Origin of the sequence: Pseudomonas sp. PS1(2021), assembly GCF_020405165.1 — a bacterium.
In the GTDB taxonomy this organism is placed as follows: domain Bacteria; phylum Pseudomonadota; class Gammaproteobacteria; order Pseudomonadales; family Pseudomonadaceae; genus Pseudomonas; species Pseudomonas aeruginosa.
This window is the reverse complement of record NZ_CP084484.1, coordinates 1748493-1979178: the sequence shown is the minus strand read 5'-3', so window position 1 is coordinate 1979178 and position 230686 is coordinate 1748493. Positions and strand designations below refer to the sequence as shown.

173 protein-coding genes and 8 pseudogenes (2 of these 181 only partly in view) are annotated in these 230686 nt (G+C 68.1%); 105 read left to right on the top strand and 76 right to left on the bottom strand.

Translation table 11 applies throughout. The features are described from left to right. From LE197_RS09215 to LE197_RS09160, 12 genes and pseudogenes are all read left to right on the top strand, one after another. Nucleotides 1-530, top strand: the 3' portion of a protein-coding gene (locus LE197_RS09215) for a glycosyltransferase family 2 protein (RefSeq protein WP_003089226.1). It extends 382 nt beyond the left edge of the window; 530 of the gene's 912 nt are visible here — the last part of the coding sequence; its start codon lies beyond the left edge, outside the window; the stop codon is at nt 528-530. 29 nt (nt 531-559) lie between these two features. Next, nucleotides 560-1330 carry a polysaccharide biosynthesis/export family protein gene (locus tag LE197_RS09210; protein WP_023435657.1) on the top strand — a complete coding sequence of 257 codons (771 nt, stop codon included), beginning with the start codon at nt 560-562 and terminating at the stop codon, nt 1328-1330. Nucleotides 1331-1344: 14 nt separating this feature from the next. Then, nucleotides 1345-3333, top strand: coding sequence for a GumC family protein (locus LE197_RS09205; RefSeq protein ID WP_023108218.1), 1989 nt, complete (start codon nt 1345-1347; stop codon nt 3331-3333). Continuing rightward, nucleotides 3333-4520 carry a glycosyltransferase family 4 protein gene (locus LE197_RS09200; protein ID WP_023108217.1) on the top strand — a complete coding sequence of 396 codons (1188 nt, stop codon included), beginning with the start codon at nt 3333-3335 and terminating at the stop codon, nt 4518-4520. Before LE197_RS09205 ends, LE197_RS09200 begins: the two co-directional genes overlap by 1 nt. Then, nucleotides 4510-5838, top strand: a complete 1329-nt coding sequence (locus LE197_RS09195) for a cellulase family glycosylhydrolase (RefSeq protein ID WP_023435658.1) — start codon at nt 4510-4512, stop codon at nt 5836-5838. The genes LE197_RS09200 and LE197_RS09195 overlap by 11 nt, the downstream gene beginning before the upstream one ends. 8 nt (nt 5839-5846) lie before the next feature. After that, entirely contained in the window at nt 5847-7055 is a 1209-nt protein-coding gene (locus tag LE197_RS09190; protein WP_031692989.1) for a glycosyltransferase family 4 protein, read from the top strand. Then, on the top strand, nt 7046-8149 hold the full coding sequence (locus LE197_RS09185) for a glycosyltransferase family 4 protein (protein ID WP_031692988.1): 1104 nt from the start codon (nt 7046-7048) through the stop codon (nt 8147-8149). Before LE197_RS09190 ends, LE197_RS09185 begins: the two co-directional genes overlap by 10 nt. 2 nt (nt 8150-8151) lie before the next feature. Then, nucleotides 8152-9587: pseudogene (locus LE197_RS09180) on the top strand (O-antigen ligase family protein). Nucleotide 9588: 1 nt separating this feature from the next. Then, a complete protein-coding gene (locus LE197_RS09175) occupies nt 9589-10998 on the top strand; it encodes a lipid II flippase MurJ (RefSeq protein WP_058135100.1) in 1410 nt (469 codons plus the stop codon). 82 nt (nt 10999-11080) lie between these two features. Beyond that, entirely contained in the window at nt 11081-12148 is a 1068-nt protein-coding gene (locus LE197_RS09170) for an acyltransferase family protein (RefSeq protein WP_023108213.1), read from the top strand. A 185-nt stretch (nt 12149-12333) separates the two neighbouring features. Then, the gene (locus tag LE197_RS09165; protein WP_031692986.1) at nt 12334-14067 is read left to right on the top strand and encodes an FAD-dependent oxidoreductase; all 1734 of its coding nucleotides are present in this window, start codon (nt 12334-12336) and stop codon (nt 14065-14067) included. A 55-nt stretch (nt 14068-14122) separates the two neighbouring features. Continuing rightward, nucleotides 14123-15124 carry a DNA topoisomerase IB gene (locus tag LE197_RS09160; protein WP_031692985.1) on the top strand — a complete coding sequence of 334 codons (1002 nt, stop codon included), beginning with the start codon at nt 14123-14125 and terminating at the stop codon, nt 15122-15124. On the opposite strand, the gene LE197_RS09155 is transcribed toward LE197_RS09160, so the two are convergent. Then, a complete protein-coding gene (locus LE197_RS09155) occupies nt 15125-15418 on the bottom strand; it encodes an inner centromere protein (protein WP_003113727.1) in 294 nt (97 codons plus the stop codon). Nucleotides 15419-15489: 71 nt separating this feature from the next. Further along, the gene (locus tag LE197_RS09150) at nt 15490-15951 is read right to left on the bottom strand and encodes an Lrp/AsnC family transcriptional regulator (RefSeq protein ID WP_003089245.1); all 462 of its coding nucleotides are present in this window, start codon (nt 15949-15951) and stop codon (nt 15490-15492) included. A 139-nt stretch (nt 15952-16090) separates the two neighbouring features. Between LE197_RS09150 and LE197_RS36790 the strand changes: the two genes are divergently transcribed. The 5 genes and pseudogenes from LE197_RS36790 to lpdA all read left to right on the top strand — a co-directional run bounded on the left by LE197_RS36790 (nt 16091) and on the right by lpdA (nt 21226). Next, complete coding sequence (locus tag LE197_RS36790) at nt 16091-16219, top strand: hypothetical protein (protein ID WP_020751161.1); 129 nt, start codon at nt 16091-16093, stop codon at nt 16217-16219. Between the two features lie 41 nt (nt 16220-16260). Further along, on the top strand, nt 16261-17493 hold the full coding sequence (locus LE197_RS09145; protein WP_003111886.1) for a 3-methyl-2-oxobutanoate dehydrogenase (2-methylpropanoyl-transferring) subunit alpha: 1233 nt from the start codon (nt 16261-16263) through the stop codon (nt 17491-17493). After that, the gene (locus tag LE197_RS09140) at nt 17490-18542 is read left to right on the top strand and encodes an alpha-ketoacid dehydrogenase subunit beta (RefSeq protein WP_003089248.1); all 1053 of its coding nucleotides are present in this window, start codon (nt 17490-17492) and stop codon (nt 18540-18542) included. The genes LE197_RS09145 and LE197_RS09140 overlap by 4 nt, the downstream gene beginning before the upstream one ends. Continuing rightward, nucleotides 18543-19828, top strand: a pseudogene (locus LE197_RS09135) (dihydrolipoamide acetyltransferase family protein). It abuts the gene before it with no gap. A 3-nt stretch (nt 19829-19831) separates the two neighbouring features. Beyond that, the gene (gene lpdA / locus LE197_RS09130; protein ID WP_031692982.1) at nt 19832-21226 is read left to right on the top strand and encodes a dihydrolipoyl dehydrogenase; all 1395 of its coding nucleotides are present in this window, start codon (nt 19832-19834) and stop codon (nt 21224-21226) included. A gap of 105 nt (nt 21227-21331) precedes the next feature. Here lpdA and LE197_RS09125 read toward each other — a convergent pair whose 3' ends face one another. The 5 genes and pseudogenes from LE197_RS09125 to LE197_RS09105 form a co-directional block, all read right to left on the bottom strand. Continuing rightward, on the bottom strand, nt 21332-21649 hold the full coding sequence (locus tag LE197_RS09125; RefSeq protein WP_128528746.1) for a hypothetical protein: 318 nt from the start codon (nt 21647-21649) through the stop codon (nt 21332-21334). A 198-nt stretch (nt 21650-21847) separates the two neighbouring features. Further along, nucleotides 21848-22343 (bottom strand): annotated as a pseudogene (locus tag LE197_RS09120) (IS3 family transposase); the annotation flags it as partial. Nucleotides 22344-22411: 68 nt separating this feature from the next. Further along, a complete protein-coding gene (locus tag LE197_RS09115; protein WP_003131827.1) occupies nt 22412-23095 on the bottom strand; it encodes a tetratricopeptide repeat protein in 684 nt (227 codons plus the stop codon). Next, nucleotides 23095-24207 (bottom strand): hypothetical protein, encoded by a 1113-nt coding sequence (locus LE197_RS09110; protein WP_146537987.1) that lies wholly within the window; start codon nt 24205-24207, stop codon nt 23095-23097. The genes LE197_RS09115 and LE197_RS09110 overlap by 1 nt, the downstream gene beginning before the upstream one ends. A gap of 250 nt (nt 24208-24457) precedes the next feature. Continuing rightward, nucleotides 24458-24625: pseudogene (locus tag LE197_RS09105) on the bottom strand (IS3 family transposase); the annotation flags it as partial. A gap of 249 nt (nt 24626-24874) precedes the next feature. Between LE197_RS09105 and LE197_RS09100 the strand changes: the two are divergent. From LE197_RS09100 to pvcD, 5 genes are all read left to right on the top strand, one after another. Beyond that, nucleotides 24875-25861 (top strand): asparaginase, encoded by a 987-nt coding sequence (locus tag LE197_RS09100; RefSeq protein ID WP_023108206.1) that lies wholly within the window; start codon nt 24875-24877, stop codon nt 25859-25861. A gap of 214 nt (nt 25862-26075) precedes the next feature. Continuing rightward, on the top strand, nt 26076-27062 hold the full coding sequence (gene pvcA / locus LE197_RS09095) for a paerucumarin biosynthesis protein PvcA (RefSeq protein ID WP_031692980.1): 987 nt from the start codon (nt 26076-26078) through the stop codon (nt 27060-27062). Between the two features lie 17 nt (nt 27063-27079). After that, entirely contained in the window at nt 27080-27955 is an 876-nt protein-coding gene (pvcB, locus tag LE197_RS09090; protein ID WP_031632928.1) for a paerucumarin biosynthesis oxygenase PvcB, read from the top strand. 51 nt (nt 27956-28006) lie between these two features. After that, nucleotides 28007-29509, top strand: coding sequence for a paerucumarin biosynthesis protein PvcC (pvcC, locus tag LE197_RS09085; RefSeq protein WP_003089259.1), 1503 nt, complete (start codon nt 28007-28009; stop codon nt 29507-29509). Then, nucleotides 29502-30149 carry a paerucumarin biosynthesis heme-binding protein PvcD gene (gene pvcD / locus LE197_RS09080; RefSeq protein ID WP_023091798.1) on the top strand — a complete coding sequence of 216 codons (648 nt, stop codon included), beginning with the start codon at nt 29502-29504 and terminating at the stop codon, nt 30147-30149. Before pvcC ends, pvcD begins: the two co-directional genes overlap by 8 nt. A 102-nt stretch (nt 30150-30251) precedes the next feature. On the opposite strand, the gene ptxR is transcribed toward pvcD, so the two are convergent. Then, nucleotides 30252-31190: an HTH-type transcriptional regulator PtxR gene (gene ptxR, locus LE197_RS09075; RefSeq protein ID WP_226033980.1), complete on the bottom strand. Its 939-nt coding sequence runs from the start codon at nt 31188-31190 to the stop codon at nt 30252-30254. A 562-nt stretch (nt 31191-31752) separates the two neighbouring features. Here ptxR and ptxS point away from each other — a divergent pair. The 8 genes from ptxS (at nt 31753) to LE197_RS09035 (ending at nt 40940) form a co-directional block, all read left to right on the top strand. Beyond that, entirely contained in the window at nt 31753-32775 is a 1023-nt protein-coding gene (gene ptxS, locus LE197_RS09070; RefSeq protein WP_003089268.1) for a transcriptional regulator PtxS, read from the top strand. 71 nt (nt 32776-32846) lie between these two features. Continuing rightward, nucleotides 32847-33629, top strand: a complete 783-nt coding sequence (locus tag LE197_RS09065) for a TIM barrel protein (protein ID WP_003110742.1) — start codon at nt 32847-32849, stop codon at nt 33627-33629. Continuing rightward, nucleotides 33622-34572, top strand: a complete 951-nt coding sequence (locus tag LE197_RS09060; protein ID WP_003110743.1) for a sugar kinase — start codon at nt 33622-33624, stop codon at nt 34570-34572. The genes LE197_RS09065 and LE197_RS09060 overlap by 8 nt, the downstream gene beginning before the upstream one ends. 62 nt (nt 34573-34634) lie before the next feature. After that, nucleotides 34635-35942 (top strand): MFS transporter, encoded by a 1308-nt coding sequence (locus LE197_RS09055; protein WP_003110744.1) that lies wholly within the window; start codon nt 34635-34637, stop codon nt 35940-35942. Nucleotides 35943-35960: 18 nt separating this feature from the next. After that, a complete protein-coding gene (locus tag LE197_RS09050; protein WP_003120140.1) occupies nt 35961-36947 on the top strand; it encodes a 2-hydroxyacid dehydrogenase in 987 nt (328 codons plus the stop codon). 167 nt (nt 36948-37114) lie between these two features. Beyond that, entirely contained in the window at nt 37115-37831 is a 717-nt protein-coding gene (locus LE197_RS09045) for a gluconate 2-dehydrogenase subunit 3 family protein (protein WP_058135101.1), read from the top strand. A gap of 2 nt (nt 37832-37833) precedes the next feature. Next, the gene (locus LE197_RS09040; RefSeq protein WP_023125963.1) at nt 37834-39609 is read left to right on the top strand and encodes a GMC family oxidoreductase; all 1776 of its coding nucleotides are present in this window, start codon (nt 37834-37836) and stop codon (nt 39607-39609) included. An 11-nt stretch (nt 39610-39620) separates the two neighbouring features. Then, the gene (locus LE197_RS09035; protein WP_031692978.1) at nt 39621-40940 is read left to right on the top strand and encodes a cytochrome c; all 1320 of its coding nucleotides are present in this window, start codon (nt 39621-39623) and stop codon (nt 40938-40940) included. Nucleotides 40941-41045: 105 nt separating this feature from the next. Here LE197_RS09035 and LE197_RS09030 read toward each other — a convergent pair whose 3' ends face one another. Next, nucleotides 41046-41942 (bottom strand): LysR family transcriptional regulator, encoded by an 897-nt coding sequence (locus LE197_RS09030; protein ID WP_226033979.1) that lies wholly within the window; start codon nt 41940-41942, stop codon nt 41046-41048. An 86-nt stretch (nt 41943-42028) separates the two neighbouring features. On the opposite strand from LE197_RS09030, the gene LE197_RS09025 reads away from it, so the two are divergent. Next, the gene (locus LE197_RS09025; protein WP_031692977.1) at nt 42029-43099 is read left to right on the top strand and encodes an antibiotic biosynthesis monooxygenase; all 1071 of its coding nucleotides are present in this window, start codon (nt 42029-42031) and stop codon (nt 43097-43099) included. Here LE197_RS09025 and LE197_RS09020 read toward each other — a convergent pair. After that, nucleotides 43063-44268 carry an MFS transporter gene (locus LE197_RS09020; protein ID WP_023084265.1) on the bottom strand — a complete coding sequence of 402 codons (1206 nt, stop codon included), beginning with the start codon at nt 44266-44268 and terminating at the stop codon, nt 43063-43065. The two genes, LE197_RS09025 and LE197_RS09020, sit on opposite strands and share 37 nt — an antisense overlap. 146 nt (nt 44269-44414) lie before the next feature. Between LE197_RS09020 and LE197_RS09015 the strand changes: the two genes are divergently transcribed. The 3 genes from LE197_RS09015 to LE197_RS09005 all read left to right on the top strand — a co-directional run bounded on the left by LE197_RS09015 (nt 44415) and on the right by LE197_RS09005 (nt 47347). After that, nucleotides 44415-45005, top strand: a complete 591-nt coding sequence (locus LE197_RS09015; RefSeq protein WP_003113746.1) for a TetR/AcrR family transcriptional regulator — start codon at nt 44415-44417, stop codon at nt 45003-45005. Nucleotides 45006-45012: 7 nt separating this feature from the next. After that, entirely contained in the window at nt 45013-45528 is a 516-nt protein-coding gene (locus LE197_RS09010) for a GNAT family N-acetyltransferase (RefSeq protein WP_003139434.1), read from the top strand. 121 nt (nt 45529-45649) lie between these two features. After that, a complete protein-coding gene (locus LE197_RS09005) occupies nt 45650-47347 on the top strand; it encodes a peptidoglycan D,D-transpeptidase FtsI family protein (RefSeq protein ID WP_031692976.1) in 1698 nt (565 codons plus the stop codon). 7 nt (nt 47348-47354) lie between these two features. On the opposite strand, the gene soxR is transcribed toward LE197_RS09005, so the two are convergent. Beyond that, a complete protein-coding gene (gene soxR / locus LE197_RS09000) occupies nt 47355-47825 on the bottom strand; it encodes a redox-sensitive transcriptional activator SoxR (protein WP_003089301.1) in 471 nt (156 codons plus the stop codon). 77 nt (nt 47826-47902) lie between these two features. Between soxR and pumA the strand changes: the two genes are divergently transcribed. Further along, on the top strand, nt 47903-48280 hold the full coding sequence (gene pumA / locus LE197_RS08995) for a monooxygenase PumA (RefSeq protein WP_003089304.1): 378 nt from the start codon (nt 47903-47905) through the stop codon (nt 48278-48280). Between the two features lie 24 nt (nt 48281-48304). Here the strand turns inward: pumA and LE197_RS08990 are convergent, their stop codons facing one another. Next, the gene (locus tag LE197_RS08990) at nt 48305-49366 is read right to left on the bottom strand and encodes an NAD(P)-dependent alcohol dehydrogenase (RefSeq protein ID WP_031692975.1); all 1062 of its coding nucleotides are present in this window, start codon (nt 49364-49366) and stop codon (nt 48305-48307) included. Between the two features lie 208 nt (nt 49367-49574). Between LE197_RS08990 and LE197_RS08985 the strand changes: the two genes are divergently transcribed. The 5 genes from LE197_RS08985 to arsH all read left to right on the top strand — a co-directional run bounded on the left by LE197_RS08985 (nt 49575) and on the right by arsH (nt 53397). After that, complete coding sequence (locus LE197_RS08985) at nt 49575-50465, top strand: AraC family transcriptional regulator (RefSeq protein ID WP_031692974.1); 891 nt, start codon at nt 49575-49577, stop codon at nt 50463-50465. A 78-nt stretch (nt 50466-50543) separates the two neighbouring features. After that, on the top strand, nt 50544-50894 hold the full coding sequence (locus tag LE197_RS08980; protein WP_003089312.1) for a metalloregulator ArsR/SmtB family transcription factor: 351 nt from the start codon (nt 50544-50546) through the stop codon (nt 50892-50894). Between the two features lie 13 nt (nt 50895-50907). Next, the gene (locus LE197_RS08975; protein WP_003122742.1) at nt 50908-52191 is read left to right on the top strand and encodes an arsenic transporter; all 1284 of its coding nucleotides are present in this window, start codon (nt 50908-50910) and stop codon (nt 52189-52191) included. A 31-nt stretch (nt 52192-52222) separates the two neighbouring features. After that, complete coding sequence (locus LE197_RS08970) at nt 52223-52693, top strand: arsenate reductase ArsC (RefSeq protein ID WP_009315803.1); 471 nt, start codon at nt 52223-52225, stop codon at nt 52691-52693. An 11-nt stretch (nt 52694-52704) separates the two neighbouring features. Further along, nucleotides 52705-53397 carry an arsenical resistance protein ArsH gene (gene arsH / locus LE197_RS08965; protein WP_031692973.1) on the top strand — a complete coding sequence of 231 codons (693 nt, stop codon included), beginning with the start codon at nt 52705-52707 and terminating at the stop codon, nt 53395-53397. 12 nt (nt 53398-53409) lie between these two features. On the opposite strand, the gene LE197_RS08960 is transcribed toward arsH, so the two are convergent. Further along, nucleotides 53410-54264: a helix-turn-helix transcriptional regulator gene (locus LE197_RS08960; RefSeq protein ID WP_078451580.1), complete on the bottom strand. Its 855-nt coding sequence runs from the start codon at nt 54262-54264 to the stop codon at nt 53410-53412. Between the two features lie 287 nt (nt 54265-54551). Here LE197_RS08960 and LE197_RS08955 point away from each other — a divergent pair, with 287 nt between their 5' ends. The 6 genes from LE197_RS08955 to LE197_RS08930 are packed head-to-tail and all read left to right on the top strand — an operon-like array spanning nt 54552 to nt 59938. Continuing rightward, the gene (locus LE197_RS08955; protein WP_003139423.1) at nt 54552-54980 is read left to right on the top strand and encodes a hypothetical protein; all 429 of its coding nucleotides are present in this window, start codon (nt 54552-54554) and stop codon (nt 54978-54980) included. 6 nt (nt 54981-54986) lie between these two features. Then, nucleotides 54987-56444: a M48 family metalloprotease gene (locus LE197_RS08950; RefSeq protein WP_031692971.1), complete on the top strand. Its 1458-nt coding sequence runs from the start codon at nt 54987-54989 to the stop codon at nt 56442-56444. Beyond that, entirely contained in the window at nt 56441-57112 is a 672-nt protein-coding gene (locus LE197_RS08945) for a hypothetical protein (protein WP_023125953.1), read from the top strand. The genes LE197_RS08950 and LE197_RS08945 overlap by 4 nt, the downstream gene beginning before the upstream one ends. Further along, nucleotides 57109-57771, top strand: coding sequence for a hypothetical protein (locus tag LE197_RS08940; RefSeq protein WP_004349794.1), 663 nt, complete (start codon nt 57109-57111; stop codon nt 57769-57771). The genes LE197_RS08945 and LE197_RS08940 overlap by 4 nt, the downstream gene beginning before the upstream one ends. Then, complete coding sequence (locus LE197_RS08935) at nt 57772-59316, top strand: M48 family metalloprotease (RefSeq protein ID WP_031692969.1); 1545 nt, start codon at nt 57772-57774, stop codon at nt 59314-59316. Further along, nucleotides 59303-59938: a hypothetical protein gene (locus LE197_RS08930; RefSeq protein WP_031692967.1), complete on the top strand. Its 636-nt coding sequence runs from the start codon at nt 59303-59305 to the stop codon at nt 59936-59938. The genes LE197_RS08935 and LE197_RS08930 overlap by 14 nt, the downstream gene beginning before the upstream one ends. Nucleotides 59939-59950: 12 nt before the next feature. Here the strand turns inward: LE197_RS08930 and LE197_RS08925 are convergent, their stop codons facing one another. The 21 genes and pseudogenes from LE197_RS08925 to LE197_RS08825 form a co-directional block, all read right to left on the bottom strand. Further along, entirely contained in the window at nt 59951-60238 is a 288-nt protein-coding gene (locus tag LE197_RS08925) for a hypothetical protein (protein ID WP_003089338.1), read from the bottom strand. A gap of 120 nt (nt 60239-60358) precedes the next feature. Beyond that, nucleotides 60359-62479, bottom strand: coding sequence for a TonB-dependent receptor family protein (locus tag LE197_RS08920; protein ID WP_023108187.1), 2121 nt, complete (start codon nt 62477-62479; stop codon nt 60359-60361). Nucleotides 62480-62610: 131 nt separating this feature from the next. Next, complete coding sequence (locus LE197_RS08915) at nt 62611-65022, bottom strand: glucose/quinate/shikimate family membrane-bound PQQ-dependent dehydrogenase (RefSeq protein WP_003131774.1); 2412 nt, start codon at nt 65020-65022, stop codon at nt 62611-62613. 153 nt (nt 65023-65175) lie between these two features. Beyond that, entirely contained in the window at nt 65176-66573 is a 1398-nt protein-coding gene (gene oprB, locus LE197_RS08910; protein WP_152934953.1) for a carbohydrate porin OprB, read from the bottom strand. 301 nt (nt 66574-66874) lie between these two features. After that, nucleotides 66875-67156 (bottom strand): DUF971 domain-containing protein, encoded by a 282-nt coding sequence (locus LE197_RS08905; protein WP_031692966.1) that lies wholly within the window; start codon nt 67154-67156, stop codon nt 66875-66877. Beyond that, nucleotides 67153-68118, bottom strand: coding sequence for a HEAT repeat domain-containing protein (locus tag LE197_RS08900; protein WP_031692965.1), 966 nt, complete (start codon nt 68116-68118; stop codon nt 67153-67155). The genes LE197_RS08905 and LE197_RS08900 overlap by 4 nt, the downstream gene beginning before the upstream one ends. Then, nucleotides 68115-68306 (bottom strand): annotated as a pseudogene (locus LE197_RS08895) (ABC transporter ATP-binding protein); the annotation flags it as partial. The pseudogene LE197_RS08895 and the gene LE197_RS08900, both read right to left, overlap by 4 nt. 149 nt (nt 68307-68455) lie before the next feature. After that, complete coding sequence (locus tag LE197_RS08890; RefSeq protein ID WP_003089354.1) at nt 68456-68701, bottom strand: ferredoxin family protein; 246 nt, start codon at nt 68699-68701, stop codon at nt 68456-68458. Nucleotides 68702-68786: 85 nt separating this feature from the next. Then, entirely contained in the window at nt 68787-70511 is a 1725-nt protein-coding gene (locus LE197_RS08885) for a fumarate reductase/succinate dehydrogenase flavoprotein subunit (RefSeq protein WP_031692964.1), read from the bottom strand. Further along, nucleotides 70508-71257: a GntR family transcriptional regulator gene (locus LE197_RS08880; RefSeq protein ID WP_003113099.1), complete on the bottom strand. Its 750-nt coding sequence runs from the start codon at nt 71255-71257 to the stop codon at nt 70508-70510. Before LE197_RS08880 ends, LE197_RS08885 begins: the two co-directional genes overlap by 4 nt. A gap of 176 nt (nt 71258-71433) precedes the next feature. Continuing rightward, complete coding sequence (locus tag LE197_RS08875) at nt 71434-72885, bottom strand: carbohydrate-binding protein (RefSeq protein ID WP_003089363.1); 1452 nt, start codon at nt 72883-72885, stop codon at nt 71434-71436. A gap of 203 nt (nt 72886-73088) precedes the next feature. Then, entirely contained in the window at nt 73089-73631 is a 543-nt protein-coding gene (locus LE197_RS08870) for a YbaK/EbsC family protein (RefSeq protein WP_023434966.1), read from the bottom strand. A 67-nt stretch (nt 73632-73698) separates the two neighbouring features. Next, the gene (locus LE197_RS08865; RefSeq protein ID WP_031692962.1) at nt 73699-80076 is read right to left on the bottom strand and encodes a non-ribosomal peptide synthetase; all 6378 of its coding nucleotides are present in this window, start codon (nt 80074-80076) and stop codon (nt 73699-73701) included. Nucleotides 80077-80095: 19 nt separating this feature from the next. Further along, nucleotides 80096-81115, bottom strand: coding sequence for a TauD/TfdA family dioxygenase (locus LE197_RS08860; RefSeq protein ID WP_003089370.1), 1020 nt, complete (start codon nt 81113-81115; stop codon nt 80096-80098). After that, complete coding sequence (locus tag LE197_RS08855; protein ID WP_031692960.1) at nt 81112-82200, bottom strand: TauD/TfdA family dioxygenase; 1089 nt, start codon at nt 82198-82200, stop codon at nt 81112-81114. Before LE197_RS08855 ends, LE197_RS08860 begins: the two co-directional genes overlap by 4 nt. A gap of 28 nt (nt 82201-82228) precedes the next feature. Then, nucleotides 82229-85978 (bottom strand): non-ribosomal peptide synthetase, encoded by a 3750-nt coding sequence (locus tag LE197_RS08850; RefSeq protein ID WP_031692958.1) that lies wholly within the window; start codon nt 85976-85978, stop codon nt 82229-82231. Between the two features lie 95 nt (nt 85979-86073). Beyond that, a complete protein-coding gene (locus tag LE197_RS08845; RefSeq protein ID WP_003089383.1) occupies nt 86074-86691 on the bottom strand; it encodes a LysE family translocator in 618 nt (205 codons plus the stop codon). A 109-nt stretch (nt 86692-86800) separates the two neighbouring features. Beyond that, a complete protein-coding gene (locus tag LE197_RS08840) occupies nt 86801-87667 on the bottom strand; it encodes an ABC transporter permease (RefSeq protein WP_003089385.1) in 867 nt (288 codons plus the stop codon). Nucleotides 87668-87683: 16 nt separating this feature from the next. Next, complete coding sequence (locus tag LE197_RS08835; protein ID WP_031692955.1) at nt 87684-88532, bottom strand: ABC transporter ATP-binding protein; 849 nt, start codon at nt 88530-88532, stop codon at nt 87684-87686. 7 nt (nt 88533-88539) lie between these two features. Beyond that, entirely contained in the window at nt 88540-89568 is a 1029-nt protein-coding gene (locus LE197_RS08830) for an ABC transporter substrate-binding protein (protein WP_031692954.1), read from the bottom strand. A 40-nt stretch (nt 89569-89608) separates the two neighbouring features. Further along, nucleotides 89609-90496 (bottom strand): TauD/TfdA dioxygenase family protein, encoded by an 888-nt coding sequence (locus LE197_RS08825; RefSeq protein ID WP_031692953.1) that lies wholly within the window; start codon nt 90494-90496, stop codon nt 89609-89611. A 289-nt stretch (nt 90497-90785) separates the two neighbouring features. Here LE197_RS08825 and LE197_RS08820 point away from each other — a divergent pair, with 289 nt between their 5' ends. Further along, nucleotides 90786-90944 carry a hypothetical protein gene (locus LE197_RS08820; protein WP_003089396.1) on the top strand — a complete coding sequence of 53 codons (159 nt, stop codon included), beginning with the start codon at nt 90786-90788 and terminating at the stop codon, nt 90942-90944. Between the two features lie 54 nt (nt 90945-90998). Next, nucleotides 90999-91580: a helix-turn-helix domain-containing protein gene (locus LE197_RS08815; RefSeq protein WP_003122724.1), complete on the top strand. Its 582-nt coding sequence runs from the start codon at nt 90999-91001 to the stop codon at nt 91578-91580. A 75-nt stretch (nt 91581-91655) separates the two neighbouring features. On the opposite strand, the gene LE197_RS08810 is transcribed toward LE197_RS08815, so the two are convergent. Further along, entirely contained in the window at nt 91656-92159 is a 504-nt protein-coding gene (locus tag LE197_RS08810; protein ID WP_031692952.1) for a hypothetical protein, read from the bottom strand. On the opposite strand from LE197_RS08810, the gene LE197_RS08805 reads away from it, so the two are divergent. Then, complete coding sequence (locus tag LE197_RS08805; RefSeq protein WP_125075562.1) at nt 92128-92397, top strand: hypothetical protein; 270 nt, start codon at nt 92128-92130, stop codon at nt 92395-92397. The two genes, LE197_RS08810 and LE197_RS08805, sit on opposite strands and share 32 nt — an antisense overlap. Nucleotides 92398-92457: 60 nt before the next feature. Here LE197_RS08805 and LE197_RS08800 read toward each other — a convergent pair whose 3' ends face one another. Further along, complete coding sequence (locus tag LE197_RS08800) at nt 92458-93711, bottom strand: MFS transporter (RefSeq protein WP_031692951.1); 1254 nt, start codon at nt 93709-93711, stop codon at nt 92458-92460. Continuing rightward, nucleotides 93711-94886, bottom strand: coding sequence for a serine hydrolase domain-containing protein (locus tag LE197_RS08795; RefSeq protein WP_023108173.1), 1176 nt, complete (start codon nt 94884-94886; stop codon nt 93711-93713). Before LE197_RS08795 ends, LE197_RS08800 begins: the two co-directional genes overlap by 1 nt. Nucleotides 94887-95003: 117 nt before the next feature. On the opposite strand from LE197_RS08795, the gene LE197_RS08790 reads away from it, so the two are divergent. The 3 genes from LE197_RS08790 to LE197_RS08780 all read left to right on the top strand — a co-directional run bounded on the left by LE197_RS08790 (nt 95004) and on the right by LE197_RS08780 (nt 97697). Continuing rightward, nucleotides 95004-95897 (top strand): LysR family transcriptional regulator, encoded by an 894-nt coding sequence (locus LE197_RS08790; protein WP_023108172.1) that lies wholly within the window; start codon nt 95004-95006, stop codon nt 95895-95897. 103 nt (nt 95898-96000) lie between these two features. After that, on the top strand, nt 96001-97299 hold the full coding sequence (locus LE197_RS08785) for an NAD(P)/FAD-dependent oxidoreductase (protein WP_226033978.1): 1299 nt from the start codon (nt 96001-96003) through the stop codon (nt 97297-97299). A 32-nt stretch (nt 97300-97331) separates the two neighbouring features. Further along, entirely contained in the window at nt 97332-97697 is a 366-nt protein-coding gene (locus LE197_RS08780) for a cupin domain-containing protein (protein ID WP_003111385.1), read from the top strand. Between the two features lie 220 nt (nt 97698-97917). On the opposite strand, the gene gntR is transcribed toward LE197_RS08780, so the two are convergent. After that, complete coding sequence (gene gntR / locus LE197_RS08775; RefSeq protein WP_003111384.1) at nt 97918-98949, bottom strand: LacI family DNA-binding transcriptional regulator GntR; 1032 nt, start codon at nt 98947-98949, stop codon at nt 97918-97920. Between the two features lie 194 nt (nt 98950-99143). Here gntR and LE197_RS08770 point away from each other — a divergent pair, with 194 nt between their 5' ends. The 6 genes from LE197_RS08770 (at nt 99144) to LE197_RS08745 (ending at nt 105815) form a co-directional block, all read left to right on the top strand. Next, nucleotides 99144-99665: a gluconokinase, GntK/IdnK-type gene (locus LE197_RS08770; protein WP_003107130.1), complete on the top strand. Its 522-nt coding sequence runs from the start codon at nt 99144-99146 to the stop codon at nt 99663-99665. Nucleotides 99666-99761: 96 nt separating this feature from the next. After that, the gene (locus LE197_RS08765; protein WP_023436558.1) at nt 99762-101114 is read left to right on the top strand and encodes a GntP family permease; all 1353 of its coding nucleotides are present in this window, start codon (nt 99762-99764) and stop codon (nt 101112-101114) included. Between the two features lie 25 nt (nt 101115-101139). Continuing rightward, nucleotides 101140-101283, top strand: coding sequence for a hypothetical protein (locus LE197_RS08760; protein ID WP_003111383.1), 144 nt, complete (start codon nt 101140-101142; stop codon nt 101281-101283). Between the two features lie 163 nt (nt 101284-101446). Continuing rightward, nucleotides 101447-103072 carry an NADP-dependent glyceraldehyde-3-phosphate dehydrogenase gene (locus LE197_RS08755; protein ID WP_031692949.1) on the top strand — a complete coding sequence of 542 codons (1626 nt, stop codon included), beginning with the start codon at nt 101447-101449 and terminating at the stop codon, nt 103070-103072. A gap of 217 nt (nt 103073-103289) precedes the next feature. After that, on the top strand, nt 103290-104549 hold the full coding sequence (locus LE197_RS08750) for an acyl-CoA dehydrogenase family protein (RefSeq protein ID WP_031692948.1): 1260 nt from the start codon (nt 103290-103292) through the stop codon (nt 104547-104549). A gap of 30 nt (nt 104550-104579) precedes the next feature. Then, complete coding sequence (locus tag LE197_RS08745) at nt 104580-105815, top strand: SfnB family sulfur acquisition oxidoreductase (RefSeq protein WP_023125939.1); 1236 nt, start codon at nt 104580-104582, stop codon at nt 105813-105815. Nucleotides 105816-105882: 67 nt separating this feature from the next. Here LE197_RS08745 and LE197_RS08740 read toward each other — a convergent pair whose 3' ends face one another. The 6 genes from LE197_RS08740 to LE197_RS08715 all read right to left on the bottom strand — a co-directional run bounded on the left by LE197_RS08740 (nt 105883) and on the right by LE197_RS08715 (nt 112277). Continuing rightward, complete coding sequence (locus LE197_RS08740; protein ID WP_031639390.1) at nt 105883-107292, bottom strand: LLM class flavin-dependent oxidoreductase; 1410 nt, start codon at nt 107290-107292, stop codon at nt 105883-105885. 548 nt (nt 107293-107840) lie between these two features. Further along, the gene (locus LE197_RS08735; protein ID WP_003089428.1) at nt 107841-108605 is read right to left on the bottom strand and encodes an ABC transporter permease; all 765 of its coding nucleotides are present in this window, start codon (nt 108603-108605) and stop codon (nt 107841-107843) included. Continuing rightward, nucleotides 108602-109801 carry an ABC transporter substrate-binding protein gene (locus tag LE197_RS08730; protein WP_003112141.1) on the bottom strand — a complete coding sequence of 400 codons (1200 nt, stop codon included), beginning with the start codon at nt 109799-109801 and terminating at the stop codon, nt 108602-108604. The genes LE197_RS08735 and LE197_RS08730 overlap by 4 nt, the downstream gene beginning before the upstream one ends. Further along, entirely contained in the window at nt 109767-110603 is an 837-nt protein-coding gene (locus LE197_RS08725) for an ABC transporter ATP-binding protein (protein ID WP_003131641.1), read from the bottom strand. Before LE197_RS08725 ends, LE197_RS08730 begins: the two co-directional genes overlap by 35 nt. Next, the gene (locus LE197_RS08720) at nt 110600-111667 is read right to left on the bottom strand and encodes an acyl-CoA dehydrogenase family protein (RefSeq protein WP_022580979.1); all 1068 of its coding nucleotides are present in this window, start codon (nt 111665-111667) and stop codon (nt 110600-110602) included. Before LE197_RS08720 ends, LE197_RS08725 begins: the two co-directional genes overlap by 4 nt. Before the next feature lie 49 nt (nt 111668-111716). Continuing rightward, entirely contained in the window at nt 111717-112277 is a 561-nt protein-coding gene (locus LE197_RS08715; protein WP_003089433.1) for a carboxymuconolactone decarboxylase family protein, read from the bottom strand. 104 nt (nt 112278-112381) lie between these two features. Between LE197_RS08715 and LE197_RS08710 the strand changes: the two genes are divergently transcribed. The 9 genes from LE197_RS08710 (at nt 112382) to LE197_RS08670 (ending at nt 122864) form a co-directional block, all read left to right on the top strand. Continuing rightward, nucleotides 112382-113287: an AraC family transcriptional regulator gene (locus LE197_RS08710; protein WP_003089436.1), complete on the top strand. Its 906-nt coding sequence runs from the start codon at nt 112382-112384 to the stop codon at nt 113285-113287. A 222-nt stretch (nt 113288-113509) separates the two neighbouring features. Then, a complete protein-coding gene (locus tag LE197_RS08705; protein ID WP_003089438.1) occupies nt 113510-114415 on the top strand; it encodes an AraC family transcriptional regulator in 906 nt (301 codons plus the stop codon). 157 nt (nt 114416-114572) lie between these two features. Further along, a complete protein-coding gene (locus LE197_RS08700) occupies nt 114573-115883 on the top strand; it encodes an ABC transporter substrate-binding protein (protein WP_003105362.1) in 1311 nt (436 codons plus the stop codon). A 75-nt stretch (nt 115884-115958) separates the two neighbouring features. After that, nucleotides 115959-116891: a carbohydrate ABC transporter permease gene (locus LE197_RS08695; RefSeq protein WP_031692946.1), complete on the top strand. Its 933-nt coding sequence runs from the start codon at nt 115959-115961 to the stop codon at nt 116889-116891. A gap of 10 nt (nt 116892-116901) precedes the next feature. After that, nucleotides 116902-117735 carry a carbohydrate ABC transporter permease gene (locus LE197_RS08690; RefSeq protein WP_003105365.1) on the top strand — a complete coding sequence of 278 codons (834 nt, stop codon included), beginning with the start codon at nt 116902-116904 and terminating at the stop codon, nt 117733-117735. 39 nt (nt 117736-117774) lie between these two features. After that, nucleotides 117775-118887: an ABC transporter ATP-binding protein gene (locus LE197_RS08685; protein ID WP_023097596.1), complete on the top strand. Its 1113-nt coding sequence runs from the start codon at nt 117775-117777 to the stop codon at nt 118885-118887. A gap of 22 nt (nt 118888-118909) precedes the next feature. Then, the gene (locus LE197_RS08680) at nt 118910-120385 is read left to right on the top strand and encodes a mannitol dehydrogenase family protein (RefSeq protein WP_031692944.1); all 1476 of its coding nucleotides are present in this window, start codon (nt 118910-118912) and stop codon (nt 120383-120385) included. After that, complete coding sequence (gene xylB / locus LE197_RS08675; protein ID WP_078451569.1) at nt 120382-121890, top strand: xylulokinase; 1509 nt, start codon at nt 120382-120384, stop codon at nt 121888-121890. Before LE197_RS08680 ends, xylB begins: the two co-directional genes overlap by 4 nt. Nucleotides 121891-121931: 41 nt before the next feature. Further along, nucleotides 121932-122864, top strand: a complete 933-nt coding sequence (locus LE197_RS08670; RefSeq protein ID WP_031692942.1) for a carbohydrate kinase family protein — start codon at nt 121932-121934, stop codon at nt 122862-122864. Between the two features lie 42 nt (nt 122865-122906). On the opposite strand, the gene LE197_RS08665 is transcribed toward LE197_RS08670, so the two are convergent. Beyond that, complete coding sequence (locus LE197_RS08665) at nt 122907-124142, bottom strand: FAD/NAD(P)-binding oxidoreductase (RefSeq protein WP_023434705.1); 1236 nt, start codon at nt 124140-124142, stop codon at nt 122907-122909. 418 nt (nt 124143-124560) lie between these two features. Here LE197_RS08665 and LE197_RS08660 point away from each other — a divergent pair, with 418 nt between their 5' ends. From LE197_RS08660 to LE197_RS08630, 7 genes are all read left to right on the top strand, one after another. Continuing rightward, nucleotides 124561-125796, top strand: a complete 1236-nt coding sequence (locus LE197_RS08660) for an SfnB family sulfur acquisition oxidoreductase (protein WP_031692941.1) — start codon at nt 124561-124563, stop codon at nt 125794-125796. Nucleotides 125797-125806: 10 nt separating this feature from the next. Beyond that, nucleotides 125807-127024: an SfnB family sulfur acquisition oxidoreductase gene (locus LE197_RS08655; protein WP_003089457.1), complete on the top strand. Its 1218-nt coding sequence runs from the start codon at nt 125807-125809 to the stop codon at nt 127022-127024. 17 nt (nt 127025-127041) lie between these two features. Next, complete coding sequence (locus tag LE197_RS08650; protein ID WP_031692940.1) at nt 127042-128430, top strand: LLM class flavin-dependent oxidoreductase; 1389 nt, start codon at nt 127042-127044, stop codon at nt 128428-128430. Between the two features lie 31 nt (nt 128431-128461). Beyond that, nucleotides 128462-129256: a MetQ/NlpA family ABC transporter substrate-binding protein gene (locus LE197_RS08645; RefSeq protein WP_003115004.1), complete on the top strand. Its 795-nt coding sequence runs from the start codon at nt 128462-128464 to the stop codon at nt 129254-129256. Then, the gene (locus LE197_RS08640; RefSeq protein ID WP_073646974.1) at nt 129253-130362 is read left to right on the top strand and encodes a methionine ABC transporter ATP-binding protein; all 1110 of its coding nucleotides are present in this window, start codon (nt 129253-129255) and stop codon (nt 130360-130362) included. The genes LE197_RS08645 and LE197_RS08640 overlap by 4 nt, the downstream gene beginning before the upstream one ends. Beyond that, nucleotides 130346-130999 (top strand): methionine ABC transporter permease, encoded by a 654-nt coding sequence (locus LE197_RS08635; protein ID WP_003111646.1) that lies wholly within the window; start codon nt 130346-130348, stop codon nt 130997-130999. The genes LE197_RS08640 and LE197_RS08635 overlap by 17 nt, the downstream gene beginning before the upstream one ends. A 177-nt stretch (nt 131000-131176) precedes the next feature. Then, nucleotides 131177-132304 carry a glycerophosphodiester phosphodiesterase gene (locus tag LE197_RS08630; RefSeq protein WP_003124592.1) on the top strand — a complete coding sequence of 376 codons (1128 nt, stop codon included), beginning with the start codon at nt 131177-131179 and terminating at the stop codon, nt 132302-132304. Between the two features lie 65 nt (nt 132305-132369). Here LE197_RS08630 and zapE read toward each other — a convergent pair whose 3' ends face one another. The 12 genes from zapE to LE197_RS08570 form a co-directional block, all read right to left on the bottom strand. Then, nucleotides 132370-133524, bottom strand: coding sequence for a cell division protein ZapE (zapE, locus tag LE197_RS08625; protein ID WP_023101249.1), 1155 nt, complete (start codon nt 133522-133524; stop codon nt 132370-132372). A gap of 171 nt (nt 133525-133695) precedes the next feature. Then, on the bottom strand, nt 133696-134826 hold the full coding sequence (locus LE197_RS08620; protein WP_031692938.1) for a sigma-54 interaction domain-containing protein: 1131 nt from the start codon (nt 134824-134826) through the stop codon (nt 133696-133698). Beyond that, nucleotides 134823-136007 carry an acyl-CoA dehydrogenase family protein gene (locus LE197_RS08615; protein WP_031692937.1) on the bottom strand — a complete coding sequence of 395 codons (1185 nt, stop codon included), beginning with the start codon at nt 136005-136007 and terminating at the stop codon, nt 134823-134825. Before LE197_RS08615 ends, LE197_RS08620 begins: the two co-directional genes overlap by 4 nt. 29 nt (nt 136008-136036) lie before the next feature. Next, nucleotides 136037-137182 (bottom strand): FMNH2-dependent alkanesulfonate monooxygenase, encoded by a 1146-nt coding sequence (ssuD, locus tag LE197_RS08610; RefSeq protein WP_031692936.1) that lies wholly within the window; start codon nt 137180-137182, stop codon nt 136037-136039. A gap of 9 nt (nt 137183-137191) precedes the next feature. Next, entirely contained in the window at nt 137192-137752 is a 561-nt protein-coding gene (gene msuE / locus LE197_RS08605; protein WP_003089470.1) for an FMN reductase, read from the bottom strand. 159 nt (nt 137753-137911) lie between these two features. Next, nucleotides 137912-138178, bottom strand: coding sequence for a hypothetical protein (locus tag LE197_RS08600; RefSeq protein WP_003104712.1), 267 nt, complete (start codon nt 138176-138178; stop codon nt 137912-137914). Nucleotides 138179-138457: 279 nt separating this feature from the next. After that, nucleotides 138458-139543, bottom strand: a complete 1086-nt coding sequence (locus LE197_RS08595; protein ID WP_023108152.1) for a sigma-54 interaction domain-containing protein — start codon at nt 139541-139543, stop codon at nt 138458-138460. 109 nt (nt 139544-139652) lie between these two features. Continuing rightward, nucleotides 139653-140753: a type VI secretion system protein TssA gene (gene tssA, locus LE197_RS08590; RefSeq protein WP_031692934.1), complete on the bottom strand. Its 1101-nt coding sequence runs from the start codon at nt 140751-140753 to the stop codon at nt 139653-139655. Further along, nucleotides 140750-144565, bottom strand: coding sequence for a type VI secretion system membrane subunit (locus tag LE197_RS08585; RefSeq protein WP_058134948.1), 3816 nt, complete (start codon nt 144563-144565; stop codon nt 140750-140752). The genes tssA and LE197_RS08585 overlap by 4 nt, the downstream gene beginning before the upstream one ends. After that, the gene (locus tag LE197_RS08580; RefSeq protein ID WP_031692931.1) at nt 144562-145320 is read right to left on the bottom strand and encodes a DotU family type IV/VI secretion system protein; all 759 of its coding nucleotides are present in this window, start codon (nt 145318-145320) and stop codon (nt 144562-144564) included. Before LE197_RS08580 ends, LE197_RS08585 begins: the two co-directional genes overlap by 4 nt. Before the next feature lie 17 nt (nt 145321-145337). Further along, entirely contained in the window at nt 145338-146669 is a 1332-nt protein-coding gene (gene tssK / locus LE197_RS08575; protein ID WP_023094023.1) for a type VI secretion system baseplate subunit TssK, read from the bottom strand. A gap of 59 nt (nt 146670-146728) precedes the next feature. Further along, nucleotides 146729-147205: a hypothetical protein gene (locus LE197_RS08570; protein ID WP_003089492.1), complete on the bottom strand. Its 477-nt coding sequence runs from the start codon at nt 147203-147205 to the stop codon at nt 146729-146731. A gap of 207 nt (nt 147206-147412) precedes the next feature. On the opposite strand from LE197_RS08570, the gene tssB reads away from it, so the two are divergent. The 11 genes from tssB (at nt 147413) to LE197_RS08515 (ending at nt 160160) form a co-directional block, all read left to right on the top strand. Continuing rightward, nucleotides 147413-147958, top strand: a complete 546-nt coding sequence (gene tssB, locus LE197_RS08565) for a type VI secretion system contractile sheath small subunit (RefSeq protein WP_003089493.1) — start codon at nt 147413-147415, stop codon at nt 147956-147958. Between the two features lie 22 nt (nt 147959-147980). Continuing rightward, nucleotides 147981-149465: a type VI secretion system contractile sheath large subunit gene (gene tssC, locus LE197_RS08560; protein ID WP_003089494.1), complete on the top strand. Its 1485-nt coding sequence runs from the start codon at nt 147981-147983 to the stop codon at nt 149463-149465. A 73-nt stretch (nt 149466-149538) separates the two neighbouring features. Further along, the gene (locus tag LE197_RS08555) at nt 149539-150036 is read left to right on the top strand and encodes an Hcp family type VI secretion system effector (RefSeq protein ID WP_003089495.1); all 498 of its coding nucleotides are present in this window, start codon (nt 149539-149541) and stop codon (nt 150034-150036) included. 12 nt (nt 150037-150048) lie between these two features. Continuing rightward, nucleotides 150049-150474: a type VI secretion system baseplate subunit TssE gene (gene tssE, locus LE197_RS08550; protein WP_009316132.1), complete on the top strand. Its 426-nt coding sequence runs from the start codon at nt 150049-150051 to the stop codon at nt 150472-150474. Continuing rightward, a complete protein-coding gene (gene tssF, locus LE197_RS08545) occupies nt 150458-152251 on the top strand; it encodes a type VI secretion system baseplate subunit TssF (protein WP_031692929.1) in 1794 nt (597 codons plus the stop codon). The genes tssE and tssF overlap by 17 nt, the downstream gene beginning before the upstream one ends. Beyond that, nucleotides 152215-153231, top strand: a complete 1017-nt coding sequence (tssG, locus tag LE197_RS08540) for a type VI secretion system baseplate subunit TssG (RefSeq protein WP_003114517.1) — start codon at nt 152215-152217, stop codon at nt 153229-153231. The genes tssF and tssG overlap by 37 nt, the downstream gene beginning before the upstream one ends. Nucleotide 153232: 1 nt before the next feature. Next, nucleotides 153233-155782 carry a type VI secretion system ATPase TssH gene (tssH, locus tag LE197_RS08535; protein ID WP_226033977.1) on the top strand — a complete coding sequence of 850 codons (2550 nt, stop codon included), beginning with the start codon at nt 153233-153235 and terminating at the stop codon, nt 155780-155782. Nucleotides 155783-155872: 90 nt separating this feature from the next. After that, nucleotides 155873-156748 (top strand): hypothetical protein, encoded by an 876-nt coding sequence (locus tag LE197_RS08530; protein WP_003116944.1) that lies wholly within the window; start codon nt 155873-155875, stop codon nt 156746-156748. Between the two features lie 69 nt (nt 156749-156817). Beyond that, nucleotides 156818-157603: a hypothetical protein gene (locus LE197_RS08525; RefSeq protein ID WP_003116945.1), complete on the top strand. Its 786-nt coding sequence runs from the start codon at nt 156818-156820 to the stop codon at nt 157601-157603. 6 nt (nt 157604-157609) lie between these two features. Next, nucleotides 157610-159613 (top strand): type VI secretion system tip protein VgrG, encoded by a 2004-nt coding sequence (gene tssI, locus LE197_RS08520; RefSeq protein WP_031692926.1) that lies wholly within the window; start codon nt 157610-157612, stop codon nt 159611-159613. A 10-nt stretch (nt 159614-159623) separates the two neighbouring features. Next, entirely contained in the window at nt 159624-160160 is a 537-nt protein-coding gene (locus LE197_RS08515) for a toxin-antitoxin system YwqK family antitoxin (protein WP_023125925.1), read from the top strand. A 22-nt stretch (nt 160161-160182) separates the two neighbouring features. Here the strand turns inward: LE197_RS08515 and LE197_RS08510 are convergent, their stop codons facing one another. Continuing rightward, on the bottom strand, nt 160183-160578 hold the full coding sequence (locus LE197_RS08510) for a DUF4280 domain-containing protein (protein ID WP_003089513.1): 396 nt from the start codon (nt 160576-160578) through the stop codon (nt 160183-160185). A 275-nt stretch (nt 160579-160853) separates the two neighbouring features. Between LE197_RS08510 and LE197_RS08505 the strand changes: the two are divergent. Together LE197_RS08505 and LE197_RS08500 are read left to right on the top strand one after the other, a co-directional pair. Continuing rightward, nucleotides 160854-161497 (top strand): annotated as a pseudogene (locus tag LE197_RS08505) (LuxR C-terminal-related transcriptional regulator). A 200-nt stretch (nt 161498-161697) separates the two neighbouring features. Then, nucleotides 161698-162903: an ABC transporter substrate-binding protein gene (locus LE197_RS08500; RefSeq protein WP_171885334.1), complete on the top strand. Its 1206-nt coding sequence runs from the start codon at nt 161698-161700 to the stop codon at nt 162901-162903. Nucleotides 162904-163319: 416 nt separating this feature from the next. Here the strand turns inward: LE197_RS08500 and LE197_RS08495 are convergent, their stop codons facing one another. The 3 genes from LE197_RS08495 to LE197_RS08485 form a co-directional block, all read right to left on the bottom strand. Then, nucleotides 163320-165635: a xanthine dehydrogenase family protein molybdopterin-binding subunit gene (locus LE197_RS08495; RefSeq protein ID WP_031692923.1), complete on the bottom strand. Its 2316-nt coding sequence runs from the start codon at nt 165633-165635 to the stop codon at nt 163320-163322. Next, nucleotides 165632-166102, bottom strand: coding sequence for a (2Fe-2S)-binding protein (locus LE197_RS08490; protein ID WP_003089521.1), 471 nt, complete (start codon nt 166100-166102; stop codon nt 165632-165634). The genes LE197_RS08495 and LE197_RS08490 overlap by 4 nt, the downstream gene beginning before the upstream one ends. Before the next feature lie 265 nt (nt 166103-166367). Beyond that, nucleotides 166368-166604 carry a hypothetical protein gene (locus tag LE197_RS08485; RefSeq protein WP_003104944.1) on the bottom strand — a complete coding sequence of 79 codons (237 nt, stop codon included), beginning with the start codon at nt 166602-166604 and terminating at the stop codon, nt 166368-166370. 294 nt (nt 166605-166898) lie between these two features. On the opposite strand from LE197_RS08485, the gene LE197_RS08480 reads away from it, so the two are divergent. Next, complete coding sequence (locus tag LE197_RS08480) at nt 166899-167141, top strand: DUF1654 domain-containing protein (protein WP_003089526.1); 243 nt, start codon at nt 166899-166901, stop codon at nt 167139-167141. A 66-nt stretch (nt 167142-167207) separates the two neighbouring features. Here the strand turns inward: LE197_RS08480 and lldA are convergent, their stop codons facing one another. The 6 genes from lldA to fpvI form a co-directional block, all read right to left on the bottom strand. Next, nucleotides 167208-168359 carry an L-lactate dehydrogenase LldA gene (gene lldA / locus LE197_RS08475; protein WP_003104946.1) on the bottom strand — a complete coding sequence of 384 codons (1152 nt, stop codon included), beginning with the start codon at nt 168357-168359 and terminating at the stop codon, nt 167208-167210. Nucleotides 168360-168455: 96 nt separating this feature from the next. Further along, nucleotides 168456-169376: a LysR substrate-binding domain-containing protein gene (locus tag LE197_RS08470; protein ID WP_003114511.1), complete on the bottom strand. Its 921-nt coding sequence runs from the start codon at nt 169374-169376 to the stop codon at nt 168456-168458. A gap of 41 nt (nt 169377-169417) precedes the next feature. After that, the gene (locus tag LE197_RS08465) at nt 169418-169741 is read right to left on the bottom strand and encodes a transcriptional repressor (RefSeq protein ID WP_003089535.1); all 324 of its coding nucleotides are present in this window, start codon (nt 169739-169741) and stop codon (nt 169418-169420) included. A 180-nt stretch (nt 169742-169921) separates the two neighbouring features. Next, a complete protein-coding gene (pvdQ, locus tag LE197_RS08460; RefSeq protein WP_031692922.1) occupies nt 169922-172210 on the bottom strand; it encodes an acyl-homoserine lactone acylase PvdQ in 2289 nt (762 codons plus the stop codon). A gap of 122 nt (nt 172211-172332) precedes the next feature. Continuing rightward, a complete protein-coding gene (gene pvdA, locus LE197_RS08455) occupies nt 172333-173664 on the bottom strand; it encodes an L-ornithine N(5)-monooxygenase PvdA (protein WP_003114509.1) in 1332 nt (443 codons plus the stop codon). A gap of 132 nt (nt 173665-173796) precedes the next feature. Further along, nucleotides 173797-174276: a pyoverdine signaling pathway sigma factor FpvI gene (gene fpvI, locus LE197_RS08450; protein WP_003103620.1), complete on the bottom strand. Its 480-nt coding sequence runs from the start codon at nt 174274-174276 to the stop codon at nt 173797-173799. 163 nt (nt 174277-174439) lie between these two features. Here fpvI and fpvR point away from each other — a divergent pair, with 163 nt between their 5' ends. From fpvR to ompQ, 4 genes are all read left to right on the top strand, one after another. After that, entirely contained in the window at nt 174440-175435 is a 996-nt protein-coding gene (gene fpvR / locus LE197_RS08445; RefSeq protein WP_003139296.1) for a pyoverdine signaling pathway anti-sigma factor FpvR, read from the top strand. A 100-nt stretch (nt 175436-175535) separates the two neighbouring features. Next, nucleotides 175536-176711, top strand: coding sequence for a pyoverdine export/recycling transporter periplasmic adaptor subunit PvdR (pvdR, locus tag LE197_RS08440; protein WP_003089547.1), 1176 nt, complete (start codon nt 175536-175538; stop codon nt 176709-176711). After that, on the top strand, nt 176711-178702 hold the full coding sequence (gene pvdT / locus LE197_RS08435; protein WP_003122682.1) for a pyoverdine export/recycling transporter ATP-binding/permease subunit PvdT: 1992 nt from the start codon (nt 176711-176713) through the stop codon (nt 178700-178702). Before pvdR ends, pvdT begins: the two co-directional genes overlap by 1 nt. A gap of 5 nt (nt 178703-178707) precedes the next feature. Continuing rightward, nucleotides 178708-180132 (top strand): pyoverdine export/recycling transporter outer membrane subunit OmpQ, encoded by a 1425-nt coding sequence (gene ompQ, locus LE197_RS08430; protein WP_003139294.1) that lies wholly within the window; start codon nt 178708-178710, stop codon nt 180130-180132. Nucleotides 180133-180180: 48 nt separating this feature from the next. Here ompQ and pvdP read toward each other — a convergent pair whose 3' ends face one another. Further along, nucleotides 180181-181815: a pyoverdine maturation tyrosinase PvdP gene (pvdP, locus tag LE197_RS08425; protein ID WP_003139293.1), complete on the bottom strand. Its 1635-nt coding sequence runs from the start codon at nt 181813-181815 to the stop codon at nt 180181-180183. A 215-nt stretch (nt 181816-182030) separates the two neighbouring features. Between pvdP and pvdM the strand changes: the two genes are divergently transcribed. From pvdM to LE197_RS08410, 3 genes are read left to right on the top strand one after another with little or no spacing between them, the layout of a single operon-like run. After that, nucleotides 182031-183377: a pyoverdine-tailoring dipeptidase-like protein PvdM gene (pvdM, locus tag LE197_RS08420; protein ID WP_003103610.1), complete on the top strand. Its 1347-nt coding sequence runs from the start codon at nt 182031-182033 to the stop codon at nt 183375-183377. Between the two features lie 22 nt (nt 183378-183399). After that, on the top strand, nt 183400-184683 hold the full coding sequence (gene pvdN, locus LE197_RS08415) for a pyoverdine-tailoring periplasmic protein PvdN (RefSeq protein ID WP_003122677.1): 1284 nt from the start codon (nt 183400-183402) through the stop codon (nt 184681-184683). 28 nt (nt 184684-184711) lie between these two features. Further along, on the top strand, nt 184712-185566 hold the full coding sequence (locus LE197_RS08410; RefSeq protein ID WP_031692921.1) for a formylglycine-generating enzyme family protein: 855 nt from the start codon (nt 184712-184714) through the stop codon (nt 185564-185566). 68 nt (nt 185567-185634) lie between these two features. On the opposite strand, the gene pvdF is transcribed toward LE197_RS08410, so the two are convergent. Then, a complete protein-coding gene (gene pvdF / locus LE197_RS08405; RefSeq protein ID WP_031692920.1) occupies nt 185635-186462 on the bottom strand; it encodes a pyoverdine biosynthesis hydroxyornithine transformylase PvdF in 828 nt (275 codons plus the stop codon). A gap of 377 nt (nt 186463-186839) precedes the next feature. Here pvdF and pvdE point away from each other — a divergent pair, with 377 nt between their 5' ends. Both pvdE and fpvA read left to right on the top strand, forming a co-directional pair. Continuing rightward, nucleotides 186840-188489: a pyoverdine export ABC transporter PvdE gene (gene pvdE, locus LE197_RS08400; RefSeq protein WP_003103601.1), complete on the top strand. Its 1650-nt coding sequence runs from the start codon at nt 186840-186842 to the stop codon at nt 188487-188489. 102 nt (nt 188490-188591) lie between these two features. Then, on the top strand, nt 188592-191039 hold the full coding sequence (fpvA, locus tag LE197_RS08395; RefSeq protein WP_073646983.1) for a ferripyoverdine/pyocin S3 receptor FpvA: 2448 nt from the start codon (nt 188592-188594) through the stop codon (nt 191037-191039). A gap of 163 nt (nt 191040-191202) precedes the next feature. Here the strand turns inward: fpvA and pvdD are convergent, their stop codons facing one another. The 3 genes and pseudogenes from pvdD to LE197_RS08380 form a co-directional block, all read right to left on the bottom strand. Beyond that, nucleotides 191203-198549, bottom strand: a complete 7347-nt coding sequence (gene pvdD, locus LE197_RS08390) for a pyoverdine non-ribosomal peptide synthetase PvdD (protein ID WP_226033976.1) — start codon at nt 198547-198549, stop codon at nt 191203-191205. Between the two features lie 11 nt (nt 198550-198560). Further along, a pseudogene (locus LE197_RS08385) lies at nt 198561-205033 on the bottom strand (amino acid adenylation domain-containing protein). A 99-nt stretch (nt 205034-205132) separates the two neighbouring features. Then, nucleotides 205133-220581, bottom strand: a pseudogene (locus tag LE197_RS08380) (non-ribosomal peptide synthetase). 318 nt (nt 220582-220899) lie between these two features. Between LE197_RS08380 and LE197_RS08375 the strand changes: the two are divergent. The 8 genes from LE197_RS08375 to LE197_RS08340 are packed head-to-tail and all read left to right on the top strand — an operon-like array spanning nt 220900 to nt 227084. Next, nucleotides 220900-222111, top strand: coding sequence for a PepSY-associated TM helix domain-containing protein (locus LE197_RS08375; RefSeq protein ID WP_031692913.1), 1212 nt, complete (start codon nt 220900-220902; stop codon nt 222109-222111). Further along, entirely contained in the window at nt 222108-222647 is a 540-nt protein-coding gene (locus LE197_RS08370) for a hypothetical protein (RefSeq protein WP_003111932.1), read from the top strand. Before LE197_RS08375 ends, LE197_RS08370 begins: the two co-directional genes overlap by 4 nt. Next, a complete protein-coding gene (locus LE197_RS08365) occupies nt 222644-222973 on the top strand; it encodes a hypothetical protein (RefSeq protein WP_003089624.1) in 330 nt (109 codons plus the stop codon). Before LE197_RS08370 ends, LE197_RS08365 begins: the two co-directional genes overlap by 4 nt. Then, on the top strand, nt 222970-223530 hold the full coding sequence (locus LE197_RS08360) for a DUF6162 family protein (protein ID WP_031692911.1): 561 nt from the start codon (nt 222970-222972) through the stop codon (nt 223528-223530). Before LE197_RS08365 ends, LE197_RS08360 begins: the two co-directional genes overlap by 4 nt. A 32-nt stretch (nt 223531-223562) precedes the next feature. Next, the gene (locus LE197_RS08355; protein WP_031692910.1) at nt 223563-224516 is read left to right on the top strand and encodes a metal ABC transporter substrate-binding protein; all 954 of its coding nucleotides are present in this window, start codon (nt 223563-223565) and stop codon (nt 224514-224516) included. Next, a complete protein-coding gene (locus LE197_RS08350) occupies nt 224513-225268 on the top strand; it encodes a metal ABC transporter ATP-binding protein (RefSeq protein ID WP_014602888.1) in 756 nt (251 codons plus the stop codon). The genes LE197_RS08355 and LE197_RS08350 overlap by 4 nt, the downstream gene beginning before the upstream one ends. Then, nucleotides 225265-226170: a metal ABC transporter permease gene (locus LE197_RS08345; RefSeq protein WP_003106903.1), complete on the top strand. Its 906-nt coding sequence runs from the start codon at nt 225265-225267 to the stop codon at nt 226168-226170. The genes LE197_RS08350 and LE197_RS08345 overlap by 4 nt, the downstream gene beginning before the upstream one ends. Continuing rightward, entirely contained in the window at nt 226167-227084 is a 918-nt protein-coding gene (locus LE197_RS08340; protein WP_003111290.1) for a metal ABC transporter solute-binding protein, Zn/Mn family, read from the top strand. Before LE197_RS08345 ends, LE197_RS08340 begins: the two co-directional genes overlap by 4 nt. Nucleotides 227085-227183: 99 nt before the next feature. On the opposite strand, the gene LE197_RS08335 is transcribed toward LE197_RS08340, so the two are convergent. The 4 genes from LE197_RS08335 to LE197_RS08320 form a co-directional block, all read right to left on the bottom strand. After that, a complete protein-coding gene (locus tag LE197_RS08335; RefSeq protein ID WP_003105945.1) occupies nt 227184-227948 on the bottom strand; it encodes a thioesterase II family protein in 765 nt (254 codons plus the stop codon). Next, nucleotides 227949-228167: an MbtH family protein gene (locus LE197_RS08330; RefSeq protein ID WP_003089636.1), complete on the bottom strand. Its 219-nt coding sequence runs from the start codon at nt 228165-228167 to the stop codon at nt 227949-227951. Nucleotides 228168-228244: 77 nt separating this feature from the next. Beyond that, entirely contained in the window at nt 228245-229654 is a 1410-nt protein-coding gene (locus LE197_RS08325) for an aspartate aminotransferase family protein (RefSeq protein ID WP_015502875.1), read from the bottom strand. Nucleotides 229655-229832: 178 nt separating this feature from the next. Continuing rightward, nucleotides 229833-230686, bottom strand: partial view of a PQQ-dependent sugar dehydrogenase gene (locus tag LE197_RS08320; protein ID WP_031692908.1) — the 3' portion only. It continues 460 nt past the right edge of the window; only the last 854 of its 1314 coding nucleotides appear in the window; the start codon falls outside the window, past its right edge; the stop codon is at nt 229833-229835.

Genomic DNA, 230686 nt, shown 5'->3' with positions numbered 1-230686 from the left:
AGGCGCGGCGCTTCAACTACCCGCCGGAAAGCCGCAGCAAGCGCCTGGCTGACGCCTCGGAACTGGGGATCAAGACCTGCTTCAGTTCCGACTCGTTCTCCGCCTACCGTAGCGACGCCCTGGCGGCCGTCGGCGGCTTCCCCGAAGACGTCATCGGCAGCGAGGACGCCTACGTCGCCGCGCGCCTGCTGCAGGCCGGCTACGCGGTGCGCTACGCGGCCAGCGCCGAGGTCTACCATTCCCACGATTACCGCTTGCTGGAAGAGTTCCGCCGCTATTTCGACATCGGCGTGTTCTACGGCCGCGAGCGTTGGATACGTGCCGCCTTCGGCGGCGCGGGTGGCGAGGGCAAGCGCTATGTCCTCGCCGAGATACAGGCCTTGCGTGCCGCCGGTGCCCTGTATCGCGTACCTGAAATAGCGCTGCGTAGCGCGTTCAAGCTGCTCGGCTACCGCCTTGGCCAGTTGGAACGCCACCTGCCGGTCGCCCTCAAGCGCCGCATCAGCATGTTTCCAGGCTACTGGAAGTGAACATCATGACCTACAGGAAGTGCTCCCTCATGAAACGCACCCTCCTCATGCTCGCCATGCTCGCCCTGGCCGCATGCAACACCCCCGCACGGATTCCCGCACCGGACAGCGACACCGTGGACAGCGGCAAGCGTGCCCTGGAAGAACTCGCCAGGCTACCGCCGGCGATGGAGCGGGTGCGCGTCGGGGACACCCTGCGGATCGTCCGCGACGCCGGTGAGATGCCGACCCTCTCGGCGTTCAACGTCGCCACCATCTACGAACTGACGCTGTACACCGTGCTCAACGACGGCAGCATCTACTATCCGTTCATCGGCCGCATCCAGGCCGCGCACCGCACGCCGCAGGAAATCGCCAGCGAGCTGACCACCAAGCTCGCGCCGATCTACCGCGAGCCACGGGTCACGGTGAACATCAACCAGGCGCCGGGCAACACAGTGTTCGTCGGCGGCGCGGTGCGCAACCCGTCGGCCGTGCCGATCCCCGCCGCCAACAACATGGAGCAGGCGATCCTCGGCGCCGGCGGCATCCTGCCGGTGGGCGACGCCCGCCGCGTGGCGCTCATGCGCGAGGACTCGGAAGGCCGCTACCACGCCTACTTCCTCGACTTCAGCCAGTTGATGAAGATCGGGCCGGAAGGCCGCAAGCCCCTGGCCATGCAGCGTGGCGACATCGTCTTCGTGCCCAAGTCGATGGTCGGCGACCGTATCGAGGGCGTCGACGTCTACCTGAACCAGTTGCTGCCCTTCGCCAAGTCCATCGGCGTCGGCGTCAGCTACACCGTCAACAACGATCGCTGAGGAGCGACATCGCCATGATAGAAATTCGTTCCTTGCGTGATCTGTTGCGCCTGCTGTTCATCTACCAGCGCGAGTTCAAGCTGGCGGCCCTCAGCGCGGTGGTGATCATCGTCCTCGGCGCCTTCCTGCTGCCGGCCAAGTACGAGTCCAACGCACGCCTGCTGGTCAAGCCGGGTCGTGACTCGACCCTGCCGATCGAGATCAGCAACCGCCAGGCGCTGGTGATGCCGAGCACCCAGCGCGACCCTATCGTCGACGAAGAACGCCTGCTCACCGGCCGGCCGATCGTCCGCCAGGTGGCCGAACGCTACCTCGAGGTGCTGGCCAACCGGCCGCCGCCGGAGGGCCTGTGGAAGCGCACCAAGTTCTATGTGAAGAAGGCCATCGGCGCGGTGTTCGACGGGATTCGCGTGACCCTGGAAACCTTCGGCGTGATCGAGGAAACCACCGCGGTCGAGCGCCTGGCCAAGGACCTGGAGAAGAAGTTCGAGGTCACCCACGCGGCCGGCTCGACGGTGATGGAGATCAGCTTCACCTGGAGCGAGCCGGAGGTCGCCCAGGAAGTGGTCAAGGCCTGGATCGAGATCTACATGGACGAGCGCACCCAGGCGCTCGGCCGCAAGAGCCTGTACGCCTTCTACGAGGCGCAGACCGCCGACAGCGCGGCGCAGATCAAGAGCTACAAGGCGCAGATCCTCAAGCACCTCAACGAGATCGGCGCATCCAGCATCGAGGACCGCCTGCAGGACCTGTCCGAGCGGATCAACGTGCTGCGCGGCGAGCGTTTCAACTCGATCCGCCTGATCGCCTCCTCCGACAGCGCCCTGGAATCCACCCGCCAGCAACTCAAGGGGCTGCCCAGGGAGATCGTCACGGTGCGGCAGATCGCGCTGAACCCGGCGCAGCAGGACCTGCGCCGGCTGCTCAACCAGAAGCGCCTGGAACGCGCCGACATGATGCGCACCTACACCGACGACGCGCCGCCGGTGAAGGCCCTGGACGCCTCGATCCGTGCCCTGGAGAAGGAAGTCCAGGACGAAGGCGCCACCGTGCAGAGTTCCGAGGACCGCGCGCCGAACACCCTGACCACTCACCTGGAACGGGTCCTGCTGGACGAGACCAGCAACAACGCGGCCCTGCGCACCCAGCTCGCGGAGCAGGAAAAGCAGCTCGCCGAACTCGAGGCGCAACGGCGCGAAGCGCTGGACATCGAGCCGACCCTGGCGCGCCTGCAGCGCGAGCTGAACGCCACCGAGCGCAACTACGCGCTGTACGTCGACAGCCTGGAGAAATCGCGGATCGACCGTGAACTGGACAAGAGCCAGATCAGCAACATCTCGGTGATCGAGGAAGCCACCTACAACCCCGGGCGGATCTTCCCGAAAACCCTGCTGATGCTGTTCCTCGCCGTGCCCTTCGGCCTCGCCGTCGGCCTGCTGGTGGTCTATCTCTGCTACCTGCTCGACCAGCGCATCCACGACGGCGGCCTGGTCGAGGAGAAATTCGGCCTGCCGCTGTGGACCACCCTGCCGGAGCTGAGCAACAGCACCGCGGAGAGCAGCAACGCCTTCACCGCCAGCATCTACCGGCTGTACGGGCTGCTGCCCTACGCGCGCATCGAGGAAAAGGGCCTGACCCTGGGCCTGACCTCGGCGCGCCACGGCGAAGGCGTGACCTTCATCATCGAGCAACTGCGCCGCCTGCTCGAGGAAAACGGCGTGCGCGTGCGGGTCGGCGGCGAGCCGGCCCAGCCGGGCGAAGTGGTATTGCTCGACGCGCCGGCCCTGCTGGACAGTCGCGAGGCCTTCATCGCCCTGCGCCGCGCCGACCTGATCGCCCTGGTGGTGGAGGCGCAGAAGAGCACCGTGCCGGTGGTCGAGCATGCGCTGACCATCCTCACCACGGCGTTCGGCAAGGTCGACGGGATCATCATCAACCGGCGCCGCTTCGAGGTGCCGAGCAAGGTCCTGCAGACCATCGCCCGCTACCGGAGCGCGTTCTGATGCGGATCGCCCTCCTCGCGCCCCTGCCGCCGGAAAAGAATGGCATCGCCGACTATGCCAGTCATTTCCGCAACGCCCTGCAGGGTCTCGGCATCGAAGTAGCCACGCCGCTCGCCGGCGTGGCGGCCGACAGCGCGAATATCGCCAGCCGGCTGGACAGCGTCGACTGGAACGCCTTCGACCTGGTCCATGCCGAACTCGGCGGCGGCCGCCTGGGCGAGTTCATCGCCCTGCGCGAGCTGCGCAAGCGCTTCCCGCGCCTGCCGCTGAGCGCCACCGTGCACGATCCGGAGCGCATGGTCTGGCGCCGCGAGCGCCTGCCCTGGCCGCTGAACCTGCTGGAACGCCTGCCCTCCCCCCTGCCCCAGGCCGCCGTGGTGCTCGCCGACCCGCTGACCCTGCGCGAAGAGCGTGCCGTGGCCCAGGGCCTGACGCGCCTGGTGACCCTCACCGGCCTGGGCGGCGAGTGCCTGGCCCGGCGGATGCGCCTGCCGCCCGGGCGGGTCGAGGTGATCAACCACGGCAACCTGGAGATCGCCGCGGTGCCGCTGCCGTCGCTGGATACCCTGCGCCTGCTGTACTTCGGATTCATCTATCGCGGCAAAGGCATCGAGGACCTGCTCGAGGCCCTCGCCGACCTGTTCGCCAGCGCGCCGGAGATGCGCCAGCGCGTGCGCCTGACCCTGGCCGGCGGCACCGCCGCGGAAATGGCCTTCGGCGCCGGCGGCAACTACCTCGACCAGTTGAAGGCACAGATCGCCGAGCTTGGCCTGGCCGATGCCATCGACTGGAACCTGAACCTGGCCGCCGCGGACATCCCGCGCACCATCCAGGCCCACCACGTGATGGTCCTGCCGTACCGCGAGTCGAAGAAACTCGGCCTGCTCGGCCAGCAGCGCGGCACCAGCGGCGCCCTGTCCTGGGCGGCAGCCTGCGGGCGCGGCGCGATCACCTCGGACGCTCGCGCGTTCGCCGAGGAAGTCGCCAGCGGCAACGGCGCCATCTACCCTCAGGGAGACGTGGCAGCCCTCTCCGAACAGTTGTTGAACCTCGCTCGCGAACCCCGCCTGGCACAGGCCTGGGCCGAGCGCGCCGGAGCGATCGGCCATGCGCGGACCTGGCCGCGCACCGCGCTGCGCTTCCAGGCACTGTTCAACGACATGGTGGGAACCGTTCATGGCACGTAAGGGACTCTATCTGGGCGGCAGCGCGCTGCTGCTCGCCGTGGTACTGCTGCTGGTGTTCTGGGGGCGTCCCGCGGACGCCGAGATCCAGGTACTGAAGGCGCCTCGCGCGGTGGTCTGGAAAGACTTCCTCGGGGTCAACGCGCAGTTCCTCTGGTTCAGCCCGGAGCGCTACCACAAGCAGATCGACCGCCTGCAGGACCTGGGGCTGGAGTGGGTGCGCCTGGACCTGCACTGGGACCGCCTGGAAACCGCCGAGGACCAGTACCAGCTGGCCTCCCTCGACCAGTTGGTCAAGGATCTCGAGGCGCGCCAGCTGAAGTCGGTGTTCTACCTGGTCGGCTCGGCCCGCTTCATCACCACCGCGCCGTTCTACTCGCCCTTCCAGGACCAGTATCCGCCGCGCGACCCGGAAGTCTTCGCCCGGCGCATGGCGATGCTCTCGCAGCGCTACCCGAGCGTGGCCGCCTGGCAGGTATGGAACGAGCCCAACCTGATCGGCTTCTGGCGGCCCAAGGCCGATCCGGAAGGCTACGCCAAGCTGCTCCAGGCCAGCACCATCGCCCTGCGCATGGTCGACCCGGAGAAGCCGGTGGTTTCCGCCGGCATGGCCTTCTTCAGCGAGATGCCGGACGGCCGCACCATGTTCGATGCCCTCGGCCACCTGGGCGTGGAGAGCCTCGGCACCATCGCCACCTACCACCCCTATACCCAGTTGCCGGAAGGCAACTACCCGTGGAACCTGGACTTCGTCTCCCACGCCAACCAGATCAACCGCGCCCTGCGCAACGCCGGCGTGCCGGCGATCTGGAGCACCGAGTGGGGCTGGTCGGCCTACAAGGGGCCGAAGGAGTTGCAGGACATCATTGGCGTCGAAGGCCAGGCCGACTACGTGCTGCGTCGCCTGGCGCTGATGAGTGCGCTGGACTACGACCGGATCTTCCTCTTCACCCTCAGCGATCTCGACCAGCGCGCCAGCGTGCGCGACCGTGACTACGGCCTGCTCGACCTGGACGCCAACCCCAAGCCGGTCTACCTGGCCCTGCAACGCTTCCTCAAGGTCACCGGGCCGAAGCTGCGCCCGGCCGACCCGCCGGTCACCGAGGACCTGCCCGACGGTTCCTTCAGCATCGGCTGGACCCGCGAGGACGGCCGCAACGTCTGGCTGTTCTGGTCGGCCCGCGGCGGCAACGTGCGCCTGCCGAAGCTCAAGGAGGCCACCCTGCACGATCCGCTCAGCGGCAAGGTCACGCCCTTGAGCGGCAGCGACGGCCTGGAAGTCCCGGTGAAGTCCAGCCTGCAGATGCTGGTCTGGGAGTGAAGCCACCCATGCGTATTCTCTGGATCCTGCCCTACTCGCCCTGGCCCACCACCAGCGGCGGCAAGACCCGCCAGTACCACCTGCTGCGCAGCCTCGCGGCACGCGGCCACCGGATCACTGTGCTGCTGCACAGCAAGCAGCCGGTGAGCGCCGAGGACCGCCAGGCCCTGGAGCCCTTCCTCGAACGCCTGGTCGTGCTGCCGCGCCGACCGCTGCGCAGCCTCTCCACGCTGCTCGCCGCGCTGTTCGCGCCCTACCCGCTGCTGGCCAGCGTCAACGGCCTGTCGGCGGAGCTGCAACGCACCGCCACGGAGTTGCTGCGCGAGCCCTGGGACGTGGTCCAGGTCGAGCACAGCTATAGCTTCCAGCCCTACGAGCAACCGCTGCGCGACGCCGGCCAGCCGTTCGTGCTCACCGAGCACAACGTCGAGTCGTCCCTCGGTGCCGCCACCTACGACCGCCTGCCGGGCTGGGCGCTGCCCTTCGTGCGCTACGACCAGTGGCGCTACCGTCGCTGGGAACGCCGGGTGATGAGCCAGGCGGCGGCGGTCGTCGCCGTGACCGAGAAGGATGCGCGGCAGCTCGGCGCGATGCTCGGGCGCCCGGTGCCAGTGGTGGTCAACGGGGTCGATTGCGAGCACTTCGCCGCCGCCCGGCCGACGCCCGAAGCGCAGCGCGTGCTGTTCCTCGGCAACTACGAATACGCACCGAACGTCGATGCCGTGGAATGGATGCTCGACGAAATCCTGCCGCGGGTCTGGGCACACTGCCCCGAGGCGCGCATCAGCGTCTGCGGCTATGCGCTGCCGGCGGACTGGGCGCAACGCTGGAGCGATCCGCGCATCGAATGGCAGGGCTTCGTTCCCGACCTGCTGCAACTGCAATCGAGCAGTTCGGTGTTCCTCGCCGCGCTGCGCCATGGCGGCGGTTCGAAGCTGAAGGTGCTCGAGGCCCTGGCCGCCGGGCTGCCGCTGGCGAGTACCGCGCAGGGCGTTTCCGGCCTGGAACTGCGGGACGGCGAGGACTACCTCGGCGGCGAATCCGCCGAGCAGCTCGCCAACGCCGTGGTGCGCCTGTTGCAGGACCCGGCGCGGGCCCGCGTGCTGGGCGAGAACGGCCGCGCCTACGCGCGCCGCGCGCACGACTGGAGCGTCGCCGCCAGCCAACTGGAACAGGTCTACGCCGGCCTCGCCGAAGGAGCGCCGGCATGCGCATAGGACTCGACTACCGCACCGTCGGCAGCTCGCCGCACTCGGGCATCAGCCGCCAGGTCTATGCCATGGAGCAGGCCCTGGAAAGCCTGCCCGGCACGCAGGTGACCCGCTTCACCGTGGCCCCTCTCGACGACCCGCTGCGCCAGCAGGCGGTCTGCCCGCCGTGGGGCTGCCCGCGCACCGCGATGCACCAGCCGCACCAGCGCCTGCGCTTCGAAGCCGGGTTCCTCCCGCGCGCCTTGCGCGAGCAGGGCATCGACCTGTACATCAGCACCTTCAACATGGGCCTGCCGCTACCGCCGCGTCCGCCGGGCGTGCGCTATGCGCTGCTGATCCACGACCTGTTCCAGATCACCCTGAAGAACTACCACGCCAACCGCCTGAAGGCGCTGGTCTATCGAGTCAGCGACTACCTGTCGATCGCCTATGCGCTGCGTGTCGCCGACCGTGTCTGGACCCCTTCGCAGTACAGCGCTGACGAGGCTGTGCGGCTGTTTCCCGGGGTCGCCGGGAAAGTCCGGGTGCTGCCCAACCAGGTCGACGGCTTCGCCGGCGAACCCGCCGACCTCTCGGCACGCGGCCTGCCGCCACGCTACTGGCTGCTGGTGGGTACCCGCGAACTGCGCAAGAACGTGCCCTGGTTCGTCAGCGCCTGGGCCCGGGCGCGCGCCCAGGCGCCCGGCGTGCCGCCGCTGGTGCTGGTCGGCAGCCTCGACCACCTGCCCGAGGAACAACGCGGCTTGCCCGGCCTGCACGCGCTCGGCGGGCTCGACGACGCCGAACTGCACGCGCTGTACCGCCAGGCCGAGCGGCTCTGGCAACCGTCCTACGCGGAAGGCTTCGGCCTGCCGGTGGTCGAGGCGCTGAGCGTCGGCACGCCGGTGGCGGTGGCCAGCGGCACCTCGCTGGACGAAGTCACCCCGCCGTCGGCGCCGCGCTTCTCGCCCAGCGACGGCGCCGCCCTGGAACGCCTGATGCTGCGCCTGGCCGATGCGCCGCGCGAAGCCTCGGCGGAAGAACTCATCGCCTGGGCCGCGCGCTTCAACCGCGAAGCCTACCGGCAACGGCTGGCCGCACTGATCGAGGAACTGAGTTGAGAATGTCGTTGGGAAACCTCGTCGCTGTCGTCTTCGGCCTGGCCTTCGGCGGAGCGCTGCTGATGCTCAGCCCGGCCAAGGCCGGCGCCGCCATGGTCGGCCTGGCGGCCGCGGTCACCATCCTGCGCTTCCCGTTCTGGGGCTGCTGCTGTTCGCCCTGGTGGCGACCTTCATGCCCTACTCCACGGTCAACGTGGGGATCCGTTCGACGGTCAGCGAAGCGATTCTCGCCCTGACCTGGGGCGCGGTGCTCTGGCACATCTTCCTCTCGCGCCTGCCGCCGGCGCCGGCGCTGCGCTACCGCTCCACCGAGCGCATGCTGCTGTGGCTGATGCTGTTCACCGTGCTGCCGTTCGTGGTCGGCCAGGTCAGCATCAAGGCCGAGGCCAGCGGCCTGTCGAACTGGCTGCGCTGGCTGCTCAACCTGTCCATCGTGTTCCTCGCCGGACGCCTGCTGGTGGAACGCAAGAACCGCGAGACACTGGTCATCGCCCTGCTGCTGGGCACCCTGGCGATGCTGCTGATGTCCATCGCGGTGTTCATCCGCTACCGCTCAGCGTCGGGGATGGCGCCGATCCTGGCGATGTTCAACTACGCCAACCTGGACACCCTCAAGTTCGGCCTGGAGGCGCTTTCCTCGCGAATGGGCTCGCCATGGATGCACCCCAACGCCACCGGCGGGATCATGGCCCTGCTGCTGCCCCTGGCGTTCTGCTACGGGGTCGCCAACCAGGGCTGGCGGCGCGGCCTGGGCCTCGCCGTGGCGGTCCTCGGCGCCGCCGCGATCCTCCTCGCCAGTTCCCGCGGGGCGATGCTCAGCCTGGCGGTGGTGCTGTTCTGGATGTCCCTGCGCAAGGTGCCCTACACCGGCCGCCTGCTGTTGCTCGGGGTCGGCCTGGTGGTGGTCCTGGTGCTCAGCTACCCGCCGTTGCAGGAGCGCCTGGCGACCATCTTCTCGCCGCAGAACGCCAGTACCGAGGTGCGCTTCGACGAGTATCGGATGTTCCCCAAGGCCGTCGCCCGCTATCCGCTGGGAATCGGCTTCAAGGTCGACCCGCCGGTGCCGGGCACCGACCTCCTGGGCATCTCCAACCTGTGGCTGAACTTCATGTACAAGGTCGGCCTCGGCGGCATGCTGCTGTTCATCGCGGTGACCTGGCGCTGGTGGCGCGAAGCCCGTCCGGAGAAAGGCCCGATCCGCCTGACCCGCGACAACGCGATCTGGCTGGGCAGCACCGGCGGCATCCTGGCGGCGCTGGTCAGCGGCCTGTTCGACCACTACTTCAGCTTTGCCGTGGTGATGATCGGCCTGTTCTGGCTGCTGGTCGGGATCAACCTGCTGGAAGCCCGCCGGCTATTCCCGGAACGCCAGCCGCAACCGCGGGCGGTGGGTTATCGCAAGCTCAAGCGACAGCTCGAGCGCGGGGCCGAGGCCTGAGATGCTCGGCTCCGCCTTCTGGCTGACCCTGGCCACCCTGCTCGGCCTGTGCCTAGGCTTCGCCCGCGAATGGCTGCTGGTGGCCTCCTGGGGTGCCGGCGAGCGCAGCGACGCCTTCCTCATCGCCCTGTTCCTGCCCGAGGCCCTGCGCATGTCGCTGGCCGGCGGCGTGCTCAGCGCGGCGGCCCTGCCACTGTTCCTCGAACGCCAGGGAGAACGTCGCCTCGACTGGCTGGCGGCGATCCTCCCGGCGCTGCTCGGTATCGCCGTAGCGCTCAGTCTCCTGCTGCTGACGGCGGCGCCCTGGCTGGTGCGCTTGCTCGGCCCGGGCCTGGCCGAGACGGCCAGCGCCCAGGCCGCGGCCAACTTGCGGATCCTCGCCTGGTGCGTGCCGGGGCTGATGCTCCATGCGCTGTTCAGCATTCCCCTGCAGGCCGCCGAGCGCTTCGTCCTGGCCGGACTCGGCTCGCTGCTGTTCAACCTGCCGCCGGTGCTCTACCTGGCCTTGCACGGCCAGGCCAGCCAGCCCGAACAGTTGGCCCTGGCCTGCCTGCTCGGCAGCCTGCTGATGCCGCTGGTGTTGCTGCCTTCGCTGTGGATCGAGGGCTGGCGGCCCTGGCACTGGCGCCTGTCCGGCACCGAACTGGGCGAGCTTGGCGGGCGCATCGCTCCGCTGCTGCTGAGCAACGCCGCCAGCCAGGGCCTGGCGCTGGTCGAGCGGCTGGTGGCCTCGCTGCTCGGCGAAGGCGCGGTGACCTGGGTCAACCTGGCGCGCAAGCTGATGAACCTGCCGCTGATCGCCCTGATGAGCCTCAACCAGGTGTTGCTCGGCATGATGAGCCGACGCCAGGGTGGCGAGCGTCTGGCCCTGCTTCGCCGCGGCCTGGAGACCGCCAGCCTGCTGACCCTGCCGGCCGGGGTCGGGCTGGTCGCCGCCGCACCCGGCCTGGTGGCCCTGTTGCTGCCGCAGCAGACCGCCGGCTCGCCGTTGCCGGCGCTGCTGGCCTGGTTCGCCGTGCCACTGGTGTTCGGCGCCTGGAATGCCTTGCTGGCGCGTTACGCCTACGCCGCCGGCGATACCCGCCTGCCGCTGCGCTGCGAGCTGCTCGGCAGCGCGCTGAACGCCGCGCTGCTGGCGGTCCTGCCGTTGATTTTCGGACTGCCGGGGATTCCCCTCGCGGCCCTTGGCGGGGTGCTCTGCACCGCGCTGCTGCTGATGCGTCGCCAGGCCCTGCTCGGCGCCCTGCCCTGGGCCCGGCTGTGGTTGCTGAGCGCCCTGGCCATGGCGCTCGCCGCCGGCCTGCTGTTCCGCATCGACGGCATCTGGCTGCAATTGGGCCTGGGCACCGTCGCCGGTTGCCTGGCGCTGCTCGGCATGGCGCTCTGGCTGCGGCCCTGGCGCACCGATTGACCCACGGCTCCGGGTAGGGAGCCTGGCCCTGGGGGCCTTCGAACAACCACTGTGAGTTAGCGCGTCAAGCGGGAGTTGCAAAGTGAAAAAACGCTGGATTCAGATGGATGTGACCCGCGGCGTGGGCATCCTGATCATCGTCTTCGGACACAGCTGGTTCGTCGCCAGTTCGCCGACCGTGCTCTATCCGTTGCTCTCTCCGTTCATCCTGCCGCTGTTCTTCTTCATTTCCGGGGTGTTCTTCAGGACCGAGCAACCCTTCGGCGAGATGGCCCTGCGCAAGGCCGACGCCCTGCTCAAGCCGTTCTTCGTGACCATGCTCGGCTACGTCATCCTCCGCGACCTGCTGCGCGGCCAGCCGCTGCTGCCGGACATCGGCGGAGTGCTGTACGCCTCGGTCGACACCCTGCCCTGGCAGGCGCTCTGGTACCTGCCGCACTTCTGGGTAGCGACCCTGTTCGCCTGGTTCATGCTGCGCGTCATCCAGCGTCTCGGCCTGTCCCTCGCCGCCAGTTGCGTGCTGCTGGCCGTGCAACTGGGCCTGGGCATCCTGTTCCTCAAGACGTTCTGGCAGATCCCGGTGGAGTTCGGCGGCGAACAGTACCTGCTGCCGGGCCTGCCGTTCAGCCTGGACATCACCCTGATCAGCAGCGCCCACTTCATGTTCGGCTATGTCCTGCGCGACGTCCTGCGTCGCCACCAGAGTTCGTTGCTGACCCTGTGCATCGCCCTTGCCGTGACCACCGCCAGCTTCCTCTACTACCCGACGGTGGTGGACATGGCGCAGCGCCGCTACGACCACTGGTTCTGGGCCACCGTCCAGGCGGTGAGCGGCGTCTACCTGTGCTGGGCGCTGTCCGGGCTGATGATGAAGATCGACTGGCTGGGCAAGGCGATGACCTACATCGGCCAGTCGACCCTGATCCTGCTGATCTTCCACGGCGAGATCCAGCACAAGACCTTCAACCTGCTGGTCCACCTGGGCCTGTCGGAACCGGCCTCCGCCAGCGTCGCCCTGGTGATCTCGGTGATCGCCTCGCTGCTGATCGGCGAAGTGATCAAGCGCGTCGCGCTGCTGCGCGCCCTCTACTTCCCCTTCCCGGTGCGCAAGAAGGCCACCGCGGTCCAGGGCGGCGGCGAAGCGCGCTGACGTCCTCGGCCCGGCGCGCCTGCGCCGGGCCTTTCCCCTACCGTCTCCCTCTTCCCTGGCGGGCCCCGGCCGCGCGGCGACCTGGCCGATGATCGCCCGCTCCTTGCGCCGAGCGGCTTGGTGCCCAGGCACTGCCTCCCTAGAATATGGAACATCGTTCCGAAATCTTGAAAAAGGGAGAAAGCATGACCTCTGCGGCTGTCGAGACCACCCCGCTAACCTGCGACCTGCTGGTCGTCGGCTCCGGCGCCGCCGGGCTGGCGGCGGCGGTGACCGCGGCCTGGCACGGGCGCCGGGTAGTCCTGGTGGAGAAAGACCCGGTGTTCGGCGGCGCCAGCGCCTGGTCCGGCGGCTGGGCCTGGTTGCCGCGCAACCCGCTGGCGCGTCGCGCCGGCATCGAGGAGGACATCGAACAACCGCGTACCTACCTGCGCCACGAACTGGGCGAGCGTTACGACGCCGCGCGGATCGACGCCTTCCTCGAAGCCTGCCCGCACATGGTGGCCTTCTTCGAGCGTCACACCCACCTGCGGTTCGTCGACGGCAACGGCATCCCGGATATGCATGGCGACACGCCGGGCGCCGCCGAGGGCGGCCACCAGTTGGTCGCCGCGCCCTACGACGCGCGACAACTGGGCCCGCTGCTGCCGCGCCTGCGCAAGACCCTGCGGGAGACCTCGTTCATGGGCATGCCGATCATGGCCGGTGCCGACCTCGCCGCCTTCCTCGACCTGACCCGCTCGCTGCCAGCCTTCCTGCATGTCGCCCGGCGCCTTTCCAGCCACCTCTGGCACCTGCTGCGCTACGGTCGCGCCATGCACCTGGTCAATGGCGTGGCGCTGGTGGCGCGCCTGGCCAAGTCCGCCGAAGCCCTGGGTGTGCGTCTGATCGAATCGGCGCCGGCCCGCGAACTGCTGCTGCGTGACGGCAAGGTGGTCGGCGCGCTGGTCGAGAGCGCCGAGGGACTCCTGCGCATCAAGGCAGGCGCCGTGGTCCTGGCCTGCGGCGGCTTTCCCCATGATCCGCAGCGCCGCGCCGAGCTGGCCCCTACCCTGAACACCCTGCTGCCGCTGCCGCCGCCGGGCTGCAACGGCGACGGCTTGCGCCTGGGGGAAAGCGCCGGCGGCCGGGTGGCCGACGACCTGCGCTCGCCGATCGCCTGGGCGCCGGTCTCGCGAGTTCCCCACGGCGATGGCGAGACCGGGCACTTCCCGCACATCATCGAGCGCGGCAAGCCCGGGGTGATCGGCGTGCTGGCCAACGGCAGGCGCTTCGTCAATGAGGCGCACGGTTACCACGACTATGTCGCCGCCCTGCTCGAGGCCACCCCGCCCGGGCAGCCGGCACGCTCCTGGCTGGTCTGCGACCGGCGCTTCCTGCGCCGCTACGGCCTCGGCTACGTGCGTCCGGCGCCGCTGCCGATCGCCGCGCACCTGCGCAGCGGCTATCTCAAGCGCGGGGCCAGCCTGGATCAGTTGGCAAGGAGCTGCGGCATCGACCCGTCCGGCCTGGCCGCCACCGTCGCCGAATACAACCGCCACGCCCGCGAGGGCCGCGACCCGGCGTTCGGCCGCGGCGGCACGGCATTCAACCGCAAGCAGGGCGACCCGGCGTATCCGGGGCCGAATCCCTGCGTCGCCCCCATCGAACGCGGACCGTACTACGCGGTGCAGGTCGAGCCCGGCTGCTTCGGTACCTTCGCCGGGCTGAAGACCGACGCCCAGGCCCGCGTGCTGGACGGCGGCGGCCAGCCGATCCCCGGCCTGTACGCGGCGGGCGCGGACATGGCGAGTCTGTTCGCCGGCCACTATCCCTCCGGCGGCATCAACCTGGGACCAGCGCTGACCTTCGGCTACATCGCCGGACGCCACATCGCCGGCGCCATCGGCTACGAGCAGGAGCAAGCGCAGCGCGGTTGAACGTTCCAACGGGCGCAGCGGCCTAAACAGGCAAGCTTTCCTTCGGAACCCAAGCATGAGCGCAGCGCCACCGGAGATCCCCGCCCTGCCCGCCGGCCTCTGCTACGTCGACGACCGCCAGCCGGGCATCCGTCGACGCCGGCAGGGCAAGCGCTTCGTCTATTTCGACACCGACGGCCAGCGCATCGGCGACGCCGAGGAAATCCGCCGGCTGGACAAGCTGGCCATTCCGCCGGCCTATCGCGAGGTCTGGATCTGTCCCGACCCCAACGGCCATCTCCAGGCCACCGGCCGCGATGCCCGTGGGCGCAAGCAGTACCGCTACCACCCGCGCTGGCGCGAGGTACGCGATGCCGACAAGTACGAGCGCCTGCTGCGCTTCGGCCAGGCGCTGCCGGGGCTGCGCCGGCACATCGACGCCCAGTTGCGCCTGCCCGGCCTCGGTCGCGACAAGGTGGTGGCCCTGGCGGTGGCGCTGCTCGACGCCACCCTGATCCGCGTCGGCAACCACCGCTACGCCCGCGACAACCGCTCCTACGGCCTGACCACCCTGCGTACCCGGCACGTCGACGTGAACGGCAGTCGCATCCGGTTCCGCTTCAAGGGCAAGAGCGGCATCGAGCACGACGTCAGCCTGGAGCATCCGCGCCTGGCGCGGGTGCTGCGGCGCTGCCTGGAACTGCCCGGCCAGGACCTGTTGCAGTACCTGGACGAGGACGGCCAGCCGCACCGCATAGGCTCCCACGACATCAACGAGTACCTGCGCCGGCACACCGGCGAGGATTTCAGCGCCAAGGACTACCGTACCTGGGCCGGCAGCGCGCTGGCGCTGGAGCGCCTGCGGCGTGCCGAAGCCGACGGGCTCGGCGCGGTGGTGGCGGAGGTCGCCGCCGAATTGGGCAACAGCGTGGCGATCTGCCGGCAATGCTACATCCACCCGGCGATCATCGAGGCCTACCAGGCCGGGCAACTGGGCCAGCTCAGGCGCGCCCGCAAGCGCCGCTGGCTGAGCGCCGAGGAAGCGACCCTGCTGGCCTTCCTCGACACGCCCGGCTGATCAGTTGCCCGGGTGCGGATCGATGCCGTGCCGGCGCAGCAGGCCGAGCAGGCGGCCAATCTCGGTCTGGCAGGCTTCCAGTTCCTTGCGCAGGGTGTGTTCGCGGCGCTGCTGCTCCAGCTTCACGCGTTCGAGTTCGGCGCGCGCCTCACGGCGGATCTGCCGCTCGCGCTCCTTGTCGGAATGCTCGGCGCCGAGGGCCTCTTCGGCCTTGCGCGCGCGGTACTCGCGCATCCGCTGGGCGGCCGACTTGGCCTTGCCGCTCGGCTTGGGGCCGGGTTTGCTGGCTTTCATGAACGCCTCCATCTGCGTAACGTTACGCAATCAGAATAGCGTAACGTTACGCAGATAAACAGGGTCTATGCTTAGAGCGGCGGGGCCGAGCGCAGCATCACCGACTTCAGTGCGAAGGCCGACTTGATGCCAGCCACGCCGGGAATGCAGGTCAGGGTATTGGTGAGGAACGCTTGGTAGGCGGCGAGATCCTTGACCACCACCCGCAGCATGTAGTCGGCATCGCCGGTCATCTGGAAACAGCTCATGACCTGCGGCGCATCGACGATGCGTTCCTCGAAGCGCGCGAGGTAGTCGCCGGTCTGCTTTTCCAGGGACACCGAGACGAACACGCTCATCGCCCCGGACAGGCGCTCCTCGTCGAGCCGGGCGAAGTAGCCCTGGATGTAGTGTTCCTCTTCCAGGCGGCGTACCCGGCGCAGCGTCGGCGTCAGCGACAGGCCGACCTTCTGGGCGAGATCGCGCCAGCTCAGGCGGCCGTCGTCGGCCAGGGCGCGGAGGATTTTCAGGTCGATGCGGTCGAGTTCAGCCATGGTGCGTTGTTTCTCTTGTTAGCGATTCTTGTAGTTCAAACAACCCAATACTGTCGGAATACCTTAGTCAATTTGGAGCAAAAAACTAGCACCCGAAGCCTATACTGAAATTACAAAAACAAAACCCGAGGGCCTCACCATGAGTGACGTCACCCAGTACCACCGCGCCTGCCATACCCCGGCACGCCTGCAACCCGCCCCCACCCACAGGACGGGAACCCGCCATCCGCCCAGTCCGCCGCTTCGAGCGCCGTTCGCCCGTTTCTGATCTCTCCAACCGTTTGGCCCGGACCGGGCCGGAGGCCTGTCATGAGTGATTACGAGCCGTTGCGTCTGCATGTCCCGGAGCCCACCGGGCGTCCTGGCTGCAAGACCGACTTTTCCTATCTGCACCTGTCCCCCGCCGGCGAGGTACGCAAGCCGCCGGTGGATGTCGAGCCCGCCGAGACCAGCGACCTGGCCTACAGCCTGGTACGCGTGCTCGACGACGACGGCCACGCCGTCGGTCCCTGGAACCCGCAGCTCAGCAACGAACAACTGCTGCGCGGCATGCGGGCGATGCTCAAGACCCGTCTGTTCGACGCGCGCATGCTCACCGCGCAACGGCAGAAAAAGCTTTCCTTCTATATGCAGTGCCTCGGCGAGGAAGCCATCGCCACCGCCCATACCCTGGCCCTGCGCGACGGCGACATGTGCTTCCCGACCTATCGCCAGCAAGGCATCCTGATCACCCGCGAATACCCGCTGGTGGACATGATCTGCCAGCTTCTCTCCAACGAGGCCGACCCGCTCAAGGGCCGCCAGCTGCCGATCATGTACTCGAGCAAGGAGGCCGGTTTCTTCTCCATCTCCGGCAACCTCGCCACCCAGTTCATCCAGGCGGTCGGCTGGGGCATGGCCTCGGCGATCAAGGGCGACACGCGCATCGCCTCGGCCTGGATCGGCGACGGCGCCACCGCCGAGTCGGACTTCCACACCGCCCTCACCTTCGCCCATGTCTACCGCGCGCCGGTAATCCTCAACGTGGTCAACAACCAGTGGGCGATCTCCACCTTCCAGGCCATCGCCGGCGGCGAAGGCACCACCTTCGCCAACCGTGGCGTGGGCTGCGGGATCGCCTCGCTGCGGGTCGACGGCAATGACTTCCTGGCGGTCTACGCCGCCTCCGAGTGGGCCGCCGAGCGCGCCCGGCGCAACCTCGGGCCGAGCCTGATCGAATGGGTCACCTACCGCGCCGGCCCGCACTCGACTTCGGACGACCCGTCCAAGTACCGCCCCGCCGACGACTGGACCAACTTCCCGCTGGGCGACCCGATCGCCCGCCTGAAGCGGCACATGATCGGCCTCGGCATCTGGTCGGAGGAACAGCACGAAGCCACCCACAAGGCCCTCGAAGCCGAAGTGCTGGCCGCGCAGAAACAGGCGGAGAGCCACGGCACCCTGATCGACGGCCGGGTGCCGAGCGCCGCCAGCATGTTCGAGGACGTCTATGCAGAACTGCCGGAGCACCTGCGCCGGCAACGCCAGGAGCTCGGGGTATGAATGCCATGAACCCGCAACACGAGAACGCCCAGACGGTCACCAGCATGACCATGATCCAGGCGCTGCGCTCGGCGATGGACATCATGCTCGAGCGCGACGACGACGTGGTGGTGTTCGGCCAGGACGTCGGCTACTTCGGCGGCGTGTTCCGCTGCACCGAAGGCCTGCAGAAGAAATACGGCACCTCGCGGGTGTTCGATGCGCCGATCTCCGAGAGCGGCATCATCGGCGCCGCGGTCGGCATGGGTGCCTACGGCCTGCGCCCGGTGGTGGAGATCCAGTTCGCCGACTACGTCTACCCGGCCTCCGACCAGTTGATCTCCGAGGCGGCGCGCCTGCGCTATCGCTCGGCCGGCGACTTCATCGTGCCGATGACCGTACGCATGCCCTGTGGCGGCGGCATCTACGGCGGGCAGACGCACAGCCAGAGCCCGGAGGCGATGTTCACCCAGGTCTGCGGCCTGCGCACGGTGATGCCGTCCAACCCCTACGACGCCAAGGGCCTGCTGATCGCCTGCATCGAGAACGACGACCCGGTGATCTTCCTCGAGCCCAAGCGCCTCTACAACGGCCCGTTCGATGGCCACCACGATCGCCCGGTGACGCCCTGGTCCAAGCACCCGGCGAGCCAGGTGCCGGACGGCTACTACAAGGTGCCGCTGGACAAGGCGGCGATCGTCCGTCCCGGCGCGGCGCTGACCGTGCTGACCTACGGCACCATGGTCTACGTGGCCCAGGCCGCGGCCGACGAGACCGGCCTGGACGCCGAGATCATCGACCTGCGCAGCCTCTGGCCGCTGGACCTGGAAACCATCGTCGCCTCGGTGAAGAAGACCGGCCGCTGCGTCATCGCCCACGAGGCGACCCGCACCTGCGGGTTCGGCGCCGAACTGATGTCGCTGGTGCAGGAGCACTGCTTCCACCACCTGGAGGCGCCGATCGAGCGCGTCACCGGTTGGGACACCCCCTACCCGCATGCCCAGGAGTGGGCGTATTTCCCCGGCCCCGCGCGCGTCGGCGCGGCATTCAAGCGTGTGATGGAGGTCTGAATGGGTACCCATGTGATCAAGATGCCGGACATCGGGGAAGGCATCGCCGAGGTCGAACTGGTGGAGTGGCATGTCCAGGTCGGCGATTCGGTCAATGAAGACCAGGTTCTCGCCGAGGTGATGACCGACAAGGCCACGGTGGAGATTCCCTCGCCGGTGGCCGGACGCATCCTCGCCCTCGGCGGCCAGCCGGGCCAGGTGATGGCGGTGGGCGGCGAACTGATCCGCCTGGAGGTGGAAGGCGCCGGCAACCTCGCCAAGAGCCCGGTCGCGGCGACGCCGGCCGCGCCCGTCGCCGCCACCCCAGAGGAACCGAAGGAAGCCCCGGTCGCGGCGCCGAAAGCCGCCGCCGAAGCGCCGCGCGCCTTGCGCGACAGCGAGGCGCCACGGCAGCGGCGCCAGCCCGGCGAACGCCCGCTGGCCTCCCCCGCGGTGCGCCAGCGCGCCCGCGACCTGGGCATCGAGTTGCAGTTCGTGCAGGGCAGCGGTCCCGCCGGACGCGTCCTCCACGAGGACCTCGATGCCTACCTGACCCAGGACGGCAGCGTCGCGCGCAGCGGCGCCGTCGCGCAGGGTATGCCGAGCGACACGACGAACAGGCGGTGCCGGTGATCGGCCTGCGTCGCAAGATCGCCCAGAAGATGCAGGACGCCAAGCGACGCATCCCGCACTTCAGCTATGTCGAGGAAATCGACGTCACCGACCTGGAGGCCCTGCGCGCCCATCTCAACCAGAAATGGGGCGGCCAGCGCGGCAAGCTGACCCTGCTGCCGTTCCTGGTCCGCGCCATGGTCGTGGCGCTGCGCGACTTCCCGCAGTTGAACGCGCGCTACGACGACGAAGCCGAGGTGGTCACCCGCTACGGCGCGGTGCACGTCGGCATCGCCACCCAGAGCGACAACGGCCTGATGGTGCCGGTGCTGCGCCACGCCGAATCGCGCGACCTCTGGGGCAACGCCAGCGAAGTGGCGCGCCTGGCCGAAGCCGCGCGCAGCGGCAAGGCGCAACGCCAGGAGCTGTCCGGCTCGACCATCACCCTGAGCAGCCTCGGCGCGCTCGGCGGGATCGTCAGCACACCGGTGATCAACCATCCGGAGGTGGCCATCGTCGGCGTCAACCGCATCGTCGAGCGACCGATGGTGGTCGGCGGCAACATCGTCGTGCGCAAGATGATGAACCTCTCCTCCTCTTTCGACCACCGGGTGGTCGACGGGATGGACGCGGCGGCCTTCATCCAGGCCGTGCGCGGCCTGCTCGAACATCCCGCCACCCTGTTCCTGGAGTAAGCGATGAGCCAGATCCTGAAGACTTCCCTGCTGATCGTCGGCGGCGGTCCCGGCGGCTACGTCGCGGCGATCCGTGCCGGGCAACTGGGCATTCCCACCGTACTGGTGGAGGGCGCCGCCCTCGGCGGCACCTGCCTGAACGTCGGCTGCATCCCGTCGAAGGCGCTGATCCACGCCGCCGAGGAATACCTCAAGGCCCGCCACTATGCCGGCCGGTCGGCGCTGGGCATCCAGGTACAGGCGCCGAGCATCGACATCGCCCGCACCGTGGAATGGAAGGACGCCATCGTCGACCGCCTCACCAGCGGCGTCGCCGCGCTGCTGAAGAAACACGGGGTCGATGTCGTCCAGGGCTGGGCGAGGATCCTCGACGGCAAAAGCGTGGCGGTCGAACTCGCCGGCGGCGGCAGCCAACGCATCGAGTGCGAGCACCTGCTGCTGGCCGCCGGCTCGCAGAGCGTCGAGCTACCGATCCTGCCGCTGGGCGGCAAGGTGATCTCCTCCACCGAGGCGCTGGCGCCCGGCAGCCTGCCCAAGCGCCTGGTGGTGGTCGGCGGCGGCTACATCGGCCTGGAGCTGGGTACCGCCTACCGCAAGCTCGGCGTCGAGGTGGCGGTGGTGGAAGCGCAACCGCGCATCCTGCCGAGCTACGACGAAGAATTGACCAAGCCGGTGGCCCAGGCCTTGCGCAAGCTGGGCGTCGAGCTGTACCTCGGGCACAGCCTGCTGGGCCCGAGCGAGAACGGCGTGCGGGTCCGCGACGGCGCCGGCGAGGAGCGCGAGATCGCCGCCGACCAGGTACTGGTGGCGGTCGGCCGCAAGCCGCGCAGCGAAGGCTGGAACCTGGAAAGCCTGGGCCTGGACATGAACGGCCGGGCGGTGAAGGTCGACGACCAGTGCCGCACCTCGATGCGCAATGTCTGGGCCATCGGCGATCTTGCCGGCGAGCCGATGCTCGCGCACCGGGCCATGGCCCAGGGCGAGATGGTCGCCGAGCTGATCGCCGGCAAGCGTCGCCAGTTCGCCCCGGTGGCGATCCCCGCGGTGTGCTTCACCGATCCGGAAGTGGTGGTCGCCGGGTTGTCCCCGGAGCAGGCGAAGGATGCCGGCCTGGACTGCCTGGTGGCGAGCTTCCCGTTCGCCGCCAACGGCCGCGCCATGACCCTGGAGGCCAACGAAGGCTTCGTCCGCGTGGTGGCGCGTCGCGACAACCACCTGGTCGTCGGCTGGCAGGCGGTGGGCAAGGCGGTCTCGGAACTGTCCACGGCCTTCGCCCAGTCGCTGGAGATGGGCGCCCGCCTGGAAGACATCGCCGGCACCATCCACGCCCATCCGACCCTCGGCGAAGCGGTCCAGGAAGCCGCCCTGCGCGCGCTGGGACACGCCCTGCACATCTGATTCCCGCGAACCTCGGTAGCCGGCCAACCACCGGCGCACATTACCCCCTTGCCCGTCGGGCAAGGGGGCTTTTTTACCAAGTTACCCGACTAACTGCTCCAACCATCAGAGTCCTTCCGCCCATTGCGGGTTATCCAGCCGCCACTGAGCAAGTTTCAACTCCTCTGGGGAAAAAAGATCACGAAATCTATCTAGCAACACCGCGTACTCCACGGTGAGTTCCCGACGATTCAGCTTCATAACCCGCTGAAACCCTGTTTGTCCTTCTTTAGTTGATGGAACAAGCAAACGTTTAGCGGCTGCTAAGCCTCCCCATGTATTGAGCATCCTCTCAAATTCAGTCGGCGAATAACCCAGTTTACGGCACTCCTGTATGGAATCCCGAAGGTGGGTAGTAAAATCAGCTTCTAACGATATGTTCATGACCGTTCGTCCCTGTCGGAAAGTAGTCCTATCAATTTAGAAGCAGCTATCAGGTAACGCCACCATAAATCAAAAAATGACCAAATGCCGATGCAGGTGCGCTAGGCGTTAAGACACTTATTCCCAGACGACTCAGCAGTACACCGGGTGCGGTTGGAAATGAACCTATGATCTTGCCCAGTAGTCGTGGACACGGGTTTAAGCACTCATCCGTCCCTCGAAGGCCTCCGGGCTGATGTGCCCCAGCGTGCTGTGTCGCCGCTGACGGTTGTAATCGGTTTCGACGTATTCAAACACGGTTTCACGCATCTGGGCACGGCTCGTGAAGCGCTCGCCGTGGATGCACTCGACCTTCAGACTGTGGAAGAAGCTCTCTGCACAGGCATTGTCGTAGCAGTTGCCTTTGGCGCTCATGCTGCATCGCAAGTGATGGGTGCGGCAGCGAGTGCTGGGAATTGGTCGTGGCCTTGAACTTCTTGGCGGCCTTGGCGCGCAGTCCTTGCCGTTGCATCGAGGCGGCTACTGTCTTGCGATTGCAGGGTAGCCCGACCTCCCACAAGTCGTGACACAGCCGTGAAGCCCCGCTGCGGCCCTTGCGTGCGTTGTATGCCTGAGCGACCTGCCCATCCAGCTCGGCTCTTCGCCGGTGGCGCATTGACGTCCTGCGAGAGCACCAGGCGTAGTAGCCGCTGCGGCGTTTTAATACAACAGGGATTTCCCGACGGCCGACTAGGTAGACGGTCAGAACCCAGTCTTCACACCTCAGGGCTTTTTAGTCTGTACCTTGTCGAAGCGCTCATAGTACTTAAGCGTTTCGTCCCAGTGTGTCGTAGTATATTTATGAAAGTTGCTGCCTAGCTCTTTGGCCAGATCAGCGTAATAATGCGCTTTTGCTGTATCCTTCGAGATATCATCATAGCCAATCATATATATTTCGAACAGCCGATGAGCTGCAACACCATTTCCGCTGCGTGCAGCCCGGTCAAAGTAGTGGACCGCTTTCTTCATGTCCTTTGGAACTACCCTTCCCATTTCATAGTTTATTCCAGCTCTATTGAGTGCTAATGGATGGGCAGGATTTATATCTAGAGAGCGCTGAAGGAAACGCAGACTTTCACTAGCTCGCCTTTTGCTTTCGACCTCAGAGACCAGGTCGGAATTATAATATGCATTGAACTCCGTTTCCAGTATATACAGATCAGAAAGCAAATAGTTGCTATCAGCGCCTCCCTCATCAGCCCTCCTATGAAGAGCCTCAAACTCTTGCTGAGTTCTGGGCTCAGGAGCATTGTTGCGGATATCCTTGCAAAATAGAATGTCTGTTTTTGAGTAAGTATACTCAAGCATTCTTTTGCTGGCTTGAATCGGCCCGGCCGCTGTTGCGATTTCTGCGCTGACTATCATCATGGTCGTTGCAATCAAGAGAAGAGGTTTAAGAAATTTCATCACATGTGTATCCCCATGGTTTCGTCTAGCATAGGGCTTTGTCCAATCAGATCAACAGTGGGGAAAATACTCGGAACATCCATACCGGATTGGTCACTAGACAGTTTTTCTGATTGTTGGTGCAGTAGTACATCAACCATATCACCCTCTCTGCCATCTGCCCACTGGAAGGACGCAATCAGCTGGTGGATATTACCACTATCATCAAACGCCCCAACCCGCGTTGCATTTAGCGAGATCGAAGCAATACCTAATGTATCGAGCGAAGTCAGCTCATTCTGCTGACTTACGCCATCGGAGTTCCTGTCCTGCCAGATCTGGAGGCTTTGCCAGACACTGTCCGCCGCATTGATGAAGCCGTCTCCGTTGGCGTCGTAGAGAGATAGTGCTTCAAATCCATCCTTAGCCAGGCCACCTTCTTTACCAGAACTATTACTGCCAAACAATTCAGCCCCCACATTGATGACTCCATCGGCATTCTTATCAAGCACGAGGAGTCCATCGTCAGGATGGGCCCAGCCAGTTTTACTTTTTTGCCCATGGCCATCGAAATCGAAGCTCACCCCATGGCCACTATCCAGAGTGTGTACACCATCGCCATTTAGGTCGAGAATCAGAGGTGTTACATAACTATCCGCAGAGTGCTCAAGGTTCTTCTCTGCACCATCAGGTGTCAGCCCCAACTTAATTCCTTTTATTCCAGCACTTTCCAATAAATCTTGCGCAAACTGGATGCAGTTATTCAGTAGTAGATTATAGTTTGGCGGTTCTTTCTTTCCAGATTTGTAGTCCATGATGCTGTCAAACAGGTTTCCCACATTCCGATGATGCGGAAATCCGCCACCTTCAACTGTTATTGTAGAGGCGTCCGGATACCGTAGGTTGTCGTTGAATGACAGGTTGTCCTTGCTTGTACTCCAGTCAGCACCTGGGCTTAGGCCGATGCTTGTAGTCTTAAAAATACCCGTATTGTGGTCAAACTGCCTAACGCTTAAGAAAACGTGACCGGTCGAAGAGTTTCCAGCATCTATACCTTGGTCGTTAACTATTCTGCTGCCGGCCGGGGCGGCATGGATGGTAAAAGAAGAGACATTCTGATTCAGCGAGTTCATCGTTCTATCTCCCCCGTAATACAGGGGGTCAGGTACGCGCCCAGACTGCATCAGAACACCTTCCTCTCCCACAAGGCGATAGTAGTGTATTTTCTCACCCATAATCAGTTCTCCATGCTCAATCACTTCGGTTCCATCGACAGGCTAGTTACGGTAGGGTCGCCGGTAGCCAGAGACGCTACTTTTTTAGCCATAATTCTATTTATAACGATGTTCTCAGCATGATCTTTAGAGACGCTACTCTTTATGTGGCTATCACTGGGGCTTGCTCGGCCAGCAGCCGCTTGAGTCGGACGTTCTCGTCGGCCAGCGACTGCTCGCGGACGCCAATTCGCTCGGCCAAAGCCAGCGCTTCGTCCTTGTAGGCTTGGGAATGGCGGGGGCGGGTCTGTTTCATCAGAGATGCTGGTCTTGCCATGGTTCACCTCGTGCAGTGTATCGCTTAACGGGGTGTCCACTGGGACTGGGCAAGATCACTATTCACAACGTTGTCAGTCAGGAAAACTACATCGGCGCGCCGGAAGCCTGACGCTGGAGAATAGCGAAGTACTACCGAACAACCTGTAAACCTAAGCGCAGACGCCCTCCCCAGCGAGCGGCGCCTGCGCCACAATGGCGTCCCCTCTTCGCACGTCCGTCGCGAAAAGGCCCGACACAAGGATTACGGATGCTCCCAGTCAAGAACCTCTTCGTGCTCTACACCGGCGGTACCATCGGCATGTTGCAGACCCCGCAGGGCCTGGCCCCGGCCGGCGGCTTCGAAGCGCGCATGCGCGACCACCTGCAAAGCCTCGGCGACGCCCCGGACCTGCGCTGGCGCTTCGCCGAACTGCAACCGCCGCTGGACAGCGCCAACATGACCCAGGGCAACTGGCTGGCGATGCGCGACGCCATCGTCGCCGCGCTCGACGCCGGCCACGACGGCGTGCTCCTCCTGCACGGCACCGACACCCTGGCCTACAGCGCCGCGGCGCTGTCCTTCCTGCTCCTCGATCTGCCGATCCCGGTGCTGCTGACCGGCTCCATGCTGCCGGCCGGCGCGCCGGGTAGCGATGCCTGGGACAACCTGGTCGGCGCCCTGCGCGTCCTCCAGGAGGGCCACGCGCGCGGCGTACAGGTCTATTTCAACGATGCCCTGCTGCACGGCGCGCGGGTCAGCAAGCTGCGCAGCGATGCGTTCGACGCCTTCGCCGAACTGCCGCGACCGCGCCACGCCGAGCATGCGCCGGTGCCCGCGGCGCTCGGCTACCGCCAGCCGCGCCGGGAAGTGAACCTCGCCGTGCTGCCGCTCTATCCAGGGCTGCGCGCCGCGCACCTGCGCGGACTGCTCGACAGCGGCGTGGAAGCGCTGCTGCTGGAATGCTATGGCAGCGGCACCGGCCCGTCCGACGACGAGGAGCTGCTGGCGACCCTGCGTGAAGCCCACGCCCGCGGCGTGCTGCTCGCCGCGGTCAGCCAGTGCGCCTACGGCCAGGTCGAGTTCGGCGTCTACGCCGCCGGCAGCCGCCTGCGCGACGCCGGCCTGCTCTCGGCTGGCGGAATGACCCGCGAGGCGGCCCTGGGCAAGCTCTTCGGCCTGCTCGGCGCCGGCCTCGGACGCGACGAAGCGCAACGCTGGTTCGCCCTCGACCTGTGCGGCGAGAACGCCGACTGACCGCCCTGCGGCCGCCCGCCGGCGGCCGCTTCCTTCCGCCCTCCCCGCGATACGCGACAACGCCCGCGGCCCGCCCGTGCCCGTCGCCCATCGTCAAGCTTCAGCGAACAGTGTTTCCGGCCTTCCCCGGTTTATCCCCCGGCGGCGAGTCCACAGGATGTCGCCTTCCGCTGCCGGCCCCGCCGGCATCCGCCCACAAGGAGGAAACACCTGCATGTACGCCATCGCCGAAGACACCCTTCCCGCACGCGTATTGAAAGAACTGCTGCTCTATCGCCGCCGTTACCCCGAGCATCGCCAGGGCGCCAGCGAAGCGGACGAGGTCCGCCGCATCGAACAGGTCCAGTTGCCGCGCATCGCCGCCTTCATCGAAGCCGGCGAGCCCATCGAGTTCGTCCTGCCGGCGTTTCCGGCCAAGTCGCCGAACCCCGGCAAGGTCCTCGACAGCCGTCCGGACATGGCCGAGCGCCTGTCGCTGTCGTTCCTCAACCACCTGTGCCAGCGCATCCAGCTGTTCTATGCGCCGGGCGCGAAGATCACCGTCTGCTCCGACGGCCGGGTGTTCGGCGACCTGGTGAGGATCGGCGATGCGCACATCAGCGCCTACCAGGATGCCTTGCGCCTGATGATCGAGGAGATCGGCGCCACCCATATCGGCGTGTTCAACCTGGAGGACGTACGCGCCTTCGAGGCCCAGCGCGACAACCACGAGCAGCTCCGCCAGTTGCTGATCGACGGCTACGCCGAGCCGCTGGAAAGCATCCGCGAGACCCTGCTGGCCGGCGAAGAAGGCCTGCTGCTGTACCGCGCCATCACCCGCTTCCTCTACGAGGACGGCCTGACCCCCGACTACCAGGGCTCGAAGACCGCCCTGCAACGCGACGCCAAGGAGCGCGCCTACGGGGTGATCCAGCGCAGCTGGGCCTGGGGCGCGCTGCTGGCCGACCAGTTCCCCCACGCGATCCGCCTGTCCATCCATCCGCAGCCGGCGGACAGCCTGAAGTTCGGCATCCACATGATGCCGACCCGCGACGACTGGCTGACGCCCTGGCACGGCGTGGCGGTGAACACCGAGGACCGCTTCGTGCTGATGAAGCGCAGCGAGGTGCTGGAACTCGGCGGCGAACTGGTGCAGATCAACGGCCAGCCCAGTCACTACCGCCTGCCGGCCAGGGCCGCCCGGCGCGCCGCCGTGGCCTGAGCCCGAGGAGCCAGACGATGAACGCCTATCTCAGCGATCAACCGGTACGTCTCTCGCCGCTGCGCGACGAACAGGGCAACCAGCCGCGCTTCGGCCTGCTGCTGGAGCCCGGCCGCCCCGGCATGCACGTCGGCGAGCTGCCGGCGCAGTGGCTCAAGGGCCTGGCGCGCAGCCACCACCTGCTGCTCCTGCGCGGCTTCGCCGCCTTCGCCGACGCCGAGAGCCTGACCCGCTACTGCCACGACTTCGGCGAAGTCATGCTGTGGCCGTTCGGCGCGGTGCTCGAGCTGGTGGAACAGGAAGGCGCCGAGGACCACATCTTCGCCAACAACTACGTGCCGCTGCACTGGGACGGCATGTACCTGGAGACGGTGCCGGAATTCCAGGTGTTCCACTGTGTCGACGCGCCCGGCGACAGCGACGGCGGCCGCACCACCTTCAGCTCGACCCCGGCGGCGCTGCAACTGGCCGACAGTAGCGAGCTGGAACTCTGGCGCCGCGCCGGCGGCCGGTACCAGCGCAGCGCGGCGCACTACAGCAGCCGCTCGGCGGCGCCGATAGTCGAGCGCCACCCGCGCCGCGAATTCCCCATCCTGCGTTTCTGCGAACCGCCGGTCGAGGGCGACGCCAGCTTCATCAACCCCTCCGAGTTCCACTACGACGGCATCGCCCCGGAACAGCGCGGTGAACTGCTCGCCAGCCTGCGCCGCTGCCTGTACCACCCACAGGCGCACTACGCCCACCGCTGGCGCAGCGACGACCTGGTGATCGCCGACAACCTGACCCTGTTGCACGGTCGCGAGGCCTTCGCCCACCGCGCGCCGCGCCACCTGCGGCGGGTGCATATCCACGCCGAGCCGGCGCTGCGCAACCCGCACCTGCAGCGCGACTGACCGCCCCGCCGGCCGTGCGCGCCACGGCCGGTGTCCCGACAAGGAACCAGCATGAGCCATTCCGTCCCCAACGCGCTGATGACCGGCGCCGACTATCTCGACAGCCTGCGCGACGGTCGCCAGGTCTACCTCAACGGCGAACGGGTCGCCGACGTCACCCGGCACAGGGCGTTCCGCAACGCCTGCCGCAGCATCGCCGGGCTCTACGACGGCCTCCACGGCGAGCAGCGCGACGTCCTCACCCGGGTCGATGCCCAGGGCCGCCGCAGCCACCGCTTCTTCACCCCCGCGCAGAACGCCGAGGACCTGCTCGGCGCGCGCGAGGCGATCGGCTGCTGGTCGCGCATGACCTACGGCTTCATGGGGCGTACCCCGGACTACAAGGCGGCGTTCATGTCCGGGCTGGAGGCCGGCGCCGGCTTCTACGGCGACTACCGGCAGAACGCCTGCGCCTGGCACCGCGCCTTCGCCGACCGCGGGCTGTTCCTCAACCATGCGATCATCAATCCGCCGCTGGACCGCAGCAAGGCGATCCACGAGATGCGCGACGTGTTCGTCCATGTCGAACGCGAGACCGACCAGGGCATCGTCGTCAGCGGGGCGAAGATGCTCGCCACCGGCAGCGCCATCACCAACGCCACCTTCGTCGCCCCGGTCGCCTCGGCGCAGATGGAGGCCGGCAAGGCCGAGGACTTCGCCGTTGTGTTCTTCGCCCGCATGGACAACCCCGGCCTGCGCCTGATGTGCCGGCCATCCTACGAGGAGCGCGCGAGCAGCCCCTTCGACTACCCGCTGTCCAGTCGTTTCGACGAGAACGACAGCGTGCTGCTGTTCGACAAGGCGCTGATTCCCTGGGAGGACGTCCTGGTCTACCGCGACCTGCGCCGCGCCACCGGCTTCTATGCCGAGTCGGGCTTCGCCAACCTGTACAACTTCCAGTCCGGCATCCGCCTCGGGGTGAAGCTGGAACTGATGATCGGCCTGCTTTCCCTCGGCGTGCGCGCCAATGGCACCCAGGGCTTCCGCGGGATACAGGCGGCCCTCGGCGAGCTGATCGCCCTGCAGCACCTGCTGCAGGCGCTGACCACCGCCATGGCCCGCGACCCGGAGCGCAACGCCGCCGGTTCGGCGGTGCCGCGCCTGGAGTACGCCAATGCCCTGCGCATCCAGGTGCCGCAGATCTGGAAGCGTGTCCGCGAGTTGCTGGAAAGCGCCCTCGGCGGCGCCCCGCTGGTCACCGTCTCGGGCGCCGCCGACCTGCGCGACGGCGAGGCGCGGCGGCTGGTGGACAGCTACTACCGCGGTGCCGAGCTGGAGCCGGAGCAGCGCCTGAAGCTGTTCAAGCTGATCTGGGACGCCACCGGCAGCGAGTTCGGCGCGCGCCACGCGGTCTATGAGAGCCATTATTCCGGCAATGCCGAGCAGATCCGCCTCGACTCGCTGGCCTGGGCCAGCCGTCGCGGGCACCTGGCCTACTGCGAGGCGATGGTCCAGCGCTGCATGGCCGACTACGACATCCACGGCTGGCTACGGGGGCCCTGGCAGCATGACTGAGCGTAAACGCTGGCTGGCCGGCTGCCTCTCGGCCCTGCTTTCCCTGCCGCTGGCCGCCGCCGTGCCGGGCCCGGACGCGCCGGCCGACCTGGCGCGCGGCAAGGCGATGGCGCAGAAAATGTGCTCGCGCTGCCACGACGACGACGGCAACGGCGGGCCACGACCGAACCGCAGCTACCCGAAGCTCGCCGGGCTCGACCGGGAATACCTGTACAAGCAGATCTACGACCTCAAGACCCAGCGCCGGCGCAACCCGGCCACCAACGGTCGCGGCGAGGAGCTGAGCGCGGCGGACGTGGTCAACGTCTCCGCCTGGTTCGCCGCCCAGCGCATGAGTGCCGGCGAGCAGACCCTGGCCGACCCGGCGCAACGCGAACGCGGTCGCCAGCTCTTCGAGGGCGGCCTGGCGCAGCGCGGCGTACCGCCCTGCGTCACCTGCCACGGCCCCGCCGCCCAGGGCCTGGCGGCGCTGAAGGCGCCGCGCCTGGCCGGGCAATGGGCGGAATACCTGGCAACCCAGTTGCACGGCTTCCGCGACGGCAAGCGCGGCAACAGCGCGACCATGCGCGCGGTCGCCGGCGGCCTGGAGGATAGCGACATCCAGGCGCTCGCCGGCTACCTGGGCAGCCTGGGGCCGTAAGGCGAATAACCGCTCGCGGTTATCCGCCGCCTATCCGTGACGTCGGCGGCGAATAACGCCTGTGGCGTTATTCGCCCTACCCCCAGGCACGGATGCCCGGCGTCATTCGCCCTGCGCCAGGCGGAACGGCTCGCGACCGAGATGCTCGCGCAGCGACTCGATGAACGCCCTGACCCGCACCGGCATGTAGCGCGCCGAGGGGTACAGGGCGTAGATGCCGCCCTGCGGCAGGTGCCAGCCAGGTAGCAGCCGGACCAGCCGCCCGCGGGCGATCTCGCGGGCCACCAGGAAGCTCGGCAGCACGCTGACGCCGGCACCGTCGAGCACCAGGCGGTACACCGCCAGGGTGTTGTTCGCCAGCAGGCGCCCTCGGGTCTGTACCGTGGCACGCTCGCGCTGGCGTTCGAAGGTCCAGGTCCAGGGCGTGCTCAGGCGGGTATGGCCGATCCATTCGCAGCGCGCCAGGTCGTGCGGCTGGAGCACCGGCGACAAGCCGGCGAGGTCTCCCGGCGTCGCCACGGCAACCTGCTGGAAGTCGCACAGCTTGCTGGCATGCAGGCCGGAATCGCGCGGCCAGCCGATACGCACCGCGAGGTCGATGCGCTGGCCGACCAGATCGCTGAACTGGTCGTCGGCCAGCATTTCCACCTGGACCTTGGGAAACTGCCGGATGAACGCCGCGGAAACGCTGCTGATGTGCCATTTGACGAAATCCTGCGGCGCGGTGATGCGCAGCCGGCCGCTGGGCTCGCCCTGCAGGTCGCGCACATCGGAGAGCGCGCCGTCCAGCTCGCCGAGCATGCGCTGGGCCACGCCGAACAGCAGTTCGCCGCGATCGGTAAGGGTCATGCGACGGGTGGTACGGGTCAGCAACTGGATCCCGAGGTCGGCCTCCAGGCGTCGCAACTGCTCGCTGAGTAGCGATTTCGACAAGCCCAGGGCCTCCGCCGCGGCGGTGAAGCTGTTGTGTTCGGCGACGGCGACGAAGGCATACAAGTGATTCAGGTTCAGATGATTCAATCGCTCCAGGGCGGCGCTCATCCTGTCATTCCTTAGCCGGGAAGTGGGTCCGGACGGGTCTTGTCGAAAAAATCCTGCTGCGACGGAACGGCGGCATTCGACAGGACCCGCAACGATCGGTGAGCGTGATGACGCGACCGGGCGGTCAGGTCGTCGTTAAAGACCGCCAGGCGCGCATAAGTTTCAGCGCGCCACCTTCGTTTTCCGATAAGTGAGAACTGCTTCAGACGGTCGGCCGGGTGCTTTCATGTCAGCGAGCCCCGCCTGATTGATCGCTTTCTACCGACAAACCACTCTTAAAGTAGTTTCTCAAGTATTGGACAAACTTCCTTTTTATTTATGGAGATACGGCACATTCATCCCATTCGACATTAATAATCGAAAGCCATCATGCGAAACGATTATTCGTTTTTCATGAACAGCCTCCTGGCTGTCATGCCTGGCCGACCCTCGGTAGGCGTTTTTTTCCGTTGACGGGCATCGGCCTTCTGGTATTTTCTGAAACCGGTTTCAGCTCCTGGCATCCGCTGGCGAAGACCAGCCGGACACACCAATAAGAACAGCACCAAGAGGTACCAGGTCCGTGAATGGTTCAGTACTGCCCAGCCGTGGCCGCGTCACCATCAACCAGGTGGCCGAGGCCGCCGGCGTCTCCAAGGCCAGCGTGTCGCGCTATATCGGCGGCGACCGCCAGTTGCTCGCCGATGCCACCGCCCGGCGCATCGAGCGCGCCATCGACCAGCTCGACTACCGCCCCAACCAGATGGCCCGAGGCCTCAAGCGCGGGCGCACACGGCTGATCGGAATGCTGGTGGCGGACATCCTCAACCCCTACTCCGTAGCCGTCATGCATGGCGTGGAAACCGCCTGCCGCGAACACGGCTACAGCCTGGTGGTGTGCAATACCGACCGCGACGACGAGCAGGAACGTCATCACCTGGCCGCCCTGCAGTCCTACAACGTCGAAGGACTGATCGTGAATACCCTCGGCCACCATCCCGGCGAACTGCGCGCCCTGCACCGCGAACTGCCGATGGTGCTGGTGGACCGCCAGTTGGCCGAGCTGGATACCGACCTGGTCGGCCTGGACAACGCCGACGCCGTCGAACAGGCCCTGGACCACCTTCAACAACGCGGCTTCCGCGACATCCTGCTGGTCACCGAACCGCTCGACGGCACCAGCTCGCGGATCGAGCGGGTCCAGGCCTTCAATGCCTCCATCGGCCGGCGACCGGCGCTCAAGGGCCAGGTCCTGCAGACCGACGACTTCTTCCGCGACGGCCTGCGCGCCTTCCTTTCGGCCAGCGGCCCCGGGCCGAAGGCGCTGTTCACCTGCAACGGCGTCGCCACCCTCTGCGCCACCCGCCAACTGCGCGACCTCGGCTGCCGGCTGTTCGACGAGGTCGGCCTGCTGGCCCTAGACGAACTCGACTGGTACCCGCTGGTGGGCAGCGGCATCACCGCCCTCGCCCAACCCACCGACGAAATCGGCCGCACCGCCTTCGAGCGCCTTCTGGCGCGACTCGAAGGCGACCGCGAGCCGGCGCGCCGGGTGACCTTCCCGGCGCAACTGATCGTTCGCGGCTCGACCCATCCACGCGGCTAGCGGCCTGCCGCCGGCGCGTTGCCGGCGGCTTTCGCACGGCCTGAAATGAAACCGGTTTCAGAGGATCGCCAATGTCCCTTCACCCTGTCTCCATCAGTCTTTCCAGCTACGGCGCGGACCTCGTTCGCAGTCGCGGCCAGGCCAGCTTCCTGCCCCTGCTGGGGATGGCCGGCGCGCAGCGCGTGGAACTGCGCGAGGAACTCTTCGCCGGCCCGCCGGATACCGAGGCGCTGACCGCCGCCATCCAGTTGCAGGGGCTGGAATGCGTGTTCTCCTCGCCCCTCGAGCTGTGGCGCGAAGACGGCCAGTTGAACCCCGAGCTGGAGCCGACCCTGCGCCGCGCCGAAGCCTGCGGAGCCGGATGGCTCAAGGTCTCGCTCGGTCATCTGCCGGAACAGCCCGACCTCGCCGCCCTCGCCCGGCGCCTGGCGCGCCACGGCTTGCAACTGCTGGTGGAGAACGACCAGACGCCCCAGGGTGGCCGGATCGAGGTGCTGGAACGCTTCTTCCGCCTCGCCGAGCGCCAGCAACTGGACCTGGCGATGACCTTCGACATCGGCAACTGGCGCTGGCAGGAGCAGGCGGTGGACGATGCCGCCCTGCGCCTGGGCCGCTACGTCGGCTACGTGCACTGCAAGGCGGTGATCCGCAACCGCGACGGCAAGCTGGTCGCGGTGCCGCCGTCGGCCGCCGACCTGCAGTACTGGCAGCGTCTGTTGCAGCATTTTCCGGAAGGCGTGGCGCGGGCCATCGAATACCCGCTGCAGGGCGACGACCTGCTCAGTCTCAGCCGCCGGCACATCGCCGCCCTCGCCCGCCTCGGCCATCCCCAGGAGGAACGCCAGCATGGCTGACTTCGAGATCCTCTGCTTCGGCGAGACCATGGCCATGTTCGTCGCCGAACAGCCCGGCGAACTGGACCGTGTCGAGCAGTTCGGCAAGCGCATCGCCGGCGCCGACAGCAACGTCGCCATCGGCCTCGCCCGCCTCGGCTTCGCGGTGGCCTGGCTGAGCCGGGTCGGCGACGACTCGCTCGGCCGTTTCGTACTCGACAGCCTGACCCGCGAGGGTCTCGACTGCCGCTTCGTCGAGGTCGACGCGCAAGCGCCCACCGGGTTCCAGATGAAGTCCCGCGAGGTCGATGGCGCCGACCCGCGGGTCGAGTACTTCCGCCGCGGCTCGGCGGCCAGCCGGCTGGGCCTCGCCCACATCCGCGAAGAAATGCTCGGCGCCCGCCACCTGCACGCCACCGGCATTCCGCCGGCACTCTCGGCGAGTGCCTGCGAACTGTCCCACGAACTGATGCGGCGCATGCGCGGCAAGGGCGCCAGCCTGTCCTTCGACCCCAACCTGCGGCCCTCGCTGTGGCCCAGCGAGCGCCGCATGATCGCCGAGATCAACGCCCTCGCCGCGCATGCCCACTGGGTCCTGCCGGGCCTGGAGGAAGGCCGCCTGCTCAGCGGCTGGCAGGAACCCGCGGATATCGCCGCGTTCTACCTGGACATGGGCGTCGACGCGGTGGCGATCAAGCTCGGCCCGAGCGGCGCCTACTATCGCGATGCCCACGGCGAAGGGCTGGTCCCCGGCGTACCGGTGGCGACCGTGGTGGACACCGTGGGCGCCGGCGACGGCTTCGCGGTCGGGGTGGTCAGCGCGCTGCTGGAAGGCCTGCCGCTGCCCGACGCGGTGGCGCGCGGCAACTGGATCGGCAGCCGCGCGGTACAAGTCCGCGGCGACATGGAGGGGCTGCCGAAACGCAGCCAACTGCTCGACCGCGAGCGCCGCAAGAGCGCCTGAACCCGCCGCCCACGCGGCACCTGTTGCGACAAGAACAAGACAAGCTCAGGAGATACCCGACCATGACCATGCCTCGCCTCGCCAGCAGCCGCTGGTGGTACATCATGCCGATCGTTTTCGTCACCTACAGCCTGGCCTACCTGGACCGCGCCAACTACGGCTTCGCCGCCGCCTCCGGGATGGCCGACGACCTGCGGATCACCCCCGGGCTGTCCTCGCTGCTGGGCGCGCTGTTCTTCCTCGGTTACTTCTTCTTCCAGGTGCCGGGGGCGATCTACGCGGAAAAGCGCAGCGTCAAGAAGCTGATCTTCGTCAGCCTGATCCTCTGGGGCGGGCTGGCCACCCTGACCGGGATGGTCGCCAACGTCTACCTGCTGATCGGCATCCGCTTCCTCCTCGGCGTGGTCGAGGCGGCGGTGATGCCAGCGATGCTGGTCTACCTCTGCCACTGGTTCACCCGCGCCGAGCGCTCGCGGGCGAACACCTTCCTGATCCTCGGCAACCCGGTGACCATCCTCTGGATGTCGGTGGTCTCCGGCTACCTGGTGGAGCATTTCAGCTGGCGCTGGATGTTCATCATCGAAGGCCTGCCGGCGGTGATCTGGGCCTTCATCTGGTGGCGCCTGGTGGATGACCGCCCGCGCCAGGCCGCCTGGCTGAGCGGCTCGGAAAAACGCGCCCTGGAAGACGCCCTGGCCGCCGAGCAGCAGGGCATCAAGCCGGTGAAGAACTACCGCGAGGCGTTCCGTTCGCCAAAGGTCATCGTCCTCTCGCTGCAGTATTTCTGCTGGAGCATCGGCGTCTACGGCTTCGTCCTCTGGTTGCCGTCGATCCTCAAGCACGGCGCCAACATCGACATCATCGAAGCCGGCTGGCTGTCGGCGCTGCCCTACCTGGCGGCGGTGATCGCCATGCTCGGGGTGTCCTGGGCCTCGGACCGGTTGCAGAAACGCAAGCGTTTCGTCTGGCCGCCGCTGCTCATCGCGTCCATCGCCTTCTACGGTTCCTACGCCCTCGGCAGCGAGCACTTCTGGCTGTCCTACGCCCTGCTGGTGCTGGCCGGGGCCTGCATGTACGCGCCCTACGGACCGTTCTTCGCCATCGTCCCGGAAGTCCTCCCGGCCAACGTCGCCGGCGGCGCCATGGCGCTGATCAACAGCATGGGTGCGCTGGGCTCGTTCTCCGGCTCCTGGCTGGTCGGCTACCTGAACGGCATCACCGGCGGGCCCGGGGCTTCCTATCTGTTCATGAGCGGAGCGCTGCTGCTGTCGGTGCTGCTCACCGTGTTCCTCAACCCGCACGCCGACAAGCGCGAGCCCGATGCCGCTCGCGCGCACGCCTCGCGGCGGGCGGCGCCGGCCCACCCCTGACCGACTCCGGAGCATCCGATGAAGAAAGTGGTTCTCTACAAACGTCTCTCCGCGCCCCTGATGGAACGCCTGCGCGAACGGGTCGAGGTGCTCCTGGTCGAGGAGCCCGGCCGCGACGGCCTGGCCCGCCTGCGCGATGCCCTGCCCGAGGCCCACGGCCTGCTCGGCGCCAGCCTGCGCCTGGACGCCGGACTGCTCGACCTGGCACCGCGACTGGAAGCCATCGCCAGCGTCTCGGTGGGCGTCGACAACTATGACATCGACTACCTCGACCGCCGCGGCATCCTCCTCAGCAATACCCCCGACGTGCTCACCGAGACCACCGCCGACACCGGCTTCGCGCTGATCCTGGCGACAGCCCGGCGGGTAGTGGAACTGGCCGGCTGGGTGCGCGCCGGGGAATGGAAGAAGAGCGTCGGCGCCGCCCAGTTCGGTACCGACGTGCATGGCAAGACCCTCGGTATCGTCGGCATGGGCCGCATCGGCGAGGCCCTGGCCCGGCGCGGGCACCACGGCTTCGGCATGCGCGTGCTGTACCACAGCCATAGCCCGAAGCCCCACGTCGAAGAACGCTACGCAGCGAGCTACCGCCCCCTCGACGCGCTGCTCGAGGAATCCGACTTCGTCTGCCTGACCCTGCCGCTGACCGCCGCCACCGAAGGCCTGATCGGTGCCGCGCAGTTCGCCCGGATGCGCCCGCAGGCGATCTTCATCAACATCTCCCGTGGCCGGGTGGTCGACGAGGCGGCCCTGATCGAGGCCCTGGCCCAGCGGCGGATCCGCGCCGCCGGCCTCGACGTGTTCGAGCGCGAGCCGCTGTCTCCCGACTCGCCGCTGCTGCGCCTGCCGAACGTGGTGGCCACCCCGCACATCGGCTCGGCCACCGAGGAAACCCGCGAAGCCATGGCCCGCTGCGCGGTGGACAACCTGCTGGCCGCCCTCGCCGGCGAGCGGCCGCTGAACCTGGTCAATCCTTCGGCCTGGGCGCGACGGCGAGGCGCCTGAAGGCCGCGCCGGGCCGACGCCCGGCGCGCCGTTCTGCTTCACTTGCCGGTATTGGCCCGCCTGGCTCCTTGCTGAAACGTTTTTTCAGCGTGACACATGAACTTATAATTAGCCTGCTAATCATTATCAGAAAGACGAAACCGTGATGATCCAGAGAGGACCCCACCATGCCCGATGACAAGGCCGTCAACGGCCGCCGCGACTTCCTGCGCAAGACCCTGACCGTGATCCCGGCGGTGACCCTGGCCGGCTATGGCGTCGGCCATGCCGTGCAGACGCCCGCCGCCGAGCAGGACAAACCCCGCGAACGCTACCAGCCTCGCTTCTTCACCAGCGCCGAATGGACTTTCGTCAACGCCGCGGTGGCGCGACTGATCCCCAGCGACGACAACGGCCCCGGCGCCATCGAGGCCGGGGTGCCGGAGTTCATCGACCGACAGCTGGAAACCCCCTACGGGCACGGCGCCCTCTGGTACATGCAGGGGCCGTTCGTCACCGACGCCGCGCCGGAGTTCGGCCATCAGTTGAAGCTGGTGCCACGCGACATCTACCGGGTCGGCATCGCCGCCCTGGAACGCTGGAGCAAGGCCAACCAGGGCAAGCCGTTCGCCGAGCTGGAGCCATCGGCGCAGGACGACATCCTGCAACGCCTGGAAGCCGGCCAGATCGACCTGCAGGACCTGCCGGCCAAGCTGCTCTTCGGCCAGTTGCTGCAGAACACCCGCGAAGGCTTCTTCTCCGATCCGCAGCACGGCGGCAATCGCGGCCTGGTGGGCTGGAAGCTGGTCGGTTTCCCCGGCGCCCGCGCCGACTTCATGGACTGGGCCGACCGTGGCGAGAAGTATCCCTTCCCGCCGGTGGCGATTTCCGGCGAGAGGGGCTGAACATGGCGACGACACTCAAACCGGTGGACGCGGTGGTGGTCGGCTTCGGCTGGACCGGAGCGATCCTGGCCAAGGAGCTGACCGAGGCCGGGCTCAACGTGGTGGCGCTGGAGCGCGGCGAGAACCGCGATACCTATCCCGACGGCGCCTACCCGAACACCCTCGACGAGCTGACCTACAACACCCGCGGCAAGCTGTTCCAGAATCTCTCCAAGAGCACCGTGAGCATCCGCCACGGGATCAACGACACCGCGCTGCCCTACCGCCAGCTCTCCGCCTTCCTTCCCGGCGACGGCGTCGGTGGCGCCGGCCTGCACTGGTCCGGCGTGCATTTCCGGATCATGCCCGAGGAACTGCGCCTGCGCAGCCATTACGAGGAACGCTACGGCAAGCAGTTCATCCCCGAAGGCATGACCATCCAGGACTACGGGGTCAGCTACGAAGAGCTGGAACCGCACTTCGATTTCGCCGAGAAGGTCTTCGGCACCTCCGGCACCGCGCATACGGTCAAGGGCCAGGTGGTCGGCAAGGGCAATCCGTTCGCCGCCGACCGCTCGGACGACTTCCCGCTGCCGGCACTGCGCCAGGTGTACTCCGCGCAACTGTTCCGCAAGGCCGCCGAGGAACTCGGCCTGCACCCCTACGACCTGCCGGCGGCCAACGCTTCGGGGCCCTGGACCAACCCCTACGGGGTGCAGATGGGGCCGTGCAACTTCTGCGGCTTCTGCAGCGGCTACGCCTGCTACATGTATTCCAAGGCCTCGCCGAACCTGAACATCCTCCCGGCGCTGCGCCAGACCCCGCTGTTCGAACTGCGCGCCAACTGCAACGTGCTCAAGGTCAACCTCGACAGCGACGGCAGGCAAGCCACCGGCGTGACCTACGTCGACGCCCAGGGGCGCGAGATCGTGCAGCCGGCGAAGCTGGTGATCATCAGCGCCTTCCAGTTCCACAACGTGCGCCTGCTGCTGCTCTCCGGCATCGGCAAGCCCTATGACCCGCGCACCGGCGAGGGCGTGGTGGGGAAGAACTTCGCCTACCAGAACATGGCCACCATCAAGGCGTTCTTCGACAAGGACGTGCATACCAACCCCTTCGTCGGCACCGGCGGCGGCGGCGTGGCGGTGGACGACTTCAACGCCGACAACTTCGACCACGGACCGCTGGGCTTCGTCGGCGGCTCGCCGATGTGGGTCAACCAGGCCGGCTCCAAGCCGATCGGCGGCCTCGCCGTGCCGCCCGGCACGCCGAGCTGGGGCAGCGGCTGGAAACAGGCGGTCAAGGACGCCTACACGCACACCGTGTCGATGGACGCCCACGGCAGCAACATGACCTACCGCGACAACTACCTCGACCTCGACCCGACCTACAAGGACGCCTACGGCCAGCCGCTGCTGCGCATGACCTTCGACTGGAAGGACAACGAGATCCGCATGAGCCGCTACGTCACCGAGCACATGCGCAAGATCGCCGAGGCGATGAACCCGAAGGCCATCTCGGTGAGCGTCAAGAACTTCGGCGACCACTTCAATACACGGGTCTACCAGACCACCCACCTGCTCGGCGGGGCGATCATGGGCAGCGATCCGAAGACCAGCGTGCTCAACCGCTACCTGCAGAGCTGGGACGTGCACAACGTCTTCGTCATGGGCGCCTCGGCCTTCCCCCAGGGCACCGGCTACAACCCCACAGGGCTGGTGGCGGCGCTGGCCTACTGGTCGGCCAAGGCGATCCGCGAGCAATACCTGAAGAACCCCGGTCCGCTGGTGCAGGCATGAGGAGCGCAACGATGAAACCGACAGCCTTCCTCGCCCTCTCCGCCTTCGCCTGCGGCATCGCCCAGGCCGCCGCAGCGCCGGACCCGGCCCTGGTCAGGCAGGGCGAATACCTGGCCCGCGCCGGCGATTGCGTGGCCTGCCACACCGCCAAGGACGGCAAGCCGTTCGCCGGGGGCCTGCCGATGGAAACGCCGATCGGCGCGGTGTACTCGACCAACATCACCCCGGACCGCAAGACCGGCATCGGCGACTACAGCTTCGAGGACTTCGACCGCGCCGTGCGCCACGGCGTGGCCAGGTCCGGCGACACCCTCTACCCGGCGATGCCCTACCCGTCCTACGCGCGAGTCAGCGAAGCGGACATGCGCGCCCTCTACGCCTACTTCATGCATGGCGTGGAGCCGGTGGAGCAGCCCAACAAGGCCAGCGACATCCCCTGGCCGCTGTCGATGCGCTGGCCGCTGGCATTCTGGCGCTGGACCTTCGCTCCCGAGGTGAAGGACTTCCAGGCCACCGCCGGGCAGGACCCGGTGCTGGCGCGCGGCGCCTACCTGGTCGAAGGCCTCGGCCACTGTGGCGCCTGCCATACCCCGCGTGGGCTGGGCATGCAGGAGAAGGCCCTGGCGGCGAGCGATGGCGCGGCCTACCTGTCCGGCAGCGCGCCGCTGGAGAACTGGATCGCCAAGAGCCTGCGCGGCGACCACCGGACCGGACTGGGCAGTTGGAGCGAAGCCGACCTGGTCAGCTTCCTGCGCACCGGCCGCAGCGAGCGCAGCGCGGTGTTCGGCGGCATGTCCGACGTGGTGGTGCACAGCATGCAGTACATGACCGACGCCGACCTCACCGCCATCGCCCGCTACCTCAAGTCGCTGCCACCGGCGGACCCCGCCGACCAGCCGCACGTCTACGACGAGAGCGTGGCCCAGGCACTGTTCCACGGCGACGACAGCAAGACCGGCGCGGCGCTCTACGTCGACAACTGCGGGGCCTGCCACCGCACCGACGGCAAGGGCTATGCGCGGGTCTTCCCGGCCCTGGCCGGCAACCCGGTGGTGACCGGCAGCGACCCGACCTCCCTGGTGCACATCGTGCTCAAGGGCGGCACCCTGCCGGCCACCCACCAGGCACCGTCGAGCTTCACCATGCCGCCGTTCGGCTGGCGGATGAACGACCAGGAGATCGCCGACGTGGTCAACTTCATCCGCACCAGTTGGGGCAACCAGGCGCCAAGCGTTAGCGTCGACGAGGTCAAGCGCCTGCGCAAGGACACCGGCGCGGCGGCGGTGGGCGACATTCCGCCGCCAGGACCGGCCGCGGTGGATCGCGGCTGAGCGCCAGGCCTCTGGCGAAACGCCATTCCAGCCCCTCTCCCGCTCGCGGGAGAGGGTTGGGGAGCGGGAGCGGGAGCGCGCCGTACCGGGCACGGCCCTCCCCCTTCACTCATCGCCCAAGCGCACATGCCGCCCCAGCTCGTCGAACAACGCGACCACCGAGCGCAACGCCCGGCAGTCCGGACGGGTCAGCAGCCACAGGGCGCTGGCGCAGCCCTCGAGGTCGGCGTCCAGTACCCGCAGGCCGTCGCCGTCGCGTAGCAGGTAGGCGGGGATCGCCGCCAGGCCGAGGCCGGCGCGGGCCATCTCGGCTACCGCCAGCACGCCGTTGCAGCGATAGGCCGGCAGCACCCCGGGGTAGTGTCGACGACGCCAGACCACGCTCGGGTGGTCGGGAAGGAAATCGTCCGGGGCGATCCAGTGCAGCATGGCGGGCTCCGTCGCGTCGCGGCCCTCCAGGTAGCGTTCGCTGGCGCAGAGCACGTAGCGCACCTCGCCGAGGTTGCGCCCGACCAGGTGTTCCGGCGGCGTGCGGGTCATGCGCAGGGCGATGTCGGCGTCGCGCCGGCTGAGGTTGGCGAAGTCGTTGGAGGTCGCCAGCTCCAGTTGCAGGGCCGGATAGCCAGGCATGAAGCGCGCCAGCGCCGGCAGCAGCAGGCCATGCAGGACGGCGTCGGAGCAGGTCAGGCGCACGGTACCGCTGAGCACCTCGCGCTCCAGTTCGAGGCCGATGCGCGCCGCCTCCAGCGCCTGTTCCGCCAGTTCCGCCTGCTGCGCCAGGCGGCGGGCGGTCTGGTTCGCCAGGTAGCCGCTGCGGCTCTTGTCGAACAACGCCTTGCCGAGGTTCTTCTCCAGCCGGCGGATGGCCCGGAAGACCGTCGACACATCGACCCTGAGCAACTCCGCGGTCCGCGCCAGGCTGCCGCCGCGAACCAGGGCGAGGACCAGGGCAAGATCGGCATGGTCCAGGCGATATTGCAGCGGTGCATTCATCTTTTGCATTGGCGCCGATATCGAGTGCGGAAACGCAACTATAGAGTGAGCGCCAGGGCCCGCCAACCGGCGTGGCGAAACTGGAGCGAAAACGGATGTCCACCCCTCCCGCGGCGCCGCTGCGCATTGCCCTGGTCGGCGACCACGACCCGCACATCACCGCCCACCGGGCGATTCCCCTGGCCCTGCGCCTGGCCGGCGAGGCACTCGGCCTGGAGATCGCATTCGACTGGCTGGCCAGCGACCGCCTGCCCGCCGAACCGGCGCTGGAGCGCTATGACGGGTTCTGGTGCGTGCCGGGCAGCCCCTATCGCGACGCCGACGCGGTGCTGCGCCTGATCGCCCATGCCCGGGGCCGGCGCCGGCCGTTCCTCGGTACCTGCGCCGGCTTCCAGCACACGATCCTCGAGTTCGCCCGCAACGCCCTCGGCTGGCAGGCGGCGACCCATGGCGAGGAGCATCCGCACAGCGACCAGGCGGTGATCGCCGCCCTGCCCTGCGCCCTGCTCGAAGCCCGCGAGGAAGTCCGCCTGCTGCGCGGCTCGCGCCTGGCCCTGGCGTATGCCGCTAACTGGATCGAGGCGGACTACCACTGCCGCTACGCAATCGCCCCGCGCTTCGCCGCGGAACTTACCGGCGGCGCACTGCGGGCCAGCGCCTGGAGCGCCGACGGGGCGATCCGCGCGGTGGAGCTGGAACAGCATCCGTTCTTCGTCGCCACCCTGTTCCAACCCGAGCGGGCAGCCCTGGCCGGCGTCCTGCCACCACTGCCGAAGGCATTCGTCGAGGCGTGCCGGACGCAGCGCCGCGACCGCCCGCGGCGCGGCCCTACGCCCTATTACGCAGTGATCTTCAGCTCCAGCCGCAGCGCCGTCGACGACGGCTACGCCGAAGCGGCCGAGCGCATGCTGGAACTGGCCAGCCGCCAGCCGGGCTATCTCGGCGTGGAGTCGGCCCGCGGCGCCGACGGTTTCGGCATCACCGTCTCCTACTGGGACAGCGAGGCGGCGATCCGTGCCTGGAGCCGCCACGCGGAGCACCGCGACGCCCAAGCGCGCGGCCGGCGCGACTGGTACGCCGGTTTCAGCGCGCGGATCGCCCGGGTCGAACGCGAATACGCCTTCCCGGCTCAGCCGGACACCGCGCAGTCGCCGGCCTCGTCCTGAGCCAGCACCCGGAAGCAGGCCAGGGCCAGCAGCCAGGCCAGCCAGCCGGCGCCGACCGCGACGAGGAAACCGCTGGCGGCGCCGTAGCCCTCCACCACCCAACCGGCCAGCGCCGAGCCCAGGGCCATGCCGATGCCCAGCCCGGTGATGGCCCAGGTCAGGCCTTCGGTGAGGCGCGCCGGGTCCACCGCGCGCTCGACCAGGCCCATGGCCAGGATCATCGTCGGCGCCACGCTGAAACCGGCCACCAGCACGGTCAGGGCAAGCGCGAGGAGGCTCTCCACCCCTAGCAGCGGCATCAGGCTCAGGGCCATCAGCGTAACCATGCAGAGCAGTTGCCGGGAAAGCGCCAGGCGCCAGCGCAGCAGCCCGAACAGCAATCCCGCGAGACATGAGCCGACGGCATAGACCGACAACACCAGGCTTGCCGCAGCCTTGTTGCCGTGCGCCTCGGCGAAGGCCACGCTGACCACTTCCACCGCGCCGAAGATCACCCCGATGGCGGCCAGCACCAGCGCCAGCACGCGTACCGCCGGATAGGCCAGCGCGCTGCCGGCGCGGCGCCGCGGATGGGCATGCAGCGGCGGTTCGGTGCCGCGTTGCAGGCTGAACAGGCTCACCCCGGCGACCAGGAACAGCGTCGCCAGCAGCGGCCCCGCCTCGGCGAACCAGCCGACGCTGAGGCTCACCGCCAGCACCGGCCCGATGATGTAGCACACCTCGTCCATCACCGATTCGAAGGAAAACGCCGTGTGCAGCTTCGGCGAGCCCCGGTACAGCTCGGTCCAGCGCGCCCGCACCATGGCCGGCATGCTCGGCATCGCCCCGGCGAGCAAGGCGAACAGGTAGAGCCAGGCATTCGGCGCTCGATAGTGCGTACACAGCAACAGCGCGCTCATCGCCAGGGCGCTGGCCAGCGCGGCCGGGAGCAGCACCCGGCCCTGGCCGAAGCGGTCCACCAGGCGCGATACCTGCGGCGCGAGCAAGGCATTGCAGAACACGAAGGTGGCCGCCACGGTACCGGCCAGCCAATAGTCGGCATGCACCTGGGAAAGCATGGTGACGATGCCCAGGCCGGTCATCGACAGGGGCATCCGCGCCAGCAGGCCGGCGGCTGAAAAGCCCTTGGCGCCGGGCGCGGCGAACAGTTCGAGATAGGGGTTGCTCATGGAAAGCCTCGGCTGGCCGGCTCCAGCGGAACCGGCGACGACGGGAGAAGACGAAATTCACATACGCTGCGTATGTCAAAAATCATGGAGACATACGCAGCGTATGTCAATTATCCTGAAGCCCCTTCGCCACCCGGAGACCTCGCATGGCCCGCAAGCCTCGCGCCGAGATGATCGAGGAAACCCGCGCCAAGCTGATCGACGCCGCGCGCCGAGCGTTCGCCGACAACGGCTACGCCGGCGCCTCGATGGACGAACTGACCGCCAGCGCCGGCCTCACCCGCGGCGCGCTGTATCACCACTTCGGCGACAAGAAAGGCCTGCTGGCCGCGGTGGTGCAGCAGATCGACGACGAGATGAACCTTCGCCTCGGCGCCATCCTGGCTGCCGGCGAGGACCTCTGGAGCGGCTTCCGTGCCTACAACCGGGCCTACCTGGAAATGGCCCTGGAAGCGGAAATCCAGCGCATCGTCCTGCGCGATGCCCCGGCCATCCTCGGCAGCCCCAGCAGCGAGGCCAGCCAACTGCGCTGCCTAAGCTCGATGACCGGGCAACTGCGCGAACTGATGGACAGCGGGCGGGTCCGCCGCACCGACGCCGAGGCCCTGGCCTGGTTGCTCAACGGCGCGCTGGTGGACGCCGCCCTGCGTATCGCCAACGCCGAACACCCGCCGGAGAGCCTGGCCAGGGCCTGCCAGGCCCTGGACGTGCTGCTCGACGGCCTGCTCATGGAGTGAAAAGCCAATGGACTACCGCATCAGAACCAGCCGCGACGAGGACGCCGCGCTGCTCCCGGCCATCGAGCGCTCAGCCGGGGAAAGCTTCCGCCTGCTGCCCGAGCTGGCCTGGATCGCCGACGCCGGGGTCGCCGGGGTGGACTTCCATCGCCGCCTGATCGAGCGCGGCAGCCACTGGCTGGCGGAAGACGCCGATGGCCAGCCGGTCGGCTTCCTCGCCGCCGAACGCTGCGCCGACGAGTTGCACATCGCCGAGTTATCCATCGCCCAGGCCCACCAGCAACAGGGCCTGGGCCGCCGCCTGCTGGAGCGCGCGGTGACCTACGCCCACGCCAGCCACTGCCGGGCGCTGACCCTGACGACCTTCTGCGACGTGCCCTGGAACGCGCCGTTCTACGCACGCCTGGGCTTCCAGCGGCTGACCTGGCAGGAAGCCGGCGAGCGCCTGCGCGCGATCCTCGGCCACGAGCAGGAGATCGGCTTCGCCGCCGACAGCCGCTGCGCGATGCGCCTGCTGCTCTAGACGGCGGCAAAGGGCTTGACCGGCAGGTGGCGGATGGCGGTACAGTTGCCAACTGCAACAGGATGTTTCAGCGCTGCCCCGGACGGGCTTCCGCTCTCCCTCTTCCCCAGTGTGCCCTTGCATGAGCAGCCAACGCCGAAACTACCGCTTCATCCTTGTCGTCACCCTGTTCGTCCTCGCCTCCCTGGCCGTCTCCGGACGGTTGGTCTATCTCCAGGTCCACGACCACGAATTCCTCGCCGACCAGGGCGACCTCCGCTCGATCCGCGACCTGCCGATCCCGGTCACCCGCGGCATGATCACCGACCGCAACGGCGAGCCGCTGGCGGTATCCACCGAAGTCGCGTCGATCTGGTGCAACCCCAAGGAAATGGCCGACCACCTCGACGAGGTGCCGCGCCTGGCCGGGGCCCTGCACCGCCCCGCGGCGCCGCTGCTGGCCCAGCTCCAGGCCAACCCGAACAAGCGCTTCCTCTACCTCGAGCGCGGCCTGTCGCCGATCGAGGCCAGCGAGGTGATGGCCCTGGGCATAACGGGGGTACACCAGATCAAGGAATACAAGCGTTTCTACCCCAGTTCCGAGCTGACCGCGCAGTTGATCGGCCTGGTCAACATCGACGGCCGCGGCCAGGAAGGCACCGAACTGGGCTTCAACGACTGGCTGAGCGGCAAGGACGGGGTACGCGAGGTGGCGATCAACCCGCGCGGCTCGCTGGTCAACAGCATCAAGGTGCTGAAGACCCCCAAGGCCAGCCAGGACGTGGCCCTGAGCATCGACCTGCGACTACAGTTCATCGCCTACAAGGCGCTGGAAAAGGCCGTGCTCAAGTTCGGTGCGCACTCCGGCTCGGCGGTCCTGGTGAACCCGAAGAGCGGGCAGATCCTGGCGATGGCCAACTTCCCCTCCTACAACCCGAACAACCGCGCCAGCTTCGCCCCGGCCTTCATGCGCAACCGCACCCTCACCGATACCTTCGAGCCGGGCTCGGTGATCAAGCCGTTCAGCATGTCGGCGGCGCTGGCCTCCGGCAAGTTCGACGAGAACAGCCAAGTCAGCGTGGCACCGGGCTGGATGACCATCGACGGGCACACCATCCACGACGTCGCCCGGCGCGACGTACTGACCATGACCGGGGTGCTGATCAACTCCTCGAACATCGGCATGAGCAAGGTCGCCCTGCAGATCGGACCCAAGCCGATCCTCGAACAGCTCGGCCGGGTCGGTTTCGGCGCGCCGCTGTCGCTGGGCTTCCCCGGCGAGAACCCGGGCTACCTGCCGTTCCACGAGAAATGGTCGAACATCGCCACCGCCAGCATGTCGTTCGGCTACAGCCTGGCGGTGAACACCGCCGAGCTGGCCCAGGCCTACTCGGTGTTCGCCAACGACGGCAAGCTGGTGCCGCTCAGCCTGCTCCGCGACAACCCGCAGAACCAGGTGCGCCAGGCGATGGACCCGCAGATCGCACGGCGCATCCGGGCGATGCTGCAAACCGTGGTGGAAGACCCGAAGGGCGTGGTCCGCGCCCGCGTGCCGGGCTACCACGTGGCGGGCAAGAGCGGCACCGCGCGCAAGGCCTCGGGCCGGGGCTACGCGGACAAGTCCTACCGTTCGCTGTTCGTCGGCATGGCGCCGGCGTCCGACCCGCAACTGGTGCTGGCGGTGATGATCGATTCGCCGACCAGGATCGGCTACTTCGGCGGCCTGGTCTCGGCGCCCACCTTCAGCGACATCATGGCCGGATCGCTACGCGCCCTGGCGATCCCGCCGGACAACCTGCAGGACAGCCCAGCCGTCGCCGACCGCGAGCACCACGGCTGACCGCCGCCTAGCCGTCGTGCTCGCGGCCCTCGGCGTCCAGCCAGTGCGCTCCCGGCCCCTCGGCGGACAGCTGGTCGCCGGGGTTGCGCAACGGGCAGGCCTGGAGCGACAGGCAGCCGCAACCGATGCAGCCGTCCAGTTGGTCGCGCAACAGCAGCAGCTTGTCGATGCGCTCGGTGAGATCCTCCTTCCACTGCGCCGACAGGCGCGCCCAGTCCGCCGCGCTAGGGCTGCGCCCGGCCGGCAGGGTCTGCAGGGCGCGAGCGATCTCCGCGAGGGGAATGCCGACCCGCTGGGCGACCTTGATCACCACCACCCGGCGTAGCGTCTCGCGACTGAAGCGCCGCTGGTTGCCGGCGTTGCGCTGGCTGCTGATCAGCCCCTTGGTTTCGTAGAAATGCAGGGCGGAGACCGCCACGCCGGCACGCCTGGCCAGTTCACCGACGCTCAGTTCGCGGGATGCGCAGGAATTCTTCATGATTGGCTTGACCTCAAGTTTGCTTGAGGTTTTACCCTGGGCCGGCCCTCGACACAAGTCACCCGGAGTAACCCGCCATGCTCATCCCCTCCTCCTACTGCTGCACCGACGACCAGTGCCCGGCCGCTAGCGAGCGGTCGCCGTGCTACGCGCAACTCATCGATATCGAGGTGGAACCCGCCAGCCAGTTGTCGCTGGCGCTGGAACAGAACGCGCACCTGCAACGCCTGGAACGCTGCTTCAGGAACTGCCCGGGCTACCTGTCCGCCAGCCTGCACCCCAGCGAGGACGGCCAGCACGTGCTGAACTACACCTGCTGGCGTTCACGCGAGGACTGCGAACGCGCCTGGCAGGCCCGGGAGGACGCGCAAGGCCCGCTGAGCGCGGGCGTCTGGCGGCTGGGGGCGAAAAGCGTGCGCTTCGAGACCTTCCTGGTCGACGCCGAGGGCTGCTGAGCCCGCCGGCGCCGACGGCCCGTCTCAGAAGGACTTCGGCAGGGAGGCCATGTCGATCACGAAGCGATACTTCACGTCGCTGGCCAGCATCCGCTCGTAGGCCTGGTTGATCTGCTGGATCTCGATCATCTCGATGTCGCAGGCGATCCCGTGGGTCGCGCAGAAATCCAGCATTTCCTGGGTCTCGGCGATGCCGCCGATGGCCGAGCCGGCGATCGAGCGGCGTCCCATCACCAGTTGCGCACCGTGCACCGCCGGCTCCAGCGGCTCGAGCAGGCCGACCAGTACGAGGGTGCCGTCGCGCTTGAGGGTCGCCAGGTAGGGATTGAGGTCGTGCTGGTGCGGCACGGTGTCCAGAATCAGGTCGAAGCGCCCGGCGACGGCGGCCATCCGCTGTGGGTCGGTGGAAAGGATCACCTGGTCGGCGCCGAGCCGCCGCGCTTCCTCCTCCTTGGCCGGCGAGCGGGTGAACAGGGCCACCTCGGCACCGAGCGCCCTGGCGAACTTCAGGCCCATGTGACCGAGGCCGCCCAGGCCGACCACCGCCACCCGGCTACCGGGGCCGATCTTCCAGTGACGCAGTGGCGAGTAGGACGTGATCCCGGCGCACAGCAGCGGCGCCGCCGCCTTCGGGTCGAGCCCCTGGGGAATGCGCAGGACGAACCTGGAGGAGACCACGATGCGCTCCGAGTAGCCGCCGAAGGTTGGCAGGCCGTCGTGGCGGTCGCGGCCGTTGTAGGTCAGGGTCGGGTATTCCGCGCAATACTGCTCCAGGCCCTCGGCGCAGGCGGCGCAGTGCCGGCAGGAGTCGACCATGCAGCCGACGCCGACCAGTTCGCCGACCGCGAACCCGCTCACCGCCTCGCCGACGCTGGCGACCCGGCCGATGATCTCGTGGCCCGGCACCAGCGGGTACAGGCTGTTGTGCCATTCGTTGCGCGCCTGATGGAGGTCCGAGTGGCAGACGCCGCAGTAGAGGATGTCGATCACCAGGTCGTCGGCGCGCGGCGCGCGGCGTTCGAAGCGATGGGCGGCCAGCGGGGCGCTGGCGGACTGGGCGGCGTAGCCGCGGATCTGTAGGGTCATCGGTGTGTCCTCTGCGCAGGATGGCGGGCCGCGACGGCTTGCTGGCGGCGGTCCGTTCGGGGGGCAATTGTTCGCCGGATGGGCGCCGCCGCAGAATGTCCATTCCTGTCGAAGCCTTGCCCATTCGTGCCGATGTTGCGTGCCGCCACTGCCCAGGCGCGCGCGGGGTTGCTACGTTTGCCTCCCCTCCTGGAGAAACAGCCAAGGCATGAGCACTACTTCCACCGACATGGCGTCGCTGATCGCCACCCTGCAAGGCGAACCGGGTTTCGACGCCACCCGCATCCCCGGCGTCCGCCTGATGCGCGCCGAACAGGCCTATCCGCGCAGCCCGGTGTTCTACGAACCGCGCATCTGCATCCTCGCCCAGGGCCAGAAGATCGGTTTCCTCGGTGGCGAAACCTACCGCTACGACGCCGAACGCTACCTGGTGATGTCGGTGCCCCTGCCGTTCGAATGCGAAACCCACGCCTCCGCCGTCGAGCCCTTGCTGGGAGTGAGCGTCGACGTGGAAATCGGCACCTTGAAGGAACTGCTGCTACAGATGGAAGAGGCTCCCGGCAGCGACGACGACAACGAACTCGCGCCCAGCGCGCCGATGGCTTCGGTACCGCTGGACGCGGGCATGGCCGATGCGGTGATGCGCCTGCTGCGTTGCCTGCAGAGCCCGCTGGACAGCCATATCCTCGGCCCGCAACTGGTCCGCGAGATCATCTTCCGCGCCCTGCGCAGCGAGCAGGGCAACGCCCTACGTGCGGTGGCCGGCCGGCACAGCGGCTACGGGCGCATGGCCAGGGCCCTGCGGCGCATCCACACCGACTACGCCAGTGCGCTGGACATCGACACCCTGGCTCGCGAGGCGAACATGAGCGTGTCGACCTTCCACCACAACTTCAAGGCAATGACCTTCACCTCGCCCCTCCAGTACCTGAAGAGCGTGCGCCTGTACAAGGCCTGGAGCCTGATGGTGCAGGACGGGCTGAACGCCAGTACCGCCGCCAACCAGGTCGGCTACGAGAGCCCCTCGCAGTTCAGCCGCGAGTTCAAGCGCTACTTCGGGCGCACGCCGAGCGAGGAAGTCCAGGCCGCCCGCCGCTAGCCGGCAGGATCGGGGGCGCTTGCAATACATGCGGATATCCGTATATTCGGCTTTCCATATATTTAGGAAGGCCCAGCGATGCCCAGCCCCGCCGAAGTGTTCAAGTGCCTGGCCGACGAGACGCGCGTTCGCGCCACCCTGCTGATCGTCGACCAGGGCGAACTGTGCGTCTGCGAACTGATGTGCGCCCTCGCCGACAGCCAGCCGAAGATCAGCCGCCACCTGGCCCAGTTGCGCAGTGCCGGGCTGCTCCTCGACCGTCGCCAGGGCCAGTGGGTGTATTACCGCCTGAACCCTGCGCTGCCGGCCTGGATCCACGAAGTCCTGCAAGTGACCCTGCGGGCCAACGGCGACTGGCTGCAAGCCGACGCCGCGCGCCTGCGCGACATGGACGGCCGCCCGCAGCGCGCCTCCGCCTGCTGCCAATAGCGCGAGCCGCCCCATGCTGATCGCCTTCGCCATCTTCCTGTTCACCCTGGTCCTGGTCATCTGGCAGCCCAGGGGCCTCGGCATCGGCTGGAGCGCCAGCATCGGCGCCCTGCTCGCTCTGGCGCTGGGCAGCGTCGCGCCGGGCGACATCCCGACCGTCTGGAACATCGTCTGGAATGCCACCGCCACCTTCATCGCGGTGATCGTCATCAGCCTGTTGCTGGACGAGGCCGGCTTCTTCGAATGGGCCGCGCTGCACGTCGCGCGCTGGGCTGGCGGCGACGGCCGGCGCCTGTTCGCCTTCTGCGTGCTGCTCGGCGCGGCGGTCTCGGCGCTGTTCGCCAACGACGGCGCGGCGCTGATCCTCACGCCCATCGTGATGTCGATGCTGCTGGCCCTGCGCTTCAGCCCGGCGGCGACCCTGGCCTTCGTCATGGCGGCGGGCTTCATCGCCGACAGCGCCAGCCTGCCGCTGGTGGTCTCGAACCTGGTGAACATCGTCTCGGCCGACTACTTCGGGCTCGGCTTCGGCGAGTACGCCGCGGTCATGCTGCCGGTAAACCTGGTGAGCGTCGCGACCTCCCTGCTGGTGCTGTTCCTCTATTTCCGCCGCGACCTGCCGCCGGTCTATGCGCTGGAGCAATTGAAGCCGCCGCGGGCGGCGATCCGCGACCGCGCGACCTTCGTCGTCGGCGGCTGGATGCTGCTGGTCCTGCTCGCCGGGCTGTTCGCCCTGGAGCCGCTGGGCGTCCCCGTCAGCGCGGTGGCCGCGGCCTGCGCGGCGCTGCTGCTGGCGGTGGCCGGGCGCGGACGGGTGATCTCGACCCGGCGGGTGCTGCGCGAAGCGCCCTGGCAGATCGTGGTCTTCTCGCTGGGCATGTACCTGGTGGTCTACGGCCTGAAGAACGCCGGTCTCACCGACCTCCTGGCGCAGCTCCTGAACCGCCTGGCCGAGCACGGCGTATGGGCGGCCGCGCTGGGTACCGGACTGCTTTCCGCCGCCCTCTCGTCGGTAATGAACAACATGCCCAGCGTGCTGCTCGGCGCCCTGTCGATCCAGGCCAGCGACACCGCCGGCGCGGTGCGCGAAGCGATGATCTACGCCAACGTCATCGGCTGCGACCTGGGGCCGAAGATCACCCCTATCGGCAGCCTGGCGACGCTCCTCTGGCTGCATGTGCTGGCGCGCAAAGGCATGCGCATCACCTGGGGCTACTACTTCAGGGTCGGCGCCCTGCTGACCCTGCCGGTCCTGCTGGCGACCCTTTCGGCCCTGGCCCTGCGCCTGGCCATCTGACGGCCGCCGGCGACGGCGGCAGGAGCATCCCATGCGAGTCCTGTTCATGTGCACGGCCAACAGTTGCCGCAGCATTCTTTCCGAAGCCATGTTCAACCACCTGGCCCCGCCGGGTTTCGAGGCATGCAGCGCCGGCAGCCAGCCCAGCGGGCGGGTGCATCCGCGCAGCCTGGCGACCCTCGAACAGGCCGGCATCGCCACCCACGGCCTGTACAGCAAGGGCAGCGAAGCCTTCGAAGGCGCACCGCCGGACATCGTCATCACCGTTTGCGACGCCGCCGCGGGGGAAGCCTGCCCGCTGTATCTCGGCGCAGCGCTGAAGGCCCATTGGGGCCTGGCCGATCCCTCCGCCCTGGATGGCGACGAAGCCCTGCGGGATGCGGCGTTCCGCGCCACCCTGGCACGCATCGAACAGCGTTGCCGGGCCTTCCTCGGCCTGCCCTTCGCCACCCTGGATCGCGACCAGCTCAAGCGCGAGCTGGAGCGCATCGGCTCGCTCTGACCGGAGGCAACATGCCCGAACGACTACCCAACCTCGATCCCGCACTGCTCGGCGACCTGCCCCCCGTCTCCGGGCACAGGCCGCGCATCCTCCTGCTCTACGGCTCGACCCGCGAGCGCTCCTTCAGCCGCCTGCTGGTGCTGGAGGCCGCACGCCTGCTCGAGCGCTTCGGCGCCGAAACGCGGATTTTCGACCCTTCCGGGCTGCCATTGCCCGACGATGCACCGCTGGAGCATCGCAAGATCCGCGAGTTGCGCGACCTGGTGCTGTGGTCGGAAGGCCAGGTCTGGTGCTCGCCCGAACGCCACGGTGCGCTGTCCGCGGTATTCAAGGCGCAGATCGACTGGATTCCCCTGGCGCTCGGGGCGGTGCGTCCGACCCAGGGCAAGACCCTGGCGCTGATGCAGGTCTGCGGCGGCTCGCAGTCGTTCAACGTGGTCAACCAGTTGCGCGTGCTGGGTCGCTGGATGCGCATGTTCACCATCCCCAACCAGTCCTCGGTTCCCAAGGCCTACCTGGAGTTCGACGAAGCGGGCCGGATGAAGCCATCGCCCTACTACGACCGGGTGGTCGACGTGATGGAGGAGTTGTTCAAGTTCACCCTGCTCCTGCGCGAACGCACGGAGTTCCTGGTGGACCGCTATTCGGAGCGCAAGGAAAGCGCCGCGCAGCTTGCCGCGCGGGTCGACCAGCGTTCGCTCTGAGCCGCGTCCGCCTCACTCGCGCCCCGGCGGATGGCCGAAGCGCGCGCGGTAGGCATGGGTGAAGTTTTCCGGACTGGAGTAGCCCAGGCGATAGGCGATCTGCGCGATCTGCCAGCGACCCTCGCGGATCATCTGCCGGCCGATCTCGAGACGCCGGTCGCGGACGTACTGCAACATCGAGCGACCGAACTCGTTCTTGAAAATCCGCCGCAAGGTGGTTTCGCCGACCCCCAGTTGGCGCGCCAGTTCGAGGCTGGCAGGCGGCTCACCGAGGTTCGCCTCCAGCAGGCGGCGCGCTTCGTGGGCCAGGTCGCGCTGGGCGCGTGGGGTGCGCGCGCGACGAAGGTCCGCGCCGCCCAGGTAGGCGGCCAGCTCCACCAGCAGGCCCAAGGTCAGGCTCTCTTCGTGCAGGCGTCCGAGGGCGCCGCGGTATGGATTCTGGTAGAGGCGCTCGAACAGGGCGCTGATGGCGCCGCAACGGGACAACTGGGTGAAGCTCGCGCCGTCGCCCTTCAGCCGCGCCAGCGGCCGCAGGGCGCCGTCGCCGGTTTCCAGTTCTTCCTCCAGGTAGCTGGCGGCGATCCGCAGCCCGCCCAGGCGCACGCGGCTGCCCGCCGGCAGGATGTCGAAGGCCTCCATCGGCTCGCCGGTGCCGAGCACCGAAGGACCACCCAGGTTGTAGAGATAAGGCTCGCCGCCGTCGACGCTGTGCCGCCACTGGCCGTCGAACATCTGCACGATGCACAGGCCTTCCGGCAGCACCTTGTGGGTTCGCAGCGGCTCGGTGAAGCTCAGGTCGCAATCGAAATACTGCATCGACGGGCGCACCGTCCGCGCCTGGTAGTGACCGGTGGCGCTGCCGAGCATTTCGCGCGCGTCGAGGATCTGCGACTGGCACAGGGGCGAAGGAGCGTCGAAATAAAGCTCCGTGTCGTGGTAGGGATTCCAGCTTTCCATGGCGTAGGTATCGGTGGGACGCAACCATCTGAACCGGTTCAGGCAGCGGCTTTCCAGGATGGTTCCGTGCGCTGATCGAACCGAACCTGTGGGCGACGACGCTTTTCCTGTGAGCGGCGGCCGCCTCGGTTGTTCATGGTCCGAGCCTGTATTAATAGATGCGCCCCTTTTACATCGCGTTGCCAAAGGGGGCGAGAATGATAGCAAAGTGGACTGCGGCGCTGCTGATGGGCGCGCTGGCCTGGGGATCCTGCACGGCGCAGGCCGAACAGGCGCGGCCGCCAGTCGCCGACAAGGTGGTGGCCTACCAGGGCCAGCAGGGGCTCAAGGTCTGGACCCTGCGTATCGGCGAAGCGGCGGCCGGCGAAGCGCTGTTGCAGGTCGAAGGTCTGGACCACGACTGGGACCGCCTGATCCACAAGGTAAAGGTGGAAAAGAGCGCCAGGGACAGTCGCTACTCCACCGAACTGAACGGCAGCAAGTACGTGATCCTGATCGTGCGCGACGGCTGGGGCGAACTCTACCTGCCCGGCGAACAGCAGACGCGGCAGGTCGCCTATAGCGAGTCGTTGTCGTCCGCAGGCGAGCCCCAGGCGTTCCTGACCGACTACCTCGAGCAGAAATAAACGCGGATGAGCCACGATACGCTGCGGGTAAGGCTGCTCGCATTCCTCTTCCTGATTCCCCTGGCGCTCTACGCCTGGTCCGCCGTGCAGGCCTTCCGGGTCGACTCGACCCTGCGCGACGAACAGTTCATGCGCGACTGGAGCGCCTCGGTGCGCAACGACCCGGACGCCGCCGGCGCCATTCCCCGTCACCTGTTCCGTCCGGCCTATGGCGTCGAAGGTCATCTTCACCAGTTCGCCGAAGACGCCGAGGCCATCCGCCGCGACCATCCTTGGCTGGCCCTGCGTGGCTGGCTGGCCGCTTTCGGCAAGCTCTGCGCGCTGGCGTCGGCACTGGTTGCGGCCGCCTTGCTGGCGAAACTGGAATACGACGGGCGCCGCTCGATGCGCTCGCAAGCCTACCTGCTCGGCCACCTCGCGCCGGCCTGGCGGCGCCTCGGTCGACTGGTCCCGTTGCACGCCGGCCTGCTGGTCGCCGCCCTGGCCAGCCAGTTGCTCTACGAAGCGCTGTGGAGCTACAGCCACTGGCACAGTCACGGTTTCGTCGCCCTGCTCTTCTCGCTGCCGCTGTGGCTGCTGTTCCTCGGCGGCCTGCTCATGCTGCGGCGCCTGCGCGGCGAACTGCTGCCGCTGGAGGAACCGGTGCTCCACCTGCTCGGCCGCGAACTCGACCGGGTCGCCGCGCCCGGCCTCTGGCAATGGCTGGGACAGATCGCCGACCGCGCCGGAGCGCCGCTGCCGGACCATGTCGTCACCGGCATCGAGCACTGCTACTTCGTCACCCAGGCCAAGATCCTGCTGGCCCCCCGCGGCATTCCGCTGGAGGGGCGTACCCTGTACATCCCGCTGACCTACGCCACGGTCATGAGCGAGGCCGAAAGCGCCGCGATCATCGGCCACGAACTGGGCCACTTCGCCGCCGGCGACACCGCCCACGGCGCCTCCCTGTCGCTCCTGCAGCGGCAGGTGCGCCTGCGCATCGAACGCATCGCCGCACCCGAGGATGGGCGTGTCGGCCTGCTCGGCAAGCCGGGCCTGTGGGCCGCGCTGTACTTCCTCGATCGCTTCGAGCGCGCCTACCTGCACTGGAATCGCCGCCAGGAACTGGCCGCCGACAAGGTCGGGGCGCGGGTAGCCGGCGCGCGGGTCTTCGCCATCGCGCTGCTACGCACCTGCGCCCTTGCAGGACTGATCGAACGCCTGCTGGCCAGCCCGCAGACGCGCAACCTGGTGCATGCGCTGACCGACCATCTGCGCGGGCACTCCCTGGAACTGGACGAACAGGACAGCGCGCGCCGCCTGGAACACCCCTTCGACAGCCACCCGCCGACCTACCAGCGGATCGCGGACCTTTCCCTGGCGCTCGACGACGATCTGCTGCGGCAGGCAAGGCGCATCGTCAGCGCCGACGACACGCAGTGGCTCAACCGCCTGCTCGATGCAGGCCACGGGGAAAGCCGATGATCCCGCCGGGCGCGCAAGCACCCTGCCCCGCCGGGGCAAGGGACGACGAAGCCACGCGGTTGCGGCGCTTCGTCGCCAGCGTTCCCAACCGGATAAGCATCGGCGCCGCCCGTGGCGCGGCGCCGCTGTCCGCCCTGCTCGGTCTGCTGCTGCTCGGCGGCGCCTGGACCTTGCGCGACCACCCCGGACCCGGGCATGAGGCGGCGGCGCTGTGCCTGCTGGCGGCGGCCGCCCTCCTCATGTGCCTGGCCTGCCTGCAGCGCAACGCCAGGAACGCGCCGTTCCTCGTCCTCGGCCAGGGGCGCCTGCGCGCCCGCAGCCTGTCGGCGCCGCTGGACCTGCTGGAGGTCGCCGACCTGCGCCTGGAGGACGGGGTCTGGTTCTCCGCGATAGTCCTCGAACTGCACGGCAAGGCGCTACCGGCGCCATCCACGCGCCCACTCGATCCGTTCGCCGCGCGTGCCGTCAGCGAATGCCGGGACGGCCCACAGGTTCGCCTGCTGTCCCCCGGCTGGCGCCTCAACGGTCGCAACCTGTCGCTACTGGAAGCCGCGGAGGTCATCGACCTCTACCTGGACATCGCCCGCGCCCAGGCCCGGCTCCGCCAACTGGGCGAGATCCCGCCCAGTGTTTCCTCTTCACTCCCAACTCCAAGGATATTTCCATGAGCAACCAGGAACCCCGGGACCTCGTCTCCAACCTCGCCGAAACCCTCGGCGCCGAACACGAAGAACTGAACCAGGAGAAGACCGCCGAGGTCATCGCCCATCTGGAGCGGGTGATCGCCAACGTGCCGCCGGCCACCGAGTTCACCAATACCCGCAAGTACGTGGTGCTGGGTCCGCTGCTGAGCATCGTGCCCTTCATCATGAGCGGCATGTGGTTCACCCAGGGCAAGCCGGGGGTCGGCGTCGTCGGCTTGCTGCTCGGCCTGTTCGGGCTGTTCCTCGGCTACCAGCATCGCAACTCCGGCAAGACCCCCTTCATGCGCCTGACCCGTACCCAGCTCTGGGCCGACAGCCTGTCGGCTCCGGTCGAGCTGGCCGACGTCATCGATTTCAGCGTCAAGGCCGACATGCTGCAAACCACCCAGACCCTCCACCTGCGGCCCGAAACGCCCCTGCCGACCCATCGCGCCGTACGCCAGGTGTTCGCCTCCCAGGCCATGGCCTTCAAAGGCAAGGACCCGCGCATCACCATCATGTCGGCCGGCCTGCAGAGCGACGGCAAGAAGCTGGACTGCGACGACATGGCGGCGATCCTCGACGCCTACATCCAGGCCGCCCACGCCCAGCGCTACCTGCAACAACTGCGCAGCCAGGGCTGAGTGAAGGGCACGGTCCATCCGCGAAGGCTGCTGCTTTGCCTGGTGCTGGCTCCAGCGCTGCTGGCGGGGCTCGGCGCCTGGCAGTCCTGGCGCGCCGAGCAGCAGGCCGAGCGACTGGGCGCCGCGCAGCAGCGGGTCGAGCGCGCGCTCGCCGAAGCGCGGGCGCTGCCGCCGAGGGCCAGCGTCCGGGTGGACGGCCGGGCCTATGTGCGCGACCTGGCCCTGGCGCGGCTCGACGAGCAACTCGCCGACACGCGAAGCGCACAGCGCCTGAATCGCTTCGCCGCCGTCCTCGCCGATAGCGGAGCCTGCCTGGCGGCGCTGGTCGCCGTACTGGGAGCCGTCTCCCTGGCCGGCATCGCCGGCGCCGCACGCAGCGCACTGCGCTCGCGTCGCTGCCTGCTCCTGTGGTTCGAGCTGGGCCGGCGCCTGCTGCCCTGCCTGCTCCTCGCCCAGATCGGCCTGCTCGCCCTGGCCCTGGTCTGTGCCGGAACGTTCGAGATCCTCGGGCTGTGGCGGGTCGGCCAGGTTCCGGTCAGCGAAGGACGCACCCAGCTGAGCGTGGCGCTGATCCTTCTCGGCCTGCTGGCGTCGGCGTGGCAAATGCTGGCGAAGATCAGCCGCTTGCGACTGCGCCCGGCGCCGGCCCTGGATGTCATCGGCCGCCGGCTGGGCGAAGAGGATGCACCGGAACTCTGGACGCTACTGCGCGAGCTGGCGGCGCGCCTCGACACGCCAGCCCCGCAGCACCTGTTGGTAGGTCTCTGCGACGGCTTCTACGTGACCGCCAACCGCGTCTGCCTGCAACCTTCCGGCGAGCATCTGGAAGGACGCAGCCTATACCTCTCGCTACCGTTGCTGGGCCTGCTGGACCGCGCCGAACTGAGTGCCGTGATCGCTCACGAACTGGCCCACTTCGCCGGCCGCGACGCTCATTACAGCCTGCGCTTCCTGCCGATCTACCAGGGCGCCGCGAGCCAACTGGCCGCCATCGAGGAGCAGGAAGCCAACGTCTTCGAACGTGCGGCACTGGAACCGGCGCGACTGCTGGCCGGGTACTTCCTCGAACGTTTCGCCCTCGCCGTGAACCACTGGAGCCGCCTGCGCGAATTCGCCGCCGACCGCCGCGCCGCGCAACTGGCCGGTGCGCCGGCGATGGCCTCGGCCCTGCTGCGCAGCGCAGCGGCCGGCGCGCCGATACGGGCGTTCCTCGAACACTGCCTGCTCGCTCCGGCGCACGCGCCGGACAACCTGGTGGACGCCATCCACGTCTACCTGGGCCAGTCCGGCCTGGAAGCACCGGACCCCGGGGCGGAGGGACTCCAGGTCCATCCGCAGGATACCCACCCTCCGCTGGGCCTGCGCTGTACGGCGCTGGGAGAGGGCTTCGAACGCACCTGGGCCGGGACCGCTGGCCGGGCCGTTCCGACACGACCGCCGAGCCAGGCGCTGAGCGTCTGGTTCGGCGCCCCCCTGGCGTTGAGCCGAGCGCTCAGCGCCGACCTGCTCGGCAAGACCTGTGAGAACCCCCATGCAAGAAACTGACGAAACCCTCGACGAACTGCCGCCGCTGGAAGCCCGCTGCGAGATCCGCGAGGTCTCGCGGGGCACCGCCTGCGTCGCCCTGCTCGCTGGCCTGGTGGCTGGCGCCACCGGTCTCTGGCTCGCTTCGCTGCCCCACGCCTGGCGTCTGGCCAGTGGCCAATGGCTGTTCTGGCTGCCAGCCGCGCTGCTGCTGGGCGGCGGCCTGTACGCCTGCCTGGCGGGCGTGTTCCTCTACCGGCGCCACGGCCAGGTCGCGCTCACCCTGACCCCGGAGAGCATCGCCTTCGCCAACGCGCCGCAGGTGCCGATGTACACCTTCCAGTCGCTGGAGATCGAGCGCGGGCGCTGGTTGGAACTCACCTTCGCGACCACCTTCGATTGCACGGCACCGCGCTTCGACAGCCATGCCCGTTTCGACCCGCGGGCTTTCGCCCGCCCCGAAGCCCGTGCGGTGGCCGGCGGCAAGCGGGTCAAGCTGGCACTCTGCGGCGCCGCGCTGGACGGCCAGAAAATGGAACTGGAGCCACTCGCACGACTGATCTACCGGTACATCCTCGCCGGCCATCGCCAGCGCGCCCTGCAACATCATCGCGCGCCCGGGAGCGACGGCAGCGGGGCCTGAAGCGAGCAACGCTCAGGCTGCGCGCTGGCGCTGCCAGTCCACCGCGGCTTTCAGGCGCGCCACCACCTTGCGCACGAAGAGCGGGTCGTCCGCCACGCAGAGTTCCGCGCTGACCCACTCCGGCCAGCCGGCCCCCTGGCGTTCGCGGGCACCCAGCAGGCGCTCGACTTCGTCGCGCACGGCGCGCTCCAGGCGTTCGCTGGCACGATTGCGGGACAGGTGGAGGCGCAGGCAGGCCTGTTTCTCGCGCTCCAGGGCGCGGCGTCGGGACAGCGGCAGTTCGGCAAGGTTGTGGCTCATGATCGGTACTCCTTGTCGCGCAGGCAGGCGATTTCCGATTACTGTACATTCATACAGTAATCGGAATTGACGACGCTGACAAGGGCTGGCCGGGTAGCTCGAACAAGCGCGCCCGGCACTTCAGAACTGGTATTCGACCCCGGCTCCCGCGTACCAGGACAGCCCGGGGGCCGCTTCGTAGTAACGCCGGTTGCCGTCGCCGACGATGACCGAGCCGACGTACTGGCGGTCGAACAGGTTGTCCAGGCGCACCAGCTGGTGGAAGGTCCAGGCCCCCAGGCGCTGTTCGAAGCGGGTGCGCCAGTTGAATACCGCATAGCTCGGCGCGGCCTTTTCGCTGTTGCTGTCCTCGACGTAGACCTGGCTGCGGTACATGCCTTCCCAGCCCATGCTGATGCCCTCCGCGGGCTTCCATACCAGTTCGCCGAACAGGCTGCTTTCCGGCACGCCCGGCAGGTGCTTGCCCTTGCCGATGGTCTTGCCGCCGGCCTCGAAATCCGAATCGTAGGTGGCGGATAGCCGGGTATAGGCCAGGTTGGCGTTCCAGTGCTCGCTCAGTTCGCTCTCCAGGCCCAGTTCGAAGCCGCGGCGCAGGGTCTTGCCGGCGTTCTGGTAGCTGGTGCGACCGCCGAGGGAGCTGGCGACGACGATCTCGTCCTCGGTGCGGATCTGGAAGATCGCCGCGTTGACCCGCGTATTGCCCCACAGGCGCGCCTTCAGCCCGGCTTCGTACTGGCTGCTGGTGGCCGGCTTGAGGCCGAAGTTGAAGACGTCCGGCGCGTTCGCCGCCACCGGCGCATAGGCCATCTCCGCCTGGGTCGGGGTCTCGAAGCCCTTGCCGGCGCTGAGGTAGCCGTGCAGGTCGGGGGTGAAGGCGTACATCACCGAGAACGACGGGGTGTTCTTCCGGTAGCGCCGCGAGCCGCTGGCATCGCCGTTGCTCAGGTAGCGGTCGTCGACCTCCATCTTCATGGTGCTGTGGCGCACCCCGGCCTGCAGGGTCCAGGCGTCGATGGCCCAGCTCGCCTGCAGGTAGGGATCGAGGCTGGTGGCGGTGTCCACCTCGTCGCGACGCAACTCGCCCTTCACGCCGAGTTGGTCGCCGTTGAAGTTCTGGTAGCCGCGACGGTCGTCGCGGCTCTGGTCGTAGTCGAGGCCGACGGTCAGGTTCAGCTCGCCCGGCGCCTGGCGTACCGGTTGCAGCCAGCGCACGGTGCCACCGTGGAAGTCGCGGTCGAAGTCCACCACGCCGCCGCCACGCTGACTGTTGGAGGCTACCCCCCTGGGGATCGACAGGTACTGCACGACACTGCGCTTGCCCACGTAGGCGTTGACCTGCAAGGTCGCCTCGCCGAAGTAGCGCTCGTAGTTCATCCCGGCCTGCTGGTGGTCGATGCTCTTGCGCGTGTCGTACAGCTCGGCGTTGGCGGTGACGGAGCGCGGGTCGTGCTTGTAGGCGTCCCAGGTCTGCCCCAGCGGATCTTCAGTGTCGTTCTGCTCCAGGCTGCTGTAGATCAGCGCCAGGCGGCTGTCGGCGTCGGGCCTGAAGTTGAGCTTGGCGAAGGTCTGGTCGCGGCGCGCGGCGCTGTGGTCGCGGTAGCCGTCGGTGTCCATCCGCGAAGCATCCACCAGGAAACCGACCCCGTCGCCCTCGCCTTCCGTGTACAGGTGGTTGCGGCTCAGGCCATCGCTGCCGACGGTGGTTTCCGCGCCGACCCGCGGGGCGCCCTGGCCGTCGCGGGAGAACATCTGGATCACCCCGCCGGCGTTGCTGCCGTAGATCGTCGAGGCCGGCCCGCGCAGTACCTCGATGCGCTCGGCGACATCGAGGTTGAGGGTCGCGGCCTGGCCCTGGCCATCCGGCGTGCTGGCCGGGATGCCGTCGGCGAGCAGCTTCAGCCCGCGGATACCGAAGGCCGAGCGGGCGCCGTAGCCGCGCGAGGAGATTTGCAGGTCCTGGGCGTAGTTCTGGCGGTTCTGCACCACCAGGCCGGGTACCCGCGGCAGGACTTCGGAGAGGTTGATGCCGAGCTGGCCGTCGGCGATCTGCCGGCGCTCGATGCTATCCACCGAGAACGGCAGGTCGAAGGTATCGCTGGGGTTGTAGCTGCCGGTCACCACCATGGGTTCGAGGCTGCGTCGCTCCTCGCCCTGGGCGGCGCAGGCGATGGCCAGGCCGCAGAGCGCGAGGGAGCCGGGCAACAGGTGGGAGACGAAGCTGGGACGGGGTCGGGACGGCATGCAGGGTTCCGCGGGTCGCAAGGTATCGAAGGGGCTTTGCCAAGGGCGGGAACGCGCCTCCCCTTGGCAAAGCCCCTTCCGGGCCGAAGCCCGGAAGGCCGGGAGCCGGCTGTGGGCTCCCGGTGGGCGGGTCATTGCCTGGGCAGGGCGTAGGCGATGATGTAGTCGCCCATGCGGGTGCCGAAGGAGCCGTGTCCGCCAGCGACGATCAGCACGTACTGGCGACCGTCCTTGCCGGTGTAGCTCATCGGCGTGGCCTGGCCGCCGGCCGGCAGGCGCGCCTGCCAGAGCTGCTTGCCGTCCTTCACGTCATAGGCGCGCAGGTACTGGTCGAGCGTGCCGCTGAGGAAGGCCACGCCGCCGGCGGTGGTGATCGAGCCGCCCATGCTCGGTACGCCGACGGTGAGGCCGATCGGCACCGGGGTGTTGTCGCGGCTGGTGCCGTTCTTGTGCTGCCAGACGACCTTGGCGGTGGTCAGGTCGATACCCGCCACGTCACCCCAGGACGGCGCCTGGCACGGCAGGCCGATGGGCGACATGAACGGATGCATGATCACCGCGTAGGGCGCGCCGGTGTTCGGCTGCACGCCGCTGGTCTCGCCCTCGCGCTTGCTTCCGCTGGGCACCTTGTCGCGCGGCACCATCTGCGAGACGAAGGCCATGTAGTTGGGACTGGTGAAGAGGATCTGGCGCACCGGGTCGACCGACACCCCGCCCCAGTTGAACACCCCGACGTTGCCCGGATAGATCAGGCTGCCCTGCTCCGACGGCGGGGTGTACTGGCCCTCGTAGCGCAGCGAGCGGAACTGGATACGGCAGAGCATCTGGTCGAACGGGCTGCTGCCCCACATGTCGCGCTCGGTCAGCGGCGGGCGCAGCAGGTTGAGGTCGGAACGCGCCTGGGTCGGCGCGGTATGGTCGCCCTCCACCGCGCCCTGCGGCGCCGGCACTTCGCGGATCGGCACGATCGGCGTGCCGTCGCGGCGGTCCAGCACGTACAGGCTGCCCTGCTTGGTCGGCGCGATCAGCGCCGGCTTGACGCCATCGGCGGTCTTCAGGTCGAGCAGGGTCGGCTGGCTGCCGACGTCCATGTCCCACAGGTCGTGGTGGGTGAACTGGTAGTTCCAGCGCAGCTTGCCGGTGTTCAGGTCGAGGGCCACCAGGCCGGCGCTGAACTTCTCGGCACCGGGGGTGCGGTTGCCGCCCCACTGGTCGGGCATCTGGTTGCCGAGCGGCAGGTAGACCTGGCCGAGCTTCTCGTCGACGCTGGCCAGCGACCACATGTTCGGCGAGTTGCGGGTATAGAACTTGCCGGGGGCCAGGGGCTCGGTCTCGTCCGGGTTGCCGCTGTCCCAGTTCCACACCAGCTTGCCGTCGTGCACGTCGAAGGCGCGGATCACCCCGGACGGCTCGTTGGTCGACTCGTTGTCGGTGACGTGGCCGCCGATGATCACCAGGTTGCGGGTGACCGCCGCCGGCGAGGTGGAGTAGTAGCCGCCCGGGGTGAACGGACCGATGCCGGCCGTCAGGTCGACCGCGCCCTTGACCCCGAAGTCCTCGCAGACCTTGCCGTTGTCGGCGTTGATCGCGATCAGGCGGGCGTCGGCGGTGGGCAGGAACAGGCGCCGCGGGCAACTGGCGGCGACCGCCTTGCCGGCCTCGGAGAGCGCGGCCGGCGGCGCGCCGACGTCGCTCCTGGCGTACTGCTCTTCGTCGTAGTAGGAGACGCCACGGCAAGTCATGTGGGCGAAGCCCTTGAAGCCTACCGGGCTCTGGATCTGCGGATCGAAGCGCCAGATTTCCGCGCCGGTGTCCGGGTCGAGGGCCAGCACCTTGCTGTGCGCGGTGCAGGCGTAGAGCATGCCGTTGACCTTCAGCGGGGTGTTCTCGTTGGTCAGTTCCAGCGGATCGTCGGCGGTCGGCAGGTCGCCGGTACGGATGCGCCAGGCTTCCTCGAGCTGGCCGACGTTGGCCGGGGTGATCTGCTTCAACGGCGAGTAGCGGTCGCCGAACTCGGTGCGGCCGTAGGCCTGCCAGTCGCCGTCCGGCATCGCCGGGGCGGTGCTGGTCATGCCGCTGTCGCGGTCGATGCGACCGACGATCTGCCCCGGATTGGTGAACTGGCTGCCCACCGCGGCGGCGCCGGCCAGGACCACCGCCACGCCCAGCGCCGCGGTGCCCAGCGGCGCCGGCCCCTCGGCCAGCAGCGGACGACGGAACCAGGGCAGCCAGAGCAGCAGGCCGAAGACGAACCACAGGGCCAGGCGCGGCACCAGTTGCCACCAGTCCAGGCCGACTTCCCACAGCGCCCAGACGGTGCTGGCGAACAGCACCAGGGCGTACAGGCCTAGCGCCGCACGCTTGCCCAGCAGCAGCAACAGCCCGCTCAGGGCCAGGCCGATGCCGGCCAGCAGGTAGTACAGCGAGCCGCCCAGGCTCGCCAGCTTGATGCCGCCGGCCAGCAGCGCCAGGCCGGACAGCAGGATCAACAGGCCGAGCAGGCTCGGCAGCAGGCGCGATCGACTGTGGTTACCTTCGCTCATCGTCCGGTACTCCCTTCGGGGTTGATGACAGGCATTGCTTACTCTCCTATTACGTTCTGCACGCCGGGCTGTTCAGCCCGCCGCGCCGCGTTGGGCGGCGCTGAAGAAATGGCCGCTGGCCATGACCGAATCGCGGTTGTCCGAAGCAACAGCCTAGAACACCGTCTGGATCTTGATCCCCGCCACCAGCGCGTTGTCGACCTCGTCGACCCCGCCCGGCTGCTTGATGTACTGCAGGTTCGGCCGCACCGTCAGCCAGTCGGTCACATGCACCCCGTAGTACAGCTCGGCGTTGTACTCGGTGTCCTGCAGCGGCTGGTACAGCGGGTTGTCGTAGTCGTCGATGCCGTTCACCTGGTTCACCAGGCGCTGGCGCTTCTTCACATCGTCGTTGACATGGATGCGCGCGATGCCCAGGCCGATGTCGTCCTTCGGCCGCGCGTCGAACGGCCCCTTGTAGACCACCCCGAGCTGCTGGTAGTTGTCCACCACGTTGGTCGCCTTGTCGTGGACCGTCAGGTTGGCGAACAGGCTCAACCCGCGCGAGGCATCGCCGTTGTGCGAAGTGACCTGCTGCTGCGCCACCACCCACCAGCCATGCTTGCTGCCGCGCGACTTGAAGTCGTTGCCGGTCAGCCCCTGCGGCTGGCCGTCGACGTCGTCGTAGACGTCATCGGCCTTCGCCGTGCTGTAGTAGTAGCCCAGCCGGTACTCGCCCGGCAGTTGCTCGGCGCCGACCTTCGGCTGCCAGATCAGCTCCACCGGCAGCAGCGCGCCCTTGGTCCCGCTGCCGCTCATCTTGAAGCCGTTGCCGGTCTCCAGGTTCGACGGGTTCTGCTCGTAGGCGCCGACCTGCACGTACCAGTCCGGCGCGAAGTTGTACTTCACCCGCAACGCCCACTGGCTGACCGGCCAGTTGTACCAGATGCTCCCCGCCCAGTTGCCCACCTGCGAGCCGCAGAAGGCCAGGTTCTGGAAATCGCAGGGGAAGCTGTTGAAGTCCTCGCCCTCGCCGAAACGGCCGAATTTCACGTCCAGCGCGCCGTCGAAGTACTGCTGCTTGAGCCACAGCTGGGTCAGCCGCCAGGTCTGCCCGCGGCCCCATACCTCCTGCACCGAGCTGATGTGCCCGGCACGCGGGTCGCCGATGCGGTCGTTGGAAAGGTTCTTGCCATTGCGCTCGGTGACGGTGAACTGGAACTCGGTGGCCTTCCAGCCGAGGATCTTCTCCAGGTCCATGTGCACGCCCAGGGCGAACTGGTCGGTGTAACGCCCGGTCTTGTCGTCGTCATAGCCGCCGTCGAGGTTGGCCGCCGCCTCGCCGACGTACTCCAGCTTGAAGTCGTAGCCCTTCTCCAGCAGCTCGGTGCGCTTGCCGCCCCAGTCGCCGAGCATCCATTTCGAGTTCGGCGAGAACGCCTCGGCGGCGTGCGCCGCGTTGCACAGCAGGGAGGCGGACAGCAGGCTGCCCGCCACGGGGCGCAGGGCCGGACGGAGAAGATGGGATTTCACGCGAACGCTTCCTCGTTGCGAATGGTCGACTGGCCGCATGCAGCGACCGTTCTACTCCCTCGATACCCTTGCCAGGAACAAGGGTATATGAAGAGGGCTCATGATCTGAGCCAAGCAGAACAATGGTTAATTTGCGAATGATAAGGACTTTGCGGGCAAAGCTGAAACGTTTCAGGCTGGAAAACACTGTTACGTAAACGACAACGAAGCCAGGCCCTGGCGCTCTCGCTCCGGACGACCGAGGCGCAGAGCGGCTACGGTGAAGATCGCGGAGCGCGGAAACAACCTGATACCCATGAGCGCGCTTCACGTTGTTTCCGATAGCGAAACAATCCTCCGCTCAGAGTTCGTCGCGTAGATAGGACCAGGGGTAGATACCGCGCTCGTGACCATCGTCGAACACCAACTGCACGCCGTAGCCCTGCAGGCGGATATCGCGCAGGCGCACGCCCTGCTCCGCCGCGTCGATCCGTCCGCGCAGGCGCTGCGCCCGGCATTGCGCACAGGGACAGGCGGCGCGCAAGCGGGCATGGTCGATCCGGCTGACCGTGCCGTCCGCCCATTCGAGAATCAGCCAGCCGTCCCTGGCGGCATTGCGCAGGCGCAGCGGCGGCTGGGTCATGCCGGCACCCGCAGTTGCGCCAGGGCGATGCGCACCGCCTTGCGCACCTCGGGATCGCCGTCGCCTGCGGCGACCCGCAAGGCCTGGGCCGAGGCCGGGTCCGCCAGTTCGCCGAGGGCCAGGGCGGCCTCCTTGCGCAGGTTGCCGATGGGATGGCCGAGCAATGCTTCCAGCGCCTCCCGCGCCGGGCGGTGGCGCAAGCGCCCGAGCGCCCGCGCGGCGCGCAGGCGGACCTGCCAGTAGTCGTCCGCCAGGGCCTTCAGCAGCGGCTCGCCGGCCTCCTCCCGGCCCAGCTTGCCAAGGGTCGTCGCCGCCTCTTCGCGAACCTGCCATTGGGCGTCCGCCAGCGCCGCGCAGAGCGCCGGCAGCACCGCCGCCTCGCGGCTCAGGCCGAGGGCGCCGGTGGCCGCCCGGCGTACCTCCGGGTCAACATCGGCGCTGGCCAGCCTGGCCAGTTCGGCCAGGGCCGGCTGGTGGCGGAGCCAGCCGAGCACCGCCACCGCCTCGCGGCGCACCGCCGCCTGCGGGTCGCCGAGGGCGGCCAGGGCCGGTGCGGCGCTTTCCTCCAGGCGCAGTTCGCGCAACGCACGCAATACGCTGGCGCGGACGAAGGCATCGGCATGCTCGAGCCACGGCAGCAGGCGCCGCCCGGCGGCCGGTTCCTTGAGTTCGCCAAGGCTCTGCGCGGCGGCCTCGGCCACCGCCGGCAGCGGATCGGCCAGGGCCGCGCAGAGCGCATCGACCACCGCGTCTTCCTCCCAGGCCTCCAGCAGGCGCGCGGCCTCGCCGCGCACGCCGGGGTCGGGATCGCCGCGCAGGGCCGCAACCAGCAACGGCAGCGCCTCCGGCAGCTCCAGGTCGGCCAGTTCGATCAGCGCCAGGCGACGCACGCCGGGATCGGCGTCCTCCAGGCGCGGCGACAGTTCGAGGATTTCGGGCAGTGTGGCGTTTTCACAGGTCATATGGCGATCCGCAGTCGGTCCGGGGTAATGCCCGGCGGTAGGCCGAGCGGGGTCAGGCGCGGCCACTGGCGGCCGTCGTCGTGGTCGAGCAGTTCCAGGCAGTGGCGCTTCAGGTGCACGAAGTCGGCGCTGTTCACCAGCCGGGCGTCGCGAGGGCGCGGGAAATCCAGCGCCAGGCTGGCCAGGATTGCACGCAGTCGCATGGGGATTCCCCTCGAATCAGGGTCATGGGAATCGTCTCCGCCACCCGGACGGTGGTGGGAAACGAGGGGTGTTTCAGGGTGGCGTCCGGGAGTGGCCGGATGGCAGGTTGTGCCTCGCTTGCCGGAAGCGGGCGTCAGCGCAGCAGGTAGGGAATCTCCACCTTCACCGCGCCGGTCGGGCAGTCCTTTTCGCAAGGCATGCAGTACCAGCACTCGTCGTAGGCCATGTAGGCCTTGCGGGTCGTCGGATCGATGGCCAGCAGGTCCATCGGGCAGACCTCGACGCAGACGGTGCAGCCCTTGTCGGCGATGCAGCGGTCTTCGTCGATGGTCACCGGGGCGCTGCTGCGGAAGAAGATATCCTGGGGTCGGTAGGCCATGGCACGCGGTCCTCGTGGTTCGATCTGGCCCGCTTTCGTGGCGGCGGGCTCGGTGTCTAGCAGTACTACGCCGGGGCGCGGGGCCCTAGGCGGCGTCGTTCCTCAGCCGCAGGCGCTGGTAGGCCTGCTGTTCGCCCTCGTCGATGGCGAACAGGTAGGGTTCGACCGGTTTCCTGAAGCTGGCCATGCGCCCCTGTTCGTCCTTCTTCAGGTGCGCGTGGCAGAACCAGGCCTCGTCGTCGCGCCGCGGATAGTCCACCCGATGGTGGTACAGGCCCCAGCGGCTCTCGGTGCGGAACAGCGAGGCGCGCGCGGCCATCTCCGCGCAGTCGCGGATCGCGCTGACCTCCAGGGCGCGCATCAGCTCGTGGGGGTTGTCCGCCTTGATCCGCTCCAGGTCCTCGGCGATGGCCTGGATGCGTTGCAGGCCCAATTCCATCTTGCGGGTCACCTTGGGCGGTTGCAGGTAGTCGTTGACCAGCCGGCGCAGCTTGTACTCCACCTGCGCCGCCGGCAGGCCATGCTCGCGCAGCAGCGGCGCCTCGATCCGCGCACGCTCGCGCTCGACCTGGGCGCGGTCGACCGCGCTGAAGGCGCGCCCGGCGACGTATTCGGCGGCGTTGCGCCCGGCGAACCAGCCATAGGTGAAGGCGCCGAGCATGTAGTTGTGCGGCACCGCGGCCATGTCGCCGGCGGCGTAGAGGCCCTTCACGCTGGTCTCGGCCTTCTCGTTGACCCACACGCCGGAGGCCGAGTGGCCGGAGCAGAAGCCGATCTCGGAAATGTGCATCTCGACCATCTGCTGGCGGTAGTCGGTGCCGCGCCCGGCGTGGAACTGCCCGCGACTGGGGCGTTCGTTGCCATGGAGGATGTCCTCGATGGTCTGGATGGTTTCCTCCGCCAGGTGGTCGAGCTTGAGGAACACCGGGCCGTTGCCGCCTTCGAGTTCCTGGTGGAACTCCCACATCATCTGCCCGCTCCAGTAGTCGCATTCGATAAAGCGCTCACCCCTGGCGTTGGCGGTATAGCCACCCAGCGGGCCGGTGACGTAGGCACAGGCCGGGCCGTTGTAGTCCTTGATCAGCGGGTTGATCTGGAAGCATTCCAGGTTGGCCAGCTCGGCGCCGGCATGATAGGCCATGGCGTAGCCGTCGCCGGCGTTGGTCGGGTTCTCGTAGGTACCCATCAGGTAGCCCGAGGACGGCAGGCCCAGGCGGCCCGCCGCGCCGCAGCAAAGGATCACCGCCTTGGCGCGGATCACATGGAAGTCGCCGCTGCGGCAGTCGAAACCGAGTACGCCGTTCACCGCGCCCTCGGCATCGGTGAGCAGGCGAGTGCAGACCAGGCGGTTGGCGATGGGGATCCGCGCACGCTTGAGCTGGCGGTAGAGCACCTTCTTGATGTCGTGCCCTTCCGGCATCGGCAGCACGTAGGCGCCCATGTGGTGGACCTTCTTCACCGCATAGTCGCCGGTCTCGTCCTTTTCGAACCTGACGCCCCAGCGATCCAGTTGCCGCAGGGTCTCGAAGCTGTGGCTGGCATAGGCGTAGACCGCCGCCTGGTTGACGATGCCGTCGTTGGCCACGGTGATTTCCCGGGTGTACTGCTCAGCCGTGGCGTGGCCGGGGACGATGGCGTTGTTCAGCCCGTCCATGCCCATGCTGATGGCGCCGCTGCGCTTGACGTTGGCCTTGTCCACCAGCAGCACGCGCAGTTCGCGGTAGTGTTCCTTGGCCTTGATCGCCGCCATCGGCCCGGCGGTGCCGCCGCCGATCACCACGATGTCGTATTCCTGCTCCAGGGTGTTCATGCCCGCTCTCCCTTCTGCCGATCGATGCGCAGGCGATACTGGAAAGCGTCGCCGCGGTAGTAGAGGTATTCGAAGTCCAGCGGCGCGCCGTCGGCGGCATGGGTCAGGCGCTCGATGCGCATGATCGGCGCGCCCTCCTCGACCGCCAGGGCGCGGGTCAGGTCGGCATCGGCGAGCACCGCGTCGATGGCCAGGTCGGCATGGCCGAGGGGAATGCCGCAATCGTTCTCGAGGATCAGGAAGATGTCGCGGGTCACCAGGTCGGCCTTCTCCAGGCGCTCGCCGAGTGCCTGCGGCAGGTAGGTGACTTCCAGCGAAACCGGCTCGCGGTTGACCAGGCGCACCCGCTTGATCTCGCACACAGGGCTGCCCTCTTCCACCCGCAGGCGCTCGGCCACCCGCGCGCCGGCCGGCACGTAGCGCAGGCCGTGCAGGCGGTTGATGACCTCGTAGCCCATCTGCGTCATGGACTCGCCCAGGCCTTGCAGGGTGCTGACGTTCTGGAACGCCTTCGGTCGGGCGACGAAGGTGCCCTTGCCGTGGATCTTGAAGATCAGCCCTTCCTTCTGCAGGTCGCCGAGCGCCTGGCGCACGGTGATGCGGCTGACGTCGAAGGCCTTGCCCAGCTCGTTCTCCGAAGGCATGCGGCTGAGCGGCGGGTAGACGCCGTCGAGGATGCGCCCGCGCAGCAGCTCCTTGAGCTGGCTGTACAGCGGCACGGGAGAAAGCGGGAGCAGTTTGCCCATGGTCGGATTCGCTCGTCGGAGTGGCTCGGACACTTGTTATAACAAGTTATGCCGTGATGGTAAACGCCATGAACGATCAAGCGGAAATACCGAAAACGCATATGGATAGGCCGCCGCCCCGTGCGTGGTTCTCGCCGGCCAAAGGGCCGGCCCGCGGCGCGGACCGGCCCGCCCCCTCAGCGCAGCGGCCGCCAGAGGGTGAAGGCTACCGGCGGCGTCCAGCCGCTGTTGGAGGTGTGCGCCTGCAGGCAGAGATAGCGCAGCCCCTCGTAGGTCACCCCATCGTCGACCCGGTAGGCCTGGTTCTCCCGCCACTGCGGGAATTGCGGATCCACCGCCCCGCCGCTGGTGCTGACCTCCAGGCCTTCGCTGGGCAGCGACTGGTTGCCCTGGGTATCGGTGGCGGTGACGAAATAGCTGTAGCGGGTGTCCGCCGTCAGGCCGCTGTCGGTGGAACCCAGCGCGGCGCTCTGGCCAACCATGGCGCCGTCGCGATAGAGGCTGTAGTAATCGATCGGACGCTGCCCGCTGGAGGCGTTCCAGGCCAGCACCAGGCTGGTCTCGCCGCGCTCCAGCAGACGCAGGCCCTGCGGCGCCGCCGGGCGCTGGTCGCCGCCCTCGCCGTCATGGATCAGGCTGGCGTAGCGCTTGCGGAACTCCCAGTTGTAGCGTTCGCCGCGCTTGTTCAGGCCATCGTCCCAGTTCACCGACCAGGTCATCAGGCCCTTGATCGCATGACCGGCGGCCTCCAGGCGGCGAAACGCATTGCTCACCGCGGCGGGATCGATCACGTAGCCGGTGGCCGCCGCATCGACGTTGCTCGGCAGGCCGATGGCCAGGCGCTGCGCCGGGATCCGCACGAAGTCGCGGCTGCCGGTGGCCAGGCTCTCGGTGAGGTAGTAGAGGAAGTCTTCTTTCATCGCGTCGTTGTTCTGCGCGATCCAGGCGCCCTTGCCGCCGTTCGCCTCCTGGACCCACAGGCCGTCGCCGCCCTGGTTGTAGTACTGCGGCGCGATGAAGTCGTAGACGCCTTCCAGGGCCTGCAGATAAGGCACGTACTTGCCGTTCTTGTGCAGATAGGGGAACTCCGGGGCCATGCTGACGATGAAGTGCTTGCCCTGCCCGGCGTAGTGCTCGCGCACCAGCTTGAGGGCCGCCGGCAGCACCCGCTGGTTGTCGGCCAGGTCGATGGCGCTCTGCTCGAGGTCGATGTCCAGGCCGTCGAAACCGTAGGTTTCCACCAGGCGGACGATCTCGGCGGCCAGCGCCTGCTCCTGCCCGGCGTGCAGCTCGATGTGCGCGTCGGCGCCCCCCAGCGAGATCAGCACCGCGCGGCCCTGGGCGTTGAGCACGCCGACCTGCCGGCGGAACTCCGCGTCGGACAGGTTGTATGGCTGGAAGGTCGGGATGCCGCGCCCTTTCATGAAGGCCACGGCGACCACGTTGTACTCGCTCGGCACGTCTTCCAGCGCGATGTTGGCGAACGAGCCCTGCTGGTAGCCGTCGGCGGCGCCGGCCGGCCAGTTGTGCCAGAAGCCCATGAGAATCTTCTTGCCGGCGATGCTCGGCATGGCCGCCGCGGCATCTTCGCGGGCCTGGTGCAACTGGGAAAAGTCGATCCTGATCATTTACCGCTCCTCGGATGAAGGTAGGAAACGCATCCGGAGGGGCTGTCCGACGAACCGCCGCCGTGGCCGCCGCGAACGCCTCGAAACACAGGCGCGAACGTCTACCGCAGGGCATTCCGGCGTTTGTCGCGATCAGGGCGGGGGCATGGTTGCAGAGACGGCGGAAGGCTTCACCTACCACAATTGGCAGAGTCGCGGCGGGTTCAACCGGCTTCGCTGAGTTCGGCGACCACCACTCCGGGAAGGTCTTTCAGCAGTGCCGGGGACAGCAGCAGCTTGGTCTCGCGGACCCCGGCGCCCATCACCACCAACGGCCGTTCGAAGACCGCCGCGTCGACCAGCAGCGGCATGCCTTCGGGCAAGCCGAACGCGGTGATGCCGCCGAACTGCATGCCGGTCAGCTCGGTGGCGACCTCGCGGGCGGCGAAGGACAGCCGGCGGGCCCCGAGCAGCGCCTTGACCGCGCCGTTCACGTCGAGCCGCCGCGAGCCCAGGTTGACCACCGCGGCATAGCCTTCGGCGCCGTCGCGCTTGTAGCGCAGGACCAGGGTGTTGGCGCAGTCCTCCAGGCCAAAGCCGTAGCGTTCGCTGAACGCCGCGGTGTCGGAATGCTCGTCGGCGACGCGGAACACCACCAGCTCGGCGGAAGGCAGGCCGCGCGCGACCTGCTCCGGCAGATGGCGGTGGTAGTCGGCCGGGGCGACGGCGTCGAGCCGGTGGCGTTGGGTGTATTCGCGCAGCACCATGGGCAACCTCGAATGAAGACGGACGGCACCGGCCCCTGCCGCCAGGCGGGCGGCAGGGGCCGGCGGTTCAGGTTGCCAGGTTCGCCGGCACGCCGCCAGGCACATCGGCCGCCAGGCGCTGCCGCAGGATCGCGCAGACCTCCTCCGCCGCCGTCACCACCAGGCCGTGGCCGCCGGCCAGGGTCTCCAGCTCGTAGCGGCTGGCGTGCCGCCGCCAGCCGTCGATGGCCGCCCTGGAGACGCCCGGGTCCTGCTCGCCAAGGATCGCGGTGATCGGTATGGCCAACGGCTCGCGCGGCCGGTAGCGATAGTCGGCGGCCAGGCGCGAATCGGCGCGCAGGGTGGCCAGGCTGATCTCGCGCAGCTCCGGGTCGTCGAGCACTTCCAGCGGCAGCACGTCGTACTCGCGCAGGGTTCGCAGCAACTCGGCGTCGCCCATCGCATGGAAGCGCGGGTATTCCAGGTCCGGCCCCGGAGCGCGGCTGCTGATCACGAACAACTGCCTGGCGCGCAGGCCGTGCAGGCTTTCCAGGCGTGCCGCCAGTTCGTAGGCGAGCATGCCGCCGAGGCTGGCGCCGACCAGGGCGAACGGACGGTCGAGCAATGGCAGGAGCGCGTCGTCGATGGCACAGAGCATGGCCTCTACATCGGTGACGAACGGCTCGTCCTGGCGTTCCTGGCGCCCCGGATACTGGATCGCCAGCAGCTCCACGTCCGCCGGCAGGCGCGCGTCCCAACCGCGGAAAGTGCCGGCGTTGCCGCCCGCGGGCGGCAGCGCGATCAGGCGCAGGCGCGGCTGCGCGCTCCCGCTGCGCTGCAACCACAGGGCCCGGGCGCGCTCGGTGGCGGGCGGCAACGGCGGCGCGTCGGCGGCATGGCAGCGGCGCACCACTTCGCGGGCATCCGGATCGCCCTGCAACAGCCCCAGGCTCAGTTGCCTGCCGGTCAGCCGGCGCAATTCGGCGATCGCCTGCACGCCCAGCAGCGAATGCCCGCCGGCGCTGGCGAAGCCCTGGTCGGCCGCCAGCGGCCGGCCGAGCACCCGGGATAACACCTTGAGCACCCGCCGCAGCTCCACGCTGTCCTCGGACTGGGCTGCCGCGGGCGGCTGCACCGGGTCCTCGAGCAGCGCCAGCAACGCCTCGCGGTAGGCGTCGGCCAATGCCTCGGCGCGCTCGGCGGGGAAACGTCCGGCGGCGTACTGGAAGCCCACCTCGAGGCGTTCGCCGGCCACCTCGAAGTCCACCGCCAGCGGCACGTCGACGTCCACCACCACCTGGTCGAGGATGCCGCCGTGCCTTACTCCCGCCACCGGCGCGGCGTCGTCCTGGTGGAAATCGACGAAGTTGAACAGGCTGTCCAGGCGCAACTCGCGGTTGCGCCTGCGAATCGCCGCCAGCGGATGGCGCCGATGCTCCAGGCTCGCGCGCTCGTAGTCGAATGCGCGACGGGCGCTGTCGAGCAGATCGACGGAAGCCGACAGCCGGCACGGCAGGGTATTCAGGAACAGGCCGAGCAGGCGGTCCGCTCCCGGCTCCTCGGGGCGCCCGTGGCTGACGAAGCCGCTGACCACTTCGTCGGCATCGCTGAAGCGGCACAACGCCCGGCCATGCGCCGCCAGCAGCAACGAACGCAAGGGCAGGCCGCTGCGTTCGGCCAGGGCGCGCAAGCGCGGCAGGCTGTCGGCCGGCACGTCCACGCGGACCGCCGCCATCCGCCGGGGCCCCTCCTCCGCCAGGCCGGGCAACGGCCGGTAACGGGCGCCGGCCAGGTAGTCGAGCCAGAACAGCGCCGAGCCGGCGTTGGCCTCGGCCTCGCGCTCCAGCGCCACGTAGTCGCGGAAACCTACCGCCGGCGCTTCCGCTTCCCGCGCGACGACACCGGCGAAGAGGTCGGCGTAGACCGCCAGCAGCTCGTCCACCAGGCTTTGCAGGCTCCAGCCGTCCAGCACGCTATGGTGTTCGGCGACGCCCAGGGCGAAGCGCCGCTCGTCCAGCGCCAGCGCGGCGAGGCGCACCAGCGGTGGGCGGCTCCAGTCGAACGGGGTGGCCTGCTCTTCCTCGATCCAGGCACGCAGGCGCAGGCGCCGGGCTTCCTCATCGAGGCCGCGCAGGTCGTGCACCGGCACTTCGGCGGCGACCGCCGTGGCCGGGTGGACCCATTGCAAGGGCGCCTGGCCGCCGTGCAGGTCGAAGCCGGTACGCAGGATCGCGTGGCGGCCGATCAGGATCGCCCAGGCGCGCGCCAGCAACTCGCTGTCCAGGCGTCCATGCACCTCGTGCAGGACGACGTTGTGCAACAGCCGTGGATCGCCGCTGGCCTCGCTTTGCAGGAGCATGCCCTGTTGCAGGCTGGTCATCGGATAGGCGTCGTCGAGCCCCTCCGGCAGGCGCTTGCGTTCCGCCGCCGACAACAGGGCGAACGGCTCCAGCGCCCGCGGCGCCGAGGTCGCGGCCGCATCCGCCGGACTCGCCGGAGCGGCCAGCAGGCGCGCCAGTTCGCGGATGCTCTGGTGGTTGAACACGTCGCGCAGGGTAAAGGCAAGCCCCGCCTGGCGCGCCATGACCTGCATCTGGATCAGGCGGATGGAGTCGCCGCCCACCTGGAAGAAATTGTCGCTGACGCCGATCGCCGGGCGTTTCAGCACGCTCTTCCAGATCTCCAGGAGGGCCGCCTCGGTGGCATTGGCCGGCGCTTCCAGGGGCTGCGCGGCCGCCTCGGCGGCCAGCGCCGCCAACAGCGCGCGACGGTCGAGCTTGCCTTCGGCGGTCAGCGGCAGGCGTTCGACCCGGGCGATCCGGCTCGGCAGCATGTAGGCCGGCAGGCGCGCCTCGAGGAAGCCGCGCAGGGCCTGCTCGCTCAGTTCGCCGCCGAGGGCCGCGGCGGGGCGCGGCGCGAGCGCGCGCCAGTCGATGCGCTCGGCCAGCGACTCGGCATAGCCCGGGCGCACCGCGTAGCAGTTGTAACGGTCGGTACCCTCCAGCAGCGCGTCCTGACGGATGCTCACCTCGAAGCCATGGCGGCGCAGCAGGTCGCTCAAGGCATCGGCGCGGCCGGCGGTGGCACCGTCGCGCTTGTCATGGACCTCCAGGACGATCTGCCGGACCTTGGCCAGCGCCGCGTCGTCGAGACCGAGCAGCACATCCATTTCCGCGCGCTGCACGTCGATCTTCAGCAGGTCGATACGCTCCAGGCCCAGTTCGCCGATCACCTGGTCGAGGCGGCGCAGGCGGCAGCGGTGGGCTTCGGCGCGCAGACGGTCGTCGAGGATTTCGTCGATGTTGTCCAGCAGCAGGTTGGCCCCGCCCTCCTCGCCCTGGTTGCTCAGGTAGCGTCGGATGACGTCGCGTTCGCCGCTGGCGTCGGCGTACTCGGCGATCCCGGAGAAGGTCGAGTAGCCCGGATAGTAGGTGAAGGTTTCCTCGCGCTCGGCGTCGGACAGGCCGATGCCGAATACCTCGACCTGCGGTGCGTAGCGTCCGAGGTTGGCCTCCAGGCGCCGGCGGATCGGCGCCAGCGGCTCGAAGGCGACCACTCGCGCGCGCGGCGCGCGGCTGGCGATGTACAACGAGAACAGGCCGATGTTGGCACCGACGTCGAGGACCACCGCGTCCGGCGGCAGGACGATGCCGTCGCGGCTGTAGACCTCGTCGACGAAGATTTCCTGGTAGACGTACTCGGTTTCGTTGAGGTTCAGTCCGGCGACCCGGTGCCCGCTGGGCAGGTCGACTTCCAGCCAGGACTCGTCCGCGGTCTCCCCGGCGGCGGTGACGAAGGCGACGATCCGGCGATCCGCGCCCGGCTCGGCCGCATCGGCCTCGTCGGTGAGTACCGCCGCCTCGCCCACTGCCGGGTGTTCCAGCAACGCGCTGCGGATCTCGCCCAGTTCGATGCGGTAGCCGTTGATCTTCACCTGTTCGTCGATCCGCCCGAGGAACTCCAGGCAACCGTCGGCGCGCCAGCGCACCAGGTCGCCGCTGCGGTACAGGCGGCCGCTGCCCGGCCAGCCCTCCTCGAGGAAGCGCCCGGCCGCCTCGCCGGCGTCGCCGGCATAGCCGCGCGCCACCCCGGCGCCGCCGATCCACAGTTCGCCGCTGGCGCCACGGGTCTTGCGACGACCGAGGCCATCGACCACATGCAGGTCGACGTTGGCCAGGGCACGGCCGATGGTCGGCCGCGCATGCTCGGCGACCCGCGCCAGGCTGGCGTTCACCGTGGCTTCGGTAGGACCGTAGAGATTGAACACCTGACAGCGGCGCCAACCGGCGGCGACCTCCCAGGACGCTTCGTCGAAGCGCTCGCCCCCTACCAGGATGCGCCCGGGCAGCGCCGGGTGGGCATCGTCGAGGCCGGCCTGGAGCAGCAGGCGGAACAGCGACGGGGTGCAGTCGAGCACGTCGATGCGCCGTTCTTCGAGGAACCCCAGCATCCGCTGCGGATCGCTGCGCACCTCCTGCGGCACCGGGACCAGGCAATGGCCGGAGAGCAGTTGGAGAATCTGCTTGATCGAGGAATCGAAGGAGAACGGCGCGTTGACCGTCACCCGCAGGCCCTCGCCCACCACGTTCGCGTATACCGTGCGCGCCAGGGCCTGGGACAGGTTGAGCGCGCTGGCGTGCTCGACCACCACGCCCTTGGGCTGGCCGCTGGTGCCCGAGGTGAAGATCATGTAGGCCGCATCGCGCCCGCCCGGCGCCGGCAGGCTCATGCCGCTGCCGGCAAGCGGCAGCGTCGACAGGTCCAGGCAGGCCCCGGCGAAGGCCTCGCGGGCGCGCCCGGCGCACTCGGCATCGGCAAGGGCGAAGACGATCCCGCCCGCTTCGCGCATCCGCTCCACCCGCGCCGCCGGAAACTCCGGATTGACCGGGGTGTACACCGCCGCCGCGCGCATCACCCCGAGCAGGGCGACGATCGCCTCGCGGTTGCGCCCGGTCATCACCGCCACCGCCTGGCCGGGCCGCACGCCGGCAGCCAGCAGCGCTTCGGCGACCGCTTCGCTGCGCGCGCGCAGCGCGGCGAAATCCAGGCTGCCGTGGGCATCCAGCAACGCCGGCGCCTGCGGCTGCAGGGCAGCGCGCAGATCGAACGCGGCCACCAGGGATTCCACCGGCGCGGGCTCCACGCGCTCGCCCTGCCAGGCCTGGTAGCGCTCGCGCTCGGCCGCGCCGATCAACGGCAGCCCAGCCAGTGGCAGTTGCCTGTCGGCGGCGATGCTTTCCAGGCATTCGACCCAGGCGTCGAGCAAGCGCCCGGCCAGCGTTCCGTCATGGTCGCGGCGGACCCGCAGGCTGGCCAGCCTGCCTTCGCCGTGGGGCAGCACCTGCAACTCGAGGAACCCGCCCAGCGGCGGCTGCCGGCAATCCAGCTCGGCCACCCCGGCGCCATCCAGTTCGCCCGCCAGCCAGGCGAAGCCCAACTCGGCGAGCGGCCAGTCGGGGGCAAAGGGATCGCGCAGGGCCGCCGCCTCCTCCTGGGCGAGGATCGCCGCCTGGAGGGCGTCGAGCCGCTCGCCGACGCTGCCCGCGCGGACATTCTCCAGGCACAGCGGCGCGACCCCGGCGAACGGTCCGGCCAGCTCGGCGAACTCGTTGAACAGGCGCCCCGAGACCAGTCGCGCCATTTCCAGCGGCAGTCCCTCGTCGCCCTGGAACTGCCCGGCGACCTGGGTCCAGGCCAGCAAGGCGGCCGCCTCCGGCAAGCCGTTGGCGGCCAGGCGTTCGAGCAGCGCGCGCGGCAGCAGGCGCCGCGCCGTCCACTCGCCTTCGCCGAGGTCGTCCGCCAGCGCCAGCGGATTCTCCGCCGCAGCGGACGCCTGCTCGCGCCAGTAGCCGCTGGCGCTTTCGCCGTCTTCGCCGGCCAGCGCCTCGTTGGCCCATTCGGAGAAATGCTGGAACAGCAGCGCCTCGGCCCCCTCGTCCGCGCTCGCCGGGCCGGCCTGCCCCAGGCCGCGGCGCAGCAGCGCCGCCAGGCTGGCCGCATCGACGACGAACGCCGGCGCCGCTAGCAACAGCCCCTGGAGCGTCTCTCCGGCGGCGTCCAGCAGCAGGCCGAGCGCCAGCACCGGCTGGCCTTCCCCGCCCAGGGGCGCAGCGGCGAGACGCGTGCTTTCGCGCGCGAAGCGCCCGGCCCAGTCGCCGTCTCCCGGCAGGCGCTCGACCAGCAGATCGGCCGCGCGTCCATCCAGTACCTGCACCGGCAGGCTCATGCCCGGCATCGTCCGGTAGGCCACGCGCAGTTGCGCCTCGCCGTCCAGCGCCCGGCGCAGCCGCTCCAGCGTCGCCGCGGGATCGGCCGGGGCGTGCAGGCGCACGCCGACAACGGTATTTTCCGGCCGCTCGGCATGACGGCGCCAGGCGCGGGTCTGCAAGGGGGACAGCGGGAATCCTTCGAGCGCTTCGCTCGCGGCCGGTTGCACAGCGGATTGCAGGTCTTCTGACGCACTCATGGCTATCCCTCGCACGGGTTCAGGGTTGGTGGACATGCAGGTCGGTCATCGCCACCAGCACCTTGCGCTCGCCGGTGTACGGCTCGCGGCCGTGGACGCTGATGAAGTTGTCGAGCATCAGGACATCGCCGCGCTCCCAGGCGAACGCGCGGGTTTCCTCGCGGTAGGCGGCGCGGATGGTGTCCAGCACCTCCGCCTCGATCGGGCTGCCGTCGCCGTAGTAGGCGTTGCGCGGCAGCCCCTGTTCGCCGACCTCGTCGAGCAAGGCCCGGGCCAGGGCCGGCGGCATGTTGGAGACATGGAACATGTGCGCGTGGTTGAACCACAGCGGCTCGCCGCTGAGCGGGTGGCGCACCATCGCCTGGCGCACCTGGCGGGTATTCAGGCGCTGGTCGTCGAGCCAGGTCCATTGGGTACCGGTCTGCCGGCAGTAGGCCTCGACCTCGGCGCGGCTGTCGGTCTGGAAGCCTTCCTGCCAGGTCAGGTCGATCTCCGGCCCGTAGTTGCGCACGTAGCACACCCCATGGCGGAGGAAGCGCTGCCTGATCGCCTCGGGTATCCGGGCGCTGACCCGGCGCTCGTCGGCCAGGGGCGTGCGGCCCTGGGTGGCGGGCGGCGTCTGGCAGTAGAAGTGGATGTAGCTCGGCCAGTTGTGCGAGTAGGACATTTCGTGGTGCGGCGGAATCCAGCCATCCGGCGAGAACTCGGTGGAAGTGAACACCCGGTGCGCCACTTCCTGGCGCGCCGCCGCGCGCTCCAGGTAGTCGAGCATGTTCGGCGAAAAGCCTTGCACGGCCTGGGAGAAGCCCTCCGCGCCGTCCACCGCGAAGCCACGGAACAGGATGCCGCCGTGCCGCAGCAGGCTGTCGCGCAGCCCTGCGCCGGCGGCGGCGATCCATTGCCGCAGGTCCATGCCCGGCTGGCGCGCACGGACGATGCGCAGGTAGCCGTTGGCCGGGTCGAGCAGGCTCTCCTCCACCAGGTCGCCGGCCGAGAGCTGCCGGGGGCGCAGGCGCGGCGCGCTGAACGAGGCGCTCATGCGGCACCTCCGAGCGCCAGGCGCGAAGGTGTCGGCGGGACATCGGCGGAGGCCAGGCCGGAATACGGCGTGGACATGATGGTGAGGATCCGGCGCGGCCCGCGGAACGGCTCGCGGCCGTGCTGGGCGAGCATGTTGTCGAGGATCAGCACGTCGCCCACGCGCCAGTCGAAGCGCCGCGTCTCGCGGTCTATGGCGCTGCGGATGGTCGCCAGGGTCTGCGCCTCGATCGGGCTGCCATCGCCGTAGTAGGTCTGGTACGGCAGGTCTTCCTCGGCGACGCTGCGCAACAGCGCATCGCGCAGGCCCGGCTCGAGACTGCTGGCATGGAAGAACATGCCGTGGTTGAACCACAGGCGCTCGCCGGTATGCGGGTGGCGCTGGAACGCCGCGCGCCTCTGCCAGGTGCGCAGGTGCTCGTCGCCGATCCAGGCATGGGCGATCCGGTGCTCAGCGCAGAACGCCTCGACCTCGGCGCGGCTGTCGGTCTGGAACGCTTCGCGCCAGGACAGGCCGAGGCCGGCGCGGTAGTTGCGCACGTAGAGGATGCCCAGGCGCCCGAAGCGCTCCAGCAATTCGTCCGGCAGGTGGCGGAGCACCAACCGGTTGGCCGCCACCGGGGTGGCGCCGCCTTCGAGCGGCGCGACCTGGCAATGGAACATGATGTACAGCGGCCAGTCGGCGGTATAGGACTGCTCGTTATGCAGGAAGATCGGCTGGTCCAGCGGATGCTCGGTGGAGGTGTAGACCTCGCCGCTGACCTGGCTGCGCGGCGAGGAACGCTCCTTGTAGTCGAGCAGTTGCGGAGCGAAGGCGGCGGCGGCGGCGCGGAAGCGCTCTGCCGAGTCGACCTCGAAGCCTCTCAGCAACAGGCCGCCAGCCAGGTTCAGGTCGTCGTGCAGGGACTGGCCCTGCTCGCGGATCCAGTCGGCCAGGGACAGGCCGGGAGCCTGCGCCTCGATCAGCAGCGGCAGGCCGTCGCGCTCCGCCGCCGGGCGCCGCACCAGCGCCTCGCTGCTGCGCGGGGTGAGATTGCGCGGCCGGGCGAAGCCGCGACCGGTGAGACTGGGAGCTGTTCGTTCCATCGCTGTTCTCCGTGGGGGGCTCGAGTCGTCAGGAAGCGTTGCAGCCCTCCGGCGACATGCGTTTCGAGGTAGGTTCGCCGGCGTTCGCCAGCAGGCGCCGCTCCCAGGCCTGGTGCAGGCGCTCGATGCGGTCCAGGTCGAAGATCGCGCTGGCCCCGGTCCAGACCGCCAGCCAGCCCTGCGGCTGCTCTTCCAGCCAGAGCGTCAGGTCCAGGCGCGCACCGGGCACCGGGATGAAGTCGGCTTCGACGCGCACCCCGGCATCCACCGCTGGGGCCGTCCGACCGTTGTGCGCGCCGCAAGCGATGCGGATCGGCAGGCCGCTGGCGCCGCGCTGGCGCAGGGCCTGGGTCACGCATTCGAGGGGCACGTCCTGGTGTTCGAGCAGTTCCAGCAGGTCATGGCCGACCTGGCGCAGGCGCCACTCCGCGGACTGCCCCGGACGCAGGCCGACCGCCAGCGGCAGGAGGTTGACGAAGCAGCCGACCAGCCCCTGCATTTCCAGGCGCGAACGCCCGGCCAGGGCCACGCCGACGAGCAGGTCGTCGACGCCCAGTTCGGCGCCGAGCACTTCGGCGAAGGCTTGCAGCGCAGCGCTGAACGGGCTTACCGAGGCGCGTTCGGCCAGCGTCCGGCAGGCGGCATGGGCGGCGGCGGAAACCGGCAGGGCAAGGCGCTGGCCGGCGCGCCCGCCGCGCTCCTCCCGGCGCGCCGCCGCGGCGCCGGGAGCCTTCGCCAGCGGCAACAGACGCTCCGCCCAGCGCTCGGCGACGCGCTCCAGGCGGCCCGAGGCCAACGCCGCGCGCTCGCGGGCGGCGACCTGTTCCGGCGTGCTGGCGAGCGCGGCCAGGCGGCCGCCATCGAGCAGCGCCTTCAGCTCCGCGGCGAAGACCGCCAGCGACACATCGTCGAAGGCGTAGTGATGGACGCTGAGCAGGAGGTCGGCGCGCGCGCTGTCGCGGGTGACGACCAGCAGCAGGCGCACCGGCGCCTCGTGGGCGAGGTCGAAGACTCGCGCGCCCTCACGGCGCACGCCATCCTCCAGCAGCCGCTCGGCGTGGGCGGCGTCGCTCGCCAGCAGGCGTTGCAGGGGCACCGCATGCGCCGCCAGCGCATGCGGCTGCGGCCCGTCGACGCCCGTTTCGACACGCCGGCGCAGCGCCACATGCCGTTCCAGCAACTGGCGCAAGGCCTGTTCGATGGCGTCGGCCGTGGCGCCGACTATGCGCAGGTGGGCCAGCAGGTTGTAGGAGGTGTCCTCCGGCGCCAGTTGCTGGGCCACCCACAGGCGCCGTTCGGCGAGGCTCAGCCCGGCGGCGCCGGCGCTCGGCTCCGGCTCGTCGCCCTCGGGCGCGGCCTGGCGCAGCAGTTCCAGCAGGGCCTCGGGGGTCGCCGGGCCGCCGGCGAACGCCTGCAACGGTACGCGTCGGGACAGTCGCTGGCGCAGCGTCGCGAGCAGGTGCACCGCCCGCAGGGAATCGCCGCCGGCGGCGTAGAAACCCTGCCCGGCGCGCGGCGGCGCGCCAAGCTGCGCCTGCCAGGCCTGGTGCAGCGCCTGTTCCAGCGGATCGCCGGGCAGCGCCTGCGGCTCGGCGTCGGTCGCCTGGGGACGCGGCAGGGCCTTGCGGTCGATCTTGCCGTTGAGCGTCTTGGGCAGCTCCGCCAGGACCACGAACGCCGACGGCAACATGTAGTGCGGCAGGCTTTGCCCAAGGTGCTCGTTCAGCGCCTGGAGCGGCGGGGCGAACGGCGCCGCCAGGTAGCCGACCAGCCGACGCAGGCCGGCGCTGTCCTCGGTGAGCATGGCGCAGGCTTCGCTCACCCCGGGAAAACTCGCCAGGCACGAGGCGATCTCGCCCAGCTCGATGCGGAAGCCGTTGAACTTGACCTGGTCGTCGAGTCGGCCGAGGTGTTCCAGCACACCGTCCTCGCGCATGCGTACGCGGTCGCCAGTGCGATAGCGGCGCTCGCCGCTGCCCGGATCGACACGGAAACGCTCGGCGGTCTGCTCCGGCTTGCCGAAATAGCCACGCGCCAGGCCGATGCCGCCGAGGTACAGCTCCCCGGCCACGCCCAGCGGCAGCGGCGCCTCGAAGCCGTCGAGCACCTCCACCGTGGTGCCGGGCAGCGGTCGGCCGATGGGCGGCTCGTCGAGCGCTTCGGCGTGCAGGTCCAGTTCGTGCACCGTCGAATAGGTGGTGTCCTCGGTCGGCCCGTAGAGATTGACCAGGCGCCGTACCTGGGGTTGGCCACGAATCTGTCGCACCAGGTGGCCGCGCAGCGGTTCGCCGGCCAGGTTCAGCGTGCGCACTCCGCCCGGCAGGTCGCCGAGGGCGAGCAGCGCGGCGCACACCGAGGGCACGGTATTGAGCAGGCTGATCTCGTCGCGGCGCGGGTAGTCCGGCAGGCTGAACAGGTTCTCCACCAGGTGCAGCGTGCCGCCTTCGGCCAGGGTGCCGAACAGCTCGTAGACCGACAGGTCGAAGCACACCGAGGTCGCCGCCAGCACCCCGCTCCACTCTTCGGCGGCGTAGTACTGGCCGGCCCAGCGCAGGAAGGCATGGGCGCTGCCGTGCTCGATGGCGACGCCCTTGGGGCGTCCCGTGGAACCGGAGGTATAGATGATGTAGGCGAGGTGCTCGGCGCCGACCTCGCTCGCGGGCGACGCCAGCTCGTTCGCCTGGTCGCCGCCCTCCTCCAGCGCCAGGCATGGCCGGCCCAGCGCGGCGACCCGCTCGCGGGTGCTGGCGTCGACCAGCACCAGCAGGCAGTCGGCGTCGTCGAGCATGTAGGCCACCCGTTCCTCCGGGTAGGCCGGGTCCAGCGGGACGTAGCAACCGCCGGCGCGGAGCACGCCGAGCAGACCGACCAGCAGGCCGCTGTCGCGCCGCAGGCAGACCCCGACCCGCTGCTCCGGAGCCACCCCGGCGGCGCGCAGGCGCGCGGCGAGCGCGGCGCTTTCGCGCTCCAGCTCGGCATAGCTGAGGCTGCGGTCGGCGGCGTGCACGGCGATGCGCTGCGGCGTGCGCCGCGCCTGGGCCTCGAACAGATGGTGGAGTACGCCGCGCGGCGGCGCGGCCTGGGGCTCGCTGCGCAGGGCCTGCAAACGGCGCTCTTCGTCGGCGTCCAGCCAGGGCAGCCGGCCGACGCAGGCCTGGGCGTCGACCAGGCCGCGCGCCAGGCGCGCGAGATGGCCGGCGATGCGCCGCAATCCGTCGTACTGGGGATCGCGCAGAGCCAGGCCGACGCTGCCGTCCGCCGCCAGCACCAGGGCCAGCCAGCCGGGGCTGCTCGCCGTCGGTCGCGCCGCCAGCACCTGGACCGAGCAGCGCCCGGCCAGGGCGACACGCTCCTGGCCCTCGGCGGAGAGCTGCCGCCGGGCATCGTCGAGTTCTTCCGCCAGCCGCGCGCTACGTTCGGCGGACGACTCCAGCGCCCGGTAGGCGGAACGCAGCAGCGCGGGCGCCTGCCGCCCGCGCACCGTGATCGGTTCGGGAAAACCCAGGGTGATCTCTTCGTTGCCGTAGCGTCCCAGCAGTACCAGGAACGCCGCCAGCCAGTGCGCCGCCGGGAACGCTTGCGCGGCCGCCTCCGGCTCGACCCACTGCCAGGCGCAATGCGGGTCGCGCAAGGCGATCCGCCCCGGCAGTTCCAGCCCCAGCGGGGCGCCTTGCAGGTAGCGTCGCTCCTGCGCAACCTCCGGGCGCGCTGCGCGTCCCGCGGTCAGCGCCTTGCCCGACGAAAAGCTGCGTAACGGTAAGCCATGTCGCTCCTGCATCGCTCTCCCCCTTCCGAGGCTGGGCACCGAGCGAAAAACTCTTCACGAAATGGCGACGAGTTACGAGCTAATACAACTGATAGGGTGGTGACAGGTCAGGCCGAATGATTTTCCGCCAGGATCGGGTACAGCGACGCGACCAACAGCAGCGCCATCCCTACGTTGAACACCCGCAGCCAGCGCGGATCGCGCAGCACGTTGCGCAGCATGCTGCCGAAACCGGCCCAGATTCCGATGGTCGGCGCGTTGATCAGGGCGAAGACCGTCGAGATCACCACCACGTTGGTGAAGTAGCCCTGCAACGGGGTGTAGGTGCTGATGGCGCCGACCGCCATCACCCAGGCCTTCGGGTTGACCCACTGGAACGCCGCCGCGCCCCAGTAGCTCAACGGCTTGCCACGTCCCTCCGGGTCGTTGCCGGCCGGGCCGGAGGTGGCGATCTTCCAGGCCAGGTACAGCAGGTAGGCCGCGCCGACGTAGCGCAGGATGGTGTACAGCACCGGGTAGGCCTCGAACACCGTGCCCAGGCCGAAGCCCACCGCCATCACCATGATGAAGAAGCCGCAACTGATCCCGAGGATGTGCGGGATGGAGCGGACGAAACCGAAGTTGACCCCCGAGGCCAGCAGCATGGTGTTGTTCGGACCGGGCGTGACGGAGGTGACGAAGGCGAACAGGGAGAACGCCAGCAGCAGATCCACGGAGAGCGACATTCGTTCCATCCTTTGAAGTGGGTGCGGGCAAGACGTTACTCCGCTTTGCCGCCGCGCCAGCGCAACAGTTGCCGAGAAAGTTGCCGTAACACTCCACCCGTCCGCCGCCCTAGCGTTGCACTCCCCAGCGCTTCACCGTGAGGCGCTCGATGCTGCCGAACACCAGGTTCTCCACCAGCAGGCCGATCAGCACCACCACCGCCAGGCCGGCGAATACCTTGTCGGTGTACAGCTCGTTGCGGTTCTGAAAAATGTACCAGCCGAGCCCGCCCTTGCCGCTGCTCGCGCCGAACACCAGTTCCGCGGCGATCAGCGTGCGCCAGGCGAAGGCCCAGCCGATCTTCAGCCCGGCGAGGATCGACGGCAGCGCCGCCGGCACCAGGATCAGCAGGACGAAGCGCAGGCCGCGCAGGCCGTAGTTGCGCCCGGCCATGCGCAGGGTCTCCGAGACACCGAGGAAACCGGCATAGGTGTTCAGCGCCAGCGCCCAGAGCACCGAATGCACCAGCACGAAGATCAGGCTGTTCTGGCCCAGGCCGAACCAGAGCAGCGCCAGCGGCAGCAGCGCGATCGCCGGCAGCGGGTTGAACATCGCCGTGAGGGTGCCGAGCAGGTCGCGGCCCAACTGCGTGGAGACCGCCAGGCTGGTCAGAACGAAGGCCAGGACGATCCCCAGCAGGTAGCCCTTGAACAGCACCAGCAGGGAGATCCCCGCCTTGGCCGGCAGTTCGCCGCTGGCCAGGCCCTCGCCGAGGGCCCTGGCCGTCTGCAGGAAGCCTGGCAGCAGCAGGTCGTTGCCCTGGACCCGCGCCGCCAGCTCCCAGGCCAGCGCCAGCAGCGCCAGGATCAGCCCCTTGCGCAGCCAGCCCTGTTGCCAGAGACGCTGGCCCAGGGGCAGGCGCCGCTCCAGGGGGACCTCCAGCAGGGGTTCGAGCTGGATTTCGTATTCTTCGCGGACGCGCGTGACTCGACTCATCGATCGGTTCCTCTGCTCAGTGGGCCAGCCGGATATCGGCGAAGTCGAGCGTCTCGGCCGCCGTCGGTTCGCCGCCCTCGTCGAACAGCAAGCGGTGGATGCGTCGCGCCGCGGCTTGCAGCGGCTCGCCGCCAAGGCTGTGCAGCCCGAACGGGTGGCCATGCACTTCGGCCCGGACCCGCCCCGGGTGCGGCGAGAGCAGCAGGATGCGGTTGCCCACCACCAACGCCTCCTCGATGGAATGGGTGACGAACAGCAGGGTGAAACGCACCTCTTCCCACAGGCGCAGCAGTTCTTCCTGCATCTTTCGCCGGGTCAGCGCGTCCAGCGCGGCGAACGGCTCGTCCATCAGCAGGATCTTCGGCTGCATCGCCAGCGCCCGGGCGATCGCCACCCGCGCCTTCATGCCCCCGGACAGCGTGTGCGGGTAGGCCTCGGCGAAGCCCGCCAGGCCGACCTTCTCGAGGCATTCGTCGGCGCGTCGCTCGGCCTCGTCGCGCGCCACCTGACCGGACACCCGCAAGGGAAACAGCACGTTCTGCCGTACGGTCTTCCATGGCGGCAACTGGTCGAACTCCTGGAACACCACGATACGGTCGGGTCCGGGCGCCCTGACCGCCTGTCCCTGAAGGCGGATCTCGCCCTCGCTGGGCGGGATGAAGCCAGCCACCGCCTTGAGCAGGGTCGACTTGCCGCAGCCGGACGGGCCGAGCAGGACGAAGCGATCGGCGGGGTCGACTTCGAAGCTGACCCGCTGGGTGGCCCGCACCACGCGCGAGCGGGTGCGGTATTCGAGGCTGACTCCGTCCACCGCCAGCAGGGCGTCGGCGGGGAGCGTGGAGGGTTGGCGGGAGGCGGCGTTCATCGGCGTCTCAACTCCCCTGCAACGGCGCGCCGTCCTGGAAGAAATAGTCCTGCCAGGAGGCCGGCTTGTTGCGGATCGCACCGACCCGGTAGAGGAACTCCGCCAGCGGATAGGTGTTCTTCGGCGTGACGCTGAACTCCACCTGCGGATTGGCGATGATCTTCAGCAGCGCGGCGCGGTCGATCTTCGCCCCGGTCACCCGGATATAGGTATCGGCGGCCGCCGCCTTGTCGTTCTGGGCGAAGGCCGCCGCTTCCTTCAGCGCCTCGACGAAGGCCCGGTAGGTCTTCGGGTTGTCCTGGCGGAACTTCTCCGTGGCGAACAGCACGGTCGGCGAGTTCGGCCCCAGCAGCTCGTAGCTGTCGAGCACCACGTGGACCTTCGGGTTGGCCAGCGCCTGGTCCTGGAACGGCGGGTTGGAGAAATGCCCGGTCAGCTCGGTGCCGCCGGCCACCAGCGCGGCGGTGGCGTCCGGATGCGGCAGCGCCACGGTGTACTTGTCGAGGCGGTCGAACTGCTTGTCGCCCCACTGCTTCGCCGCGGCGTACTGAAGGAAGCGCGACTGCACCGAAACCCCCACCGCCGGCACGGCGATGCGATCCCCGGCGCCGAAGTCGGCGATGCTCCTGACCCGCGGGTCGTTGCTCAGCAGGTAGTAGGGGAAGTTGCCCAGCGAGGCCACCGCCTTGACGTTCTGGCGCCCGCGGGTACGGTCCCAGATGGTCAGCAGCGGACCGACGCCGGCACCGGCGATATCGATCGCCCCGGACAGCAGCGCATCGTTGACCGCCGCGCCGCCGGACAGTTGGGTCCAGTCGACCTTGATTTGCAGGCCCTCGGCCTGGCCGTGCTTTTCGATCAGGCGCTGGTCGCGGACCACGTTGAGCAGCAGGTAGACGATGCCGAACTGCTCGGCGATGCGGATCTCGCCCTCGGCCTGCGCCGGCCGGCTGGCCAGCAGCGTGGTGGCGAGGCTCAGGCCCAGGCCCAGGCCGAGCGCGGCGACCAGGCGGGTGAAACGGGGAATGCGGTTCATGGAAACGCTCCTGGCGAAAAGGGGGAAGCGCGCGCCGTCGTCAGAACGGCGCGTCGCCCTGGATGGTGGTGCGGTAGAGCTTGCGCCGCAGGTGGGCCGGGCAACCGCCGGCGAGATGGATCAGCGAGCGGTTGTCCCAGAACACCAGGTCATGCGCCTGCCAGCGATGCCGGTAGATGTGCTCGGGGCGCACGCTGTGCGCATACAGCTCGGCGAGCAGTTGGGCGCTCTCGTCGGCCGGCAGGCCGACGATGCGGGTGGTGAAACCTTCGCTGACGAACAGCGCCTTGCGCCCGTTTTCCGGGTGGGTGCGCACGATCGGATGGACCACTTCGCGCACCTCGGCGAGCTGGGCGGCGCTCAGGGTCGGCCGCCAGTTGCCCTCGAAGCGCGGCTCGCTGTAGCGGGCGGTATAGGAATGCGCCGCCGTGCGTCCCTCGATGGCCTTGCGCAGGGCTTCCGGCAGGCTGTCCCAGGCCTTGTGCATGTCGGCGAACAGAGTATCGCCGCCCTCCTCCGGCAGCTCCTGGGCATGCAGCATCGAGCCGAGGCTCGGCAGCTCCTTATAGGAAAGGTCGGAGTGCCAGAACTTGCCGGCATCGCCGAGACCGACGGGCTGGCCGTTCTCGACGATGTTGGAAACGATGAGGATCTCCGGATGCCCTGGGAGCAGGAACTGCTTCAGCACATGGATCTGCAACTCACCGAAGCGCCGGCTGAAGGCGATCTGCTGCGCCGGGGTGATGCGCTGCTCGCGGAACACCAGCACATGGTGGTCCAGGTGTGCCCGGTGGATACGGCGGAAGTCCTCGGCGGCCAGGGGCAACCCGAGGTCGAGGCCGAGCACCTCGGCGCCGAACGCGGCATCGAGGGCACGGATCTGCAAGGGAACGTCGGCGCGCGCTGGCGCCGGAAAGGAAACGGACATCGCTGACTCCCACGCAAGCCCGGACACGCCGGGCACGAGATACCGCGCAAGGCGGCATGGATTCGGTGCGGCGCGCCGATTGGTCGGCAGGTACGCGAGAGCCTTTAATTTATTGGAATAAGAAAATTAATTTAAATACCTTTAAAGAATATAAATATGCTGCTCGGTACGGTTCGGCGTCCCTTGTAAGCACAAAAGTGAATTAATAAATAAAAACTTAGTATTTATGGCTCTAAGCGGCGAAGGGATAGTCTGGCTGCCATCGAACCCGCCGCCCGAGGAATGCCTCATGGACCGCACCGACAACGTCATCGATTTCGCCCGCTACCGCTCGCGCCGCCAGGCACGCCGCCTGGGCGAAATGATGTGGGCGGTGTACGCCTGGCGGGCCGGCTACGCCGTGCCGCAACCGCCAGCCAGGCACGACGAGCGCAGCCGCCGGGCCTGACCGATGAACCTGCCCGCCAGCGATGGCGTTGCCCACCTGGAACTGGCCGCCGGCGTGCATACCGAACCCGATGATCTGATTGGCCAGCGCGTCGCCCACAACCTGCTGCGCCTGCGCGGCAAGCGCAATCTCTCGCTGGACGCCCTGGCGCGGATTTCCGGTGTCAGCCGGGCGATGCTGGCGCAGATCGAGTCCGGGCGCAGCGTGCCGTCGATCAAGGTGCTGTGCAAGATTGCCCAGGGCCTCAAGGTGTCGGTGGCAGCCTTCCTCGACGATCGCGCCTTCGCCGGCGTCGCCGTGCTGCCGGCGCAACAGAGCAAGCGCCTGGTCAGCGCCGACGGCGCCTTCACCAGCCGCGCGCTGTTCCCCTTCGATGTGGCGCGTCAGGTGGAGTTCTACGAACTGCGCCTGCGCGGCCTCGGCCAGGAAGACGCCGAGGCCCACGCCCCCGGCACCCAGGAGAACCTGGTGGTGGCGCAAGGGGTACTGGAAGTGCGGGTCAACGAAGAGCGCTTCCTGCTCGCCACCGGCGACTCGATCCTGTTCTACGCCGACCAGCCGCACAGCTACCGCAATCCCGCCGATAGCGAAGCCCTGGCATACCTGGTGATGACCTACCCGGAGCGCCTGGACTGACCCCGGCCTTGCTGCCATGGACGAAGAGAGGCCCGCCCGGTCATCCCGGGCGGGCCTTTTCCATCCGGCGACGGATCAGCAGGTGCAGCACATCATCGGCATGCCGTTGCAACTCATCATCATCGGCATGCCGCACTCCATCATCTTCGCCATCAGCATGCAGCAATTCTTGAACATCTCCATGTCCATGCCCTGCATCGGCATCATCCTGCAATGCATGGCGTCGCCCTGCATGGAGCACTCCATCATGCACTTCATCGGAGCCATGCCCATCATCGGCATGCCCATCCCCATGCCCATCGTCGGCATCATCACCATGCAGGCCTGGGACATGCCCATCATCGCCAGGTTGCCGCACTGCATCATCATGGGCATGCCGCAGTTCATCATCATCGCCATCATCTCGGCGCTGTTGCGGAACTGGCCCATGTCCATGCCCATCGCCGGCATCATCTTGCACAGCATGCCGTCGTCCATCGTTTCGCACTGCATGCTCGCCATCATCATCGGCATGCCCATCATGGGCATCATCGGCATGGCGGCATTCATGTTCATCGGCATCTGCATGGCATTCATCATGGCGGTAACTCCTGTAGGCGAAGCGGGGGTAAGTGCGACTGGGGCCGATTCTAGGCAGCGCCGGCGCACCGGCAAGATGCCGGTGCAACAGCCGCGCCGGGCGCTGCATGGCGGCTACCGGCGAGGCAGCGAAGGCGTTCGGCGCAATGACAGCGGATTCCGCTGCATGACGGAGGAGCGCATCGTCGCGGCAGGTATTTCGACGCGATGGATATTCGAATCGGGCCTATCCAAATAACCCAAGTGAATAAACGTTCTAAGACCCGTCGCGTTTTTTGCCTTGCCCGGCGCCGCCCCTCTATTCCGCCGCTTTCCGGCGTTCGGACGATGCCCTGGGGAAACCGCGCGGGCCGACGCGGAACGCGTGCGCGGCATTGCCCCAGGCCAGCGCCGCGGCCAGGCCGATCAGCGGCAGCAGGGTCCAGGGCAGCATCTCGCTGCCCCAGCGCTGCAACACCATGCCGCCCAACGCTCCGCCGCCGGCGATGGCCAGGTTCCAGGCCACCACGATCATCGACTGGGCCAGGTCGGCGCCCTCCCCGGCGGCGTCCGCCGAAGCGGTCTGCAGCAGCGTCGCCGCGCCACCGAACGTCAGCCCCCAGAGGGCCAGGCCGGCGAACGCCAGCCAGCTCCAGCGAGCGCCCAGGCACAGCGCCAGCGCCGCCACGGCGAACAGCGCCAGGCTGGCCAGGACCATCCGCCGCAGGTGTCGGTCGACCAGCGCGCCGACCAGCCAGATTCCCACCACCGCGGCGCTGCCGAATACCAGCAGGGCCAGGTCCACCGAGGCGCCCAGGCCGACCTTGGCGAGGAACGGCGCGATATAGGTGTAGAGGATGTTGTGCGCCAGCACCCAGGCGACGATCACCAGCAATACCGGACGCACGCCCGGCGTGCGCAGCACCCCGAGCAGGCGCAGGCGCCGCTCGGCCGGCTGGCCAGGGAAGTCCGGCACGCTGTGCAGCACCCAGCCGACCAGCAACAGCGCGATCAGCGACAACAGGCCGAAGGCCCAGCGCCAGCCGAGCAGGCCGCCCAGCCAGGTGCCCAGCGGAACGCCGAGCGACAACGCCAGCGGCGCACCGAGCATGGCCACCGCCAGCGCCCGCCCTTGCTGCTCCGGCGGCACCAGGCGCCGCGCGTAGCCGGCCAGCAGGCCCCAGGCGAGGCCGGCGGCGACGCCGCTGCCGAAGCGCGCCAGCAGGGTCAGGCGGTAATCCGAGGAAACGGCGGTGAAGCTGTTGCAGACGAAGAAGATCAGCAGCGCCAGCAGCAGCACCCGGCGGCGCCGCCAGCCCTGGGTCAGGCTCGCCGCCGGCAACGCGGCCAGTAGCGAACCCAGGGCGTAGACGCTGACCAGTTGCCCGGCCAGCGCCTCGCTGACCGCCAGCCCCGCGCCGATTTGCGGCAGCAGGCCGGCCGGCAGGGTTTCGCTGAGAATGGCGACGAAGCCGGACATCGCCATCGCCAGCAACGCGCTCAGCGGCAGCCGCGGCGCCACGGCCGACGCAGCGGCCCCGGCGTTCTCCGGAAATGCTTCGCGGCGTCCCATCAGCGCACCTCCGCGGAACGGTAGACGGCGTCGCGCAGGTCGTTGACGAAGCGTCCCGACATGCCCTCGAACAGGGTGTTGGTGAGCGCCACCACCGACAGTTCGCGGGCCCGGTCGACGAACCAGGAATGCCCGTAGGCGCCGCCCCAGCGCCAGGTGCCGGGAGACTCCGGCGACTGCGCGATGGCCGGGTCGCGCAGCACGGAGAAGCCCAGGCCGAAGCCGAAACCGGGATTGGCCGGCAGTTCCAGGCCGGGTACCTGGTCGCGGCCCATCTCCTCCACCAGGCCAGGCGTCAGCAACGGCGCGCCGCCCTGGCGAAGGATTTCCAAAAGGCGCAGCACGTCGCCGGCGCTGCCGATCATCCCCGCCCCGCCGGACGCATAGGCAGACGGTTCGAAGGCCCGACTCGGCTCGAAGCGAATGCCGACGCTGTCCTCGAACGGCGTGACGGTCTCCCGCTCGGCCATCCGCCGCGGGCGTGGCCGGTCGCTGACGTAGACCGCCGCCAGGCGTTGCGCGTCGGCGCAGAGGAAGCCGCTGTCGCGCATGCCGGCCGGAATCCCGACCCGCTGCCGCAGCGCTTCCGCCAGCGGCCGCCCGTCGACCCGCGCCACCAGCGCGCCGAGCACGTCGGTGGCCAGCGAATAGCCCCAGGCGCGGCCGGGCTCGTAGAGCAAGGGCACGGAGGCCAGGCGACGGAGATTCTCGGCCAGGTCGAAACCCGGCAGGTCCATGCCGTCGGAAATCCCGGCGCGGGCATAGGGGCCGTCTGCGTCGGCTTCGAGGAAGCGATAACCGAGGCCGGCGCTGTGACTCAGCAACTGCCGCGGCGTGATGCGCGCCTCGCGGCCGTCGGCCAGGCGCGGACGGAACGCCGGCAACCAGTCGGCGATCGGCTCGTCGAGGGCCAGCCGGCCCTCGTCCACCAGGCTCAGGGCGGCGACGCTGACGATCGGCTTGCTCACCGAGGCCAGGCGGAACAGGCTGTCCTCGCCCATTGTCCGGCCGGCCTCGCGGTCGGCCAGGCCGGCAGCCCGTCGATAGAGCCACTGCCCCCGGTGCGCCACCAGTACCACCGCTCCCACCAGGCGCTGGTCGGCGAATGCCGCCTCGATCGCCTGATCGACATGTTCCGCCAGGCTGCGCCCTGGCCCTCGTTCGAAACCTGACATGCGAGACTCTCCGCGGACGATGAAGGATGCGGACAGGCTAAGAGCGCTGCAAAAGCGGAAAAAGACGGATAGAGTTCCGCTCTATCCGGACCTTCATGTCCGTAATCGGAGCCTTGCATGGACAGCCTCAGCGGTTTCACCGTCTTCGTCCGCGTCGCCGAGACCCGCAGCATCGTCGGCGCCGCCCGGACCCTCGGCGTCAGCGCCTCGGCGGTGGGCAAGCGGGTCGCCCGCCTGGAAGAGAAGCTCGGCGTGCGCCTGTTCCACCGCAGCACCCGCAGCATCACCCTGACCGCCGAAGGCAGCCTGTTCCTCGAGCGCAGCCGGCGCATCCTGGCCGAGATCGAAGCCACCGAGCTGGAGCTGTCGCAAAGCCGCGAGACCCCGCGCGGGCGCCTGCGGGTCAGCCTGCCGCTGGTCAGCGGGCTGGTCCTGCCGACGCTCGCCGATTTCATGCAGGCCTATCCGGACATCGAGCTAGACCTCGACTTCAGCGATCGCGTGGTGGATGTCGTCGACGAAGGCTTCGACGTGGTCCTGCGCACCGGCCAGCCGGTGGATTCGCGGCTGTCCATGCGCGAACTGGGCGAGTTCCAGTTGAAGCTGGTCGGCTCGCCGGCCTACTTCGCCCGCCACGGCACGCCACGCTGCCCGGAAGACCTGCTGCGGCACACCTGCCTGCACTACCGCTTCTCCAACACCGGCCGCCTCGAGGAATGGCCGCTGCGCCGCGCGGACGGCGAAGCCCCGCCGCAGATCCCGGTGTCGATGGTCTGCAACAACATCGAGACCCGCGTCTGCTTCGCCCTGCGCGACCAGGGCATCGCCTGCCTGCCGGACTTCTCGATCCGCGAGGCGCTGCGCGAAGGGCGCCTGGTCAGCGTCCTCGACGCCTTCTGCGAGCGCCGCGCGCGATTCTTCCTGCTCTGGCCGTCCGGCCGCCAGGTCTCGCCCAAGCTGCGCGCCTTCATCGACTTCGTCGCGCCACGGGTGATCGCCACGCTGGGCTGAAGCGCGCCTGGCAGGGCCGGTCAAGCCGGCGGCAGACAGGAACAAGACCGCGGCGGCCACGGAGCGTCTAATAGGTACATCCACCCCTTGCCAGGCCGCATCCATGATCAACATCGAGACGCCGACCTACTACACGGCGACCAAGAAGTACGAGCTGTCCTTCCCCTCCCTGGAAACCGACCTGGACGCCGACGTGGTGGTGATCGGCGGCGGCTTCTCCGGCATCAACACCGCGCTGGAACTGGCCGAGCACGGTATCACCGACATCGTCGTGCTGGAGGCCCGCCACCTCGGCTTCGGCGGTACCGGGCGCAACGGCGGGCAGATCATGGCCGGCATCGGCCACGACCTGGAGAAGATCCGCAAGGACGTCGGCGAGGACGGCCTGCGGGCGATCTTCGAGATCAGCGACCTCGGCGCCGACATCATCAAGGGCCGCATCGAGAAGTACGCCATCGACGCCGACTTCTGCCACGGCTACGGCTACATGGGCTTCAACGCGCGCCAGGCGAAGACCCTGCAGGCCTGGGAAAAGGAGTTCCGGTCGCTCGGCTCGCCCCATGAGATCCGTTACCTGCACGGTGCCGAGGTGCGCCAGATCATCGGCTCGGACGCCTACGGCAGCGCCCTGCTGCACATGGGCGGCGGCCATGTGCACTCGCTCAACCTGCTGCTCGGCGAAGCCAAGGCGCTGGCCGGCCTCGGCGCACGGATATTCGAATACAGCCCGGCGCTGGAGGTGCAATACGGCGAGCGCATCCGCGTGCGCACGGCCAAGGGCTCGGTCACCGCGAACAAGCTGCTCTGGGCCTGCGACAGCTTCCTCAACCGGCTCGAACCCGAGCTGCACCGCACTACCATCAATACCTACGCGTTCCAGATGATGACCGAGCCGCTGCCGGACGAACTGATCCAGCGGATCAGCCCGATCCGCGGCGCCTACAGCGACATCCGCCCGGTCATCGACTACTACCGGGTGACCAACGAGAACCGCCTGCTGTTCGGCGCCGCCACGCCCTTCGTCGAACGCATCCCCGGCGACCTCAAGGCCTGGAACCGCAAGCTGATGCTGAAGATCTTCCCCTACCTGGAGCACGTCCGCATCGATCTCGCCTGGGGTGGGCCGATGGCTTGCAGCGCCAACCTGTTCCCGCAGATCGGCAGCCTCTCGGGGCGGCCCAACGCGTTCTTCGTCCAGGGTTATTCCGGGTTCGGCGTGACCCCCAGCCACATCGTCTGCAAGGTCCTCGCCGAAGGCATGAGCGAAGGCTCGGCGCGCTACGACCTGCTCAGCTCGGTGCGCCGCATCCCGATCCACGGCAAGGACCACTTCCTCCCGCTGCTGCTCAGCGCGGGCAAGACCTGGCACCAGCTCTCCGGCTACTGGAACGGCCGGCGCTGAAACCTACCGATCACTCTACAAGGAGCATTCCCATGGCCATTACCGCCATCCGCCACGGCATCACCCTCGACGAACTGGACGCCTGGGGCAGCGTCGCCGACCTCGGCTCGGAGATCCTCGAAGGCGAGGTGAAAGCCTTCGGCAAGATGACCGCCGGAGCCCCCACCGACCCGGTCAGCGCCGCCTACTTCGGCACCACCGCCGGCAAGTTTCGCATGACCTATCCGTTCAGCGAACAGGCCACGGTGGTCAGCGGCGAGGTCCGCCTCACCGACGAGTCCACCGGCCAGAGCACGCTCTACAAGGCCGGCGACAGCTGGTTCGTCAGCAAGGGCACCCCGGTGCTCTGGGAGGTTGCCGACGGCGGCTTCGTCAAGCATTACTACGCGGTGGCTTGAGACACCGGCGTAACGGCGAGCCATTACGCCCGGAGGCGCTGCCAGCCCTCGACACGCCCCCGTAGGGCGAATAACCGCTCGCGGTTATCCGCCGTGAAACCCGGCGTAACGGCGGATAGCGCCTGCGGCGCTATTCGCCCTACCCGGCAAGCCGTTACGCCCGACGACGCTGCCCAACCCTCGACATGTCCCTGAACGGCCGCACCGTCGGGCCGCGGGTTCAGGTGCTCTCCCGCGCCATCAGCTCGAACCCCATGTCCAGCGCGCTATCGCGCACCTCCTTGCCGGCGATCAGCGCCAGCAACTGCTCCGCCGCGCGCCGGCCGATGGCTTCGCGCGGGGTGCGGATGCTGCTCAGGCGCGGGACCGTGCAGTCCGAACCCGGCAGGTCGTTGAAACCGAGCACGGCGATCTGTTCCGGCACCTTGACCCCACGGCGCAGGGCCTCCAGCAGCGCGCCCTGGGCCAGGTCGTCGTTGCAGAAGAACACCCCGTCGACCTGCGGCTGACTGGCCAGCAACTGCACGAAGAGTTCGCCGCCGAGGGCCACCGAGGACGGCCGCGGCGTAAGGATTTCCAGCCCCGGGTCGTAGCAGCCGGCCTTTTGCAAGGCGCGGCGGAACCCCTCGCCGCGCAGCAGGGTGCGCTGGTCGAGCTGGGCGCCGATGTAGGCCAGGCGCCTGCGGCCGCGTGCCAGCAGGTGCTCGGCGGCGGCCTCGCCGGCGCGCAACTGGGAGAAGCCGACGCAATTGAGCCCGGCGCCGGAGTCCAGGTCCATCATGTACACGCAGGGAATGCCGCTGGCCTCGATCATCCGCCGGGCGCTCTCGGTGCGCTCGAAGCCGGTCAGCAGCAGGCCGCGTGGCTGGTAGGCCAGGTAGTTGCGGATCAGGTCCTCTTCCTCGTTGCGCGAGTAGTGGAAGTTGCCGATCAGCACTTCCAGGCCCTGCGGCCGCAGTACCGCGTGGATCGCCTCGAGGGTCTCGATGAACAGCAGGTTGGCCAGCGACGGCACCAGCACCGCCACGCTGTGGCTTTGCGCCGAGGCCAGCGCGCGCGCCGCGGGGTTGGCCACGTAGCCGAGTTCGCGGGCGGCGTCGCGGACCTTCTGCGCCAGTTCTTCGGCGACGCTGGCGACGCCGCGCAACGCGCGCGACGCGGTGATCGGGCTGACCCCGGCGCGGCGCGCGACTTCGTTGAGGGTGGGACGTCCGGTGGTTCGCGTGTTCTTGTCGTTCTTGGTGATGCTCATCGTGGCCTGCTTGCCAAACAAAATTCCAGGCACTAAGGTAGCGCTGTCTCGCGACCTGGGCAATCGCCTGAGGCGGCCTGTCCGCCACTGCCCGCGCGGGATTCGACAGACCACAACGACAAGAAGGCGGAGCCAGGCTCGCGCGATTTTTTCCAGGTCGCAAAGACAGCGCTGTCTCACGCTTGAGGTGTTCCATGCATCCACCCCTCCAAGCCCTGGTCATCATGGGTGTCGCCGGTTGCGGCAAGTCCAGCGTCAGCCAGGCCCTCTGCCAGCGCAGCGGCGCCCACGGCATCGAAGGCGACAGCTTCCATCCCGCCGCCAACATCCGCAAGATGAGCGCCGGCATCCCCCTCACCGACGACGACCGCGCCGGCTGGCTGGACACCCTCGCCGAGCAGCTGCGCCAGGCGGTGGCCGCCGGCAAGCTGCCGGTACTGACCTGCTCCGCCCTCAAGCGCGCCTACCGCGACCGGTTGCGCCGCGCGGTGCCCGGCCTCGGCATCGTCTACCTGGAACTGACCCCGGCGGTCGCCGCCGAGCGCGTCGCCCAGCGCCCCGGCCACTTCATGCCGGCGACCCTGATCGACAGCCAGTTCGCCGCCCTCGAGCCGCCGCTCGACGAACCCCTGACCCTGCGCCTGGACGCCACCCTGCCGGTGGAATGCCTGGCGCAGGCCGCCCACGCCTGGTGGCTGGAGCACGCCGCCGCCTGAAGTCTTTCGCTTGTCCGACAAAGATAGCGCTACCCCGAAAAAGCGCTTCAATGAAACAGCAACTCCGGTAGAACAACGACAAAAGGAGAGCCCTCCATGTTCGGCATGTCACACGATGCCTACCTGCTCCTCGACGCCCTGGTGACCATCATCGGCCTGATCGTGCTGATCACCCGCTTCAAGGTGCATCCCTTCATCGCCCTGATCATCGCCGCCGGCTTCCTCGGCCTGACCTCGGGGATGCCGGTGGAGAAGATCGTCAAATCCTTCCAGGACGGCTTCGGCGGCGTGCTCGGCTTCGTCGGCGTGATCCTCGCCCTGGGCACCATGCTCGGCAAGCTGATGGCCGATTCCGGCGGCGCCGACCAGATCGCCCGCACCCTGATCCGCGCCTTCGGCAAGGAGCGGGTGCACTGGTCGATGATGCTCGCCGCGTTCCTGGTGGGCATCCCGCTGTTCTTCGAGATCGGCTTCATCCTGCTGATCCCGCTGGTATTCATCGTCGCCCGGCGCAGCGGCGTGTCCCTGATCAAGATCGGCATCCCGTTGCTCGCCGGCCTTTCCGCGGTGCACGGTCTGGTGCCGCCGCATCCCGGCCCGCTGCTGGCGATCGGCGTGTTCGGCGCCGACATCGGCAAGACCATCCTCTACGGCCTGATCGTCGCCCTGCCCACCGCCGCCATCGCCGGCCCACTGTTCGGCGCGCTGGTCTCGCGCTACATCCCCGGCACGCCATCGGCGGAACTGGTCGAGCAGATCGCCCACGAGCCCGAGACCCAGGACCTGCCCAGCTTCGGCGTGACCCTGGCGACCGTGCTGCTGCCGGTGTTCCTGATGCTGCTGAAGACCTTCGCCGATGTCGCCTTCCCCGATGGCCACGCGTTCCGCGCCTGGATGGACATGATCGGCCATCCGATCAGCGCCCTGCTCCTGGCCCTGCTGGTGGCGCTCTATACCTTCGGCTACGCCCGCGGCTTCGACTCGAAGAAGATCCTCAGGCTGCTCGACCAGAGCCTGGCGCCGACCGCCGCCATCGTGATGATCATCGGCGCCGGCGGCGGCTTCAAGCAGATGCTGGTGGCCAGCGGGGTCGGCGACGTCATCGGCCATCTCGCGGTGAACGCGCAGATCTCGCCGATCCTGCTGGCCTGGCTGGTGGCCGCGCTGATCCGCATCGCCACCGGCTCGGCCACCGTCGCCACCATCACCGGGGCCGGCATCGTGGTGCCGGTGATCGACCTGATTCCCGGCGTCAACCGCGAGTTGCTGGTGCTCGCCACCGGCGCCGGTTCGCTGATCCTCTCCCATGTCAACGACGCCGGGTTCTGGCTGGTCAAGCAGTACTTCAACATGAGCGTCAGCGAGACCTTCAAGACCTGGACCGCGATGGAGACCATCCTCTCCGTGGTCGGCCTGGTCTTCATCCTGTTGCTGTCGCTGGTGCTCTGAGCACCAGCCCGACCGGAGTCCAGCCATGACCGAACCGATGCAACGCCCCGACCACGAAGCCTCGCGCTGGCCGCGCGACTTCGATATCCGCCAGCGCTATGCCGAGCAGCAGGAATTGCTTGAGCCGCCGCCGGCGCAGCCCCGCGAAGAGCCTACCGCCGACGCCTGAAGCCAGACGGTGCCGTGCCTTTGCTCCCGCCTCCCCGCGAAGCGGAGCAAAGGCTGACTTCCGGCAAGGACACGACGGTTTTCCTGCTGAAACGATTTACCTTCGCCCCGGACCGCGCTACAACAGTCCCATGCCTTTCACCCACGTCATTCGAGGACCCGCCATGACCGCCCCGCTCCACCTCGATTCGCTGTTTCCCAGCCTCGACGCCATTCCCGAGCAGTACCGCCCCGACGCCCCCATCGAGCAGCGCGACTACCTGGTCGACGGCCAACTGCGACATTGGGACGGCCCGCTGGCGCCGGTACGCAGCCCGGTATTCCTCGCCGAGGCCGACGGCGAGCGCCAGGTGATCCTCGGCAGCACCCCGCTGCTCGACGCCGACGCCGCGCTCGCCGCCCTCGACGCCGCGGTGCGGGCCTACGACCACGGCCAGGGCCTGTGGCCGAACCTGCGGGTGGCCGAGCGCATCCAGCACGTCGAACGCTTCCTGGCGCGGATGCGCGAGCAACGCGAGGCGGTGGTCAAGCTGCTGATGTGGGAAATCGGCAAGAACCTCAAGGACTCCGAAAAAGAGTTCGACCGTACCTGCGACTACATCGTCGACACCATCGAAGCGCTGAAGGAACTCGACCGCCGCTCCAGCCGTTTCGAGCTGGAACAGGGCACCCTCGGCCAGATCCGCCGGGTGCCGCTGGGCGTGGCGCTGTGCATGGGGCCGTACAACTACCCGCTGAACGAAACCTTCACCACCCTGATCCCGGCGCTGATCATGGGCAACACCGTGGTGTTCAAGCCGGCCAAGTTCGGCGTGCTGCTGATCCGCCCGCTGCTGGAAGCCTTCCGCGACAGCTTCCCGCCGGGAGTGATCAACGTCATCTACGGGCGCGGCCGGGAAACCGTGTCGGCGCTGATGGCCAGCGGCAAGGTCGACGTGTTCGCCTTCATCGGCACCCATTCCGGCGCCAGCGACCTGAAGAAGCTGCACCCCCGCCCGCACCGCCTGCGCGCCGCCCTCGGCCTGGACGCGAAGAACCCGGGCATCGTCCTACCGCAGGTCGACCTGGACAACGCGGTGAACGAGGCGGTCACCGGCGCGCTGTCCTTCAACGGCCAGCGCTGCACCGCGCTGAAGATCCTGTTCGTCCACGAAAGCATGCTGCAACCGTTCCTCGACAAGTTCAGCGCGCGCCTGGCCAGCCTCAAGCCGGGCATGCCCTGGGAACCCGGAGTGGCGCTGACGCCGCTGCCGGAGCCGGGCAAGGTCGACTACCTCGAAGGCCTGCTGAACGACGCCCTGGCCAAGGGCGCGCGGGTGGTCAATGCGGGCGGCGGCGAGCATCGGCAGAGCTTCTTCTACCCCGCCCTGCTGAGTCCGGTGAGCCCGGACATGCGCCTCTACCACGAGGAGCAGTTCGGCCCGCTGGTGCCGGTGGTGCCCTATCGCGAACTGGACGAGGTGATCGACTACGTCCTGCGCTCCGACTACGGCCAGCAGTTGAGCCTGTTCGGCAACGACCCGGCGCAGATCGGCCGGCTGGTCGATGCCTTCGCCAACCAGGTCGGCAGGATCAACGTCAACGCCCAGTGCCAGCGCGGCCCGGACAGCTACCCGTTCAACGGCCGGAAGAACTCGGCGGAAGGCACCCTGTCGGTCCATGACGCGCTGCGGGTGTTCTCCATCCGCACCCTGGTGGCGACCCGCGACACCGAGGCGAACAAGACCCTGGTCAGCGAGATCATCCGCAACCGCGCGTCGAACTTCCTCACCACCGACTACATCTTCTGAAGCGCCTGTCCCTCTCCCGCCGGGAGAGGGACCTGCCGCCACCTCCCCGACTGTCCGCCAGGCAGCAGCCGCGCAACAGGCTGCCGCCCCGGCAACACCTCCTGCTCGCGCGAACCCGCGCAACCAGTGGCCTGCGCGGTTCGGCACAGGCTGTGCAACGGCCCGGACTCCAGGGTAGCCGTCGACCGGACGGCCCCGCTGCCTACCAGGAGCCCGCATGAACGCCCGCGTCCATCCCGAAGCCACCGCCGCCAGTCTCTCCGAAGGCGCCGACTACGAACTGCTCGCCCAGCGTTTCCGACCGATCTTCGCGCGCATCGCCGAAGGCGCCGTCGAGCGCGAACGGCAACGCGAACTGCCCCACGAAGCGATCGTCTGGCTCAAGCAGGCCGGCTTCGGCGCCGTGCGCGTGCCGCGCGAGCACGGCGGCGCCGGCGCCTCGCTGCCGCAACTGGTGCAGTTGCTGATCGAACTGGCCGAGGCCGACTCCAACATCACCCAGGCCCTGCGCGGCCACTTCGCCTTCGTCGAGGACCGTCTCAATGCCGAGCCCGGCCCTGGCCGCGACCGTTGGCTGCGGCGCTTCGTCGAGGGCGACCTGGTCGGCTGCGCCTGGACCGAGGTCGGTTCGGTACGGCTGGGCGAAGTGCTCACCCGCGTCTCGCGCAAGGACGACGGTCGCTGGGTGGTGAACGGCAGCAAGTACTACAGCACCGGTAGCCTCTTCTCCGACTGGATCGATCTGTATGCCCAGCGCGACGACACCGGCGCCGACGTGATCGCGGCGATCCGCACCGACCAGCCCGGCGTGCGCCAGAGCGACGACTGGGACGGCTTCGGCCAGCGCACCACCGGCAGCGGCACGTCGCGGTTCGAGGACGCCGAGGTGGAGGAAGAGAACCTCATCGACTTCGCCAGCCGCTTCAAGTACCAGACCGCGTTCTACCAGTTGGTCCTGCTCGCGGTGCTGGCCGGCACCGGCCGCGCCGCCTTGCGCGACGTCGCCGCCGAGGTGCGCGGGCGGACCCGCATCTACAGCCACGGCAATGCCCCGCGAGTCAGCCAGGATCCCCAGGTGCAGCAGGTGGTCGGGCGCATCGCCGCGCGCGTCTACGCCGCCGAGGCGGCCACCCTGCGCGCCGCCGAAGCGGCCCAGCGCGCCTACCTGGCGCGCTTCGTAGGCGACCCGCAGGCGGAGAAGGAGGCCAATGTCGCCGCCGAGATCGAATCGGCCAAGGCCCAGGCGATCGTCGCCGAACTGGTGTTGCAGGCCACCAGCGAGCTGTTCGACGCCAGCGGCGCTTCCGCCGTCGGCCGCGGCAAGCAGCTCGACCGCCACTGGCGCAATGCGCGTACCGCCGCCTCGCACAATCCCCTGATCTACAAGCAACGGATCGTCGGCGACTGGGAGATCAACGGCAGCGAGCCGCCCTACGTCTGGCAGATCGGCAGCGGTCCGGCCACGGCGTCCCGCTGAACCTCGCCCATCCCATCGCAAGGAGTCGCCATGAGCGCACTGGAAAAGAACGCCGCCGATCCCTATCGGCAACCGCTGCCACGGACCCCGGCCCGGCGCATCGCCGACGACGCCGAGGCGATCCGCGTCGCCCGCGAACTGGCCGGGCTGTTCGCCGAGGAAGCCTCGCTGCGCGACCGCCAGCGCCGGCTGCCGGTGGCCGAACTGGAAGCCTTCTCGCAGAGCGGCCTGTGGGGCATCAGCGTACCGCGCGCCTACGGCGGCGCCGAGGTCGGCTACCGGACCCTGGCCGAAGTACTGAAGACCATCGCCGCGGTAGACCCGTCCCTGGCGCAGTTGCCGCAGAACCACCTGGCGGTGCTCGACCATTTGCGCCTGGACGGCAGCGAGGAGCAGAAACGCTTCTTCTACGGCCTGGTGCTAGACGGCGTGCGCTTCGGCAACGCCTTCTCCGAACGCCATAGCCGTACCGTCGCCGAATTCCAGACACGAGTGCTGGCGGATGGCGACGGGTTCCGCATCGACGGCCGCAAGTTCTATTCGAGCGGCGCCCTGCTCGCCCACTGGGTACCGGCCGTCGGCCTCGACGCCGAGCAGCGCGCGCACCTGGCGTTCATCCCGCGCGACGCGCCGGGGCTGACGGTGATCGACGACTGGTCCGGCTTCGGCCAGCGCACCACCGCCAGCGGCACCGTCATCCTGGACAACGTGCGGGTGCCGGCCAAGCACGTCATCCCGGTGCACCGCGCCTTCGACCGCCCCACCGCCGCCGGCGCCGTATCGCAGTTCATCCAGGCCGCCATCGACGCCGGCATCGCCCGTGGCATCCTCGCCGAGACCGTGCAGCAGGTGCGCCGCCACGCGCGGCCATGGATAGACGCCAACCAGCAGCATGCCTGGGAAGACCCCTACACCATCCAGCAGGTCGGCGACCTGCGCATCCGCGTGCGCGCCGCAGAAGCCGTGCTCGACCTGGCGGCCGACGCCATCGAAGCGGCGCTCGCCGCCCCCGACGAGGAGAGCGTGGCCGCCGCCTCGATCGCCGTGGCCGAGGCCAAGGTGCTCACCACCGAAGCCGCCCTGCTCGCCGCCAACCGGCTGTTCGAGCTGGCCGGCACGCGCTCGACCCTGGAGGAACTCAATCTCGACCGCCACTGGCGCAACGCCCGCACCCATACCCTGCACGATCCGGTGCGCTGGAAGTACCACGCCATCGGCAACTACCAGTTGAATGGGGTGAAGCCACCGCGGCACGCCTGGCTCTAGGAGCCGTCCCGGGCCTTGGGGGCGGATAGCGCCACCGGCGTCATCCGCCGTCCGCCGTCCGCCCAGGTCAGGCCGGCAGCGCGTTGCGCCCGGCCTCCTTCTCCCAAAGCGCCCGCAGGTCGCGATAGCCGGCCGCCGGATGGGAATCCGGCAGACGCGGGCCGTCGCCGAACAACTTCTCGCGCAGGGTTCCCGGCGCGTATTCGGTCTTGTACACCCCGCGCTTCTGCAACTCCGGCACCAGCAATTCGACCACGTCGCTGAAGGTTTCGTGGGCCAGCGCATAGGCCAGATTGAAGCCATCCACGTCGGTGTCCTCCACCCACTCCTGCAACAGGTCGGCGACGGTCGCCGGGCTGCCGACGAACAGCGGGCCGAAGCCGCCGATACCGACCCAGTCGGCCAGCTCGCGGACCGTCCAGGTGCGCGTCGGATCGGCGCTGGAAAACGCTTCCACCGCCGATTGGATCGCATTGGTATGGATATGCCGCAGCACCTGGTCCGGCCGATACTGGCCGAAGTCGATCCCGGTCCAGCCGGAGATCAGCGCCAGGGCGCCTTCGTAGCTGGCGAAAGCGCGGTATTCGTCGAACTTGGCCCTGGCCTTGGCGTCGGTCTCGCCGAGCACCACCGTCTGCAGGTTGAACACCAGTACCTTGCGCGGATCGCGACCGGCCTCGGCGACGCGCTGGCGGATGTCGGCGACCGCCTGCTTGAGCACGGTCTTCGACGGCGCGGCGACGAACACGCATTCGGCGTGCTCGGCGGCGAAGCGCTTGCCGCGACTCGACGCGCCGGCCTGGTAGAGCACCGGCGTGCGCTGCGGCGATGGTTCGCAGAGATGGATGCCGGGTACCTGGAAGTGCTCGCCGACATGGCGGATCTCGTGGATCTTGCCCGGGTCGCTGAAGATCCGTCGGCGACGGTCGCGGAGCACCGCGCCGTCCTCCCAACTGCCTTCGAAGAGCTTGTAGAGCACCTGTAGGTATTCGTCGGCATAGTCGTAGCGGCGGTCGTGGTCGAGCTGGGCCTGCTGGCCGAGGTTGCGCGCGCCGCTTTCCAGGTAGGAGGTCACTACGTTCCAGCCGATCCGACCCTTGGTCAGGTGGTCCAGGGTCGAGAGTCGGCGGGCGAAGGGATAGGGATGCTCGAAGGACAGCGAGGCGGTCAGGCCGAAGCCCAGGTGGCGAGTCACCGCGGCCATCGGCGTGATCAGCGCCAGCGGGTCGTTCACCGGTACCTGGGCGGCCTGGCGGATCGCCGCGTCGCCATTGCCGTCGAGCACGTCGTAGATGCCCAGCACGTCGGCGATGAACAGTCCGTCGAAACGGCCGCGTTCGAGCAACCGCGCCAGGTCGGTCCAGTACTCCAGGTCCTTGTACTGCGAGGAGCGGTCGCGCGGATGCGCCCAGAGGCCGGGCGACTGGTGGCCGACACAGTTCATTTCGAAGGCGTTGAGACGGATTTCGCGCGGCATGGGGACTCCTTGGCTTGCCTGTACATCCGGCACCCCGTGCACAGCCCGTGCCGGGCCGCGGGGCCGCGCCGGGCAAGGCCTGGGTGGCAAGCCCCTGTCGCTGGGCGGGCGCAACTGCTGGGCAAGTGTTGGCGGATCAACACATTCGCCCGCCCCACCCGAGCCCCGAACCCCGAACCCCGAACCCCGTAGGGCGAATAGCGCCCCAGCGCTATCCGCCAGCGCACCGGAACCCCGTCCGGCGGATAGCCGCAAGCGGCTATTCGCCCTACCCGAGCATCCCCATTACCCGTAGGGCGAATAGCGCCCCGGCGCTATCCGCCAGCGCACCGGTACCCCGTCCGGCGGATAGCCGCGAGCGGCTATTCGCCCTACCCGAGCGCCCCATTGACCCGTAGGGCGAATAGCGCCCCGGCCCTATCCGCCAACGCACAGGTACCCCGTCCGGCGGATAGCCGCGAGCGGCTATTCGCCCTACCCGAGCGCCCCATTACCCCGTAGGGCGAATAGCGCCCCGGCGCTATCCGCCAACGCACCGGAACCCCGTCCTACCCGAGCGCTCCGTGCGCCCAGCGCCGGTAGAGTCCGCGCGCCGCCGCGTCGAGCAGGTAGCCGAGCAGGCCGATCAGCAGCACCATCGCCATCAGCTCGGAGTACGCCAGGCGGTCGCGGGTGTCGAGGATGTAGTAGCCGAGCCCGGCGCTGACGCCGAGCATCTCGCAGGGCACCAGGACGATCCAGAGGATGCCGATGGCCAGGCGCACGCCGGTCAGCACATGGCCGAGGATGCCCGGCAGGATCACCCGGCGCAGGGTTTCCCAGGGCGTGGCGGCGAGGCTGCGGCTCAGTTGCAGCCAGCGCGGGTCGAGCTGGCGCACGCCGGCGGCGGTATTCAGCAGGATCGGCCAGAGCGCGGCGAAGGCCAGCAGGAAATAGATCGGCTGGTCGCCCACGCCCATCAGCATCACCGCGATGGGCATCCACGACAGCGGCGAGATCATCCGCAGGAACTGGAACGCCGGAGTGGTCGCCGCTTCCAGGTTGCGCGAGGCGCCCACCAGCAGCCCCAGCGGCACTCCCACCAGCAGCGCCAGGAACAAGCCCAGCAGGACCCGTTTCAGGCTCACCAGCACGTGCTCGTAGAGTTCGCGGCGTTCCAGCAGTTCACCCAGGCTGAGCAACGTCGCCTGCGGCGAGAAGCGTGCCGAAAGGCCGTCGGCGGCGCCGAACAGGGCCACGCCGAGCCACCACAGGGCGAACAGCGCCAGCAGCCCGGCGACGCCTAGCGCGCCCTGGCGCAGCGTCTGCCTCACGGGCTGATCTCCTCGCTGCGCTGGAAGCCCTCGGCGAGGCCGAACGCCTGCAACCCGCCGACCTCTGCCAGGGCCTGGCGGACGAAGCGGTCGTCCACCAGGTCACTGGCCACCTGGCGCGGATCGAGACTGGCGAGGAAGGCATTATTGCCTTCGATCAGGGTGTCCTTCAGCCGCCGCACCAGTTCCTCGGTGTAGCTCGGATAGGGATAGGGCTGGAAGTCGATGCGCCGCTCCTGCCAGTCGGCGTGGCGGATCGCGCCGCTGGCGAGATAGGCCTGCTGCTCCTCGGCGCCCGGCGCCAGCACCCGGCCGAGGACCTCCGGCGCGTGCGGCGTGTAGCGGTTGGCTCCGGCCTTGGACAGCAACTGTGCGGCCTCGGCGCGGTGCTCGCGAGTCCATAGCTGGGCCTTGACGATGGCGTTGACCACCTTTTGCGACCACTGCGGCCGCCGCTCCAGGTCGTGTTCGTGCATGAACACCACGCAGCAGGCGTGGTTGCGCCAGACATCGCCGGTGAAGCGCTGCACCCGGCCGACCTTGAGGTTCTCCGCCAGGGCGTTGAACGGCTCGGCGACGATGTAGCCGTGGATGCGCTTGCTGGCCAGCGCCGGCGGCATGTCCGAAGGCGGCAGCACCACCAGGTTGACCTCGTCGGCGGCCAGCGCCGCGCCCACCGCACGGCTCACCGCGCGCAGGCCGTTGTCGCGCAGCAGTTGCTGCAACACCACGTTGTGGATCGAGTACCAGAACGGGATCGCCACGCTCTTGCCGCCGAGCTGGCGTACGTCGGCGATCTCCGGAGCCACCGTGAGCCCCGAGCCGCCGACGTGGTTCCAGGCCACCACCTTGGCCGGCACCTTGCTGCCGTAGCGGGCCCAGACGGTCATCGGCGACAGCAGGTGGATGACGTTGACCTGGCCGGAGATGAACGCCTCGATCAGCTGCGCCCAGCTACGCAACAGCACCGGCCGTTCGGCCTGGATGCCCTCGGCCTCGAACAGGCCGTTGGCATGGGCCACCAGCAAGGGCGTGGCGTCGGTGATCGGCAGGTAGCCGATGCGCACCGGCGCGTCGGGTTCGGCGGCGGCACGCGCCTGCAAGCTGCTCAGCAGCGGCAACGCGCCGGCAGCGCTGAGCAGCGCGGCGAGCTTGAGGATGTCACGTCGGGAATGGGTCGGGTCGTCCAGGCACATGGGAGGCCTCCGGCTGAGCGATGGGATGGGCATGGGTGCGGCTCGCCCGCCGTAGGGTTTTCAGGATCTCGATGCGCAACGCGCCCAGTTCCTCGACCAGCTCCGCGCGTGGCTGCGGCAGGTCGATGCGCCACTCGCCGAGGGTCCGCGCCGGGCTGTCACCCAGTAGCAGGATGCGTTCGGAGAGCAGCAGGGCCTCGTCGATATCGTGGGTGATCAGGACCACGGCGGTGCCGCGCTCGTGGATCGCCCGCAGCAGCAGTTGCTGCATGTCGGCGCGGGTCACTTCGTCCAGCGCGCCGAAAGGTTCGTCGAGCAGCAGCACCTTCGGCTGCCGTGCCAGGCAGCGGGCCAGCGCGGTGCGCTGGGCCATGCCGCCGGAGAGTTGTGCCGGGTAGCGGGCACGGGCGTGCTCCAGGCCGACCGCGGCGATCGCCTGGTCGACGCGGGCCTGGCGGGTCGCCGCGTCGAGGTGCGGCTGGCGGGCGAAATCGAGGCCGAAGGCGACGTTCTTCTCCAGGTTCAGCCAAGGCAACAGGCTGGGGTCCTGGAACGCCACCGCGACGCCCGGATGCGGGCCGCGCAGGGGCTCGCCGAGTACCCGCACGCTGCCGGCGGCCGGCTCCTGCAGGCCAGCCAGCACGCGCAGCAGGCTGGACTTGCCGACCCCGCTGGGACCGAGGATCGAGACCACCTCGCCGGCGCCCAGGCGCAGGTCGAAATCGCCGAGCACCGCCTGCCAGCCGGCACCGCGCGGATAGCCGAGGGCGATCCCGCGAGCGTCGAGGAGCGCCTCGCTCATGCCTTGGCCTCGGCCTGGCGTTGCAATTCGGCGCGCAGTTGCACCAGGCTCGGCGTGACGATCGGGACGAACGCCGACTCGCGCCAGCGGCGGGCGAAACCGGCGCCGTGCTCGCTCAGGTAGGCCTTGCCGCCGCTGGCCTGCAACTCCAGTTGCACGGCATTGGCGGCGGCTTCGGCGAGCCCGATGCGGATGCGGAACAGGCGTGCCGGCTGGCTGGCGAACTCGCCGCTGGCCAGTCCGGCGTGCAGCGCCGCCACGTGTCCGTCGAGGGTTTCGCGCTGTGCCGCCAGCTCACCATCCAGCAGCGAACGACTGCCGCCCAGGTGCCGCTGCACTTCGTCCAGTGCGCGGCGCGCCAGGCCGATGGCCATGCCGCATTGCAGGCCGAGGAAGGCCGGGCGCACCCGTGGCAGGAACTGCCGGGCGTCGTCGTGCAACAGCCAGTCGCGCCCGACCGCCACCGCGCGCAGATCGAGGGCGGCGGTGTTGCTGCATTGCAGGCCGAGCAGGCGCAGGTCCGCCGAGCGCTGCAAGCCGGCGAGTCCCTCGGGAATCGCCAGGACGAAGGGACTGCCGCCCTCCCCGCGTTCGATCGCCGCCGCCACAACGAAATCGCCGCGGCGCAGGTTGGTCACCCACGGCAGGCGACCGTCCAGGCGCCAGCCGGCCTCCTCCGCGTGCGCCACCACCTGCAGCGCCTCGATCCCGGAAAGGAACTTCATCGCGTTGGACAGCCCGGTGGCGCCGGCCAGACGGCCGGCCAGCAGGTCGCCGAGCAGGCGCTGGCGCAGTTCCTGGTTGGGACTCTGCAACAGGTACTCGATGAAAGCGCGCTGGCCCCAGAAGACGAACGCCGCGGTCAGCGAGCGCGCCGCCACCGCGGCCACCCGCTCCACCGCGTCGGCGAGCGTGCCGCCGGCGCCGCCGAGGCGTTCCTCCACCGCCACGCCGAGCACGCCGGCGGCGGCCAGGCGCGGCAGCAGCGCGGCGGGATCGGCGTCACCGCGGTCGAGGGCGTCGGCCTGGCGGTCGAGCCAGTCGCTCAGGGTCGGGTCAAGCATGGTCGTCACTCCTTGCGCCGGCGCGGCATGCCGCCCGGCAAGCGCAGGCTCAGGCCTGCGGGTTGGTCCAGCGATATTGCTCCAGCTCGGCATTGAGCGGCGTGCGGGCGAACACGTTGGCGAAGTTGCAGAGCGTCGCCAGGCTCACCCCGAGGATCACTTCCAGGGCCTGGGCCTGGTCGAAACCAGCGGCGCGGAAGGCTTCGAACTGCTCGTCGGTGACCGCACCGCGGCTGGCGATCACCGCGCGGGTGAAGTCGGCCAGGGCTTCGTAGCGGGCATCGGGCAGTTCGCCGCGGGCGCGCAGGGCCTCGATCACCGGCTCCGGCAGGCGCGCCTTGTTGCGCGCCACCGCGGTGTGCCCGGCAACGCAGAAGTCGCAGCCATGGGTGGTGGCCGCCACCAGTTGCACCACTTCCCGCTCGGGCAGGCCGAGGCTGGCCTTGGCGTTCAGCCCGGACACGGTGAGGTAGGTTTCCAGGGCGGCCGGCGCATTGGCCAGCACGCCGAGCAGATTCGGGATATAACCCGAGTTGTTCAGCGCGGTCTGGAGGAACGGACGCGCCGCCTCGGGGGCGTTTTCCAGGGTGAGCACGGGAACGCGTGACATGCTTTCGACTCCGGTGGTTGAGGTGTCGAAGAAGTCTCTTGGTAATAAGAAATCCATTCAATATTCTAAAGTCGCTATCACTTGCTCTTGAGTCTTTCCCTTAGATGAATTCGTCCAACCCGCTTGTCGATTGGTTATTAGACAGCCTCGAAGTCGACACCAGCCTGTTCCATGTCGGCCGCTACTGCGGCGGCTGGCATGCCTCCACCCACGGCCTGGCGCGTGCCAGCTTCCACCTGGTGGTGCAGGGACACTGCTGGGCGCACGTCGCCGGAAGCGCCCGGGGCTGGCGACTGGACAGCGGCGACGCGCTGTTCTTCCTGCGCGACGTCGAGTTCCGCCTGTCCAGCGAGGCCACCGCCGAGGCCGCGCGCTGCCAGCCACGCGGCGAAATGCAGGCGCTGGAGTGGAACGCGGCGGACGGTGCCGGCCTGGTCTGCGGGTTCTTCCACTTCCATTCGGGATTGTCCGGGCTGATCGTCGACGCCCTGCCCGACTGGCTGATCCTGCGCGCCGGCGATCCGGCGCTGGACGCGGCGCGACGCCTGTTCGCCCTGATCGTCGACGAGTGCCGCCGCCAGCCGGCGCCGTCGCCGGTGCTGCTGGAGCGCCTCAGCCACCTGCTGTTCCTCTACGTGTTGCGCCAGCAGGTGCTCGACAACCCGACCCTCGGCGGCCTGGTGGCACTGGCCCGCCAGCCGCAGTTCGCCGGCCTGCTGGAAGCGCTGATCGAGGCACCCGAACAGCCCTGGAGCCTGGAACAGATGGCCGAACGCACCGGACTCTCGCGCTCGGCCTTCTTCAAGCGCTTCAACGAACTCAGCGGTCAGTCGCCGGGGCAGGTCCTGCTGGCCCTGCGCATGCACCGCGCCTGCGCCCTGCTGCGCGCCGACGCCAGCGTCGCCGAGGTCGCGGCGGCGGTCGGCTACCAGTCCACCGCCGCCTTCACCCGTGCCTTCCACAAGGCCACCGGGCAGCAGCCGGGGGCCTATCGCAAGGCCAGCCGCTGATCGCCGGAGGCCGATCGGCAGCGAGCAGGCCAACGGCGCTGAAGCGGGGTCGAAGAGCGCGCGCCTCGTCAAGCGCCCGGTCCGCAACGGCAACCCGGAACACGCCACGCCCCGGCCTTGGGGTGGATGGCGGCGGACAGCGCCACGGCCGCTGCCCGCCCCTGCACAGCCCCGCCGCTTCGGGCTAGGATGTGCCTTCGTTCCCCCGGTCGGCCCGCGCCCATGCCCAGAGCCAGCAAAGTCACCGATCCGTCCTACGAGCTGATGGACGACCACGAAGGCCATTCGCTGATCTACCGCCAGCACGGCTTCCCCAGCCCGCTGGTGCGCTGGCACTTCCACAAGGAATACGAACTGCACCTGATCGTCGCCAGCTCCGGCAAGGTATTCATCGGCGACTACATCGGCAACTTCGCCCCCGACACCCTGTTCCTCACCGGCCCCAACCTGCCGCACAACTGGATCAGCCAGGTCGAGCCCGACGAGGTGGTGGCCCGGCGCGACATGCTGGTGAACTTCACCGACGAGGTGCTGGAGGACGGCAGCGGCGTATTCTCCGAGCTGAACCGCCTGGCCCCGCTGCTGGCGCGGGCGCGCTACGGCATCGAGTTTCGCGACCCGGCGCTGATCGGCGAAAGCCGGCGACTGTTGCAACGCATCGCCGACAGCGGCGGCATGACCCGCCTGGGATACTTTTTTATCCTCATGGAACAGCTCGCCGAATGCGAGGACTACCAGTTGCTCTCCACCGTCACTTCCTCGCAACTGGCCGACGAGCACAACGTCGAACGGATCAACCGGGCGGTGGACTACATCTTCCAGCACTACGCCCAGGACCTCACCCAGGAGCAGGTCGCCGCCCACCTGGGCATGACCCCCACCTACTTCTCGCGCTTCTTCAAGCAGGCCGCCGGGCGCGGCTTCGTCGAGTTCGTCAACCGCCTGCGCATCAGCAAGTCCTGCGAGCTGCTGGCCCGCAGCGAGCTGCCGGTGACCGAGGTGTGCTTCGAGTCGGGCTTCAGCAACCTGTCCAATTTCAACCGGCGCTTCCAGCAGCTCAAGGGCATGACGCCCACCGGCTACCGGCGCCTGGTGACCCAGCGGCTGACCGAGCAGAACCTGCTCTGAGCCTCCAGCGCCCCACCCCGGCGGTGCAAAAAAGTATCGGTCGAAGTGCAGTCGAGGCTTTGTCGGTTGCGTGACGCGCCTGTGTAATCGGCAGCGAGCGACACAAAAACAATAATGTCTTCCGCGCCGCCCGCCGGCTCGGAAGAGGAGTTCACCGATGAACGACTCGATCAAGGCCTGCCTGGCCGCCGCCTGCCTCGCCCTGCCGCTGCTGGCCCAGGGCGCCGAGACCCTGACCATCGCCACGGTCAACAACAACGACATGATCCGCATGCAGCGCCTGTCCAAGGTGTTCGAGGAAAGCCACCCGGACATCGCGCTGAAATGGGTGGTGCTCGAAGAGAACGTCCTGCGCCAGCGCCTGACCACCGACATCGCCACCCAGGGCGGACAGTTCGACCTGCTCACCATCGGCATGTACGAAGCCGCGCTGTGGGGCGCCAAGGGCTGGCTGGAGCCGATGAGCGGGCTGCCCGCCGACTACGCCCTGGACGACCTGTTGCCCTCGGTGCGCGACGGTCTCTCCGTCAAGGGCACGCTGTACGCCCTGCCGTTCTACGCCGAAGCCTCGATCACCTACTACCGCAAGGACCTGTTCCAGCAGGCCGGGCTGCGGATGCCCGAGCAACCGACCTGGACCCAGCTCGGCGAGTTCGCCGCCAGGCTCAACCGCCCGGACCAGGGCCAGTACGGCATCTGCCTGCGCGGCAAGGCCGGCTGGGGCGAGAACATGGCGTTGATCGGCACCCTGGCCAACGCCTTCGGCGCACGCTGGTTCGACGAGCGATGGCAGCCCGAATTCAGCGGCGGCGAATGGAAGAAGGCTCTCGACTTCTATGTCTCCACCCTCAAGCGGTACGGCCCGCCCGGCGCCTCCAGCAACGGTTTCAACGAGAACCTGGCGCTGTTCAACAGCGGCAAGTGCGCGATCTGGGTGGACGCCAGCGTCGCCGGTTCGTTCGTCACCGACAAGAGCCAGAGCAAGGTCGCCGACGCCACCGGCTTCGCCTTCGCCCCCCGGGAAGTCACCGACAAGGGCGCCTCCTGGCTGTATTCCTGGGCCCTGGCGATTCCCGCCAGCTCGCGCGCCAAGGACGCGGCGAAGGCCTTCGCCACCTGGGCCACCTCGCAGGCGTACGGCAAGCTGGTGGCGGACAGGGAAGGCGTGGCCAACGTGCCGCCCGGCACCCGCGCCTCGACCTACAGCGAGGCCTACCTGGCCGCCGCGCCGTTCGCGCGGGTCACCCTGGAATCGCTGAAGCGCGTCGATCCCAACCATCCGACGCTGAAGCCGGTGCCCTATGTCGGCATCCAGTTGGTCACCATCCCCGAGTTCCAGGCCATCGGCACCCAGGTCGGCAAGCTGTTCTCCGCCGCCCTCACCGGGCAGATGAGCAGCGACCAGGCGCTCGCCGCCGCGCAGCAGAGCACCGCCCGCGAGATGAAGCGCGCCGGCTATCCGAAGTAGTCCGCCGCCGGGCGCAGCCGCGCCCGGCGCGGCGCTGCTCGAGCGCTTGCCCTTGAAGATCCAGACGGAGTCGCCATGAACACCTCGGCCCTCGATACCCCGCTCCCGGCCCGTCCCGCCCACCGTCGCCTCCAGCGCCGCCGGCGCGGACCCGGCTGGCTCCTGGTCAGCCCCTCGGTGGCGCTGCTGCTGTTGTGGATGATCGTGCCCCTGGGCATGACCCTGTATTTCTCGCTGATCCGCTACAACCTGCTGTATCCCGGCGAGAATGCCTTCGTCGGCGTGGAGAACTTCACCTTCTTCGTCACCGACGCCGGCTTCCTGCCCGGCGCGCTGAACACCCTGCTGCTGGTGGGCAGCGTGCTGGCGATCAGCGTGGTGTTCGGCGTGCTCATCGCCGCGCTGCTGGAAGCCGGCGAGTTCTTTGGTCGCGGCGCGGTGCGGGTGTTGCTGATCTCGCCGTTCTTCATCATGCCGACGGTGAGCGCGCTGCTCTGGAAGAACCTGATCTTCCACCCGGTCTCGGGCATCCTCGCCGCCGTCTGGCGCCTGTTCGGCGCCGAGCCGGTGGATTGGCTGGCGCACTATCCGCTGCTGTCGGTCATCCTCATCGTCTCCTGGCAATGGCTGCCCTTCGCCATCCTGATCCTGATGACCGCCATGCAGTCCCTCGACCAGGAGCAGAAGGAGGCCGCCCGCCTCGACGGCGCCGGTCCGCTGGCGATCTTCTGGCACCTGACCCTGCCGCACCTGGCGCGGCCCATCGCGGTGGTGCTGATGATCGAGACGATCTTCCTGCTCTCGGTGTTCGCCGAGATCTTCACCACCACCAGCGGCGGCCCCGGCTACGAATCGACCAACCTCGCCTACCTGATCTACAACCAGGCGCTGCTGCAGTTCGATGTCGGCATGGCCTCGGCCGGGGGCCTGATCGCGGTGCTGATCGCCAATATCGCCGCCATCGTGCTGGTGCGGATGATCGGCAAGAACCTTACCGAGCGCAGCTGAGGAACCCGCCATGCTGACACTCAAGCAATCCCGCCGCCTGCGCAACGCCCTGCTCGGCCTGCTCTGCTGGGGCATCGCCCTGCTGCTGTTCTTCCCGATCTTCTGGATGCTGCTGACCAGCTTCAAGAGCGAGATCGACGCCTTCGCCACGCCGCCGCAGTTCATCTTCCAGCCGACCCTGGAGAACTACCTGCACATCAACGAGCGCAGCGACTACTTCGCCTATGCCTGGAACTCGCTGCTGATCTCCTCCTCGGCGACCCTCCTGTGCATGCTCGTCGCGGTGCCGGCGGCCTACTCCATGGCCTTCTTCGAGACCCGCCACACCAAGCGCACGCTGCTCTGGATGCTGTCGACCAAGATGCTTCCGCCGGTCGGCGTACTGATGCCGATCTACCTGCTGGCCAAGCAGTTCGGCCTGCTCGATTCGCGGCTGGCGCTGATCATCGTCTACACCCTGATCAACCTGCCGATCGTGGTCTGGATGGTGTACACCTACTTCAAGGACATCCCCGTGGACATCCTCGAAGCGGCGCGCCTGGACGGCGCCGGCACCTGGCAGGAGATCGTCCGCGTGCTGCTGCCGATCGCCCGCGGCGGGCTCGCCTCGACCCTGCTGCTGTCGCTGATCCTGTGCTGGAACGAGGCCTTCTGGTCGCTCAACCTGACCTCCTCGGCCGCCGCCCCGCTGACCGCCCTGGTCGCCTCCTATTCCAGCCCCGAAGGACTGTTCTGGGCCAAGCTCTCGGCCGTCTCCACCCTCGCCTGCGCGCCGATCCTGGTCTTCGGCTGGATCAGCCAGAAGCAGCTGGTACGCGGCCTTTCCTTCGGCGCCGTGAAATGAAGCGCATCCCCATCCTTTCGTCCACGGAGGTATTCCGCCATGGCTGATCTCAAGATCCGCAACCTGCAGAAAGGCTTCGACGGCCAGGCCATCATCAAGGGCATCGACCTCGACGTCCGCGACCGCGAGTTCGTAGTCTTCGTCGGCCCCTCCGGCTGCGGCAAGTCGACCCTGCTGCGCCTGATCGCCGGCCTCGAAGAGGCCAGCGGCGGCAGCATCGCCCTCGACGGCACGGACATCACCGACACCCCGCCGGCGAAGCGCGACCTGGCGATGGTCTTCCAGACCTACGCGCTGTACCCGCACATGACGGTGCGCAGGAACCTCTCCTTCGCCCTCGACCTGGCCGGCGTCGACAAGCGCGAGGTCGCCGCCAAGGTCGACGCCGCCGCACGCATCCTCGAACTGCAAGCGCTGCTGGAGCGCAAGCCACGCCAGCTTTCCGGCGGCCAGCGGCAGCGAGTGGCGATCGGCCGGGCGATCGTGCGCAACCCGAAGATATTCCTCTTCGACGAACCGCTGTCCAACCTCGACGCCGCCCTGCGCGTGCAGATGCGCCTGGAACTGGCGCGGCTGCACCAGGAACTGGCGGCGACCATGATCTACGTGACCCACGACCAGGTCGAGGCGATGACCCTGGCGGACAAGGTCGTGGTGCTCAACGGCGGGCGCGTCGAGCAGGTCGGCTCGCCGCTGGAGCTTTACCACCATCCGGCCAACCTGTTCGTCGCCGGCTTCCTCGGCACGCCGAAGATGGGCTTCCTGCGCGGCCATCTCAGCCGCAACCAGGGCGAGCGCTGCGAGGTCGCCCTCGAATGCGGCGCGCGCGTCGGCCTGCCGCTATGCGCCGGCGAGCTGGCCACCGGCAGCCCGGTGACCCTCGGCATCCGCCCGGAACACCTGAACATCGCCCGCCCGGGCCATGCCTTCCAGGGCCTGCTGCGGGTCGCCGCCGACGTCAGCGAGCGCCTGGGCAGCGACAGCTTCTGCCATGTCCGCGCCGACTCGGGAGAAATGCTCACCCTGCGCGTGCGCGGCGATTTCGCACCGGACTACGGCGCAACCCTGGAGCTAGGCTTCGATCCGGCGCACTGCCATCTGTTCGACAGCAACGGCCAGGCCCTCGACAAACGACTGCAACAGGCGGCCTGAAGCCGCCAGCGGGAACCCACCGATGAAACTCAACCGGCAGCACCTCCCCCTGCTGGCGACCGCTGTCGCCCGCCCGTCCTACGACCCCGCGCAACTGCGCCAGGGCATCGTCCACATCGGTGTCGGCGGCTTCCACCGCGCGCACCAGGCGGCCTACACCGACGCCCTGATGAACCGCGGCGAAGCCCTCGACTGGGCGATCTGCGGCGCCGGCCTGCGCAGCGACGACCGCGCCATGCGCGACGCCCTGGCCGCCCAGGACTACCTCTACACCCTCTACGAGCTGGGCGACCAGCCGGACACCGAGGTCCGCGTGATCGGCGCCATCAGCGGCATGCTGCTCGCCGAGGACGGCGCCGAGGCGCTGCTGGAAAAGCTTGCCGAGCCGGCCATCCGCATCGTCTCGCTGACCATCACCGAAGGCGGCTACTGCATCGACGACGGCAGCGGCGAGTTCCTCGCCGAGTTGCCGCTGGTGCGCCACGACCTGGCCAACCCGCGGACCCCGCGCGGGGTCTTCGGCTTTCTCTGCGAGGCTCTGCGGCGGCGCCGCGACACAGGCGTGCCGGCGTTCACCGTGATGTCCTGCGACAACCTCCCGCACAACGGCGAGGTGGCGCGCAAGGCGCTGCTGGCCTTCGCCGAACGGCTCGACCCGGGGCTGGCGCGCTGGATCGCGGCGCACGTCAGCTTTCCCAACGCCATGGTCGACCGCATCACCCCGATGACCAGCCCCGCCCACCGCCGCCAACTGGCCCAACGGCACGGCGTGGAAGACGCCTGGCCGGTGGTCTGCGAACCCTTCGTGCAATGGGTGCTGGAAGATCGTTTCAGCGCCGGGCGTCCGGCCTGGGAAAAGGTCGGCGTGCAGTTCACCGACGACGTCACGCCCTACGAGGAGATGAAGATCGGCCTGCTCAACGGCAGCCACCTGGCGCTCACCTACCTGGGCTTCCTGCGCGGCTACCGCTTCGTCCACGAGACCCTCGGCGACCCGCTGCTGCGCCGCTACGTGCGGGCCTTCATGGACCGCGACGTGGCCCCGCTGCTGGCGCCGGTACCGGGGATCGACCTGGAACGCTACAAGGACAGCCTGGTCGAGCGCTTCGCCAACCGCGCCATCGCCGACCAACTGGAACGGGTCTGCTCGGACGGCTCGTCGAAGTTTCCCAAGTTCATCGTCCCCACCGCCAATCGGCTGATCGCCGCCGGCCGGCCGCTGGAACGGGTGGCCCTGGTGGTGGCGGCCTGGGCGCTGTACCTGGGCGGGGTCGACGAGCATGGCGAGCACTACCCGATTCCCGATCCGCGCGCCGCCGAATGCCAGGCGCTGGTTGCCGAACGCCACGGCCTGGGCCGGCGCCTGCTCGGCGTGGAGACCGTGTTCGGCCCGGCGATCCCGGCCTCGGCGGCCTTCGTCGAGGCCTTCGAGCGGCTCTACGACAGCCTGCGCCGGCACGGCGTCAGCGAAACCCTGCGCCAGGTACTCGGCGAATGACTCCGGAGGGCCGCATGCACGGATTGTTCCTCGGCATCGATTGCGGCACCCAAGGCAGCAAGGCGCTGCTGCTCGACGCCGGCAGCGGCCGCACGCTGGGCCTGGGCAGCGCCGCGCAGCGCCCGCCGGAAGGCCGCGACGGACGCCGCGAGCAGGACCCGGCGGACTGGCTGGAAGCCATGGCCAGCGCGGTACGCATGGCCCTGGAAGAAGCCGCGGTGGACGGCCGCGAGGTCCGCGCCCTGGCGGTTTCCGCCCAGCAGCATGGGCTGCTCCTGCTCGACGCCGAGGGCCGGGCGCTGCGTCCGGCCAAGCTCTGGTGCGACACCGAGAGCGCGGCGGAGAACCGCGAGCTGCTGGAAGCCCTCGGCGGCCCGGCCGGCTCGCTGGAACGCCTGGGGCTGGTGCTCGCGCCGGGCTACACGCTGTCCAAGCTGCTCTGGAGCAAGCGCCGCTTTCCCGAGCTGTTCGCCCGCGTCGCGCATATCCTCCTGCCCCACGACTACCTCAACCACTGGCTCACCGGCCGCGTCTGCAGCGAAGCGGGCGACGCCTCCGGTAGCGGCTACTTCGACGTGCGCCGGCGCACCTGGGCCAGCGACGTGCTGGAGCTGGTCGAGCCGGGCGGACGCCTGGCGGCGGCGCTGCCGGAGCTGATCGAGCCCGGCGCCTGCATCGGCAACCTGCGCCCCGAAGCGGCCGCCGCCCTTAGCCTGGCTCCCCACACGCGGGTGGCCGGCGGCGGCGGCGACAACATGCTCGCCGCCATCGGCACCGGCAACATCCGCCCCGGCCTGCTCACCGCCAGCCTGGGCACCTCCGGCACCCTGGCCGCCTATGCCGAGCGGCCGCTGGTCAGTCCGCACGGCGAGCTGGCGACCTTCTGCGCCTCGTCCGGCGGCTGGCTGCCGCTGGCCTGCACGATGAACCTCACCGGCGCCTGCGGCCTGGTACAGGACCTGCTGCACCTCGATCTCGACGAATTCTCCCGGCTGGCCGCCCAGGCGCCGGTCGGCGCCGAAGGTCTGCTGATGCTGCCGTTCTTCGACGGCGAGCGGGTTCCGGCGCTACCGCACGCCAGCGCCAGCCTGCATGGCATGACCGCGGCCAACCTGAGCCGTGCCAATCTTTGCCGGGCGGTGCTCGAAGGCACCGCCTTCGGCCTGCGCTACGGCCTCGACCTGCTGCGCGCCAGCGGCCTGCCGGGCGAGGAAATCCGCCTGGTCGGCGGCGCGGCGAAGAGCCCGCTGTGGCGGCGGACGCTCGCCGACCTGCTCGGCCTGCCGCTGGTCTGTCCACGGCAGACCGAGGCCGCCGCCCTTGGCGCGGCGCTCCAGGCGGCCTGGAGCCTGGGCCGCGAAAGCGGCGCCGGTGAAAGCCTGGAAGCCCTGTGCCGGCGCTGCGTGGCGCTCGACGAGGCGACCCGCACCCAGCCCCAGGCGCGACAACAGGCTGCCTACGAACAGGCCTACCGGCGTTACCTGGAGCACCTGCCTCCGCGATAATGGCCGGCTTTCCTTCCTCTTCTGGCGTTTTGGAGATCTGCATGTACCTGGTGTGTGGCGAGGCCCTTTTCGATGTCTTCAGCCTGGAAAGCGCTGCGCGCAGCAACGAGCTGGGCTTCACCGCGATCGCCGGCGGCTCGCCGTTCAACGTCGCCGTCGGCCTGCGCCGGCTGGGCGTGGAGGCGGCGCTGTTCGGCGGGCTGTCCAGCGACTACCTGGGCGCGCGGCTGCGCCGGGTGCTCGAAGAAGAAGGCGTGGACTGCGGCTTCCTGGTGCCCAGCGACGCCCCGACCACCCTGGCGATGGTCGGCCTCGACGCCAGCGGCTCGGCGCAATACCAGTTCCGCGGCGAGGGCTGCGCCGACCGCCAGGTGCGCCTGGAACACCTGCCGACGCTGGATGGGCGGATACGCGGGCTGCACGTCGGCTCCTACACCCTGGTGGTGACGCCGGTGGCCGACACCCTGCTGGCGCTGGTCCGGCGCGAGAGCGGCCGTCGCCTGGTCAGCCTGGACCCCAACGTGCGCCTCGACCCGCAGCCGGACATCGACCTCTGGCGGCGCCGGGTCGAGGCCTTCGCCAGTCATGCGCACCTGATCAAGGCCAGCGAGGAAGACCTGGCCCTGCTCTACCCCGGCCGCGATCCCGGCGAGGTGGCCCGCGGCTGGCTGAACCCGCGCTGCCGGCTGGTCTTCGTCACCCACGGCGGCGTCGGCGCCAGCGTGCACTGCACCCACGGCAGCTGGAGTCGCCCGGCGGATACCGCCCTGGCGCTGCGCGATACGGTCGGCGCCGGCGATACCTTCCAGGCGGCGACCCTCGCCTACCTCCGCCGCCTCGACGCCGACAGCCCGGCCGGGCTAGTCGCGCTGTCGCGGGAAGCGATCGACGCGATGCTCGCCTTCGCCATCCGCGCGGCGGCGGTCACTTGCTCGCGGGTGGGGCCGGACCTGCCGTTCGCCCACGAGCTTTGAGGGCGGCCGTGCGGAGAGTCAGGCCGAGGGCTGCCGCCCGGTCTAGCGCCCCGGCCGCGCCAGCCACTCCCGGCCCTTGAGCATGGCGTTCCAGTACACCCAGGGCAGTACGTGGCGCTTGAGCAGCCAGGCGAAGCGGCTGGCCGCGGTGGGCTCCAGCGGGAAGGTCGGCAGCAGCTTGCCGGCATAGCCGAACTCCGCCAGCACCACCCGGCCGCGCTCGACGGTCAGCGGGCAACCGCCGTAGCCGTCGTAGCGCAGCGGCAGGCCACGGCCGCTGCGCAGGCCGAGAAGGTTTTCGGCCACCACCACGATCTGCTTGCGCGCCGCCGCCGCGGTCTTCGCGTTGGCGGTGCCGCAGACATCGCCGAGGGCGAAGATCTCGCCATGGCGGACATGTTGCAGGGTCGCCGGGTCGACTTCGCACCAGCCGGCCGCGTCGCCCAGGCCGCTGGCGGCGACGAAGGTCGGCGGCAGTTGCGGCGGCACCACGTGCAGCAGGTCGAAGTCCTTTTCCGCCAGATTGGTGTTGCCGTCGGCGTCCTTCACCTCGAACCAGGCCTTGCGCGCCGCGCCGTCGACCTTCACCAGGTTGGAATTGAACGCCAGCTCGGCCGAATACTTGCGCACGTACTCCATCAGCGGCGGAACGAAATCGGCGACACCGAACAACGCCGCGCCGGCCAGGTCGAACTCGACCTCGATGTCTTGCAGCACGCCCTCCCGCAGCCAGTGGTCGCAGGACAGGTACATGGCCTTCTGCGGCGCCCCGGCGCACTTGATCGGCATCGCCGGCTGGGTGAACAGCGCCTTGCCGCCGCGCAGGCTGCGCACCAGCTCCCAGGTGTAGGGCGCCAGGTCGTAGCGGTAGTTGGAGGTGACACCGTTGCGCCCGAGGGTCTCCTCCAGGCCCTCGATGCGCTCCCAGGCCAGGCGCAGGCCGGGGCAGACGATCAGGTTGCGGTATTCCAGGCTGCCGCCGCTCTCCAGCAGTAGCCGGCGCGCCTCGGGGTCGACCCGCTCGACACGGGTGCGCAGCCACTCCACGCCGGCCGGGACCAGCCCGGCCATCGGCCGCGCGGTGTCGCCCTGGGCGTAGGCGCCGCCACCGACCAGGGTCCAGCCCGGTTGGTAGTAGTGGGTGTCCGCCGGCTCGATCAGGCTGATACGCAACCCCGGCGAACGTTTCAGCAGGCTGGCGATCACGCCGATGCCGGCCGCGCCGCCGCCGATCACGGCGATGTCGGTGGTGAGTTCTGAAGCGTTAGCGCTCTGCATGGGAGTTCCTTCGACGATCCGAGTGGGTGGGCGCGCGCCAGGCCGCCGCGCGCGAAACCCTATCACCCTAGCAGCACGGCGCCGGCGCGCGGCATCCGGCTGTAATCCGCCGGTAACTGTTGCCCTGGCAACAGTGGAGCAACAGGCAGCGCCCGCGGACCAGCAGAAACTGTTGGAGCAAACCGCCAACTCTTTGATTTTTCTATTGATTAGCAAACGGCACGGCTTGTGCAAACAGACCTGGCAGAGGCTTGGCGATCGCGCCAGCCACCTATCCGAACTGCCAGAGGTGCCCAGCGAGCATGTCGTTACCGCCTGTTTCCCCTCCCTCCTCCAGGCGTTCCACCCGCACCACCGAACCCGCGAGCCGCGCCACACCGATGCCGCTGGCGGAACCACCACGCTGCAAGGCTGAACCATGACCGACGAAACCGCACCCAAGGATCTTCGTGACCAGGCGCCCCGGCTACTCCCGGCACGCCTCATCGAGAACGACGCCCAGGCGCTGCAGGCCACCCACGAGGTAGCCGGACTGGCCCGTCGCGAAGCGGCGCTACGCGACCGCGAACGACGCCTGCCCTGGCAGGAACTGGAACTCTTCACCCGCCTCGGCCTGGGCGGCATCGGCATTCCCCGCGCCTATGGCGGCGCGCAGGTTTCCCACGTGACCCTGGCCGAGGTGTTCCGCGTCATCTGTGCCGCCGACCCGGCCCTCGGACAGATTCCGCAGAACCAGTTCGGCCTGCTCAGCGTGATCGACAACGTCGCCAGCCCGGCGCAGAAACGCAAGCTGTTCCGTGGCATCCTCGACGGCCGCCGGCTGGCCAACGCCGGCCCGGAGCGCAATACCCGCCACACCCTGGAGCTGAAGGCGCGGGTCCGTCGCGACGGCGACGGCTACCGGGTCAGCGGCGAGAAGTTCTACTCCACCGGCGCCTTGTTCGCCCACTGGGTGGCGGTCAAGGCCATCGACGAGGAAGAGCGCGCGGTGATGCTCTTCGTCGAGCGCGGCGCTCCCGGCCTGCGCATCGTCGACGACTGGTCCGGCTTCGGCCAGCGCACCACCGCCAGCGGCACGGTACTGCTGGACGAGGTTCCGGTAGCCGGCGACATGCTGATCCACAACGGCCTGCTGGCCGAGATCCCGAGCCTCCAGGGCGCCGTCTCGCAACTGATCCAGGCCGCCATCGACGCCGGCATCGCCCAGGCGGCGCTGGACGACGCCCAGGCGTTCGTCCGCGAACGCAGCCGGCCCTGGATCGACGCCCAGGTCGAACGCGCCAGCGACGAGCTTTACAGCATCGCCGAGGTCGGCCGCCTGCAAATCGAGCTGCACGCCGCCAACGCCCTGCTGGAGAAGGCCGGGCAGGTCCTCGACGAGGTGGCCGCACGGCCGGTGGACGCCGAGTCGGCGGCACGCGCCTCGATCGCCGTGGCCGAGGCCAAGGTGCTGAGCACCGAGATCAGCCTGGCCGCCAGCGAGAAGCTCTTCGAGCTGGCCGGCAGCCGTGCCACGCTCGCCGAGTTCAACCTCGACCGGCACTGGCGCAACGCCCGCACCCACACCCTGCACGACCCGGTGCGCTGGAAGGTCCACGCGGTCGGCGACTACTACCTGAACGGCGCCCGTCCGGCGCGTCACTCATGGATCTGAGGAGCGCCCGATGAGCCTCGCACACGCTACGCGCGACAATCCCACGGCCGCTGCCCATCGCATCGGCAGCGACGACGAAGCCCTGGAAACGGCCCGCGAGCTGGCCGCCCTGTTCGCCCGCGAAAGCATCCAGCGCGACCGCGAGCGGCGCCTGCCGCTGGAAGAACTGGAACTGTTCTCCCGCTCCGGCCTGTGGGGCATCGCGGTGCCCCGCGAATACGGCGGGGCCGGCGTCTCGCGGGTGACCCTGGCGAAGGTGGTGGCGATCGTCAGCGCCGCCGACAGTTCCCTGGGGCAGATTCCGCAGAACCATTTCTACGCCCTCGAAGTGCTGCGGGTGAACGGCTCGCCGGCGCAGAAAGGTCGCCTGTTCGGCGCCGCCCTGGCCGGCGAGCGTTTCGGCAACGCCCTGGCCGAGATCGGCACGCGTACCGCCAGCGAGCGCCGTACCCGCCTACGCGCCGACGGCGACGGCTACCGCCTGGACGGGCGCAAGTTCTACTGCACCGGCGCACTCTACGCGCAGCGGGTGCCGACCCTGGCGGTGGACGACGAGGGCCGCCAGCAACTGGCCTTCGTCCCGCGCGACAGCGCCGGGCTGGAAATCGTCGACGACTGGTCCGGCTTCGGTCAACGCACCACCGGCAGCGGTTCGGCGCTGTTCGACCGGGTAGCGGTGGCCGCCGAGGACGTGGTCTCGTTCCAGGACGCCTTCGAGCGCCCGACCACCGTCGGCCCGCTGGCGCAGATCCTCCACGCGGCGATCGACGCCGGGATCGCCCGCGGCGCCTTCGAGGACACCCTGCGTTTCGTCCGCGAGCGCGCTCGGCCCTGGGTCGACTCCGGCGTCGACAAGGCCAGCGACGACCCACTGACCATCCATGAGATCGGCCGCCTGGCGATCCGCCTGCACGCCGCCGAAGCGCTGCTGGAGCGTGCCGGGCGGGTGCTCGACCGGGCCACCGCCGAGCCGGACGCGGAAAGCGTGGCGGCCGCCTCGATCGCCGTCGCCGAAGCCCGCGCGCTGACCACCGAGGTCGCCCTGCTGGCCGGCAGCAAGCTGATCGAGCTTGGCGGCAGCCGCGCCTGTCTCGCCGAACTCGGTCTCGACCGTCACTGGCGCAACGCCCGCGTACACACCCTGCATGACCCGGTGCGCTGGAAGTACCACGCGGTCGGCGACTACTACCTCAACGGCCGCCTGCCGCCACGCCGCGGCACGCTCTGAACGCCGAAGGAACCGCCATGAGCAAGAAGCAGATTCTCCTAAACGCCTTCAGCATGAATTGCGTCGGCCATATCAACCACGGCCTCTGGACCCACCCGCGCGACCGCTCCAGCGACTACCGCAAACTGCGCCACTGGACCGAGCTGGCCCGGCTGCTGGAGCGCGGCCTGTTCGACGGCCTGTTCATCGCCGATATCCTCGGCGTCTACGACGTCTACCAGGGCGGCATCGAGGTGACCGCCCGCGAAGCCGTCCAGTTGCCGGTGAACGACCCGCTGATGCTGGTCTCGGCCATGGCCGGGGTCACCGAGCACCTGGGTTTCGGCGTCACCGCCAACCTCACCTACGAGGCGCCCTACCCGTTCGCCCGGCGGCTCTCGACCCTCGACCACCTGAGCGACGGGCGGATCGGCTGGAACATCGTCACCGGCTACCTGGAAAGCGCGGCCAAGGCCATGGGCCAGTCCGCGCAGATCGAGCACGACCGCCGCTACGACCGCGCCGACGAGTACCTGGAGGTCCTCTACAAGCTCTGGGAAGGCAGCTGGGAAGACGACGCGGTGCTCGCCGACCGCCAGCGACGGGTCTACGCGCAGCCGGAGAAGATCCACAAGGTCCGCCACCATGGCGAGTTCTACCAGGTCGAGGGCTACCACCTCGCCGAGCCCTCTCCACAGCGCACCCCGGTGCTGTTCCAGGCCGGCTCCTCGGAGCGTGGCCTGGCCTTCGCCGCGCGCCACGCCGAATGCGTGTTCGTCTCCGGACAGACCCGCGAGGCCACCCGCCAACTGGTGCAGCGCATCCGCGCGGCGGTGGTCGGCGCCGGCCGTCGCGCCGAGGACATCAGGATCTTCATGGGCATCAACGTGATCGTCGCCGCCACCGCGGCCGAGGCCCGCGACAAGCATGCCGAGTACCGCCGCTACGCCAGCCCCGAGGCCGGCCTGGCGCACTTCGCCAGCTCCAGCGGCATCGACCTGTCGCGCTACGGGCTCGACGAACCGATCCGCTACGAGAAGAACAACGCCATCGAGTCGGTGGTGAAGAACCTCACCGTGGCGCGCACCGACTCCACCGTGCGCAAGCTCCTCGACCAGTTGGCCCTGGGCGGCCGCTACGTGCCCCTGGTAGGCGACCCGCGCCAGGTCGCCGACGATCTCGAAGGCTGGATCGCCGATACCGGCCTGGACGGCTTCAACCTGACCCGCACCGTGGAGCCGGAGAGCTACGCCGACTTCATCGACCTGGTGGTGCCCGAGTTGCAGGCACGCGGCAGCTACAAGACCGCCTACGCCCCCGGCACCCTGCGGGAGAAGCTCTTCGGCGGCGGCCGCGCGCGCCTGCAGGCGGAACACGCCGGCGCCGCCTTCCGCCAGCACCCGGCCGCGCGCCAGCGCCAGGCCTGACCCCAGTTTCCCTTTCGTTCAGGAGCCCACCATGCTGAACACCCTGAAAACCCTGAGCCTGGCCGTCCTCCTCGGCAGCGGCCCGGCCCAGGCCGCCGACGCCCCGCTGAAGATCGGCACCACCGCCGCCTTCGCCCCGCCGCTGGAAGTCGCCGTGAGCGAAGCCGGCAAGCAGGGACTGAAGGTCGAACTGGTCGAGTTCAGCGACTGGAACGCCCCCAACATCACCCTCGCCCAGGGCGACATCGACGCCAACTACTTCCAGCACGTGCCCTTCCTGGAAAACGCCAACCGCGAAGGCGGCTTCCAGTTGAAGCCGTTCGCGCCGGGGATCATCAACAACGTCGGGCTCTATTCGAAGCGCTACGCCAGCCTCGCAGAGTTGCCGGAAGGCGCCAGCGTGGCCATCGCCAACGACCCGATCAATGGCGGCCGCGGCCTGCAACTGCTACAGAAGGCCGGCCTGCTGAAGCTCAGGGACGGCGTCGGCTACAAGGCGACCCTCGACGATATCGTCGACAACCCGAAGGACATCCGCATCACCGAGCTGGAGGCGGTGCAACTGGCGCGCGCCCTCGACGATTTCGACCTGGCCCAGGGTTACCCGCACTACCTGCGCCTGGCCGGGACCATCGACCCGACCCGGGCGCTGCTGTTCGACGGGATCGACAACCGGGAATACGTGATCCAGTTCGTCACCCGCGGCGACTACCAGGACCGCGACGGCCGCCTGGCGCGCTTCGTTGACATCTACCAGCATTCGCCGGTGGTCCGCGCCGCACTGGACAAGGCCCATGGCACGCTGTACCAGCCGGGCTGGGAGTGACGACCATGACCGTTCCCCCGAGCCTGCTGCCCCTCGAACCGTTCCCGACGGCGCCCGACACGCGCGCCTCCACGCCGCACATCCGCCTCCACGGCCTGGGCAAGCGCTACCCCGGCGGGGTCCAGGCCCTGCGGGAGATCGACCTGGAAATCCGCCGCGGCGAAGTGTTCGGCATCATCGGCCGCAGCGGCGCCGGCAAGTCCTCGCTGATCCGCACCCTCAATCGCCTGGAGCGTCCCAGCGAGGGGCAGGTGCTGATCGACGGCGAGGACATCGGCGGCTACGACGGCCAGCGTCTGGTCGCCCTGCGCCGACGCATCGGCATGATCTTCCAGCACTTCAACCTGATGTCGGCCAAGACCGTGTGGCAGAACATCGCCCTGCCGCTGCGGGTGGCCGGGGTGCCCCGGGCACGGATCGAGGAGCGGGTCGCCGGGCTGCTGCAACTGGTCGGCCTGGAGGAAAAACGCGACGCCTACCCGGCGCAGCTCTCCGGCGGGCAGAAACAGCGCGTCGGCATCGCCCGCGCGCTGGTGCACCAGCCGCAGATCCTGCTCTGCGACGAAGCCACCTCGGCGCTGGACCCGGAGAGCACCCAGGCGATCCTCGCGCTGCTGCGCGACATCAACCGCCGGCTGGGCCTGACCATCGTCCTGATCACCCACGAGATGGCGGTCATCCGCGAGATCTGCGACCGCGTGGTGGTCCTCGAATGCGGCCGCATCGTCGAACAGGGCGAAGTCTGGGAAGTCTTCGGCGATCCGCGCCATGCCGTCACCCGAAGCCTGCTCGGCAGCCTGCGCGCCGCCCTCCCGGCCGACCTCCAGGCGCGCCTGCGCCAGGCTCCCGGCGCCGGCGACCCGGTGCTGCTCGATCTCCAGTACACCGGCGCCAGCCGACGGGTGCCGGACCTGCTGGCCATCGCCAGGGCCATCGGCCAGCGCGTCGACCTGCTCCACGGCGGCATAGAGCGGATCCAGGGCCGCGCCCTGGGGCGCCTGCTGCTACAGGTCGGCGCGCCGCCCGGCGAACTGCCCGGCGTGCTGGCGAAGGCCGCGCTGGTGGCGGACAAGGTGGAGGTGCTCGGCCATGTCGCCCATGCTTGAACGGCTCTGGCAAGGTTTCCTCGATACGCTGCTGATGATCGGCGCGTCCTCCGCCATCGTCCTGCTGGTGGGTATCCCGCTGGCCCTGGTACTGGTCACCACCGGGCCGGGCGGGATCTTCGAGGCGCGCCTGCTCAATCGCATCCTGGGTGGTCTGGTCAACGTGCTGCGTTCGGTGCCGTTCCTGATCCTGATGGTGGCGCTGATTCCCTTTACCCGGATGATCGTCGGCACCAGCTATGGGGTCTGGGCCGCGGTGGTGCCGCTGACCATCGCCGCCACGCCGTTCTTCGCGCGGATCGCCGAGGTCAGCCTGCGCGAAGTCGACCACGGCCTGGTGGAGGCGGCCCAGGCGATGGGCTGCGAACGCCGCCACATCATCTGCAACGTACTGTTGCCGGAGGCGCGACCGGGCATCGTCGGCGGCTTCACCATCACCCTGGTGACCATGATCAACTCCTCGGCCATGGCCGGCGCGATCGGTGCCGGCGGCCTGGGGGACCTGGCCTACCGCTACGGCTACCAGCGCTTCGACACCCAGGTGATGCTCACCGTGATCATCGTCCTTGTGCTGCTGGTCACGTTGATCCAGTTCGGCGGCGACCGCCTGGCCCGCCTGCTGAACAAACGCCTGTAGAATCCGCCCTCCCGGCCTGGGAGGGCTGGCGCTTTGCCGAGGGCGACAGGAACCAGCGTCGCCGCGACAGCGCATCTTTCCCCGCACCGGACAGACCTGTATCTGTCGTCCTGCGGTCATCCGGCGACGCCAGACTGGTCGGCAATCCCGTGAAAAAGAAAGAAGGAAAGGCGCCTCATGCGGCAAAGATTCTGGCAAGGAACATTCAAGACCCTGGGCCTCCTCGGCCTGACGGCGGGGCTCGCCGCCCAGGCCGCGGAGCCGTCCGGCAAGGCCCTCAGCGCCGCCGCCGGCGTGCCCTGGCCGGCGGTCATCGCCCACCGCGGCGCCTCGTACGACGCCCCCGAGGAAACCGCCGCGGCCTACCTGCTGGCCCGCGACCTCGGCGCCGACTACCTGGAAGCCGACGTGCAGCGCAGCCGCGACGGCGTGCTGGTCGCCCTCCACGACGACACCCTGGAGCGCACCACCGACGTCGCCGAGGTCTTTCCGGGGCGCGCCAAGGACCCGGTGAGCAGCTTCACTCTCGCCGAACTCAAGCGCCTGGACGCCGGCTCCTGGTTCAATCGCGCCTTCCCCGAGCGCGCCCGGCCCGGCTTCGTCGGCCTGCGCATCCTCACCCTCGACGAGATGCTCGACATCGCCGAGGGCGGCGCCAACAAGCCGGGCCTGTACCTGGAAACCAAGGTACCGGCGCAATTCCCCGGCATCGAAGACGACCTGCGCAAGCTGCTGGAACGCCGCGGCTGGCTGCAACCCCGCGAGCGTGCCGCCGCCGGGCATGTCGACGTGGCCCACGGCAATGGCCGGGTGATCCTGCAGACCTTCGAGAAGAGCAGCCTGGAACTGCTGCAAGAAAGCATGCCGCAAGTGCCGAAGATTCTCCTGCTGTGGCTCGGCGACGGCTACCTGGAAGCCCGCTCGCCAGTGACTTTCAAGGAATCCGGGGAAACCGACAAGGCAGCCTTCTACGCCAGGCAGGAAGTGAAGTCCGAAGCCGAGTTCGGCGCCTGGCTGGACTGGGCCAAGGCCCACGGTGCGCTGGGCACCGGGCCCTCGGCGACCCTCAGCGAACGCGGCGAACAGAGCTACGCCGACCTGGTGAAACCCTGGATGAACCGCATGACCCACGCGCGCGGGCTGTTCATCCATGCCTACTCGGTGGACTCGGCGGAAGACTTCAAGGCCCTAGGCGCGGCCGGCGTCGACGGTTTCTTCACCAACCGCACCTCGGAACTGCTGAAGTTCCAGGGCCGCCCGGCGGCGCAAGACATGGACGCGCTGCTGCGCCGGCACGGCTATTGAGCCTCGGCCTGGCCGGCGGATGAGCGCGGGCGGCCATCCGTAGTTCCCGCTTCGGCGGCGCGGCGCTAGCCGGCGCTGTCGCTGCCGAAGCGTGCCAGCTGCATCTCGCGCAGCCGGCTGAGGGTGCGACGGAAGGCGAAGGCCAGGTAGCCCTCGGTATAAAGTGCCTCCAACGGCACCCTGGCCTCCAGGTAGAGCGGCACCTTGCGGTCGTAGCATTCGTCCACCAGGGCGATGAAGCGCCGCACGCCGTCGTCGTGCACCGACAGCTGCGGCAATTCGCGATCCCCCGCCTCCACCAGTTGCGCGCCGTCCTCGGTGCCACGGGCTATGCGGCCTTCGCGCTGGCTGGCGCTCAGGCACGGCAGGTCGTCCATCAGGATCGCCCGGTAGCGGTCGCAAAGGCCGATGAAATCCAGCGCCGACAGCGGTACCTCGCAGAGCTGCGCATAGCTGCACCAGAGCACCGACTCGCTGTGCCGGCGCACCGCCAGCGGGCGGTGCCCCAGCTCGATGGGCTGCGCGGACACCACTTCGCCGGCGCTCAGGCGCGCGAAGAGTTCGGCGAAACCGCCCGCCTGCCCCGCCTCCACCACCCAGTAGCGTTGCTCGGCCCGGCCGGGATGCAGGCGGTGGTCCTGGCCGCCATCCACCGCGACCACCGCCATGTGCCGCTGGATCGCCTCGATCGCCGGGAGGAAGCGTTCGCGGTTGAAGCCGTCGGCGTACAACTGCTCCGGCGGCTGGTTGGAAGTGGCGACCAGCACCACGCCCTCCTCGAACATGATGCGCAGCAGGCTGCCGAGCAGGATGGCGTCGCCGATGTCGCTGACGAACAGCTCGTCGAAGCACAGCACCCGCACGTCCCGCGCCAACTCGCGGGCCAGGGCGCGCAGCGGGTCGGCGGTGCCGGTCAGTTCGAACTGGCGCTGGTGCACCCACTGCATGAAGTGGTGGAAGTGCTGGCGCCGCGCGGGCACGCGCAGGCACTGGTAGAAGTGGTCCATCAGCCAGGTCTTGCCGCGCCCCACCGGCCCCCACAGGTAGACGCCCTGGATCGCGCCGTGGCGGTGCGGCTCGTGCAGGGCCTGGAAACAACGCTCCAGCGCCTCGGCGGCGCGCCGCTGCGCCTCGTCGGGAGCGAAACCGCGCTGTTCCACGGCCTGACGATAGGCGGCGAGCGGCGACATGGCCGGCAGATCGGGAGAGGTATCGGGCATCGGGCGGTTCCACCTGGCGCAGAGCGCGGAGCCAGACGCTCCGCAAAGCGCCGAGTCTACTGCGCCCGGCTGGGTTTGGGCGAATGCCGCAGCGCCGGCACGGCGGATAGTCGCGGGAGGTTGGGCGAATAACCGCTTGCGCTTATCCGCCGCGATCCCGAGCGCCTGAACTCAGATCGACAACCGCACCGCCCGCTCGCCATCGATCCGCTGGCCACCGCGCTTGTTCACCACCAGCTCGCCGATGGCGATCAGCCGCGTGCGCGTGACGTTGCGGCTGAGTCCCAGCAGGTTGGCGGTATGCACCTGGTTGCCGTGGCAGAAACGGTACGCCGCGCGCAGCAGGGCATCCTCGACCCGCCCATGGAGGTTCTCGCCCTGCTCTTCGAACAGACGCTGGAAAGCCTGCTGCAACAGGTGCTCGACGGCGCCGCTCGCCGGGCCCCCGCGCGCCAGCTCATCGCCACGCTCCAGGCGCAGGTTGGACAGGTGCAGGTCATCGGTGCGGATCAGCCCGTCGCGGCAGATCAGCAAGGTATGGTGGATGACGTTCTCCAGCTCGCGGATGTTCCCCGGCCAGGAATAGGCGCGCAACTTCTGCGCCGCCTCCGGGCTCAACTGGCTCTGGCCGTAGCCCAGGCGACGGCTGTACTCGGCGATGAAGTGGCGGGTCAGCGGCAGGATGTCGCCGGGTCGCTCGCGCAACGGCGACAGCTCCAGGCTGACGACATTGAGCCGGTAGTACAGGTCCTCGCGGAAGTGCCCGGCGTTGATCGCCCGCTCCAGTTGCACGTTGGTCGCCGCCAGCACGCGCACGTCGATGGGGATGCTCTTGCGCGAACCCAGGCGCACCACCTCGCGCTCCTGCAACACACGCAGCAGCTTGACCTGGATCGGCATCGGCAGGTCGCCGATCTCGTCGAGGAACAGGGTGCCGCCGTTGGCTTCCTCGAACCAGCCGGCCTTGGCCGCCAGGGCGCCGGTGAAGGCGCCCTTCTCGTGGCCGAACAGCTCGGCTTCCACCAGCGACTCGGAGAAAGCCCCGCAGTTGACCGCCACGAACGGGCCGTTGCGCCGCGCGCTGAGGTTGTGGATATGCCGCGCCACCAGTTCCTTGCCGGTGCCGGTCTCGCCGATCACCAGCACGCTGGCCTCGCTCGGCGCCACCTGGCGCAGGTGTTCGAGCAGGGCCTGGGACTTCGGGTCCTCGAAGACCTGGGCGGTGGCGCGGATCGAGGTCGCCAGGTTCGGCGAACGTGGCAGCGTCAGCAGCCGGTCGGGAGTATGGGTAGAAGCGTTCATGAGTAGAAGGTCGGTTGCGGCGGTGACTGGTTCAGCGCCCAGTCGCCCAGCTCGCGGATCTTGTAGTCCAGCGGGTCGTGCAGGGTCTGGGTGCGCAGGTTGCGCCAGTAGCGGTCCAGGCGCAGGGCGGCGTGAGTGGAGCGGGCGCCGGTGACTTCGAACATGCGGTTGCACAGGTCGAGGCCGTTGCGCGTCGCGGCGACCTTGGCGGCGGCGATGGCCAGGGCCAACTGGCCGCGCTCGCTGGCGTCCAGCGCCGGGCCCTTGGACCAGGCGGCGTCGAGGCGCTGCGCGGCGCGCTCGACCAGCGCCCGGGTGCTTTCCAGGCCGACCCAGAATTCGCCGTAGCGCGCCAGCACATAGGGGTCGGCATTGGCCTCGGCGACCTCGGAGCGGAACCACGGTCGCGCTTCGCGCAGGGTGTACTGGCGAGCCTCCTCGAAGGCGCCTTCGGCGATGCCGAGGAACACCTCGGTGAAGATCAACTGGGCGATCAGCGGCCGCAGGCAGGCGAACGGCGTGCTCAGCGGCCCGGGATCGAGCAGCAACTCGCTCTCCTCCACCCGCACCCGCTCGAAGATCGCGCTGCCGCTGTCGGTCTGCCGCTGGCCCATGTTGTCCCAATCCTGGCCCAGGCTGATACCGCTGCGCGCGGTGGGGATGGCGGCGATCAGCAGCGGCCCGCCCTCGCCGTCCAGCGCCGAGGCGATGAGCATCTCCGAATCGCGGGCGCCGGAGCAGAAGCTCTTCTTCCCGGAGAACTCGCGCCAGCCGTCGAAGCGCCGGGCCGCGGTACGGTTGTCCAGCGGGTTCAGCGCGTTGCCCCAGAACCAGCGGTTGCGCGCGGTCAGCTCGAACCACGGCTGCCATTGCTCGGGCCGCGAGAACAGGCGCACGGTGGCCAGCATCAGGTGCTGGAAGCCGTAGACGTGGGCGATCGAGCTGTCGACCCGGGCCAGTTCGCGCACGGTTTGCAGGGTTTCGCTCCAGCTCGCCCCCAGGCCGCCGTATTCGCGCGGGATGATCAGCGACAACAGGCCGCTGCGGCGCAACGCGTCGCGCTCGGCCTTCGGGGTGCCGCCGGCGACGTCGCGCTCGGCGGCGTTCTCGGCGAAATCGGCGGCCAGGCGCCGGGCGATCTGCAACGGCGTTTGCGCCTCGGGGCGGGTCTTCGCATTCACAGGGCGTTTCTCCTCGGGGGCCCGGCTGCTCAAGCGCCGGCGCTAACCGGCAGCACGTCGTTGGCGATCATTTCGCCGAACGGCCCGGTCAGGTTGGTCAGCCCACGGCCGGCCAGGCTGGCGTAGGGTTCGGGCAGCAGCGGGAAGACCAGTTCGGCGAAGCGGTAGGCCTCTTCCAGGTGCGGATAGCCGGAGAAGATGAAGCTGTCGATGCCAAGCTCGGCGTACTCCCCGATGCGCTCCGCCACCTGCCGCGGATCGCCGACCAGCGCGGTGCCGGCGCCGCCGCGCACCAGGCCGACCCCGGCCCAGAGGTTCGGCTGGATCTCCAGGCGATCGCGGCGGCCGCCGTGCAGCGCGGCCATGCGCCGCTGGCCTTCGGAGTCGAAACGGGCGAAGGACTGCTGCGCGGCGGCGATGGTCTCGTCGGAGATGTGCTCGATCAGCCTGTCCGCGGCGTGCCAGGCCTCTTCGGCGGTTTCGCGGACGATCACATGCAGGCGGATGCCGAACTTCACCGTACGCCCATGGCGAGCCGCCCGCTGGCGCACGTCGGCGATCTTCGCCGCCACCGCCGGCAACGGCTCGCCCCAGGTCAGGTAGACGTCCACCTGTTCGCCGGCCAGTTCGTGGGCGGCCTCCGAGGAGCCGCCGAAGTACAGTGGCGGATACGGCCGTTGCAGCGGCGGATAGAGCGCCTTGGCGTTCTCCACGTGGATGTGTTTGCCGTGGAAGTCCACCGCCTCGCCCTGCAGGACGCGCCGCCAGACCCGAAGGAACTCGTCGGTGACCTCGTAGCGCTCGGCGTGGCCAAGATGGATGCCGTCACCGCGGTTCTCGTCGGGATCGCCGCCGGTGACCACGTTGATCAGCAGGCGCCCGCCGGACAGGCGGTCGAGGGTCGCCGCCATCCGCGCCGAGACGGTCGGCGAAACGATTCCCGGACGGATCGCCACCAGGTAGCGCAGGCGCTCGGTCAGCGGCGCCAGCGCCGAGGCCACCACCCAGGAGTCCTCGCAGGAGCGTCCGGTGGGGATCAGCACGCCGTGGTAGCCGAGGCTGTCGGCCGCCTGAGCCACCTGCTTCAGGTAAGGCAGCGAGACCGGCCGCGCGCCCTGGCTGGTGCCGAGGAAGTGGCCATCGCCGTGGGTCGGGAGGAACCAGAACACGTTCATCGGCGCACCTCAGGCGATCTTCAACAGTTCGGAGCGTCCGCCGAACAGCGGCGCGGCGCGCTCGGCGGCGAGGCGGATGCGCGCCTTCAGCGGCTCGCTGACGATCCGGTAGTTGTCGAAGTCGGCCTCGCTGGCGTAGACCCCGATGGGCAGGGTGATCGCCTGGAAGAAGCTGAACAGCGGGCGCAACTGGTGGTCGAGGACCAGCGCGTGGCGCTCGGTGCCGCCAGTGGCGGCGAGCAGCACCGGGGTGTCGATCAAGGCGTTGAGGTCGATCAGGTCGAACAGGTGCTTGAGCAGGCCCGGATAGGAGCCACGGTAGACCGGCGAGGCGACCAGCAGCAGGTCGGCGCTTTCGATCTCGTCGAGCACCGCCTGCAGTTCCGCCGGCGCCTGGTTGCGCGCCAGGGTAGCGCCCAGCGGCGCGGCGATGTCGGTCAGCTCGATGACCCGGCTGTCGATCGGCAGCGACTGGCCAAGCTCGGCGATCAGGGCCTGGGTGAGTACCAGGGTGCGGGACGGGCGATAGGTGCCGCCGGAGACGGCGACGACTTTGAAGGGGCTGGTCATGGGATTTCCCTGTGGACTGTTGCGCTAGGTGCAGTGCCCTGGAGCAAGGGCCGTACCAACGGGGAAATGTGCGTTTTCCGGGCAGTTGCGGCGGGTTTCCGGCCTCGACCTGTCAGCCACGCAACAGCGCTGCTGTCCGACTGTTGCCCGGGCAACAGTTCAGTTCAGCTTGTAGGCCTGGAGCAGGAATATCTGGAATGCCCGCGCCGAATGCTGGTCGCCCGGCGGCAGGACGAACGGCGGCAGGCGCCCCTTGCGGCGCTTGACGTCGGCCCAGCGCTGGCCATTGCGCGAATGGAACTGGCAGAACGGCTGGTCGCCCAGGTAGAACACCCCCGGCCGCGGCTCGCGGATGCGCGGCCAGCGGCGCAGGCAATCCAGCAGCGGGCCGAGGTCGGCGAGTTGTTCCGGCGAACAATACGGCATGCAGCGATCCTCTTCGCCGGGTCGGGAAACCAAGGTTGCTGTGACTGGAGGGCCGGGCGGACTCGGCGCGGCCAGGAAAGCGGCTACCGGGAGCGAGCGACACGGGCGAGCGGAGCGAGCGACACGGGCGAGCGGAGCGAGCGACACGGGCGAGCGGAGCGAGGCATGGCGACGTCCCTGGTCCAGCCAACGAGATTCACCGCTCCGTTGTAGAACAGCCGCCGTCCGGGTTCTTGCCGGTTTTGTGGGGGAATTGTGAAAGACTGTAAAGCACCACGCTCACTTGCCCACCAGCGAGACCACGTTGTGTCGTGGCGAGGTTTCCAGCTCGCCGATCTTCTCCAGGCGGGCGCGCACGATGTTGCGGCTGATCCCCAGCAGGCGTCCGGTCTGCAACTGGTTGCCGTGGCAGAAGCGATAGGCGGCGCGGAACACGGTTTCCTCGATGTGCTCGTAGAGATCCTCGCGGTTTTCCTCGAACAGCGCCTGCAGCGCCGCTTCCAGCGCCGAGCCGGCGGCGCTCTCGGGAGCACGGCGCAAGCCGCTCGGCTCCTGGCGCGCACGCATGTCGATGAGGTGCAGGTCGGCCGGCTGGATCAGGCGGTTGCGGCAGACCAGCAGCGCATGGTGGATGGCGTTCTCCAGCTCGCGGATATTGCCCGCCCAGGAGTGCCCGAGCAGCTTGCGCTCGGCTTCCGGGCTCAGGCTCGCGCTGGTGTAGCCGAGGCGCCGGCAGTGCTCGACGATGAAGTACTCGGCCAGCGGCAGGATATCGCCGCGGCGCTCGCGCAACGGCGGCAGTTGGATGGTCGCCACGTGCAGGCGGTAGAACAGGTCCTCGCGGAAGTGCCCGGCGACCACCGCGTCGGCCAGGTCGACGTTGGTCGCCGCCACCAGCCGCACGTCGATGGGGATCGGCTGGCGCGAACCGAGCCGCACCACCTCGCGCTCCTGCAGCACGCGCAGCAGCTTGACCTGGATGCTCGGCGGCAGGTCGCCGATCTCGTCGAGGAACAGGGTGCCGCCGTTGGCCGCCTCGAACCAGCCGGCCTTGCTCTGCAACGCGCCGGTGAAGGCGCCCTTCTCGTGGCCGAACAGCTCGCTCTCCACCAGGCTCTCGGCGAAAGCACCGCAGTTGACCGCGACGAACGGGCCGCCGCTGCGTCCGCTGAGGGCATGGATATGGCGCGCCACCAGCTCCTTGCCGGTGCCGGTCTCGCCGATGACCAGCGCGTTGGCCTCGCTGGGCGCCAGGCGCTCGATGCGCTCCAGCAGCTCGCGGGAACGGGGGTCGTTGAACACCAGCACGGTGGCGCGCACCGATTTGGTCAGCTCGCGGGCGTGGGGATGGGTGATGACGGACATGCTGGGTTCCGAGCCAGGAAATGTGCGCCCATCTTGCCCCAGGAACCCATAGATTAAAAAATTCTGAATTCGTATTTATATATTCGAATAAAAGATATAGCCCCACCTCCTAGGGCAGTACGCCAAGCAGCGACCAGACCCGGCGCGCCTCCGAGTCCGCATTGATCAGCTCCGCCAGCAGCTCGCTCAGCGGCTTGTTGCCCCATTCCACCGCGCGCTTGATCAGGTAGGGAACCGGGCTGTGCGGCTCGGTGCGCGCCAGGTAGTCGGCGATCAGCAGCAGTTGCCGGTAGGCGTCCTCGCGACTGGTCGGCGCGCCAGCCGGCCCGCTCGGCGCGCTCGCCGGGACGCTTTCCTCGCCGTCCGCGTCGCCTTCGGCAGCGTCCGCCTCCGCGACCGGTGGCTGTTCTTCGGGCAGCGGCGCTTGCGGGTGCATGGCGATGAACTCCTTGAGCAAGGCCAGCCATTGCGCGATGACCCCGCGCAGCGGCTGGCAACTGGGGGCGAGTTCGCCCAGGCAGCGGTCGCACCACTGTTCCAGGCGTTGCAGTTGCTGCTGGCAGGCGAGCAGGCTGGCCTGCTTGCGCTGCCATTGCACCAGGGGCTCCGCGCGCAACGCTTCGTCGAGCTTCTTCTGCTGAAGTTGCGCCGCTTCCAGCGCCGCCTTGGCGCTCTTGCTGTCGCCGCTGGCGACCTGCTGGCGCTGCAACCTCTGCCAGGCATAGAGGGTGATCTCGGCGAACGCGCCCTGCCCCATCAGCGGCAGGCGCGTGTGCAGCAGCTCGGCATAGCGGCGCAACAGCCAGTCGATGGGCGGCACCCGCCACGACTGGTCGCCGTCCTGGGCTTGCGGATGCACCTCCTCGGGGTAGCGCTCGCAGAGTTCCGCCAGCAGCACCAGCGCGCGCTGCAATCCGCCCAGCCCGCCGCGTTGCAGCCAGGCCTCGCCGAGCCAGGCGGCGAGCATCAGGTCCTTGCTGCGCCGCTGCAACAGTTCGCTGGCCAACTGCTCCACCGCGGCCCAGTCGGCGCGCTTGGCTTCCGCCTGCCAGACGCCGGTCGGCAGGCTGCTGTCGTCCTCCCGGCGCAACTCGCGCAGGCGGTCGTAGTCCAGGTCGTAGCGCAGGCTGGGGCCGCACGGCTGTTCTGGGGCGATGGGTTCGAGCAGCACTTCCAGGGACAGGGCGTTGCCGGAAAGAGGCAGGGTCATGGGATACCTCCGGTGCTGGCGACGGTAGCCGGCAACAGCGTCGCGAACGGCGATTGCGGCGCGCGCACCGGCAGCGGCTGGATGGACAGCGGGGTCTTGCCGCCCAGGCTCATCAACGACAGGCGGAGGAACATCCGCGCCTCGTTTTCCGGGCTGTAGGGCGCATACACCGGCAGTTGCAGGACCAGCGGAAACTCCGTGTAGTCGACGTTCGGCGGGCGCTGCCGGGAGAAGTGCGCACGCATCATGCGCAGCAGCGCCCAGGAGCCCTGGTAGCTCCAGCCGGCCTCGAGGTCGGCCACCGCCAGGCTGGCCTGGCGCGGGTCGTCTGCCGGACGCTGCGAGCCGTTCTTCGCCCAGCGCAGCATGATCTTCAGCGGATCGCCGACGTTCCAGGTCAGGCCCTTGTCCTGCGCGCCGGGGAACCGGCTTTCCTGGTCGCCCGAGTACAGGCTCCAGGCGATCACCTGGTCGGCGCCGCGTTCCAGGCTGCGGTCGCTGCGCCAGTCGATGTCCAGGGCGACGCCGAGCAGGCCCGACTTGTCGCGCTCGAACAGCGGGCCGAGCCAGCGCTGCGCCTGCTCCAGGCGGCGGACGAAGTCCTCGGCGGCCGGCAGGTCCGGCGAGCGAACCTGGGCCAGCCCTTCGCGCACCTGCGGCAAGCGCGTCTCCATCAGTTTCAGCAGGTGCCGCACCCGCCCCGGCTCGGCATCGGCCGCTTCCAGGCTGTAGGCGAACGGGAAGCGTCCGGCGAGGTACTGGTTGAAGTAGTCGGCGAGGTCCTTCCAGGCCTGCGCCGCCTGCTGCTGTTGCAGCGACTGGCAGCGCCCGAGCGCGCCCTGGCGCAGGTCCACCAGGCGCGTCGCCAGGTCGCTGCGACTGGACGGCAGGAGCACGCCGTTGAGAATGTCGGCGCAACTGCCGATGTCCATCTGGTTGAAATCGTTACCCACCAGCTTCGCCAGCTGCGCCGCGGTGCTCGCCGGGTTGTCGGCCTTGAATTTCTGCAGTTCGGCGTTGAGCGCGCTGAAGCGCACGAACGCGTTGTAGTCGGCGGTGGCCAGGCTGGACTGCTGCGCCTGCAGCCACTCCAGCGCCGGGGCGTGGCGCTCGGCGACCGCGGCCATGGCATTGAACTGGCTGGTCAGGCTCTGCTTCAGCTCGGCGCTGTCCTGGGCGCGGAACGCCTGCAGGCCGAAATTCGGCGCGCCCGACCAGCGACTGAAATCGACCGGCTCGCGCAGCACCGCCTGCTCGTCGATGTCGCGCAGGGCCTGGCCGATATCGGCCACGGCCAGCGCGTTGAGGCTGGCCAGCAGGCGCGCGCCGGCCTGCATGTCCTGCAACTCCAGCAGCGCCGCCTGCAATGCCTGGACCTGCTTGACCTGCACGTCGAAGCGCGAGGCATTGCGGCTGGTCAGGCTGCGACTGCGCGGCCCGAGGCTCTGCCACATGGCCTCGGTCGTCGCGCTGGCGGCGGCGTGCAGGACCGAGTAGCGATAGCGCGGGTTGAGCGACGGCAGGGTGCTCTCGTAGTAGCCGCTGAAGTCGTTGAAGAAGCTCAACGCCTGGGTCACGCCGATGTCGTCGATGCTCAGCAGGGAGTGCTCCGCCAGCGTCTTGCCGGCCAGGGCCACGGAGACGAAGTCCTTGGTCTTCAGGTCATCGATGGCGCGTTTCAGGCCGAGCAGGTCATCGGCCAGCTTGAGCGTCGCCCCCTGCTTCACCAGCAGGCCGTCGCCGGCAGCCTCCGGAGGCGCGATCCATTCGCTGCGGAACTGCTGCTGCAACTGCACCGTGAGGTTCTGCAGTTCCTCCACGCGGTCTCCCAGCAGGCTGCTTTGCTGGGCGCTCTTGAGCAGGTTCTGGTAGCCAGGGACGAGATCCTGGCCGACGCCATTGCCCCAGATCAGGTTGATGCGGTTGACCTGCTGCTGCAGGTGGTTGATCAATTCGCCGACCCCCAGCAACTGGGCCGCCGTGGCATCTCGTTCCTGGCCGAGCTGCGCGAGTTCCTGGGTCAGGGCATTGCCGGTGCGTTCCAGGCTGTCGGTGAGAAAGTAGGCGTTCAGCCAGCGTGCCATCAGGTCATGGAAGTTATCCGCCGCCGTGGCGCCGACCCGGCCCAGGTCGAGGGCGGCGAGATCGGCCGGACGCTCGGCGAACAGCGTGCGGTTGTAGTAGGCCAGGCGCGCCAGGCTGCCGCCGTTGTAGCTGCTGCCCAGGGCGTCGTTGCTCAGTTGCAGGAGATCGTCGAGCGGCGTCTTGCGGTTGTCGATGGCCTGGGCGAACAGGCGATTGTGGCGCTCCAGGGTAGTGGCGCGGGCGACCAGGTCCTTCGCCGCCAGGTAGTCCTTCCACTGGCTGGGGTCGTCGCCCTCCTTCAGGCCGGGTTGGCCGTCGCTGCGGATCGCCCGCAGGTCGCTCGCCTCGCCTTCCAGCAGGCTGCGCAGCGGGCGTACCAGCAGGCGCTCGGAAACGCGGCGATACGCGCTGTCGATGCGTGCGTCCAGGGAGGAAAACCAGGAACTGGGGAATGCCAGCGAGGTGAAGCGCCAGCGCGGCGCCTGTGCCACCAGTTGCCACCAGGCCTGGACGTTCTGCCGGACCTGGGCGGCGCGCCGGGTGTCGTCGTCGAGCGGCTGGTAGCGCTCGCTGGCGCCATGCAGCAGTTGCGACAGTTCGCCGGCGTCGCGCAGCGCGTCGCGCCAGACCCAGGTCATCAGGCCGCCCCAGAGCAGGCACAGGCACAGCGCAGCGAGGCCGATACCGCGCTGCCAGCGCTGGCGCAGCTGGAGGATGCGCGGCACCGCCTGGGCCAGGCCTTCCTCGGCAAGGATCCGCCGTGCCCACAGTTGGCTGGCGAAGCTGCTGCGCCGACGCGGCGCGTCGACCGCCGGCAGGGCTTCGTCGCTTGCCGCCCCCGCCGCCTCGCTGCCGCTCAGGTAGAGACCGCGAAAGCGCGGCGCCTCGCCCCTGGCGTTGCCCTGGAAGACCGGTTCGAGCAGCGCCTGCAACGAACCGCGGAGGCTTTCCAGGCGTGGCGGCAGGCAATACAGGTCGTTGTTCACCTGGCCGCGCAAGGTACCGAGTTCGACGATCGACTCGGTCAGGGTGACGGTGATTTCCTCCAGCGCCTGCTCGCACCAGCGCGACTGCCAGGCCGCCTCGGCGGCGAACGGCGAGGACCAGCCGAGGGCGCGCTCGCGCGCCTCCTCGGGCAGCGCCGCGAGAAGTTCCTGGAAACCCGGCAGGTCTTCCAGGCCAGTGATCACCACGTACACCGGCAGGCTCAGGCCAAGGCGCTGGGTCAGCTCCACGTAGCGACGACGGGCGGCGAGGCCGAGGGCGGCCGCCTGCTCGCCATCCTGCAACCGCGCCAGCGGAATGTTCCAGACCACCCCGTCCAGCGCGCGCCTGCCGCGCAGGCGCAGGAACAGACGCAACAGGCGCAGCCAGGCGCCGCTTTGCCGGCGCAGGCCCTCGTCGGGCAGGAACACCGACTCCGGCACCAGCAGGATCGCCCCCTCGCCGTCCGACCACCAGCGGCCGAACCAGGCCGGACGCGCCACCGGCAGCAGGCGCCAGGTGGCGCACAACTGCTCGCCCTCGGTCTCGTTGCCGAGCATCAGCAGCCAGGGCGCTTCGTAGCGGCCCTGCCAGCCCTGCTCGCGCTCCATCTGCCGGACCGCCGCGTAGAAGCTGCGGATCTCCGTACCGCCCCGGGTCCGCCACCACCAGCCCAGCGCCCCCAGCAGCAGCGCCAGCAGCAGCAGGAGGAGAACCAGCATGAACAGCGTCGCGCCGCTCATGGCGCCTGCTCCGCATCGGCCAGGTGGGTCACCGCCGCCATTTCATGCTGGATGTCGCGCCAGAACAGGTGCCCGATGCCGCTCATCAGCAGCACCAGGCCGAGCACCGCCAGGCCCAGGCGGAAACCGTCCGGCAACGCCGCGCGCACCGGCAGGCGCCGTGGCGGCGCGGCGGCAGGCTGCTCAAGGCGACGGCCGAGGTCGGCGGCGTCCGCCTCGCGCTGCCAGGCGAAGGCGAACAGCGCCTGCCGCCACTTCTCGTGCAGCGCCTCGCCGCGCGGCCCGCGCAGGCGACCGCGGAAGCCGAGGATCAGACATTGCAGGTAAACGTTGGCCAGGTCGCGACTGGCCGGGGCGCGTTCGTCGAGCAGGCGCTTGATCGCCAGCGGCAGGTATTCGCCCGCCTGGCGACTGCCGTAGAGATGCGACTCCAGCGGTTTTTCCTGCCAGGCGCCCTGTCCCGGCCAGGCGCTGAAGACCAGAGTCTCGTCGACCAGGGCGACGAAGGCATAGACCATCGCCTTGACCTGCACGCCCGCCGCGTCGCCGACGCTGGCGAAGGCGCTGCGCCACAGACGCCGGGTGATGCGGGTGGACAGTTCGAGGGCGCGCTCGACCATCCGCGGCACATCCTGGGCGTCGCGGTCGAGGGCGCCCCAGGCCTCCAGCCATTCCTGCCAGGCCTGGCGGAATGCCGTGCTGAGCGGCTGCTCCTGGTACGCCTGGGAAAAAAGCCCTGCACTCCCTTCGGGCATTGGCGGCTCCTTCCTGTCTAGGTGTTGTCGCTGCCGTCGGCGACGAACAGCACGATCTGCCAGGGACTGCTGGCGACCCCGCTGACCGGCGCGACGATGCGCAGCGGCTGGCCGGCATCGAACCAGTCGCCGGCGCCCTGCACGACGAACAAACGGGTGTCGTCGCCGACGCTGTAGGCCACCTGTTCCTGGCGATTCATCGGCTGCCGCGCCAGCCCGCTCATGCGCTGCCGGGCGAGCAACGGCAGGTGCGGATCGGAGGCGACGATGGCGCGCTCCAGCCAGTCAGCCGCCGCCTGTTCGCCGGCGCCGGCGGGCATCCGCAGGCCGACCACCAGGCGCTGACGCGGCGCCGGATCGGGCAGGCGTACGGAAAACACCTGTTCCTCCTGCTCGAACGGCAGGCAGCGGTAGCCCGCGCGGATCGACTCGATGGCCCGCTCCAGCCAGTCCAGCAGCGGCTCGTAGCCACGCCGCAGGTCGAGGAAGTCGAGCGCTTCGAAGGCCGGCACGCCGGCCAGCGGATCGAGCGCCGCCCAGGCCCCGGCCAGGCCCAGCAGGCTGCCGTGCAGGGCCAGCGGCGAGGCCGCGCGGCTTGCCAGCAGGCCTTCCACCTCCGGCAGGCGGGTCCAGAGCGCGGCGAGCTGGCGACGGACTTCCACCGCGTCGTCCTGGTTACCCGCCTGCTGCGCCAGGCGCAGGCGCCCGCCGAGGAACAGCGCCTTCTCCCGGGCCCGCGCGCAGAGCGACTGCACGCGCCTGCCCAGGGGCGATTCCGGCAGCACCAATGGCGTCGGCGGGACGTAGGGCAGGCTGACGTAGGCGCCGCCCTCCTTCGCCACGCGCAGCAACGGCAGACACACGGAGTCGGCCTTGCCGTCGTCGCCGACCAGCCGCAGCGACGCTCGCCAGACGGTGATCGGCTCGGGGTGCTCGCCGCTGGCCAGGTCCGGCAGCGGCGCGCCGACCCGCGATTGCAGACGGCCCTTCAGCGGCAGCAACTGACCCGCCCGCCACAGCGGACTGACCGCCAGGTGGACGTTCAGCAGCGGCCCTTCGGCGGCCGCCAGCGCTGTCTCCAGGTCGAACTCCAGCGGCGCGTCGACACCAGCCTGCACGCTCACCGGCAGGCCGTCGGGCAGGATCGCTTCGAGGTGCAGGACCCGCACTTGGCCGGCGCACAACGCCGAGGGGTCCAGTTCCAGGGCGGTCACGCCCCAGAACCAAGGGTTGCAGGCCTGTCCGGTGCGCGCCGCCAGCGCCTCGGCACGCAATCCCTGCAACTGGAAATGCTGGGGAAGCAGTTGCATCCCTTCGTGCCAGCACACCGCGTCAGGCAGAACACTCATACGACTCCCCTTCGACGTCCTACGTTGTCGTGCACGACGGTCGCTCGCCTGCCCCTTCGCTAGGGCGCGGCGGGATCGTTGACCAGTCGCATTTCCCGGGTATCCAGACGCAGCCAGACGCGCTGCTGCTGGTCGAGGCGCAAGCGGTGCGCGCCGGGTGTGTTATAGCCGGCGAAGACCAAAAGTCCAGTTGCGCGGTCGCCGCGCAAGGGGAACGACTCCGACTCGATGAACTGCCCCGGGACCAGCTCCAGGCTCCATACCGCGAACTGCTGCCGGTAGTCGCGGCGGTACTGCTCGCGATTGGCGAACCACTGGCTGGCCGGCAGTCCGGCCAGCTCCTTGAACAGCTCCGCATCCTTCACCGCGACGAAGTCCACGGCGATCGGCGAGTCGTCGTTGGCGCGCGCGGCGACATCCAGGGTCAGCCGCTGCAACTCGACCCGCGGCGCGAAGAAATACGAGCAGCCGGCCAGCGCCAGGATCGCCAGCGCCAGGGAGAATTTCCGACATATGGTGAAACATCCGTGCTTCATGGGAGTCCAACGAAAATTTTATTTTGCAAATCCATAGACCTGTTCTAGCGTCTTTTGTAGTTCGTCGCCAGTGACGGACCAGAGGGATCGCCAAGGACAGGTTCTGCGCCGTTTTCCCTGTCATGCCTGTGATCCAGCAAGGGACTGCGATGATCAGGGCATCCCCCGATGCATTGCGCCCCCACCATTGCATCGGAGTCAGCCGCCATGGCCGAGAGTACGCAGCACAAGCTGGACCGGGTGCGCCCGCCGCGCGTGCAGATCACCTACGACGTCGAGATCGGCAACGCCATCGAGAAGAAGGAGCTGCCCCTGGTGGTCGGCATCCTCGCCGACCTCTCCGGCAAGCCGGATACCCCGCCGGCGAAGCTGGTCGAACGGCGTTTCGTCGACATCGACCGCGACAACTTCAACGAGATCCTCTCCTCCATCTCTCCCCGCGCCACCCTGCAGGTCGACAACACCATCAGCGGCGACGACAGCAAGCTGAACGTCGAGCTGCGCTTCAACCACATCGAGGACTTCGACCCGGTCAACCTGGTGAAGCAGGTGGTCCCGTTGCGTCGCCTGTTCGAAGCGCGCCAGCGCCTGCGCGACCTGCTGACCAAGCTCGACGGCAACGACGACCTCGACCAGCTGCTGCAGGACGTGGTGGCCAACACCGAAGGCCTGCAGGAAATCAAAGCGGCCCGCCCGGAAGCCGAAGCGGCCCCGGCCGGCGACAGCGAACCCCCGGCCGACCAGCCGGCCTGACCCTCTTCCCGGAGAAGCCGCCATGCCCAAGTCATCCGCCGCCGAACAATCCGGCGAGAGTTCGACCCAGACCCTGTCCCTGCTCGACGAGATCATCGCCAAGGGCCGCATGGCCCACGACGACAGCCAGCAGGACTACGCCCGCGACATGCTCGCGGAATTCGCCACCCAGGTCCTCGACGAGGGCATGGCCGTCGACAAGGACACCGTGGCGATGATCAACGACCGCATCAGCCAGATCGATGCGCTGATCAGCGACCAGCTCAACCAGATCATCCACCACCCCGAGTTGCAGAAGCTGGAAGCCTCCTGGCGCGGCCTGCACCAACTGGTGAGCAACACCGAGACCAGCGCGCGGCTCAAGCTGCGCCTGCTGAACGTCGGCAAGAACGAACTGCAGAACGACCTGGAGAAGGCGGTCGAGTTCGACCAGAGCGCACTGTTCAAGAAGATCTACGAAGAGGAATACGGCACCTTCGGCGGACACCCCTTCAGCCTGCTGATCGGCGACTTCACCTTCGGCCGCCATCCGCAGGACATCGGCCTGCTGGAGAAGCTGTCGAACGTCGCCGCGGCTGCCCACGCGCCGTTCATCGCCGCCGCCAGCCCACGCCTGTTCGACATGAACAGCTTCACCGAACTGGCCGTGCCGCGCGACCTGACCAAGATCTTCGAGAGCCTGGAACTGATCAAGTGGCGCGCCTTCCGCGAGAGCGAGGATTCGCGCTACGTGTCCCTGGTGCTGCCGAACTTCCTCCTGCGCCTGCCCTACGGCCCGGAGACGCGACCGGTGGAAGGCATGAACTATGTCGAGGACGTCAACGGCACCGACCACTCCAAGTACCTCTGGGGCAACGCCGCCTGGGTCCTGGCGCAGCGCATCACCGAGGCCTTCGCCAAGTACGGCTGGTGCGCGGCGATCCGCGGCGCGGAAGGCGGCGGCGCGGTCGAGGGCCTGCCGGCGCACACGTTCCGCACCAGCTCCGGCGACCTGTCGCTGAAGTGCCCGACCGAGGTGGCGATCACCGACCGCCGCGAGAAGGAACTCAACGATCTCGGCTTCATTTCCCTGTGCCACAAGAAGAACAGCGACGTGGCGGTGTTCTTCGGCGGCCAGACCACCAACAAGGCCAGGCTCTACAACACCAACGAGGCCAACGCCAACGCGCGCCTGTCGGCGATGCTGCCGTACGTGCTGGCGGCATCGCGCTTCGCCCACTACCTGAAGGTGATCATGCGCGACAAGGTCGGCAGCTTCATGACCCGCGACAACGTGCAGACCTACCTGAACAACTGGATCGCCGACTACGTGCTGATCAACGACAACGCACCGCAGGAAATCAAGGCACAGTACCCGCTGCGCGAGGCGCGGGTGGATGTCAGCGAGGTGGCCGGCAAACCGGGGGCCTACCGCGCCACGGTGTTCCTCCGGCCGCACTTCCAGCTCGAGGAACTCAGCGCGTCGATCCGCCTGGTCGCCAACCTGCCGCCGCCGGTAGCGGCGTGAGTCCGCCCCCGCCGGCAGCGCCGGCGGGGCGCCCTTCCCGTTCCAGACAGCCCCTCTCCAGGAGTCAGATGCGATGGATGCGATCATTCTCGATTTCGGCAGCGACATCAAAGGCGACAGCCTGCTCGTCGGCTACGAAAACAAGATCGAAATCATGTCCTACAGCCACAACGTGGCGATGCAGGTCACCAACGACGTCAGCAACTCGGAGCGCACCTCCGGCAAACCCCACGTCGGCGAATTCACCCTCACCAAGTTCATCGACACCTCGACCCCGACCCTCAACGAGTATTGCTGCGCCGGCAAGCCGATCGCCGAGGCGACCATCACCATCGGCCGCAACGCCGCCGAGGGCAACGGGCAGATCATGCCCTTCATCGTCTACACCCTGAACAACGTGGTGCTCTCCAACGTCAGCGTCAGCGGCGGCGCCGGCGGCAAGCCGGTGGAGACCCTGTCGCTGAACTTCACCAAGATCAAGTGGGAGCTGACCGCGCAGAAGGACGACGGCACCAAGGAAGGCACGGCCGCCTCGACCTGGGACCTGGCCGCCAACCAGTTGGTCAAGTGACCGGGCGCCGACATGTCCGGAGCCCTGCCGCCGCTGTTCGAGCGCCTCAGCGCCGAGGCCGACGAACGTCCCGCGTTCGACGACCGGGCGCTGGCCGAGTCGGTCCGCGGCGAGCTGCTGCGCCTGCTCAACACACGGCGCCCGGCGCATGCGCGCAGCGGCATCCTCGCCTACGGGCTCGCCGACTGGACCGCCGTGCAACGCCTGCGCGCCGAGGACCGGCGCCAGCTGGCACGCGAGGTGCGGGCGGCGGTCGAGCATTTCGAGCCGCGCCTGCAACTGGCCGAGGTCGAGGTCGAACCTGACCCGGACAATCCGCAGCGCCTGCGTATCCAGCTCGGTGGCCGCCTGCGCAGCGGGTCGCGCCTGATGCCTGCGCTATTCGTCATCGAACAGGGCAACGATGGCCTCGAGGTGCGCCATGAGCGATTCGATTGATGCCGACCTGCTCGACTACTACCAGCGCGAGCTGACCTGGCTGCGGCATGCCGGCGGCGCCTTCGCCGAGCGCTATCCGAAGGTCGCCCGGCGCCTGCAACTGGCCCCCGGCGAATGCCCCGACCCGCATGTCGAGCGTCTGCTGGAAGGCTTCTCGCTGCTCACCGCGCGCCTGCAACGGCGCCTCGACGACGACTACGCGGAGTTCAGCGACGCCCTCCTCGAACAGCTCTACCCCCTGGCGCTGCGCCCGCTGCCGTCCTGCGCGATCGTCCAGTTCGAACCGGACCCGACCCAGGGCAACCTCGCCGAGGGCTACCGGCTGCCGCGCGACACCGCACTGTTCGTCACCACCCGCGGCGGCGACAGCGTGCATTTCCGCAGCAGCGCCGAGGCGACCCTGTGGCCGCTGGCGATCGACGAAGCGACCCTGCTCGGCGGCGAGGAGGCGCAAGCCCTGACCGGAGTCGGCGCCGCCCGCTCGGCGTTGCGCCTGAGCCTGCGCTGCCTGGGCGAGTACCGCTGGGACGAACTGTCGATCGAGCGCCTGCGCATCCACCTGGCGGCTTCGCCGATGGGCTGTGCGATCCTCTACGACCTGCTCGCCGCGCATGCCGTGCAGGTCATGGCGGGGGCGCCCGGCACGCCGCCGGCGGCGCTCTGCGGACTGCCGGAGATCGTCGGCTTCGCCGCCGACGAGGCGCTGCTGCCGGAGGAAGACGGCGGACATCCGGGCCTGCGCCTGCTCGCCGAGTACTTCGCCTTCCCCGACAAGTTCCACTTCTTCGACCTGCCGCTGTCCGGCGCGCTCGCCGACGGACAGACGCTCTACCTGTACCTGGTCTTCGATCGCGCACCGACGGCACGCCTGCATTTGCAGGCGGAAGACTTCCAGCTCGGCTGCACGCCGGCGATCAACCTCTTTCCGCGGACCTCGGAGCCGCTGCGCCCGGACGGCACCCGCAGCGAGTACCGCCTGGTCGCCGACAGTCACCGCGAGAACAGCGTGGAAATCCATAGCATCCGCGCCGTGCGCTCGGTTGCCGGGAGCACCGTGCAGCCAGTCCCGGCCTACTATGGCTGCCGCCACGACAGCCACCTCGGCACGCTCTACTGGCACGCCCGGCGCATCGCCGGGCTGACCCCGAACCGGCTGGGCAGCGACCTGCTGCTGAGCCTGGTGGATACCGGCTTCGACCCGTTGCGCGAGGCCCCGGCCTTCAGCCTGACCGCCGAGCTGCTATGCACCAATCGCTATCTGGCCGAGCGCCTGGGTGCCGGCACCGCGCTGGGCTTCGAACGGCCCGGGCCGGTCGCCGCCGCACGCCTGCGCAACGCGCCCAGCGCGCAGAGCCAGCCGCGCCTGGACGGCCAGTCGCGCTGGAGACTGGTCTCGCAGCTGACCCTCAACCACCTGTCGCTGGTGGAAGGCCCGCGCGCCCTCGAAGCCCTGCGGGAAATCCTCGCCCTGCACAACCTGCGCGACGACGCCAGCGCCCGCCGGCAGATAGAAGGGCTGAGGCAACTCGACTGCCAGCGGGTGGTGGCGCATGTCGGCGAGGATGCCTGGCGCGGCTGGCGCAATGGCCTGGAAATCCGCCTGCGACTCGATCCGCAACACTTCGTCGGCGCCAGCGGCGTGCTGTTCTCCGCCGTGCTGGCGCAGTTCTTCTCGCTGTATGCCACCGCCAACCGTTTCGTGCGCACGGTCCTGGTGGAAGCCGACAAGGAGGTGAAGACATGGCAACCCCAGGCCGGCTCGCCGCTCTCCCTCTGAGTCAGCGGCTGCGCCGCACGCCGCAGCGCTTCGAACTGTTGCAGGCGCTGCTGCTGCTCGAACGCGAGCGTCCCCAGGCGTTGCCGCTGGGCACCGGCAACGCGCCGCGGGCGGAGGCCCTGCGCCTGCGCGGGCCGCTGTTGCCGCTGTTCGCCTCGAGCGAGGTGGAAAGCCTGCTCGACGACCCGCAGCAACCGGTGCTGTCCACCCCGGTGTTCGGCCTCGGCGGACCCGACGGCCCGTTGCCCTATGCCTACCAGGAATGGCTGCAACAACGCGCCCGGCAGAAGGACCATGCCCCCGCCGAGTTCCTCGACCTGTTCCAGCACCGCCTGCTCAGCCTGCTCTACCGGGTGCTGCGCAAGCATCGCGTGGCGCTCGGTTTCGCGGTGCCGGCGGCGACCCCGGTGCAGGCGCAGCTACGCGCCCTCAGCGGCCTGTTGCCGAAAGCCCTGCAAGAGCGCCTGGCGCTGCCGGACAGCGCGGTACTGGCACGCACCGCGCTGTTCGCCGGCGGGCGTCGCTCCCTGGCCGGCTTCGCCGGCCTGGTGCGCCAGCATTTCGGCGTGGAGGCACGGCTGGACGCCTACCAGGGCGCCTGGAAGGAAATCCCCGCGGCCAGCCGCAGCCGCCTGCAACGCGGCGGACGCAACCTGCGCCTGGGTCGCGACGCCATAGCCGGCACGCGCACCTGGGACGAGCACGCCGGCATCGCCCTCAGTCTCGGTCCGCTGGATGCCCGCGAAGCCGCCCGCTTCTTCCCCGACGGTGACGCCCATGGCCAGTTGGCCAGCCTCGCCGCGCTGTACTTCGGCCCCGACCTGGATTGTCGCCTGAGCCTGCTGGTGAGCGGCGGCGCGCCGCTGCGCCTGGAGCGCGGTGCACCGCCCAGGCTGAGCTGGAACACCGGCCTGCGGCGCGTCGAAGACGGCCAGCGGCAGCGCATCGATCTCGACCTGCGGCAGCCGGAGGTAGCCTGAAATGGAACTCGCCGCCCTGATCGGCCGCCTCAACCCGGACTGTCGCCGCGCCCTGGAGCGCGCCGCGCAACGCTGCCTGCAACGCACCCATCATTACGTAGAGATCGAGCACCTGCTGCTGGAGCTGCTGGACATCGACGGCGGCGACTTCGCCTGCCTGCTGCCGCGCTTCGGCCTGGAGCGCGACGCCCTGGTCGCCGAGATCAACCTGTCGCTGGAGCTGTTCAAGGCCGGCAATACCCGCACTCCGGCGCTGTCCGCGCACACCATCGGCCTGCTCGAAGACGCCGTGGTCCACGCCAGCGTGCTCGGCCAGGCGCAGATCCGTTCCGGCCTGCTGCTGCTCGCCCTGCTCGACCGCGAGGAGCGCCGCGCCCTGCTGCTGAACAGCGCGTCGTCGCTGCTGCGGATTCCCCACGAGGCCTTGCAGGCCAACCTGCTGGAGTGGATCCAGGCCTCCCGCGAACAGCCGGCCGCGCCGAACCGCCCGGCGGCAGGCGGCGACAAGCCGGAAAGCGCCCAGGACCCGCTGCTCGACCAGTACACCCAGGACCTCACCGCCGAAGCCCGCGCCGGGCGCATCGACCCCATAGTCGGGCGCGACGGGGAGATCCGCCAGTGCGTCGACATCCTCCTGCGCCGGCGGCAGAACAACCCGATCCTGGTCGGCGCGCCGGGCGTCGGCAAGACCGCGGTGGTCGAGGGCCTGGCCCTGCGCATCGCCGCCGGCGAGGTGCCGCCGTCGTTGCAGGAGGTGATCCTGCGGGTGCTCGACCTCGGCCTGTTGCAGGCCGGCGCCAGCATGAAGGGCGAGTTCGAGCAGCGCCTCAAGGGCGTGATCGACGCCGTGCGCAACAGCGCGCAGCCGATCATCCTGTTCATCGACGAGGCGCACACGCTGATCGGCGCCGGCGGCGCGGAAGGCGGCAGCGACGCCGCCAACCTGCTCAAGCCGGCCCTGGCGCGCGGCGAGTTGCGCACCCTGGCGGCCACCACCTGGCTGGAATACAAGAAATACTTCGAGAAGGACCCGGCGCTGACCCGGCGCTTCCAGTTGGTCCAGGTCGAGGAGCCGGACGAGGCCACCGCCGTGGAGATGCTGCGCGGCGTCGCCGGCAAGCTGGAACTGCATCACGGCGTGCAGATCATGGACGCGGCCATCGTCGATGCGGTGAAGCTGTCGCATCGCTACATTTCCGGCCGCCAGTTGCCGGACAAGGCGATCAGCGTGCTCGACACCGCCTGCGCGCGGGTCGCCCTCGGCCAGCACGACGTGCCGCCGCCGCTGGAAAGCCTGCGCCACCGCGAGCAGGCCCTGGAAGAGGAATTGCAGCGGCTGCGCCGGGAACAGGCCACCGGCCTCGACCACAGCGCGCGTATCACCGCCCTGGAAAGCGAGTCGGGCGATAACCGCCGGACCATCCGCGAGCTGGAGACCCGCTGGGACGAGGAACGCGAAGCGGTGCGCGAACTGCTCGACACCCGCCGCGAACTGCTGGCCCTCAGCGAAAGCGCCGACGCGGCCAAGCCCGACGAGGAACTGGACGGTCGCATCGACCACCTGGCCGCCGAACTGGCGCGCCTGGCGGCCGGCCTCGAAGCCATCCGCCAGGACGACCCGCTGGTTCCCGAGCAGGTGGACTCGCGTACCGTGGCCGCGGTGATCGCCGGCTGGACCGGCATCCCGGTGGGCAAGATGCTCGCCGACGAAGCCCACGCCATCCGTTCCCTGGCGCAACGAATGGGCCAGCGGGTGATGGGCCAGGAGGCCGCCCTGGGCGCCATCGCCCAGCGCATCCAGGCCTATCGCGCCGGACTCAGCGACCCGGCCAAGCCGGTCGGCGTATTCCTCCTGCCCGGCCCCACCGGCGTGGGCAAGACCGAGACCGCCTACGCCCTGGCCGACGCCCTCTACGGCGGCGAACGCAACCTGATCAGCATCAACCTCTCCGAGTACCAGGAGGCCCATACCGTCAGCCAGCTCAAGGGCGCCCCGCCCGGCTACGTCGGCTACGGCAGCGGCGGCGTGCTCACCGAAGCGGTGCGCCGCAAGCCCTATTCGGTGGTGCTGCTGGACGAGATCGAGAAAGCCCATCCGGACGTGCTGGGAGCCTTCTACAACGTGTTCGACAAGGGCGTGATGGAAGACGGCACCGGCCTGGTGGTGGACTTCAGGAACACCGTGATCCTCGCCACCAGCAACGTCGGCGCCGAACTGCTGCTGGACAGCCCGGCCGAACAGGTCGCCACCCCAGCCTTCGACGAGCGCCTGCGCAAAGTCCTGCTGCAAACCTTCCGCCCGGCGTTCCTCGCGCGCATGACCGTGGTGCCTTACCGGCCGCTGGAGGAAGCCACCCTGGAAGGCATCGTCGTGGCCAAGCTGGAAAAACTGCGGGAACGCTACAAGGCCGCTACCGGCAAACAGTTCGACTTCGACCCGGCCATCGTCAAGGCCGTGCTCGCCAAGTGCAGTTCGGCGGGCGCGCGGGATATCGAGAATGTGTTGATGGCGGAGGTGACGGGGAAGTTGGCGGAGTGGGTGTTGGAGTAGCTACAAGCATCACCACTCCGTTACTTGGTCAAGCAGCAACTGTCTGGCACGCGCACTGAAGTTATTCAGAAGCATCAATTAGGAGGAGCTGTGTCGATCACTAAGAGCGGATCTTTCAGCGGAGTGAAGCCCAATGAGCGTGACAGCGTTCCATTCCACTGGAAGCGCACGCAGTTGGTCCCGGACATTTCGTGGAAGTATCACCACATCATCCCCTGGCAGACACTGCGCGATACTTGGCAAGCCTTGCTGATGTGCGACTACTGGAAAGGGTGCGTGCTCTACGTAAAAGTCATCGGAGTGGTTTCGTGGGGGCCCTTGATTTCCAGGCTGATGAATGCCCAGATGACCCAAGAGGACTGCGATGAGCTTTACGCCAAACTCTCCTGGCCTGCCTGGAACATTGTCGAAGGGCCCGCCGACAGGGACGATGAGGGTGGCACCGACCTAGATCTTTTCAGGCACGGCCTTCAGGGGACAGAGCCGGCAAGAATGCAGGCGTTGCAGCGGCTGTATGACGCCATGGAAGACTTTCTCTCACTATTCAACCGGAGAGAATTTGAGGCTACACGGCTGACAGTCTACAACCCCCGAGGGGGAGCACCAGCAGTCGACGAAGCTCGCCGCGAGGCCCTACACACCGCGCTACAAGGCATGCTGCCGTACAAGGATCAGGCCTTCATTCCCTATCGGCCAGAGATGTGGATCGTGACTTTGGAAGGGCGCGAGCATCGCAAGTATCCAACTTGGCTGCGGACGCCCAGATACAAAAAAGCCGACGGCTCCCCACCTAAAGCAGCACCGCACGCTGTCGAGCAAACTGGCCTGACGCAATGCCCCAAATGCGGCAATAAATTCCGTACAAATACTGCTGTCCAGATATTCGCCGAGCACCGCTCCTGCCCCAGGTGTGGCACTGCGGTGTATGTGGCGAAACATGCCTTTAAGGACCCTACCTTCCCCTGAACAATCCAGATAAAGGTAGGGTTGCCATTTCTACATGGCAGCCCCCAGAAGCACAAGGATGTAAAAAGCATGCCCTCCATCAGAATCCTGACCTGGAATAGTACTGGCGAAAGCTTTCCGAAGGCGGCAAGTCTGGCTGCCGAGGCTGCCACCCATGCCGCTCACGCCACACACCCGGTGATCGATATTTACCTCATTCAGGAGGCTCAACAAGGTGCAGGAGGCGCCATCAGTAACTATCTGACTGGCCTCGCTGGCTACACCGTGCATCACATCCATGAAAATCTTGGAGGTGGGGGCAAGGGTTATATCTGTGCTACGCGCAATGCGAGTGTGACTGTGTCCACTCCCCTTGCACTCTGGAACTATGCAGCCGATCCGGGATTCATGGCCTGGGCAGGCCATACTGCCTTACAGGCATCCAGTTGGACGCCACCTGCCAGAACACCCGCCTATAGCCTTCTGCAGGTCGGCGGCAGCAACATCCTGCTAATCACCTGGCATGCCCCCCTTGGCGTGTCCTTGCTACCGATCATCGTGGGCTCGATGAGCGGTGGAGCCTTGATCGACGCTTATCTGGCGCTGGATCAAAGCGGACTGCTCAACAACCCGATGCTCGCGATCGGCGTCGTCCCGGACTTCATCGTCATCGCAGGCGACATGAACGCCAAGCCGGCAGCACTGGGCAAGAGCTATGCCGGCTATACCCCACTGGACAACTTCACCGGGGTTGCCAATAACCTCGACCACATTATGGCGACATCGCCGCCACATACCGCATTCAACTTTTCCGAGGACTACAGCACCGCCACTGCTAGTACCCACGACATTCTCTGCGCCCGAATGAACTGGTGACCGACCATGTCTCGCGGCACTGATACCAGCAGCCTCTCATTAGTCGCCGAGTTGTTGAGCGACCTAAATCTGGAAACCCTAGCCGGAGGCGAGAGGCTGAATACATTGGACAGCATGTCTCTCCAGGGCAACAGCTCCACGTCGCTGACACTATCCAACACCGTCGCCTCGCACCTCAGCGCCACCCTGCACAACGACTCCCAGCAACGCCCCCTCGACGCCCTGGTCGCCGAAATCCACCAGCTCCCCGCCGACGCAACTGCCGACCGTTTTCAACTCGTACTCAGACCATGGCTCTGGTGGCTGACCCTGGCCAGCAACAACCGCGTGTTCCAGAACCTCGCCACCAGCGACATCGTCACCACGATCTTCAAGGCCCACGGCTTCACCGACTTCAAGCTGTCGCTGACCGGCAGCTACGAGCCCCGTGAATACTGCGTGCAGTACGGCGAGACCGACTTCGCCTTCGTCTCGCGCCTGCTGGAGGAGGAAGGCATCTTCTGGTTCTTCATCCACGAAGTGGGCAAGCACACGTTGGTGCTGGCGGACAGCAACGACGCCTTCCCGCCGATCCCCAACGGGCCCAAGGTGCCATACCTGGACCAGGAGATCGGCGTGCGCGAACTGCACGGCATCCGTTCGGCGCAGTACTGCCTGCAGGCGGTCGCCGGGACCTACAGCGCCACCGACTACGAGTTCACCACACCCAGTACTTCGCTCTATTCCCAGGCACAGGCCGAGGCCGGGCCGCGCGCACGGTACGAACACCCCGGCGGCTACACCGCCAAGGGCCGCGGCGATGCGCTGACCAAGCAGCGCGTGGACGGCCTGCGCAGCCAGGAAAAGCGCCTGATCGGCGAGAGCGACTGCCGCTGGCTGGTGCCCGGCCACTGGTTCACCCTCAGCGGGCATGACGACGATTCGCTGAATATCGACTGGGTGCTGACCTCGGTCACCCATGACGCCAGTCACGCGCACTACCGCAACCGCTTCGAGGCGATCCCCAAGGCCACCGCCTACCGCCCCGCGCGGGTCACGCCCAAGCCACGCATGCACACCCAGACCGCCCTGGTGGTGGGCAAGGCCGGCGAGGAGATCTGGACCGACCAGTACGGCCGGATCAAGATCCAGTTCCCCTGGGACCGCGACGGCAAGAACGACGAGACCTCGTCCTGCTGGGTGCGCGTGGTGCTGCCCTGGAGCGGCAAGGGCTTCGGCATGCAGTTCGTGCCGCGCATCGGCCAGGAAGTGATCGTCACCTTCATCGACGGCGACCCGGACCGCCCGCTGGTCACCGGCTGCGTCTACAACGGCGACAACACCCTGCCCTACGCGCTGCCGGACAACCAGACGCAGTCCGGGATCAAGACCAACTCGTCGAAGGGCGGCGGCGGTTTCAACGAGCTGCGCTTCGAGGACAAGAAGGACGCCGAGGAAGTCTTCCTCCAGGCGCAGAAGGACTTCAATGTCAACGTGCTCAACGACAGCACCGCCAGCATCGGCCACGACGAGACCCTGACGGTGCAGAACGCCCGCACCCGCACGGTGAAGGAAGGCGACGAGACCGTCACCCTGGAGAAAGGCAAGCGCACGGTGACCATCCAGACCGGCAGCGACAGCCTGGATGTGAAGGACACGCGCACGGTGACGGTGGGCGCCGACCAGACCCACAGCACCGGCGGCAACTACAGCCACAAGGTCAGCGGCAACTTCGAGCTGACGGTGGACGGCAACCTGACCATCAAGGTCAGCGGCACCCTCGCCCTGCAGAGCGGCGGCAGCCTGACCCTGAAGAGCGACGCCGACCTCGCCGCCCAGGCCGGCACCTCGCTGACCAGCAAGGCCGGGACGTCGCTGACCAACCAGGCCGGCACCTCCCTCACCAACAAGGCCGGCACCAGCCTGACCAACGATGCCGGCGTCAGCCTGACCAACAAGGCCGGCGCCGAACAGACGGTGGACGGCGGCGGCATGCTGACCATCAAGGGCGGCCTGGTAAAGGTCAACTGAGGAGAAGCGCATGGCGGCATCCGGCAAGCTCGACCTGGTTCGTGGCGACAGCCATCTCGCTGGTAACCTGCTCGACGGCAGCCTGGAAGGTCCGTTGCGCATCGACGAGCACGACAGGCCGCAGGCCAGCCTCGGCTACCGGCAGGGCCAGTTGCACGGCGCCAGCACCCTGTTCCATCCCAACGGCAAGGTCTCCGCGCAACTCGCCTTCGTCGACGGCAAGCTGCACGGGCCGGTCAGTTTCCATGCCGCGGAAGGCTGGTTGCAGCGCAAGGCGCACTACCGCAACGGGCTGCTCCACGGCGAAGCGCTCAACTATTTCGCCAACGGCCAGGTGGCCGAGCGCGAGCATTACCGCGACGGCGTGCGCGACGGGGTCTACCAGCGCTTCCATGGCAATGGCCAACTGGCCTTCGACGGACGCTACCTGAACGGCCAGCTACTGGACGGCGCCCAGCCGTTCGCCGATGACGGCCGGCCGCTGGACAGCGAGGGCAAGCCCATGGCGCGCTGGCGCTGGTGGTGGATCAGGCTGGCGGAGCCCTAGGCGCGCATCGGCCAGGCGGCGCTCAGGGAATCAGCATCTGCACCTGTCCCGGCACGCTGATCTTGATCACCCCGCCCCAGGTGCAGATCAGCGTGCCGTTGGCGTCCAGCGCGGGCATCCCGCCCAGCAGCAGGGTCGGCGGACCGCCGGGGATCCACGGGCTGGCGGTGGCGGGAATGCACGGCATCGGCGTCAGTACGCCGAGGGCGGCGGCGGTGGCGGCGGCCACCACGGGGTTGGCCGGACTCTGGCAGAGGCCGAAGGTGGGAATGTTCAGCAGCGGGATGTGGTCCATGATGTTCGCCGCCGGCATCCCGCTGGTCAGGGTGCGGTTCTGCGGCAACACGTTGAGCACCGTCGGCGCCGCCCCGAAGCTGCATTGCAGGGTGGCGCCGGCGCAGACCTGCGGGCAGCCCATGCCGTCCTCCCGAGCGCGATGGCGTTGTAGCAGGATAGACCAGCCCATCGCGCTCGCCGTGGGCTGGCTTGCTGTTTTTCTGACGAATGCCCGACATGCGTGTCGCCAGCGGCGCTAGAATTCCGCTGTCATGCGGGGCGGAGCCCCGCGACAGGGATCGACGAAAAAGGATTTTCGGCGGATCGAACGGTGCCCGCAGCGCCCTCGCCGGCCGGCCTGCGGCCGGTCGATGCAGGGGTTGCCGCACCCTGGCCGCCCCCAAGGACGGGACGACAATGCCTCGCACAAGAAGCCTCCCCGCACGGGTCATCGTCGCCGATGACTATCCCCTGTTCCGCGATGGCCTGAGACGGGTCGTTCGCCGCTACCTCCCGCAAGCCGCCGTGAGCGAAGCGGGCAGCTTCGACGAGGTGCTGCGCCTGGCCTCGAGCGTCTCGCCGGAACCTCCCGCCCTCTTCCTCCTCGACCTGCTGCTCCCGGCTTCGCCGCCTCCCAGTCCATCGAGCGCTTGCGTCGCGCCTATCGGCACAGCGCAATCGTCATCGTCTCGATGCTCGACGACCCGCGTCTGGTGGACGAGGTGCTGGCCGCCGGCGCCGACGGCTACCTCGGCAAATCCCTGGAGGCCGGGGAGATCGGCACGGCGTTGCAGACGCTCGGCAGCGGCGAACCGGTGGTGCGCCTGCGCGGCGGCGGGTCGAGCGCCGGCAGTCGGCAACGCGCCCTCCTGGACGCACTGACCCCACGGCAGCAAGCGGTACTGCGGCTGATCGCCGATGGCCTGTCGAACAAGGAAATCGGCCGCACGCTGTCGATCTCGCCGTTCACCGTGCGCGTGCACGTTTCCTCGCTGCTGCGCGCCCTGGAAGTGAACACGCGGACGGCCGCTGCGGCGCTGGCGGCGAAGGCCGGCTTCTAGGCAGGCTCTACGCGGCCGTACCCGGAGTTCCCGCGCAAGCATCCGAGAATGCCGAAACGAGAAGTCTGCCGCGATTTTCCGCGAAGTCTCCTCGCGGCGCTGAAGCCCGGCGCAGTGGACCAGTCCCATCCATGAGGGGCGCGCCTGCGCGCCGGCCTCACCGGGAGCGGCGACGCTCGTTTTCAGCAGAGGAACGGCACATGATCGACAGGGTGAAGCCGCTGATGGCGGCATGGGTTCTGGTCTTCGCATCTTCTTCGTTCGCCGGCGAAACGGCGGGAAAATTGCCACGAAAGCCAGCTCTAGGGCCGGAAACCTCGGGGGCGACCCTGGTCATTCCCGGCGAGACCGACAGGCTCGCGTCGCTCTACGCCCGCGCACGGGGCGAAGGCGGCAAGGTGGTGCTCTGGGCCGGCGGCGACGCGCCGAACCAGATGGACTGGTTGAAGACGGCCTTCGAGAGCCGCTTTCCCGGCGTGATCCTGGACGTCACGGTGGACCTCTCCAAGTTCCACGACCTGCGCATCGACCAGGAACTCGCCACCGGCACCCTGACGCCGGACGTGGCGATGCTGCAAACCACCTTCGATTTCGACAAATGGAAGGCCCGCGACGTGCTGCTGCGCTACAAGCCGGTCGGCTTCGCCCGGCAGAAGAAAGGCTACGCCGATCCCGACGGCGCCTATGTCACGGCCTACAACAACGCCTTCGTGCCGACCTACGCTTCCGTCCGGCTGCCAGCGGAGCACTATCCGACGCGCTTCGCCGATTACCTGAAGCCGGCCTTCAAGGGCAAGCTGGTGCTGACCTATCCCCATGACGACGATGCGGTGCTGTACGTCTACGACAAGCTGGAACGGCGCTACGGCAGCGGTTTCCTGCGCGCCCTGGCGGCGCAGAAGCCGAACTTCCTGCGCGGCACGGCGGCGCCGGCGGCCTCGGTGGGCACCGACTCCATCGGTTCGCTGGGCAACCTGACCGGCTATGCGACCGACAGCGATACGCCGACCGGCTACTTCATCCCGACCGACGAGCCGTTCATCGTCTGGAACCAACGCGCGGCGATCTTCAAGGCCGCCCGTCATCCGGCCACGGCCAAGCTGCTGCTGTCCTACCTGGGCTCGGCCGAGTTCCAGTCCAGCTACGGCGGCTGGCGCGCCCGCGCCGACGTCGGCGAAGCGCCTGGGCTGCCGCCACTGGAGTCGCTGAAGAACGTCGATGTGCACGATTTCACCCGCTGGATGGCCGATCGCCAACGGGTGGCCAGCCTGCGCAGGCACATGGAGGAAATCTTCGGCCCGGTACGCGGCGAGTCGCCGTTGCGCGACCCGGCGCTGATGAGCCTGCTGGGGCTGACGGCGAACGACATCGTCGCCCTGCCCGAACCGGACCTGCCGATCTACTGAACCGCCATGACGGCCTCGCGCACGGACGACGCGGGGTCGTCGATCCTGGAGAATTGCGCATCCGGTTTCGACGGCAAGCAGGCGGCCTGGAGCGGCTGGGAAGACCCCCGCTCCTTATAAAACACTTTTAATAAACAATTTATCCTATTGATTAATAAGATAAATAAAATACTAGAATTCACTTTAAGTTGAGACGACAAGGCGGCGCATAACGCTACCCGTTGTCCGCCCTGGCATCCGCTTACCGCCTTCGCTGCGCAGGGCGAACGAGGCCACGCGCGTTATCCGCCGACAGGCCTCTGCCAGGGAGGGACGGCGGCACGGAAAACTCTTCTTCGACAACGACTTCCGCGTAGAACCTGATCCATCGCCTGCGCTCGCGCGAACTCACGCAGGCGACGATCAGGACCTAGGACCTAGGCCTTCCGCCACCCCTGCAACTGATTGCGGATCGGCAACTCGCGGATGCGCTTGCCGGTGGCGGCGAAGATCGCGTTGCACAGCGCCGGCGCTATCGGCGGCACGCCAGGCTCGCCGACCCCGCCCAACGGCAGGTCGCCATCCGGCTCGAGCAGATGCACCGACACCGCCTTGGGCGCCAGCGGCATGCGTGCCAGCTCGTACTGGTGGAAATTGTCCTGCTGGACCTTGCCATCCTTGAAGCTGATCTCGCCCAGCGCCGCCAGGCCCAGGCCCATCACGCAGGCGCCTTCGAGCTGCGAGCGGATGCGCTCGGGGTTGATCTGCGGACCGCAGTCGGCGGCGATGGTGGCCTTGTGCACCAGCAGCGCGCCGTCGTCCTTCACCTCCACCTCGATCACCACCGCCACGTAGGTGACGAAGCTGTAGTGCGCGGCGATTCCCCGCGCCCTGCCCCTGGGCAGCTCGCCGCCCCAGCCGGACTGGCGCGCCGCCTCCTCGATCACCCCGCGCAGGCGGCCGACATCGAGTGGGTAGCGCTCCGGCGACTCGCCGTAGTTCCAGCTGTCGCCGAGTTCGGCGGTGTCGATCCGCCGCGCCGGGCCGAGCAGCTTGAGCAGGTAGTCCTTCGGGTCCTGGCCGGCCTTCGCCGCCAGTTCGCCGACGAAGCTCTGGATGGCGAAGGCGTGGGGGATGTTGGAGACCGAGCGGAACCAGCCGACCCGGGTGTGCGCCGGGGCCTCGGGGTTCTCCAGGCGCACGTTGGGGATGGCGAACGGCAGGTTGGTCAGGCCCATGCCCAGTTCGAAGGCGCCCTGGTGCTTGCTGTCCGGGCCGAACAGTGCGGTGATGCTCGGCGCCACCGAGCGATGCAGCCAGGCCTGCGGCAGCCCGTCGGCGCCGAGCACGGCCTGCAGGCGCTCCACCGAGACCGTGTGGAAATAGGAGAAATGCAGGTCGTCCTCGCGGGTCCACTGCACGCGCAGGTGGCGACCGGGGAACGCCTTGGCCAGGATCGCCGCTTCCAGCACGAAGTCGGGCTTGGACTTGCGGCCGAAACCGCCGCCGAGCAGGGTCACGTTGACCGTGACCTTGTCGAACGGCAGTTTCAGGCGCTCGGCGATGCGCTCGCGAGTCACTTGCGGCGCCTGGGTCGGGGCCCAGACCTCGCAGGCGCCGTCCTTGTACCAGGCGGTGGAGACCGGCGGTTCCATCGGCGCCTGGGCCAGGTGCGGCAGGTAGTACTCGGCCTCGACGATATCCCCGCCCTTGGCGAACAGCGCCGCGGCATCGCCGCTGTCGCGCACCACCTTGCCCGGCTTGCGCGCGGCCTCTTCCAGTTGCTTGCGGTAGGCCACCGAGTCGTAGCCGCCGTTGACCCCGGCGTCCCACTCGACCACCAGCGCCTCGCGCCCCTTGATCGCCGCCCAGGTGTTCTGCGCCACCACGGCGACCCCGCCCAGCGGCTGGAACTCGGACGGGATCGGCCGGCCCTCGATCTCGATCACCTTGACCACCCCCGGCACCTTCAGCGCCGCGGCGGCGTCGTAGCGCTTGAGCTTGCCGCCGTAGACCGGCGGCCGGGCGACCACGGCGTAGAGCATGTCGTCGAAGCGCGCGTCGAAGCCGAAGCCGGCGCGGCCATTGACGATATCGGCGCCGTCGATGGCGCGCGCCACGTCCTTGCCGATGTAGCGGAACTGCTCGGGCTTCTTCAGCAGCAGCTTGTCGCGCGCCGGCACTTCGAGACCCGCGGCGGCCTCGGCCAGTTCGCCGAAGGACAGCGAACGGCCGCTGGGCGCATGCAGCACCTTGTTCTGTTCGGCGCGGCACTCGCCCAGCGGGACCTTCCACTGGTTGGCCGCGGCCTGTTCGAGCATCTGTCGCGCCGCCGCACCGCAGCGGCGCATGGGTTCGAACCAATGGCGCATGCTGCGCGAGCCATCGGTGTCCTGGTTGCCGTAGCGCGCTTCGTCGCCGGGCGCCTGGATCACCTTGACCCGGCTCCAGTCGGCCTCCAGCTCGTCGGCCACCACCATCGCCAGGCTGGTGCGCACGCCCTGGCCCATTTCCGAGCGGTTGCAGACGATGCCGACCGTGCCGTCCCGGTCGATGCTCACGTAGATCTTCGGGTTGTCCACCCAGCCGTGGGGCATGGCGTCGGCGCCGAAGGCCTTCTTCTCGGCGGCCAGGGCGTCGCGCCAGCCCCAGTTGGCAGCCACCAGCAGCACGCCGGTGGCGCCGACGCCCTTGAGAAAACCGCGGCGGCTGAGATTGCCGATGACCAGATCGTCGGGGTACGAGCGCTTCATGCCTTGGCCTCCTGCAACTTGGCGGAGGCGTTGTGGATCGCCGTCTTGATCCGGTTGTAGGTGCCGCAGCGGCAGATGTTGCCGGCCATGGCCGCCTCGATCTGCTCGTCGCTGGGCGCGGGGTTGCTCTTCAGCAACGCCGTGGCCGACATGATCTGCCCGCCCTGGCAGTAGCCGCACTGCGCCACGCCGATGTCCAGCCAGGCCTGCTGGACGACTTCGCCGACCTTGTCGGTGTGCAGGTGGTCGATGGTGGTGACCTTCCTGCCCTGCGCCAGGCTCACCGGCGTGATGCAGGAACGGGTGGCCTGGCCGTCGATATGGATGGTGCAGGAGCCGCACAGGCCCATGCCGCAGCCGAACTTGGTCCCGGTATAGCCGACGACGTCGCGGATGGCCCAGAGCAAGGGCATATCCTCGGTGACATCGAGCTGATGATCCTTGCCATTGAGGTTCAGGGTAATCATCGGTGCACGCCTTTTCTGGTTTCTGGTTATGGAGTCGCACGGCGACTGCGCCGCCCCCATGGGCGCGGCGAGTCTCTCATCGGACTGAAGGGAGATTATTGGCGAGAGGACTGCGGCGGATAACCTGGCAGAACTGAACGTATCGTTGAATGGAATTCAACGATACCCAAGCCGGGCGGAAATCGCCCGGGCGAGGCCGCGTTCCCGGTGGCCCGCTCCTCGCCGCTTCGCCGGAAAGCGAGCGGCTCGGCCAGGGGCAACGGCGCTAGCCGCGCCGCACGCGCAGGCGCTCGGCGTGGTAGATCAACGGCCCATGCTGGTCCTCGGCACCGCTGGGGTCGTCCAACAGCACGCCGGTGATGCGGCCCTGGCGGAACAGCAGGCGGATCGCCAGCAGGTTGGCCCTGGGGTCGCCCTTGAGATCATGGAGGGAACGCGGGGTGTCGGCATCCAGCTGACAAAACACCGATTCGAGCAAAACATCGGAAGGTTCTAACGCCATGCAGTCGTATCCGTCGAGAAGTACCGGTCACCTTGCCTTGCACTGGGTGCCGGTCAAAGCCCATCCCTGGAAAAACGCCTTTCCGCGAATTGAAACAATGCGCAACGATTTTCCTCGCGACGCAGTGTCGCCTACCGCCAGAGCCGTTGCCAAGAGCCGTACATCCCTGCGGCGCGCCCCTGCGACAACGTTGCAATACTTTCTTCACACGAGTTCCGCTACAAAGGTATCTCGCCGGAACCGAGGGTTCCTTTGTCCACCCACCCATAACCGAGAAAGCAAGCGGAGGCACCCATGAACCACACTGCATCGATCCCCGCCCTGCCCACGGCCTATGACCTGCTGAACACCCGCATCCAGCGCATCATCCACGCCCCGGCCGCGCAACAGGCCTGCCAGGCCTGCATTTCCCGATTGCCCGGCGAAGACGAGGGCGACTGGGCCCACCTGCTGGAAAGCTTCGACCGTTCCAACCAGTGGCTGCTCGACCCGCAGCGCGACGGCAGCATCGTCCTGCGCTGGAGTTCCGCCGCCTGATCCTGTTTGCCGCGCGGCCGTCGAGCCGCGCGGCTTGCGCTCTTCCCTCCCCTTCGCCGTTCGCGGCTATCGCGGATAGCTTCCCGGCAACAGGATGTCCCGGCCGACCTCGCGGATGTCGGTATGGCCGCAGAAGGCCATGGTCAGGTCCAGCTCACGAGCGATGATCTCCAGCGCCCGCGTCACGCCGGCCTGCCCCAGCGCGCCCAGCCCGTAGAGATAGGGACGGCCGATCATGGTCCCGCGCGCACCGAGGGCGATGGCCTTGAGCACGTCCTGCCCGGAACGGATGCCGCTGTCGAGCCAGACCTCGATGCGCTCGCCCACCGCCTCGACGATCGCCGGCAGCGCGCTGATGGTCGAGGGCGCGCCATCCAGTTGGCGTCCGCCATGGTTGCTGACGACCAGCGCATCGGCGCCGGAGTCGGCGGCCAACCGCGCATCCTCGGCATCGAGAATGCCCTTGAGCACCAGCTTGCCGCCCCAGCGGCGCTTGATCCATTCGACGTCGCCCCAGTTCAGCCGCGGGTCGAACTGGCGGGCGGTCCACTCGGACAGCGAGCCCATGTCGTCGACGCCCTTGACGTGCCCGACGATGTTGCCGAAACCGCGACGCCGGGTGCCGAGCATGCCCAGCGCCCAGCGCGGCTTGGTGGCGATGTTCAGCAGGTTGGCCAGGGTCGGCCGCGGCGGCGCCGAGAGACCGTTCTTCAGGTCCTTGTGGCGCTGGCCGATGATCTGCAGGTCGAGGGTCAGCACCAGCGCGTCGCAGCCGGCGGCCTTGGCGCGGTCGATCAGGCGTTCGATGAAATCGCGGTCGCGCATCACGTAGAGCTGGAACCAGAACGGCTGGCCGACTTCCGTGGCGATGTCCTCCAGGGAACAGATGCTCATGGTCGACAGGGTGTAGCGCACGCCGAACTCGGCGGCGGCGCGGGCGGCGAGGATCTCGCCGTCGGCATGCTGCATGCCGGCCAGCCCGGTGGGCGCGATGGCCACCGGCATGGCCATCTCCTGGCCGAGCATGCGGGTGCGCAGCGAGCGGTTCTCGATGTTCCGCGCGACCCGCTGGCGCAGCTTGATCGCGGCGAAGTCGTCCTGGTTGGCGCGGTAGGTGCCTTCGCTCCAGGAGCCGGAGTCGGCGTAGTCGTAGAACATCCGCGGCACGCGCTTGCGCGCCAGGCGGCGCAGGTCTTCGATATCGGTGATGACGCTCATGCAGTCCACTCCTTCGGGGGTGGCTGGATGGTAGAGCGCGACGTACCGCCGCAGGCGGAATAATTGTCGGCATCGGCGGAAGGAAATTCCGCCGTTTCAGTCGTCCGCCGCCGGAAGGAATTCCCTGCCCTGGACCACCGCCTCGCGGCAGATCGCCGCCAGCCAGGCAGCGAAACGCTGGCTGGCCGGCGAGGCCTGGTGGCTGCGCAGGTGGTAATGGTGGGTCGGCGCCGAACGCAGCGGGAACAGCACCACCAGCCGCCCCTCGGCAAGCCAGGCGCGCGCCAGCGAGGGTCGCGCGAGGGCCACGCCCTGGCCGTTGGCGGCGGCTTCCAGGGTCATGCCCAAATCGAGCAGGCGCGGCCCGGCGCAGGGCTCCGGCCAGTCCAGCCCGGCCACGCGGAACCACGGCTGCCAGGGCTCCAGCGGCGAGCGCAGCAACGGCAGGCCGGCGAGCATGGCTGGCGTCCAGGGCCGCGGCAGGCCGAGCAGCAGCCCCGGCGCGGCCATCGGCAGCACGCGCTCCTCCAGCAGCCGCTCGCCGGCCGCCACGCCATGGCTGTCGCCGCGCACCTCGACATCGGCCAGCGGCAGGTCCTGGCCGTCCGAAGGACTCGACAGGAGAATCTCCAGCTCGATTTCCGGACAGGCCTCGGCGAAGGACGCCAGGCGCGGAATCAGGATCTGCCGGGCGAAGGTCGGCGGCGTGCGCAGGGTCAGCCGCTGCTGGCGCTGGACCTGGCGACGATGCAGCGGAACCGCCGCGAGCTGGGCGAGGATCGGCGCGATCTGTTCGAGGTACTCGCGGCCGTGGGAGGTCAGCGCCAGCGAGCGGCCGTCGCGCTGCAACAGGCTCACCCCGAGCATCCCCTCGAGACCGGAAACCCGCTTGCTGGCGGCGCTGCCGGTGATCGACAGGAGTTCGGCGGCGCGCTCGAAGGTACCCAGCCGGGCAGCCGCTTCGAACGCCTGCAACGCTTCGATGGAAGGAAAACGGAAATCGTCGGGATTGAGCATGGGGCAGACTTTACCCGCTGCCCGAGATCAGGGATACCGCGTCAGAGCCGCTGCTCGTTGGCCGCGGCGCGGCGCTCGGGCGCCGCGGAACCGGCGGCACCGCCCCAGGAAGCCTTGCCGGGGCTGTAGACATCCTGTTCGTCGAGGGTCACCAGGCCGCTTTCCACCAGGCGCCCGAGGACCTGGCGGATGCTCACCAGGGACAACGGCGTACCGGTTTCGGAGAGACGCCGGTGCAGGGTGCGGATCGGCACCCGGCCCTGCTCCCCCGAGGCTTCCCAGAGCGCATCGATCACTTTCAGCCGGGCCAGGCTCATCTTCAGGCCGGCCTCCTTCAACATCTGTTTGACGGGCGAATGGGTCATCGTGACGCTCCTTTCGTGGACGAGTGGGTAGCGGGTCCCCGCCGAAGCCGAGCATCCCTGCTCGCTGCCTGCACGTGTTCCCTGAAACCGGGCGGCTGTGGGCCGCCTCTATGGTTAAAGACGAACGAGCGCGGAAAAACCGTCAGTTTTTTTCCCATCAGATCTGATAGGCATTGCTTATCATTCGCGAATGCTTAGCCGTTGCAGTTGCGGGTCGGCGTCGATCTGCCTGTCGCTGAACGGCAAGGTCTGCCATTGCTGGCGGGAAAACAGCTCGGTCTGGTCGCGGTAGTGCGGCGAGCGCGGATCGCTGGACTGGGAGAAAGCCAGCAACCCGCGAGCCTTGGGCCCTTCCTCGGGGAAGGTCACCAGCTGGATGTAGCTGGTACCGCCGACCACCTCCAGGTGGTCGCCCTTGCGGACGCTCTGGATCGCGTTGTAGACCCCGAAATGGCCATCGCCGCCGGGAATCGCGATGCGTTCCTGGCCACGGGTGCTCACTTGCAGGTCGCCCCAGCGCGCGCCGTCGGGAATCCCGCTCTTCTCCACCTCCGCCGCCGCGTCCGCCAGCGCCTGGCGCACCTGGGCCGCCACCTGCGGCCGGTCGAGGGCGATGCCTTGCGGCGTATCCAGGGGACGTTGCGCATCGAACGGTTCCTTCCACGCGCCGTCGAGTTCGGCGAAGCGTTGCATGAAGCGCTGGAAGTAGACGAAACCGCTGCCGCTGTCGAGGTTGGCGCCACGGTCCCACTGCGCCAGGGCCGCGCAGGCGCGGGCAAGGGACTTCTCGCCCTGGTTGTCGCGGCACAGGCGGAGCAGGTCCGGCAGCACCTGGTCGGCGCTGAAGACATGGTTGGCGGTGACCATTTCCTCGAGCGTCTTCGCCTCCAGCGGCTGCTTGCCCTGTAGCCGGCTCAGGGCGTAGCGCGCCCGCGGACCGATGGGTTTTTCCTGGCTGACCAGGGGCGAAAAGCCCTGCAACGGGCTCGCCGGGTTGGTCAGCCAGGCGCTGTCGTTGGAGTTCTGCACGAAGTCCCTGCGCAACAGCACCGGCAGTTGCGCCGCCGGGGTGATGCCAGCCTGGGCCGCGGCCGGGTCGCGGCTCCAGGCACAGCGGCTGTCCTGCCCCTGGAGGGCCGGCAGGCCTTCGGCGACCAGTTGCGGAATGGCGCAGGCGGGAATCAGTTCCGGCTTCAGGTAGGGCACCACCGACTGGTTCATGTACAGGGCGTTGCCCTGCTCGTCCGCGGCCAGGGTGTTGACCCAGGGGATGCCCTGTAGCGCCTCGACGCGCCGGCGCAGGTCGGCGACGTCGCTGGCCTGGTTGATCGAGTACCACTGCTGCAGTACCCGGGTGTTCTCCAGGTTGGCATCGCGCAGCGCATAAGCCTCGTTGCGGTTCCAGTCCAGCTTGCCGGGCCAGACCACCAGCGGGCCGTAGATCGACTGGTAGACCTTGTGCTCGACGCGCGACAGCTTGCCGTCGGCGCCGCGCACCTCGATCGCGACGGATTTCTCCTCCAGCGGCAGCGAACGACCGTCGACCAGGTAGCGCCGCGCGTCCTTCGGGTCCAGCGCCAGGCGATACAGGGTGAAGTGGCTGGAGGTATCCACCGTGTGGGTCCAGGCCAGGTGGCGGCTGAAGCCGATGTTGACCACCGGCAGGCCGGGCAGCGAGGCTCCCATCACGTCGAGCCGGCCGGGAATGGTCAGGTGCATCTGGTAGAAACGCATCGCGCCGTTCCAGGGGAAGTGCGGGTTGGCCAGGAGCATGCCCTTGCCGTCCGCCGAACGTTCGCTGCCAACGGCAATGGCGTTGCTGCCGCGCTCCAGGCGGAAGCGCTGGCGCCGCTGCTCGGCGACCTGGAACGCCTGCTCGCCGCTCAGGGCGACCTTCTCCGTGCCGGGCGGCGCGGCGGCCACCAGCGCGTCGGCGAACTGGCCGACCCCACCTTCCACCAGCAGGCGCCGGGTCAGGCGCAGCAGGTCATCGGTCGCGATGGCCCGCAGCCAGGGCTGGCCAAGGCAACTGGTGGTCTTGCCGTCGGCCTCGCGGAGGAAGCGGTTGAAACCGGCGGCGTAGCCTTCGAGCAACTGGCGCACCGCGGGCGTCTGCGCCTGCCAGAAGGCTTGCAGCGCCTCGGGTTGGTTGAGCCAGGCGTAGAAGATGTCGGACGGCAGGTTGTCCAGCTCCGCCGACGACTTGCCCTCGCTGCCGAAATAGCGCGCCCGCTCGCCGCGCGCGGTGACGATCTCCTCGGCCAGCAGGCAGGCGTTGTCGCGCGCGTAGGCGTAGCCGATGCCATAGCCCAGGCCGCGCTCATCCTTGGCCCGGATGTGCGGCACGCCATAGGCGGTCCAGCGGATATCCGCGGCCAGCCCGGTCGGCCGCGGCATATCGGCCTGGACCGGCATCATCGAACCCAACAGCATGCCGGCCAGGCCGGTCAGTACGGTACGCATCCCCATCGATGTCGTTTCTCTGCAAAGTGGTGGCCGGAACGGCCGGGACATGCAACGAAAACGCCCTGCGTGCCGGGCATCCCCTGGCGGGGAAACGGGCAACACAGGGCGTGGCGGCGTGGCGCCGATCAGCTGGCCAGGGCGTGCTCGTGCAGGGCGCGGGCCGCAGTACCGGGCTTCAGGTGCTGGTACAGGGAGCCGGAGATTTCCTCGGCACGCACCGGCAGCACCGACAGCAGGGTGTCGCTGAGGCCGTGGCTGGCCTGGCTGAAGCCCTGCGCGTAGATCGCCACCTTGCAGCGCTCGTCGGTCTGCAGGCGGTAGTCGCGGCCGATCTCGTGGTCGCCGAGGTACTCCGCCAGCGGTTCGAGCAGTTGGCGGTGCAACTGGCGCTCATAGCCGGTGGCCAGGATCACTGCGTCGTAGGTCTCTACGCTTAGCTCGCCGCTACCGGCGTCGCGCAACGCCAGCTCGATGCCCTGGGCGGTGGCGGTCGCGCGCTCCACGGTGGTCATGCAACGGAAGGCGTGGCGCGGGATGCCGGAGACTTTCTGGCGGTAGAAGACGCCGTAGATGCGCTCGATCAGGTCGGTATCCACCACCGAATAGTTGGTGTTGTGGTATTCGCGCAGCAAACGCTCGCGTTCGGCATGCTCGCGGCTGTAGATGAGATCGGTGAACTTCGGCGCGAACACTTCGTTGACGAACGGGCTATCGTCCGCCGGCTTGAGCGCCGAGGCACGCAGGATCATGTCGGCCTGCACCGACGGGTAGCTGTCGTTGAGGTCGATGAAGGCCTCCGCCGCGCTCTGCCCGCCGCCGATGATGGCGATCTTCATCGGCTTGCCGCTGCTGCAGGGCTGCTTGGCCATGTGTTCCAGGTACTGGCTGTGGTGGAACACCCGGCCGTCGCCCTTGAGCGCACGGAACACCTGCGGGATACGCGGGGTGCCGCCGGGACTGACCACCAGGGCGCGGGTGGTGCGCACCAGTTCCTCGCCGTCGGCGTTGCGCGAGATCACCCGCAGCGCCTCGACCTGGCCGGCGCTCAGCATCGGCTCGATGCGCAGGACCTCTTCGCCGTAGCGGCTCTGCTCCTGGAAGTGGCTGGCGACCCAGCGCAGGTAGTCGTTGAACTCCATCCGGCAGGGATAGAAGGTGCCCAGGTTGATGAAGTCGACCAGGCGATCGTGCTTGTGCAGGTAGTTGACGAAGGAATACGGGCTGGTGGGGTTGCGCAGGGACACCAGGTCCTTGAGGAAGGAGATCTGCAACTCGCTCTGCGACACCAGGGTGTTGCCGTGCCAGCGGTAGTCGCCCTGCTTGTCCAGGAACAGCACTTCCAGGGCGCCCTGCGCCTGGGCCCGTTCCTGGAGGGCAATCGCCAGGGCGATATTGGAAGGGCCGAAGCCGACACCGATGAGATCGTGAACCACGGCGGTTGCAGTTGCCTGAGTCATTTCCAGTTCCTCTGGATTGGCCCCCTTTCAAGCGGGAGCGATAAGTCGAGAGCAGCCCTGGAGGGCCATCTGTTGACTAGGAACGAGGACAGGGAAATGAAATTTAAGCGTTGCCGAACACGAATAGCGAAATCAGTCGGCTTCCCATTCGCGCATGCGCACCCGGCAATGCTTCATCGCGTTGACGATGTGCTTTTCCACCAGGCTGCGGGAAATATTGAGATGTTCGGCGATCTGCGAATGGGACAGGCCGTCCAGCTTGCGCAACAGGAAGGAACTGCGGCAGATGGCCGGCAACTCGGCCAGGGCGCGCTGCAGGTTGTCCAGGCGCTGCCCCTGGTCGACCACCGTCTGCGGCGAGGGACTGGCCAGGCCCTCCTCGTCATCCAGGACCTCCAGGGGTTCCGCCCGGCGCACTCGGCTGCGACGGTGCTCGTCCACCGCCAGGTTGAGCGCCGTCCGGTACAGAAAAGCCTTCGGATGCTCGATCTGCGCTTGACTGGAGCGCTCCAGAACGCGCAAATACGCGTCGTGGGCGACATCCGCCGCTGCGTGTCGATCCCCGAGCCTGGCACTGAGGAATCGCAGCAGCTCCCGATAATGGTTTTCCAAGACGACTCCTGCTCGCTGCCTCTACGGCACTGTCCTTCCAAGGGCGGGATCGCCTGCCGGCGACGTTGGCAGTATGAAATCATTAAATTTATAATAATTCTCATCAAGCTTTAAAGCCTTGTTTCGCTCGCAGCGCAATCCGAAGGCATAACTGGAACCCTCGATGAAGACACCCTCTCCCGCCGACAGCGACACCCTTGTGCAGGACGCCGCGCATTGGTGCATGCGCCTGCACGCCGAGGACTTCTCCGAGGAAGAGCGTGGCGAGTTCCAGCGCTGGCTGGCAGCCGATCCCCGGCACGCCGCCGAATACGCAGAAATGGAGGAGATCTGGGCGCTCAGCGAACTGCTGCCGCGAACGCCGGCGCCCGAGCTTCGCAACCACGCCGCAACCCGCCCGTTCGGCCGTCGCCGCAGGGGCTGGAAGAGCCAGGCACGCGCCGCCGCCCTCGCCCTGCTTATGTTGCCGACGGCCGGCTACCTCGGCTGGCTGCAAGGCTGGATTCCTTCCAGCTACCAGCGCTACGAGGCCGAGGGCAACGTCAGGCATGCCGTTCTTCCCGACGGCAGCGAGGTCGAACTGGACCTCAATACGCAGCTGAGCTTCGCCAATTTCAAGGACATCCGCCGGGTTTCCCTGGACAGGGGCGAGGCCTACTTCCATGTCACCCACGACAGCGCGCACCCCTTCGTGGTCAAGGCCGGCAACGGCTCGATCACCGTCACCGGCACCCGCTTCAACGTCTGGAAGTACCAGGACAACGTGGTAGTCACCGTCACCGAGGGCTCGGTGAAGGTCCGCAGCGAAGGCTCGGGCAACGACAGCAGCCTGACTCCCGGCATGCAGGCCAGCTACTATCCGGGCCTGCTGCAACCGTTGGTCGAGGCCGTGGATACCCGCCAGACGCTAGCCTGGCGCGAGGGCCGCCTGGTACTCGACGACCTGCCCCTGTCCAAGGCCCTGCCGCTGATCAACCGCTACCTCGACGCTCCGCTGGTCCTGGGCGACAGGAGCGCTGCGAAACTGCGCATTGGCGGGATCTACAGCACCCGCGACATCCGCAGCCTGGTCGACGCCCTGCCGAAAGTCCTGCCCGTGGACCTGGAACATCGCGAGGACGGCAGCATCCGCATCAGCAGCCGTTACGCCCAGCTCTGAACCCAGGTTAAATTTAGCCGCCCTGGCCTCGTATATCTGGCAGTGCCCAGCCTGCCGATCCAGCGGCGGCGGTCTCTCCACGCACCGGCCGGATTCCCGAATGAGACGAACCCGTAGTACTCGTCGCGCACTGCTCGTCGCAGTCTGCCTCAGCCCCCTGATCGCCCTGGCCGCCTGGCAGGCCTATCCGTTCCGCAGCAACAGCTTCGATACCGTGAGCGTCAGCCGCGGCAGCATCGAGAGCAGCGTCTCGGCGCTCGGCACCCTGCAACCGCGGCGCTACGTCGACGTCGGCGCCCAGGCCTCCGGGCAGATCCGCAAGTTGCACGTCGAGGCCGGGGACGATGTGACGGAAGGCCAGTTGCTGGTCGAGATCGACCCCTCCACCCAGCAGGCCAAGGTCGATGCCGGCCGCTATTCGATCGAGATGCTCAAGGCCCAGTTGGCCGAGCAACGTGCCCAGTACACCCTCGCCCGCCAGCAGTACCAGCGCCAGCAGCGGCTGGCCGCCGGCGGCGCGACGCGTACCGAGGACGTGCAGAGCGCCCAGGCGCAGATGCTCGCCACCCAGGCGCGGATCGAGATGTACCAGGCGCAGATCCGCCAGGCCCAGGCCTCGTTGCGCAGCGACGAAGCCGAACTCGGCTATACCCGCATCTACGCGCCGATGTCCGGCACGGTGGTGGCGGTCGATGCGCGCGAAGGCCAGACCCTCAATGCCCAGCAGCAGACCCCGTTGATCCTGCGGATCGCCAAATTGTCGCCGATGACCGTCTGGGCCCAGGTTTCGGAAGCCGACATCGGCCGGGTCAAGCCCGGCATGCCGGCCTACTTCACGACCCTCAGCGGCGAAGGCCGGCGCTGGACCGGCAAGGTCCGGCAGATCCTCCCGGTGCCGCCCAAGCCGCTGGACCAGAGCAACCAGGGCGGCGGCAGCCCTACCAGCGGCAGCGGCGGGCAGAGCGGCAGCGGCCGGGTGGTGCTGTATACCGTGCTGGTCGACGTGGACAACGGCGACCACCAACTGATGGCGGAAATGACCGCCCAGGTGTTCTTCGTCGCCGCCACCGCGGAAAACATCCTCACCGCGCCGGTCGCCGCCATTCATGACGACGGCAAGGGCGGCCAGGTCGCCTGGGTGGTCGGCAGCAACGGCAAGCCGCAGAGCCGCCAGATCAGGACCGGCATCAGCGACCGCCTGCGGGTACAGGTGCTTGCCGGCCTGGAGGAAGGCGACCGCCTGCTGATGGCCGCTCCCGACGGCAGCGACAGTTGATGGAAAACGCCACGCACCCCGTCCCCCTGATCGAACTGCGCGACATCCGCAAGCGCTACGGCGGCAATGGCACCCCGGAAGTCGAGGTACTCAAGGGCGTATCGCTGTCGATCCACGCCGGCGAGTTCGTCGCCATCGTCGGCGCCTCCGGCTCCGGCAAGTCGACCCTGATGAACATCCTCGGCTGCCTCGACCGGCCCAGCTCCGGCAGTTACCACTTCGCCGGCCACGACGTCGCCGAACTGGACAGCGACGAGCAGGCCTGGCTGCGCCGCGAGGCATTCGGCTTCGTGTTCCAGGGCTATCACCTGATCCCCTCCGCCTCGGCCCAGGAAAACGTCGAGATGCCGGCGATCTACGCCGGCACCCCGGCGAGCGAGCGGCACACCCGTGCGCGGGCCCTGCTCGAACGCCTGGGCCTGGCCGAGCGCACCGCCAACCGTCCGCACCAGTTGTCCGGCGGCCAGCAACAGCGGGTGTCGATCGCCCGCGCGCTGATGAACGGCGGCCATATCATCCTCGCCGACGAACCCACCGGCGCCCTCGACAGCCACAGCGGCGCGGAAGTCATGGCGCTGCTCGACGAGCTGGCCAGCCAGGGCCACGTGGTGATCCTGATCACCCACGACCGCGACGTCGCCGCCCGCGCCAAGCGCATCATCGAGGTGCGCGACGGCGAGATCGTCAGCGACAGCGCCAACGACGAACGCCCGGCGCACCCGAGCGCCGGCGTCGAGCGCCACCTGCAGGCCGACGATCTCAGCCAGCGCCTCGCCGAGGGCAGCAGCGAACCCTCGGGGGCCTGGCGCGCCGAACTGCTGGAGGCGGTGCGCGCCGCCTGGCGGGTGATGTGGATCAATCGGTTCCGCACCGCGCTGACCCTGCTCGGGATCATCATCGGCGTCGCCTCGGTGGTGGTCATGCTCGCCGTCGGCGAGGGCAGCAAGCGCCAGGTGATGGCGCAGATGGGCGCGTTCGGCTCGAACATCATCTATCTCAGCGGCTACTCGCCGAACCCGCGCGCGCCGATGGGCATCGTCAGCAGCGACGACGTCGCCGCCATCGCCACCCTGCCCCAGGTGAAGAAGGTCATGCCGGTGAACGGCGGCGAGCTGGTGGTGCGCTACGGCAACATCGACTACCACGCCTACGTCGGCGGCAACAACACCGACTTCCCGGAAATCCTCAACTGGCCGGTGGCCGAGGGCAGCTACTTCACCGAGCGCGACGAAGACGCCGCTACCACGGTCGCGGTGATCGGCTACAAGGTGCGCAAGAAGCTGTTCGGCAGCGCCAACCCGATCGGCCGCTACATCCTCATCGAGAACGTGCCGTTCCAGGTCATCGGCGTGCTCGCCGAGAAAGGCTCCAGTTCCGGCGACAAGGATGCCGACAACCGCATCGCCATCCCCTACTCCGCTGCCAGCATCCGCCTGTTCGGCACGCGCAACCCCGAGTACGTGATCATCGCCGCCGCCGACGCCCAGCGCGTGCACCAGGCCGAACGCGCCATCGACCAGTTGATGCTGCGCCTGCACCGCGGCCAGCGCGACTACGAGCTGACCAACAACGCGGCGATGATCCAGGCCGAGGCGAAGACCCAGAACACCCTGTCGCTGATGCTCGGCTCGATCGCCGCGATCTCCCTGCTGGTAGGCGGGATCGGCGTGATGAACATCATGCTCATGACCGTGCGCGAACGCACCCGCGAGATCGGCATCCGCATGGCCACCGGCGCCCGCCAGGGCGATATCCTCCGCCAGTTCCTCACCGAGGCGGCGATGCTCTCGGTGGTCGGCGGCCTGGCCGGGATCGCCCTGGCCCTATGCATCGGCGGCGTGCTGCTGCTCGGCCAGGTCGCGGTGGCCTTTTCCCTGTCGGCCATCGTCGGCGCCTTCAGTTGCGCGCTGGTCACCGGACTGGTGTTCGGCTTCATGCCGGCGCGCAAGGCCGCCCAGCTGGACCCGGTGGCCGCCCTGGCCAGCCAATGACGGACATGTCCATGAAGAATCTTTCCCTGATTTCCGCCTGCCTGCTGCTCGGCGCCTGCGGCAGCACGCCGGCCCCCCTCGACAGCGGCCTGGCCGCGCCCCCTCAGTGGCGCTACCTGGCGGCCGGGCGCAGCGATGCCAGCGACATCCGCCAGTGGTGGAAGGCCTTCGGCGCGCCGGAACTGGACAGCCTGCTGCAACGCGCCCTGCTGAACAGCCAGGACCTCGGCGCGGCGGTGGCCCGCGTGCGCCAGGCCCAGGCCTCGGCGGTGATCGCCGGCGCGCCGCTGCTGCCGGAGCTGAATGCGACGCTCGGCGCCAGCCGGCAGAAACTCCTGCGCGGCTCGGGCTATAGCGGTACCGACGCGACCTCCGACAACGATGCCGTCGACTCCTTCTCCGCCGGCCTCAGCGCCAGCTACGAAGTGGACTTCTGGGGCGGTCGCCGGGCTGCCTACCGCAGTGCCCTGGAAAGCCTCAAGGCCAGCGAGTACGACCGCGCCACGGTAGAGCTGACCCTGCTCTCCGGCGTCGCCAACAGCTACCTGCAGGTATTGGCGCTGCGCGAACAGCAGCGCATCGCCAGGCTCAACCTGGACAACGCCGAGCACGTCCTGCGCCTGGTGGAGACCCGCCATGCCGCGGGCTCGGCCACCGCCCTGGAGGTCGCCCAACAGAGCAGCCTGGTCGCCAGCCAGCGCAAGCAGCTACCGCTGCTCGAGCAGCAGGCCCATGAGGCGCTGATTACCCTGGCCACCCTGATCGGCGAGCCGGTGCAGGCGCTACAGGTGGCCGAGCGACCTTTCGACAGCCTGCGCTGGCCGGAGACCGGAACGGGCCTGCCGAGCGAACTGCTCAGCCGCCGTCCCGATATCGCCAACGCCGAAGCGCAACTGGCCGCGGCCCAGGCCGACGTGCAGGTGGCGCGCGCGGCGCTGTTCCCCAAGCTGACCCTGAGCGCCTCGCTGTCGTCCGGCGCCAACCGCGCCGCCGACACTTTCCGCAACCCCTATTACAACCTGGGCGCCAACCTGCTCGCCCCGATCTTCAACCACGGCCGCCTGCGCGCCGAGCGCGACCGCAGCCTGGCGCGCCAGGAAGAACTGCTGGAAACCTACCGCAAGGCGATCCTCACCGCCTTTGCCGACACCGAACGCTCGCTGAACAGCATCGACGGCCTCGACCGCCAGTTGCACTGGCAGCAGCAGGAGCTGGAGCAGGCGCAGCGCGCCTTCGATCTCTCCGACAGCCGCTACCAGGCCGGCGCGGAAACCCTGCTGACGGTCCTCGAAACGCAACGCACGCTGTACGCGGCGCAGGATGCCGCCGTGCAACTGCGACTGGCCCGCCTGCAGGCCTCGGTCGGCCTGTACAAGGCCCTCGGCGGCGGCTGGCAGAGCGACCGCCAGGGTCTCGCGCGGAAAGACTGAGGCCCGCGTTGCGCGGGCCTCCTCCATCCTTACTCGCTCTTTCGCCGTTCAGCGCCTGAGCTGGTCGCGCGCCAGCTTCAGGTTGCGCGCGTACCAGGGCCGCCGCGGCGCACGCTTGAGCCAGCCGCTCAGCTGATCTTCTTCGCTGAAGATGATGCGCAAAGCCAGCTTCATGGTTTCCACGTCCAGCTCCACCGAGTTGCTGCTCGCCTGGACATCCGAAAGCCCGCATCCATGGGTCGCCGGGCCCAGCCAGGGATCGCCGACCTCGACCCATCGACCGGGCGCGAACCATTGGATGCCCTCCACTTCGCGGCGCTGCACTTCGCCAGGATGGAAACGCTCGTGGGCGCGATACCAGTCCTCGATGCGGTCGTCGATCCAGCCGTGGAACGACCAGAACACCGGATTCACATGGGAGGAAAACGGGTCGCCGAGGAAGTCGTTCTCCGGGCGGAACCAGCGCGGGGCGAAATCGGCCGGAAAACGGTCGGTCATGACCGGGGCGCCGTTGGAGGGGTCCCTCGTCACCGAGGCCCAGCGCATATGCAGCCAGTCATGCATGCCCAGCTCCAGCTCCGAACCGAACTGGCCGAGGGTCAGCTTCGCCAGGTACGCCGGGTCCTGGTACTGCGATTCCCAGACCAGGAAATTGGCATGGTAGGCCTCGGCGCTTTTCAGGCCATGCAGCCACTCGCTGTACTCGTCGTCATCCACTGCCACCCAGGCCGGAGGCACGGAAAACCCGTCCGGATTGTCGAAGTAACGGATGAAGCCGGGACGATCGTACTCCAGCGGCACCACAGGTCGCGGCAGACGCTCCCAGGACGGCAGGTCCTGCATGGAACGCGCGGTATGCAGCATGTGCCGGTGCATGAAAAAGAAGTCGATACCCGAGGCGTTGCGATCCTTGCGCGGCCCTCGTGCATCGCGTTCGCGGTCCAGCGGGCCGGGCTGCCAACCGACTCCGCGCAGCGCATTGCGTTGTTTTTCCGAAAGCCGATGCCATTTGTCCCGCGAAGCGTGCCATAGCTGGTGGAACAGTCGGTGCTGCGGCGACACCAGCCAACCGAGAAGTTTCTCGTTGAGCACGATGCGCTCATGGGCCAGAGGGAAGTGGCGCTTTACCGCAACGAAGCGAAAATCCTCGTTCGGCGACAGCGGCGAACGCTCCAGGCGCTGTATGCGTCCGCTCAGGGTTCCGTCGCCCGCGTTCGCATAGTCTGCCCAGACCTCGTCGAACACCGCCGAGCAATCGTGAGTCGGCGCCACGGAACCGCTCGCCTGGTCCACCAAACGCCAGCGGATGCTTGCAGAACTGGCTCCGAGCAAGTCGCCAAGCACACGAAAGCGCGGCGGCTCCGCCGCGAGGAGACGTTCAGGAGTATCCAGGTAGCCAATCAGGCCGCGCCCCTTGGGTGCCACGTCCAGCACCAGTTGCAAGCCCTCCCGAGGCAGCCCGGGCAGTTCGGCATCGCCGCCTACCAGGCGCAGGTCCCATAGACCGCGCAGGCGGTCGCCCAGTCGTATGCCATCGGTAGCCGCCAGGTCGAGCGAAGCCTCGTCAGGCGTCTGCGGCTCCTCTTCGCGGGTCAGATGACGATGTGTGTAGTAAGCCACCGGCAGCGCCGCCGCCCCGGTAAGGGCCAGGCCCGCCATGAATCCGCGTCGAGAAACCGTCATCGTCCTACCTGTATCAACCGTGAAGCTCGCTTTATCCAGCTAGAACGTTCCTTCCGTCGGCAAATTTACCGCCCACATGCCGTTCCACAGGCAACTCGACAATCCCTCCCGCGGCGCTAAATTTTCCCGCTCCGGCCTCGTCCCACCCTGACAGGTGAGTCCGCTTCGGCAGACGCTCATCCGCGCTTTCGATCTCGAACCTGACTGGGACGGCAATGACTAGAACACGCACACGCAAGGCCCTCTACCTCGGCTTGCCGATCTTCCTCATCCTCGTCGGCGGCGGCCTGCTGGCCTGGAAGACCTTCGGCCCGAGCGAAGCGGGCTACCCGCGCAAGGTCATGAAGCACGCCGAGGAGTTGCATGAGCGCATCCTCTCCTTCGATAGCCGGATCACCATCCCGCCGGACTTCGGCACCGAAGGCAACGAGTTCGACAAGGACGGACCGAACCAGCTCGACCTGGTCAAGGCGGGCCGCGGGCGCCTGTCCGGCGCTGCCCTGGCGATCTTCGGCTGGCCGGAGATGTGGAACGGCCCGAACGCGCCGCACAAGCCGACCCCAGGATTCGTCGACGAGGCTCGTCACCAGCAGGAAATTCGTTACAAGATTCTCACCGGCATGGTCCGCGACTTTCCCAACCAGGTCGGCATCGCCTACTCCCCCGAGGACTTTCGCCGCCTGGCCATGGAAGGCAAGTTCGCCATCGTCATGAGCATGCTCAACGCCTACCCGCTGGGCGACGACCTGTCCCAGCTGGACAAATGGGCCGCCCGCGGCGTGCGCATGTTCGGCTTCAATTATGTCGGCAACAACGACTGGTCCGACTCTTCCCGTCCCTTGCCGTTCTTCAACGACACGGCGGATGCCCTGGGCGGCCTCTCCCCGCTAGGCAAGCAGGCGGTCGAACGGCTCAACGATCTCGGGGTGATCATCGACGTCTCGCAGATGTCGACCAAGGCCCTGGAACAGGTCGCCGCCCTCAGCCGAGCGCCCATCGTCGCCTCGCACTCCGCGCCACGTGCCCTGGTGGACATCAAGCGCAACCTCAGCGACCACGAGATGCAACTGATCAAGGACAGCGGCGGCGTGATCCAGGTGGTCGGCTTCCCCGCCTACCTGCGTCCGCTGAGCAAACCGACCCTGGACAAGCTCAACGCCCTGCGCGCGCGCTTCGACCTGCCGCCCCTGGAAGGCCTGGACTATGCGCTGATGCCGGGCGATCCGATCATCACCATCTGGCCGGAACAACGCTTCGGTGAATACGCCAGCGCCCTCTACGGCATCCTGGAGGAGGAGCCCAAGGCCGGCCTCAAGGAACTGGTGGACGCCATCGACTACACGGTGAAGAAGGTCGGCATCGACCACGTAGGCATCAGCTCGGACTTCAACGACGGTGGCGGCGTGGACGGCTGGAAGGATGTCAGCGAAATCCGCAACGTCACTGCCGAACTGATCACCCGCGGTTATTCCGATGCCGACATCGCCAAGCTCTGGGGAGGCAACTTCCTGCGCGCCTGGGGCGAAGTGCAAAAACGCGCCAAGCCGACAGCTACCCCCTGACCACGCCGCAACGGACCTCCCGATGAACGACCGTCGTACCTTTCTCAAGCAGGCCGGCATTCTCGCCGCCGGCCTGCCGCTGCTTTCCGCTGCCCAGTCGCTCCGCGCCGAAGGCGCACCGAGCGACGCCGGCAATAAATGGAAAGCGCTGCGCCAGCAATTCGATCTCGACCCGCAGTATCTGCACTTCGCCAACTTCCTCCTCACCTCCCACCCTCGGCCGGTGCGGGAGGCCATCGAGCGCCTGCGGGTCCGCTTCGACCGCAACCCGGGCGAAGCGGTGGACTGGCATCGCGAGGAAATCTGGAAATACGAGGACGAGGCTCGCGCCTGGGCAGGTCGCTACTTCGCCGTGCAACCTGGCCAGGTGGCGCTCACCGGCAGCACCACCGACGGCCTGGCGGCGATCTACGGCGGCCTGCTGGTGCAGCCGGGCAAGGAGATCCTGACCTCCTCCCACGAGCACTACTCCACCTACACCACCCTGGAATACCGGCACAAGCGCATGGGTACCCAGGTCCGCGAGTTCCCGCTGTTCAAGGACCCGCATCGGGTTTCCGCCGACGAGATCCTGTCCAGCATCGCCGCTCAGATCCGCCCGCAGACCCGGGTGCTGGGCATGACCTGGGTGCAGTCGGGCAGCGGCGTGAAGCTGCCGATCCGCGAGATCGGCAAGCTGGTGCGCGAACTCAACCAGAAGCGCGACGAACAGGACCGGATCATCTACGTGGTCGACGGCGTGCACGGTTTCGGCGTGGAAGACGTCAGCTTCGCCGACTTCGACTGCGACTACTTCATCGCCGGCACCCACAAGTGGCTGTTCGGCCCGCGCGGCACCGGGGTCATCATCGCCCGCTCGGAACAGCTCCAGGAGCACCTGGTGCCGAGCATCCCGACCTTCTCCCGCGCCGACAACTTCGGCACCCTGATGACCCCTGGCGGCTACCACGCCTTCGAACATCGCCTGGCCCTGGGCACGGCCTTCGAGCTGCACCTGCAGTTGGGCAAGGCCGAGGTCCAGGCGCGTATCCACCAGCTCAACGCCTACCTCAAGCAGCGCCTGGGCGAGCATCCCAAGGTCCGCCTGGTCACGCCGACCAGCCCCGAGCTGTCCTCGGGCTTCACCTTCTTCCGCGTCGAAGGCCGCGATTGCGAGGCGGTCGCCAAACACCTGATGGCGCACCGGGTAATCAGCGACGCCGTGGATCGCGATGTCGGCCCGGTGGTGCGCCTGGCGCCGAGCCTGCTGAACGACGAGGCGGAGATCGACCGGGTGCTGGAAATCCTCGCCCCGCAACTCGCCTGACCCCTTTCGCCACTCAACGAGAACCGCCATGCACGCATTATCGCCCCTGGCCCTGGCCGCACTGATCATCGCCACCGCCCCCGCCTTCGCCGACGAAGCGAAGAAGCCCGGCACGGTATTCAAGGATTGCAAGGACTGCCCGGAGATGGTCGTGCTGCCCGCCGGCAGCTTCACCATGGGCACTCCGGACGACGAGGTCGGCCGCCAGCCCGACGAGGGCCCGCTGCACGACGTGACCTTCGCCAAGCCGTTCGCCATCAGCCGCTACCAGGTCACCGCCGGCGAACTGGACGCCTACCTGAAGGCCACCGGCGTCAAGCTGGCCGACGGCGATACCCGCCCCGGCCGCGAATGCATCGCCGGCAAGCCGCGCTACCAGCAAGGCCCTCGCCAGCCGGCGGTGTGCGTCGACTACAACGACGTGAAGAACTACGCCGCCTGGCTGTCGAAGAAGACCGGCAAGCACTACCGCATGCTCAGCGAGGCCGAGCGCGAGTACGGCGCCCGCGCCGGCAGCGCCGGCCCCTTCCCCTTCCCGTTCGACGAAGGCAAGGAATACAGCATCGCCAAGCACGCCAACACCTACGGCGCCAGCGATGGCTACAACTTCACCTCGCCGGTGGGCAGCTTCCCGCCCAACGCCTTCGGCGTCTACGACATGCACGGCAACGTCTACGAGTGGGTCGCCGATTGCTGGCACGACCACTACAACGGCGCGCCGAGCGACGGCAGCGCGTGGATGGAGGACAAGTGCGAGCTGGTGCAGATCCGCGGCAACGACTGGGGCGAGCCGCCGATCTTCTCGCGCTCGGGCAACCGCAACAATGCGGCCCCCAGCGACCGCGGCGACTGGATCGGCTTCCGCGTGGCGCGCGAACTCTGATTCAGAATGAAGAAGGCCGGAGCGACGACACCGCTCCGGCCTTTTCGAACCCCTCGAAGGAACCGGGTTCAGAGCTTCTCGGCGAGCAGCACCAGCCCTTCGTGCAAGGCCGGGAACAGGCTGTTGTTGAAGTTGTTCCAGCGCAGCTCGAGGATGGTGTCGTCGGGTGAAATCTCCGTTTTCAGCACATCATGGAACACTTCGCCGGAATCGATGCCATTGTCCACATAGTGGAACGATGCTCCGGTCCAGTACAGCGGCTCGACCGCGACCTTTTCCATGGTCGCCCAATCCACCACCTTCTCGCCCCGCGCTCCATACAACGCGTCCAGGGTCGCATAGGCGCCACGACGCTCGTAAGGCGAGTCCTCGCGCGTCACGCCAGGATGGATATTCATGATCCGCCGTGCGAACGGAGCGCCCGGGCGTACCAGCTCATCGAGGATGACCAGGAGCCCGTCCAATACCACTACATCGGCGCCCAGCTCCACCAGGGTGTCATGCAGGCGTCGCTCGAAATCGCTCTTGCCGGCCACATGCTCGGGCGTACCCCGCGGGTACCGACGGTAGGTGGACGGCACGCTGAGCAAGAGGTCGTTCAGGGTCTTGCCTTGCACCTGCAGGTCTGCCGGATAGAACCATTGCTGCCCGGGACGATAGGCGAAACCGTAGTCCTTGATTTTTCCCTGGTCGCGAGGCAGCTCCGCGTCGTCGTCGTAGATCACGCCCACGAGCTCGTAGGCATCGCCCAGCGCAGTCTGGTTCAGCGCCTCCACCAAGGACTCCAGTACCGACTTCATGTACCGCTGTTCGCCCTTGTACGGCACGTACTGGCCGGCCTTGTCGGCCGCGGCGTTTCTCAGGGACCAGATATAGGCCAGTTTCCTTTTCGTCATTTCATCATTCCCAGGAGTGGATCGAGCGCCAGAGGAAGGCAGCGCCATGTCGAATCGAGGCGCGCGTCGACCTGCAACGGGCGGGCGCGACACCTCTTCCTGATCTGCAACGAACGGCATCGCCTGCAATTTACGTGGAAGAACCTACGCCCCGCCGAACGCCGCTAAATACCGGGCATCCTGCTTCGTCTGTCTGCAAGGAGGCCGAGACGGGTGACGCATGCTCCTGGAGCCGGTCGCCGTCCGCATTCGCAGTGCCGCAACGAAAGCCTGCGCCAGGCCACCCCACTCAACCGTCCCATGCCTACCGGCCCAGCCGGGAGCGGCCATGGAACGATCCTGGGACCCCACCGACCTAGTACATCCGGGAAGCAACTATGACCAATCCCAAGCGCGGCGCCATTCGCGAACTGCTCGCCCTGCTCAGGCCCTTTCGAGCGATCGTGGCCGTCTCCATAGCACTGGGCATGGCCGGCGGCCTTGCCATCACCCTGCTGCTGGCCAGCATCAACAACGCCTTGCACTCGGAAAACGGCCTCGGCCAAGGCGTACTGCTGTCGTTCGGCGGACTCTGCCTGCTGGCATTGGTCAGTTCGATCGTCTCCGACATCGGTACCAGCTACGTCGGCCAACACATCATCGCGAAGCTGCGCAAGGAACTCGGCGAGAAAGTCCTCTCGGCGCCCATCGAGCAGATCGAGCGCTACCGGACCCACCGTCTCATTCCGGTACTGACACACGACATTGACACCATCAGCGACTTCTCCTTTTCCTTCACCCCACTGGCCATCGCCCTGACCATCACTTTCGGTTGCCTGGGTTACCTCGCCTACCTATCGGTCCCGATGTTCCTGCTGACAGTCGTCGCCATCGTCATCGGCACGGCAGCCCAGTACCTGGCGCGCTCCCGCGGTTTCAAAGGGTTCTATGCCGCCCGCGATCTCGAAGACGAATTGCAGAAGCACTACACCGCCATCGCTTCGGGCGCGAAGGAACTGCGCATCCACCGCCCCCGTCGCTATCGCATGCACACCGGCCGCATCAGCGAAACCGCGAACAACATCCGCGACCTCCACATCAGCTCCATCAATATATTCATCCTGGCCAAGACCTTCGGCTCGATGCTGTTCTTCGTGGTGATCGGTCTGGCGCTTACGCTCCAGGCCTACTGGCCTTCGTCCAATCCGGCCGCCATCACTGGCTTCGTGATGGTCCTGCTGTACATGAAGGGACCACTCGAACAGGTGGTGACCATCCTTCCCATCGTCAGCCGCGCCCAGGTCGCCTTCCAGCGGGTCGCCGAACTTTCCGAGCGTTTTTCCTCTCCCGAACCCCATCTTCTGCTCAGCGAACAGGAGGCCCCGGACAAGACCGTCGACAGCCTGGAACTGCGCGACGTTCGCTACAGCCCCCCCGCCGTCGAAGGCAGCGAACCGTTCCATCTGGGCCCTATCAATCTGCGTATCGCCCAAGGTGACATCGTCTTCATCGTCGGCGAGAACGGCTGCGGCAAGACGACCTTGATCAAGCTGCTGCTCGGCCTCTATCGCCCGCAGTCCGGCGAGATCCTTCTCAACGGAGAACCGGTCAGCGCGGAGACCCGCGACGATTACCGCCAGCTCTTCAGCACCATCTTCGCCGACTACTACCTCTTCGACGACCTGGTCCAGGGCAAGCAGGCTTCGTTGCAGAACGCGACCCAATATCTGCAACGCCTGGAAATCGCCCACAAGGTCAGCGTCATGGACGGAAACTTCAGCACCACCGATCTCTCCACCGGGCAGCGCAAGCGCCTTGCGCTGATCAATGCCTGGCTCGAAGAGCGGCCGGTCCTGGTCTTCGACGAATGGGCCGCAGACCAGGACCCGGCTTTCCGCAGGGTCTTCTACACCGAACTGTTGCCGGACCTGAAGCGCCAGGGCAAGACCATCATCGTGATCAGCCACGATGATCGCTATTTCGAAATGGCGGACCAGTTGATAAGGCTCTCGGCAGGCAAGGTCGTCAAGGAAACCGAGACGGCGTGAAACTTTTTCATCCGGTTTTCCGTGGGTAAAACGTCATACTAAGAGAATTGAGAAGCGATCTCATTTATTCGCAACTTGCCAACCTAAGAAGAGCAATCACCCATGCCAGCACCACACGGTCTCAGTCCTCTGAGTAAGGCGTTTTTGATGCGCCGTGCCTTCCAACGCAGGATGCTTCCCCACTCGCTCGCCATGGCCCTGAGCCTGCCGCTGGCGGGATATGTCCAGGCGCAGGAAGTCGAGTTCGACATCCCTCCCCAGGCGCTGGGCAGCGCACTCCAGGAGTTCGGCCGCCAGGCGGATATCCAGGTGCTGTATCGCCCGGAAGAGGTCCGGAACAAGCGTAGCAGTGCGATCAAAGGCAAGCTGGAGCCGAACCAGGCGATTACCGAGCTGCTTCGTGGCACCGGCGCATCGGTGGACTTCCAGGGCAATGCGATAACCATCAGCGTCGCCGAGGCGGCGGACAGCAGCGTCGATCTCGGCGCCACCATGATCACCTCCAACCAGTTGGGCACCATCACCGAGGACAGCGGCTCCTATACGCCAGGCACTATCGCCACGGCGACCCGCCTGGTCCTGACTCCGCGCGAGACGCCCCAGTCGATCACCGTGGTCACCCGCCAGAACATGGACGACTTCGGCCTCAACAACATCGACGACGTCATGCGCCATACGCCGGGCATCACCGTCTCGGCCTACGACACTGACCGCAACAACTACTATGCCCGCGGCTTCTCGATCAACAACTTCCAGTACGACGGGATTCCCTCGACGGCCCGCAACGTCGGCTACTCCGCGGGCAATACGCTCAGTGACATGGCCATCTACGACCGGGTGGAAGTACTCAAGGGGGCGACCGGCCTGCTCACCGGTGCGGGGTCCCTCGGCGCCACGATCAACCTGATCCGCAAGAAACCTACCCATGAATTCAAGGGCCATGTCGAACTGGGCGCGGGCAGTTGGGACAATTACCGCTCCGAACTGGACGTCAGCGGCCCGCTGACCGAGTCCGGCAACGTCCGCGGCCGGGCGGTAGCCGCCTACCAGGACAAGCACTCGTTCATGGATCACTACGAGCGCAAAACCAGCGTCTACTACGGCATCCTCGAGTTCGATCTGAATCCCGACACCATGCTTACCGTCGGCGCCGACTATCAGGACAACGATCCCAAGGGATCGGGCTGGTCGGGCAGCTTCCCGCTCTTCGACAGCCAGGGCAACCGCAACGACGTCTCCCGCTCCTTCAACAACGGAGCCAAGTGGAGCAGTTGGGAACAGTACACCCGCACCGTCTTCGCCAACCTCGAGCACAATTTCGCCAACGGCTGGGTCGGCAAGGTGCAGCTCGATCACAAGATCAACGGCTACCACGCGCCCCTCGGCGCGATCATGGGCGACTGGCCAGCACCGGACAACAGCGCCAAGATCGTTGCGCAGAAGTACACCGGCGAAACCAAGAGCAACTCGCTGGATATCTATCTCACCGGCCCCTTCCAGTTCCTCGGTCGCGAGCACGAGCTGGTGGTCGGCACCTCGGCTTCCTTCTCCCACTGGGAGGGCAAGAGCTACTGGAACCTGCGCAACTACGACAACACCACCGACGACTTCATCAACTGGGACGGCGATATAGGCAAGCCCGACTGGGGTACCCCCTCCCAGTACATCGATGACAAGACCCGCCAGTTGGGCAGCTACATGACCGCCCGCTTCAATGTGACCGATGACCTGAACCTGTTCCTAGGTGGACGCGTGGTCGACTACCGGGTAACCGGCCTGAATCCGACCATTCGCGAGTCCGGACGCTTCATTCCCTACGTCGGCGCGGTCTACGACCTGAACGATACCTACTCCGTCTACGCCAGCTATACCGACATCTTCATGCCGCAGGACAGTTGGTATCGCGACAGCAGCAACAAACTGCTCGAACCCGACGAAGGCCAGAACTACGAGATCGGCATCAAGGGCGAATATCTCGACGGACGACTCAATACCAGTCTCGCCTACTTCGAGATTCATGAGGAAAACCGCGCGGAGGAAGACGCCCTCTACAACAGCAAACCGACCAACCCCGCCATCACCTACGCCTACAAGGGAATCAAGGCCAAGACCAAGGGCTACGAGGCGGAAATCTCGGGTGAACTGGCGCCAGGCTGGCAGGTTCAGGCTGGCTATACCCACAAGATCATTCGCGACGACAGTGGCAAGAAGGTTTCCACCTGGGAGCCTCAGGACCAGTTGAGCCTCTACACCAGCTACAAGTTCAAGGGCGCCCTGGACAAGCTCACGGTCGGCGGCGGCGCCCGCTGGCAGGGCAAGAGCTGGCAGATGGTCTACAACAATCCCCGCAGCCGCTGGGAAAAGTTCTCCCAGGAAGACTACTGGCTGGTGGACCTGATGGCCCGCTACCAGATCACCGACAAGCTGTCGGCCAGCGTCAACGTCAACAACGTCTTCGACAAGACCTACTACACCAACATCGGCTTCTACACCTCGGCATCCTATGGCGATCCACGGAACCTGATGTTCAGCACTCGCTGGGACTTCTGAGCCCGGCTGCGAAAAAGAACGCCCCGCAATGCGGGGCGTTCTGCTTCTCGGCTACCCCACGCGCCCCATCGCCGAAGACGCCTGTCGGCACGACACCAAATGATTCCTGTACAGAAACAAAGAGCCCGCCTGAAGGCGGGCTTTGAACGGAACGGACCTGAGATCAGCGCCCGGCATACTCCAGGGCGGCCCGGAAGCTCTGCACAAACTCAGGGTGGTCGATGATCTTGTCGTGCCGGGTATCCAGCACCCGCACCGGTTCGACACGCTCAGCCCCGATCGCCTCGGCCATCGAGCGCTCCACCGCGCTCCGCTGGATGGCATTGGTGCTGCGCGCGGCCCACCAGAGGCTGACCTTCGCCGTCAGACGCGGGTAATCCATCGCTTTCAGGCGCTCGTCGAGGATCTGTTTCAACTCCCAGGACACTTCCAGTTCGTTGCTCTGTGCGATTTCGCTGCGCAGTGTCGCGAACTCGGCGCCGATCTCCGCTTCCGCCCAGTCGCTCATCCTCGTCCAGCGCTGCTCATCGTCCGTCGTGGCGGAGCAGATCGATGACCAGGCCCGTTCGATATGCTCGGCCCGCTCCGGAAACATGACACCGAGCAGTTCCACCCGCATCTCGGCCACGGATGGGTTCGGGACTGCCTCCGGCGTCGGCCCGATCTCGTTCCAGAACGCTTCGACCCTGACCGGTGCCGGCGCATCGATCCAGCCGACGAAGGCCACCTGCCGCCCACGCTGCTCCAGCCGGGCCGCGACATCCATCGCCAGGTTGCCGCCGAGCGACCATCCCGCCAGGTTGAAAGCCCCTTCGGGGTGCTCCTGCAGCAATTGCTCGGCGTATTCCGCAACCATATCGTCCCACTCCGGCACCTCGCGACCAGCGCCCAGCAGGGCACGGCAGACAACACCCTTGACCGGATGGCGATCCCGCAGCGCCATGGCGAGGGTCTTGTAACAGTGCACAGAGCCGAAACTCGGATGGAACATGAACAGCGGCGAACCTTCGCGCCTGCCGTTGAGCGGCACCAGCAACGACTCACGCGCCTGCCCCTCGATGCATGCCGCCTGTTCCGCGACGCTGGCATGGGTCATCAGTTGGCTGATGCTCAGCGTAGCCTGGCAGGTATCGCCGATCCGCTCCTTGAGCATCAGCAGCAACAACGAATGACCGCCCAGTTCGAAGAAGTTGTCGTCCAGGCCGACCCGTTCCACTCCCAGGATCTCCGCCCAGATCGCTGCGATGCGCTGCTCCAGCTCGCTACCGGGCGCTCGATAGGCCTGTTGCGACAGGCTCGCATCCGGTTGCGGCAACGCCTGCCGGTCGAGCTTGCCATTGACCGTCAGCGGCATCCGCTCCAGCAGCATCAGGTGCGCCGGCACCATGTAGTCCGGCAGGTGCCGCTTCAGCGACTCCCGCAGCGACTCCCGCAGACGCTCGGCATCCTCCGCCGAGTCCGCCACCACGTATCCCACCAGTTGCGTGCCGCCGACCCCGTCATGGGCCAGCACCACGGCATCGCGTACCCCGGCCAGACCGGCGAGCGCCGCTTCGATCTCACCCAGTTCGATACGGAAGCCGCGAACCTTCACCTGGTGGTCGATACGCCCGATGTACTCGATATTGCCATCCACCTGGAACCGCGCCAGGTCGCCGGTACGGTACAGCCGCTCGCCGGCGCCGCCGGGGAACGGGTTCGGCACGAAGCGGGTGGCACTCAACCCGGGCCGCCTCAGGTAACCGCGCGCCAAACCGGCGCGACCGATGTACAGCTCGCCCACCGCGCCGCGCGGCACCGGGTTCAGGTCACGGTCGAGGATGTACCAGGACAGGTCCGGGATGGTCCCGCCAATCGGACTGACCAGGCCACCCTCCAGGTCGGCTTCGCTCACCGGACGGTAGGTTACGTGCACCGTGGTCTCGGTGATGCCGTACATGTTCACCAGTTGCGGCTGGCGATCGCCGAAGCGCTGGAACCACGGCCGCAGGCTCTGCAGATCCAGCGCCTCGCCACCGAAGATCACGTAGCGCAGCGCCGGCTGCTGCGTCGCCATGTCGGCGGAACAGGCCACCGCCATCAGTTGCTTGAACGCCGACGGCGTCTGGTTGAGCACCGTCACGCCTTCGCGGCACAGCAGACGGTAGAAGTCTTCCGGCGAACGGCTCACCCATTGCGGCACGATCACCAGGCGCCCGCCATAGAGCAGCGCGCCGAAGATTTCCCAGACCGAGAAATCGAAGGCGTAGGAATGGAACAACGTCCACACGTCCCGCTCGTCGAAGCCGAACCAGGCCTCGGTGGCGCTGAACAGGCGCAGCGCGTTGCGGTGGGTGAGCAATGTGCCCTTGGGCTTGCCGGTCGAGCCCGAGGTATAGATCACGTAGGCCAGGTTGTCCGCCGATAGCGTCGGGAGCGGATCGCTCTCGGCATAGCCATCCAGCACCAGTCCGTCGATGGCCAGCACCTCCACCCCCGCCTGCCGTGGCAGGCGCTCGAGCAGATGCCCCTGGGTCAGCAGCAGCCGTACCCCACTGTCGTCGAGGATATGCGCCAGGCGCTCCTCTGGCGCCGCCGGGTCCAACGGCAGGTAGGCGCCGCCGGCCTTGAGGATCGCCAGCAAGCCGACCAGCATGTCCAGCGAACGCTCCAGCGCCAGCCCGACCGGCACGTCCGCGCCAACGCCGCGGGCGATCAGGCAGTGCGCCAGGCGATTGGCCCGCGCATTCAGTTCGCCGTAGCTCAGCCGTTGTTCGTCGAGGATCAGCGCAACCGCCTGCGGCCGTTGCCGCGCCTGTTCCTCGAAACGCTGCTGCAAGGTGCCCTGCACCACGCACTCGCGCTGGGCCGGGTTCCATTCGGAGAGGGTCTGCCGGCGCTCCGGCGCATCCAGCAGCGGCAACTCGCCGAGCCGCTGTCGTGGGTTGGCGACGATGCCGCGCAACAGGTTGCGCCAATGGCCGGCCAGGCGTTCCACGGTGGAGGCGTCGAACAGGTCGGTGGCATAGTCGAAGGAGGCCCAGATGCCGTTTTCGTCTTCCTGAATATCCAGCGTCAGGTCGAACTGCGCAGTCTGGCCGTCCCAGGCCAGGCCTTCCAGACGCAGGTCCTCCAACTGAACCTCGGGCGTCACCGAGCGTATCTCGCTCTGATGGTTGAACAGCACCTGGAACAGTGGGTTATGGCTGGCATTGCGCTCCGGCTGCAAGGCTTCCACCAGTTGCTCGAACGGCAGGTCCTGGTGCGCCTGAGCCTCCAGCGCGCGTTGGCGGGCCTGGGCCAGCAGCTCGTCGAAGCCCATCCGACCGTCCAGGTCGGCCTTGAGCACCTGGGTATTGACGAAGAAGCCGATCAGCCGCTCGGTCTCCACGCGGTTGCGATTGGCGATCGGCACGCCGACACGGATATCCGCCTGCCCGCTGTAGCGATACAACAGCGTCTGGAACGAGGCCAGCAACAGCATGAAACTACTGGCGCCTTCACGCTGGGCCAAGGCTCTCACGGCCTCGACCAGTTCCCGCGGTAGCTCGAAACCCAACTGCGCGCCACGATGGCTCTGCCGGGCCGGACGCGGCCGATCGAACGGCAACTCCAGCACCGGCTGCTCGCCGCCCAGCAGGCCGGTCCAGTACGCCAACTGGCGCTCCTTTTCCCCCGCCTCCATCCAGCTGCGCTGCCACAGGGCGTAGTCCGCGTACTGGATCGGCAGGGCCGGCAACACCACGTCGAGCCCTCGACTATAAGCGGCATAGAGCTGGACCAGTTCCTCGACCATCACCTGCATCGACCAACCATCGGACACGATGTGGTGCTGGACCAGCACCAGTACATGGTCGTCCTCGGCCAGTTGCAACAGGTTCACCCGCAGCAGCGGCTCCCGTTCCAGGTCGAATGGCTGCACAACGATGGCCTGTATCCGTTCGATCAGGCCTTCCTCACCGAACTGTTCCCGCTCGATGGAAACGCTAACCGCAGGTTGTACCTGCTGGTACGAACGCCCTCCCTCCAGCCGGAAGCGGGTACGCAAGGTTTCATGCCGCGCGACCAGGCTGTCGAAGCTGCGTTGCAAGGCATCCACGTCCAGCCGCCCGCGTAGGCGCAAGGCACTCGGAATATGGTAGGCCGCGCTTTCCGGCTCCAGTTGCCAGAGGAACCACTGACGCTCCTGAGCGAAGGACAGTGCCAACGGTTGCTGCCGATCGGCAAGCGGTATCGTCGAGACCGCATCCGTCGTGCGTTCCAATCCCTGGGCGAACGCTTCCAGAACCGGCCGCTCGAACAACGCCTTCAGGCTTGCGTCCAACTGCTGCTCCTGGCGAACCCGAGAAATCACCCGGGTAGCCAGCAACGAATGACCGCCCAGTTCGAAGAAGTTGTCGTCCAGGCCGACCCGTTCCACTCCCAGGATCTCCGCCCAGATCGCTGCGATGCGCTGCTCCAGCTCGCTACCGGGCGCTCGATAGGCCTGTTGCGACAGGCTCGCATCCGGTTGCGGCAACGCCTGCCGGTCGAGCTTGCCATTGACCGTCAGCGGCATCCGCTCCAGCAGCATCAGGTGCGCCGGCACCATGTAGTCCGGCAGGTGCCGCTTCAGCGACTCCCGCAGCGACTCCCGCAGACGCTCGGCATCCTCCGCCGAGTCCGCCACCACGTATCCCACCAGTTGCGTGCCGCCGACCCCGTCATGGGCCAGCACCACGGCATCGCGTACCCCGGCCAGACCGGCGAGCGCCGCTTCGATCTCACCCAGTTCGATACGGAAGCCGCGAACCTTCACCTGGTGGTCGATACGCCCGATGTACTCGATATTGCCATCCACCTGGAACCGCGCCAGGTCGCCGGTACGGTACAGCCGCTCGCCGGCGCCGCCGGGGAACGGGTTCGGCACGAAGCGGGTGGCACTCAACCCGGGCCGCCTCAGGTAACCGCGCGCCAAACCGGCGCGACCGATGTACAGCTCGCCCACCGCGCCGCGCGGCACCGGGTTCAGGTCACGGTCGAGGATGTACCAGGACAGGTCCGGGATGGTCCCGCCAATCGGACTGACCAGGCCACCCTCCAGGTCGGCTTCGCTCACCGGACGGTAGGTTACGTGCACCGTGGTCTCGGTGATGCCGTACATGTTCACCAGTTGCGGCTGGCGATCGCCGAAGCGCTGGAACCACGGCCGCAGGCTCTGCAGATCCAGCGCCTCGCCACCGAAGATCACGTAGCGCAGCGCCGGCTGCTGCGTCGCCATGTCGGCGGAACAGGCCACCGCCATCAGTTGCTTGAACGCCGACGGCGTCTGGTTGAGCACCGTCACGCCTTCGCGGCACAGCAGACGGTAGAAGTCTTCCGGCGAACGGCTCACCCATTGCGGCACGATCACCAGGCGCCCGCCATAGAGCAGCGCGCCGAAGATTTCCCAGACTGAGAAATCGAAGGCGTAGGAATGGAACAATGTCCACACGTCCCGCTCGTCGAAGCCGAACCAGGCCTCGGTGGCGCTGAACAGGCGCAGCGCGTTGCGGTGGGTGAGCAACGTGCCCTTGGGCTTGCCGGTCGAGCCCGAGGTATAGATCACGTAGGCCAGGTTGTCCGCAGATAGCGTCGGGAGCGGATCGCTCTCGGCGTAGCCATCCAGCACCAGTCCGTCGATGGCCAGCACCTCCACCCCCGCCTGCCGTGGCAGGCGCTCGAGCAGATGCCCCTGGGTCAGCAGCAGCCGTACCCCACTGTCGTCGAGGATATGCGCCAGGCGCTCCTCTGGCGCCGCCGGGTCCAACGGCAGGTAGGCGCCGCCGGCCTTGAGGATCGCCAGCAAGCCGACCAGCATGTCCAGCGAACGCTCCAGCGCCAGCCCGACCGGCACGTCCGCGCCAACGCCGCGGGCGATCAGGCAGTGCGCCAAGCGATTGGCCCGCGCATTCAGTTCGCCGTAGCTCAACCGTTGTTCGTCGAGGATCAGCGCAACCGCCTGTGGCCGTTGCCGCGCCTGCTCCTCGAAACGCTGCTGCAAGGTGCCCTGCACCACGCACTCGCACTGGGCCGGGTTCCATTCGGAGAGGGTCTGCCGGCGCTCCGGCGCATCCAGCAGCGGCAACTCGCCGAGCCGCTGTCGTGGGTTGGCGACGATGCCGCGCAACAGGTTGCGCCAATGGCCGGCCAGGCGTTCCACGGTGGAGGCGTCGAACAGGTCGGTGGCGTAGTCGAAAACGGCGCAAAAACGCTGCTCTTCGTCCGTCAGGTCCAACGTCAAGTCGAACTGCGCCGTCCGGCTGTCGAACTGCACGCTTTCCATCTGTAACTCATCGAAGCGGAATGCCTGGCCGTTGCCACGGGCTTCGCTCTGGTAGTTGAACAGCACCTGGAACAGTGGGTTGTGGCTAAGACTGCGCTCCGGCTGCAAGGCCTCCACCAGTTGCTCGAACGGCAGGTCCTGGTGCGCCTGGGCTTCCAGCGCGCGTTGGCGGGCCTGGGCCAGCAGCTCGTCGAAGCCCATCCGACCGTCCAGGTCGGCCTTGAGCACCTGGGTGTTGACGAAGAAGCCGATCAGTCGCTCGGTCTCCACGCGGTTGCGATTGGCGATCGGCACGCCGACACGGATATCCGCCTGCCCGCTGTAGCGATACAGCAGCGCCTGGAAGGAAGCCAGCAACAGGGCGAAGGCAGTAGCCCCCTCCTGCTGGGCCACGCGCCTGAGCGCCTGGGACAGATCAATATCCAGTTCCAGGATGAACTGGGCACCACGATGGCTTTGCCGAACCGGGCGCGGCCGGTCGAACGGCAACTCCAGCACCGGCTGCTCGCCGCCCAGCAGGCCGGTCCAGTACGCCAACTGGCGCTCCTTTTCCCCGGCCTCCATCCAGCTGCGCTGCCACAGGGCGTAGTCCGCGTACTGGATCGGCAAAGCCGGCAGCGCTACCTCGAGCCCTCGACTATAGGCGGCATAGAGCTGGACCAGTTCCTCGACCATCACCTGCATCGACCAACCGTCGGACACGATGTGATGCTGGACCAGCACCAGCACATGGTCGTCCTCGGCCAGCCGCAACAGGCTCACCCGCAGCAGCGGCCCACGCTCCAGGTCGAACGGCCGCGCGATCGTCGTCTCGACCTGCCGAGCGAGGGCGCCCTCCTCGAGCGGCCCCAACGCGACGATATCCAGCGGCAATGCCATGGATGCGGCGATCTCCTGGCGCGCCTCGTCGCCGTCGAGGCGAAAACGGGTGCGTAGGGTCTCGTGCCGCGCAACCAGGCTGTCGAAGCTGCGTTGCAGGGCATCCAGGTCCAGCCGCCCGCGTAGACGCAAGACACTCGGGATATGGTAGGCCGCGCTTTCCGGCTCCAGTTGCCAGAGAAACCACTGTCGCTCCTGGGCATAGGAGAGCCGCAGGGGCTCGCCGTCCTGGCGCTTGAACACTGGCGCGATCTCGAAGAGATTGACACCTTGCTGCTTGAGCAGGACAGCCAATGCCTTCCTTTCCTGGGGGGAAAGGGAGCCCACCTTCTCTATGAGTGCTTGCACGCTACCGCCTCTTAGGAAATCAGTTTTTCAAGTTCATCGGCAGATAGACGTTTGAGCGCCTCCAGGGATTTAGCCAGGGCATCTTCCACCGGCGCGCTCTCGGCCTTGAGGGTCTCGACGCCGTGGCAGAACTCACCCAGTGTCTCCGCGGTGAACATCGACTTGATCGGCACCTCCAGGTGCAGTCGTTCGCGTAGGCGGCCAATGACCTGGGTGGCCAGCAACGAGTGGCCGCCGAGTTCGAAGAAGTTGTCGTCGAGCCCGACCTGTTGCAATTGCAGGACCTCCGCCCAGATCCCCGCGACCTGTTGCTCCAGATCGCTTCGCGGCGCCACGTAGACCTGCTGCAACAGGCTCGCATCCGGCTGTGGCAGGCCCTTGCGGTCCAGCTTGCCGTTCGGCGTCAGCGGCATCCGCGCCAGGAACAACAGGTGCGACGGCACCATGTATTCCGGCAGGCGCTCGCGCAGCGCCGTCTTCAACTGCGCCCGGCACTCCGCCTGCGCTTCCGGCGAATCCGCGACCGCCGGCGCCTGCGCCACCACGTAGCCCACCAACTGCTGGCCCACCGCACCCGGCTGGGCCACCACCACCGCCTCGCGCACCGCCGGATGCTCGCGCAGGCGCGCCTCGATCTCTCCCAGTTCGATGCGGAAGCCTCGGATCTTCACCTGGTGGTCCACCCGTCCGAGGTAGTCCACCACCCCATCCGCACGCCCACGGGTCAGGTCGCCGCTGCGGTACAGCCGGCTGCCCGGCGCGCCAAAGGGATCCGGCACGAAACGCTCGGCGGTCAGCGCCGGACGCTCCAGGTAGCCACGCGCCACCCCTTCCCCGCCCAGGTACAGTTCGCCCGCCACGCCTACCGGCAACAGGTTCAACTGCCCGTCGAGGATGTAGCCGCTACGGTTGCCCAGCAGCGTACCGATCGGCATGTAGGCCGCGCCGCAGGCATCGCCCGCCCGCGCTTTCCACAGCAGCGGCGTCACCACCGTCTCGGTCGGGCCGTAGCCGTTGAACAGGTACTTCGGCTTCAGCGCCCGCCACGCCAGGTCATAGCTGGCCTGCGCCACCGCGTCGCCGCCGAAGCAATAGACCCGTACCGGCGGCGGATTGCCGTCGCGCGCGGCATGCTCGGCCAGTTGCTGCAGGTACACCGGCGGGAACACCCCCACCGTTACCCCGTGGCGATGCATCTCGGCGTAGGTCCGTTCCGGCAGCCACAGGCTGTCGTCGCGGATCAGCACCCGCGCGCCGTTGATCAACGGGTGCATCCAGCCTTCGTGGGAACCGTCGAAGGCGAACGACATGAAGTGCAGCTCGCAGTCCTCCGGGGTCATCTCGTAGCGCTCGCCGGTAGCCACGATATGGGCGATCAGCGGACCGTGGGACACCGCCACGCCCTTGGGCATGCCGGTGGAGCCGGAGGTGTAGATCACATAGGCCAGGTTGTCGCCGTGCAGCGCCACCTCTGGATCATGGGCGGGAAGCCGGCCCACTCCTCCTCGCGATCCACGGACAGGCAGGACAACCCCTCGGGGATCGGCAGACGCTCCAGCAGGTGGCTATGGGTCAGCAGCAGGTGCGCGCGACTGTCCTGCATCATGTACAGCAGGCGCTCGCGCGGGTATTCGATGTCCAGCGGCACGTAGGCGCCGCCGGCCTTCAGTACCGCCAGGAACGCCACCATGATCTCCGCGCTGCGCTGCATGGCGATCGCCACCCGCACCTCGGGGCCGACGCCTCGGGCGATCAACGCATGGGCCAGGCGGTTGGCCCGGCTATCCAGTTCGGCGTAGGTGAGCTTTTCCTCGTCGAAGATCACCGCCACCGCATCCGGCGCCATACGCGCCCGCTCGGCCACTCGCTGGTGTACCAGCGGCGTTGCCGGATAGCCCGAATCGCTGCGGTTCCAGAGCTGCCCGATGACTTCGCGCTCCTCGCGGTCGAGCATGTCCAGCTCCCCCAGGCGAGCGTCAGGCATCGCCAGGATCGCATCCAGCAGGTTCTGCCAATGCCGTACCAGGCGCTCTGCGGTCGAAGCATCGAATAGATCGGTCGCATAGACCAGCGCCGCCCAGATGTCCGACTCGGACTCACAGGTATCCAACACCAGGTCGAACTGCGCCGTATGGCTTTCCCACGCCTGCTCTTCGATGCTCAGTCCCGCGACTTCCGGCAAGCCGTGCTCGCCCCGCTCCGCCTGGTAGTTGAATAGCACCTGGAACAGCGGGCTGTGGCTGAGACTGCGCTCCGGTTGCAAGGCTTCCACCAGCTGCTCGAACGGCAAGTCCTGGTGCGCCTGCGCCTCCAGCGAGCGCTGGCGAACCTGGTGCAGCAATCGGTCGAACCCCATCTGCCCATCGATGTCGGCCTTGAGCACCTGGGTGTTGACGAAGAACCCGATCAGTCGCTCGGTTTCGACCCGGTTGCGATTGGCGACCGGCACGCCGACACGGATATCCGACTGACCGCTGTAGCGATACAGCAGCGCCTGGAACGACGCCAGCAGCAACATGAAGGTACTCGCACCCTGCCGTTGGGCAAGCGCCTTCAGCCGCCTGGCCCGCTCGGCGCCGAGTTCGAACTCCAGCCGCGCGCCGCGAAAGCTCTGCTCCGCAGGACGGGGACGATCGAACGGCAGCTCCAGCACCGGCTGTTCGCCACCCAGCAGGCCGATCCAGTACGCCAACTGGCGCTCCCTCTCTCCGGCCTCCATCCATTCGCGCTGCCAGACGGCATAGTCCGGATACTGTATCGGCAGCGCCGGCAGGGCCGCTTCGCGCCCCTGGCTGTAGGCGGCATAGAGCTGGACCAGCTCTTCGACCATCAACTGCATCGACCAACCGTCGGAGACGATATGGTGCTGGACCATGACCAGCACATGGTCATTCGGAGCCACTTCGAACAGACTGATCCGCAGCAACGCATCCGTCCGTAGGTCGAAGGGCCTGGCCATCTCCGCTTCGACTGCCGCCCTGAGCGACGCGTCATCGACATTCGCCAGGCTATGCCGGGAAACCTGCAACTGCCCATCGGCGTCCACCACCTGAACGGTACGCAGGCCTTCCTGGCGGAAGCGGGTACGCAACGACTCGTGACGCTGTGCGAGGCGCTCGAAACTGCGCTGTAGCGCGACGACATCGAGGCCGCCGCGCAAGCGCAGGGCGGCGGGAATGTGATAGGCCGCGCTCTCCGGTTCCAATTGCCAGAGGAACCACTGGCGCTCCTGTGCATAGGACAACGGCAGCGGCTGCTCGCGGGTAACGGGCATGATCGGCGGAACCTCCGCCGGTTTCTCGCCCAGGCTCTCGACGAATCCCTGCAGGACCGGCTGCTCGAAAAGGCTCTTCAGGCTGACTTCGATACCGAGATCCTGGCGAATCCGCGAGACCAGGCGCGTCGCCAGCAGCGAGTGTCCGCCCAATTCGAAGAAGTTGTCGGTCAGGCCGACCCGTTCGACGCCCAGCAACTCGCCCCATATCGCGGCCACGTCTTTCTCCAGCGCGCTCGCCGGCGCCATGTGGTCGCGTTGCATCAGGCCGGCATCCGGCTTCGGCAGCGCCCGACGGTCCAGCTTGCCATTTGGACTGAGCGGCATCCGCTCGAGGAACAGCAGGTGCGAGGGCACCATGTAGTCCGGTAGCGAGGCCCATAGCGCTGTGCGGATACGCTCGCGCAAAGCCGGCTGGCGAGTTTCGTCCTCGCCCCCCTCAGCCACCAGGTAGGCCACCAGTTGACCGTCCAGCGCAAGAGCCGCCGCTTCGCGTATTCCCTCCAAGTCCAGGAGGCGGGCTTCGACCTCCCCCAGCTCGATGCGGAAGCCGCGGATCTTCACCTGATGGTCGGCACGCCCCATGTACTCGATCACGCCGTCACCGCGTCGGCGCGCCAGGTCGCCGGTCCGGTAGAGCCTCGAGCCCGGTTCGCCGAAGGGGTCGGGCAAGAGGCGCTCGGCGGTCAAGCCGGGCCGATCGTGGTAGGCACGGGCCAGCCCGGCACGGCTGGCAATATAAAGCTCGCCTACCGCCCCTACGGGCAGTAGGCCGAGATGTTCATCCAGCACCAGCAACGTACGGCCGGGTAGCGCCTGGCCGATAGGACTGGCATTGCCCACCCGGGCGTTCTCGGCGGAACAATCGAAGACGCTGGACACCACCGTGGCCTCGGTCGGTCCATAGGTATTGAGCAGCCTCACCCGGCCCATGCCGGCTTGCCGCCAGAGCTTCGGCCCCTCCAGTGGCATGGCTTCGCCACCGATGTGGATCTGCCGCAAGGCACCGTAGGAACGCCGTGGCTCGGCCAGGGCATCGAGCAGGAACAGGTTCCAGTACGCCGTGGGCAGGTCGGCAAGGGTCACGCCCTGCTCGACTATCTGCCGATACAGCTCACCGGTATCCCAGAGGTCGCCGCCACGCAGGACCACGCAGGCACCACGGGTCAGCGCCGGATAGAGCTGTTCGACGAAGCCGTCGAAGCTCAGGGTGGCGAACTGCAATATCCGATCCTCCGGGGTGAGCGCGGAATAACCACTGGCGATACGCGAGAACTGCGCAAGCGCCGCATGGCTGATGGCCACGCCCTTGGGTTTTCCGGTGGAGCCGGAGGTGTAGATCACATAGGCCAGGTTCTCCGGCCGCAGGTTCACCACCGGATCATCCGTAGACACCGATGCGTCCCGTTCCAGGCGGTCGATGGAGAGCACCTCCAGCCCTTCGTGCAAAGGCAGCCCGGGCAGCAAATGCTCCTGGCTGAGCAACAGGCCGACGGCGCTGTCCTCGAGCATGTGACGCAAACGGTCCTGCGGATAGGTCGGGTCCAGCGGCACATAGGCACCACCGGCCTTGAGAATCGCCAGCAGACCGACCACCATGTCCAGCGAGCGCTCGACGGCGATTCCCACCAGCACATCGGGACCGACGCCACGCGCTATCAGGCAGTGAGCCAGACGATTGGCGCGGGCATTGAGCTCGGCGTAGCTCAAGGCCTGCCCCTCCAGCGCCAGTGCTTGCGCCTGCGGACGCAGACGGGCCTGCTCCTGGATCTGCAACTGGACCAGGGGCGGCAACCCACCCTCGTCGGCGTTCTCTGCCCAGGCCCGCAACAGGCAATCGCGCTCCTCGTCCAGCAACAGCGGCAACTCGGCGACCGGCCGGCCCGGTTCGGCCACGATGCCGCGCAGGAGATTCTGCCAGTGCCGAGCCAGGCGCTCGACGGTCGAGGCCTCGAACAGATCCGTGGCATAGCCGAACGATGCCCAGATACCGTCCTCGGCCTCGTGCACGTCCAGCGTCAGGTCGAAGGCCACGGAGCTGCTCCGCCACTCCATCCGCTCCAGCGACAGGCCTGGCAGTTGCACGCCCTGGTTGGCCGAACGAGAGTCGGCCTGGTGATTGAACATGACCTGGAACAACGGATTGTGGCCAAGGCTGCGTTCCGGCTGCAGAGCCTCCACCAGTTGCTCGAACGGCAGGTCCTGGTGCGCCTGGGCCTCCAGCGCGCGCTGGCGGGCCTGGGCCAGCAACTCGTCGAAACCCATCCGGCCATTGATGTCGGCCTTGAGCACCTGGGTGTTGACGAAGAAACCGATCAGCCGCTCGGTTTCAACCCGGTTACGGTTGGCGATCGGCACGCCGACACGGATATCCGCCTGTCCGCTATAGCGATGCAACAGCGCCTGGAAGGAAGCCAGCAACAGCATGAACATGGTCACACCCTTGCGCTGAACCAGCTGTTTCAAGGCAAGGGCCAGGTGTGGCTCCAGTTCCAGGTCCAATTGCGCTCCACGATAGCTGCGCAGCGGCTGCCGCGGGTGATCGAGGGGCAACTCGATCACCGGCTGCTCGCCGCCCAGCAGGCCGGTCCAGTACGCCAATTGGCGCTCCTTTTCCCCCGCCTCCATCCAGCTGCGCTGCCACAGGGCGTAGTCCGCGTACTGGATCGGCAGGGCCGGCAACACCACGTCGAGCCCTTGGCTATAGGCGGCATAGAGCTGGACCAGTTCCTCGACCATCAATTGCATCGACCAACCGTCGGAGACGATATGGTGCTGGACCATGACCAGCACATGCTCGTCGGCGTCCACCTCCAGCAAAGTCACCCGCAGTAACGGTCCCTGTTCGAGATCGAAGGGTCGTGCGATCTCCGCCTCGACCCGCTCCAGCAATCGCTGTTCGTCGAGTCCCCGTTGCACTTCGACTTCGAGCGCCAGCGAGACGTCGGCGGAGACGACCTGCACCCATTCATCACCCATCCGCGCGATCCGCGTGCGCAGGCTTTCGTGCCGCTCGACGAGCGCCGCGAAGCTGCGCTGCAAGGACGCAATGTCCAACCTGCCGCGCAGGCGCAGGGCGGTAGGAATGTGGTAGGCGGAACTCTCCGGCTCCAGCTGCCAGAGGAACCACTGCCGCTCTTGGGCATAGGACAGCGGCAGGTTGTCCATCTCCTGGCGAGTCTGCGGGATCGGCAGGCGGGCGAAGCTCATGCCCTTGGCCTGGACACGCTGATAGAACAATTTCTGCTGCGCCAGAGGCAGGCGAACGAAGCGGGACACGAGGTCCAGATTTGGATTGGAAAGCATGGGTCAGATCGCCTCTAGTTCGCTCATGAATTCACGAAGGTCATCGAAATCGGTGTCATTGCTGGAAGTCTGCGCCGCGGCAAGCTCGGCATAGGCTTGCAGCGACTCGGTCTGGAACAGCGCCGCCAGCGGCAGCTCCACGCCGACCTCGCTCTGCATCCGGGCAGTCACCTGGATCGCCAGCAACGAGTGGCCGCCAAGCTCGAAGAAGTTGTCGTCGAGCCCGACCTGTTGCAATTGCAGGACCTCCGCCCAGATCCCCGCGACCTGTTGCTCCAGATCGCTTCGCGGCGCCACGTAGACCTGCTGCAACAGGCTCGCATCCGGCTGCGGCAGGCCCTTGCGGTCCAGCTTGCCGTTCGGCGTCAGCGGCATCCGCGCCAGGAACAACAGGTGCGACGGCACCATGTATTCCGGCAGGCGCTCGCGCAGCGCCGTCTTCAACTGCGCCCGGCACTCCGCCTGCGCTTCCGGCGAATCCGCGACCGCCGGCGCCTGCGCCACCACGTAGCCCACCAACTGCTGGCCCACCGCGCCCGGCTGGGCCACCACCACCGCCTCGCGCACCGCCGGATGCTCGCGCAGGCGCGCCTCGATCTCTCCCAGTTCGATGCGGAAGCCTCGGATCTTCACCTGGTGGTCCACCCGTCCGAGGTAGTCCACCACCCCATCCGCACGCCCGCGGGTCAGGTCGCCGCTGCGGTACAGCCGGCTGCCCGGAGCGCCAAAGGGATCCGGCACGAAACGCTCGGCGGTCAGCGCCGGACGCTCCAGGTAGCCACGCGCCACCCCTTCCCCGCCCAGGTACAGTTCGCCCGCCACGCCTACCGGCAGCAGGTTCAACTGCCCGTCGAGGATGTAGCCGCTACGGTTGCCCAGCAGCGTACCGATCGGCATGTAGGCCGCGCCGCAGGCATCGCCCGCCCGCGCTTTCCACAGCAGCGGCGTCACCACCGTCTCGGTCGGGCCGTAGCCATTGAACAGGTACTTCGGCTTCAACGCCCGCCACGCCAGGTCATAGCTGGCCTGCGCCACCGCGTCGCCGCCGAAGCAGTAGACCCGTACCGGCGGCGGATTGCCGTCGCGCGCGGCATGCTCGGCCAGTTGCTGCAGGTACACCGGCGGGAACACTCCCACCGTTACCCCGTGGCGATGCATCTCGGCGTAGGTCCGTTCCGGCAGCCACAGGCTGTCGTCGCGGATCAGCACCCGCGCGCCGTTGATCAACGGGTGCATCCAGCCTTCGTGGGAACCGTCGAAGGCGAACGACATGAAGTGCAGCTCGCAGTCCTCCGGGGTCATCTCGTAGCGCTCGCCGGTAGCCACGATATGGGCGATCAGCGGACCGTGGGACACCGCCACGCCCTTGGGCATGCCGGTGGAGCCGGAGGTGTAGATCACATAGGCCAGGTTGTCGCCGTGCAGCGCCACCTCTGGATCATGGGCGGGAAGCCGGCCCACTCCTCCTCGCGATCCACGGACAGGCAGGACAACCCCTCGGGGATCGGCAGACGCTCCAGCAGGTGGCTATGGGTCAGCAGCAGGTGCGCGCGACTGTCCTGCATCATGTACAGCAGGCGCTCGCGCGGGTATTCGATGTCCAGCGGCACGTAGGCGCCGCCGGCCTTCAGTACCGCCAGGAACGCCACCATGATCTCCGCGCTGCGCTGCATGGCGATCGCCACCCGCACCTCGGGGCCGACGCCTCGGGCGATCAACGCATGGGCCAGGCGGTTGGCCCGGCTATCCAGTTCGGCGTAGGTGAGCTTTTCCTCGTCGAAGATCACCGCCACCGCATCCGGCGCCATACGCGCCCGCTCGGCAACTCGCTGGTGTACCAACGGCGTTGCCGGATAGCCCGAGTCGCTGCGGTTCCAGATAGCGCCGATAGCGCTAAGCTCCGCCTTCTCGAGCATCTGCAGATCGACCAGACGTCGCTGCGGATGTTCGGCGAATGCCTCCAGCAGAGTCGTCAGGTGGCGACCCAGGCGCTCGATCGTAGCGGCCGGGAACAGTCCGCGATCGTAGCTGAATTGCAGTGACAAGCTATCCCCGCCACCCAGCGCCAGGGCCAGCGGATAGTTGGTCTGCTCGTGCATCGCTACGGCACCGAAACGCACGCCTCCAGCGGAGGACCGTTCGAGCACCTCGTCCACCGGGTAGTTTTCGAACACCAACAGGTTGTCGAAAACCGCCTCGCCGCCGAACCCCGCCCAGCGCTGCAGTTCGAACAGAGGCGTGTGCTCCTGTTCGCGCAACGCCAGGTTCTGCCGTTGCAGCCCCTGCAGCAGTTCGTCGAGGGTCATCTGTGGAGCCAGCGTTACCACCACCGGCAAGGTATTGATGAACAACCCGACCTGATTCTCGACACCCGGCAGATCGGCAGGACGCCCGGAGACGGTGGCGCCGAAGACCACGGTGTGTTGTCCGGTATAGCGTTGCAGGAGCAGCGCCCAGCCCGCCTGGACCAGGGTATTGAGAGTGACCTGGTGACGCCGGGCGAAATCCCGGAGCCGCGCGGTAGCCGTTGCGTCCACCTCACGCAGGTGCTCTCCGACGCCGTTGTCCGATGTCAGTCCCGGCTGAGCCAGTGCCTCGACCAATCGCGTCGGCTCGTCCAGAGCCGCCATCTGCTCGCGCCAGAATGCCTCGGTAGCTGCCGCGTCCTGCCGCTGCAACCAGGCGATGTAGTCGCTATAGCGGCCATCCCGGGGCTGCTCCGGCGAGCGTCCGGCATAGGACTCCAGCACCTCGCTGAGCAACTGGGCATTGCTCCATCCGTCCAGCAGGATGTGATGATGGGTGTAGATCAGGTGGTGCTCACCTTCGGCAGTCTTCACCAACAGCAGCCGCAACAGTGGCGCACGCTGCAGTTCGAAACCGCGTTCACGCTCGGCCGCAGCCAGCGCGAGCAGCGCGGCGTCCCGATTCGCCGCCTGGCTCAGGTCCTCTTCGGCGAAGGGCAACTGGCGCTGTCGATAGACGATCTGCAAGGGCTGCTGCAGCTCCCCCTGCCAGGCGAAACCACTGCGCAGGATCGCGTGCCGGTCCAGGGCGGACTGCCAGGCTGCGCGGAAGCGCGGGATATCGAGGCCGGACACATCCACACGCATCTGATTGATGTAGTCGCTCGATGCCTGCTCGTACAGCGAATGGAACAGCATGCCCTGCTGCATGGGTGACAGCGGATAGATGTCCTCGACCTCTTCCAGCGCGACCGGCAGGGCATCCAGACGCGCCTGGTCCAACCCCGCCAGCGGGAAATCGGAAGGCGTCGCGCCATGCCGTGGCGAATCGCAGCAGAAGTCGACCAGCGCCGTCAGCTCAGCCACATAGTCATCGGCCAGGCGACGCACCTGGTCCTCGCCGAACATCTGCGAGCTGAAGCTCCAGTCGATACTCAGTTCACCGTCGAACACCCGGCCATTGAGACTCAGCCAGTTGTCCAGCGGAGCGCCGGGGTCCATCTCTGCCCCCGCGCTTTCGCCAGCCGGGTCCAGCAGAGCCATCTCGTCGAACTGAGCGTCGAACTGGCCCAGGTAATTGAAAGTGATCCGCGCCTGCGGCAACCCCGCCAGGACCCGGGCACTTTCCTCTCCAGCCAGATAGCGCAGCAAGCCATAACCCAGGCCCTTGTCGGGAATCGCACGCAACTGTTCCTTGATCGCCTTCAGGGACTCGCCAAGATCCGCGACCGGGCTCAGGCGCACCGGGAACAAACTGGTGAACCAACCCACGGTGCGACTCAGGTCGATATCGGCGAACAGCTCCTCGCGCCCATGCCCTTCCAGCTGTACCAGGCTTGAAGAGGCGCCGCTCCAACGGCAGACCACTCGCGCCAGGGCGGTCAGCAGAAGATCGTTGACCTGGGTCCGGTAGGCTGCCGGCGCCTGCTTCAGCAGGCGTTCGGTCAAGCTGCGGTCGAAGCGACTCTGCACGGAGGTAGCGAAACGCTGCTCCAGAGCGCCTTGCGGATGCTCGCACGGAAGCTCGGCCGGCGCACCTTCCAGCAGCTCGCGCCAAAACTGCAACTGCGCCTTCATCGACTCACCACGGGCATGCTCGCTCACTCGGCCGGCCCAGGCCTTGAACGGGCTGGTCTTGCCAGGCAGCCGCGGAGCTTCCCCACGGAGGCTCTGCTGGTAAGCCCTTTGCAAATCCTCCAGCAGAATGCGCCAGGACACCCCGTCCACCACCAGATGGTGGATCACCAACAACAGACGCTGGCCGCCGTCGGCCATATCCACCAACAGGCTCCGCAACAGTGGGCCGTCGGCCAGGTCCAGGCTGCGCTGCGACTCCTCGCAGAGCGACTCCAGCGCTTGTCGGTCCACCGCCTCGGCACGCCAGAGCAGCGCACCGCCCAGCGTTGCTTCGGCATGTTCGGCATGCCAGGTTCCGTCCGTTTCATGGAAGCGCAGACGCAATGCGTCGTGATGTTCGACCAGGGCCTGCAAGGCCGCTTCGAGTGCCTTCGCATTCAGGGCCTCGCGCGGCTTCAACAGCAATGACTGGTTCCAGTGCTGGCGATTGGGAATCGGCTGTTCGAAGAACAACCGCTGGAACGGCAACAATACCGTCTCGCCGCTCACAGGCCCCTGCTCCATTTGCACCGCAGCCCCTACGCGGGCGACTCGCGCCAGCCCCTGTACGGTCTGTTGTTGGAACAGGTCCTTCGGAGTGAACTGGATGCCCGCCGCACGGCATCGACTCACCACCTGGATCGAAACGATGGAATCGCCACCCAGGGCAAAGAAGTTGTCGGTGGCGCCCACCTCCTCCAGCTTCAGCACGTCCGCCCAGACGGCCGCGATACGTCGCTCCATTTCATTCTGCGGCGCAACATGCGTCTGCCCCGCAGCAGCTTGCGGTCGCGGCAACGCCTTGCGATCCAGCTTGCCGTTCGGACTCAGCGGCATCCGCTCCAGCGCCAGCCACTGCGCCGGCACCATGTATTCCGGCAGGCTCGCCGCCAGGTGCGCGGCCAGGGCTTCGCGCCAGTCGCCGCCCTCGCTCTCCAGCACCACGTAGCCGACCAACTGCTTGCCGTCCACCGCCAGCACCGCCGCCTCGCGCACCCACGGATGCTCCAGCAGGCGCGCCTCGATCTCGCCCAGCTCGATGCGCAGGCCGCGCAGCTTCACCTGGTGGTCGATCCGCCCGGCGTACTCGATCACCCCGTCGGCGCGGTAGCGTGCCAAATCGCCGGTGCGGTACATCCGTTCCCCAGCCACGAACGGGCTGGCGACGAAACGCTCGGCAGTCAGCCCCGGACGCTGGTGGTAGCCACGGGCCAGGCCCTGCCCGGCCAGGTACAGCTCGCCGAGCACGCCCACCGGCACCGGCTCCAGGTTGCCATCGAGGATGTAGCAGCCCAGGTTGGCGATCGGCCGGCCGATCGGCACCGCGTCCTTGCCCTCCTCCACGCAGGTCCAGTGGGTGGCGTCGATGGCCGCCTCGGTCGGGCCATAGAGGTTATAGAGGCCAGCCTGCGGCAGCTTGGCGAACACCTGCTGCTGCGCGTCCGCTGGCAGTGCCTCGCCGCTGCAAACGATGCGTTTCAGGCTGGTGCAGGAGGCGACGTCTTCATCCTGCAGGAACGCCTGCAGCATCGACGGCACGAAGTGCAGCGTGTCGACCCCTTCGCGGTTGATCAGCGCCACCAGCTTCGCCGGGTCGCGATGGTCGCCCGGCGCGGCCACCACCAAACGCGCCCCGCTCATCAGCGGCCAGAAGAACTCCCAGACCGACACGTCGAAGCTGAACGGGGTCTTCTGCAACACCGTGTCGCCGACGCCCAGCCCATAGGCCTGCTGCATCCAGCACAAGCGGTTGCTCAGCGCCGAATGGCGGTTGCCAGCACCCTTGGGCTTGCCGGTGGAGCCGGAGGTGTAGATGACATAGGCGAGGTTCTCGCCATCGAGATGAATATCCGGGTTCGCCTCACTGTAATCCTCGAACCAGGGCGCACCGCGATCCAGGTCGATCCGCTGCACGCCTTGCGCCAGCGGCAGCTTCAGGTGCGACTGGCTGAGCAGCAGCTGCACACCGCTGTCCTCCAGCATGTAGGCCTGGCGCTCCTCGGGATATTCCGGGTCCACCGGCACGTAGGCGCCGCCGGCCTTGAGGATCGCCATCAGGGCCACGACCATCTCGATGGAACGCTCCATGGCCACGCCCACCAGGCGGTCCGCACCGACCCCGCGCTCGATCAGGGCATGCGCCAGGCGGTTGGCCCGGCGGTTCAGCTCGGCGTAGTCCAGGCGCTCCTCGCCGAAGGCCAGCGCCGGCGCCGTCGGCGTGCGCTCGACCTGCTCCTCGAACAACCGGTGCACGCCGCGTTGCAGCGGGTACTCGGCCGCAGTGGCGTTCCAGCCTTCCAGCAACTGGCCGCGCTCCTCGGCATCGAGCATCGGCAGCGAGTCGACGCTGGCCTGCGGGTTCTCCAGCATGCCGCGCAGCAGGTTCTGCCAATGCCGCGCCATGCGCTCGACGGTCCGCGCCTCGAACAAGTCGGTTGCGTAGGTCAGCGCCGCCCCAAGGCCGTCCGGGGTTTCCCAGGTATCGAGGGCAAGGTCGAACTGTGCGGCAGCACCGTCCCAGGCAAAACTCTCGATGTGCAAACCATCGACTTGGGCATCCTGCCGCTCGCCGCTCTGGTGGTTATACATCACCTGGAACAACGGGCTGTGGCTGAGATTGCGTTCGGGCTGCAAGGCATCGACCAATTGCTCGAACGGCAGATCCTGGTGCGCCTGCGCGCCCAGCGCCGCCTCGCGCACGCGGCCCAGTAGATCGCGGAAAGCCAGGCCAGCATCGACCTGGCAACGCAGCACCTGGGTATTGACGAAGAAGCCGATCAGGCGCTCGACCTCGGCGCGGTTGCGGTTGGCGATAGGTACCCCGACGCGAATGTCCGACTGCCCGCTATAGCGCTTCAACAGCACCTGGAACGAGGCCAACAGAAGCATGAACGGGGTGACACCCTCCCGCCGGGCGCAGGCCAGCAGCTCCTCCGATAATGACACCGGCAGCGCCATGTCCAGACGCTGCCCGCGTCCGCTGGCCTGGGCCGGGCGCACCCGGTCGGCGGGCAGTTCCAGGACCGGCTGCTCGGCGCCCAGGCGCTCACGCCAGTAATCCAGCTGCCGCGCGCCCTCGCCGCTGTCCAGCCAGGCGCGATGCCAGGCAGCATAGTCGGCGTACTGCAGCGTCAATGGCGCCAGCGTCGGTTGTTCGCCGCGCCGCGCCGCGGCATAGGCCTGGAGCAGTTCGTCGACCATCACCTGCATCGACCAACCGTCGGACACGATATGGTGCTGGGTGATGACCAACACATGCTCCTGCCCAGCCAGCGCCAGCAGACGCACGCGCAGCAGCGGCCCACGAGCCAGGTCGAATGGCTGGCGGATTTCCTCGGCCACCCGCTGGCGCAACGTTGCTTCGCTCGCCCCGGCGCAATCCTCCAGGACAATGCGCAACGGCATGTTCGCCAGGATCGTCTGGCGCGCCTGACCGTCGACCTCCTCGAAGCGGGTGCGCAAGGTCTCGTGGCGCAGCACCAGCCAATCGAAGGCCTGCTGCAACGCCGCCCGGTCCAGGACGCCACGCACGTGCAGTACGCTGGGGAGATGATAGGCCGCGCTTTCAGGCTCCAGTTTCCAAAGGAACCACATGCGTTGCTGAGCATGCGACAAAGGCAACTCGGCGACTCGCGGCAATACTTGCAGCACAGGGGCAGCGCTCGCCGCCTGGGACTCCAGGGAAGCGGCGAAGTCTGCCAGGACCGGCCGCTCGAACAGGATGCGCAAGGGTACGTCCAGCTCCAGATCCTGGCGCAGGCGCGAGACCACCCGGGTGGCGCTGAGGGAGTGACCGCCGAGTTCGAAGAAGTGCTCGTCGCGGGCGATGCCCTCGACACCGAGCAGCGCCTCCCAGATCGCTGCGACCGAACGTTCGAGCCCCTCCCGCGGAGGCTCTCCGGCCTGGCGGCGGGCAGCCGCGTCCAGCTTCGGCAGCGCCTTGCGATCCAGCTTGCCGTTGGCGTTCAGCGGCAAGCTGGACAGCACCTGCCAAGCCGTCGGTTGCATGTACGCAGGCAAGCGTCCGGACAGCCAGGTGCGCAGCTCCGCCAGGAGGTCCTCACCCCGCATAGCGTCACGCCCCACCAGGTAGGCCGCCAGCAGCGGACCACCGACGCCATCCAGCGCCACGACCGCTGCTTCCGCCACATACGGGTGTGCAAGCAGTTGGCTCTCGATTTCGCCGATCTCGATGCGGAAACCGCGGATCTTGATCTGCTGATCGGCCCGGCCGAGATATTCGACCTGACCGTCGACGCGATAACGCGCCAGGTCCCCGGTGCGATACAGGCGCTCGCCCGAACCTGAGAACGGATCGGCCACGAAACGCTCGGCGGTCTGGCCGGGGCGGCCCAGGTAGCCACGAGCCAGGCACTGGCCGCCGATGTACAGCTCGCCGATCATCCCCGGCGCACATGGCTGCAGGGCTGCGTCCAGTATGCAGGCCCGGCGCGCACCGAGCGCGCGGCCGATAGCGGGAGCACCGCCCTCTTGCGTCCGACAGTGCCAGGCCAGCGGAGTGATCACCGCCTCGGTGGGACCGTAGGCGTTGAACCAGGCTTCAGCCTGCACCGCCTGCTGGGTCAGCAGGCTGGCGTCCCAGGCTTCGCCGCCGAGGATACAGGCGCGTACCGCGATCCGGCGGCCGGCGTGGCGCAACTCCTCCGCCTGTTGCTGAAGATAAGCCGGCGGTAGATCGAGGATAGTCACCGCGTGCCGCTCCACCTCATCCGCCAGATGTTGCGCGCTCCACTGTCCGGCGTCGCCGAGCAGGACCCGGGCTCCTGCCAGCAGGGGTACGAAGAGTTGTTCGGCAGCGGCATCGAAACTGATCGAGGCGAACTGCAATTGGCAGTCGCCAGGGCCGACGCCGTAGGTCCGTGCTGCCGCCTGGCAGTGCGAGACGAGCGCCGCCTGGCTGACCGCCACTCCTTTTGGCTGGCCGGTCGAGCCGGACGTATAGATCACGTAGGCCAGCGTCTCGCCAGCTACCTCCGGCAGCGGCCGCGTATCTGCACTCGCCGGCCAGGCGGCGGTCTCCAGCGGCAGCCGCTCGACCTCTGCCGGGCAGGGCAGCCGCTCCGCCAGGGTTTCCTGGCAGATCAGCCAGCGCGCGCCGCTGTCGCGCAACATGTACGCCAGGCGCTCCGCGGGGTAGTTCGGATCCAGCGGCAGGTAGCCGGCACCGGCCTTGAGGATGCCCAGCAGGCCGACGACCAGGTCGAAGGAGCGCTCGGCAGCGATCGCCACCAGCGCTTCCGCGGCCACGCCGCGCGCCCGCAGGCCACGCGCCAGACGCTCGGCGCGCATATCCAGTTCGGCATAGCTGAGATACTCGTCGCCACATACCAGCGCAATCGCCTCAGGCGCCAACGCTACCTGATGCGCGAAGGCCGCCGCGACGCCGCCCCGCGGCAGCGCCTCGAGCGGTGCCTGCCAATCCCGCAGCGCCTCCTGGCGTTCCCCGGCGTCGAGCAGGGCCAGCTCGCCCAGCGCTGCCTGGGGGGTCTCGGCCATCCGTTGCAGCAGATGCAGCAGGTGACGGTCCAGTTCGGCGATGTCCGCTGCGTCGAAATCGCGCCGCGCATAGACGTACTGCAGGCTCAGGCGCTCACCCAGGGTGACACCCAGCGTCAGGGGGTAGTTGGTCTGCTCGTGGTTGCTTGGCGTGGAGAACTCCAGATCGGCGGGAGCCTGGCGCAGAGCCTCGGCCACGGGGAAGTTCTCGAACACCAGGATGCTATCGAACAGAGCCTCGCCGCCATGCCCGGCCCAGCGCTGGATGTCGTACAGAGGCGTATGCTCGTGTTCGCGCAGCGCCAGGTTGAGCGCCTGCATCCCCTGCAGGTAGTCCGCGACGCTCTGCTGTGGCTGCGGCGCGGCGATCACCGGCAGGGTATTGATAAACAGACCGATCTGCGCCTCGATGCCTGGCAGTTCCGCCGGCCGTCCAGCCACGGTGGCGCCGAAGGCTACCGTCTCCTGCCCGCAGTGCCGCTGCAGGAGCAGCGCCCAGGCCGCTTGCACCAAGGTGTTGAGCGTGACCTTCTGACCTTGGGCGAAGGACGCCAGTTGGCGGGTCGTCTGCGGATCCAGTTCGCGCAGATGCTCACCCTGGCCAGGCTGCTCCGTCCTCGCCTGGCGCGCCAGGCGTGTCGGCATCTCCAGGGAGGCCAGCCGATCGCGCCAGAAGAACTCGGTTGCCATCGCATCGCGGCTCTGCAACCAACCGATGTAGTCGCGGTAACGCCCAACGGTAGCGGCTACCTCCTGCCCCGCATAGCGCTGCAGTACCTCGGCGAGCAGTTGGGCGTTGCTCCAGCCATCCATCAGGATGTGGTGATAGGTATAGATGAGGTGCATCCGCCCATTCGCCAGCGGCACCAACACCAAGCGTTGCAACGGCGCCCTGGCCGGGTCGAAACCGGCTTCGCGCTCAGCCTCTGCCTGCCGTTGCGGATCACTGCCTGGCGGGGCCAGCCGCAGCTCCAGCGTCGCCTGCTCGAATACCACCTGCAACGGCTGAGGCCAGCCGTCCTTCCAGAGGAATCCGCTGCGCAGGATCTCATGGGCATCGAGGGTGGCCTGCCAGGCTGCGCGGAAGCGATCCGGGTCCAATCCGCCGATATCCATGCGCAACTGGTTGACATAGTCGCCTTCCGTTCCATGAAGACTGTGAAACAGCATGCCCTGCTGCATCGGCGACAACGGATAGATGTCCCGCACCGAATCAGGATCCAAGGACAATTCATCGAGCTGCGTCTGGGAAAGCCCGGCCAGCGGGAAGTCCGACGGCGTCACACCCCGATGCCGCGGGTCGAGACAATGCTCGATCAGCGCGTGCAGCTCCCGCGCGTAGTCATCAACCAGGCGCTGGACGGTCGCCTCGGCGAACATTTCCCGGCTGAAGCTCCAGTGCAGGCTCAGCTCGCCGCCGTAGACCTGGCCTTCGATGCTCAACCAGTTGGCCAGCGGGGCGCACGGATCCTGGGCGGCGCCGGCGCTTTCCGTGGCCGGTACCAGCAGCGCCGCTCCATCGAACTGACGGTCGAACCGGCCCAGGTAATTGAAGGTGATCCGCGGCTGCGGCAGCGCGGCCAGGCGGGCCGCAGCCTCCTCTCCAGCCAGGTAGCGCAGCAGGCCGTAGCCGACGCCCTTGTCCGGCACGCCGCGCAGTTGCTCCTTGATCGCCTTCAGCGACTCGCCGAGGTCCGCGGCCGGGGTCAGGCGCAGCGGGAACAGGCTGGTGAACCAGCCCACCGTGCGGCTCAGGTCGATGGCCTCGCCGAGGTCCTCGCGGCCGTGCCCTTCGAGCTGCACCAGCACGCTGGCGTCGCCGCTCCAGCGGCAGGTCGCGCGGGCCAGGGCGGTCAGCAGCAGGTCGTTGACCTGGGTCCGGTAGGCCGCCGGGGCTTCCTGCAGCAACTGCCGGGTACGCTCGGCGTCCAGGGTCAGGACGAGCTTGCGCTCATGGCGGTTTTCCAGGGCTCCGTGCGGGTTTTCGCATGGCAGCGCATGCGGAGCGTCGTGCAGTTGCGCCTGCCAGTAGTCGAGTTCGTCCAGGCGCGCGCCGGCCTGTTCGTGCAGGTGCCGGCTCCAGGCCTGGTAGGAACTGCTACGCGGCCCGAGATCGGCGTCGAGGTCGGCATAGAGACGCTGCAGGTCTTCCAGCAGGATACGCCAGGACACCCCGTCCACCGCCAGGTGGTGGATGACCAGCAGCAGGCGCTGGCTGCCGTCGGGCATGTCCACCAGCAGCGCACGCAGCAGCGGCCCCTGTTCGAGGTCGAGGCTGCGCTGGGCTTCTTCGCAAAGCGCCAGCAATGCCTCCTCGGACCCCGCCTGCCGGCGCCACAGCGGCTCGCCGGCCTGCTCGGCGTAGGCCTGGTGCCAGGCGCCGCGCTCTTCGCGGAAACGCAGGCGCAGGGCATCGTGCTGCGCCTGCAGGCGTTCCAGAGCACGCCCCAGCCGGTCGCCGTCGAGCGGCTGGCGCGCCTGCCACAAGAGAGACTGGTTCCAGTGCTGGCGGTTGGGAATCGCCCGCTCGAAGAACCAGCGCTGTACCGGCGCCAGCGCCACCTCGCCGCTTGCCGGCCCCTGTTCCGTCGTCGCCGCACCCGCCTTGGCCGCCAGGGCCAGGCTGCGGATGTTCTGGTGCTGGAACAGGTCGCGCGGGCTCAGTTGCAATCCGGCCTGGCGCGCTCGACTGACCACCTGGATCGAGACGATCGAGTCGCCGCCGAGGCTGAAGAAGTTGTCGTCCAGGCCGACCCGCTCGACGCCCAGCAGGTCCTGCCAGATTTCCGCCAGGGTTCGCTCCACTGCGTTGCGCGGTGCGCTGTAGCCTGCCTGCGCCACGCTTACTTCAGGCGCCGGTAGCGCCTTGCGATCCAGCTTGCCGTTCGGACTCAGCGGCATCCGCTCCAGCGCCAGCCACTGCGCCGGCACCATGTATTCCGGCAGGCTCGCCGCCAGGTGCGCGGCCAGCGCTTCGCGCCAGTCGCCGCCCTCGCTCTCCAGCACCACGTAGCCGACCAACTGCTTGCCGTCCACCGCCAGCACCGCCGCCTCGCGCACCCACGGATGCTCCAGCAGGCGCGCCTCGATCTCGCCCAGCTCGATGCGCAGGCCGCGCAGCTTCACCTGATGGTCGATCCGCCCGGCGTACTCGATCACCCCATCGGCGCGGTAGCGCGCCAAATCGCCGGTGCGGTACATCCGCTCCCCAGCCACGAACGGGCTGGCGACGAAACGCTCGGCAGTCAGCCCCGGACGCTGGTGGTAGCCACGGGCCAGGCCCTGCCCGGCCAGGTACAGCTCGCCGAGCACGCCCACCGGCACCGGCTCCAGGTTGCCATCGAGGATGTAGCAGCCCAGGTTGGCGATCGGCCGGCCGATCGGCACCGTGTCCTTGCCCTCCTCCACGCAGCTCCAGTGAGTCACGTCGATGGCCGCCTCGGTCGGGCCATAGAGGTTATAGAGGCCAGCCTGCGGCAGCTTGGCGAACACCTGCTGCTGGGCGTCCGCTGGCAGTGCCTCGCCGCTGCAAACGATGCGTTTCAGGCTGGTGCAGGAGGCGACGTCTTCGTCCTGCAGGAACGCCTGCAGCATCGACGGCACGAAGTGCAGCGTATCGACCCCTTCGCGGTTGATCAGCGCCACCAGCTTCGCCGGGTCGCGATGGTCGCCCGGCGCGGCCACCACCAAACGCGCCCCGCTCATCAGCGGCCAGAAGAACTCCCAGACCGATACGTCGAAGCTGAACGGGGTCTTCTGCAACACCGTGTCGCCGACGCCCAGCCCATAGGCCTGCTGCATCCAGCACAAGCGGTTGCTCAGCGCCGAATGGCGGTTGCCGGCGCCCTTGGGCTTGCCGGTGGAGCCGGAGGTGTAGATGACATAGGCAAGATTCTCGCCGTTCAGCTCGATCCCCGGATTGTTCTCGGCATGGTTTTCCAGCCAGGCATCGGCCTGGTCCAGGTCGATCCGCTGCACGCCTTGCGCCAGCGGCAGCTTCAGGTGCGACTGGCTGAGCAGCAGCTGCACACCGCTGTCCTCCAGCATGTAGGCCTGGCGCTCCTCGGGATACTCCGGGTCCACCGGCACGTAGGCGCCGCCGGCCTTGAGGATCGCCATCAGGGCCACGACCATCTCGATGGAACGCTCCATGGCCACGCCCACCAGGCGGTCCGCGCCGACCCCGCGCTCGATCAGGACATGCGCCAGGCGGTTGGCCCGGCGGTTCAGCTCGGCGTAGTCCAGGCGTTCCTCGCCGAAGGCCAGCGCCGGTGCCGTCGGCGTGCGCTCGACCTGCTCCTCGAACAACCGGTGCACGCCGCGTTGCAGCGGATACTCGGCCGCAGTGGCGTTCCAGCCTTCCAGCAACTGGCCGCGCTCCTCGGCATCGAGCATCGGCAGCGAGTCGACGCTGGCCTGCGGGTTTTCCAGCATGCCGCGCAGCAGGTTCTGCCAATGCCGCGCCATGCGCTCGACGGTCCGCGCCTCGAACAGGTCGGTCGCGTAGGTCAGCGCGGCGTACAGGCGGCCGCCCTTCTCGTAGGTATCCAGGCTCAGGTCGAACTGGGTGGTACGGCTCTTCCAGTCGAGCTGGCCGAAGCTCAGGCCGGCCACGCTGTCCAGCGCCTCGATGTCGGCCACCAGCGGCTGGTGGTTGTACATCACCTGGAACAGCGGGCTGTGGCTCAGGCTGCGCTCGACCTTGAACGCCTCGACCAGGCGTTCGAACGGCAGATCCTGATGGGCCTGGGCGCCAAGCACGGTGTCCTTGAGCCCGGCCAGCAGGGTCGCCACCGACGTGCGGCCGTCGAATACCGAGCGCAGCACCTGGGTGTTGACGAACAGGCCTATCAGCCCTTCCACCTCGGCGCGGTTGCGGTTGGCGATGGGGACGCCGACCCGCAGGTCGGTCTGCCCGCTATAGCGTTGCAGGAGGATATTGAAGCCGCCGAGCAACAGCATGAACAGGGTCAGCCCCTGGCGTCGGGCGGTGCCGCGCAGGGCCTCGGCCAGGGCCGGCTCGATGCTGAACTCGTAACGGCTGCCACGGTAGCTGGGAACCGCCGGACGCGGGTGGTCGGTCGGCAACTCCAGGACCGGATGCCGCTCGCCGAGCTTGCCGCGCCAGTACTCCAGCTGGCGCTCCTGCTCGCCGGCCTCCAGCCAGCTGCGCTGCCACAGGGCGTAATCGGCGTACTGGATCGGCAAGGCCGGCAGGCCGGGCTCCGCGCCAGTCGCATAGGCACTGTAGAAACGACTGAATTCTTCGATCAGCACGTTCATCGACCAGCCGTCGGACACGATGTGATGCAGGGTCAACAGCAGCACATGCCGCTCCTCGCCCAGGCGGATCAGGCGGACCCGCAGCAACGGCCCCTCGCACAGGTCGAACGGCTGCAACGACTCGCGCTGCGCCTCCTCGCGCAGGCGGGCTTCCTGCTCGGCCTCGGGCAGGCCGCTGCAATCCTCGAAGGCAACCTCCAGCGGGCGTTGCAGGGGCGCCTGCGCCAGGCTGTCGTCGGCGCCGCGCGGGAACACCGTACGCAGGGTTTCATGACGCTGCACCAGGCTGGCGAAGGCGCGCTCCAGCGCCTGGCGATCCAGCGGTCCGTTCAGGCGCACCGCGCTGGGCAGGTTGTAGGCGCCACTCTGTGGCTCCAGGTGCCAGAGGAACCACATGCGCTGCTGGGCGTAGGACAGGCGGTCGCGCTCGGCCGAAGACACGCCGGCCGGAATCGGGAACAGCGAGAAATCGATTCCCTCCCCTCGCAGGGTTTCGAGGAAGACTCGACGCTTCTCAACGGGTAGTTCGATAAAGCGGCGGGCGAGCTTGAGGGAATCTTCTGCGTTCATCGGTCTTCTTCCGTGCACATGGGCAACGAGCGCGGGGCTCGGTCATTCATGTGAAACGGACGACACATCGTGAAAATTAACCGGACAGCGACTTCCGGTCGCACCTTGGCCGATCGGTTTTTTTGCATAGCCATCAGGCGTTTACGGAAGCCCTCGGACAAGCCGCCGGCATCAGGCTGAAAGCAACTGCGAAACATTTGCTTTCATCTTCCCCTTCAGGTTCTACCGGCCTCATTCGTCCTATATGGATGAACGGGGCGCATCCAGTCCCCGCAACCCATGGTCGGTGCCCACGACCCCTAACCTACCGTTAGCCTCATGTCGAAAAAGTCCCGCTCCAGACTCTGGTTCCTCGTCCACAGCTGGCTGGCCCTGCCCATCTGGTTCTTCGTCCTGATCGTCTGCGTCACCGGCACCCTGGCGGTGGTCAGCCAGGAGATCGTCTGGCTGGCCAACCCTGACGTCCGGGCCAGCAAGCCCTACGAAGATGCCGAGCCGCTCAGCTTCAGCCAGGTCCTGAAGGCGATCAACGAAGCCCAACCGGACCTCCTGGTCGAATCCATCCAGCGCCCCGACGAAGAGCATTTCGCCCTTACTGCCGAGGTCAGCTATCCCGGCGGCAGCGAGGCGACCCTGTACATCAACCCCTACACCGGCGCCATCCAGGGCGAAAGCCCCTCCTTCGACTTTCGTCAGTTCACCCGTGCCCTGCACGGATGGTGGCTGGTTCCGTTCAACAACGGCTACAGCTGGGGCTGGTACATGGTCTCGCTGCTCGGCCTCCCCATGCTGGCATCGCTCATCACCGGGCTGGTGGTCTATAAACGATTCTGGAAGGGCTTTCTCAAACCCAGATTACGCATCAACCAGGGCGCCCGGATCTTCTGGGGCGACTTCCATCGCCTGAGCGGCATCTGGTCGATCTGGTTCATCGCCCTGATTTCCATCACCGGCACCTGGTTCCTGATCCAGGCCATCCTTGCCGACAACCACGTCACCCTGACCAACGACGGCATCCCTCCGGTCATCGCACGCGCCGACGTGCCCCGCGCCGCACCCGGTCAGAAGGTTCCATACATCGAGCTGGACGAGGCGGTGCGGCTCGTCACCGGGCGTATCCCCAGCCTGGAGGCCAGCGCGGTGTTCCTGCCCGGCAACGCCTACAGCCCGATGTTCGTGGCCGGACGCGGCTGGTATCCGCTCATGTTCCAGTCGGCCGCGCTGAACCCTTATACCGGCAAGATCGAAACCACCCGCCTGCTCAGCGACCGTACCCCCCTGCAGTTCGTCACCGAATCCATGCGTCCCCTGCACACCGGCGATTTCGGCGGTATCTGGGTCAAGCTGATCTGGTTCGTCTTCGGCCTGCTGCTGAGCATGATGGTGCTCAGCGGCCTGCTGATCTGGAGTAAGCGCACCGCACAGGCCACCGCCGCGCTGGTCAAGCGCGGCAAGCGCCCGGCGCACCAGCCGAAACCGGCCAAGCCGGCGCCGGTAATGGCCAACCAGACCGCGGAGGGACAGCCATGAGCAAGGCCGCCGTTGCCCAGCCCGTTTCGCCGCTGCGCCAGTTCTGGCTGCGCTGGCGTTTCCACCTGAACGTTCTGCTGATCCTGATCCCGCTCGGTTTCATGCCGCGTTATTTCGCCGACATGGCGTTGTTCTCTGGCAGCAGCGGACTGGGTGAACGCGAGATCGGCGAAGTCCAGGTAGGCCCCTGGAGTCTCAAGCTCGCCGAATGGCGTATCGAACCGCCGCACGACGAAGGCCCCGCCGGCTTCATGAAGGACTTCAATGCCGCCCTCTGCCAGGCCTGCATTCCCCAGGTCAAGGCGACCTACCTGCGCATCGGCAAGCCGCGCAGCCTGCGTGCCGCCGGGGTGATCTTCTTCGGCAGCCCCTACCGCATGGGCACCAGCGTGCCGATCCCGCCGCGCACCCGGCCCGACGCCGAGCTGTGGATCACCATGGAAGGCTGGGACGGCTCCATGCACCAGGCTTCCATTCCCCTGGCCGAGGCATCCCCCGCCACCGTGGCCTGGCTGAACAAACGAGGTAAGCAATGAGCATCCACACCCGCCCCTGGCGCCTGCCCCTGGCCGCCCTGTTGCTCGGCCTGAGCGGCGCGGCCCTGGCGCACAACCCGATCTGCGAATGCGAGGAAGTGCAGGCCGGCGAGATCCGCTGCAAGGGCGGCTTCTCCGACGGCAGCGGCGCCCCCGGCGTAACCCTCGACGTGATCGGCTACGACGAGCAGATCCTGGTTCCCGGCAAGCTCGGCGCCGACTCGACCCTGACCTTCAAGCGTCCCGACGGCGAGTTCTACGTGCTGTTCGACGCCGGCCCCGGCCACGTGGTGGAAATCGACCACGCCGACATCGCCGCGCCATGAGCGTCGAAACCGTCCGCCCGGCCGGCGCCGGCCACGAAACCCTCTACGTACTGCTCGGCAGCGTGCTGATCCTGGCCCTCGCCGCCACGGTGGTCGGGCTGCGCCAGCAGTCCCATGAAGCGCAAGCCCTGGACGCCCACCAGGTGGACGCCCGGCTCGACCTGAATGCCGCCGAACAGGGCATCTATGCCGACCTGCAGGTCGCCGCCGAAGACATCCAGGCGCGCCTGGACGACGGCGAAGCCGCGCCCTCCGTCGACGAACTGGCCGCCGAGGGCTTCCCGCCCTTCGTCGCCGACGTCGCCGCGAGCAGCCGCGGCGAGCACCGCTGGAGCCACGGCGAAAGCGCCGGGCGTCCGAGCTACCTGGGCGTCAGCGGCAAGCCCGAGGTGGCCGGCTCGTTCCTCCTGCTGCTCGGCCCCGCCGAAGTCTGGCTGAAGCCCGCCGCGACCGCTGCCGGCGCCGTACCGGGCGACGCCCGAGCCCTGGCCGACGCCGGCTGGCGCCAGGTGGTCAGCCGCTTCGACGCCGGCGTGACCCGTCAGCACCGCCATTGATCGCACATCGAGTCCACAGAAGGCGTTTTTCCATGCTGTTCTCCCGTCGCTCATCCCGTCCGCGCGGCCTCGCCGCCCTCCTCCCGGGCCGCGCCCTGCTGGCCGCCCTGCTGCTGGCCCTGCTCGCCCCGCTGGCCCAGGCCGAAGACGGCAAGCGCCTGCGCATCGGCATCACCCTGCACCCCTACTACAGCTACGTGAGCAACATCGTCGGCGACAAGGCCGAGGTGGTGCCGCTGATCCCCGCCGGTTTCAACCCGCATGCCTACGAGCCGCGCGCCGAGGACATCAAGCGCATCGGCACGCTCGACGTGGTGGTGCTCAACGGCGTCGGCCACGACGATTTCGCCGAGCGCATGATCGCCTCCAGCGAAAAGCCCGGTATCCCGGTGATCGAGGCCAACGCCAAGGTGCCGCTGCTGGCCGCCACCGGCATGGCCGCGCGCGGCGCCGGCAAGGTGGTCAACCCGCACACCTTCCTGTCCATCAGTGCCTCGATCACCCAGGTCAACACCATCGCCCGCGAACTGGGCAAGCTCGACCCGGCCAACGCCAAGGCCTACACCCGCAACGCCCGGGCCTACGCCAAGCGCCTGCGGGCCCTGCGCGCCGACGCCCTGGCGCAGCTGAACAAGGCCCCGGCCGCCGACTTCCGCGTCGCCACCATCCACGGCGCCTACGACTACCTGCTGCGCGAATTCGGCCTGGAAGTCACCGCCGTGGTCGAACCGGCCCACGGCATCGAGCCGAGTCCGAGCCAGTTGAAGAAGACCATCGACCAGCTCAAGGCGCTGGACGTGAAGGTGATCTTCTCCGAGATCGACTTCCCCTCCACCTACGTCGAGACCATCCAGCGCGAGTCCGGGGTGAAGCTCTATTCGCTGTCGCACATTTCCTATGGCGACTACAGCGCCGGCAAGTACGAGGAAGAAATGGCGCGCAACCTCGACACCGTGGTCCGCGCCATCCAGGAGTCCGGCGCATGACCGTGGCCGAACGGCTTTGCGCCACGCCTTGCGGGCCGGCCATCGACTTCGCCGGGATCGACCTGAGCCTCGGCGGCAGCCGCATCCTCGATGGCGTGCGCCTGCGCGTCGAGGCCGGCAGCGTGCACGCGCTGGTCGGACCGAACGGCGGCGGCAAGAGTTCGCTGGTCAAGACCCTGCTCGGGCAGATGCCGCATCGCGGCGAGCTGCGCCTGGAGTGGCCCGGCGCGCCCGGCTGCATCGGCTACGTGCCGCAGGCGCTGGAGTTCGACCGCGGCCTGCCGCTCACCGTCGACGATTTCATGGCCGCCATGTGCCAGCGCCGTCCGGCCTTCCTCGGCCTGTCGCGCAGCCGGCGCCCGGCGATCGACGCGGCCCTGGAGCGGGTCGGCATGCTGGCCAAGCGCGGTCGGCGCATGGGCGCCCTCTCCGGCGGCGAGCGCCAGCGCGTGCTGCTGGCCCAGGGCCTGGTACCGCCGCCGCAACTGCTGGTGCTGGACGAACCGATGTCGGCCCTCGACGAGGGCGGCATCCAGGTCTTCGAGCGGCTGCTGCTGGACTGGCGCCAGGCCGGCGTCACCGTGCTCTGGATCGAGCACGACCTGGAGGCCGTCGGCCGCCTCGCCGACCGGGTCAGCGGTCTCAACCGCCACCTGCTGTTCGACGGTCCGGCGGCCAGCAGCCTGACCCCGGAACGCCTGCTCACGCTGTTCTCCACCCAGCCCCGGAAGAACGTGGAGGCCAGCCGATGAACGACGCCTACGAACAACTGCGCCAGGCCGTCCAGGCCTGGGCCGCCGCCGGTTACCTGCCGGAGACCCTGGCCTACGGCTTCGTCGTCAACGCGCTCCTCGCCGGCCTGCTGATCGGCCCGGTGCTCGGCGGCCTCGGCACCCTGGTGGTGGTCAAGCGCTTCGCCTTCTTCTCCGAGGCGGTCGGCCACGCCGCGCTCACCGGCGTGGCCATCGGCATCCTGCTCGGCGAGCCCTACACCGGGCCCTACGGCAGCCTGTTCGGCTACTGCCTGCTGTTCGGCGTCCTACTCAACTACCTGCGCAACCGCACCGGCCTGGCCCCGGACACCCTGATCGGGGTGTTCCTCTCGGTGTCCCTGGCGCTCGGCGCCAGCCTGCTGCTGGTGCTGGCGGGCAAGATCAACGTGCATATCCTCGAGAACGTGCTGTTCGGCTCGGTGCTGACCGTGAACGGCCATGACCTCGCGGTGCTGGCGGCGGTCGCCGTGCTGGTGCCGTGCCTGGCCCTGCCGCTGTACAACCGCATCATGCTGGCCAGCTTCAACCCGCAACTGGCGGCGGTGCGCGGGGTCGCGGTGAAGAGCCTGGACTACCTGTTCGTGGCCCTGGTGACCCTGGTCACCGTCGCCGCGGTGAAAGTGATCGGCGCGATCCTGGTCGGTGCCCTGCTGGTGATCCCGGCGGCGGCGGCGCGCCTGGTCAGCCAGTCGCTGAAAGGGTTCTTCTGGCTGGCGGTGCTGATCGCCACCGTCAGCACGCTGGCCGGTATCCTGTTGCCGATCATGTTCGACCTGCCGATTCCCTCCGGCGCCGCGATCATCCTGGTCGCCGGCCTGGCCTTCGGCCTCGCCGCCATCGCTCGCGGCTGCCTGCCGCACCTGAAAGGAACCCCCGGATGAACCTGAAACCCCATTGCCTCGCCCTGGCCCTGGCTTGCGCCGGACTCGCCGGCCCGCTCCCGGCCCTCGCCGCGACGCCGGCCGCGGCTCAGTCCGCGCAAGTCACGGTACTGGCCAGCCTGCCGGTCACCCACGCCCTCGCCGAACGCCTGCTGCGGGACACCGAGGTCAAGCTGCAACGGGTCGCCCCGGCCAACCTGCCGGCCAGCCGCCAGGCCTCGTTCTTCGCCGGGCGCGGCGCCGGCGGCCTGGCCAAGGCCGCCGGGCAGGCCGACGCGGTGATCGACCTGCGCTCGATCTGGAGCGACGACCCGCTCTACCCGCTGGCCCGCCGTAGCAATATCCGTATCGTCGAGATCGACGCCGCGCGTCCGGTGGACGGCGCCCTGCCCGGCATCGCCCTGCGCCCCGGCAGCGACCTGCATGCCTACCCCTGGCTCAACCCGACCAACCTGGGGCGCATGGCCGATGTCCTTGCCAGCGACCTGGAACGCCTGGCGCCCGGCGCCGCAGCGACCATCCAGGCCAACCTGGCGACGCTGAAGAAGCAATTGCTGGAAGCGACCGCCAGTAACGAAACTCGCCTGGCGAAGGCCGACAACCTCAGCGTGATCAGCCTCTCCGAACGCCTCGGCTACCTGCTCGCCGGGCTCAACCTGGACCCGCTGGACGTGGAGATCCAGGCCGACGACGGTTGGACCGAGACCAATATCCAGGCTTTCGCCGAGGAGCTGAAGAGCGAGGACATCGCCCTGGTCCTGCACCATCGCCAACCACCCAAGCCCCTCGCCGATGCCATCGCCGCCAGCGGCGCACGCCTGGTAGTGGTGGACACCGAGGCGGCGGACCCGGTGGCCGGCCTGGAAAGCGACATGAAAGCGATAGTCGAAGGGCTGCTGGCCGGTAAAGGCTGAGCCGCGCGTCGTAACGAAAAAGGCCGGGGAGCAATACTCCCCGGCCTTTTTTTCGTCGACATCGGACCCGCCGCAGGGCCTATGGCGCCCTCGCGGGCATCAGCAGATCGCCGCCGACTCCACCGCCAACGCCGCGGCGCCCTGCCCCGCGCGCCAGGCCTCGACCTGGCGCTCGACGACCGCCAGCACCTCGGCCTCGCGCTGATGGATGAAGAAGTGCCCGCCGTCGAACAGCTCCAGTTCGAAACCGCTGCGGGTTTCCTCGGCCCAGGCCAGCAACTGTTCCTCGCTGGCCTTGTCCTCCCTGCCGCCAAGCGTTCGGATCGGACAGGCCAGCGGCGGGCGCCGCTGGTGACGGTAGCTGCCGCAGAGCAGGAAATCGGCGCGCAGGATCGGCAGGGTCAGGCTCATCAGCTCGCGGTTGCCCAGCACCTCTTCCGGCGTACCTTGCAGGTCGCGCAGGTCGGCGATCAGCTCGGCGTCGCTCTTCGGTTCGGCGAAACCGCGGTCATACTCGGCGCGTCGCGACGGCGCCGCGGTGCCGCAGGCGAAGAACCCCAGCGGCGTCGGGCAACCCAGCTCGCGCAAGGCATACAGCACCTCGCAGGCGAGCAAGGCGCCGAGGCTGTGGCCGAGCATCGCGTAGGGGCCCTGGCGGACCTCGTCGTGCAGCTCGCGCGCCAGTTGCTGCGCCAGGCTCGCCAGGTCGGTCTGCAACGGCTCGGCCATCCGCGCCCCACGCCCCGGCAACTCCACCGGACGCACCGCCAGCCAGGCCGGCAGCTTGCGCCGCCAGCGGCTGTAGGTCATGGCGCTGGCGCCGGAATACGGCAGGCAGAACAGCCGTACGGGCGTACCGCCCACTCAGCCGGCCGCCTTGTCCATGTGCTGGCGCAGGCTCAGCGGGCGCATGTCGGTCCAGACTTCCTCGATGTAGGCCAGGCAGTCCTTCTTCAGGCCGCTCTTGCCGGCCGCCCGCCAGCCCTGGGGAATCTCCTTGTATTCCGGCCAGATGGAATACTGCTCCTCATGGTTGACCACTACCTGGAACTGGATGTCGTCACGGTCGAACACTGAAGTCATTGCTTGCTCCTGATGGGATCGAACGGCCGCGCGCAGCACGGCCCTTGCGTTGGATAACGAAAAGCCCGGCGGGAAAATTAGCCGGCCAGCGCCGCGCCGAGGGCGCGGGCGAAACGCCGGGCCACCTCGTCGATCTGTTCGGCGCCGATGATCAGCGGCGGCAGGAAGCGCACCACGCTGCCGTGGCGGCCGCCCAGTTCGAGGATCAGGCCGCGCCTCAGGCACTCGCGCTGGACCCGCGAGGCCAGGGCGCCGTCGGTCGGCGGATGACCGAGGGCATCCGCCTCGCCCTGCGGGTCGACGATCTCGACCCCGAGCATCAACCCCCGACCGCGGATATCGCCCAGTTGCGGATAGTCGCGCTGGAGGATGCGCAGGTGCTCGGCCAGGCGCTCGCCCATGGCCGCCGCGTGGGCCGCCAGGTCGTGTTCCTTCAGGTAGCGCATCACCGCCGAACCGGCGGCCATGGCCATCTGGTTGCCGCGGAAGGTGCCGGCGTGGGCGCCGGGCTGCCACTTGTCCAGCCATTCGCGGTAGACCACCACCGCCAGCGGCAGGCTGCCGCCGATGGCCTTGGACAGCACCACCACGTCGGGGACGATGCCGGCGTGCTCGAAGGCGAACATCCTGCCGGTACGGGCGAAGCCGCTCTGGATCTCGTCGACGATCAGCGCCACCCCGGCCTGCTCGGTGATCCGCCGCAAGCCGCGCAGCCAGTCGAGATCGGCCGGGACCACGCCGCCCTCGCCCTGGACCACCTCGACGATCACCGCCGCCGGCAACTGCACGCCGCCTTCCGGATCGTTCAGCAGGTTCTCCAGGTAGTGCAGGTTCGCCTTGACCCCCGCCTCGCCGCCGAGACCGAACGGGCAACGGTAATCGTAGGGATACGGCAGGAACTGCACGCCCGTGCTGAGCACCGCGCCCAGCGGCTTCTTCGGTCCGAGATTGCCCATCAGCCCCAGCGCGCCCTGGCTCATGCCGTGGTAGCCGCCCTGGAACGACAGGATGGTGCTGCGCCCGGTGGCGGTGCGTACCAGTTTCAGCGCGGCTTCCACCGCGTCGGTGCCGGTCGGGCCGCAGAACTGGATCTTCGCCTCGGCGGCCAGCGCCGGCGGCAGCAGGTCGAACAGGTCCTGGACGAACTGGTCCTTCACCGGGGTGGTCAGGTCGAGGGTGTGCAGCGGCAGCTCGTCGGCCAGAACCTGGCGGATCGCCTCGATCACCACCGGATGGTTGTGCCCCAGCGCCAGGGTGCCGGCGCCGGCCAGGCAATCGATGAAGGTGCGCCCCTCGACGTCCTCCACCAACAGTCCCCTGGCCTTCTTCAGCGCCAGCGGAATCCGCCGCGGATAGCTGCGCGCGTTGGACTCCTGGCGGCTTTGCCGTTCCAGCAAGGGCGACTGGGAGAATTCGTAGAGCGTTTCGCCCTCCGCCGGGGTGGCGCGGAGCGGCTGGTCTTCGATGACGCTGGTGGCGACGTGCATGTCTTCAACCCTCAAGGCGTGGTGGTGTTCCACTGGCAACCGGCGATCCGGCCGCCAGGGGCGGCATTCGCGGATCGGATGCACAGGAGACGCAGGAGGGACGCACGGATTTACTGCGCCGGACCGCAGCACCGTGCCCGGACCGCCAGCTCCGGCCCGGACACCGTCGAGCGGGCCGCTAGTCGGCGCCCGCGGCGCTCACCCGCCAGATCGCGTTGCCGACGTCGTCGGCGATCAGCAACGCGCCGTCGGCCGCCTGCGCCAACCCCACCGGCGCGCCGAACAACTGCTTCTCGTCCGCGGAGACGAACCCGGTCACCACCGGCTGCGGCGCACCGGCGGGCTTGCCGTCGGCGAACGGCACATGGACCACCTGGAAGCCGCTGACCGGCGATCGGTTCCAACTGCCGTGCTCGCTGACGAAGGCGCCGTTGCGATAGCGCTCGGGCAACTCGTTGCCGGTGTAGAAGAACAGGCCCAGCGCGGCCACGTGGGAACCCAGCGCGTAGTCGGGGACGATGGCCTTCGCCACCAGGTCGGGACGCTGCGGCTTCACCCGCGAATCCAGGTGCTGGCCGAAGTAGCTGTAGGGCCAGCCGTAGAAGCCGCCCTCCCGTACCGAGGTCAGGTAGTCCGGGACCAGGTCGTTGCCGATCTCGTCACGCTCGTTGACGATGGTCCACAGCTTGCCGGAGACCGGTTCCCACTGCAGGCCGGTCGGGTTGCGCAGGCCGGAGGCGTAGATGCGGCTGCCGCGGCTGGCGACGTCCACCTCGAGAATCGCCGCGCGACGGTATTCGATCGCCGCGCCGTTCTCGGTGATGTTGCTGTTCGAACCGACGCCCACGTAGAGCTTGCGCCCGTCGGGACTGGCGAGCAGCGCCTTGGTCCAGTGGTGGTTGATGGTGTCCGGCAGGTCGGTGAACTCCATCCCCGGGTCGGCGACCCGGGTTTCACCCGGCACGTAGCGGTAGCGCATGATATTCCCGGTATTGGCGACATACAGGTAATCCCCCACCCGCTGCACGCCGA

Coding starts and splice junctions, on each gene's coding strand:
- LE197_RS09210 (WP_023435657.1), top strand. CDS start 560: ATGAAACGCACCCTCCTCATGCTCGCCATGCTCGCCCTGGCCGCATGC.
- LE197_RS09205 (WP_023108218.1), top strand. CDS start 1,345: ATGATAGAAATTCGTTCCTTGCGTGATCTGTTGCGCCTGCTGTTCATC.
- LE197_RS09200 (WP_023108217.1), top strand. CDS start 3,333: ATGCGGATCGCCCTCCTCGCGCCCCTGCCGCCGGAAAAGAATGGCATC.
- LE197_RS09195 (WP_023435658.1), top strand. CDS start 4,510: ATGGCACGTAAGGGACTCTATCTGGGCGGCAGCGCGCTGCTGCTCGCC.
- LE197_RS09190 (WP_031692989.1), top strand. CDS start 5,847: ATGCGTATTCTCTGGATCCTGCCCTACTCGCCCTGGCCCACCACCAGC.
- LE197_RS09185 (WP_031692988.1), top strand. CDS start 7,046: ATGCGCATAGGACTCGACTACCGCACCGTCGGCAGCTCGCCGCACTCG.
- LE197_RS09175 (WP_058135100.1), top strand. CDS start 9,589: ATGCTCGGCTCCGCCTTCTGGCTGACCCTGGCCACCCTGCTCGGCCTG.
- LE197_RS09165 (WP_031692986.1), top strand. CDS start 12,334: ATGACCTCTGCGGCTGTCGAGACCACCCCGCTAACCTGCGACCTGCTG.
- LE197_RS09160 (WP_031692985.1), top strand. CDS start 14,123: ATGAGCGCAGCGCCACCGGAGATCCCCGCCCTGCCCGCCGGCCTCTGC.
- LE197_RS09155 (WP_003113727.1), bottom strand. CDS start 15,418: ATGAAAGCCAGCAAACCCGGCCCCAAGCCGAGCGGCAAGGCCAAGTCG.
- LE197_RS09150 (WP_003089245.1), bottom strand. CDS start 15,951: ATGGCTGAACTCGACCGCATCGACCTGAAAATCCTCCGCGCCCTGGCC.
- LE197_RS36790 (WP_020751161.1), top strand. CDS start 16,091: ATGAGTGACGTCACCCAGTACCACCGCGCCTGCCATACCCCGGCACGC.
- LE197_RS09145 (WP_003111886.1), top strand. CDS start 16,261: ATGAGTGATTACGAGCCGTTGCGTCTGCATGTCCCGGAGCCCACCGGG.
- LE197_RS09140 (WP_003089248.1), top strand. CDS start 17,490: ATGAATGCCATGAACCCGCAACACGAGAACGCCCAGACGGTCACCAGC.
- lpdA (WP_031692982.1), top strand. CDS start 19,832: ATGAGCCAGATCCTGAAGACTTCCCTGCTGATCGTCGGCGGCGGTCCC.
- LE197_RS09125 (WP_128528746.1), bottom strand. CDS start 21,649: ATGAACATATCGTTAGAAGCTGATTTTACTACCCACCTTCGGGATTCC.
- LE197_RS09115 (WP_003131827.1), bottom strand. CDS start 23,095: ATGAAATTTCTTAAACCTCTTCTCTTGATTGCAACGACCATGATGATA.
- LE197_RS09110 (WP_146537987.1), bottom strand. CDS start 24,207: ATGAACTCGCTGAATCAGAATGTCTCTTCTTTTACCATCCATGCCGCC.
- LE197_RS09100 (WP_023108206.1), top strand. CDS start 24,875: ATGCTCCCAGTCAAGAACCTCTTCGTGCTCTACACCGGCGGTACCATC.
- pvcA (WP_031692980.1), top strand. CDS start 26,076: ATGTACGCCATCGCCGAAGACACCCTTCCCGCACGCGTATTGAAAGAA.
- pvcB (WP_031632928.1), top strand. CDS start 27,080: ATGAACGCCTATCTCAGCGATCAACCGGTACGTCTCTCGCCGCTGCGC.
- pvcC (WP_003089259.1), top strand. CDS start 28,007: ATGAGCCATTCCGTCCCCAACGCGCTGATGACCGGCGCCGACTATCTC.
- pvcD (WP_023091798.1), top strand. CDS start 29,502: ATGACTGAGCGTAAACGCTGGCTGGCCGGCTGCCTCTCGGCCCTGCTT.
- ptxR (WP_226033980.1), bottom strand. CDS start 31,190: ATGAGCGCCGCCCTGGAGCGATTGAATCATCTGAACCTGAATCACTTG.
- LE197_RS09065 (WP_003110742.1), top strand. CDS start 32,847: ATGTCCCTTCACCCTGTCTCCATCAGTCTTTCCAGCTACGGCGCGGAC.
- LE197_RS09060 (WP_003110743.1), top strand. CDS start 33,622: ATGGCTGACTTCGAGATCCTCTGCTTCGGCGAGACCATGGCCATGTTC.
- LE197_RS09055 (WP_003110744.1), top strand. CDS start 34,635: ATGACCATGCCTCGCCTCGCCAGCAGCCGCTGGTGGTACATCATGCCG.
- LE197_RS09050 (WP_003120140.1), top strand. CDS start 35,961: ATGAAGAAAGTGGTTCTCTACAAACGTCTCTCCGCGCCCCTGATGGAA.
- LE197_RS09045 (WP_058135101.1), top strand. CDS start 37,115: ATGCCCGATGACAAGGCCGTCAACGGCCGCCGCGACTTCCTGCGCAAG.
- LE197_RS09040 (WP_023125963.1), top strand. CDS start 37,834: ATGGCGACGACACTCAAACCGGTGGACGCGGTGGTGGTCGGCTTCGGC.
- LE197_RS09035 (WP_031692978.1), top strand. CDS start 39,621: ATGAAACCGACAGCCTTCCTCGCCCTCTCCGCCTTCGCCTGCGGCATC.
- LE197_RS09030 (WP_226033979.1), bottom strand. CDS start 41,942: ATGCAAAAGATGAATGCACCGCTGCAATATCGCCTGGACCATGCCGAT.
- LE197_RS09025 (WP_031692977.1), top strand. CDS start 42,029: ATGTCCACCCCTCCCGCGGCGCCGCTGCGCATTGCCCTGGTCGGCGAC.
- LE197_RS09020 (WP_023084265.1), bottom strand. CDS start 44,268: ATGAGCAACCCCTATCTCGAACTGTTCGCCGCGCCCGGCGCCAAGGGC.
- LE197_RS09015 (WP_003113746.1), top strand. CDS start 44,415: ATGGCCCGCAAGCCTCGCGCCGAGATGATCGAGGAAACCCGCGCCAAG.
- LE197_RS09010 (WP_003139434.1), top strand. CDS start 45,013: ATGGACTACCGCATCAGAACCAGCCGCGACGAGGACGCCGCGCTGCTC.
- LE197_RS09005 (WP_031692976.1), top strand. CDS start 45,650: ATGAGCAGCCAACGCCGAAACTACCGCTTCATCCTTGTCGTCACCCTG.
- soxR (WP_003089301.1), bottom strand. CDS start 47,825: ATGAAGAATTCCTGCGCATCCCGCGAACTGAGCGTCGGTGAACTGGCC.
- pumA (WP_003089304.1), top strand. CDS start 47,903: ATGCTCATCCCCTCCTCCTACTGCTGCACCGACGACCAGTGCCCGGCC.
- LE197_RS08990 (WP_031692975.1), bottom strand. CDS start 49,366: ATGACCCTACAGATCCGCGGCTACGCCGCCCAGTCCGCCAGCGCCCCG.
- LE197_RS08985 (WP_031692974.1), top strand. CDS start 49,575: ATGAGCACTACTTCCACCGACATGGCGTCGCTGATCGCCACCCTGCAA.
- LE197_RS08980 (WP_003089312.1), top strand. CDS start 50,544: ATGCCCAGCCCCGCCGAAGTGTTCAAGTGCCTGGCCGACGAGACGCGC.
- LE197_RS08975 (WP_003122742.1), top strand. CDS start 50,908: ATGCTGATCGCCTTCGCCATCTTCCTGTTCACCCTGGTCCTGGTCATC.
- LE197_RS08970 (WP_009315803.1), top strand. CDS start 52,223: ATGCGAGTCCTGTTCATGTGCACGGCCAACAGTTGCCGCAGCATTCTT.
- arsH (WP_031692973.1), top strand. CDS start 52,705: ATGCCCGAACGACTACCCAACCTCGATCCCGCACTGCTCGGCGACCTG.
- LE197_RS08960 (WP_078451580.1), bottom strand. CDS start 54,264: ATGCTCGGCAGCGCCACCGGTCACTACCAGGCGCGGACGGTGCGCCCG.
- LE197_RS08955 (WP_003139423.1), top strand. CDS start 54,552: ATGATAGCAAAGTGGACTGCGGCGCTGCTGATGGGCGCGCTGGCCTGG.
- LE197_RS08950 (WP_031692971.1), top strand. CDS start 54,987: ATGAGCCACGATACGCTGCGGGTAAGGCTGCTCGCATTCCTCTTCCTG.
- LE197_RS08945 (WP_023125953.1), top strand. CDS start 56,441: ATGATCCCGCCGGGCGCGCAAGCACCCTGCCCCGCCGGGGCAAGGGAC.
- LE197_RS08940 (WP_004349794.1), top strand. CDS start 57,109: ATGAGCAACCAGGAACCCCGGGACCTCGTCTCCAACCTCGCCGAAACC.
- LE197_RS08930 (WP_031692967.1), top strand. CDS start 59,303: ATGCAAGAAACTGACGAAACCCTCGACGAACTGCCGCCGCTGGAAGCC.
- LE197_RS08925 (WP_003089338.1), bottom strand. CDS start 60,238: ATGAGCCACAACCTTGCCGAACTGCCGCTGTCCCGACGCCGCGCCCTG.
- LE197_RS08920 (WP_023108187.1), bottom strand. CDS start 62,479: ATGCCGTCCCGACCCCGTCCCAGCTTCGTCTCCCACCTGTTGCCCGGC.
- LE197_RS08915 (WP_003131774.1), bottom strand. CDS start 65,022: ATGAGCGAAGGTAACCACAGTCGATCGCGCCTGCTGCCGAGCCTGCTC.
- oprB (WP_152934953.1), bottom strand. CDS start 66,573: ATGCGGCCAGTCGACCATTCGCAACGAGGAAGCGTTCGCGTGAAATCC.
- LE197_RS08905 (WP_031692966.1), bottom strand. CDS start 67,156: ATGACCCAGCCGCCGCTGCGCCTGCGCAATGCCGCCAGGGACGGCTGG.
- LE197_RS08900 (WP_031692965.1), bottom strand. CDS start 68,118: ATGACCTGTGAAAACGCCACACTGCCCGAAATCCTCGAACTGTCGCCG.
- LE197_RS08890 (WP_003089354.1), bottom strand. CDS start 68,701: ATGGCCTACCGACCCCAGGATATCTTCTTCCGCAGCAGCGCCCCGGTG.
- LE197_RS08885 (WP_031692964.1), bottom strand. CDS start 70,511: ATGAACACCCTGGAGCAGGAATACGACATCGTGGTGATCGGCGGCGGC.
- LE197_RS08880 (WP_003113099.1), bottom strand. CDS start 71,257: ATGGGCAAACTGCTCCCGCTTTCTCCCGTGCCGCTGTACAGCCAGCTC.
- LE197_RS08875 (WP_003089363.1), bottom strand. CDS start 72,885: ATGATCAGGATCGACTTTTCCCAGTTGCACCAGGCCCGCGAAGATGCC.
- LE197_RS08870 (WP_023434966.1), bottom strand. CDS start 73,631: ATGGTGCTGCGCGAATACACCCAACGCCACCGGCTCGACGCCGTCGCC.
- LE197_RS08865 (WP_031692962.1), bottom strand. CDS start 80,076: ATGAGTGCGTCAGAAGACCTGCAATCCGCTGTGCAACCGGCCGCGAGC.
- LE197_RS08860 (WP_003089370.1), bottom strand. CDS start 81,115: ATGAGCGCCTCGTTCAGCGCGCCGCGCCTGCGCCCCCGGCAGCTCTCG.
- LE197_RS08855 (WP_031692960.1), bottom strand. CDS start 82,200: ATGGAACGAACAGCTCCCAGTCTCACCGGTCGCGGCTTCGCCCGGCCG.
- LE197_RS08850 (WP_031692958.1), bottom strand. CDS start 85,978: ATGCAGGAGCGACATGGCTTACCGTTACGCAGCTTTTCGTCGGGCAAG.
- LE197_RS08845 (WP_003089383.1), bottom strand. CDS start 86,691: ATGTCGCTCTCCGTGGATCTGCTGCTGGCGTTCTCCCTGTTCGCCTTC.
- LE197_RS08840 (WP_003089385.1), bottom strand. CDS start 87,667: ATGAGTCGAGTCACGCGCGTCCGCGAAGAATACGAAATCCAGCTCGAA.
- LE197_RS08835 (WP_031692955.1), bottom strand. CDS start 88,532: ATGAACGCCGCCTCCCGCCAACCCTCCACGCTCCCCGCCGACGCCCTG.
- LE197_RS08830 (WP_031692954.1), bottom strand. CDS start 89,568: ATGAACCGCATTCCCCGTTTCACCCGCCTGGTCGCCGCGCTCGGCCTG.
- LE197_RS08825 (WP_031692953.1), bottom strand. CDS start 90,496: ATGTCCGTTTCCTTTCCGGCGCCAGCGCGCGCCGACGTTCCCTTGCAG.
- LE197_RS08820 (WP_003089396.1), top strand. CDS start 90,786: ATGGACCGCACCGACAACGTCATCGATTTCGCCCGCTACCGCTCGCGC.
- LE197_RS08805 (WP_125075562.1), top strand. CDS start 92,128: ATGTTCATCGGCATCTGCATGGCATTCATCATGGCGGTAACTCCTGTA.
- LE197_RS08810 (WP_031692952.1), bottom strand. CDS start 92,159: ATGATGAATGCCATGCAGATGCCGATGAACATGAATGCCGCCATGCCG.
- LE197_RS08800 (WP_031692951.1), bottom strand. CDS start 93,711: ATGGGACGCCGCGAAGCATTTCCGGAGAACGCCGGGGCCGCTGCGTCG.
- LE197_RS08795 (WP_023108173.1), bottom strand. CDS start 94,886: ATGTCAGGTTTCGAACGAGGGCCAGGGCGCAGCCTGGCGGAACATGTC.
- LE197_RS08790 (WP_023108172.1), top strand. CDS start 95,004: ATGGACAGCCTCAGCGGTTTCACCGTCTTCGTCCGCGTCGCCGAGACC.
- LE197_RS08785 (WP_226033978.1), top strand. CDS start 96,001: ATGATCAACATCGAGACGCCGACCTACTACACGGCGACCAAGAAGTAC.
- LE197_RS08780 (WP_003111385.1), top strand. CDS start 97,332: ATGGCCATTACCGCCATCCGCCACGGCATCACCCTCGACGAACTGGAC.
- gntR (WP_003111384.1), bottom strand. CDS start 98,949: ATGAGCATCACCAAGAACGACAAGAACACGCGAACCACCGGACGTCCC.
- LE197_RS08770 (WP_003107130.1), top strand. CDS start 99,144: ATGCATCCACCCCTCCAAGCCCTGGTCATCATGGGTGTCGCCGGTTGC.
- LE197_RS08765 (WP_023436558.1), top strand. CDS start 99,762: ATGTTCGGCATGTCACACGATGCCTACCTGCTCCTCGACGCCCTGGTG.
- LE197_RS08760 (WP_003111383.1), top strand. CDS start 101,140: ATGACCGAACCGATGCAACGCCCCGACCACGAAGCCTCGCGCTGGCCG.
- LE197_RS08755 (WP_031692949.1), top strand. CDS start 101,447: ATGACCGCCCCGCTCCACCTCGATTCGCTGTTTCCCAGCCTCGACGCC.
- LE197_RS08750 (WP_031692948.1), top strand. CDS start 103,290: ATGAACGCCCGCGTCCATCCCGAAGCCACCGCCGCCAGTCTCTCCGAA.
- LE197_RS08745 (WP_023125939.1), top strand. CDS start 104,580: ATGAGCGCACTGGAAAAGAACGCCGCCGATCCCTATCGGCAACCGCTG.
- LE197_RS08740 (WP_031639390.1), bottom strand. CDS start 107,292: ATGCCGCGCGAAATCCGTCTCAACGCCTTCGAAATGAACTGTGTCGGC.
- LE197_RS08730 (WP_003112141.1), bottom strand. CDS start 109,801: ATGTGCCTGGACGACCCGACCCATTCCCGACGTGACATCCTCAAGCTC.
- LE197_RS08725 (WP_003131641.1), bottom strand. CDS start 110,603: ATGAGCGAGGCGCTCCTCGACGCTCGCGGGATCGCCCTCGGCTATCCG.
- LE197_RS08720 (WP_022580979.1), bottom strand. CDS start 111,667: ATGCTTGACCCGACCCTGAGCGACTGGCTCGACCGCCAGGCCGACGCC.
- LE197_RS08715 (WP_003089433.1), bottom strand. CDS start 112,277: ATGTCACGCGTTCCCGTGCTCACCCTGGAAAACGCCCCCGAGGCGGCG.
- LE197_RS08710 (WP_003089436.1), top strand. CDS start 112,382: ATGAATTCGTCCAACCCGCTTGTCGATTGGTTATTAGACAGCCTCGAA.
- LE197_RS08705 (WP_003089438.1), top strand. CDS start 113,510: ATGCCCAGAGCCAGCAAAGTCACCGATCCGTCCTACGAGCTGATGGAC.
- LE197_RS08700 (WP_003105362.1), top strand. CDS start 114,573: ATGAACGACTCGATCAAGGCCTGCCTGGCCGCCGCCTGCCTCGCCCTG.
- LE197_RS08695 (WP_031692946.1), top strand. CDS start 115,959: ATGAACACCTCGGCCCTCGATACCCCGCTCCCGGCCCGTCCCGCCCAC.
- LE197_RS08690 (WP_003105365.1), top strand. CDS start 116,902: ATGCTGACACTCAAGCAATCCCGCCGCCTGCGCAACGCCCTGCTCGGC.
- LE197_RS08685 (WP_023097596.1), top strand. CDS start 117,775: ATGGCTGATCTCAAGATCCGCAACCTGCAGAAAGGCTTCGACGGCCAG.
- LE197_RS08680 (WP_031692944.1), top strand. CDS start 118,910: ATGAAACTCAACCGGCAGCACCTCCCCCTGCTGGCGACCGCTGTCGCC.
- xylB (WP_078451569.1), top strand. CDS start 120,382: ATGACTCCGGAGGGCCGCATGCACGGATTGTTCCTCGGCATCGATTGC.
- LE197_RS08670 (WP_031692942.1), top strand. CDS start 121,932: ATGTACCTGGTGTGTGGCGAGGCCCTTTTCGATGTCTTCAGCCTGGAA.
- LE197_RS08665 (WP_023434705.1), bottom strand. CDS start 124,142: ATGCAGAGCGCTAACGCTTCAGAACTCACCACCGACATCGCCGTGATC.
- LE197_RS08660 (WP_031692941.1), top strand. CDS start 124,561: ATGACCGACGAAACCGCACCCAAGGATCTTCGTGACCAGGCGCCCCGG.
- LE197_RS08655 (WP_003089457.1), top strand. CDS start 125,807: ATGAGCCTCGCACACGCTACGCGCGACAATCCCACGGCCGCTGCCCAT.
- LE197_RS08650 (WP_031692940.1), top strand. CDS start 127,042: ATGAGCAAGAAGCAGATTCTCCTAAACGCCTTCAGCATGAATTGCGTC.
- LE197_RS08645 (WP_003115004.1), top strand. CDS start 128,462: ATGCTGAACACCCTGAAAACCCTGAGCCTGGCCGTCCTCCTCGGCAGC.
- LE197_RS08635 (WP_003111646.1), top strand. CDS start 130,346: ATGTCGCCCATGCTTGAACGGCTCTGGCAAGGTTTCCTCGATACGCTG.
- LE197_RS08630 (WP_003124592.1), top strand. CDS start 131,177: ATGCGGCAAAGATTCTGGCAAGGAACATTCAAGACCCTGGGCCTCCTC.
- zapE (WP_023101249.1), bottom strand. CDS start 133,524: ATGCCCGATACCTCTCCCGATCTGCCGGCCATGTCGCCGCTCGCCGCC.
- LE197_RS08620 (WP_031692938.1), bottom strand. CDS start 134,826: ATGAACGCTTCTACCCATACTCCCGACCGGCTGCTGACGCTGCCACGT.
- ssuD (WP_031692936.1), bottom strand. CDS start 137,182: ATGAACGTGTTCTGGTTCCTCCCGACCCACGGCGATGGCCACTTCCTC.
- msuE (WP_003089470.1), bottom strand. CDS start 137,752: ATGACCAGCCCCTTCAAAGTCGTCGCCGTCTCCGGCGGCACCTATCGC.
- LE197_RS08600 (WP_003104712.1), bottom strand. CDS start 138,178: ATGCCGTATTGTTCGCCGGAACAACTCGCCGACCTCGGCCCGCTGCTG.
- LE197_RS08595 (WP_023108152.1), bottom strand. CDS start 139,543: ATGTCCGTCATCACCCATCCCCACGCCCGCGAGCTGACCAAATCGGTG.
- tssA (WP_031692934.1), bottom strand. CDS start 140,753: ATGACCCTGCCTCTTTCCGGCAACGCCCTGTCCCTGGAAGTGCTGCTC.
- LE197_RS08585 (WP_058134948.1), bottom strand. CDS start 144,565: ATGAGCGGCGCGACGCTGTTCATGCTGGTTCTCCTCCTGCTGCTGCTG.
- LE197_RS08580 (WP_031692931.1), bottom strand. CDS start 145,320: ATGCCCGAAGGGAGTGCAGGGCTTTTTTCCCAGGCGTACCAGGAGCAG.
- tssK (WP_023094023.1), bottom strand. CDS start 146,669: ATGAGTGTTCTGCCTGACGCGGTGTGCTGGCACGAAGGGATGCAACTG.
- LE197_RS08570 (WP_003089492.1), bottom strand. CDS start 147,205: ATGAAGCACGGATGTTTCACCATATGTCGGAAATTCTCCCTGGCGCTG.
- tssB (WP_003089493.1), top strand. CDS start 147,413: ATGGCCGAGAGTACGCAGCACAAGCTGGACCGGGTGCGCCCGCCGCGC.
- tssC (WP_003089494.1), top strand. CDS start 147,981: ATGCCCAAGTCATCCGCCGCCGAACAATCCGGCGAGAGTTCGACCCAG.
- LE197_RS08555 (WP_003089495.1), top strand. CDS start 149,539: ATGGATGCGATCATTCTCGATTTCGGCAGCGACATCAAAGGCGACAGC.
- tssE (WP_009316132.1), top strand. CDS start 150,049: ATGTCCGGAGCCCTGCCGCCGCTGTTCGAGCGCCTCAGCGCCGAGGCC.
- tssF (WP_031692929.1), top strand. CDS start 150,458: ATGAGCGATTCGATTGATGCCGACCTGCTCGACTACTACCAGCGCGAG.
- tssG (WP_003114517.1), top strand. CDS start 152,215: ATGGCAACCCCAGGCCGGCTCGCCGCTCTCCCTCTGAGTCAGCGGCTG.
- tssH (WP_226033977.1), top strand. CDS start 153,233: ATGGAACTCGCCGCCCTGATCGGCCGCCTCAACCCGGACTGTCGCCGC.
- LE197_RS08525 (WP_003116945.1), top strand. CDS start 156,818: ATGCCCTCCATCAGAATCCTGACCTGGAATAGTACTGGCGAAAGCTTT.
- tssI (WP_031692926.1), top strand. CDS start 157,610: ATGTCTCGCGGCACTGATACCAGCAGCCTCTCATTAGTCGCCGAGTTG.
- LE197_RS08515 (WP_023125925.1), top strand. CDS start 159,624: ATGGCGGCATCCGGCAAGCTCGACCTGGTTCGTGGCGACAGCCATCTC.
- LE197_RS08510 (WP_003089513.1), bottom strand. CDS start 160,578: ATGGGCTGCCCGCAGGTCTGCGCCGGCGCCACCCTGCAATGCAGCTTC.
- LE197_RS08500 (WP_171885334.1), top strand. CDS start 161,698: ATGATCGACAGGGTGAAGCCGCTGATGGCGGCATGGGTTCTGGTCTTC.
- LE197_RS08495 (WP_031692923.1), bottom strand. CDS start 165,635: ATGAAGCGCTCGTACCCCGACGATCTGGTCATCGGCAATCTCAGCCGC.
- LE197_RS08490 (WP_003089521.1), bottom strand. CDS start 166,102: ATGATTACCCTGAACCTCAATGGCAAGGATCATCAGCTCGATGTCACC.
- LE197_RS08485 (WP_003104944.1), bottom strand. CDS start 166,604: ATGGCGTTAGAACCTTCCGATGTTTTGCTCGAATCGGTGTTTTGTCAG.
- LE197_RS08480 (WP_003089526.1), top strand. CDS start 166,899: ATGAACCACACTGCATCGATCCCCGCCCTGCCCACGGCCTATGACCTG.
- lldA (WP_003104946.1), bottom strand. CDS start 168,359: ATGAGCGTCATCACCGATATCGAAGACCTGCGCCGCCTGGCGCGCAAG.
- LE197_RS08470 (WP_003114511.1), bottom strand. CDS start 169,376: ATGCTCAATCCCGACGATTTCCGTTTTCCTTCCATCGAAGCGTTGCAG.
- LE197_RS08465 (WP_003089535.1), bottom strand. CDS start 169,741: ATGACCCATTCGCCCGTCAAACAGATGTTGAAGGAGGCCGGCCTGAAG.
- pvdQ (WP_031692922.1), bottom strand. CDS start 172,210: ATGGGGATGCGTACCGTACTGACCGGCCTGGCCGGCATGCTGTTGGGT.
- pvdA (WP_003114509.1), bottom strand. CDS start 173,664: ATGACTCAGGCAACTGCAACCGCCGTGGTTCACGATCTCATCGGTGTC.
- fpvR (WP_003139296.1), top strand. CDS start 174,440: ATGAAGACACCCTCTCCCGCCGACAGCGACACCCTTGTGCAGGACGCC.
- pvdR (WP_003089547.1), top strand. CDS start 175,536: ATGAGACGAACCCGTAGTACTCGTCGCGCACTGCTCGTCGCAGTCTGC.
- pvdT (WP_003122682.1), top strand. CDS start 176,711: ATGGAAAACGCCACGCACCCCGTCCCCCTGATCGAACTGCGCGACATC.
- ompQ (WP_003139294.1), top strand. CDS start 178,708: ATGTCCATGAAGAATCTTTCCCTGATTTCCGCCTGCCTGCTGCTCGGC.
- pvdP (WP_003139293.1), bottom strand. CDS start 181,815: ATGACGGTTTCTCGACGCGGATTCATGGCGGGCCTGGCCCTTACCGGG.
- pvdM (WP_003103610.1), top strand. CDS start 182,031: ATGACTAGAACACGCACACGCAAGGCCCTCTACCTCGGCTTGCCGATC.
- pvdN (WP_003122677.1), top strand. CDS start 183,400: ATGAACGACCGTCGTACCTTTCTCAAGCAGGCCGGCATTCTCGCCGCC.
- LE197_RS08410 (WP_031692921.1), top strand. CDS start 184,712: ATGCACGCATTATCGCCCCTGGCCCTGGCCGCACTGATCATCGCCACC.
- pvdF (WP_031692920.1), bottom strand. CDS start 186,462: ATGACGAAAAGGAAACTGGCCTATATCTGGTCCCTGAGAAACGCCGCG.
- pvdE (WP_003103601.1), top strand. CDS start 186,840: ATGACCAATCCCAAGCGCGGCGCCATTCGCGAACTGCTCGCCCTGCTC.
- fpvA (WP_073646983.1), top strand. CDS start 188,592: ATGCCAGCACCACACGGTCTCAGTCCTCTGAGTAAGGCGTTTTTGATG.
- LE197_RS08375 (WP_031692913.1), top strand. CDS start 220,900: ATGTCGAAAAAGTCCCGCTCCAGACTCTGGTTCCTCGTCCACAGCTGG.
- LE197_RS08370 (WP_003111932.1), top strand. CDS start 222,108: ATGAGCAAGGCCGCCGTTGCCCAGCCCGTTTCGCCGCTGCGCCAGTTC.
- LE197_RS08365 (WP_003089624.1), top strand. CDS start 222,644: ATGAGCATCCACACCCGCCCCTGGCGCCTGCCCCTGGCCGCCCTGTTG.
- LE197_RS08360 (WP_031692911.1), top strand. CDS start 222,970: ATGAGCGTCGAAACCGTCCGCCCGGCCGGCGCCGGCCACGAAACCCTC.
- LE197_RS08355 (WP_031692910.1), top strand. CDS start 223,563: ATGCTGTTCTCCCGTCGCTCATCCCGTCCGCGCGGCCTCGCCGCCCTC.
- LE197_RS08350 (WP_014602888.1), top strand. CDS start 224,513: ATGACCGTGGCCGAACGGCTTTGCGCCACGCCTTGCGGGCCGGCCATC.
- LE197_RS08345 (WP_003106903.1), top strand. CDS start 225,265: ATGAACGACGCCTACGAACAACTGCGCCAGGCCGTCCAGGCCTGGGCC.
- LE197_RS08340 (WP_003111290.1), top strand. CDS start 226,167: ATGAACCTGAAACCCCATTGCCTCGCCCTGGCCCTGGCTTGCGCCGGA.
- LE197_RS08330 (WP_003089636.1), bottom strand. CDS start 228,167: ATGACTTCAGTGTTCGACCGTGACGACATCCAGTTCCAGGTAGTGGTC.
- LE197_RS08325 (WP_015502875.1), bottom strand. CDS start 229,654: ATGCACGTCGCCACCAGCGTCATCGAAGACCAGCCGCTCCGCGCCACC.